Annotated in this window: 205 protein-coding genes, 1 tRNA gene and 1 riboswitch; of the genes, 99 read left to right on the top strand and 107 right to left on the bottom strand. The window is 60.5% G+C overall.

Features of this window, described 5'->3' with window-relative positions; genetic code table 11:
- Positions 1-351: 351 nt before the first annotated feature.
- Complete coding sequence (locus V5E99_RS01290) at positions 352-1,548, bottom strand: class I SAM-dependent rRNA methyltransferase (RefSeq protein WP_499800320.1); 1,197 nt, start codon at positions 1,546-1,548, stop codon at positions 352-354.
- A 187-nt stretch (positions 1,549-1,735) separates the two neighbouring features.
- Between V5E99_RS01290 and V5E99_RS01285 the strand changes: the two genes are divergently transcribed.
- From V5E99_RS01285 to V5E99_RS01275, 3 genes are read left to right on the top strand one after another with little or no spacing between them, the layout of a single operon-like run.
- Positions 1,736-2,605, top strand: coding sequence for an HDOD domain-containing protein (locus V5E99_RS01285; RefSeq protein ID WP_499800318.1), 870 nt, complete (start codon positions 1,736-1,738; stop codon positions 2,603-2,605).
- Between the two features lie 42 nt (positions 2,606-2,647).
- On the top strand, positions 2,648-3,460 hold the full coding sequence (gene mutM / locus V5E99_RS01280) for a bifunctional DNA-formamidopyrimidine glycosylase/DNA-(apurinic or apyrimidinic site) lyase (RefSeq protein ID WP_499800316.1): 813 nt from the start codon (positions 2,648-2,650) through the stop codon (positions 3,458-3,460).
- 54 nt (positions 3,461-3,514) lie between these two features.
- Positions 3,515-3,841 carry a hypothetical protein gene (locus V5E99_RS01275; RefSeq protein WP_499800314.1) on the top strand — a complete coding sequence of 109 codons (327 nt, stop codon included), beginning with the start codon at positions 3,515-3,517 and terminating at the stop codon, positions 3,839-3,841.
- 97 nt (positions 3,842-3,938) lie between these two features.
- Here the strand turns inward: V5E99_RS01275 and V5E99_RS01270 are convergent, their stop codons facing one another.
- The 5 genes from V5E99_RS01270 to V5E99_RS01250 form a co-directional block, all read right to left on the bottom strand.
- The gene (locus V5E99_RS01270) at positions 3,939-4,190 is read right to left on the bottom strand and encodes a YfhL family 4Fe-4S dicluster ferredoxin (protein ID WP_048722619.1); all 252 of its coding nucleotides are present in this window, start codon (positions 4,188-4,190) and stop codon (positions 3,939-3,941) included.
- Between the two features lie 169 nt (positions 4,191-4,359).
- Entirely contained in the window at positions 4,360-4,839 is a 480-nt protein-coding gene (coaD, locus tag V5E99_RS01265; protein ID WP_427632849.1) for a pantetheine-phosphate adenylyltransferase, read from the bottom strand.
- Positions 4,840-4,954: 115 nt separating this feature from the next.
- Positions 4,955-6,550: a GMC family oxidoreductase gene (locus V5E99_RS01260; RefSeq protein ID WP_499800313.1), complete on the bottom strand. Its 1,596-nt coding sequence runs from the start codon at positions 6,548-6,550 to the stop codon at positions 4,955-4,957.
- A 133-nt stretch (positions 6,551-6,683) separates the two neighbouring features.
- Positions 6,684-7,229 (bottom strand): hypothetical protein, encoded by a 546-nt coding sequence (locus V5E99_RS01255; protein WP_499800311.1) that lies wholly within the window; start codon positions 7,227-7,229, stop codon positions 6,684-6,686.
- Between the two features lie 28 nt (positions 7,230-7,257).
- The gene (locus V5E99_RS01250) at positions 7,258-8,688 is read right to left on the bottom strand and encodes a coniferyl aldehyde dehydrogenase (protein ID WP_499800310.1); all 1,431 of its coding nucleotides are present in this window, start codon (positions 8,686-8,688) and stop codon (positions 7,258-7,260) included.
- A 147-nt stretch (positions 8,689-8,835) separates the two neighbouring features.
- On the opposite strand from V5E99_RS01250, the gene V5E99_RS01245 reads away from it, so the two are divergent.
- Positions 8,836-9,507 carry a TetR/AcrR family transcriptional regulator gene (locus V5E99_RS01245; protein ID WP_499800309.1) on the top strand — a complete coding sequence of 224 codons (672 nt, stop codon included), beginning with the start codon at positions 8,836-8,838 and terminating at the stop codon, positions 9,505-9,507.
- A 35-nt stretch (positions 9,508-9,542) separates the two neighbouring features.
- Positions 9,543-10,397, top strand: coding sequence for a sulfurtransferase (locus V5E99_RS01240; protein WP_499800308.1), 855 nt, complete (start codon positions 9,543-9,545; stop codon positions 10,395-10,397).
- 118 nt (positions 10,398-10,515) lie between these two features.
- Here V5E99_RS01240 and V5E99_RS01235 read toward each other — a convergent pair whose 3' ends face one another.
- Genes V5E99_RS01235 through V5E99_RS01215 form a run of 5 tightly spaced genes read right to left on the bottom strand, consistent with a single transcriptional unit; the run spans position 10,516 to position 15,870 of the window.
- Complete coding sequence (locus V5E99_RS01235) at positions 10,516-11,355, bottom strand: AraC family transcriptional regulator (RefSeq protein ID WP_499800306.1); 840 nt, start codon at positions 11,353-11,355, stop codon at positions 10,516-10,518.
- Between the two features lie 4 nt (positions 11,356-11,359).
- Positions 11,360-12,358, bottom strand: coding sequence for a hydrolase (locus V5E99_RS01230; protein WP_499800304.1), 999 nt, complete (start codon positions 12,356-12,358; stop codon positions 11,360-11,362).
- Positions 12,359-12,414: 56 nt separating this feature from the next.
- A complete protein-coding gene (rsmD, locus tag V5E99_RS01225; RefSeq protein WP_499800302.1) occupies positions 12,415-13,032 on the bottom strand; it encodes a 16S rRNA (guanine(966)-N(2))-methyltransferase RsmD in 618 nt (205 codons plus the stop codon).
- The gene (locus V5E99_RS01220; protein ID WP_499800299.1) at positions 13,032-14,522 is read right to left on the bottom strand and encodes a M16 family metallopeptidase; all 1,491 of its coding nucleotides are present in this window, start codon (positions 14,520-14,522) and stop codon (positions 13,032-13,034) included. The genes rsmD and V5E99_RS01220 overlap by 1 nt, the downstream gene beginning before the upstream one ends.
- Positions 14,515-15,870 carry a M16 family metallopeptidase gene (locus V5E99_RS01215; protein ID WP_499800297.1) on the bottom strand — a complete coding sequence of 452 codons (1,356 nt, stop codon included), beginning with the start codon at positions 15,868-15,870 and terminating at the stop codon, positions 14,515-14,517. Before V5E99_RS01215 ends, V5E99_RS01220 begins: the two co-directional genes overlap by 8 nt.
- Positions 15,871-16,213: 343 nt before the next feature.
- Here V5E99_RS01215 and ftsY point away from each other — a divergent pair, with 343 nt between their 5' ends.
- The 4 genes from ftsY (at position 16,214) to rpoH (ending at position 20,368) form a co-directional block, all read left to right on the top strand.
- Positions 16,214-17,713, top strand: a complete 1,500-nt coding sequence (gene ftsY, locus V5E99_RS01210; protein ID WP_499800295.1) for a signal recognition particle-docking protein FtsY — start codon at positions 16,214-16,216, stop codon at positions 17,711-17,713.
- Positions 17,710-18,381, top strand: a complete 672-nt coding sequence (gene ftsE, locus V5E99_RS01205) for a cell division ATP-binding protein FtsE (protein ID WP_054044439.1) — start codon at positions 17,710-17,712, stop codon at positions 18,379-18,381. Before ftsY ends, ftsE begins: the two co-directional genes overlap by 4 nt.
- Positions 18,378-19,400 carry a permease-like cell division protein FtsX gene (gene ftsX / locus V5E99_RS01200; protein ID WP_499800292.1) on the top strand — a complete coding sequence of 341 codons (1,023 nt, stop codon included), beginning with the start codon at positions 18,378-18,380 and terminating at the stop codon, positions 19,398-19,400. Before ftsE ends, ftsX begins: the two co-directional genes overlap by 4 nt.
- A gap of 113 nt (positions 19,401-19,513) precedes the next feature.
- Positions 19,514-20,368, top strand: a complete 855-nt coding sequence (gene rpoH, locus V5E99_RS01195) for an RNA polymerase sigma factor RpoH (RefSeq protein WP_003176698.1) — start codon at positions 19,514-19,516, stop codon at positions 20,366-20,368.
- A gap of 182 nt (positions 20,369-20,550) precedes the next feature.
- Here the strand turns inward: rpoH and mtgA are convergent, their stop codons facing one another.
- Positions 20,551-21,273 (bottom strand): monofunctional biosynthetic peptidoglycan transglycosylase, encoded by a 723-nt coding sequence (gene mtgA / locus V5E99_RS01190; protein ID WP_499800289.1) that lies wholly within the window; start codon positions 21,271-21,273, stop codon positions 20,551-20,553.
- Between the two features lie 74 nt (positions 21,274-21,347).
- Between mtgA and V5E99_RS01185 the strand changes: the two genes are divergently transcribed.
- The 4 genes from V5E99_RS01185 (at position 21,348) to trmB (ending at position 23,679) form a co-directional block, all read left to right on the top strand.
- Positions 21,348-21,719, top strand: coding sequence for a DUF423 domain-containing protein (locus V5E99_RS01185; RefSeq protein ID WP_201198306.1), 372 nt, complete (start codon positions 21,348-21,350; stop codon positions 21,717-21,719).
- A 169-nt stretch (positions 21,720-21,888) separates the two neighbouring features.
- Entirely contained in the window at positions 21,889-22,089 is a 201-nt protein-coding gene (gene thiS / locus V5E99_RS01180) for a sulfur carrier protein ThiS (RefSeq protein WP_499800286.1), read from the top strand.
- Between the two features lie 60 nt (positions 22,090-22,149).
- Positions 22,150-22,944, top strand: coding sequence for a thiazole synthase (locus V5E99_RS01175; RefSeq protein ID WP_008068101.1), 795 nt, complete (start codon positions 22,150-22,152; stop codon positions 22,942-22,944).
- Positions 22,945-22,953: 9 nt separating this feature from the next.
- Entirely contained in the window at positions 22,954-23,679 is a 726-nt protein-coding gene (trmB, locus tag V5E99_RS01170) for a tRNA (guanosine(46)-N7)-methyltransferase TrmB (protein ID WP_499800284.1), read from the top strand.
- 123 nt (positions 23,680-23,802) lie between these two features.
- Here trmB and V5E99_RS01165 read toward each other — a convergent pair whose 3' ends face one another.
- The 10 genes from V5E99_RS01165 to V5E99_RS01120 all read right to left on the bottom strand — a co-directional run bounded on the left by V5E99_RS01165 (position 23,803) and on the right by V5E99_RS01120 (position 30,794).
- Complete coding sequence (locus V5E99_RS01165; RefSeq protein ID WP_499800282.1) at positions 23,803-24,126, bottom strand: DUF3392 domain-containing protein; 324 nt, start codon at positions 24,124-24,126, stop codon at positions 23,803-23,805.
- 22 nt (positions 24,127-24,148) lie between these two features.
- Positions 24,149-25,354 carry a radical SAM family heme chaperone HemW gene (gene hemW, locus V5E99_RS01160; protein WP_499800281.1) on the bottom strand — a complete coding sequence of 402 codons (1,206 nt, stop codon included), beginning with the start codon at positions 25,352-25,354 and terminating at the stop codon, positions 24,149-24,151.
- On the bottom strand, positions 25,351-25,947 hold the full coding sequence (gene rdgB, locus V5E99_RS01155) for an RdgB/HAM1 family non-canonical purine NTP pyrophosphatase (RefSeq protein ID WP_499800280.1): 597 nt from the start codon (positions 25,945-25,947) through the stop codon (positions 25,351-25,353). Before rdgB ends, hemW begins: the two co-directional genes overlap by 4 nt.
- Positions 25,944-26,378: a DUF4426 domain-containing protein gene (locus V5E99_RS01150; RefSeq protein WP_499800279.1), complete on the bottom strand. Its 435-nt coding sequence runs from the start codon at positions 26,376-26,378 to the stop codon at positions 25,944-25,946. Before V5E99_RS01150 ends, rdgB begins: the two co-directional genes overlap by 4 nt.
- A gap of 26 nt (positions 26,379-26,404) precedes the next feature.
- Positions 26,405-27,025: a methionine biosynthesis protein MetW gene (metW, locus tag V5E99_RS01145; RefSeq protein WP_499800277.1), complete on the bottom strand. Its 621-nt coding sequence runs from the start codon at positions 27,023-27,025 to the stop codon at positions 26,405-26,407.
- Between the two features lie 7 nt (positions 27,026-27,032).
- Positions 27,033-28,172, bottom strand: a complete 1,140-nt coding sequence (gene metX / locus V5E99_RS01140; protein WP_499800276.1) for a homoserine O-succinyltransferase MetX — start codon at positions 28,170-28,172, stop codon at positions 27,033-27,035.
- A 183-nt stretch (positions 28,173-28,355) separates the two neighbouring features.
- Positions 28,356-28,652 (bottom strand): DUF167 domain-containing protein, encoded by a 297-nt coding sequence (locus tag V5E99_RS01135; RefSeq protein WP_499800275.1) that lies wholly within the window; start codon positions 28,650-28,652, stop codon positions 28,356-28,358.
- Entirely contained in the window at positions 28,652-29,239 is a 588-nt protein-coding gene (locus tag V5E99_RS01130) for a YggT family protein (protein ID WP_499800274.1), read from the bottom strand. Before V5E99_RS01130 ends, V5E99_RS01135 begins: the two co-directional genes overlap by 1 nt.
- 24 nt (positions 29,240-29,263) lie before the next feature.
- Complete coding sequence (gene proC / locus V5E99_RS01125) at positions 29,264-30,082, bottom strand: pyrroline-5-carboxylate reductase (protein WP_499800273.1); 819 nt, start codon at positions 30,080-30,082, stop codon at positions 29,264-29,266.
- 25 nt (positions 30,083-30,107) lie between these two features.
- Positions 30,108-30,794, bottom strand: coding sequence for a YggS family pyridoxal phosphate-dependent enzyme (locus V5E99_RS01120; protein ID WP_499800271.1), 687 nt, complete (start codon positions 30,792-30,794; stop codon positions 30,108-30,110).
- 56 nt (positions 30,795-30,850) lie between these two features.
- Between V5E99_RS01120 and V5E99_RS01115 the strand changes: the two genes are divergently transcribed.
- The gene (locus tag V5E99_RS01115) at positions 30,851-31,885 is read left to right on the top strand and encodes a type IV pilus twitching motility protein PilT (RefSeq protein WP_499800269.1); all 1,035 of its coding nucleotides are present in this window, start codon (positions 30,851-30,853) and stop codon (positions 31,883-31,885) included.
- A gap of 107 nt (positions 31,886-31,992) precedes the next feature.
- On the opposite strand, the gene V5E99_RS01110 is transcribed toward V5E99_RS01115, so the two are convergent.
- Complete coding sequence (locus V5E99_RS01110; RefSeq protein ID WP_499800267.1) at positions 31,993-32,412, bottom strand: C40 family peptidase; 420 nt, start codon at positions 32,410-32,412, stop codon at positions 31,993-31,995.
- 451 nt (positions 32,413-32,863) lie between these two features.
- On the opposite strand from V5E99_RS01110, the gene V5E99_RS01105 reads away from it, so the two are divergent.
- A complete protein-coding gene (locus V5E99_RS01105) occupies positions 32,864-33,286 on the top strand; it encodes an NINE protein (protein WP_499800265.1) in 423 nt (140 codons plus the stop codon).
- 92 nt (positions 33,287-33,378) lie between these two features.
- Here the strand turns inward: V5E99_RS01105 and V5E99_RS01100 are convergent, their stop codons facing one another.
- The 7 genes from V5E99_RS01100 to gshB form a co-directional block, all read right to left on the bottom strand.
- A complete protein-coding gene (locus tag V5E99_RS01100) occupies positions 33,379-34,650 on the bottom strand; it encodes a dihydroorotase (RefSeq protein WP_499800263.1) in 1,272 nt (423 codons plus the stop codon).
- Positions 34,647-35,651, bottom strand: a complete 1,005-nt coding sequence (locus tag V5E99_RS01095; protein WP_007897943.1) for an aspartate carbamoyltransferase catalytic subunit — start codon at positions 35,649-35,651, stop codon at positions 34,647-34,649. The genes V5E99_RS01100 and V5E99_RS01095 overlap by 4 nt, the downstream gene beginning before the upstream one ends.
- A 27-nt stretch (positions 35,652-35,678) precedes the next feature.
- A complete protein-coding gene (pyrR, locus tag V5E99_RS01090) occupies positions 35,679-36,185 on the bottom strand; it encodes a bifunctional pyr operon transcriptional regulator/uracil phosphoribosyltransferase PyrR (protein ID WP_499800260.1) in 507 nt (168 codons plus the stop codon).
- Positions 36,186-36,281: 96 nt separating this feature from the next.
- Positions 36,282-36,719, bottom strand: a complete 438-nt coding sequence (gene ruvX / locus V5E99_RS01085; protein ID WP_005792259.1) for a Holliday junction resolvase RuvX — start codon at positions 36,717-36,719, stop codon at positions 36,282-36,284.
- Positions 36,719-37,327, bottom strand: a complete 609-nt coding sequence (locus tag V5E99_RS01080; protein WP_499800258.1) for a YqgE/AlgH family protein — start codon at positions 37,325-37,327, stop codon at positions 36,719-36,721. The genes ruvX and V5E99_RS01080 overlap by 1 nt, the downstream gene beginning before the upstream one ends.
- A gap of 145 nt (positions 37,328-37,472) precedes the next feature.
- Positions 37,473-38,372 (bottom strand): TonB family protein, encoded by a 900-nt coding sequence (locus V5E99_RS01075; RefSeq protein WP_499800254.1) that lies wholly within the window; start codon positions 38,370-38,372, stop codon positions 37,473-37,475.
- Positions 38,373-38,449: 77 nt separating this feature from the next.
- Positions 38,450-39,403, bottom strand: a complete 954-nt coding sequence (gshB, locus tag V5E99_RS01070; RefSeq protein ID WP_499800252.1) for a glutathione synthase — start codon at positions 39,401-39,403, stop codon at positions 38,450-38,452.
- A 224-nt stretch (positions 39,404-39,627) separates the two neighbouring features.
- Here gshB and pilG point away from each other — a divergent pair, with 224 nt between their 5' ends.
- From pilG to V5E99_RS01040, 6 genes are all read left to right on the top strand, one after another.
- Entirely contained in the window at positions 39,628-40,032 is a 405-nt protein-coding gene (pilG, locus tag V5E99_RS01065; RefSeq protein ID WP_008152601.1) for a twitching motility response regulator PilG, read from the top strand.
- 60 nt (positions 40,033-40,092) lie between these two features.
- The gene (gene pilH, locus V5E99_RS01060; RefSeq protein ID WP_007897961.1) at positions 40,093-40,458 is read left to right on the top strand and encodes a twitching motility response regulator PilH; all 366 of its coding nucleotides are present in this window, start codon (positions 40,093-40,095) and stop codon (positions 40,456-40,458) included.
- Positions 40,459-40,468: 10 nt separating this feature from the next.
- On the top strand, positions 40,469-41,008 hold the full coding sequence (locus V5E99_RS01055) for a chemotaxis protein CheW (RefSeq protein WP_499800250.1): 540 nt from the start codon (positions 40,469-40,471) through the stop codon (positions 41,006-41,008).
- A gap of 141 nt (positions 41,009-41,149) precedes the next feature.
- A complete protein-coding gene (locus V5E99_RS01050) occupies positions 41,150-43,207 on the top strand; it encodes a methyl-accepting chemotaxis protein (RefSeq protein ID WP_499800248.1) in 2,058 nt (685 codons plus the stop codon).
- 40 nt (positions 43,208-43,247) lie between these two features.
- Positions 43,248-49,142, top strand: coding sequence for an Hpt domain-containing protein (locus tag V5E99_RS01045; RefSeq protein WP_499800246.1), 5,895 nt, complete (start codon positions 43,248-43,250; stop codon positions 49,140-49,142).
- Positions 49,135-49,590, top strand: a complete 456-nt coding sequence (locus V5E99_RS01040; protein WP_499800245.1) for a chemotaxis protein CheW — start codon at positions 49,135-49,137, stop codon at positions 49,588-49,590. The genes V5E99_RS01045 and V5E99_RS01040 overlap by 8 nt, the downstream gene beginning before the upstream one ends.
- Positions 49,591-49,721: 131 nt before the next feature.
- On the opposite strand, the gene V5E99_RS01035 is transcribed toward V5E99_RS01040, so the two are convergent.
- Positions 49,722-50,093 (bottom strand): DUF6124 family protein, encoded by a 372-nt coding sequence (locus tag V5E99_RS01035; protein WP_499800244.1) that lies wholly within the window; start codon positions 50,091-50,093, stop codon positions 49,722-49,724.
- 706 nt (positions 50,094-50,799) lie between these two features.
- On the opposite strand from V5E99_RS01035, the gene V5E99_RS01030 reads away from it, so the two are divergent.
- The 11 genes from V5E99_RS01030 (at position 50,800) to madM (ending at position 59,275) form a co-directional block, all read left to right on the top strand.
- Positions 50,800-51,429 carry a nucleotidyltransferase domain-containing protein gene (locus V5E99_RS01030; protein ID WP_499800242.1) on the top strand — a complete coding sequence of 210 codons (630 nt, stop codon included), beginning with the start codon at positions 50,800-50,802 and terminating at the stop codon, positions 51,427-51,429.
- Positions 51,392-51,817 (top strand): hypothetical protein, encoded by a 426-nt coding sequence (locus tag V5E99_RS01025; RefSeq protein WP_499800240.1) that lies wholly within the window; start codon positions 51,392-51,394, stop codon positions 51,815-51,817. Before V5E99_RS01030 ends, V5E99_RS01025 begins: the two co-directional genes overlap by 38 nt.
- A gap of 244 nt (positions 51,818-52,061) precedes the next feature.
- Positions 52,062-53,732, top strand: a complete 1,671-nt coding sequence (gene mdcA, locus V5E99_RS01020; RefSeq protein ID WP_499800238.1) for a malonate decarboxylase subunit alpha — start codon at positions 52,062-52,064, stop codon at positions 53,730-53,732.
- Positions 53,733-54,584 (top strand): triphosphoribosyl-dephospho-CoA synthase, encoded by an 852-nt coding sequence (locus V5E99_RS01015; RefSeq protein WP_499800236.1) that lies wholly within the window; start codon positions 53,733-53,735, stop codon positions 54,582-54,584. It begins immediately after the preceding gene.
- Positions 54,584-54,883: a malonate decarboxylase subunit delta gene (locus V5E99_RS01010; RefSeq protein ID WP_201190022.1), complete on the top strand. Its 300-nt coding sequence runs from the start codon at positions 54,584-54,586 to the stop codon at positions 54,881-54,883. The genes V5E99_RS01015 and V5E99_RS01010 overlap by 1 nt, the downstream gene beginning before the upstream one ends.
- Entirely contained in the window at positions 54,876-55,718 is an 843-nt protein-coding gene (locus V5E99_RS01005) for a biotin-independent malonate decarboxylase subunit beta (protein WP_499800233.1), read from the top strand. Before V5E99_RS01010 ends, V5E99_RS01005 begins: the two co-directional genes overlap by 8 nt.
- On the top strand, positions 55,715-56,503 hold the full coding sequence (gene mdcE / locus V5E99_RS01000; protein ID WP_499800231.1) for a biotin-independent malonate decarboxylase subunit gamma: 789 nt from the start codon (positions 55,715-55,717) through the stop codon (positions 56,501-56,503). Before V5E99_RS01005 ends, mdcE begins: the two co-directional genes overlap by 4 nt.
- A complete protein-coding gene (locus V5E99_RS00995) occupies positions 56,500-57,117 on the top strand; it encodes a malonate decarboxylase holo-ACP synthase (RefSeq protein WP_499800230.1) in 618 nt (205 codons plus the stop codon). Before mdcE ends, V5E99_RS00995 begins: the two co-directional genes overlap by 4 nt.
- Positions 57,114-58,025 carry a malonate decarboxylase subunit epsilon gene (mdcH, locus tag V5E99_RS00990; protein ID WP_499800226.1) on the top strand — a complete coding sequence of 304 codons (912 nt, stop codon included), beginning with the start codon at positions 57,114-57,116 and terminating at the stop codon, positions 58,023-58,025. Before V5E99_RS00995 ends, mdcH begins: the two co-directional genes overlap by 4 nt.
- A 67-nt stretch (positions 58,026-58,092) precedes the next feature.
- Positions 58,093-58,509 carry a malonate transporter subunit MadL gene (gene madL / locus V5E99_RS00985; RefSeq protein ID WP_499800224.1) on the top strand — a complete coding sequence of 139 codons (417 nt, stop codon included), beginning with the start codon at positions 58,093-58,095 and terminating at the stop codon, positions 58,507-58,509.
- 1 nt (position 58,510) lies between these two features.
- Positions 58,511-59,275 carry a malonate transporter subunit MadM gene (gene madM, locus V5E99_RS00980; protein ID WP_054616914.1) on the top strand — a complete coding sequence of 255 codons (765 nt, stop codon included), beginning with the start codon at positions 58,511-58,513 and terminating at the stop codon, positions 59,273-59,275.
- Positions 59,276-59,412: 137 nt separating this feature from the next.
- Here madM and V5E99_RS00975 read toward each other — a convergent pair whose 3' ends face one another.
- Positions 59,413-60,327 carry a LysR family transcriptional regulator gene (locus tag V5E99_RS00975; protein ID WP_054616913.1) on the bottom strand — a complete coding sequence of 305 codons (915 nt, stop codon included), beginning with the start codon at positions 60,325-60,327 and terminating at the stop codon, positions 59,413-59,415.
- A gap of 203 nt (positions 60,328-60,530) precedes the next feature.
- Between V5E99_RS00975 and trhA the strand changes: the two genes are divergently transcribed.
- Positions 60,531-61,148 (top strand): PAQR family membrane homeostasis protein TrhA, encoded by a 618-nt coding sequence (gene trhA, locus V5E99_RS00970; protein WP_499800221.1) that lies wholly within the window; start codon positions 60,531-60,533, stop codon positions 61,146-61,148.
- A 91-nt stretch (positions 61,149-61,239) separates the two neighbouring features.
- On the opposite strand, the gene V5E99_RS00965 is transcribed toward trhA, so the two are convergent.
- Both V5E99_RS00965 and V5E99_RS00960 read right to left on the bottom strand, forming a co-directional pair.
- Positions 61,240-61,959, bottom strand: coding sequence for a 16S rRNA (uracil(1498)-N(3))-methyltransferase (locus V5E99_RS00965; protein WP_499800218.1), 720 nt, complete (start codon positions 61,957-61,959; stop codon positions 61,240-61,242).
- Positions 61,960-62,113: 154 nt separating this feature from the next.
- Positions 62,114-63,520, bottom strand: coding sequence for an adenosylmethionine--8-amino-7-oxononanoate transaminase (locus V5E99_RS00960; protein WP_499800217.1), 1,407 nt, complete (start codon positions 63,518-63,520; stop codon positions 62,114-62,116).
- A 222-nt stretch (positions 63,521-63,742) separates the two neighbouring features.
- On the opposite strand from V5E99_RS00960, the gene V5E99_RS00955 reads away from it, so the two are divergent.
- The 3 genes from V5E99_RS00955 (at position 63,743) to V5E99_RS00945 (ending at position 66,950) form a co-directional block, all read left to right on the top strand.
- Complete coding sequence (locus tag V5E99_RS00955) at positions 63,743-65,518, top strand: flavin monoamine oxidase family protein (RefSeq protein WP_499800216.1); 1,776 nt, start codon at positions 63,743-63,745, stop codon at positions 65,516-65,518.
- A 255-nt stretch (positions 65,519-65,773) separates the two neighbouring features.
- Positions 65,774-66,325 carry a cytochrome b gene (locus V5E99_RS00950; RefSeq protein ID WP_499800213.1) on the top strand — a complete coding sequence of 184 codons (552 nt, stop codon included), beginning with the start codon at positions 65,774-65,776 and terminating at the stop codon, positions 66,323-66,325.
- 31 nt (positions 66,326-66,356) lie between these two features.
- Entirely contained in the window at positions 66,357-66,950 is a 594-nt protein-coding gene (locus tag V5E99_RS00945) for a YceI family protein (RefSeq protein WP_201189992.1), read from the top strand.
- 172 nt (positions 66,951-67,122) lie between these two features.
- Here V5E99_RS00945 and rhlE2 read toward each other — a convergent pair whose 3' ends face one another.
- From rhlE2 to ahcY, 4 genes are all read right to left on the bottom strand, one after another.
- On the bottom strand, positions 67,123-69,006 hold the full coding sequence (gene rhlE2 / locus V5E99_RS00940; RefSeq protein WP_499800210.1) for an RNA helicase RhlE2: 1,884 nt from the start codon (positions 69,004-69,006) through the stop codon (positions 67,123-67,125).
- Between the two features lie 222 nt (positions 69,007-69,228).
- Positions 69,229-70,017, bottom strand: a complete 789-nt coding sequence (locus V5E99_RS00935) for a substrate-binding periplasmic protein (RefSeq protein ID WP_499800209.1) — start codon at positions 70,015-70,017, stop codon at positions 69,229-69,231.
- A 219-nt stretch (positions 70,018-70,236) separates the two neighbouring features.
- Entirely contained in the window at positions 70,237-71,082 is an 846-nt protein-coding gene (gene metF / locus V5E99_RS00930; RefSeq protein WP_499800207.1) for a methylenetetrahydrofolate reductase [NAD(P)H], read from the bottom strand.
- A 175-nt stretch (positions 71,083-71,257) separates the two neighbouring features.
- On the bottom strand, positions 71,258-72,667 hold the full coding sequence (gene ahcY / locus V5E99_RS00925) for an adenosylhomocysteinase (protein ID WP_133835625.1): 1,410 nt from the start codon (positions 72,665-72,667) through the stop codon (positions 71,258-71,260).
- A gap of 23 nt (positions 72,668-72,690) precedes the next feature.
- Positions 72,691-72,793: riboswitch (S-adenosyl-L-homocysteine riboswitch) on the bottom strand.
- Positions 72,794-72,991: 198 nt separating this feature from the next.
- On the opposite strand from ahcY, the gene V5E99_RS00920 reads away from it, so the two are divergent.
- Together V5E99_RS00920 and V5E99_RS00915 are read left to right on the top strand one after the other, a co-directional pair.
- Positions 72,992-73,396 (top strand): acyl-CoA thioesterase, encoded by a 405-nt coding sequence (locus tag V5E99_RS00920; RefSeq protein ID WP_499800205.1) that lies wholly within the window; start codon positions 72,992-72,994, stop codon positions 73,394-73,396.
- A 153-nt stretch (positions 73,397-73,549) separates the two neighbouring features.
- On the top strand, positions 73,550-74,437 hold the full coding sequence (locus V5E99_RS00915) for a formate/nitrite transporter family protein (protein WP_499800203.1): 888 nt from the start codon (positions 73,550-73,552) through the stop codon (positions 74,435-74,437).
- Positions 74,438-74,594: 157 nt separating this feature from the next.
- On the opposite strand, the gene V5E99_RS00910 is transcribed toward V5E99_RS00915, so the two are convergent.
- The gene (locus V5E99_RS00910; RefSeq protein ID WP_499800202.1) at positions 74,595-75,764 is read right to left on the bottom strand and encodes an MFS transporter; all 1,170 of its coding nucleotides are present in this window, start codon (positions 75,762-75,764) and stop codon (positions 74,595-74,597) included.
- A gap of 294 nt (positions 75,765-76,058) precedes the next feature.
- Here V5E99_RS00910 and V5E99_RS00905 point away from each other — a divergent pair, with 294 nt between their 5' ends.
- Positions 76,059-76,892 (top strand): EamA family transporter, encoded by an 834-nt coding sequence (locus tag V5E99_RS00905; protein ID WP_499800200.1) that lies wholly within the window; start codon positions 76,059-76,061, stop codon positions 76,890-76,892.
- Positions 76,893-76,932: 40 nt separating this feature from the next.
- Positions 76,933-77,316, top strand: coding sequence for an MAPEG family protein (locus V5E99_RS00900; RefSeq protein ID WP_499800198.1), 384 nt, complete (start codon positions 76,933-76,935; stop codon positions 77,314-77,316).
- Between the two features lie 102 nt (positions 77,317-77,418).
- Here V5E99_RS00900 and mltA read toward each other — a convergent pair whose 3' ends face one another.
- Complete coding sequence (gene mltA / locus V5E99_RS00895) at positions 77,419-78,591, bottom strand: murein transglycosylase A (RefSeq protein ID WP_499800196.1); 1,173 nt, start codon at positions 78,589-78,591, stop codon at positions 77,419-77,421.
- Between the two features lie 128 nt (positions 78,592-78,719).
- On the opposite strand from mltA, the gene V5E99_RS00890 reads away from it, so the two are divergent.
- Positions 78,720-79,169: a c-type cytochrome gene (locus V5E99_RS00890; protein WP_499800194.1), complete on the top strand. Its 450-nt coding sequence runs from the start codon at positions 78,720-78,722 to the stop codon at positions 79,167-79,169.
- Between the two features lie 98 nt (positions 79,170-79,267).
- Here the strand turns inward: V5E99_RS00890 and V5E99_RS00885 are convergent, their stop codons facing one another.
- From V5E99_RS00885 to V5E99_RS00870, 4 genes are all read right to left on the bottom strand, one after another.
- Complete coding sequence (locus tag V5E99_RS00885; RefSeq protein WP_499800192.1) at positions 79,268-79,663, bottom strand: DUF1090 domain-containing protein; 396 nt, start codon at positions 79,661-79,663, stop codon at positions 79,268-79,270.
- A 99-nt stretch (positions 79,664-79,762) separates the two neighbouring features.
- The gene (ligB, locus tag V5E99_RS00880; protein ID WP_499800190.1) at positions 79,763-81,436 is read right to left on the bottom strand and encodes an NAD-dependent DNA ligase LigB; all 1,674 of its coding nucleotides are present in this window, start codon (positions 81,434-81,436) and stop codon (positions 79,763-79,765) included.
- A gap of 250 nt (positions 81,437-81,686) precedes the next feature.
- Entirely contained in the window at positions 81,687-82,877 is a 1,191-nt protein-coding gene (metK, locus tag V5E99_RS00875) for a methionine adenosyltransferase (protein ID WP_123404278.1), read from the bottom strand.
- Positions 82,878-82,895: 18 nt separating this feature from the next.
- Positions 82,896-83,879, bottom strand: a complete 984-nt coding sequence (locus V5E99_RS00870) for an ArsR/SmtB family transcription factor (protein WP_499800187.1) — start codon at positions 83,877-83,879, stop codon at positions 82,896-82,898.
- 273 nt (positions 83,880-84,152) lie between these two features.
- Between V5E99_RS00870 and tkt the strand changes: the two genes are divergently transcribed.
- The 7 genes from tkt (at position 84,153) to V5E99_RS00835 (ending at position 91,246) form a co-directional block, all read left to right on the top strand.
- Positions 84,153-86,150 carry a transketolase gene (gene tkt / locus V5E99_RS00865; protein WP_499800186.1) on the top strand — a complete coding sequence of 666 codons (1,998 nt, stop codon included), beginning with the start codon at positions 84,153-84,155 and terminating at the stop codon, positions 86,148-86,150.
- Between the two features lie 192 nt (positions 86,151-86,342).
- Complete coding sequence (gene epd / locus V5E99_RS00860; RefSeq protein ID WP_499800185.1) at positions 86,343-87,407, top strand: erythrose-4-phosphate dehydrogenase; 1,065 nt, start codon at positions 86,343-86,345, stop codon at positions 87,405-87,407.
- Between the two features lie 17 nt (positions 87,408-87,424).
- A complete protein-coding gene (locus V5E99_RS00855) occupies positions 87,425-88,588 on the top strand; it encodes a phosphoglycerate kinase (RefSeq protein ID WP_499800183.1) in 1,164 nt (387 codons plus the stop codon).
- 34 nt (positions 88,589-88,622) lie between these two features.
- The gene (locus V5E99_RS00850; protein WP_499800181.1) at positions 88,623-88,844 is read left to right on the top strand and encodes a hypothetical protein; all 222 of its coding nucleotides are present in this window, start codon (positions 88,623-88,625) and stop codon (positions 88,842-88,844) included.
- A 56-nt stretch (positions 88,845-88,900) separates the two neighbouring features.
- Positions 88,901-89,239: an MliC family protein gene (locus tag V5E99_RS00845; protein WP_499800180.1), complete on the top strand. Its 339-nt coding sequence runs from the start codon at positions 88,901-88,903 to the stop codon at positions 89,237-89,239.
- 251 nt (positions 89,240-89,490) lie between these two features.
- Complete coding sequence (fba, locus tag V5E99_RS00840; RefSeq protein ID WP_008151974.1) at positions 89,491-90,555, top strand: class II fructose-bisphosphate aldolase; 1,065 nt, start codon at positions 89,491-89,493, stop codon at positions 90,553-90,555.
- A 268-nt stretch (positions 90,556-90,823) separates the two neighbouring features.
- Positions 90,824-91,246 (top strand): hypothetical protein, encoded by a 423-nt coding sequence (locus V5E99_RS00835; protein ID WP_499800179.1) that lies wholly within the window; start codon positions 90,824-90,826, stop codon positions 91,244-91,246.
- A 123-nt stretch (positions 91,247-91,369) separates the two neighbouring features.
- On the opposite strand, the gene V5E99_RS00830 is transcribed toward V5E99_RS00835, so the two are convergent.
- Entirely contained in the window at positions 91,370-91,654 is a 285-nt protein-coding gene (locus V5E99_RS00830; RefSeq protein ID WP_499800177.1) for a hypothetical protein, read from the bottom strand.
- A 564-nt stretch (positions 91,655-92,218) separates the two neighbouring features.
- Positions 92,219-92,887 carry a polysaccharide lyase family 7 protein gene (locus V5E99_RS00825; protein ID WP_499800175.1) on the bottom strand — a complete coding sequence of 223 codons (669 nt, stop codon included), beginning with the start codon at positions 92,885-92,887 and terminating at the stop codon, positions 92,219-92,221.
- Between the two features lie 319 nt (positions 92,888-93,206).
- Between V5E99_RS00825 and V5E99_RS00820 the strand changes: the two genes are divergently transcribed.
- The 3 genes from V5E99_RS00820 to V5E99_RS00810 all read left to right on the top strand — a co-directional run bounded on the left by V5E99_RS00820 (position 93,207) and on the right by V5E99_RS00810 (position 96,254).
- Entirely contained in the window at positions 93,207-95,330 is a 2,124-nt protein-coding gene (locus V5E99_RS00820; RefSeq protein WP_499800173.1) for a putative bifunctional diguanylate cyclase/phosphodiesterase, read from the top strand.
- 45 nt (positions 95,331-95,375) lie between these two features.
- Positions 95,376-95,867, top strand: coding sequence for a M48 metallopeptidase family protein (locus V5E99_RS00815; RefSeq protein WP_499800534.1), 492 nt, complete (start codon positions 95,376-95,378; stop codon positions 95,865-95,867).
- Between the two features lie 90 nt (positions 95,868-95,957).
- Positions 95,958-96,254, top strand: a complete 297-nt coding sequence (locus V5E99_RS00810) for a winged helix-turn-helix domain-containing protein (RefSeq protein WP_499800172.1) — start codon at positions 95,958-95,960, stop codon at positions 96,252-96,254.
- A 123-nt stretch (positions 96,255-96,377) separates the two neighbouring features.
- Here the strand turns inward: V5E99_RS00810 and V5E99_RS00805 are convergent, their stop codons facing one another.
- Entirely contained in the window at positions 96,378-96,830 is a 453-nt protein-coding gene (locus tag V5E99_RS00805) for a GNAT family N-acetyltransferase (protein WP_499800171.1), read from the bottom strand.
- Positions 96,831-97,087: 257 nt separating this feature from the next.
- Here V5E99_RS00805 and V5E99_RS00800 point away from each other — a divergent pair, with 257 nt between their 5' ends.
- A complete protein-coding gene (locus V5E99_RS00800) occupies positions 97,088-97,825 on the top strand; it encodes a substrate-binding periplasmic protein (protein WP_499800169.1) in 738 nt (245 codons plus the stop codon).
- Positions 97,826-98,004: 179 nt separating this feature from the next.
- Here the strand turns inward: V5E99_RS00800 and yccS are convergent, their stop codons facing one another.
- The 9 genes from yccS to betI all read right to left on the bottom strand — a co-directional run bounded on the left by yccS (position 98,005) and on the right by betI (position 111,866).
- Positions 98,005-100,188, bottom strand: a complete 2,184-nt coding sequence (gene yccS / locus V5E99_RS00795; RefSeq protein ID WP_499800167.1) for a YccS family putative transporter — start codon at positions 100,186-100,188, stop codon at positions 98,005-98,007.
- Positions 100,189-100,438: 250 nt separating this feature from the next.
- Entirely contained in the window at positions 100,439-101,617 is a 1,179-nt protein-coding gene (locus tag V5E99_RS00790; RefSeq protein ID WP_499800165.1) for a BaiN/RdsA family NAD(P)/FAD-dependent oxidoreductase, read from the bottom strand.
- 129 nt (positions 101,618-101,746) lie between these two features.
- The gene (dbpA, locus tag V5E99_RS00785) at positions 101,747-103,132 is read right to left on the bottom strand and encodes an ATP-dependent RNA helicase DbpA (RefSeq protein WP_499800163.1); all 1,386 of its coding nucleotides are present in this window, start codon (positions 103,130-103,132) and stop codon (positions 101,747-101,749) included.
- A gap of 57 nt (positions 103,133-103,189) precedes the next feature.
- Positions 103,190-104,617 (bottom strand): multidrug transporter subunit MdtD, encoded by a 1,428-nt coding sequence (gene mdtD / locus V5E99_RS00780; protein WP_499800162.1) that lies wholly within the window; start codon positions 104,615-104,617, stop codon positions 103,190-103,192.
- Between the two features lie 137 nt (positions 104,618-104,754).
- Positions 104,755-106,092, bottom strand: coding sequence for a TldD/PmbA family protein (locus V5E99_RS00775; protein ID WP_499800160.1), 1,338 nt, complete (start codon positions 106,090-106,092; stop codon positions 104,755-104,757).
- A complete protein-coding gene (locus tag V5E99_RS00770) occupies positions 106,092-107,534 on the bottom strand; it encodes a TldD/PmbA family protein (RefSeq protein WP_499800159.1) in 1,443 nt (480 codons plus the stop codon). The genes V5E99_RS00775 and V5E99_RS00770 overlap by 1 nt, the downstream gene beginning before the upstream one ends.
- Before the next feature lie 281 nt (positions 107,535-107,815).
- The gene (betA, locus tag V5E99_RS00765; protein WP_499800158.1) at positions 107,816-109,519 is read right to left on the bottom strand and encodes a choline dehydrogenase; all 1,704 of its coding nucleotides are present in this window, start codon (positions 109,517-109,519) and stop codon (positions 107,816-107,818) included.
- A 180-nt stretch (positions 109,520-109,699) separates the two neighbouring features.
- On the bottom strand, positions 109,700-111,172 hold the full coding sequence (gene betB / locus V5E99_RS00760; RefSeq protein WP_499800157.1) for a betaine-aldehyde dehydrogenase: 1,473 nt from the start codon (positions 111,170-111,172) through the stop codon (positions 109,700-109,702).
- 100 nt (positions 111,173-111,272) lie between these two features.
- Positions 111,273-111,866: a transcriptional regulator BetI gene (gene betI / locus V5E99_RS00755; protein ID WP_499800156.1), complete on the bottom strand. Its 594-nt coding sequence runs from the start codon at positions 111,864-111,866 to the stop codon at positions 111,273-111,275.
- A gap of 322 nt (positions 111,867-112,188) precedes the next feature.
- Here betI and V5E99_RS00750 point away from each other — a divergent pair, with 322 nt between their 5' ends.
- The gene (locus V5E99_RS00750) at positions 112,189-114,195 is read left to right on the top strand and encodes a BCCT family transporter (RefSeq protein ID WP_499800155.1); all 2,007 of its coding nucleotides are present in this window, start codon (positions 112,189-112,191) and stop codon (positions 114,193-114,195) included.
- A 177-nt stretch (positions 114,196-114,372) separates the two neighbouring features.
- On the opposite strand, the gene choV is transcribed toward V5E99_RS00750, so the two are convergent.
- The 3 genes from choV to V5E99_RS00735 all read right to left on the bottom strand — a co-directional run bounded on the left by choV (position 114,373) and on the right by V5E99_RS00735 (position 117,407).
- Complete coding sequence (gene choV, locus V5E99_RS00745) at positions 114,373-115,551, bottom strand: choline ABC transporter ATP-binding protein (protein ID WP_499800154.1); 1,179 nt, start codon at positions 115,549-115,551, stop codon at positions 114,373-114,375.
- Complete coding sequence (choW, locus tag V5E99_RS00740) at positions 115,548-116,393, bottom strand: choline ABC transporter permease subunit (RefSeq protein WP_499800153.1); 846 nt, start codon at positions 116,391-116,393, stop codon at positions 115,548-115,550. The genes choV and choW overlap by 4 nt, the downstream gene beginning before the upstream one ends.
- Before the next feature lie 66 nt (positions 116,394-116,459).
- Positions 116,460-117,407 (bottom strand): choline ABC transporter substrate-binding protein, encoded by a 948-nt coding sequence (locus V5E99_RS00735; protein WP_499800152.1) that lies wholly within the window; start codon positions 117,405-117,407, stop codon positions 116,460-116,462.
- 435 nt (positions 117,408-117,842) lie between these two features.
- On the opposite strand from V5E99_RS00735, the gene V5E99_RS00730 reads away from it, so the two are divergent.
- Positions 117,843-119,219 (top strand): L-serine ammonia-lyase, encoded by a 1,377-nt coding sequence (locus tag V5E99_RS00730; RefSeq protein WP_499800151.1) that lies wholly within the window; start codon positions 117,843-117,845, stop codon positions 119,217-119,219.
- 548 nt (positions 119,220-119,767) lie between these two features.
- Positions 119,768-120,871, top strand: a complete 1,104-nt coding sequence (gbdR, locus tag V5E99_RS00725) for a choline metabolism transcriptional regulator GbdR (RefSeq protein ID WP_499800150.1) — start codon at positions 119,768-119,770, stop codon at positions 120,869-120,871.
- 101 nt (positions 120,872-120,972) lie between these two features.
- Here the strand turns inward: gbdR and V5E99_RS00720 are convergent, their stop codons facing one another.
- The 6 genes from V5E99_RS00720 to choX form a co-directional block, all read right to left on the bottom strand.
- On the bottom strand, positions 120,973-121,236 hold the full coding sequence (locus V5E99_RS00720; protein ID WP_499800149.1) for a hypothetical protein: 264 nt from the start codon (positions 121,234-121,236) through the stop codon (positions 120,973-120,975).
- A gap of 367 nt (positions 121,237-121,603) precedes the next feature.
- On the bottom strand, positions 121,604-122,767 hold the full coding sequence (locus V5E99_RS00715) for a gamma-butyrobetaine dioxygenase (protein ID WP_499800147.1): 1,164 nt from the start codon (positions 122,765-122,767) through the stop codon (positions 121,604-121,606).
- Positions 122,768-122,780: 13 nt separating this feature from the next.
- Positions 122,781-123,257: a thioesterase family protein gene (locus V5E99_RS00710; RefSeq protein WP_499800146.1), complete on the bottom strand. Its 477-nt coding sequence runs from the start codon at positions 123,255-123,257 to the stop codon at positions 122,781-122,783.
- Between the two features lie 136 nt (positions 123,258-123,393).
- Positions 123,394-124,359 carry an L-carnitine dehydrogenase gene (locus V5E99_RS00705; protein WP_213940288.1) on the bottom strand — a complete coding sequence of 322 codons (966 nt, stop codon included), beginning with the start codon at positions 124,357-124,359 and terminating at the stop codon, positions 123,394-123,396.
- 129 nt (positions 124,360-124,488) lie between these two features.
- A complete protein-coding gene (cdhC, locus tag V5E99_RS00700; RefSeq protein ID WP_499800145.1) occupies positions 124,489-125,376 on the bottom strand; it encodes a 3-dehydrocarnitine:acetyl-CoA trimethylamine transferase CdhC in 888 nt (295 codons plus the stop codon).
- 90 nt (positions 125,377-125,466) lie between these two features.
- Positions 125,467-126,411 (bottom strand): choline ABC transporter substrate-binding protein, encoded by a 945-nt coding sequence (gene choX / locus V5E99_RS00695; RefSeq protein WP_499800144.1) that lies wholly within the window; start codon positions 126,409-126,411, stop codon positions 125,467-125,469.
- 208 nt (positions 126,412-126,619) lie between these two features.
- Here choX and V5E99_RS00690 point away from each other — a divergent pair, with 208 nt between their 5' ends.
- The gene (locus V5E99_RS00690) at positions 126,620-127,567 is read left to right on the top strand and encodes a GlxA family transcriptional regulator (RefSeq protein ID WP_497655640.1); all 948 of its coding nucleotides are present in this window, start codon (positions 126,620-126,622) and stop codon (positions 127,565-127,567) included.
- Between the two features lie 114 nt (positions 127,568-127,681).
- Here the strand turns inward: V5E99_RS00690 and V5E99_RS00685 are convergent, their stop codons facing one another.
- Positions 127,682-128,098, bottom strand: a complete 417-nt coding sequence (locus tag V5E99_RS00685; protein WP_499800143.1) for a DUF3010 family protein — start codon at positions 128,096-128,098, stop codon at positions 127,682-127,684.
- A 206-nt stretch (positions 128,099-128,304) separates the two neighbouring features.
- Here V5E99_RS00685 and V5E99_RS00680 point away from each other — a divergent pair, with 206 nt between their 5' ends.
- Together V5E99_RS00680 and V5E99_RS00675 are read left to right on the top strand one after the other, a co-directional pair.
- The gene (locus V5E99_RS00680) at positions 128,305-128,601 is read left to right on the top strand and encodes a helix-turn-helix domain-containing protein (RefSeq protein ID WP_499800142.1); all 297 of its coding nucleotides are present in this window, start codon (positions 128,305-128,307) and stop codon (positions 128,599-128,601) included.
- On the top strand, positions 128,598-129,836 hold the full coding sequence (locus V5E99_RS00675; protein ID WP_499800140.1) for a type II toxin-antitoxin system HipA family toxin: 1,239 nt from the start codon (positions 128,598-128,600) through the stop codon (positions 129,834-129,836). The genes V5E99_RS00680 and V5E99_RS00675 overlap by 4 nt, the downstream gene beginning before the upstream one ends.
- Positions 129,837-129,840: 4 nt before the next feature.
- On the opposite strand, the gene V5E99_RS00670 is transcribed toward V5E99_RS00675, so the two are convergent.
- Positions 129,841-130,242 carry a lysozyme inhibitor LprI family protein gene (locus tag V5E99_RS00670; protein ID WP_499800138.1) on the bottom strand — a complete coding sequence of 134 codons (402 nt, stop codon included), beginning with the start codon at positions 130,240-130,242 and terminating at the stop codon, positions 129,841-129,843.
- 231 nt (positions 130,243-130,473) lie between these two features.
- Here V5E99_RS00670 and V5E99_RS00665 point away from each other — a divergent pair, with 231 nt between their 5' ends.
- From V5E99_RS00665 to V5E99_RS00620, 10 genes are all read left to right on the top strand, one after another.
- Complete coding sequence (locus V5E99_RS00665) at positions 130,474-131,451, top strand: dipeptidase (RefSeq protein WP_499800137.1); 978 nt, start codon at positions 130,474-130,476, stop codon at positions 131,449-131,451.
- 86 nt (positions 131,452-131,537) lie between these two features.
- The gene (locus V5E99_RS00660) at positions 131,538-132,059 is read left to right on the top strand and encodes a DUF5943 domain-containing protein (protein WP_499800533.1); all 522 of its coding nucleotides are present in this window, start codon (positions 131,538-131,540) and stop codon (positions 132,057-132,059) included.
- A gap of 15 nt (positions 132,060-132,074) precedes the next feature.
- Positions 132,075-134,135, top strand: a complete 2,061-nt coding sequence (dgcA, locus tag V5E99_RS00655; RefSeq protein WP_499800135.1) for a dimethylglycine demethylation protein DgcA — start codon at positions 132,075-132,077, stop codon at positions 134,133-134,135.
- Positions 134,136-134,279: 144 nt separating this feature from the next.
- A complete protein-coding gene (dgcB, locus tag V5E99_RS00650; RefSeq protein WP_499800134.1) occupies positions 134,280-136,229 on the top strand; it encodes a dimethylglycine demethylation protein DgcB in 1,950 nt (649 codons plus the stop codon).
- On the top strand, positions 136,229-137,449 hold the full coding sequence (gene etfA, locus V5E99_RS00645; protein WP_499800133.1) for an electron transfer flavoprotein subunit alpha: 1,221 nt from the start codon (positions 136,229-136,231) through the stop codon (positions 137,447-137,449). The genes dgcB and etfA overlap by 1 nt, the downstream gene beginning before the upstream one ends.
- Before the next feature lie 15 nt (positions 137,450-137,464).
- Entirely contained in the window at positions 137,465-138,235 is a 771-nt protein-coding gene (etfB, locus tag V5E99_RS00640) for an electron transfer flavoprotein subunit beta (protein WP_054044216.1), read from the top strand.
- Positions 138,236-138,383: 148 nt separating this feature from the next.
- Complete coding sequence (locus tag V5E99_RS00635; protein ID WP_499800132.1) at positions 138,384-138,950, top strand: GNAT family N-acetyltransferase; 567 nt, start codon at positions 138,384-138,386, stop codon at positions 138,948-138,950.
- A gap of 1,140 nt (positions 138,951-140,090) precedes the next feature.
- Positions 140,091-143,543 carry a GMC oxidoreductase gene (locus V5E99_RS00630; protein WP_499800131.1) on the top strand — a complete coding sequence of 1,151 codons (3,453 nt, stop codon included), beginning with the start codon at positions 140,091-140,093 and terminating at the stop codon, positions 143,541-143,543.
- Positions 143,544-143,685: 142 nt separating this feature from the next.
- Complete coding sequence (locus tag V5E99_RS00625) at positions 143,686-145,545, top strand: c-type cytochrome (RefSeq protein WP_499800130.1); 1,860 nt, start codon at positions 143,686-143,688, stop codon at positions 145,543-145,545.
- 27 nt (positions 145,546-145,572) lie between these two features.
- Entirely contained in the window at positions 145,573-146,826 is a 1,254-nt protein-coding gene (locus V5E99_RS00620; RefSeq protein ID WP_499800129.1) for a metallophosphoesterase family protein, read from the top strand.
- A 106-nt stretch (positions 146,827-146,932) separates the two neighbouring features.
- On the opposite strand, the gene gbca is transcribed toward V5E99_RS00620, so the two are convergent.
- Positions 146,933-148,228: a glycine betaine monooxygenase oxygenase subunit gene (gbca, locus tag V5E99_RS00615; RefSeq protein WP_499800128.1), complete on the bottom strand. Its 1,296-nt coding sequence runs from the start codon at positions 148,226-148,228 to the stop codon at positions 146,933-146,935.
- A 284-nt stretch (positions 148,229-148,512) separates the two neighbouring features.
- Here gbca and gbcB point away from each other — a divergent pair, with 284 nt between their 5' ends.
- Entirely contained in the window at positions 148,513-149,613 is a 1,101-nt protein-coding gene (gene gbcB, locus V5E99_RS00610; protein WP_499800127.1) for a glycine betaine monooxygenase reductase subunit, read from the top strand.
- A 111-nt stretch (positions 149,614-149,724) separates the two neighbouring features.
- Here the strand turns inward: gbcB and V5E99_RS00605 are convergent, their stop codons facing one another.
- Entirely contained in the window at positions 149,725-150,564 is an 840-nt protein-coding gene (locus V5E99_RS00605) for an SDR family oxidoreductase (RefSeq protein WP_499800125.1), read from the bottom strand.
- 182 nt (positions 150,565-150,746) lie between these two features.
- The gene (locus tag V5E99_RS00600; protein ID WP_499800123.1) at positions 150,747-151,787 is read right to left on the bottom strand and encodes a threonine aldolase family protein; all 1,041 of its coding nucleotides are present in this window, start codon (positions 151,785-151,787) and stop codon (positions 150,747-150,749) included.
- Positions 151,788-151,924: 137 nt separating this feature from the next.
- Between V5E99_RS00600 and V5E99_RS00595 the strand changes: the two genes are divergently transcribed.
- The 8 genes from V5E99_RS00595 (at position 151,925) to fdhA (ending at position 162,069) form a co-directional block, all read left to right on the top strand.
- Positions 151,925-152,635, top strand: coding sequence for a TraX family protein (locus V5E99_RS00595; RefSeq protein ID WP_499800121.1), 711 nt, complete (start codon positions 151,925-151,927; stop codon positions 152,633-152,635).
- A 384-nt stretch (positions 152,636-153,019) separates the two neighbouring features.
- Positions 153,020-154,273, top strand: a complete 1,254-nt coding sequence (gene glyA / locus V5E99_RS00590; protein WP_499800118.1) for a serine hydroxymethyltransferase — start codon at positions 153,020-153,022, stop codon at positions 154,271-154,273.
- A 23-nt stretch (positions 154,274-154,296) separates the two neighbouring features.
- A complete protein-coding gene (locus V5E99_RS00585; protein ID WP_007947735.1) occupies positions 154,297-155,547 on the top strand; it encodes a sarcosine oxidase subunit beta in 1,251 nt (416 codons plus the stop codon).
- 14 nt (positions 155,548-155,561) lie between these two features.
- Positions 155,562-155,891 (top strand): sarcosine oxidase subunit delta, encoded by a 330-nt coding sequence (locus V5E99_RS00580; protein WP_054044205.1) that lies wholly within the window; start codon positions 155,562-155,564, stop codon positions 155,889-155,891.
- Positions 155,888-158,905, top strand: coding sequence for a sarcosine oxidase subunit alpha (locus tag V5E99_RS00575; RefSeq protein WP_499800115.1), 3,018 nt, complete (start codon positions 155,888-155,890; stop codon positions 158,903-158,905). The genes V5E99_RS00580 and V5E99_RS00575 overlap by 4 nt, the downstream gene beginning before the upstream one ends.
- 167 nt (positions 158,906-159,072) lie before the next feature.
- Positions 159,073-159,705: a sarcosine oxidase subunit gamma gene (locus V5E99_RS00570; RefSeq protein WP_499800114.1), complete on the top strand. Its 633-nt coding sequence runs from the start codon at positions 159,073-159,075 to the stop codon at positions 159,703-159,705.
- Between the two features lie 139 nt (positions 159,706-159,844).
- Positions 159,845-160,702, top strand: coding sequence for a formyltetrahydrofolate deformylase (purU, locus tag V5E99_RS00565; RefSeq protein WP_499800113.1), 858 nt, complete (start codon positions 159,845-159,847; stop codon positions 160,700-160,702).
- A gap of 167 nt (positions 160,703-160,869) precedes the next feature.
- Positions 160,870-162,069 carry a formaldehyde dehydrogenase, glutathione-independent gene (gene fdhA, locus V5E99_RS00560; protein WP_007947729.1) on the top strand — a complete coding sequence of 400 codons (1,200 nt, stop codon included), beginning with the start codon at positions 160,870-160,872 and terminating at the stop codon, positions 162,067-162,069.
- Positions 162,070-162,209: 140 nt separating this feature from the next.
- Here fdhA and V5E99_RS00555 read toward each other — a convergent pair whose 3' ends face one another.
- Genes V5E99_RS00555 through V5E99_RS00545 form a run of 3 tightly spaced genes read right to left on the bottom strand, consistent with a single transcriptional unit; the run spans position 162,210 to position 164,176 of the window.
- Complete coding sequence (locus V5E99_RS00555; protein ID WP_499800112.1) at positions 162,210-162,884, bottom strand: anti-sigma factor; 675 nt, start codon at positions 162,882-162,884, stop codon at positions 162,210-162,212.
- Positions 162,881-163,525 (bottom strand): sigma-70 family RNA polymerase sigma factor, encoded by a 645-nt coding sequence (locus V5E99_RS00550; RefSeq protein ID WP_499800109.1) that lies wholly within the window; start codon positions 163,523-163,525, stop codon positions 162,881-162,883. Before V5E99_RS00550 ends, V5E99_RS00555 begins: the two co-directional genes overlap by 4 nt.
- 57 nt (positions 163,526-163,582) lie before the next feature.
- Positions 163,583-164,176 (bottom strand): fasciclin domain-containing protein, encoded by a 594-nt coding sequence (locus tag V5E99_RS00545; protein ID WP_499800107.1) that lies wholly within the window; start codon positions 164,174-164,176, stop codon positions 163,583-163,585.
- A 297-nt stretch (positions 164,177-164,473) separates the two neighbouring features.
- On the opposite strand from V5E99_RS00545, the gene V5E99_RS00540 reads away from it, so the two are divergent.
- Positions 164,474-165,031 (top strand): DUF2780 domain-containing protein, encoded by a 558-nt coding sequence (locus tag V5E99_RS00540; RefSeq protein WP_499800106.1) that lies wholly within the window; start codon positions 164,474-164,476, stop codon positions 165,029-165,031.
- 1 nt (position 165,032) lies between these two features.
- Here V5E99_RS00540 and yihG read toward each other — a convergent pair whose 3' ends face one another.
- Complete coding sequence (yihG, locus tag V5E99_RS00535) at positions 165,033-165,920, bottom strand: 1-acylglycerol-3-phosphate O-acyltransferase, YihG family (protein WP_499800104.1); 888 nt, start codon at positions 165,918-165,920, stop codon at positions 165,033-165,035.
- Between the two features lie 234 nt (positions 165,921-166,154).
- Here yihG and rloA2 point away from each other — a divergent pair, with 234 nt between their 5' ends.
- The 4 genes from rloA2 to creD all read left to right on the top strand — a co-directional run bounded on the left by rloA2 (position 166,155) and on the right by creD (position 170,374).
- Positions 166,155-166,661, top strand: coding sequence for a retropepsin-like aspartic peptidase RloA2 (gene rloA2, locus V5E99_RS00530; RefSeq protein ID WP_499800103.1), 507 nt, complete (start codon positions 166,155-166,157; stop codon positions 166,659-166,661).
- Between the two features lie 74 nt (positions 166,662-166,735).
- On the top strand, positions 166,736-167,416 hold the full coding sequence (gene creB / locus V5E99_RS00525; RefSeq protein WP_499800101.1) for a two-component system response regulator CreB: 681 nt from the start codon (positions 166,736-166,738) through the stop codon (positions 167,414-167,416).
- The gene (gene creC, locus V5E99_RS00520; protein WP_499800100.1) at positions 167,416-168,843 is read left to right on the top strand and encodes a two-component system sensor histidine kinase CreC; all 1,428 of its coding nucleotides are present in this window, start codon (positions 167,416-167,418) and stop codon (positions 168,841-168,843) included. Before creB ends, creC begins: the two co-directional genes overlap by 1 nt.
- 160 nt (positions 168,844-169,003) lie before the next feature.
- On the top strand, positions 169,004-170,374 hold the full coding sequence (creD, locus tag V5E99_RS00515; protein WP_499800099.1) for a cell envelope integrity protein CreD: 1,371 nt from the start codon (positions 169,004-169,006) through the stop codon (positions 170,372-170,374).
- 169 nt (positions 170,375-170,543) lie between these two features.
- Here the strand turns inward: creD and V5E99_RS00510 are convergent, their stop codons facing one another.
- From V5E99_RS00510 to V5E99_RS00470, 9 genes are all read right to left on the bottom strand, one after another.
- Positions 170,544-171,173: a glutathione S-transferase gene (locus V5E99_RS00510; protein WP_499800097.1), complete on the bottom strand. Its 630-nt coding sequence runs from the start codon at positions 171,171-171,173 to the stop codon at positions 170,544-170,546.
- Between the two features lie 205 nt (positions 171,174-171,378).
- Complete coding sequence (locus V5E99_RS00505) at positions 171,379-172,674, bottom strand: MFS transporter (RefSeq protein WP_499800532.1); 1,296 nt, start codon at positions 172,672-172,674, stop codon at positions 171,379-171,381.
- A gap of 278 nt (positions 172,675-172,952) precedes the next feature.
- Complete coding sequence (locus tag V5E99_RS00500; RefSeq protein WP_499800095.1) at positions 172,953-173,132, bottom strand: hypothetical protein; 180 nt, start codon at positions 173,130-173,132, stop codon at positions 172,953-172,955.
- A complete protein-coding gene (locus V5E99_RS00495; protein ID WP_499800093.1) occupies positions 173,129-174,259 on the bottom strand; it encodes a PepSY-associated TM helix domain-containing protein in 1,131 nt (376 codons plus the stop codon). Before V5E99_RS00495 ends, V5E99_RS00500 begins: the two co-directional genes overlap by 4 nt.
- A gap of 72 nt (positions 174,260-174,331) precedes the next feature.
- Positions 174,332-176,758 carry a TonB-dependent siderophore receptor gene (locus tag V5E99_RS00490; protein ID WP_499800091.1) on the bottom strand — a complete coding sequence of 809 codons (2,427 nt, stop codon included), beginning with the start codon at positions 176,756-176,758 and terminating at the stop codon, positions 174,332-174,334.
- Between the two features lie 235 nt (positions 176,759-176,993).
- Entirely contained in the window at positions 176,994-177,965 is a 972-nt protein-coding gene (locus V5E99_RS00485) for a FecR domain-containing protein (protein ID WP_499800089.1), read from the bottom strand.
- On the bottom strand, positions 177,962-178,480 hold the full coding sequence (locus V5E99_RS00480) for an RNA polymerase sigma factor (RefSeq protein ID WP_499800086.1): 519 nt from the start codon (positions 178,478-178,480) through the stop codon (positions 177,962-177,964). Before V5E99_RS00480 ends, V5E99_RS00485 begins: the two co-directional genes overlap by 4 nt.
- 197 nt (positions 178,481-178,677) lie before the next feature.
- Positions 178,678-179,385, bottom strand: coding sequence for a 3'-5' exonuclease (locus V5E99_RS00475; RefSeq protein ID WP_499800084.1), 708 nt, complete (start codon positions 179,383-179,385; stop codon positions 178,678-178,680).
- On the bottom strand, positions 179,382-181,316 hold the full coding sequence (locus tag V5E99_RS00470) for a putative nucleotidyltransferase substrate binding domain-containing protein (protein WP_499800082.1): 1,935 nt from the start codon (positions 181,314-181,316) through the stop codon (positions 179,382-179,384). Before V5E99_RS00470 ends, V5E99_RS00475 begins: the two co-directional genes overlap by 4 nt.
- A gap of 259 nt (positions 181,317-181,575) precedes the next feature.
- On the opposite strand from V5E99_RS00470, the gene V5E99_RS00465 reads away from it, so the two are divergent.
- Entirely contained in the window at positions 181,576-182,022 is a 447-nt protein-coding gene (locus V5E99_RS00465; RefSeq protein ID WP_499800081.1) for a response regulator, read from the top strand.
- A 151-nt stretch (positions 182,023-182,173) separates the two neighbouring features.
- Here the strand turns inward: V5E99_RS00465 and V5E99_RS00460 are convergent, their stop codons facing one another.
- The gene (locus tag V5E99_RS00460) at positions 182,174-184,351 is read right to left on the bottom strand and encodes a malate synthase G (protein ID WP_499800079.1); all 2,178 of its coding nucleotides are present in this window, start codon (positions 184,349-184,351) and stop codon (positions 182,174-182,176) included.
- Positions 184,352-184,909: 558 nt separating this feature from the next.
- Between V5E99_RS00460 and V5E99_RS00455 the strand changes: the two genes are divergently transcribed.
- Positions 184,910-185,428: a glycine cleavage system transcriptional repressor gene (locus V5E99_RS00455; RefSeq protein ID WP_499800078.1), complete on the top strand. Its 519-nt coding sequence runs from the start codon at positions 184,910-184,912 to the stop codon at positions 185,426-185,428.
- A 215-nt stretch (positions 185,429-185,643) separates the two neighbouring features.
- Here the strand turns inward: V5E99_RS00455 and rarD are convergent, their stop codons facing one another.
- From rarD to V5E99_RS00430, 5 genes are all read right to left on the bottom strand, one after another.
- A complete protein-coding gene (gene rarD / locus V5E99_RS00450) occupies positions 185,644-186,531 on the bottom strand; it encodes an EamA family transporter RarD (RefSeq protein WP_499800077.1) in 888 nt (295 codons plus the stop codon).
- Between the two features lie 175 nt (positions 186,532-186,706).
- A complete protein-coding gene (locus tag V5E99_RS00445) occupies positions 186,707-187,681 on the bottom strand; it encodes a serine/threonine protein kinase (RefSeq protein ID WP_054616850.1) in 975 nt (324 codons plus the stop codon).
- A 182-nt stretch (positions 187,682-187,863) separates the two neighbouring features.
- On the bottom strand, positions 187,864-189,765 hold the full coding sequence (locus V5E99_RS00440) for a PhoX family protein (RefSeq protein ID WP_499800076.1): 1,902 nt from the start codon (positions 189,763-189,765) through the stop codon (positions 187,864-187,866).
- A gap of 58 nt (positions 189,766-189,823) precedes the next feature.
- Positions 189,824-190,588, bottom strand: coding sequence for a TOBE domain-containing protein (locus V5E99_RS00435; RefSeq protein ID WP_499800074.1), 765 nt, complete (start codon positions 190,586-190,588; stop codon positions 189,824-189,826).
- 170 nt (positions 190,589-190,758) lie between these two features.
- A complete protein-coding gene (locus tag V5E99_RS00430; protein ID WP_499800072.1) occupies positions 190,759-191,436 on the bottom strand; it encodes a ComF family protein in 678 nt (225 codons plus the stop codon).
- A gap of 154 nt (positions 191,437-191,590) precedes the next feature.
- Between V5E99_RS00430 and bioB the strand changes: the two genes are divergently transcribed.
- The 6 genes from bioB to V5E99_RS00400 all read left to right on the top strand — a co-directional run bounded on the left by bioB (position 191,591) and on the right by V5E99_RS00400 (position 196,569).
- On the top strand, positions 191,591-192,646 hold the full coding sequence (gene bioB / locus V5E99_RS00425) for a biotin synthase BioB (protein WP_499800070.1): 1,056 nt from the start codon (positions 191,591-191,593) through the stop codon (positions 192,644-192,646).
- A 132-nt stretch (positions 192,647-192,778) separates the two neighbouring features.
- Positions 192,779-193,957: an 8-amino-7-oxononanoate synthase gene (gene bioF, locus V5E99_RS00420; protein WP_499800067.1), complete on the top strand. Its 1,179-nt coding sequence runs from the start codon at positions 192,779-192,781 to the stop codon at positions 193,955-193,957.
- Positions 193,950-194,681 (top strand): alpha/beta fold hydrolase, encoded by a 732-nt coding sequence (locus V5E99_RS00415; RefSeq protein WP_499800065.1) that lies wholly within the window; start codon positions 193,950-193,952, stop codon positions 194,679-194,681. Before bioF ends, V5E99_RS00415 begins: the two co-directional genes overlap by 8 nt.
- A complete protein-coding gene (bioC, locus tag V5E99_RS00410) occupies positions 194,674-195,486 on the top strand; it encodes a malonyl-ACP O-methyltransferase BioC (RefSeq protein WP_499800063.1) in 813 nt (270 codons plus the stop codon). The genes V5E99_RS00415 and bioC overlap by 8 nt, the downstream gene beginning before the upstream one ends.
- The gene (gene bioD, locus V5E99_RS00405) at positions 195,483-196,163 is read left to right on the top strand and encodes a dethiobiotin synthase (protein WP_499800062.1); all 681 of its coding nucleotides are present in this window, start codon (positions 195,483-195,485) and stop codon (positions 196,161-196,163) included. Before bioC ends, bioD begins: the two co-directional genes overlap by 4 nt.
- Before the next feature lie 109 nt (positions 196,164-196,272).
- Positions 196,273-196,569, top strand: coding sequence for a pyrroloquinoline quinone biosynthesis protein PqqE (locus V5E99_RS00400; RefSeq protein WP_201198285.1), 297 nt, complete (start codon positions 196,273-196,275; stop codon positions 196,567-196,569).
- An 89-nt stretch (positions 196,570-196,658) separates the two neighbouring features.
- Here V5E99_RS00400 and V5E99_RS00395 read toward each other — a convergent pair whose 3' ends face one another.
- Positions 196,659-197,912: a hypothetical protein gene (locus V5E99_RS00395; protein WP_499800060.1), complete on the bottom strand. Its 1,254-nt coding sequence runs from the start codon at positions 197,910-197,912 to the stop codon at positions 196,659-196,661.
- Positions 197,913-198,229: 317 nt separating this feature from the next.
- Between V5E99_RS00395 and V5E99_RS00390 the strand changes: the two genes are divergently transcribed.
- Entirely contained in the window at positions 198,230-200,035 is a 1,806-nt protein-coding gene (locus V5E99_RS00390) for a phenylacyl-CoA dehydrogenase (RefSeq protein ID WP_499800058.1), read from the top strand.
- An 84-nt stretch (positions 200,036-200,119) separates the two neighbouring features.
- Here V5E99_RS00390 and V5E99_RS00385 read toward each other — a convergent pair whose 3' ends face one another.
- Complete coding sequence (locus tag V5E99_RS00385; RefSeq protein ID WP_499800056.1) at positions 200,120-201,874, bottom strand: hypothetical protein; 1,755 nt, start codon at positions 201,872-201,874, stop codon at positions 200,120-200,122.
- Positions 201,875-203,205: 1,331 nt separating this feature from the next.
- Here V5E99_RS00385 and V5E99_RS00380 point away from each other — a divergent pair.
- The 4 genes from V5E99_RS00380 to V5E99_RS00365 all read left to right on the top strand — a co-directional run bounded on the left by V5E99_RS00380 (position 203,206) and on the right by V5E99_RS00365 (position 210,542).
- Complete coding sequence (locus V5E99_RS00380) at positions 203,206-205,134, top strand: cytochrome-c peroxidase (protein WP_499800054.1); 1,929 nt, start codon at positions 203,206-203,208, stop codon at positions 205,132-205,134.
- Positions 205,135-205,337: 203 nt separating this feature from the next.
- Positions 205,338-206,624 (top strand): GGDEF domain-containing protein, encoded by a 1,287-nt coding sequence (locus V5E99_RS00375; protein WP_499800052.1) that lies wholly within the window; start codon positions 205,338-205,340, stop codon positions 206,622-206,624.
- Positions 206,625-206,714: 90 nt separating this feature from the next.
- Positions 206,715-208,511, top strand: coding sequence for an acyl-CoA dehydrogenase C-terminal domain-containing protein (locus V5E99_RS00370; RefSeq protein WP_499800050.1), 1,797 nt, complete (start codon positions 206,715-206,717; stop codon positions 208,509-208,511).
- 252 nt (positions 208,512-208,763) lie between these two features.
- A complete protein-coding gene (locus V5E99_RS00365) occupies positions 208,764-210,542 on the top strand; it encodes an acyl-CoA dehydrogenase C-terminal domain-containing protein (RefSeq protein ID WP_499800048.1) in 1,779 nt (592 codons plus the stop codon).
- A 227-nt stretch (positions 210,543-210,769) separates the two neighbouring features.
- On the opposite strand, the gene V5E99_RS00360 is transcribed toward V5E99_RS00365, so the two are convergent.
- On the bottom strand, positions 210,770-211,699 hold the full coding sequence (locus V5E99_RS00360) for a LysR family transcriptional regulator (RefSeq protein ID WP_499800047.1): 930 nt from the start codon (positions 211,697-211,699) through the stop codon (positions 210,770-210,772).
- A gap of 169 nt (positions 211,700-211,868) precedes the next feature.
- Between V5E99_RS00360 and V5E99_RS00355 the strand changes: the two genes are divergently transcribed.
- A complete protein-coding gene (locus V5E99_RS00355) occupies positions 211,869-213,152 on the top strand; it encodes an aspartate aminotransferase family protein (RefSeq protein WP_499800046.1) in 1,284 nt (427 codons plus the stop codon).
- Between the two features lie 11 nt (positions 213,153-213,163).
- On the opposite strand, the gene V5E99_RS00350 is transcribed toward V5E99_RS00355, so the two are convergent.
- Positions 213,164-213,448: a hypothetical protein gene (locus V5E99_RS00350; RefSeq protein WP_499800044.1), complete on the bottom strand. Its 285-nt coding sequence runs from the start codon at positions 213,446-213,448 to the stop codon at positions 213,164-213,166.
- On the opposite strand from V5E99_RS00350, the gene V5E99_RS00345 reads away from it, so the two are divergent.
- From V5E99_RS00345 to V5E99_RS00335, 3 genes are all read left to right on the top strand, one after another.
- Positions 213,431-213,643, top strand: coding sequence for a type II toxin-antitoxin system RelE/ParE family toxin (locus V5E99_RS00345; RefSeq protein ID WP_499800043.1), 213 nt, complete (start codon positions 213,431-213,433; stop codon positions 213,641-213,643). The two genes, V5E99_RS00350 and V5E99_RS00345, sit on opposite strands and share 18 nt — an antisense overlap.
- Before the next feature lie 28 nt (positions 213,644-213,671).
- The gene (locus V5E99_RS00340; RefSeq protein ID WP_499800041.1) at positions 213,672-213,956 is read left to right on the top strand and encodes a helix-turn-helix domain-containing protein; all 285 of its coding nucleotides are present in this window, start codon (positions 213,672-213,674) and stop codon (positions 213,954-213,956) included.
- A gap of 84 nt (positions 213,957-214,040) precedes the next feature.
- Positions 214,041-214,199 (top strand): YqaE/Pmp3 family membrane protein, encoded by a 159-nt coding sequence (locus V5E99_RS00335; RefSeq protein ID WP_007904205.1) that lies wholly within the window; start codon positions 214,041-214,043, stop codon positions 214,197-214,199.
- A gap of 139 nt (positions 214,200-214,338) precedes the next feature.
- Here V5E99_RS00335 and V5E99_RS00330 read toward each other — a convergent pair whose 3' ends face one another.
- The 14 genes from V5E99_RS00330 to V5E99_RS00265 form a co-directional block, all read right to left on the bottom strand.
- On the bottom strand, positions 214,339-216,126 hold the full coding sequence (locus tag V5E99_RS00330; protein WP_499800038.1) for a S9 family peptidase: 1,788 nt from the start codon (positions 216,124-216,126) through the stop codon (positions 214,339-214,341).
- Between the two features lie 4 nt (positions 216,127-216,130).
- Positions 216,131-217,306 (bottom strand): pyrroloquinoline quinone biosynthesis protein PqqE, encoded by a 1,176-nt coding sequence (pqqE, locus tag V5E99_RS00325; RefSeq protein ID WP_499800037.1) that lies wholly within the window; start codon positions 217,304-217,306, stop codon positions 216,131-216,133.
- Complete coding sequence (pqqD, locus tag V5E99_RS00320; protein WP_499800036.1) at positions 217,278-217,553, bottom strand: pyrroloquinoline quinone biosynthesis peptide chaperone PqqD; 276 nt, start codon at positions 217,551-217,553, stop codon at positions 217,278-217,280. Before pqqD ends, pqqE begins: the two co-directional genes overlap by 29 nt.
- Complete coding sequence (gene pqqC, locus V5E99_RS00315; RefSeq protein ID WP_499800035.1) at positions 217,550-218,302, bottom strand: pyrroloquinoline-quinone synthase PqqC; 753 nt, start codon at positions 218,300-218,302, stop codon at positions 217,550-217,552. Before pqqC ends, pqqD begins: the two co-directional genes overlap by 4 nt.
- A gap of 129 nt (positions 218,303-218,431) precedes the next feature.
- The gene (pqqB, locus tag V5E99_RS00310; RefSeq protein ID WP_499800033.1) at positions 218,432-219,343 is read right to left on the bottom strand and encodes a pyrroloquinoline quinone biosynthesis protein PqqB; all 912 of its coding nucleotides are present in this window, start codon (positions 219,341-219,343) and stop codon (positions 218,432-218,434) included.
- A gap of 73 nt (positions 219,344-219,416) precedes the next feature.
- A complete protein-coding gene (gene pqqA, locus V5E99_RS00305; RefSeq protein ID WP_009045898.1) occupies positions 219,417-219,491 on the bottom strand; it encodes a pyrroloquinoline quinone precursor peptide PqqA in 75 nt (24 codons plus the stop codon).
- 157 nt (positions 219,492-219,648) lie between these two features.
- Complete coding sequence (gene pqqF, locus V5E99_RS00300; RefSeq protein ID WP_499800031.1) at positions 219,649-222,081, bottom strand: pyrroloquinoline quinone biosynthesis protein PqqF; 2,433 nt, start codon at positions 222,079-222,081, stop codon at positions 219,649-219,651.
- 48 nt (positions 222,082-222,129) lie between these two features.
- Complete coding sequence (locus V5E99_RS00295; protein ID WP_499800030.1) at positions 222,130-222,924, bottom strand: carbon-nitrogen hydrolase family protein; 795 nt, start codon at positions 222,922-222,924, stop codon at positions 222,130-222,132.
- A 12-nt stretch (positions 222,925-222,936) separates the two neighbouring features.
- Positions 222,937-224,619, bottom strand: a complete 1,683-nt coding sequence (locus V5E99_RS00290; protein ID WP_499800029.1) for a flavin monoamine oxidase family protein — start codon at positions 224,617-224,619, stop codon at positions 222,937-222,939.
- A 260-nt stretch (positions 224,620-224,879) separates the two neighbouring features.
- On the bottom strand, positions 224,880-225,341 hold the full coding sequence (locus V5E99_RS00285) for an Lrp/AsnC family transcriptional regulator (protein ID WP_007904219.1): 462 nt from the start codon (positions 225,339-225,341) through the stop codon (positions 224,880-224,882).
- Positions 225,342-225,765: 424 nt separating this feature from the next.
- Positions 225,766-226,206: a helix-turn-helix domain-containing protein gene (locus V5E99_RS00280; RefSeq protein ID WP_499800027.1), complete on the bottom strand. Its 441-nt coding sequence runs from the start codon at positions 226,204-226,206 to the stop codon at positions 225,766-225,768.
- A gap of 5 nt (positions 226,207-226,211) precedes the next feature.
- Positions 226,212-226,535: a DUF4258 domain-containing protein gene (locus tag V5E99_RS00275; protein WP_499800025.1), complete on the bottom strand. Its 324-nt coding sequence runs from the start codon at positions 226,533-226,535 to the stop codon at positions 226,212-226,214.
- Between the two features lie 195 nt (positions 226,536-226,730).
- Positions 226,731-226,807, bottom strand: a tRNA-Ile gene (locus tag V5E99_RS00270).
- A 15-nt stretch (positions 226,808-226,822) separates the two neighbouring features.
- Entirely contained in the window at positions 226,823-230,569 is a 3,747-nt protein-coding gene (locus tag V5E99_RS00265) for a bifunctional diguanylate cyclase/phosphodiesterase (RefSeq protein ID WP_499800023.1), read from the bottom strand.
- Positions 230,570-230,686: the final 117 nt, after the last annotated feature.

Raw genomic sequence — 230,686 nt, 5'->3', positions numbered from 1 at the left:
GCGGGCTTTTGGCGCGACCAGAAAAGCCAGGTTAGCGATTTTGTTGGTTTCCAGAGTAACTGCTTTCATGTTGTGAACTCCTTGTAAGTGATAGTGAATGCCACTCCTTGGTGACAACTCAATCATAGTTTGTAATGAGTTCTTATCAAGTGGAATGTTAGTAGGAAACTTCCAGTAATTTTGTGGGAGTGATCTTTAGACTTGCAATGGTGTGTAAGTCTTATTCTTTAGAATAGAAGATGCAGGGAAACTTCCTGCACGTCCGTAGGACGACAAGTGTAAGAAATAGAGAAGTTCAGGAGAGGAGAAAGCAAACGGGGAGCCTGTTGGCTCCCCGTCAAACCCGCGTAATCAGCTGTTTGGCAGCAGGCGGCAGGTGATGCTCTTGATGTAGCGGGTTTCGGCGATGGCCGGGTGCACCGGATGATCCGGGCCTTGGCCGCCACGTTCCAGCATCTGGATGTTGCGATCCAGGTGACGGGCGCTGGTCAGCAGGATGTTCTGCAGGTCATCTTCCGGCAGGTGCATCGAGCACGAAGCGCTGATCAGGATGCCGTCCTTGCTTAGCAGGCGCATGGCTTGCTCGTTCAGACGACGGTAGGCGCCTTCGCCGTTCTTCATGTCTTTCTTGCGTTTGATGAACGCCGGCGGGTCGGCCACGATCACGTCGAAACGTTCTTCGCTGGCTTTCAGCTCTTTCAGGGCTTCGAACACGTCGCCTTCAATGCAGGTCATTTTCTCGGCGACACCGTTCAACGCGGCGTTACGCTCGACACCGTCGAGGGCGAAGGCCGATGCGTCGACGCAGAACACTTCACTGGCGCCGAACGCGGCCGCTTGCACGCCCCAGCCGCCGATGTAGCTGTAGAGGTCGAGTACGCGTTTGCCTTTGGCGTAAGGGGCCAGGCGCGCGCGGTTCATGCGGTGGTCGTAGAACCAGCCGGTTTTCTGGCCCTGGATGACCGGCGCTTCGAATTTCACACCGTTCTCTTCCAGCGCGACCCACTCCGGCACCAGGCCGAACACGGTTTCGACGTAGCGGTTGAGGCCTTCGGCGTCGCGCGCGGCGGAGTCGTTCTTGAACAGAATCCCGCTAGGCTTGAGCACTTGGGTCAGTGCCGCGATGACGTCTTCTTTATGGGCTTCCATGGTCGCCGAAGCGATCTGCACCACCAGGATGTCGCCGAAACGGTCGACCACCAAGCCTGGCAACAGATCGGAATCACCGTAGACCAGGCGATAGAACGGCTTGTCGAACAGGCGATCACGCAGGGACAGGGCGACGTTCAGGCGATGCACCAGCAGCGACTTGTCCAGCGGCAACTTGACGTCGCGCGACAGCAAACGGGCGCAGATCAGGTTGTTTGGGCTCATGGCAACGATGCCCAGCGGCTTGCCGCTGGCGGCCTCGAGGATCGCCTGGTCGCCGGGCTTAAAGCCGTGCAAAGGGGTCGCCGCTACATCGATTTCGTTGCTATAGACCCACAAGTGGCCGTTTCGCAGGCGTCGGTCGGCGTTGGCTTTAAGGCGCAGGCTAGGCAGGGACATGACGTCGCTCCGGAAAAAAGAGCGGGAGTATAGCGTGTTGCGACTGTTGATAGGCTGGTGAGTGACATGTGGCGAGGGGGCCGCCTGATCCAGGGTAACAAATGAAATTTTCGGCGATCTGCCGGGCAATGTGTCGGATCCAAGTTTTTAAAGGTTAGAATCCCCGCCTGTCCCAGAGTGTGTACTTATGTCCCAAGAGCTGAGTTCCGAACAGATTCAACAGTCCCTGCAAGGCATCAGCGTGCCGCCCCAGCCGCAGATCATGGTGGATCTGCAGATGGAGCAGTACATGCCCGATCCGGACCTGGAAGTGATCGCGAAACTGATTGCCCAGGACCCGGGCCTCTCCGGGGCACTGCTGAAAATCGTCAACTCGCCTTATTACGGCTTGAGCAACAAGATCGCCTCGATCCAGCGGGCGGTGAATCTGTTGGGCAGCCGCTCGATCATCAACCTGATCAACGCGCAGTCGATCAAGGGTGAGATGAACGACGACACCATCGTCACGCTGAACCGGTTCTGGGACACCGCTCAGGATGTGGCGATGACCTGCCTGACCCTGGCCAAGCGCATCGGCTCCCAGGCCGGCGACGAGGCGTATGCCTTGGGTCTGTTCCACGACTGCGGCGTGCCGCTGATGCTCAAGCGATTCCCCGATTACATGAAAACCCTGGAAGAGGCTTATGCCAGCGCCAGCCCTGAATGCCGGGTCGTGGACACCGAAAACCGTGTGTTCAACACCAACCACGCGGTGGTCGGTTACTACACCGCCAAGTCCTGGCGCCTGCCGGAACACATCACCGCTGCCATCGCCAATCACCACAATGCCCTGGCGATCTTCACCGATGAGTCTTCGCGCAATACTCAGCTGAAAAACCTGCTGTCGATCCTGAAAATGGCCGAACACATTTGCGCGTCTTACCGAGTGCTGGGCAACCAGAACGAAGACCATGAGTGGAACAGCGTCGGGCCGTTGGTGCTCGATTACGTCGGCCTCTCGGACTACGATTTCGAAACCCTTAAACAAACGATTCGTGACCTCGGCGCTCATCACTGAGGGCCGGGTATTTGCTGATTGAGCGTCTGATTCGAGAGCCTCATGCCTGAACTGCCAGAAGTCGAAACCACCCGTCGCGGCATCGCGCCGCATCTGGAAGGCCAACGGGTCAGCCGGGTTATCGTGCGCGACCGGCGCCTGCGCTGGCCGATTCCCGAAGACCTGGATGTGCGCCTGTCCGGCCAGCGCATCGTGCTGGTGGAGCGGCGCGCCAAGTACCTGTTGATCAATGCCGAGGTCGGTACGTTGATCAGCCATTTGGGCATGTCGGGCAATTTGCGGCTGGTGGAAGTCGGCACGCCGGCGGCCAAGCATGAGCATGTGGACATCGAGCTGGAATCGGGCCTGGCCCTGCGTTACACCGACCCGCGCCGGTTTGGCGCGATGCTCTGGAGCCTTGATCCGCTCAATCACGAATTGCTGATTCGCCTGGGGCCGGAACCGTTGACCGACCTGTTCGACGGCGAGCGTCTGTTCCAGCAATCTCGCGGGCGTTCGATGGCGGTCAAGCCGTTCATCATGGACAACGCGGTGGTGGTGGGCGTCGGCAATATTTATGCGACGGAAGCGCTGTTTGCCGCCGGCATCGACCCGCGCCGCGAAGCCAAGAGCATTTCCCGGGCGCGCTACCTGAAACTGGCGATCGAGATCAAACGCATCCTCGCCCATGCGATTGAGCGAGGCGGCACGACGTTGCGCGACTTTATCGGCGGCGACGGCCAGCCGGGCTACTTCCAGCAGGAACTGTTCGTCTATGGCCGTGGCAGCGAGCCGTGCAAAGTCTGCGGCACGGAGTTGCGCAGTGTGAGCCTGGGCCAGCGCGCCAGCGTCTTTTGCCCACGCTGTCAGAGCTGATCCGCCCGACGGTCTATAGTCAGTGTTCTCACTGCCTAGCCGAAGGACCGTGCCATGAATTCGTTTCGAACCCTTGTCGTCGTTTTGCTGCTGAGCGCCGGGCTGCCGGCGTTGGCGGCTGAAAGCAGTGGCAGTGGCGACCCGCGTTACACCATCCAGAACCCACCGGCCTACGCCATGATCGGCGACTTGCTGATTGCCCGACCTTTGTTGGTTGTGGCGACGGTGATTGGCGCGGGGGTGTTTGTGGTGTCGTTGCCGTTTACCGCGCTCGGTGGCGGGGTTGGCGATGCGGGGCAGGCGTTGGTGGTTGACCCGGCGAAAGCGGCGTTCGTTCGATGCCTGGGGTGTACCGGGGAAGGGTTTGAGCAGCGGGAGTGAAGAGGCAAGAGCAAAAGATCGCAGCCTCCGGCAGCTCCTACAGGATTAATGCGATCCCCTGTAGGAGCTGCCGAAGGCTGCGATCTTTTAAGGCCTATCAAGCCTTCCCGGTAATGACCCGATACTTGGCCATCAACTGCTCTTCCGTCTCCGGATGGGCTTCATCCAGCGGAATGCAATCCACCGGGCAGACCTGTTGGCACTGAGGCTCGTCATAGTGACCGACACACTGCGTGCACAGGTTCGGGTCGATCACGTAGATCTCTTCGCCTTGGGAAATGGCAGCGTTCGGGCACTCGGGTTCGCAGACGTCGCAGTTAATGCAATCGTCGGTGATGATCAGGGACATGCTAACTCCAGCCAGGGCGGCAGGCCCGGGCGCAATAAACCAATGCGCGCAATTGTGCCGCATTGGCGCCCGCAGTGCACGCGGGCGCGATCAAGGGCAGGGGATCGTGGTCTGCGGTGGCTGCAAAAATTGTGGCGTTAGCCCAAAAGATCGCAGCCTTCGGCAGCGCCTACTTCTTGAAGCGTTCGGTGAGGGCGTCCGCCACGGCGGGGTGGACGAACTTGGTGATATCGCCGCCCAGGGCTGCGATTTCACGCACCAGCGTCGAGGAAATAAACGAATAACGTTCGGAAGGGGTCAGAAACAGGCTTTCCACGTCCGGCGCCAGTTGGCGGTTCATGTTGGCCAGCTGGAATTCGTACTCGAAGTCCGACACCGCACGCAAACCACGCAGGAACACGTTGGCATTCTGCTCTTTGGCAAAGTGCGCCAAAAGCGTCGAGAAGCCGACGACTTCAACGTTGGGCAGATGTTTAGTGACCTCGCGGGCCAGCTCCACGCGTTGTTCCAGAGGAAACAACGGGTTTTTCTTCGGGCTGGCGGCGACGGCGATGATCACGTGATCGAACAGGCGCGCGGCGCGTTCGACCAGATCGCCATGGCCCTTGGTAATAGGGTCGAAGGTACCTGGGTACAACACTCGGTTCATCGCGTCGTCCTGGCGGGAGTCCGTTGGGGAGTCGGATGGTATCGCAGCCTTCCCGGTCGGGAAAGTCGCCTGTTGGGTAAGAAAGCACTATAGACGATGGGAATAATCCGGTTTTTCATGGGTTTTTCAGACGATCCGCCAGGGAAGTCGCCAATTGCGCGGTCAGCCCGTACACCGACAATTGCGGGTTTGCGCCAATGCTGGTGGGGAACAGCGAGCCGTCGTGGATCGACAGATTGCTGATCTGATGATGTCGGCCAAGGCTGTCGGTCACGGCGTTTTTCGGGTCTTCACCCATCGCACAACCGCCCATCACATGGGCACTGCCCAGCCGGGTGCGATACAGCTCAAGACTCAGACCATCGATCAGGGTCCGGGCTTCGGCGAGGGTTTTCACGTAGCGCGCATCAGCGTGCATTGGCATGACGGCTTTGGCGCCACCGGCGAACTGGATCTCGGCCATGCTGTGAAACGCCCGGCGCAAGCCGTCCCAGGCGTAGGCTGAAACCTGATAGTCGAGCACCGGTGTGCCGTCGCCGCGCAACTCGACACTGCCGCCGGGGCTGTCCGGGTGAAAACCGTCGCGCAGCAATGCCAGCATGGCGTGGGTGTGGGGCAGGTTTTCCATGTGCTGGGAATTTTCCTTCCCGAAGCCGCCAAGCAATGTCGCGGCCAAGGCCGGTTGCAGCGGCGGAACTTCGAGCTTGTAGGACATTTTTCCGGTGGTGCCGTCCTGCCATTGGAAATGGTCGGAATAAATCGACTGCGGCGCCCCGTAGAACGGATTGATCACCTCGTCGAACAGCCCGGCGGACATGTTGACCAAATGCAGGAACGTCCTCGTACCCAGTCGTTTGTGCGGGTCAGGCGCATCGGAACGCAACAGCAGCGCCGGGCTGTTGATCCCGCCGCCGGCCAGCACGTAATGCCGCGCCTTGACCGTGATCGTGCGCCCCGTCGGCGCGACGCAACGCTCGTCCATCGCCACGCAATTGAGGCCTGTGACTTTGCCATCCTTGATCGAGAGTTTTTCGGCGCGAGCGAGGTAAAGCAGCTCGCCGCCCTTTTCCAGGGTCGCCGGAATGGTCGTGACCATCATCGATTGCTTGGCGTTGGTCGGGCAGCCCATGCCGCAATAGCCGAGGTTCCAGCAGCCGCGCACGTTGCGCGGGATCACATGCCAGCTATAGCCGAGTTGCTCGCAGCCTTTACGGATCACGTCGTTGTTGGCGTTGGGCGGAACCATCCACGGCGCGACGCCCAGGCGTTGTTCCATTTTTTCGAACCACGGCGCCATCTCGGCCGGGCTGTGGCCTTTGACGTTGTGTTCCCTGGCCCAGTGTTCGAGGGTCGGGTCCGGGGTGCGGAAGCTCGAGGTCCAGTTGATCAGCGTGGTGCCGCCCACCGCCCGTCCTTGCAAAATGGTGATCGCGCCGTCCTTGCTCATGCGGCCGATGCCTTCCTGGTAGAGGCTGGCGTAGGCCTGGTCTTCGAGCATCTTGAAGTCGCTGCTGGTCTTGAGCGGGCCCTCTTCGATCAGCAACACTTTGTAGCCGGCGGCGCTGAGGATTTCCGCGGTGGTGCCGCCGCCGGCACCGCTGCCGATGATCGCCACGTCCGCTTCCAGGGTCAGGTCCTGGGTCAATTGCGCGCCGTTGTAGGTTTTCCAGCCACGGGCCAGGCCTTCGCGAAACGGATCAGGTACGGGCATGTTCAGGCTCTCTTCTTATTTTAGGTTCAGTGGTGAGGCGGCTGGCGCCATCGCGGGCAAGCCTTGCTCCTACACAGGTTTACGCGAGCCCTTGTAGGAGCAAGGCTTGCCCGCGATGGCGTCGCCGCAAGTCTCAAACCGTAGGCGGCCCGGGATACCCGCAATGCGCCCACGACTCCTTGCGGCTGTACCACGCCATCATCACCAGTTGCAGCAACGAACTGTGGCCCATGCGCAGCAGGCTCAACGAACTGTTTTCCCAGCGCTCCAGAAAATGCCGGATCTCATCGCCACTGGCGTTTTCCCAACTGCCCCAGATCCCGGTCAGCGGCCCGCGCGTCACCGCCATCCCCAGCACATCGAACAATTGCCGGGTCAGCTTGAGCATTTCCGGCGACAGGTGATTGAGGCCGCTGTCGAGGTTTTTCAGCGTGCCATCCACCGCTGCCAACATGTGTTCGCTGACCACGGCGCCATCGAGCATCACCGGGATCAGCGCCCGTAAAAACAGCAGATCGCCGCTGCGCAGGATCGCAAACCCGTTGGCCGGGAGGCTGGAAGAACAGCCGCTGAGGCTCGCCCCCAACCCGGCCGTGGCCAGAAACGCCGTGGCGCCGAGGCTGAATTTGAGCAGGCCGCGCCGTGACAGCGCGGGTGTATCGGACAGGCTTGGGCTCATTATTGTTATTACCCGGCGGTGAGGATCGTTAGCGGATAAACAGCTTCTTAATCAGTTTCTGGATCGCTTTGCCGTAGGGCGGATAAATCAACTTCGCCGCGTTGAAGCGCTGTTTGATCAGCACACCTTTGGCTTTGCTGAAGGTCAGGAAACCTTCGTGGCCGTGGTAATGACCCATGCCCGACGCACCGATGCCGCCGAACGGCATGTCGTCCTGGGCGACGTGCAACAGCGTGTCGTTCAGGCACACGCCGCCGGAATGGGTTTCATGGAGCACGCGGTTTTGCTCGCGCTTGTCGTAGCCAAAGTAGTAAAGCGCCAGAGGACGAGGCCGATCGTTGATGTAGGCAAATGCCTGGTCCAGATCGGTGTACGGCACGATCGGCAGCACCGGGCCGAAGATTTCGTCCTGCATCACCGTCATGTCGTCGCTGACATTCAGCAACAGGCTATGGCCCATGCGCCGGCCCTGGCCCTGGTCGAACAACGGAATCAGCAGCGCACCCTTGCTGGTGGCATCGCTGAGGTAGCCGTTGAGCCGCGCCAGTTGTCGGTCATTGATGATGGCGGTGTAGTCCGGGTTGTCGGCCAGTGTCGGATAAAACCCGCGAACCGCTTGGCGATAGGCTTCGACGAACGAACCGACACGCTCCTCCGGCACCAGCACGTAGTCCGGGGCCACGCAGGTTTGCCCGGCGTTGAGGGTCTTGCCGAAAGCGATGCGTTCGGCGGCGTCCTTGAGCGGCACGTCGCGGGAGACGATGGCTGGGGACTTTCCGCCCAGCTCCAGGGTCACCGGTGTCAGGTTCTCGGCCGCTGCGCGCATCACGTGTTTGCCGATGCTGGTGGCGCCGGTGAACAGCAAATGGTCGAAGCGCAGCCGGGAGAACGCCACGCCGACATCGGCCTCGCCGAGCACCACGCAAACCAGGTCTTGCGGGAAGATTCGGCCGAGCAGTTCCTTGAGCAGCAAACCGGTGGCGGGGGTGGATTCGCTGAGTTTGAGCATCACCCGGTTACCCGCCGACAACGCCCCCACCAACGGGCCGATGGCCAGGTACAACGGATAGTTCCAGGGCACGATCACGCCGACCACGCCCAGCGGTTGATAAACGACTTTGGCTGAGGCCGGTTGAAAGGCAATGCCGACTTTGCGCCGCGACGGTTTCATCCAGCCTTTGAGGTGTTGGCTGGCGTAATGAATGCCGTGCAGGCTCGGCATCAGCTCGGCGAGCAGGGTTTCATCGGCACTGCGGTGGCTGAAATCCTGGCTGATGGCGTCGATCAAGGCCTGGCGTTCAGCGCTCAACAGATCGCGCAATGCCTTGAGCCATTGCTGGCGCTGACCGGCGGTTGGCATGGGGTTGGCGGCATACGCGGCGCGTTGCCCGTCGAACAAGGTCTGGAGCTCGTCCAAAGGCTGCTGTAGGTTCTGCAGGTAGGCGATGTCGGCACTCATTGGTCGGCTCCGGAATTATTGTAATGAGGGACTTTTTAGAGTCTATGCTCTAGAAAGTCAAATGACATCCTGACGCAGCTTTGTTTTATCCCTTCGCGGATAGGTCGTAAGATGCCCGTCACCGCACTCTGAATTAAAGCTCAAGCCATGGCCCCCAGGATCAAAACCAGCGAGCGCATCGTGCAGAACAGCCTCGAGCTGTTCAATCAGCAGGGCGAGCGCAGCATCAGCACCAACCATATCGCTGCCCACATGGAAATTTCCCCGGGCAACCTGTACTACCACTTCCCCAACAAGCAGGCGATCATCGCCGTGTTGTTCAGTGAGTACGAAGCCCTGGTGGACAGCTTCCTGCGCCCGCCGCAGGGCCGCGCGGCCACGGTCGAGGACAAGCGCTACTACCTCAAGGAGCTGCTGGCGGCGATGTGGCGCTACCGGTTTCTGCACCGCGACCTCGAACACTTGCTGGAGAGCGATCCCGATCTGGCCGCCCGTTACCGGCGCTTTTCCCAGCGCTGCGTGATTCAGGGCTCGGCGATCTACGTCGGGTTTGTCGAGGCCGGCATCCTGAGCATGGACCACGTGCAGATCGAATCCCTGACCATCAATGCCTGGATCATCCTCACGTCCTGGGTGCGTTTTCTGTGCACCACCCGGGAAAATTCCAATCACCTGAGCGAACAGGCGATCAAGCGCGGCGTGTATCAGGTGTTGGTGCTGGAGGCCGGTTTCGTCACCGATCAGGCACGGGATGAGGTCAATGCGCTGTTCGAAGAGTTTTACGTGCCACTGGCCCAAGCCCTGGAAGAAGTGCAGTAGGATCAACCCCCCCGACTTAAACACAGGAGCCCGTTATGCCCATTGCGCAACTGATCAGCCCGCAAGCACTGGACCTGAAAAAGGAGCAGCCGGGGCTGGTGATTCTGGATTGTCGTTTTGCCCTCGAAGACCTGGATTACGGCCAGCGCAGTTATGCCGAAGGGCATATCGCCGGCTCGAGCTTTGCCGATCTGGAGCGTGATTTAAGCGGGACGATCATCAAGGGTGTGACCGGGCGCCATCCGTTGCCTGAACCCGAAGCCTTGATCGAACGCCTGCAAGCCTGGGGCATCAGTGCCGAGAGCGAAGTCGTTTTGTACGACGACGGTCCCGGTGCCTTTGCGGCGCGGGCCTGGTGGTTGCTGGCCTGGCTGGGCAAGCGCGATGGTGTGTTTATCCTCGATGGCGGGCTCAAGGCCTGGCACGCGGCCGGGCTGCCGTTGAGCCTGGATGCGCCGTCCGTGTTGCGTGGCACCTTCAGCGGCACGCCGGATGCTTCGTTGTTGCTCAGCGCCGAGCAACTTCAGCAACGCCTCGGCCAACCGGCGCTGACCTTGCTCGACGCCCGCGCCTTGCCGCGCTTCAAGGGTGAGGTGGAACCGATCGATCCGATTGCCGGGCACATCCCCGGCGCGCAATGCGCGGCGTTCACCGACAACCTGGGCAGCGACGGGCGTTTCCTGCCGGCGGATCAGCTCAAACAGCGCTTTGCGGCGAAACTCGGCGAGCGTTCGCCGACGGAGTTGGTGGCGTATTGCGGCTCCGGCGTGACCGCGTGCCACAACCTGTTTGCGTTGTGCCTGGCGGGTTATCCGTTGGGATCGTTGTATGCCGGGTCGTGGAGCGAGTGGATCAATGAGCCGGGGCGGGGGATTGCGACCGGCGAATAACCCATATCCCTGTAGGAGCGAGGCTTGCCCGCGAAGGCGGCGGATCAGTCGATATTAATGTTGGCTGACCCACCGCCTTCGCGGGCAAGCCTCGCTCCTACATTGGCCTGCGCCAGCCTTAATTCCTGAAAGATGTTCGGGCGCTGCGATACGCCCCCGGCCCAACCCCGTAAACCTGCTTGAACTGCCGGCTCAGATGACTCTGATCGGCAAACCCCAACTGCGTCGCGACTTCCAGCGGCAGGCAACCGCCCTGTAACAAGGCCCGCGCCCGGGCGATGCGTTGTTGCATCAGCCAGGTATGCGGCGGCATGCCGGTGGCGCGGCGGAATACTCGGGCGAAGTGGAAGGGCGACAGGTTCACCGCCGCCGCCAGTTCTTCCAGCGAGGGCGGCGCCGCCAGTTGCGAGTGCAGCAAATCCTTGGCCTGCGCCACCGCCCGATGCTCCTTGCCGGGTTGGCCGGCAATCGGCACGGCGGCGTGACGTTGCAACAGCAACAGCATCATTTCTCGCCAGACCGTCTGCTGTTGCAGCGCCGTGGCCGGGCTCTCCAGCAACCGATGCAACTGGCAGAAACCGTTCACCAGATCCGGATCGCGATACAACGTGGCGCCGAACGCCGGCAATGCGTTGACCGGCAATTCCAGTTCGGCCAGCAGCGAAACAATCTGTTCGCTATCAGGGTAAAACGCCCGGTACAACCAGCCGTCCTCCGTGCCTTTATGGCCGGTGTGCAATTCATCGGGGTTGATCAACACCAGCGTGCCGCTGCCCGCCAGGTGTTCGGCGCCGCGATAGCGATAGCGTTGGGCACCGGCCATGATCATGCCGATCACGTAACCATCGTGCACATGGGGGGCGAAACGATGTTCGATGTAGCGCGCCGACAGCAACTCGACCCCGGCCAGCGGCGCCGTTTGCCAGAACCGGATCGACTCGCCTTGATCGGCGTCCATGGCCTTACCCGCGACCTGCGGCAGCGAGCCATTGGGGGATGCGCCGTTCCAGGTAATAACCCGGTTGCCGGAACGAGCCGTCGACGAAGCCGACATGCCCGCCCTTGGCCTGCAATTCGAATTCGGTGGACGCCGACAATTCATCGGCCAGCGGCAGGCTGTGAGGGAACACGAACGGATCGTCCGCCGCCTGAATGATCAGGGTCGGCGTGCGAATTTCACCGAGGAAGTAACGGCTGGAGGCGCGGCGATAGTAATCCTCGGCGTCGGCGAAACCATGCAGCGGCGCGGTGACCCGGCCGTCGAAATCCCAGAAGGTGCGCATGTTTTCCAGTGAGCCCAACGCCGCCAACTCAGCCAGGCCTTCCTCCCGTCCGTCATGCTGGAACTGGCGTTGCTTGTTCTTGATATAGGCCACCATCTCGCGCATGAAGTGCGCCTGATAGACCTTGGAAAACCCTTTGCCGATGCGGTCGGCGCATTGATCGAGCCGAAACGGTACCGAAACCGCCACCGCACCGAGCACGCCGCTGTCACTGCCGGTTTCGCCCAAGTGTTTGAGCAACACGTTGCCGCCCAGGGAGTAGCCGACCGCGTACAACGGCGCGAGCGGTCGCTTGGCTTTCAGATGCTGGATGGCTTCGGCCAGGTCTTCGCTGGCGCCGGAATGGTAGCTGCGCGGCAACAGGTTCGGTTCGCCCGAACAGCCGCGCCAGTTCAGCGCGACGCTGGCCCAACCGTTGTCACCGAGGACTTTTTGCAGGCCGGCCACGTAAGGCGAGTTCGACGAACCGGTCAGCCCGTGCAGCACCAGCACCAACGGCGCACTGGCACTGTGCGGGCCGTGCCAGTCGAGGTCGAGAAAGTCGCCGTCATCGAGCCACAAGCGTTCACGTTCACGTTCGATATGCGTGGTTTTGCGCCATAACGGCCCCCACAAGGTTTGCAAGTGCGGGTTACTGAGGCCGAAGGCCGGGGTGAAGCGTTCTGGCGGATGGGGCACGATGGTTCTCGATGCAACGGTGCGCAACCGGTGCGCACCTTTATCAGGCTAGTCGATTATTCAGCGATCTTTGCCGTACGTTGCCACAACGCGTAGTAAACCCGTCCGGATTTCTGCTCCCGGTGCAGGCGCCAGTTGCCAGGCAAACCCAGCACCGACGGGGCGTTTTCGCTTTCGGTGTAGATCCAGGCGTCGTCGGCCAGCCACTGACGCTCTTCCAGCAATGCACAGACGCCCGGCAACAGGTTCTGGTTGAACGGAGGGTCGAGGAACACCACGTCGTAAGCGGTCGCCGCCTGGGTTTCCAGATAGCGCAACGCGTCGGCGGTCTGAACCTGGCCGGTGGTGCAGCGCAGGGTGCCCAAGTGCTCCTTGATGCTGGAAACGGCGATGTTGCTCGCATCCAGCGCCTGACCCATAGCCGCGCCACGGGACAGGGCTTCGAGGAACAGCGCGCCGCTGCCGGCGAACGGATCGAACACCTTGGCCCCGGCGACGTACGGGGCGAGCCAGTTGAACAGGGTTTCACGCACCCGGTCCGGCGTCGGGCGCAGGCCCGGTGCGTCAGGGAAACTCAGCTTTCGGCTGCCCCATTCACCGCCGATGATGCGCAGTTGGTTCACACCGTTATGGACGTTGTGAACAGGCTTTTTAGGACGCGATGGACTGGCCATTAATGCTCCGGAACCCCGAGCGGCTGCTCGGTGGGTTTATCAGATGGGGCCGGTAACGGCTTTTGCGGCACGGTCGGGCCAGCGGTGACGATGACCATTTTGTCCGCGCTCAAGTGTTTGTTCAGTGCAGTTTTGACCTGCTCGACCGTCAGGCTCTGGGACTGTTGCATGAAGTCCTCCAGATAACTCAGCGGCAGGTTGTAGAAACCCATGGCGCCAAGTTGGCTGACGATATCGGCGTTGCTGGCGGTGGACAGCGGGAAGCTGCCGGCCAGTTCACGCTTGGCGTCGTCGAGTTCTTTCTGGGTCGGGCCGGTTTTGAGGTAGTCGGCGAGCACGTCCTGCACCAGTTTCAGGGTGCCTTCGCTCATCTCGGCGCGGGTTTGCAGGTTGATCATGAACGGCCCGCGCGCCTGCATCGGGGTGAAGCCCGAATACACGCCGTACGCCAGGCCACGCTTCTCGCGCACTTCGCTCATCAGACGCGTGCCGAAACCACCGCCGCCGAGGATCTGGTTGCCCATGGACAGTGCCGCGTAGTCCGGGTCATCGCGGTCGATGCCCAGTTGCGCGAGCATCAGGTTGGTCTGCTTGGACGGGAACTCGATGTGGCCGATGCTGGCTTTCGGTTCGGTCGGCTGCGGAATCTTCGCCAGGGCAGGGCCTTTTGGCAGGGCGCTGGAGACTTGCGCGGCAATCGCCTCGGCCTCGGCGCGGGACAAATCCCCCACCAGTGCAATCACCACGTTGCCGGCGGCGTAGGCTTTCTCGTGGAAGGCCTTCAATTGCGCCAGGGTGATCGCCGGAACGGTTTTCGCCGTGCCGTCGCTGGAGTTGGCGTAAGGATGATCGCCGTACAGACGCTTCATCAGTTCCAGGCCCGCGAGTTTGCCGGGGTTCTGCTTCTGGTATTCGAAACCGGCGAGCATCTGGTTTTTGATCCGTGCGAACGAATCGGCGGGGAAGGTCGGTTTGCCGATGACGTCGCAGAACAGCTTCAAGGCAGGCTCGCGTTTGTCCGCAGCGCTCAAGCTGCGCAACGACGCAATCGCCATGTCTTTGTAGGCACCGTTGCCAAAGTCTGCGCCCAGGCCTTCGAAGCCCTGGGCGATGGCGCCGACATCTTTACCGGCCACGCCTTCGTTGAGCATCGCGTTGGTCAGCAACGCGAGGCCCGGTGCATCGCCGTCCTGGCTGCTGCCGGCGGCGAAGATCAGGCGCATGTCGAACATCGGCAGCTCCCGGGCTTCGACGAACAACACCTTGGCGCCTTCGGCGGTGGTCCAGTTCTGCACGTTCATGTTGCGATGGCTCGGGGCCTTGCCGTCGAGTTCGGCCAAAGATTGCAGCTTCTGGCTGGTCTTGGCCTTGTCGAGGGCTTCGCTGGCCTTGGACTCATCGGTCCTGGAAAAATAGAACGCGGCCGAGCCGATCAGGGCGACGGCGATCAGGCCGATCAGCGGTAGACGAGATTTTTTACGCTCACTCATGAGTCGTCTCCAGTGGCAGTACATGGGCGACGCTGAGACGTTCGCGGGTGAAATACAGCTTGGCGGCTTTCTGGATGTCTTCCGGGGTCACGCTTTCGAGGTCGGCGAGTTCGGTATCCATCAGTTTCCAGGACAGGCCCACGGTTTCCAGTTGACCGATCGAGGTGGCTTGGCTGGTGATCGAATCACGCTCGTAGACCAGGCCGGCAATCACCTGCGCTCGCACGCGCTCAAGCTCTTCAGCCGATGGCGCCGTGGTTTTCAGTTGTTCGAGCAGTTTCCACAGACCGGCCTCGGCCTGGGCGATGGTTTTCTTTTTCTGGGTGTTCGGGCTGGCCGACAGGGTGAACAGGCTGTCGCCACGGGTGTAGGCGTCGTAGCTCGACGAACCGCCGGACACCAGCTCTTCGCCGCGCTCCAGTTGTGTCGGGATGCGACCGCTGTAGCCGCCGTCGAGCAGGGCTGAAATCAGGCGCAAGGCGTTCACCGAGCGTTTGTCTTCGGCGGTGGCGATGCTTGGCACGTTGAAGGCCAGCATCAGGCTCGGCAGTTGGGTCTGCACATGCAGGGTGATCTGCCGCTCGCCAGGCTCGGCCAGTTCCAGCGGGATTTTCGCCGGTGGCACGTCGCGCTTGGCGATCGGGCCGAAGTAACGCTGGGCCAGGGTTTTGACTTCGTCCGGGGTCACGTCGCCGACGACGACCAATGTCGCGTTGTTCGGCACGTACCAGGATTGGTACCAGTGGCGCAGCTCTTCGACCTTCATGCGGTCCAGGTCCGCCATCCAGCCGATGGTCGGCGTGTGATAGCCGCTGGCCGGGTAGGCCATGGCCTTGAAGCGTTCGTAAGCCTTGGACATCGGCTTGTCGTCGGTGCGCAGGCGACGTTCTTCCTTAATAACCTCGATCTCGCGGCTGAACTCGTCGGCCGGCAATTTCAGGTTGGCCATGCGGTCGGCTTCCAGTTCGAAAGCCACGCCCAAGCGATCCCGGGCCAACACTTGGTAATACGCGGTGAAGTCGTCGCTGGTGAAGGCATTCTCTTCAGCGCCGAGGTCGCGCAGGATCAGCGAGGCTTCGCCGGGGCCGACTTTCTCGCTGCCCTTGAACATCATGTGTTCCAGGGCGTGGGACAAACCGGTCTGGCCTGGGGTCTCGTAGCTGGAGCCGACCTTGTACCAGACCTGAGAAACCACCACCGGCGCACGATGGTCTTCGCGCACGACGACCTTCAAGCCGTTGTCGAGGGTGAATTCGTGGGTGGGCTGTGGATCGGCAGCCAGGGCCGAGAGGGGCAGACAAACTGTGCTGAACAGCAGGCCTGCAGCGCGGCGGGCTAGAGCATTCATTCGTTTTTTAAACCTGTTGGGCTGCCCGCTTGTTCTTAGCGTCAGCGGGCGAGAGGGTGCTAGGATAACGGTCCGTTTTACTGGCGGCCACGCCTGTGAGCCTTTTATCGGTCCGCAGGTTGTATGGGTTCTCGGCAGAAGCTTTGAGTTTGTCAGCTAGACTCTGCGTTTTCGCCGACGATGCCGGTCCAGTCCTTCGTATTAGTCGACCTTTGAGGTGCCGTTGGCCCTCGACAAAATGTTGCGCGTGAACAAGCTGGGTCAATCGCAGTCTGTTCTGCATCGAATATTTATTTGCCGGGGCGCCCTTTGGCGCGTCGCTACCGTGAGATAGCCGTCCTCCATGTTTGGTTCCAACGACGACAAGAAGACCCCAGCTGCGGCTGGCGAGAAGAAAAGCCTGTTCGGATGGCTGCGCAAAAAGCCGCAGGAAACCGTCGTCGAACAGCCACAGCCACTGCCTGAGCCAATTCCTGAGCCGGTAATAGTAGAGGAGCCGGCACCGGTTGTTCTGTCGATTGCCGAGCCGGTGCTGCAACCGGTCACCGAGCCTGAGCCTGAGCCTGAGCCGCAAGTCGAAGTCGTGGCCGAGTCGCCTGTGACGCCAGCCGCTACGCCTTGGCTGACATTGCCAGTGGCGGAAGAGCCGGTGGCGTTGGTCGAAGACGAGCAGGCGCCGCATGTGACACCGCCGATTCCGGCGCCGATTGCGCCGGTTCATGTGCCGGTTGTCGAGCCAGTTGTCGTGGCCGAGCCTGCACCGGTTGTTCCTGAGCCTGTGGTGCCCGCGTTCGTTGCCCCGGTGGCGCCGATTGTTCAAGCGCCGGCACCCGCACCCGTCATCGCGCCGGTTGTTGCTGCTCCGGTCGTCGTCGAAACCCCGGCCGAGCCGCCGCGCACCGAGGAAACCAAAGCCGGTTTCTTCGCCCGCCTCAAGCAAGGCCTGTCCAAGACCAGCGCCAGCATCGGCGAAGGCATGACCAGCCTGTTCCTGGGCAAGAAGATCATTGATGACGAACTGCTCGAAGACATCGAAACCCGTCTGCTGACCGCCGACGTTGGTGTCGAAGCGACATCTGTGATCATTCAGCGCCTGACCCAGAAAGTCGCCCGCAAAGAATTGGCCGATGCCGACGCGCTGTACAAATCCCTGCAAGCGGAACTGGCGGCGATGCTCAAGCCCGTCGAGCAACCGCTGAAAATCACCTCGCAGAACAAGCCGTTCGTGATTCTGGTGGTCGGCGTCAACGGCGCCGGCAAAACCACCACCATCGGCAAACTGGCGAAGAAGCTGCAACTGGAAGGCAAGAAAGTCATGCTCGCCGCCGGTGACACTTTCCGCGCCGCTGCCGTGGAGCAATTGCAGGTCTGGGGTGAGCGCAACAAGATCCCGGTGATCGCCCAGCACACGGGCGCCGATTCGGCTTCGGTAATCTTCGATGCCGTGCAGGCCGCCAAGGCCCGTGGTATTGACGTGCTGATCGCCGACACCGCCGGTCGTCTGCACACCAAAGACAACCTGATGGAAGAATTGAAGAAGGTTCGTCGAGTCATCAGCAAACTTGACGTCGACGCGCCGCACGAAGTGCTTTTGGTGCTTGACGCCGGTACTGGCCAGAACGCCATCAACCAGGCCAAGCAGTTCAACCAGACCGTGCAGTTGACGGGGCTGGCGCTGACCAAGCTCGACGGCACCGCCAAGGGCGGGGTGATCTTCGCCCTGGCCAAGCAGTTTGGCCTGCCGATCCGCTACATTGGCGTCGGTGAAGGCATCGATGACTTGCGTACCTTTGAAGCAGAACCCTTTGTCCAGGCATTGTTCGCCGAGCGGGAGCGTTCATGATTCGTTTCGAACAGGTCGGTAAACGCTACCCGAACGGTCACGTCGGCTTGCATGAGCTGAGCTTTCGAGTCCGTCGGGGCGAGTTCTTGTTTGTCACCGGCCATTCCGGCGCCGGTAAAAGCACGTTGTTGCGGCTGTTGCTGGCCATGGAGCGTCCGACCACCGGCAAGTTGCTGCTGGCCGGGCAAGACCTGGGCACTATCAGCAACGCACAGATTCCTTACCTGCGTCGGCAGATCGGCGTGGTGTTCCAGAACCACCAGTTGCTGTTTGATCGCACGGTGTTCAACAACGTCGCGCTGCCCTTGCAGATCCTCGGCCTGTCCAAGCCCGAGATCGCCAAGCGGGTGGATTCGGCCCTGGAGCGCGTGGCGCTCTCGGACAAGACCGATCTGTACCCTGGCGACCTGTCCACCGGCCAGCAACAGCGCGTCGGCATTGCCCGCGCCATCGTTCACCGCCCGGCCTTGCTGCTGGCGGACGAACCGACCGGTAACCTCGATCCGCGTCTGGCGGCCGAGATCATGGGCGTGTTCGAAGACATCAACCGTCTGGGCACCAGCGTACTTATCGCCAGTCACGACCTGGCACTGATCGCCCGCATGCGTCACCGCATGCTGACCTTGCAGCGCGGCCGATTGATCGGCGACGGGGAGGCGGGCGTATGAGTGCGACACGCAGTCCCAAGGTTTCCGAGCGCGTAGCCCCGAAGGCTGCCGATCCGCAACCGCAGAAGAAAAAACGTGACGATGACGACGGCCCGGACTTTTCCACGCTGCTGCGCGCCTGGATTGAAAGCCATCGCGCCAGTCTGGTGGATAGCCTGCGCCGGTTGGGCAAACAGCCGATCGGCAGTTTTTTCACCTGCATGGTGATGGCGGTGGCCCTGAGTTTGCCCATGGGGCTGTCACTTTTGCTAAATAACGTCGAGCGGCTGGGCGGGTCTTGGCAGCGTGCGGCGCAGATTTCCTTGTATCTGGACCTCAATGCCAGCCCGGAGCAGGGTGAGTCGTTGCGCGAGCAGATCAAAGGCATGCCCGGCGTCGCGGACGCTGAATATGTTGGCCGCGATCAGGCGCTGGAAGAGTTTCAGCAGCAGTCAGGCCTGGGTGAGGCGCTCAAGGAGCTGCCGGAAAACCCGCTGCCGGGCGTGGTGCTGGTAACGCCGAACGAGGTCGATAAGCCGACGCTGGAAGCATTAAGACAAAAACTTTCCGAGTTGCCGAAGGTACAACAGGCGCAACTTGATCTAGTCTGGGTCGAGCGTCTGGCGGCCATCCTCAAGCTGGGCGACCGGTTTGTCTTCGGTCTGACTGTGCTTTTGGTGTCTGCATTACTTTTGGTGATAGGCAATACCATTCGTCTTCATATTGAAAACCGTCGCACAGAGATAGAAGTGATTAAACTCGTCGGCGGCACGGACAGCTATGTGCGCAGGCCCTTTCTGTACATGGGCGCGTTATATGGCTTCGGTGCGGGGATTCTTTCCTGGGGCGTATTGGCGTTCGGCCTTAACTGGTTGAACGACGCAGTGGTTGGTTTGGCCGGCTTGTACGGCAGTAATTTTGCGCTGGCCGGAGTGCCAGTTGCCGATGGTCTGTCGCTCTTGCTTGGCGCGGTGCTGTTGGGTTATATCGGTGCATGGATTGCAGTCGCACGCCATCTCAGGGAGCTGGCGCCGAAGTAGTATCTTTTTGCGCGTATTGACCTTTCGGTTTCTAAGGGAACTTGTTCAACGGTTTCCGGTCAATTTTCGCAGTGCTGAACTGCACGAGTTATGTAAGTCGGAGGTTTTTTCGTATGACCACTTCTTTGCAACCTGCTTATGCTCTGGTCCCAGGCGCAAACCTGGAAGCCTATGTGCACACGGTGAACAGCATTCCATTGCTGACACCGGAGCAGGAGCGTGAACTGGCCGAGAGTCTCTATTATGAGCAGGATTTGGGGGCGGCTCGGCAGATGGTGCTCGCCCACCTGCGTTTTGTTGTACACATTGCCCGTAGCTATTCCGGCTACGGCCTGGCCCAGGCTGACCTGATCCAGGAAGGCAACGTTGGCCTGATGAAGGCTGTAAAGCGCTTCAACCCGGAAATGGGTGTGCGTCTGGTTTCGTTCGCTGTGCACTGGATCAAGGCGGAAATTCACGAGTTCATCCTGCGCAACTGGCGCATCGTGAAAGTCGCGACCACCAAGGCCCAGCGCAAGCTGTTCTTCAACCTGCGCAGCCAGAAGAAACGTCTGGCGTGGCTGAACAACGAGGAAGTCCACCGCGTGGCGGAAAGCCTCGGTGTAGAGCCGCGGGAAGTGCGCGAGATGGAAAGTCGCCTGACCGGCCATGACATGGCCTTCGACCCGGCCGCAGAAGCGGACGACGACAGCGCTTTCCAATCGCCGGCCAACTATCTGGAAGACCACCGGTACGACCCGGCTCGTCAACTGGAAGATGCCGACTGGAGCGACAACTCCAACCACAACCTGCACGAAGCGCTGGAAGTGCTGGACGACCGCAGCCGTGACATCCTCTACCAGCGCTGGTTGGCTGAAGAGAAAGCCACGCTGCACGACCTGGCGCAGAAGTACAACGTGTCGGCCGAGCGTATTCGTCAGCTTGAGAAAAGCGCGATGAACAAGCTCAAGTTGTCGATCGCCGCCTAACCGGCGAACCGGCAATAAAAAACGCCCCGATCAGAGATGATTGGGGCGTTTTTGTTTGTGCCATCTACACAAACCCCTGTAGGAGCGAGGCTTGCCCGCGATGGCGTCGTGTCAGTCGATGATGATGGTGCCTGACACGACGCCTTCGCGGGCAAGCCTCGCTCTACAGGGGGCGCGTCAAATTACTGAGCCCACGGCGCCCGCCGCGAATCGTTGAGGCCCAGCAAATAGCTGTCGCCCCCCAACTGACTCATCTGTTGCCGAATCCACCCGGCCCGGCGTGCGACGTAGTTGGTCGGATGGCTAGCGCTCCACACCCGTGGATTGGGCAGTACCGCAGCCAGCAAGCTCGATTGCTGGCGACTCAGGCCTTTAGCGCTGACACCAAAGTGATGCCGGGCCGCCGCCTCAGCGCCAAACACCCCGTCATCCCACTCAACACTGTTCAGATAGACCTCAAGAATCCGCTGCTTGGGCCAGAACACTTCGATCAACCCGGTAAACCACGCTTCCAGACCTTTGCGCAGCCAGCTGCGGCCGGACCATAGAAAGAGGTTTTTCGAGACTTGCTGGCTGAGCGTACTGGCGCCGCGAATCGAGCCGCCGAGTTCGTTGTGGGCCAAGGCTGCCTGGATCGCCCCGAAGTCAAAACCCCAGTGCTCCGGGAATTTCTGGTCCTCGCCGGCAATCACCGCGACTTTCAGGTCATCGGAGATTTCATCCCAGGGTTTCCAGGTGCGTTGCAGGTCGATGGGCTCGCCGTCGAACCAGGATTCGACTTTACGCTCAACCATCAGCGCCGTGCCCGGTGGTGGCACCACGCGAAAAATCAGCACGAGCACGATGCTGCCGCCCGCGAACCAGAGCAGGGCCTTCGTGAAACGACGGAAAATTAAACGCAGCATAGAGATGGCTTGGCCGAACCCGTTGAGCGGGCCATTATACAGACCCTGTTGATCGAGTCTGACTGGAGTTCTTCATGCTGCGTGGCTTTCTGATGCTGGCCGCTTTCTTCGGCTTCACCGGCGTGGCCCTTGGTGCGTTCGCCGCCCATGGCTTGAAAAACCGCCTGACCCCCGAATACCTTGCGATTTTCCACACCGGCGTCACCTATCAACTGGTGCACACCCTGGCGCTGTTGGGTGTGGCGCTGCTGGCCACGCAGATTCCAGGTCGCCTGATCACCTGGGCCGGCGCCTCCTTTGCCATCGGCATCTTGCTGTTTTCCGGCAGTCTGTACCTGCTGACCATCACTGGCGTGAGCAAGCTTGGCATCATCACGCCGTTTGGTGGCCTGGCATTCCTGGTCGGCTGGTTCTGCCTGGGTCTCGCAGCTTGGCGGTTGACCTGACCCTGTAGGAGCTGCCGCAGGCTGCGATCTTTTTATCTTCAAAACCCAAGATCAAAAGATCGCAGCCTGCGGCAGCTCCTACGGGATTGTGTTTCAAGACGAATGGCTTGGGTCAATCTGACCGATCGGGCTAGAATGCCAGCCCCTAAAAATGATGGCGGCTTCTTGCATGCGCATTCAGTTGAACGGCGAATCCCTTGAACTGCCCGACGGTGAAACCGTTGCGGCCCTGCTGACCCGTCTGGAACTGACCGGACGCCGGGTGGCGGTCGAACTCAATCTGGATATCGTCCCGCGCAGCCTGCATGCCGACACTACCCTGAACGACGGCGACAATGTCGAAGTGGTGCACGCCATCGGCGGCGGCTAGTCGCCCGGCCCGCAAGGGCACAGAATTCTGCAAGAACCTCACCCCTACAGAGGATTTCCCATGAGCATCGTTCGTAGCGACAAGCCCTTCGTCCTGGCCGGTCGTACTTACCAGTCGCGTTTGCTGGTAGGCACCGGCAAGTACCGCGACATGGAAGAAACCCGCCTGGCCATCGAAGCCTCGGGTGCCGAGATCGTCACCTTCGCCGTGCGCCGCACCAACCTGGGCCAGAACCCGGGCGAGCCGAACCTGCTCGAAGTCCTGTCGCCGGATCGCTACACCTTCCTGCCGAACACCGCCGGTTGCTTCGACGCCACCGAGGCCGTGCGCACCTGTCGCCTGGCCCGTGAACTGCTCGGCGGCCACAACCTGGTGAAGCTGGAAGTGCTGGCCGACCAGAAAACCCTGTTCCCTAACGTGATCGAAACCCTCAAGGCCGCCGAAGTGCTGGTCAAGGAAGGTTTCGACGTGATGGTCTACACCAGCGATGACCCGATCATCGCCCGTCAACTGGCGGAAATCGGTGTTATCGCGGTCATGCCGCTGGCCGGCCTGATCGGCACGGGCCTGGGGATCTGCAACCCGTACAACCTGCAGATCATCCTCGAAGAAGCCAAGATCCCGGTGTTGGTGGATGCCGGTGTCGGCACTGCATCCGACGCCACCATCGCCATGGAGCTGGGTTGCGAGGCGGTGCTGATGAACTCGGCCATCGCCCACGCCCAGCAGCCGATCATGATGGCTGAAGCCATGAAACACGCCATCGTGGCAGGTCGCCTGGCCTACCTCGCCGGCCGCATGCCGAAAAAACTCTATGCCAGCGCCTCCTCGCCGCTGGATGGTCTGATCAAGTAAGAGCCATTGATGACTGAATCAAACGAAACGCCTGTCCAGCCGGAAGAAGGCGAAGAGCGCCAACACCGCCGCATCAAGAGTTTTGTGATGCGCGCCGGGCGCATGACTGAAGGCCAGCAAAAAGGCCTGGAGCAGGGCACGCCGCTGTTCGTCCTGCCACTGGCCGATGCGCCGGTGGACTTCGATCAGGTGTTCGGCCGCTCGGCGCCGCGCTCGCTGGAAATCGGTTTCGGCATGGGGCATTCGCTGCTGGAAATGGCTGCGGCTTCGCCGGAACAGGATTTCATCGGTGTGGAAGTTCACCGTCCGGGTGTGGGCGCGCTGCTCAATGGCGTGCTGACCCAGGGCCTGACCAACCTGCGGGTCTACGATTGCGATGCGATCGAAGTGCTCAACAATTGCGTGGCCGACAACAGCCTCGATCGCCTGATGCTGTTTTTCCCGGACCCATGGCACAAGAGCCGTCACCACAAGCGCCGTATCGTTCAAGCGTCGTTCGCTGAACTGGTGCGCAGCAAGTTGAAGGTTGGCGGCATTCTGCACATGGCCACCGACTGGGAACCGTACGCCGAGTACATGCTGGAAGTGATGAACGTCGCGCCGGGTTATCGCAACCTGGCCGAAGACGGCAAATGCGTGCCGCGCCCGACCGAGCGCCCGATCACCAAGTTTGAACGCCGTGGCGAACGTCTTGGGCATGGCGTGTGGGACCTGAAGTTCGAAAAGCAGTCCTGAGCGACCTGAAACCCGTAGGAGCGAGGCTTGCCCGCGAAGAACGATGACGCGGTGTGTCTGTCACACCGCAGCGTCTTCTTCGCGGGCAAGCCTTGCTCCTACGGGTTTTTTTGTGCCTGGGGTTCAGCGGCGGTCAGCCACTACGCCGATCAACACCAGCACCACCAACAACACCGGCGCCAGGCTGTAGTTGTTGAACTGGCTCAAGCCGCGAACGATCCACGGCGTGGCGTAGATCAGGGCGAGGCCGCTGCCGATCATGCACAACAGCGCCATCAGCGGGACGCGCAAGGCGCCGGCGATGCTGCCCAGGCGTTGTTCGACCCAGCCTTTGATGTCCGCGCCGAACAGCACCAGCAGGCAACCCACCAGCGCCAGAGAGATTTCCGACAGGTTGCTACGGCTCCAGCGGGACACGGTGGCGAGCAGGTCGAGGATCAAATCCATTGGTTTTCCCTTAGGGCTGAAATCAGCTCAGAAATGTCTGCAGCAAGTCATTGAGAAACAGTTGTCCGCGCTCGGTGGCCGCCAGACGTGACGGTTCGACCTGCAACAAGCCGCTTTGTTCGGCTTCCCGGCGACCTTCGGCGAGGCTTTCCAGGGGCAGCCCGGTGCGCTCCGGATACACGCGCGATTCCACGCCTTCCGTCAGGCGCAAAGCGTTCATCAGGAACTCGAACGGCAGTTCGTCATTGGTCAGGGCTTTCTCGCCGGCCTTGAAGCTTTTGGCCGGGTTCAGATAGTCCTTCGGCAAACGGGTTTTCCAGGTGCGGACGATACGCCCGTCCGGGTGACTGAGCTTGCCGTGGGCGCCGGCGCCGATGCCGATGAAGTCGCCGAAACTCCAATAGTTGAGGTTATGCCGCGCCGGACGACCGGGCTGGGCATAGGCCGAGACTTCGTATTGCGCGTAACCGTGTTCGGCCAGCAGCGCCTGCCCAGCTTCCTGAATGTCCCACAGCGTGTCGTCTTCCGGCAGCGTCGGCGGCTGGTTCCAGAACACCGTGTTCGGCTCCAGGGTCAGTTGATACCAGGACAAGTGGGTCGGCTTCAGGGCGATGGCCTGGCGCAGGTCGCTCAGGGCGTCGTCCAGGGACTGATCCGGCAAGCCGTGCATCAAGTCCAGGTTGAAGTTGTCGAACCCGGCCTGACGGGCCATGCCGGCGGCACGCACCGCCTCGTCACCGTTGTGAATCCGCCCCAAGGCCTTGAGTTTCTCTTCCTGAAAGCTCTGGATGCCGATCGACAAGCGATTGATGCCCAGCGCCCGGTAAGCGACGAACTTCTCTTGCTCGAACGTCCCCGGATTGGCTTCCAGGGTGATTTCGATGTCGCTGGCAAACGTAATCCGTTGTTCCACACCTTTGAGCAACCGGCCCAACGCCTCGGCGCTGAAAAGGCTCGGCGTGCCGCCGCCGAAGAAAATCGAGCTCAGCTCACGGCCGTAGACCGCGTGCAGATCCTGATCAAGGTCGGCCAGCAACGCGTCGACATACTCTTCTTCCGGCAGCACAGGGCTGGCGGTGTGGGAGTTGAAGTCGCAATAAGGGCATTTGCGCACACACCACGGGATGTGGATGTACAGCGCCAGGGGCGGCAGCACCGGCAGCGCGGCCCGTGGCGCTTGTGCGCCGCCGCCGAAAATCAGCGGTGACGCGGATGATTCATGGGTCATATCAAGCCTAGACGCTGGCGCAGCAGATCCATTGCACGGGCGCGGTGGCTGATGAGGTTCTTTCCGCTAGGGCTCAACTCGGCGCTGGAGCAGTCGCGTGACGGCACCCAGAACAGCGGGTCATAACCAAAGCCGTGCTCACCGCTGGCGGCGTGCAGGATGCGCCCGTGCCACAGGCCTTCGCAGAGAATCGGCAACGGATCATCGGCGTGGCGCACCAGCGCCAGGACGCAGACAAACTGCGCGCCGCGCTCGGCTTCCGGTACGTCTTTCATGGCGTCGAGCAGCTTGGCGTTGTTCGCCGCATCACCCTGGCCGTCGGCGTAACGGGCCGAGTAGATCCCCGGCGCGCCACCGAGGAAATCCACCGCCAGCCCTGAATCATCGGCCAGCGACGGCAAGCCGGAGATGCGCGCCGCGTTGCGGGCCTTGAGGATGGCGTTCTCGACGAACGACAGGCCGGTTTCTTCCGGCTCGACGTTGCTGAACTCGCCGATCGAGCGCAGTTGCACCGATGTGCCGAGCATGGCCTGGAGTTCCTTGAGTTTGCCGGCGTTATGGCTGGCCAGTACGAGTTGCGTGAAGTTCATCATTCGCCGGGGAAAAGCTCTTGGTTGAAATTGATGGTGTTGATCTTGTCGCCGTTCTGCACCTTGATCTCAAAGGTGCGGACTTCCTGCTGATCGACCGGGTATTGCGCGATGTAGTAGACCGCGCCTTGTTCGGTGATCTGGCGGAAGCTCAGGGGCACGGTTTTGCTGGTCAGGTCTTTGACCGTACCGCTGACTTGAGCGATCAGCGGTTTGCCGTCCTTGATGACCGACACGTTGATCACGCCCTGGTTTTTGCTGCGGATCAGTTCGGCTGCTTTGGCGATGTCCGGTTGCAGGAACGTCGAGTTGAAGGTGTTGTAGTGCACCGTCACGTCACCAAAGGTTTCCTGGCGCTCGCTCTTGATGATTTCGGCAGCCATGGCGGTGACGCTCAGGCAGGCAGTAAGTAGAAACAGTGCTAGACGACCCATGATCGTTCTCCTTGAAATGGCGTGGTTCAGACCGCGACCTTGTGGTCTTGCAGCCCGGGGCTGCTGACGCGGTAGATACCGATCTCACCTAATAGATTAGGCCATAGCTTACTGGCCCACCCGTGGCGGTGCTGTTGATCCACGGCAAGCCGATCAATGACCTTCGCTTCACGTTCGCGGCACAGCTCTTCAAAGTCGCCGAAAGTACAGAAGTGGATGTTCGGCGTGTTGTACCAGGTGTACGGCAGGAAGTCGGACACCGGCATCCGGCCCTTGCTCGCCAGGTACCAGCGGCAGCGCCAGTGACCGAAATTGGGGAAGGTGATGATGCACTGGCGCCCGACCCGCAGCATTTCGTCGAGGATCTTGTCCGGGTAGTGCACGGCTTGCAGCGCCTGGGTCATGACCACGACGTCGAAGCTGTTGCTGGCAAAGTTGCCCAGGCCCTTGTCCAGGTCCTGTTCGATCACGTTGATGCCCTTGGCCACGCACTCGGCGATGTTGTCCGGGTCGTTTTCCAGGCCATAGCCGGTGACTTGTTTGTTGTCCCGCAGCCAGGTCAGCAGTTCGCCGTCGCCGCAACCGAGGTCGAGCACGCGGCTACCGGCGGGAATCCATTCCTGGATGATTTCCAGATCAGCTCTCATGGCTTACTCACAAACTAATACGGTTCATGTAATTGCTGAACGCCTGCAAATAACGCGGGATCGGAATCAGGAAGGCATCGTGGCCTTGCGGAGCGTCGATCTCGAGGTAGCACACGTCTTTCTTGGCCGCCATCAGTGCGTCCACCAGTTCCCGGGAGCGGGCAGGGGAGAAGCGCCAGTCGGTGGTGAAGGACATCACGCAGAACTTGGACGTGGCGCCGGCGAAGGTTTTCGCCAGGTCGTCGTTGAAATTGGCCGCCGGGTCGAAGTAGTCCAGGGCCTTGGTCATCAGCAGGTAAGTGTTGGCGTCGAAACGCCCGGAAAACTCCTCGCCCTGATAACGCAGGTAGCTTTCGACCTGGAATTCGACGCTGTGGAAGTCGTAGTTGAGCTTTTCGCTCTTGAGGCCACGGCCGAATTTCTCGCCCATGGAATCGTCGGACAGGTAGGTGATGTGCCCGACCATCCGCGCCAGCATCAAGCCGCGCTTGGGGATCACCCCGGCTTCCTGGAACGAGCCGCCGTGGAACTCGGGGTCGGTGAGGATCGCCTGGCGCGCCACTTCGTTGAACGCAATGTTCTGCGCCGACAGCTTGGGTGCCGAGGCGATGGCCAGGCAATGCCGCACGCGGTCGGGGTAGGTGATGGTCCACTGCAAGGCCTGCATGCCGCCCAGGCTGCCGCCGATCACCGCCGCCCATTGGCTGATGCCGAGCAGGTCGGACAGGCGCGCCTGACTGTGCACCCAGTCTTCCACGGTCAGCACCGGGAAGTCGGCGCCGAAGGGCTTGCCGGTTTCCGGGTTGATACTGCTCGGGCCGGTGGAGCCGTTGCAGCCGCCGAGGTTGTTCAGGCTGACCACGAAGAACTTGCTGGTGTCGATCGGCTTGCCGGGGCCGATGCAGCTGTCCCACCAACCGGGTTTGCGGTCGTCGGGGCTGTGGAAACCGGCAGCGTGATGGTGACCAGACAAGGCGTGACAGATCAGCACGGCGTTGCTCGCCGTGGCGTTCAGCGTGCCGTAGGTTTCGTAGATCAGGTCATAAGCTGGAAGCGAACGGCCGCAGGCCAGGGCCAGGGCTTCGCTGAAGTGCGCCATTTGCGGCGTCACCAGACCAACAGAATCGGCGGGAAAGGCAGTTGGCATCGACCCTGCTCTCGTTGAAATGAGGCGTAAGTCTAAAGACCGGTGGGGTTAGCGGCAAGCAATGGCCGGGGCTGATTTTCCCGGTTAGACCGAGGTGCGGCATTCGCGGGCAAGCCTCGCTCCTACAGGGGATCGCGTAAGTCCTGTGGGCGCGAGGCTTGCCCGCGAAGAACGATAACGCGGTCAACCTGGCGGACGCACCAGTTCAGGCAACTCCGGCAACTTCTTCGGCGAACAAATCCGCACCCGTTTCTGCCGGTTCAACTCGCCGCTGATCAAACTGACCTGGCTTTTGGACACCCCAAACGCCTTGGCCAGAAACGCTATCAGGTAAGCATTGGCCTTGCCCTCGACCGGCGGCGCCGTCAGGCGGATTTTCAGTCGATCGCCATGCAGCCCGCAGAAATCATCGCTGCGGGCCGCCGGTTGCAGGTGACACTCCAGAATCAGGTCGTCACCGTCCCAGCGAAAGTAGCTCATCAGATCAGGCCGAGCAGCCCTTGTGGCATCAGCGCGTAGTACGCCAGGCGCGGGATCAGCCAGCTCTGCAGCAACTGGATCGCGATAAAGGCAAAGATCGGCGAGATGTCGAGGCCGCCCAGGTTCGGGATGAGCCGGCGGAACGGCGCGAGGACCGGTTCAGTAATCTGCGCAACCAGTTCGGCGCCCGGATTGTGGCTGCCCGGTGCGACCCAGGACAGGATCACGCTGATGATCATCGCGTAGAAAATGATGTTCAAAAACAGCGAGAAGATCGCGATCAGCGCCCAAGGGACCAACAGCACCCATTCGACCATGAAGCCTTTGAGCGTCAGGATCACCGCAATCAGCACCATCTGAATGATCAGTGCCAGCACCAGTGACGACATGTCCAGGCCGAACATGCTCGGGATGACCCGGCGCAGCGGCTTGAGCAGCGGTTGGGTGGCTTTGACGATGAACTGGCAGAGCGGGTTATAGAAGTTCGCCCGGACCAGTTGCAGGATGAAGCGCATCAGCACGATCAGCAGGTACAGGCTGCCCAGGGTTTTAATGATGAAAATGACAGCGTCGTTGAGTCCGAGCATCGTTGATTCCTTTGTAAGAGCTGATTAGCGACCGAGTTGCTCAGCCATCTCAGCCGAGCGGTGCGCGGCGGCGCCGAGTGCTGTTTCTACCAGGGCTTCGAAGCCCCCGGCCTGGAATGACTTGATGGCTGCTTCCGTGGTGCCCGCAGGCGACGTCACACGGCGACGCAATTCCGCCGCGTCGACGTCACTGGCAACGGCCATGTGCGCGGCGCCGAGTGCGGTTTGCAGGGTCAGTTGCGCGGCGATGTCCGCCGGCAGGCCGAGTTTCACGCCCGCAGCGGTCATGGCCTCAATCAACAGGAAGAAATACGCCGGGCCCGAGCCGGAAACGGCGGTGACCGCGTCCAGTTGCTGCTCTTGCTCCAGCCACAGCGCGATGCCGACGGCGGACAGCAGCTCTTGGGCCTGTTGCCGTTGTTCGGCGTTCACTTGCGCGGTGGCGAACAAACCGCTCACGCCCTGACGCAGCAGCGCCGGGGTGTTGGGCATGCAACGCACGATCGGTTGGGCGCCGAGCCAGTTGTTCATGCTGGCGCAGGTGATGCCGGCGGCGATGGACACCACCAGTTGATTGGGTTTCAGGCTTGGGCGAATCGCTTCGCACACGGCTTTCATCGCCTGGGGTTTGACCGCCAGCACGACCACGTCGGCGTCTTGAATCGCCTCGGCGTTGTCAGCGAATACTTCGATGCCGTGTTCGGCGCTCACGTGAGCGCGGGTTTCAGCGCCGGGATCGCTGGCGCGGATGTGGGCCGCGTCCAGACCCTTGGCGCGCAGGCCGCCGATCAGGCTGGCGGCCATGTTGCCGGCACCGATAAAGGCAATACGAGTCTTGCTCATGTCAGGTCCTTGTAGAAGAAAGTGGTCATGGTTGACCGTAGTCGCGGGCGCCAAACAGGGCCGTACCGATACGGACCCACGTGGCGCCTTGGGCGATAGCCGACTCAAGGTCATGGCTCATGCCCATGGAAAGTGTGTCGAGCGGCAGGTTCAGGCTGGCTTGCAGGCTTTGCACGGCAGCAAACGCGGCATCCTGGGCGGCGCGGTCGTCCGTTGGCTCGGGGATCGCCATCAACCCGCGTAACTTCAGGCGCGGCAACTCGCTGATGGCTTGAGCCAGGGCCGGCAGGTCGGCCGGGGTGCAACCGGATTTGCTGTCTTCACCGCTGACGTTGACCTGGATGCAGATGTTCAGCGGCGGCAGCTCGGCGGGACGTTGTTCGGACAGGCGTTGTGCGATTTTCAAACGATCCACGGAATGCACCCAAGCGAAGTGCTCGGCGATAGCGCGAGTCTTGTTCGACTGAATGGGGCCGATGAAGTGCCAGATCAAGGGCAGGTCGGCCAATTCGAGCTGTTTGCCCAGGGCTTCCTGCAAGTAGTTCTCGCCAAAGTCCCGCAGGCCGGCGGCATAAGCTTCACGCAAGGCCTCGGCGGGCTTGGTCTTGCTCACGGCCAGCAACTGAACGCTGTGCTCTTCGCGGTGCGCAGCTTGGGTCGCTGCCTGGATACGCGAACTAACCTGAAGAATGTTGTCTGCTATCGTGGACATCAAGAGGCGCCGCCGGTCTGAAGGTTCGCGGCATTCTACTGGAATTGAGGAGTGCTATGGATATCACTGAGCTGCTGGCATTCAGCGCCAAACAGGGCGCGTCCGACTTGCACCTGTCTGCCGGCCTGCCACCGATGATTCGCGTCGATGGCGATGTGCGGCGCATCAACCTGCCGGCCCTGGACCACAAACAGGTGCACGAGCTGATCTACGACATCATGAACGACACCCAGCGGGTGGACTTCGAGAAACACCTTGAAACCGACTTCTCGTTCGAAGTGCCGGGCGTGGCGCGCTTCCGGGTCAACGCGTTTAACCAGAATCGTGGCGCCGGCGCGGTGTTCCGCACCATCCCGTCGAAAGTCCTGAGCATGGACGACCTCGGCATGGGCGATGTGTTTCGCAAGATTACCGAAGCGCCCCGTGGCCTGGTGCTGGTCACCGGCCCGACCGGTTCCGGCAAGTCCACCACCCTGGCGGCGATGATCGATTACCTGAACAACCATCGCCATCACCACATCCTCACCATCGAAGACCCGATCGAGTTCGTCCACGAATCGCGTAAATGCCTGATCAATCAGCGCGAAGTCCACCGCGATACCCGCAGCTTCGCCACCGCCCTGCGCTCGGCACTGCGGGAAGACCCGGATGTCATTCTGGTGGGGGAGATGCGTGATCTGGAGACCATTCGCCTGGCGTTGACCGCCGCCGAGACTGGTCACCTGGTGTTTGGCACGCTGCACACGACGTCGGCGGCGAAGACCATCGACCGGGTGGTGGATGTATTCCCGGGCGACGAGAAGTCGATGGTGCGCTCGATGCTGTCCGAATCCCTGCTGGCGGTGGTATCGCAGACACTGGTCAAGAAGATCGGCGGCGGACGGATCGCGGCGCACGAGATCATGCTCGGCACGTCGGCGATCCGTAACCTGATCCGCGAAGACAAGGTGGCACAGATGTACTCGTCGATTCAGACCGGGGGCAACCTGGGGATGCAGACGCTGGACATGTGCTTGAAGGACTTGGTGACCAAGGGTTTGATCAGCCGCGAACATGCGCGGGAGAAGGCGCGGTCGCCGGATAACTTCTAAACCGCTAAAAGCAAAAGATCGCAGCCTTCGGCAGCTCCTACGGGGAAACGCGAATCCCTGTGTAGAAGCTGCCGAAGGCTGCGATCTTTTGATCTTGCTTTAAACAATCAGCGCTGAACGACACGCATCTGGTGCGGTTCTTTTGGCAAAACCCGCTTGGCAACCACGTAGTGGCTTTCCCAGTACGGCTTCTTCAGCGTATCGATGGTCACCGACTTGCCACGGCGCGGTGCGTGGATAAAGCGGTCGTTGCCCAGGTAGATGGCAACGTGATTGACCTTACGGCTCTTGATATTGAAGAAAATCAGATCGCCCGGTTTCAGATCCGCGCGTTCGACTTTCTGCCCGTGACCGCTGGCCATGGCGTTGGAGGTGCGCGGCAGGTCGAACGTGGCGTCGTTAAACGCGTATTTCACCAAACCACTGCAGTCGAACCCTTTACTTGGGCTGCTGCCGCCCCAACGGTAAGGCGTACCGAGTACATTCACCGCACGGCTCAACACGTTGCTGCTTTGCTTGTTCGCCATCGGCGGAACCAGCTTGCTGTTGGCAGTGGCCAGATGGGTCGAATGTTTTGCAGTTTGCTTGTTTTTGCTCGAAGGAGCAGAAACATGGGATTTAGGGGTGTAACCATTAACGTTAGGAAGACGTTGCTCACGATTGGTGGCGTGGGCGGCCAGTGGCATTAATAGGCAAATGGTTAGCCATGTCTTGAAAAATGGACGCATTAGGCAAGGCTCATATGGGTTAGCGCGCAACTTTATAACAGCTTTTTTGTCCCTTTCGGGGCCGTTGGTCGATTCAACCTGGCGGTCAACGGAACCAAATAAGCGGCAAATTGACGCGATTGTCTGACAGGAGTCAGGTGGTACAAGGCTTTGACGGGAGTGAAGGTAGCATTTGCCATACGTCGGACGCCTGTAAAAAAGTCACAAAGAATTCAACAATATTTATCTATCGTGTGAATCGAGGTCCTGCATGAACACCTATCAACACTCTGTGGCGCATCAAGACACCCACAGCAAAATCATTGGTTACCTGCTGTGGATTTTTGGTTTTACCGGCGCTCACCGCTTCTATTACGGCAAGCCGGTGACCGGGACGATCTGGTTTTTCACCTTCGGTTTGCTGGGGATTGGCTGGTTGATCGACCTGTTCCTGATTCCGGCCATGGACCGTGAGGCGGACCTGCGTTTTACCGCTGGCCCCATCGAATACAACGTCGCCTGGATTCTGCTGGCGTTTCTCGGGGTATTCGGTGTGCACCGGATGTATCAGGGGAAGTGGATCAGCGGGTTGCTGTACCTGGTGACGGGCGGGTTTTTCTTTCTGGGGGTGTTGTATGACTTCTGGACGCTGAATGACCAGGTTTCGGTGCGTAACGCGCAGAGCCAAAGATAAGAGCGGAGATCAAAAGATCGCAGCCTGCGGCAGCTCCTACATGGGATATGGGTTCCCGGTAGGCGTTGGCGAAGGCTGCGATCTTTTTGTTTTTACGCCTGGTGGCTAATCCGTCCATCCACCAGGGTGTAACGCACCACGCTCGGCAGGCTGTGGCCGATAAACGGGCAGTTCTCGCCTTTGGAAAGCCAGGTTTCACCCGCAACGGTGGAGGCTGTCGGGTCGAACAGCACGATGTCCGCAGCACTACCCACCGCCAATTTGCCTGCCGGCAGGCGCAAGGCTTCGGCAGGGCCGGCGCTCAAGCGTGCGAGCAGGGTCGGCAGGTCGAGCAAACCATCTTCAACCAACGTCATCGCCAGCGGCAGCAACAGTTCAACACTGCTGATGCCCGGCTCGGTCGCGCCGAACGGTGCCAGTTTGGCATCGCGCTCGTGAGGTTGGTGATGGCTGGAGATGGCCGAGACTACCCCCGATTTCACCGCTGCCCGCAAGCCGTCGCGGTCGGCGCGGGTGCGCAGCGGCGGCTGGACGTGGTAGAGGCTGCTGAAGTCGATCAGCGCTTCGTCGGTCAGGATCAGTTGGTACAACGCCACATCGGCGGTCACCGGCAGCCCACGGGCCTGGGCCTGGGCGATCAGGGCCACGCCGCGCGCGCTGGTGAGTTGGCTGAAGTGCGCGCGCACGCCGCTTTGCTCGACCAGCAGCAGATCCCGGGCCAGGGCCACGGTTTCGGCGGTTTCGGGAATGCCCGGCAAACCGAGGAAGCTCGCGGTCGGGCCTTCGTGGGCCAGGCCACCTTCGGCCAGGTCGTGATCCTGCGAGTTGAAAATCACCGTCAGGTCGAAGGTCGCCGCGTATTCCAGCGCCCGGCACAGGGTACGGGTGTTGCGGAAGCTCTCCAGACCGTTGCCGAAGGCCACGCAGCCGGCATCGCGCAATGCGACCAGCTCTGCAAGCTGCTCGCCGTCCAGGCCTTTGCTCAGGGCGCCAATCGGGAAGACTTTGGTGTTGCCGGCCTCGCGGGCACGGTCGAGGATCAATTCGGTCACGGCCGAGGTGTCCAGCACCGGTTTGGTTTTCGGCGGGCAGCACAGGCTGGTGACGCCACCGGCCGCTGCGGCGCGGGTTTCGCTGGCAATCGAACCTTTGCGGCTGTAACCCGGCTCGCGCAGGGCGACGTTCAGGTCAACCAGGCCGGGCGCGGCCACCAGGCCTTGGGCGTCGATGGTTTCTAAAGCAGTGAAACCGGCCGGTGCCGCGCCAAGCGCGACGATCTTGCAGGCTTCGATATGAATGTCGGTGACTTGATCCAGACCCGAGGTCGGATCGATGACGCGGGCGCCGAGAATGCTGAGCTTCACTGGGCGTTCTCCTGCTCGAATTGGCGCTGGGCTGTTTGCCCGCTCATGGCCATGGACAGCACGGCCATACGAATCGCAATACCGTAGGTGACCTGGTTGAGGATCACCGAATGCGGGCCGTCGGCCACTGCCGACTCAATCTCCACCCCACGGTTGATCGGCCCCGGGTGCATGACGATGCAATCCGGTTTGGCCCCGGCCAGGCGCGCGGTGGTCAAGCCGAACAGGCGATAGAACTCGCCTTCGCTCGGCAGCAGGCCGCCGGTCATGCGTTCCCGTTGCAGGCGCAGCATGATCACCACGTCGACGTCTTTCAGGCCTTCGGTCATGTCGGTGTAGACCTTCACGCCGTATTGCTCGATGCCGATCGGCAGCAGGGTCTTCGGCGCGATCACGCGGATGTCCGGGCAACCGAGGGTTTTCAGCGCGAGCATGTTCGAGCGCGCGACCCGCGAGTGCAGGATGTCGCCGACGATGGCCACCGAGAGGTTTTCAAAGCCGCCCTTGTGCCGACGGATGGTCAGCATGTCGAGCATGCCCTGGGTCGGGTGGGCGTGACGGCCGTCGCCGCCGTTGATGATCGCCACTTGCGGGCACACGTGTTCGGCGATGAAGTGCGCCGCGCCGGAATCACCGTGGCGCACGACGAACATGTCGGCAGCCATGGCTTCCAGGTTGCGCAGGGTGTCGAGCAGGGTTTCGCCCTTGCTTGCCGAGGACGTGGACACGTTCAAGGTGATCACGTCCGCCGACAGCCGTTGGGCCGCCAGTTCAAACGTGGTGCGGGTGCGGGTGGAGTTCTCGAAGAACACGTTGCACACGGTTTTGCCGCGCAGCAACGGGACTTTCTTCACCGCCCGGGCGCCGACTTCGAGGAACGAGTCGGCGGTGTCGAGGATTTCCGTCAGCAACTCGCGGCGCAAACCGTCGAGCGAGAGGAAGTGGCGCAGCTGGCCCTGATCATTGAGCTGCAGCGGGCGCTTGGTTTCTAGAGGCGTCATCGCGAGGGGGACTCTCAATAGGGCGAATTAAAGGGCGAGGTCTTGCAGTTCAAGCACCAGCGGCGACGGACCGGACAGCTTCACCCGTTCGTGGGCGGCCAGCGACAGCGTCGCGCCCACCACGTTCGGGCGGATCGGCAGCTCGCCGGCGTCCAGGTCCAGCAGGCATACCAGCGTCACGCTGGCCGGGCGGCCGTAGTCGAACAGTTCGTTCATGGCGGCGCGGATGGTGCGGCCGCTCATCAGCACGTCGTCGATCAGCACCAGGTGCTGGCCTTCGATCTCGAACGGCAGGGCCGACGGGCGCACTTGCGGGTGCAGGCCGTTCTGGCTGAAGTCGTCGCGGTAGAAGGAGACATCGAGGGTGCCGAGGGGCGAGTCGCTGCCCAGTTCATCGAGCAACGCCTGGGCGACCCAGACGCCGCCGGTACGGATACCGATGTAACGCGGTTCGCTGATGCCACGGTGTTCCAGGTGTGCCGTGAGACGGATCGCCATCTGGCTGATCAGTTCGGCGGGATTGGGCAGGCTCATGGTTGCTCCTTCTTGGGCCCGAGCCGGTGCGTGCGGGGTTTGGCTCGGGTTGTCGCTAAGTAGAGTCGCGTGTTGCGGCTCTTCAGGATTCGATGCTCAGGATTCAAAAAGCGCGGTGTTTTCGTCGAGCCAGCCTTGCAGCAGCAGGGCGGCGGCGATGGCGTCGACCGGGTTGTCGCGGTAACTGCCTTTCTGGCCGCCACGATCACGTCGCTCGCCCTTGGCTTCAAACGTGGTCAGGCGTTCGTCGTGGGTATAGAAGGGCAGGTTGTAGCGGCCGTTGAGGCGACGGGCGAATTTTTCGGCCCGCAGGCACATGTCGCTCGGCGTACCGTCCATGTTCAGCGGCAGGCCGACCACCACGGCGTCCGGCTTCCATTCCTTGATCAGGGCTTCGACCTGATTCCAGTCGGGGATACCGTTTTGTGCCTTCAAGGTGCACAGCTCGCGGGCCTGGCCGGTAATCACCTGGCCGACCGCGACGCCGATCTGTTTGGTGCCGTAGTCGAAACCCAGAATCAGTCGCAGGGCCATCAGGCGTGGCCCGCCTGACTGGTCAGCAGGCTGAGGTTGATGCCCAGGTGCTTGGCCGCCGCGTCGAGGCGCAATTCGCTGCTGGTGTTGAACAGGATGTCAGCGTCATACGGGCAGGTCAGCCAGGCGTTGTCGGCCAGTTCGGCTTCCAGTTGCCCGGCTTCCCAACCGGCGTAGCCGAGGGTGATCACGCTTTTCGCCGGGCCGACGCCGTCAGCGATGGCGAAGAGCACGTCCTGGGAGGTCGACAGGGCCAATTGGCCATCGAGCTCGACCGTCGCCTGGAAGCTTTTGCCGGACGGGTGCAGGACAAACCCGCGATCGGTCTGCACCGGGCCGCCGATAAAGATCGGTACATGCTGGCACAACACTGGTGGCTCGATGTCCGGGCGCAGTTGCTCGAGGATATCGGCCAGATTCAGGTCTTGCGGGCGGTTGACCACCAGCCCCATGGCACCATTGGCCGTGTGCTCGACGATGTAGGTCAAGGTGTGCGCAAAGTTCGGGTCGGCCATGTGGGGCATGGCGATCAGGAAGTGATGCTTGAGGTAGCTGGGGCTGACGTTCTTCATGTGCGCTAGTGTGGCGTTGGAGGGGCGAACTGACAAGCTGGGGATGCCGCAATTTGGCAGTCGACGCCGATCAAATGTGGGAGCGGGCTTGCTCGCGAATGCGGTGTGTCAGTCGATATGAATGTTGAATGACACACCGTATTCGCGAGCAAGCCCGCTCCCACAGGGGATTTGCGGAGTGTCAGTTACTGAAGAGCTTGTCGCCGCGGGCGAATTTCCAGGTGCGGATGATTTCCAGCCGATCGACATCCGACAAATCCCCGGTAAACGGGGCAAACGGCGCCGCCAGCCGCACAATCCGCTGGGCCGCCTGATCCAGCAGCGGTTGCCCGGACGACTCCAGCACCAGCACCTCAAACAGCGAGCCGTCGCTATTGATCGAGACCATCAGGCGCAAGTTGCCGTAGATCTGCTTGCGACGCGCTTCGTCGGGGTAATTGAGGTTGCCGATGCGCTCGACCTTCTTGCGCCACTCGTCCTTATACCAGGCACCTTTGTCGCGCATGGTCGAGGCCGCGCTCAAACGGTGGATACGCGGGCGTTTGGCGTACAACTGCTGTTCGTTGGCCAGCTCCGCTTCCAGGCTGGCGATGTCGCTGGACAGCTGCGAGCTATCAAACGTCGGCGCGGCCACGGCGGGTTTGGGTTCGCTTTTAGGTTCTTCGTTCTTGGCGACGGCTTTTTTCGGCTTCGGCGCGACGGTCGTCACGGCAGCCTTGGGCGCGGCTTCCTGCACTTCAGGCTTGGCGGCCGGCGGCGGGGTGACTTTCTGCACCTTGGTGTCCTGGAACGGCGCGACCTCGGTGGTCTTGGGGATTGCCTTTTTATCCAGGGTGCCGCTGCCTTGCTGATTTTCCTGAGCGAGGAAATCAGCTTTTTTAGGCTTGGTTTCGCTTTTGAAGGTGGCGAGGGTGATTTCCAGGGTTTTGCTGATCTGTTTGGGCTCGACCATCGTAAAACCGACGCCCAACAGCAAGGCCAGGTGAATCAACGCCGCGAGAAACAGGGTAAAACCGAGGCGATCGGCCGGGCGCACGCCACGATGGGCGAGTTCAACGGGCAGATCGGACGGGAGCGTCATGACAAGAAAACCAACATCGCGTTTTTTACAGGCCGGGGATGATAACGCAATGTTGGTCGTTTCCTGGCTGTTCTATATCAACGGGCCTTGAGCTTCTGATCGATGGCATCCATCAGCAGGCCACCGATGTCGGTGCCAAACGCGTTATCAATCTCGCGAATGCAGGTCGGGCTGGTGACGTTGATTTCGGTCAGGCTCTCGCCGATCACGTCCAGGCCCACGAAGAGCAGGCCTTTTTCACGCAGGGTCGGGCCGACCTGGGCGGCGATCCAGCGATCCTTGTCGCTCAGCGGGCGCGCTTCGCCACGACCACCGGCCGCGAGGTTGCCACGGGTTTCGCCCGCCGCCGGAATCCGCGCCAGGCAGTAATCCACCGGCTCGCCGTCGATCATCAGGATGCGCTTGTCGCCATCCTTGATGGCCGGCAGGTAAGCCTGGCCCATGATCTGCTGGGTGCCCAGCGCGGTCAGGGTTTCGAGAATCACCGACAGGTTCGGGTCACCGGCGCGGTGACGGAAAATCGAGGTGCCGCCCATACCGTCCAGGGGCTTGAGGATCACATCGCCGTGTTTGGCGGCGAATTCACGCAGCACGTCGGCGCGGCGGCTGACCACGGTTGGCGGCGTGCACTGCGGGAACAGCGTGGCAAACAGCTTTTCGTTGCAGTCGCGCAGGCTCTGGGGCTTGTTGACCACCAGCACGCCCGCGCGCTCGGCTTGCTCCAACAGGTAGGTGGAGTAGACGAATTCCATGTCGAACGGCGGGTCCTTGCGCATCAGGATCACATCCAGATCGCTCAGCAGCGCGTCGGTCTCGGCTTCCAGCTCAAACCATTTTTCCGGGTTGGCGAACACTTTCAGCGGCCGCATCCGCGCCCGGGCTTCACCTTCGCCCTGGTACAAGTCCTGCTGTTCCATATAGAACAGTTCCCAACCGCGCTTCTGCGCGGCCAGCAGCATGGCCAGCGAGCTGTCCTTTTTATAGGAGATGTTGGCAATAGGGTCCATGACAATCCCGACGCGAACGCTCATGGGTATTTCCTCGAAATTGGGGTGGGCACAAGGCCGGAAAAAGTGGCGTCAGAGTGGCGCTGAGTGTGTTCCCGGTCAAGGAAAAACCACTGCGCGGGTCGGCCGATAGATTGGTTATTGAGACTGTGCTAAAAAGGTCGCCATGTCGTGCTGGCCCTTGAGCATCAAGGGTTTGGAGCCGTCAAACGGACAAATTGATTCGCAAAGGCGACGGTAGAGCATTTATGGAACAGCATTCCAGCGCCTTGAAGGTCATGGTGATCGACGATTCGAAGACGATTCGTCGCACCGCCGAAACGCTATTGAAGAATGTGGGTTGCGAAGTCATTACCGCCATCGATGGTTTCGATGCGCTGGCCAAGATCGCCGACAATCACCCCGGCATCATCTTTGTCGACATCATGATGCCGCGCCTGGATGGTTATCAGACCTGCGCTTTAATCAAGAACAACAGTGCGTTCAAGTCCACGCCAGTGATTATGCTGTCGTCCAAGGACGGGCTGTTTGACAAGGCCAAGGGGCGCATCGTCGGCTCCGACCAGTTTTTGACCAAGCCTTTCAGCAAGGAAGAACTGCTGAACGCGATCCAGGCCCATGTTCCGGGCTTTGCCGCCGTTTTGCCGCAGTAGGACACGCACAGTGACGCTCGGCCAACGGGCCCGGCGTCGACAAGAAGAATGGGGAAGACCATGGCACGTATTCTGATCGTCGATGATTCGCCGACTGAAATGTACAAACTGACCGGCATGCTGGAAAAGCACGGGCATGAAGTGTTGAAAGCCGAGAACGGCGCCGACGGCGTGGCCCTGGCCCGTCAGGAAAAACCGGATGCGGTATTGATGGACATCGTCATGCCCGGCCTCAACGGTTTCCAGGCGACCCGCCAGTTGACCAAAGACCCGGAAACCGGGCACATCCCGGTGATCATCATCACCACCAAGGATCAGGAAACCGACAAGGTCTGGGGCACCCGCCAGGGCGCCAAGGATTACCTGACCAAACCGGTCGATGAAGACACCCTGATCAAAACCCTGAACAACGTGCTGGCCGGTTGATCGTACGGCCATGACCGAGTCGCTCACGGCTTTCGAACTGCTGCTGCAGATCGACCAGCGTTGTCGCGTGCTGGCGGCGGACTTGCCGTCCCAGCCGACCCGCCAGGACAGCTGGAGCGGCATCGGCTTTCGCCTGGGCGAGCACTGGTACGTCGCGCCTATGGGCGAAGTCAGCGAAGTCCTGCATGAACCGCGATTCACTCAACTGCCCGGCGTCAAACCCTGGGTCAAGGGTGTGGCCAACCTGCGCGGGCGGCTGCTGCCGATCATGGATGTGTGTGGCTTTTTCGGTTATGAGCTGTCGGCGGTGCGCAAGCAGCGGCGGGTGCTGGTGGTGGAATACAAAGACGTGTTTGCCGGGTTGATGGTCGATGAAGTCTACGGTTTGCAGCACTTTGCCCAGGACAGCCTGGAGCCGGTGCCGCCGAACGAGCTGAACGGCCCGATCAGCGCGTTCGTCAAAGGCCGGTTCCAGCGCGAACAGAGCTGGCAAGTGTTCAGCCCGTTTGCGTTGGCGCGGTCCCAGGACTTCATGCATGTCGCGGTGTAGGCACCGCAATCCCGTAGGAGCGAGGCTTGCCCGCGAAGGCGCCGTGTCAGTCGACATTAATGTTGAATGAATAACCGCTTTCGCGGGCAAGCCTCGCTCCTGCAGGGGGTGGGTTGAATTGGGCAGTACAGGCGAGGACCGATGACAAAAGCAAAAACAGGCAAGCCAGAAGGATCGCGCAGCCGCTCGCAGATCATCGTGCTGTTTATCGCGCTGATCATCTTCATCATGCTGCTGTTCGCCAACTTCGCTTACCTCAATACCCAGGCGACCTACGACAAACAGTACATCGGCCACGCCGGTGAGCTGCGCGTGCTGTCCCAGCGCATCGCCAAGAACGCCACCGAAGCCGCCGCCGGCAAGGCGGCCGCGTTCAAATTGCTCAGCGATGCGCGCAACGACTTCGCCCAGCGCTGGGGTTACCTGAAAAAGGGCGACCCGAGCACCGGCCTGCCGCCCGCCCCGGCCATCGTGCGCCCGGAAATGCGCGCCGTGCAGCTGGATTGGGAACGCCTGCTGAAAAACACCGACGCCATTCTCTCCAGCGAACAGACTGTGCTGTCCCTGCATCAAGTCGCCGCGACCCTGGCCGAAACCGTGCCGCAGTTGCAGGTCGAGTACGAAAAAGTCGTGGAAATCCTGCTCCAGCGTGGCGCCCCGGCGGCTCAAGTGGCGATGGCCCAGCGTCAGTCATTGCTGGCGGAACGGATTCTCGGCGCGGTGAACACCGTGCTGTCGGGCGACGAAAACTCCCAGCAAGCCGCCGACGCGTTTGGCCGTGATGCCGCGCGTTTCGGCCAGGTACTCACGGGCATGCTCCAGGGCAACCCGACGCTGAAAGTCAGTCAGGTTGAAGACAAGGATGCCCGCGCACGCCTGACGGAAATCTCCGAACTGTTTGAATTCGTCTCCGGCTCGGTGGATGAAATCCTCGAAACCTCGCCGGAGCTGTTCAAGGTCCGGGAATCGGCCACCAGCATTTTCACCCTGTCGCAGACCCTGCTCGATGAAGCCTCGCACCTGGCCACCGGTTTTGAAAACCTCGCCGGTGGGCGCAACACCGACACCATCGGCGGCTACGTGCTGGGCTTGCTGGCGCTGATGTCGATCATCCTGATCGGCCTGGTGATGGTGCGCGAAACCAACCGGCAGCTTCAGGAGACCGCCGAGAAGAACGAGCGCAACCAGAACGCGATCATGCGTCTGCTCGACGAAATCGAAGACCTCGCCGACGGCGACCTGACCGTGACCGCTTCGGTAACCGAAGACTTCACCGGGACCATCGCTGACTCGATCAACTATTCCGTGGACCAATTGCGCGACCTGGTGGCGACCATCAACCTCACCGCCGGCCAAGTTGCCGCCGCTGTGCAGGAAACCCAGGCCACCGCCATGCACCTGGCCCAGGCCTCGGAGCATCAGGCCCAGCAGATCAGCGAAGCCTCCACCGCGATCAACGACATGGCCCAGTCTATCGATCAGGTCTCGGCCAACGCCGCCGAATCCTCAGCGGTGGCCGAGCGCTCGGTGGAAATCGCCAACAAGGGCAACGAGGTGGTGCACAACACCATCCACGGCATGGACAACATCCGCGAACAGATCCAGGACACCGCCAAACGCATCAAGCGTCTGGGCGAGTCGTCCCAGGAAATCGGCGACATCGTCAGCCTGATCGACGACATTGCCGACCAGACCAACATCCTCGCGCTCAACGCGGCGATCCAGGCCTCGATGGCCGGTGACGCCGGGCGCGGGTTTGCCGTGGTCGCCGACGAAGTGCAGCGCTTGGCCGAGCGCTCGTCCGCCGCGACCCGACAAATTGAAACCCTCGTCCGGGCGATCCAGACTGATACCAATGAAGCCGTGATCTCGATGGAGCAGACCACCACCGAAGTGGTGCGCGGTGCGCGGCTGGCGCAGGATGCCGGGGTGGCCCTGGAAGAAATCGAAGGTGTGTCGAAGACTCTGGCGGCGCTGATCCAGAGTATTTCCAACGCCGCGCAGCAACAGACGTCGTCGGCCGGGCAGATTTCCCTGACCATGAACGTGATCCAGCAGATCACCACGCAGACCTCGTCCGGCTCCACGGCGACGGCCGAAAGCATCGGCAACCTGGCGAAAATGGCCAGCCAGTTGCGGCGCTCGGTCTCGGGTTTCACTTTGCCGACCGAGCCCAAGCAGGCCACGGACAACGCTTGAACCGCCCTTGGGCGTCTGAATTGAAAGTAGCGGAGTGGTTATGGGTGATCGGCACGACTATGTGGCCCTCGAGTGGGTCAAAGGCGAGATTGCCGAAACGCTGAAGCAGGCTCATCAAGCGCTGGAAACATTGCTTGATGACCCGCAGGCGACGCATGCGCTGAGCGAATGCCTGGCGTGCATCCATCAGGTCCATGGCAGTTTGCAGATGGTCGAGTTCTACGGCGCGGCCCTGCTCGCCGAAGAAATGGAACACCTGACTGTCGCCCTGCAACAAAACCGCGTCAGTCATCGTGATGAAGCCATTCATCTGTTAAGACAGGCCCTGGGGCAACTGCCGATCTACCTCGACCGGGTGCAAGGCGCACGCCGGGACTTGCCGCTGGTGGTGTTGCCGCTGATCAACGATCTGCGCAGTGCCCGGGGCGAAAGCCTGTTGTCGGAAACCAGCCTGTTCAGCCCGCAACTGCCGGACTTGTCGCCGCTGGACGAAGAAGCCCTGGCGTTGCTGGAACCGGCGGAATTACCCAATGTGCTGCGCAAATTGCGGCAGATGTTGCAAATGGCGCTGGTCGGTTTGCTTCGCGAGCAGGACGGCGAGACGAACCTGGACTACCTGGCCAAAGTCTTCGCCCGGCTCGAAGCGTTGTGCGGCAATGCGCCGCTGAGCCCGTTGTGGCAGGTGGCTTCGGCGTTGGTCGAAGGCTTGCGCAAAGGCGCGATTGCCAACAGCCCGGCCCTGCGCAGCCTGTTCAAGGACGCTGACAAAGAGCTCAAACGTTTGCTGGAACAAGGCATGGTCGGCGTCAATCAGGCGCCGCCGCCCGAGCTGTTCAAAAGCTTGTTGTTCTACATTGCCAAAGCCGAACACCCCACCGGGCAGATGCTGACCATGAAAGATCGCTACGGATTGGACGAAGCGCTGCCCGACAGCGCGATGGTCGATGAAGAACGCGCACGCCTCGCCGGTCCCGACCGCGACGCCATGCGCTCGGTGCTCGCCGCGTTGTGCGAAGAACTGGTGCGGGTCAAGGAACGCCTCGACCTGTTCGTGCGCAGCGACCGCCAGCACACCTCCGACCTCGAAAGCCTGCTGGCGCCGCTGCGGCAAATCGCCGACACGTTGGCGGTGCTTGGTTTCGGCCAGCCGCGCAAAGTCATCATTGATCAACTCGCCGTGGTACTCAGCCTCGCCCAAGGCCAGCGTGAACCCAACGACGCGATCCTGATGGACGTGGCCGGGGCCTTGCTCTACGTCGAAGCGACCCTGGCCGGGATGGTCGGCACCGTCGAACCTGAGAGCCAGGAAGAAAGTCGCCTGCCGACCACCGACCTGACCCAGATCCACCAGATCGTCATTCGCGAAGCGCGGATCTGCCTGCAACAAGCTAAGGACATGATCGTCGACTACATCGACGCCGATTGGGATCGCCAGCAACTCCAGCCCTTGCCGGCGTTGCTGACCCAGGTGCGCGGTGCACTGGCGATGATTCCCCTGAGCCGTGCCGCCAGCCTGATCGAAGCGTGCAACGGCTTTATCCGCGAACACTTGCTGGTGGACACCGATCATCCCGGTTGGCAGCAACTCGACAGCCTGGCCGACGTCATCACCAGCATCGAGTACTACCTGGAACGGCTGAACGACGACCCGCAAGAGACCGGTGAACACCTGCTCGACGTGGCGGAAAACAGCCTCGCGGCGCTCGGTTTTTTCCCCAGCGAAAAAGGCGTGCCGGTGCTCGACGATGTGCTGAGCCCCAACGAAGCCCAGGTCATGCATGACCTCCAGGAACTGGACGACCCCGACACCGTGCAATCCTTGGCCGCTGTGTTGGCCAGCCCGGTGTCCGCCGTCAACCCGCCGGCCCTGCACACCCCGGGCAGCCTGCTGCCGCCACCACCGGGCGAAGAGCCGGTGGACGATGAGCTGCGGGAAGTCTTCCTCGAAGAAACCGACGAAGTCCTGGACGTGTTGCGCGAACATCTGCCGCGCTGGTCGGCGAATCCCGGCGACGCCTCGGCCCTGAGCGAATTGCGCCGGGCCTTCCACACCTTCAAAGGCAGCGGCCGGATGGTCCGCGCACTGGTGCTCGGCGAGTTGGCCTGGACCCTGGAAAACCTGCTTAACCGCGTGCTGGAACACAGCGTCGAGCCAGGGCCAGCGGTGCAACAGTTGCTGAGCGAAGTACTGAACCTGCTGCCGGAACTCATCAGCGAATTTGCCGCCAATGCCCAGCGCCAGCGCGACGACGTGGACCGCTTGGCCGCCCGCGCCCATGCCTTGGCCAAGGGCGAGGCGCCGCTGTCCGACGAGGACACCCAGGACGTCGCCGCCCTCGATCCGCTGTTGCTGGAGATCTTCCGCAAGGAAGCCGAAACCCACCTCGCCAGCCTCAATCGCTACCTCGATCAAGCCGCCGAGCATATGCCGTTGCAAGCCAGCGACGAGTTGCAGCGGGCCTTGCATACCCTCAAGGGCAGCGCCTACATGGCTGGCGTGTTGCCGATTGCCGAACTCGCGGCGCCGCTGGATCAACTGGCCCGCGAGTACAAGGCGCACCTGATTGCCCTGGACCTGGATGAAGTCGAGTTGCTGCTGGAAGCCGAAGGCTTGTTCCGTCTCGGCTTGCGCCAGCTCAAGACCGATCCGCTGGCCGAGATTCCTGGCGCCCGTTCGCTGATCGAACGCACGCATGCGGTCGTGGAAGATCACCTGCAAGCCATCCTCAGCGCGCCAAACCGTGGCCTACGGATCAAGCGCGATCCGCAACTGATCAACAACTTTCTGGCCCAGGGCATGGACATCCTGCTGGACGCCGAAAGCTTGTTGCAGCGCTGGCAGCAGCACCCCGGCGAGCGCCAAGAACTCAGCGCGTTGCTGGATGAACTGACCACCCTCGGCGAAGGCGCGCACCTGGCCGATCTGCATCCGGTGGATGAACTCTGTGAAGCCTTGCTCGACCTGTATGGCGCGGTGGAAGAAAGCAGCCTGGCGGTCAGCGACGGGTTTTTCCATGAGGCTCAAAGCGCTCACGAAGCGCTGATCAATATGCTCGACGAACTGGCTGCGGGCCAGGAAGTCAGCCCGCAACCGGAACGCGTCCGGGCCTTGCGCGAGTTGCTCGATACCAGTCTCGATCCGTCGGCCACGGGCCTGATCCGCAGCGACGGCAGCCGGGCGTTGAGCATTCGCGAACTGGGCAGCGCCACCGCTGAGCTTTCGCAAACGGCGACGCAGGTTGAGCACGACGATGAGATCGTTGCGATCTTCCTTGAAGAAGCGGTGGATATCCTCGAAAGCGCCGGCCAGGCCTTGCAGCGCTGGCTGAACGACCCGGACAACGCCGCGCCGCTGTCGTCCTTGCAGCGGGATTTGCACACCCTCAAGGGCGGCGCGCGGATGGCCGAGGTCGAGGCGGTCGGCGACCTGGCCCATGAACTGGAAAACCTCTACGAAGGCCTGGTGGACCGCCGCTACAGCCACAGCGAAACCCTGGCGACGTTGTTGCAAACCAGCCATGACCGCTTGGCGTTGCTGCTTGAGCAGTTACAAAACCACAAGCCATTGGGTGATCCGCAGGACGTGATCGAGGCGATTCGCGAGTTTCGTCAGGGCAACCCGAGCGCGCCTGAAGTGGTCGAGTCGGTGCACGAACATGACTCGCCGGGCCACGACCCGGAGTTGCTTGAGATCTTCCTCGAAGAAGGTTTCGACATCATCGAAAACTCCGGCGCGGCGCTGGTGCGCTGGCAGGCCGAGCCGTCGAACCGCCAGGAAGTCGAAACCCTATTGCGGGATTTGCACACGCTCAAGGGCGGCGCGCGGATGGTGGAAATCGCCCCGATTGGCGATCTGGCCCATGAACTGGAGTTTCTTTACGAAGGCCTGTCGGCAGGCGTGCTGCAACCGACGGCGGCGTTGTTCTCGCTGTTGCAAAGCAGCCACGACCGACTGGCGCAAATGCTCGACGCCACCCGTGCCGGGCAACCGTGCCCGCCGGCGGATCGGTTGATCGATGCGATCAAAAACTTCAGCCATCCGGTGGAGCCCGAAGCGCCGGTCGTGGCGCCGGCTGCCGTTAAGGTTGAAACACCGGCGCCAGAGGCCGGCGCCGATATGGTCAAGGTCTCGGCCGAGTTGCTCGACGACTTGGTCAACCTCGCCGGGGAAACCTCGATTTTCCGTGGCCGTATCGAGCAGCAGGTCAACGATGCCCGCGTGGCCCTGAGCGAAATGGAAACCACCATTGAGCGGATGCGCGACCAGTTGCGCCGTCTCGACACCGAAACCCAGGGCCGGATTCTCAGCCGCCAGCAAGTCGAAGCCGAACGCCTGGGCTACGAAGAATTCGATCCGCTGGAAATGGACCGTCATTCGCAATTGCAGCAACTGTCCCGGGCGCTGTTCGAATCCGCCTCCGACTTGCTCGACCTCAAGGAAACCCTCGACCGAACCAATCAGGACGCGGAAAACCTGCTGCAACAGCAGGGCCGCATCAACACCGAATTGCAGGAAGGCCTGATGCGCACGCGCATGGTGCCGTTCGACCGGATGCTGCCGCGCCTGAAACGCATCGTGCGCCAGGTGTCCAGCGAGTTGGGCAAGGACGTGGACTTCGTGGTCGGCAACGCCGAAGGCGAGATGGATCGCAACGTGCTGGAACGCATGGCCGCGCCCCTGGAACACATGCTGCGCAATGCGGTGGATCACGGCTTGGAGTCCGCCGAGGTGCGGGTCGCGGCGGGGAAACCGGCCCAGGGGCGTATCACGCTGGACCTGTCGCGAGAGGGCGGCGACATCATTTTCGACATCCGCGACGACGGTGCCGGCGTGCCGCTGGACGCGGTGCGGCGCAAGGCGATCAAGCGCGGCATGCTCGCGCCGGACAGCGACATCAGCGACCGCGACGTGCTGCAATTCATCCTGCAACCGGGGTTCTCCACCGCCGAGAAAATCACCCAGATTTCCGGGCGCGGCGTGGGTATGGACGTGGTGCATGAAGAGGTGCGGCAACTCGGCGGCAGCATGAGCATCGACTCGACGGCGGGGCAGGGCGTGCATTTCCGTATTCGTTTGCCGTTTACCGTGTCGGTCAACCGGGCGCTGATGGTGCAGTGCTTTGATGATCAATACGCGATCCCGCTGAACACCATCGACGGCATCGTCCGCGTGCTGCCCAACGAACTCGAAGGCCATTACCGGCTCGATCCACCGACCTACAAATACGCCGGGCAGCACTATGAACTGTGCTACCTCGGCGAACTGCTGAAAACCAGCACCCGCCCGAAACTGCTGGGCCAGAGCCTGCCGTTGCCGGTGTTGCTGGTGCAATGCAACGAACGGCACATCGCGGTGCAAGTGGACTCCATGGCCGGCACCCGGGAGATCGTGGTCAAAAGCCTCGGCCCGCAATTTGCGGCGGTGCAAGGCTTGTCCGGGGCGACGATTCTGGGGGATGGCCGGGTGGTGCTGATTCTGGATTTGCTGGCGCCGATCCGTGCCATGCAAACCCGCGTGCCGCAACGGCCGGTGACCCAGGAAGTCGAGGCCGAGCCGCACAAGCCGTTGCTGGTGTTGGTGGTGGACGACTCGGTGACGGTGCGCAAGGTCACCAGCCGCTTGCTCGAACGCCACGGCATGAACGTACTGACCGCCAAGGACGGGGTCGACGCCATGCTGCTGCTCGAAGACCACCTGCCCGACGTGATGCTGCTGGACATCGAAATGCCGCGCATGGACGGCTTCGAAGTCGCCACTCAGGTGCGCGCCGATGAGCGTTTGCAGCACCTGCCGATCATCATGATCACCTCCCGCACCGGCCAGAAACACCGCGACCGCGCCATGGCCATTGGCGTCAACGACTACCTCGGCAAGCCGTATCAGGAATCGGTGCTGCTCGAAAGCATCGCGTTGTGGAGCAAAACCCATGCTTGAGCATCGCACCAGCAACCTCACCGGGCTGTTGCTGCCCCTGGCGGACCGCAATTTGATCCTGCCCAACGTCGCCGTCGCCGAGTTGATCGACTATCAACCGGGGACGTTCGATCTTGATACACCGCCGTGGTACCTGGGGCTGGTGACGTGGCGGGATCGGCAGATTCCGCTGCTCAGTTTCGAGTCGGCGTGTGGAAATAAAGTGGTGATTGGCGAGCGAGCGCGGATCGTCATCCTCAATGCGCTTGGCGGGCGACCGGAGTTGAAGTTCATTGCGCTGTTGGTGCAGGGGATTCCTCGCTCTTACAAGCTGGATAGCCAGTTGAGCTATGTGGATGTGCCGTTGTGTCCGCTGGAGCAAGCGGCGGTGCAGGTCGGGGAGCAAGTGGCCAAAGTGCCTGATTTGCTGGCGCTGGAAGAGTTGTTGGTGAGTGCGGGGTTGGTCTGACGGGCCTCTTCGCGGGCAAGCCTCGCTCCTACAGGTTTGGGGGATACGCGATTGCTGCGAACGACATAATTCCCCTGTAGGAGCGAGGCTTGCCCGCGAAGGCGGCCCTCAATTCACCAAAAAATCAACGGCTAAACTTTGGCCTCAGCCATTGCCTCATGGTGATCCAGCACCCGCTCGACCAACAACTGCACACCGTCTGTCAAACGGCTGATCGCCAGGGCTACCGAACGGCGCGAGCCTTCCACATCGTCCGCCAGATCGGCCGCAATCGCGCTGATGGACAGCAAATCTTCTGAAGCATTGGCCAGCAGCGCTTCGGGGTCGTTGATGCCCTCGGCGACGGCGAAGAGGTGGTATTTACGGCGCTTGGATCGTTTTTCTTCAGTAGGGGGGAAGTAGTGGGCGAAGGCGCGGTCGGCGGCTTCTTTCATTTTTTCTGTGTCGAGGGATGGTTGGGAATCGGTGCCGGATTCCGGGGGGTTGGGAGTGGCTTTGAACATAGTGAAGCTCCATTTAATGAGTTTCAGCTGCTCCTTCGGGTTCCAATCGAAGGGGTGGCAGCCGTACGCGGGTTGGAACCCGGGCAAACGGACAAAACCCGACAGACACTAAGGTCTCCCGCGCACAGCCGCCATAACGGAGTGCACCCATTAAAGGTGCGCAAGCATACGTTATGAAAGGCGTTTTTGCCTCGTTAACACCCGGGGGTTCCAATCCCGGTCGCTGAGTTCACAGCGACCCCCAAACGATAAAGATCAACGCAAAACCCCACCAGTCAGGGGCTTCCTGCATCGCTGTAGTCCGCAACGTCAGATTGCGTAGCCGCTAACCCTTTATGTTGTGCAACTTTTAAACACAAATCCCCACTCGGCTGCCAAAAGTTGAAGATTCCTAAAAAGGGACTGATCGGTCCTTTTTTGGGACTTTTCGATCATTGGGCATTGCGGTGATGGTGCTGGCCTCTTCGCGGGCAAGCCTCGCTCCTACGGGGTTTATGGTGTTCGCGGAATTTGTGTACGACACGACCCGTAGGAGCGAGGCTTGCCCGCGAAGGCGTCAGCCCGGCCAACCCTTCCCCTGAGCGCCTGATCATTCCCGCGCAGAGCTTGGGAATGGTCAAACACCAACCCTCAATCAGCGAGCCGCAGTTGAAGATTCCCAAAAAGGGACCTATCGTTCCCTTTTTGGGACTCTTTGGCAGCCACTGTGAAAAACCTCTCCCTCAGCGAAGCCCTGTTCACCACCACCCAGCAAAAAGTGCTGGGCTTGTTGTTCGGCAAGCCCGACCAGAGTTTTTACGCCAACGAAATCGCCCGCTGGGCTCAAGTCGGTAAAGGCAGCCTCATGCGCGAACTGGAGCGGTTGCAGCAGGCCGGCGTGCTGACCCTGACCCGCCAGGGCAACCAGACCCATTACCAAGCCAATCCCGACTGCCCGATCTATGCCGAACTGCTGGGCATCGCCCGCAAAACCTTTGGCATCGCCGAGCCCCTGCGTGAAGCGCTGCAACCCTTTGCCGAGCAGATCACCTGGGCCTTTGTATACGGCTCCATCGCCAAGGGTTCGGCAAACGCATCCAGTGACATTGATCTCATGCTGATCGGCGAAGGCCTGTACTACGGTGAAGTGATGGAGCGGCTCATGCCCCTGGAGGAGCAACTGGGCCGCGTCCTCAACCCGACGCTCTACACCCCCGGCGACTGGGCTGCGAAACGGGCGGCTGAAAACAGTTTTGTCGTGCGTGTGGCGCAGCAGGACAAGATCAATCTGATGGGGCAAAACCCTTTGGAGTCCAAGGATGGGCAGCAACGAGAATCTGGAAAACCTGTTACGTAGCGGTGGACTGAAAGCCGAACCGCCAGATCGCAAGGAATGCGAAGGGCTGATGCGTTCGGCGGTGGATCGATTGAAAGATGCGCAAACACCTTCGCTGTCCTTCGCGAGCCGATTCGACCTGGCTTACAACGCTGCGCATGCGTTGGCTCTGACGGCGCTTCGCTTGTGTAGTTACCAGTCGGATAAGCGATATCTGGTGTTTCAGTGCCTGATTCATACGGCGGATATCGGGAAGGTGCAGGTTCGGTTGTTTGCCTTGTGTCATGAGCGACGAAACCTGGCGGAGTACGAAGGTTATATGGATGAAGATCCGGCGTTGTTGGCGCAGTTGTTGGAAAGTGCTGGGCAGCTTTTGATTCGGGTGCAGGAGCAGATGGCCGATTTGTGATGTTCTGTCATTGGAAGTTGTGGTGATGGTGCTGGCCTCTTCGCGGGCAAGCCTTGCTCCTACAGGTTTGTGTCGTTCATAGAAGTTGTGTGCGGCATAAACCTGTAGGAGCAAGGCTTGCCCGCGAAGGCGTCAGCCCGGCCAACCATTACCCTAACCGTAACAATCCAACACTCTGCTTGATTGATGCCCACTCCCCAACCCCCCTAAGGTGACCCCACGACAGCGAACCCGTGGAGTGGTCATGACAACAACAATATCCCCCGACTCGCGATGGACGCGGCGGCGCAGCGAAAAGCAGCGGCGTCTGGCGTTGGTCAAAAGTTTTGCCGACGGCGTGGTGCTGCCCACCGACAAAATCGTCGCGGCGCTGGAGGCGTTGATTCTGCCCGGCGATCGTGTGGTGCTGGAGGGCAATAACCAGAAGCAGGCGGATTTCCTGTCGCGCTCCCTGGCCAAGGCCGATCCGGCCAAGTTGCATGACTTGCACATGATCATGCCCAGCGTCGGCCGTTCCGAGCACCTGGACCTGTTCGAACGCGGCATCGCCCGCAAGCTCGATTTCTCCTTCGCCGGCACCCAGAGCCTGCGCATCAGCCAGTTGCTGGAAGACGGCCTGCTGGAAATCGGCGCGATCCACACTTACATCGAACTCTATGCACGGCTGGTGGTGGACCTGATCCCCAACGTCGTGCTCTCGGCCGGGTTCATGGCCGACCGCGCCGGCAATATCTACACCGGCCCCAGCACTGAAGACACCCCCGCATTGATCGAACCGGCCGCGTTCAGCGACGGCATTGTCATTGTCCAGGTTAACCAACTGGTGGACGACGTCACTGACCTGCCCCGCGTCGATATCCCCGCGTCCTGGGTCGATTTCGTCGTGGTGGCGGACAAGCCGTTCTACATCGAACCGCTGTTCACCCGCGACCCACGGCACATCAAGCCTGTGCACGTGTTGATGGCGATGATGGCGATTCGCGGGATCTACGAAAAACACAACGTGCAGTCCCTGAACCACGGCATCGGTTTCAACACCGCCGCCATCGAATTGATCCTGCCGACCTACGGCGAATCCCTCGGCCTCAAAGGCAAGATCTGCCGTAACTGGACGCTCAACCCGCACCCGACCCTGATCCCGGCGATTGAAAGCGGCTGGGTCGAGAGCGTGCATTGCTTCGGCACCGAACTGGGGATGGAAAACTACATCGCCGCCCGGCCGGATGTCTTCTTCACCGGGCGCGACGGCTCGCTGCGTTCCAACCGGATGTTCTGCCAATTGGCCGGGCAGTACGCGGTGGACCTGTTTATCGGCGCGACCCTGCAAGTCGATGGCGACGGTCATTCCTCCACCGTCACCCGCGGACGCCTAGCCGGTTTCGGCGGTGCGCCGAACATGGGCCACGACCCCCGCGGTCGCCGTCACGGCACCCCGGCCTGGCTCGACATGCGCCACGACGATGCGCCAGAAGCCCTGCTCGAACGCGGCAAAAAACTCGTGGTGCAAATGGTCGAGACGTTCCAGGAGGGCGGCAAACCGACCTTCGTCGAAACCCTCGACGCGGTGGAAGTGGCGCGCAAAAGCGGCATGCCGTTGGCGCCGATCATGATCTACGGCGACGACGTCACCCACCTGCTGACCGAAGAAGGCATCGCTTACCTGTACAAGGCGCGCTCGCTGGAAGAACGCCAAGCGATGATCGCGGCGGTCGCGGGCGTCACCGTGATCGGCATGCGCCACAACCCGAAAGACACCGCGCGCATGCGCCGCGAAGGCTTGATCGCCTTGCCCGAAGACCTCGGCATCCGCCGCACCGACGCCACCCGCGAATTGCTCGCGGCGAAAAGCGTGGCCGATCTGGTGGAGTGGTCCGGTGGCCTCTACAACCCGCCCGCCAAGTTCAGGAGCTGGTAAATGCACGCACTTAACCTGCAACCCAAAACACTGACCCTGGCCGAGCGGCTGGCGGATCTGGCGGTGGACGCGCTGATCGATGAAGCGGACCTGTCGCCGAAACCGGCGCTGGTGGACCGTCGCGGCAATGGCGCCCACACCGATTTGCACCTCGGGCTCATGCACGCTTCGGCGTTGTCGTTGTGGCCGGCGTTCAAGGAAATGGCGGATGCGGCCATCGAGTTTGGCGACGTCGGTTTGCCGTTGCGCGAAGCCCTCGGCCGGATTGGCCGGGAAGGCGAGCAAGCGATGCTCGCCACCACCAACGGTGTGAATACCCATCGCGGGGCGATCTGGGCCTTGGGACTGTTGGTCGCAGCGGCAGCACTTGAAAACACAAACCCCAGCGCCGTCACGCTGTGCGCCGCACGTTTGGCTTTGCTCGACGACCGTTTCGCCCCACGCCCGCTGAGCCACGGCGCGCAAGTCGCCCAACGCTACGGTGCGCGCGGTGCCCGTGAAGAAGCGCAACTGGGCTTCCCTTCAGTCCTGCAACGCGGCTTACCCCAGCTCAAACGCAGCCGCGCCTTGGGCCACGGCGAACAAAACGCACGTCTGGACGCCTTGCTGGCGATCATGACCCGACTGGCCGACACCTGCGTGCTCTACCGTGCCGGCGAAACCGGTCTGCAAACCATGCAACTCGGCGCTCAAGCCGTGCTCGACGCGGGCGGCAGCGCCAGCCTCGGCGGTCGCCGCCGCTTGCATGAACTGGATGAACAATTAATCGCGTTGAACGCCTCGCCCGGCGGCGCTGCTGATTTGCTCGCCGCTTGCCTGTTCATCGACCGCCTCGAATCCGGAGCTTGCTGATGGAAACCTTATCCTTTGAATTCCCCGCCGGGCAGCCGCCCAAGGGCCGGACGCTGGTGGGCTGTGTCGGCTCGGGCGATCTGGAGGTGCTGATCGAACCGGGTCAGGCCGGCAAGCTGACCATCCAGGTGCAAACCTCGGTCAATGGCGCCGAACAACGCTGGCAGCATCTGTTTGCGCGGATGTTCGATGGGCAGACGCCGCCAGCGATGGCGATTGATATTCACGACTTCGGCGCGACCCCGGGCGTGGTGCGGCTGCGTCTGGAACAGGGCTTTGAGGAGATCGGCCATGACTGATCTTCTTAACAAGACCAGCTTCGTCGAACTCGGCGCCCGGCAGCGGGCGAAAGCCTTGCTCGACGCTGGCACCTTCCGCGAATTGCTCGACCCGTTTCAACGCATCATGTCGCCGTGGCTGTCACGCCAAGGCGTGGTGCCGCAAGCCGATGACGGTGTGGTGATCGCCAAGGGCAGCATCGGTGGATTGCCGGTGGTGATCGCCGCGATTGAAGGCTCGTTCCAGGGCGGCAGCCTCGGTGAAGTCGGCGGGGCAAAAATGGCCGGGGCGCTGGAATTGGCGGCGCAAGACAACCGCAACGGCATTCCGACCCGCGCGGTGCTGCTGCTGGAAACCGGAGGCGTGCGCTTGCAGGAAGCCAATCTTGGGCTGGCGGCGATTGCGGATATTCACGCGGCGATTGTCGATCTGCGTCAGTACCAACCGGTGGTGGGCGTGGTGGCGGGCAGCGTCGGATGCTTCGGCGGGATGTCGATTGCCGCCGGGTTGTGCAGTTATTTGCTGGTGACCCAGGAAGCGCGGCTTGGCTTGAACGGTCCGCAAGTGATCGAACAGGAAGCCGGGATTGAGGAATACGACTCCCGCGACCGTCCTTTCATCTGGAGCCTGACTGGCGGCGAGCAACGGTTCGCCAGTGGTTTGGTGGATCGGTATGCCGCCGATGATGTGGCGCAGATTCAGCAGCAGGTCAGCGAGTTGCTGAAGCAAGGTTTGCCGGCGCAACACCGCAGCCAACAATCCGAGCTGTTTCTGCAACGGTTGGCGCGTCTGGATGCCGAGCCGCAAATCGAGGCGTCGGTGGTTCGCGATCTGTATCAAGGAGAGGGCGCATGAGAGGGTTGAACTGGTTCAAGGCTTTGAGTGCCGGCGCTAAACCGGTCGAAGGTTTACCCGCTTCTTTGAAGGTTGCCGACGGCGTGTTGGGCGATCAATCCGTGCGGTTTATTGCGGTGGTGACTGACCCCGACAACCGCTTCCCCCGCGCCCGCAATGGCGAAGTGGGTCTGCTGGAAGGCTGGGGGTTGGCCAAAGCCGTGGATGAAGTCATTGCGGCGGATGCCGACAACGCGCAGAAGCGAGCCTTGATCGCCATCGTCGATGTGCCGAGCCAAGCCTACGGTCGCCGTGAAGAAGCCCTCGGTATTCACCAGGCATTGGCGGGTGCGGCGGACAGTTATGCTCGCGCACGTCTGGCCGGCCACGCGGTGATTGGTTTGCTGGTGGGCAAGGCGATGTCCGGGGCGTTTCTCGCTCACGGGTATCAAGCCAACCGGCTGATCGCCCTGCGCGATCCGGGCGTGATGGTGCATGCGATGGGCAAGGCCTCGGCGGCGCGGGTGACGTTGCGCAGTGTCGAGGAACTTGAAGCCCTGGCCGCCAGCGTGCCGCCGATGGCGTATGACATCGACAGTTACGCGAGCCTCGGTTTGCTTTGGGAAACCTTGTCGGTGGAACAGATTGAGCAGCCGACGGCGCAGGATCTGGCTCGCGTGACGGAATGCCTGAGCCTGGCGATTGGCGATGTCGCCGAAAAGGGCCGCGATCTAAGCAGCCGTTTGGGTGCGAGTAACCGCGCCGCGTCGAGCAAGGTTCGCGAACTGCTGAGCGCGCAGTGGTGAATACGTTTCTGGCCCACGACTTGCTCTGGGGCATGACCCCGGAGCAGTTGCCTGCGGACGCGCCAATTTGGGCGGTTGAGGCGTTGCGCCAGGGCCAACCGGTGGTAGTGCGGCGTGCCGCCAGTGGATTGGGGCAAGTGGCCGTCGGCGTGCGCGGGCCGTTGCGCGAGCAGCGGTTGGCGACGGCGATGACGGTGGCGACGGTTGAGCGTCGGGTGCGTCCGGAAGATCTTTGCGCCGTGTCGATTGATCGGGATTTACCGGCATTGCGTGCGTTGGCACAACTAAGGTCACTGCTGGATGCCAGCGATTGGATTTGGGGAGTGAGCGGCAGTGCCGGTTTTGAATTGGCCAGTGGCTTTACGGCGTTGCATGAGCGTAGCGATCTCGACTTGATCCTGCGCACACCGCAACCGCTGAGCCGTGAACAGGCTCGGGAGCTGGTGAAGATTTTCGATACCGCCGCCTGCCAGGTGGACATGCAATTGCAGACACCACACGGCGCCATCGCCCTGCGCGAATGGGCCGGCGCCTCGCGACAAGTCCTGCTGAAAAACGCCCGTGAAGCCTGTCTGGTCATCAATCCGTGGAACCCTCAGGAGCAATCCGCATGAGCAGCCTGCTGGTGTTCCCCGGTCAGGGCGCGCAGCAGCCGGGCATGCTCCATGGTTTGCCTCGGGAAACGGTGAATGAGGCGAGTGAAGTTTTGGGCGAAGACGTGTTGCGGCTGGATTTCGCCGAGGCGTTGAACTCGACGAGGGCGGTTCAACTTTGTCTGCTGATCGCTGGCGTCGCAGCTTCGCGGCAACTGTTGGAGCCAGCGGATTACGTCGCGGGATTGTCCATCGGCGCGTATCCGGCGGCGGTGGTTGCTGGCGCGTTGAGTTTCAGCGATGCCCTGCATCTGGTCAGCCTGCGCGGTGAGCTGATGCAGCAGGCTTATCCACAGGGCTACGGCATGACCGCGATCATCGGCCTCGATTTATCCACAGTGGAACGTTTGCTGGCGCAGGTTCACAGCGTCGAAACACCGGTGTACCTGGCCAATATCAACGCCGATAACCAGGTGGTGATTGCCGGCAGTGATGGAGCGATGAAAGCGGTGGCGCAGTTGGCGAAAGCTCAGGGTGCAGGTCTGGCCAAGCGTTTGGCGGTTAGCGTTCCGTCGCACTGTCCGTTACTGGACGCTCCAGCGAAAAACCTGGCAGAAGCCTTCGCCAAGGTGTCACTGAAAACGCCAACCATGGGCTACATGAGCGGCAGCCGCGCCCGGCCCATCGTCAACATTGAGGCTCTACGCGATGACCTCGCGTTCAACATGTGCCGCGTCGTCGATTGGCGCGGCACCGTGCAAAGCGCCTACGAGCGTGGCGTGCGTCTACACATCGAACTGCCGCCCGGTGCGGTGTTGACCGGGCTGGCGCGCCGGGTGTTCGAGCAGGGCACCGTGATTGCCTTCGACGGTGCCCGGCTCGATACCCTGCAAGCGCTGTTGCGTGAGGAGGGAAGCCGCCAACTCTAGAACACCGACTCAGGCTTGCGAAGCACAAAAACAACAACTTCGACGATGCACTTTGAGGACTACAACAATGATTATTTACGGTGTGGCGCTGTTGGCGATCTGTACGCTGGCAGGGGTGATCATGGGCGATGCCCTGGGCATGTTGCTGGGCGTGAAGTCCAACGTCGGCGGGGTCGGGATCGCGATGATCCTGTTGATCTGTGCGCGGTTGTACATGCAAAAACGCGGCGGCATGACCAAGGATTGCGAGATGGGCGTCGGCTTCTGGGGCGCGATGTACATTCCGGTGGTGGTGGCGATGGCGGCGCAACAAAACGTCGTGACCGCGTTGCACGGCGGCCCGGTCGCGGTGTTGGCGGCCATCGGTTCGGTGGTGATCTGCGGCTGCACCATTGCCCTGATCAGCCGGACTCACAAAGGCGAACCCTTGCCCGATGAACCGGCGCAAGTGACCCCGCTAGGCACCCCAGTAGGAGGCCGCTGATATGTGGGAACTCATTGATAAAGGCCTGACCGCCAATGGTCTGGTCACCGCGTTCGCGTTCGTCGGCATCATCATGTGGGTGTCGGTGGTGTTGTCCAAACGCCTGACCTACGGGCGGATTCACGGCTCGGCGATTGCCATCGTCATCGGGCTGGTGCTGGCATGGGTCGGCGGGACCATGACCGGCGGGCAAAAAGGTTTGGCGGACCTGTCGTTGTTCTCCGGCATCGGTTTGATGGGCGGCGCCATGCTGCGGGACTTCGCCATCGTCGCCACGGCGTTTGAAGTGCAAGCCACCGAAGCGAAAAAGGCCGGGTTGGTCGGCGCGATTGCGCTGCTGCTGGGTACGGTGTTGCCATTCATTGTCGGCGCGAGCATTGCCTGGGCGTTCGGTTATCGCGATGCGATCAGCATGACCACCATCGGTGCGGGCGCGGTGACGTACATCGTCGGGCCGGTGACCGGGGCGGCGATTGGTGCCAGTTCGGATGTGGTGGCGTTGTCGATTGCCACCGGGTTGATCAAGGCGATTCTGGTGATGGTCGGCACGCCGATGGCGGCGAAATGGATGGGCCTGGATAACCCGCGTTCGGCGATGGTGTTTGGTGGGTTGGCTGGCACCGTCAGTGGCGTGACGGCGGGGCTGGCGGCGACGGATCGGCGGTTGGTGCCTTATGGGGCGTTGACGGCAACGTTCCATACCGGGCTTGGGTGCTTGCTTGGGCCTTCGTTGTTGTACTTCATTGTTCGCGGGATTGTTGGTTAAACCGCTGGATCTTTGTTCACTGTACTGGCGCCTTCGCGGGCAAGCCTCGCTCCTACAGGTTGTGTGTTGTGGCCCAATCCATGGCACTCCCCAATCCCGTAGGAGCGAGGCTCGCCCGCGAATGCCGCGACGCGGTTTCAAGCCTGGCGATTGGCATACATCCGACACTCCGCCAACAACGCCAGCAAGTTCGGATCGCGCTCCTTGGCCTTCAGGAACACCACGCCAATGTGCTGCTGCAACCGGTACTTTTCCTGCAACGGAATCAGCTTCACCCGGTTCTCATACACCGCCGCAATCCTCCCTGGCAGCAACGCATAACCGACCCCTGAGCTGACCATGCTCAGCAGGGTGAAGATGTCGTTGACCTGCATCGCCACCTTCGGCTCGAACCCCGCCTGCTTGAACACCCGAATCCCGTCCTGGTGCGTGGCGAAGCCTTGGGTCAGGGTGATGAAGGTTTCGTCGCGTACTTCTGCCAGGTCAACTTCGGCCCGTTGGGCAAACTTCGAATCCGCCGGGGTGGCGAGGAAGATGTCGTCGGAGAACAACTGGATGTGCTCGCAGTCCGGGTCGTTGATGCTGTCGTCCAGGGACACCAGGATCGCGTCGACTTCCATGTTTTTCAGCTTGTAGAGCAGGTCAATGTTGGAGCCGAGGATCAGGTCGATGTTGAGTTCGCTGCGGCGGATCTTCAGGCCCATGATCAACTGCGGCACGGTTTTCACCGTCAGTGAATACAGCGAGCCGAGCTTGAAGCGCTCCGCCGAGAATCCGGCGGCTTCGCGGGTCAGGCGCACGCTTTCGACCACGTCCTGGATCAGCTTCTGTGCCCGTTCTTCCAGTACGTAGGCGCTTTCCAATGGCGTCAGGTTGCGACCTTCGTGTTTGAACAACGGGCAACGCAGGGCGCTTTCCAGAGAATGGATGGCGCGGTGCACGCTGACGTTGCTGGTCTGCAATTCGGCGGCGGCCCGGGCCAGATTGCCGGTGCGCATGAAGGCGAGGAACACCTCGAGTTTTTTCAGGGTCAATTCTTCGTCGATCAGCATCGTGCGGACTCTTTTTGGAATGACCTGATTGTGCACGCATGTGAGCTCTCGTAGGAGCTGTCGAGAGAAACGAGGCTGCGATCTTTTGATCTTCGGCGTGTTCAAGGGCGCCGTAGATCAAGGTCAAAAGATCGCAGCCTCGTTTCTCTCGACAGCTCCTACGCCTTGCGCCATGTTGTAACGAATTTTGAGGTGAGCGATTCATGTATCACGGGGAAAGATTGAACGCCTGGACGCATCTGGTCGGGGCGGTGGCGGCGTTTGTCGGGGTGGTGTGGATGCTGGTGATTGCCAGCATGGATGGCAGCCCGTGGAAGATTGTCAGCGTGGCGATTTACGGGTTCACCTTGCTGGTGCTCTACAGCGCCTCGACCGTTTACCACAGCGTGCGCGGGCGCAAGAAAGCGATCATGCAAAAGGTTGATCACTTTTCGATCTATCTGCTGATCGCCGGCAGCTACACGCCATTCTGTCTGGTGACGCTACGCGGGCCGTGGGGCTGGACGTTGTTCGGGATTGTCTGGGGGCTGGCGCTGATCGGCATCCTGCAAGAGATCAAGCCGCGTTCGGAAGCGCGGATTCTGTCGATCGTGATTTACGCGGTGATGGGCTGGATCGTGCTGGTGGCGGTCAAACCGTTGCTTGCGGCGTTGGGCACGGCGGGGTTTGCCTGGTTGGCGTCGGGGGGGATTTTGTACACCGTGGGGATTATCTTTTTTGCCCTGGATCATCGCCTGCGGCATTCCCATGGGATTTGGCATCTGTTCGTGATTGCCGGGAGTTTGCTGCACTTTGTGGCGATATTGTTTTACGTTTTGTGAGCTTAAGATCAAAAGATCGCAGCCTTCGGCAGCTCCTACAGGGGAATGCGATCTCCTGTAGGAGCTGCCGAAGGCTGCGATCTTTTATGTTTTAGAAATCGCCCCAAAGCTGTTGGGCCACCGCAAGCGCTACAACCGGCGCAGTCTCGGTGCGCAAAACGCGCGGCCCGAGGCGGGCGGCGTGGAAGCCGCTAGCCTTGGCCTGATCCACTTCCCCATCCGACAACCCACCCTCCGGCCCGATCAGAAACGCCAGCGTCCCAGGCTTGGCATGACTCACCAACGGCTCCGCCACCGGATGCAGCACCAACTTCAATTCGGCTTCAGTCTGCTTCAACCAATCCGCCAACATCAGCGGTGGATGAATCACCGGCACTCGCGAACGCCCGCATTGCTCGCAGGCACTGATTGCCACCTGGCGCCAGTGCAGCAGGCGTTTGTCGGCGCGTTCGTCCTTGAGGCGGACTTCGCAGCGGTCAGTGAAGATCGGGGTGATTTCGCTGACGCCCAGTTCGGTGGCTTTCTGAATCGCCCAGTCCATCCGCTCGCCCCGGGACAAGCCCTGGCCGAGGTGAATTTGCAACGGCGACTCGACTTGCCCGGCGAAGCGCTCATCGATCTGCACGGTGACGCGTTTCTTGCCGACTTCCGCCAGCGTGCCGCGAAACTCAAAGCCCGAGCCGTCGAACAGTTGCACCGCATCACCCTCGGCCATGCGCAGCACGCGGCTGATGTAATGGGCCTGGGCCTCGGGCAGTTCGTGCTCGCCGGTGCTCAGGGGGGCGTCGATAAAGAAGCGGGACAGTCTCATCTTGGGTCTCTGGAAAGGGTGTGAATCATCTGGATTTGTGTCGACTTCATTCGCGAGCAAGCCCGCTCCCACAGGGGAATGCATTCCAAATGTGGGAACGGGCTTGCTCGCGAAGGCGGCGGCCCAGTCACCACAGCAGTTCAAGCAGGTTCAATCAGCCCGGATCACGGAAACCGGGGTGAAACGCTTCCGGCACCGAAACGCTGACGCTGTCCCGGGTCGCAATATCGATCCCTTCGCTGGCCACTTCCGCCAAAAAGTCGATCTGCTCCGGTGTAATTACGTACGGCGGCAGGAAGTACACCACGCTGCCCAACGGACGAAGTAAAGCACCACGCTCCAGTGCATGCTTGAACACTTTCAAGCCACGGCGCTCCTGCCACGGGTAGGCTTCCTTGGTCGCCTTGTCCTTGACCATCTCGATGGCCAGGACCATGCCGGTCTGGCGCACTTCGGCAACGTTCGGGTGATCCACCAGGTGTGCGGTGGCGGTGGCCATGCGTTGGGCCAGGGCTTTGTTGTTCTCGATGACGTTGTCTTCTTCGAAGATATCCAAAGTCGCCAACGCCGCCGCGCACGCCAGCGGGTTGCCGGTGTAGCTGTGGGAGTGCAGGAAGGCGCGCAGGGTCGGGTAGTCGTCGTAGAACGCGTCGTAGACGTCGTCGGTGGTCAGCACCGCCGCCAGTGGCAGGTAGCCGCCGGTCAGGGCCTTGGACAGGCACAGGAAGTCCGGGCGGATGCCGGCCTGTTCACAGGCGAACATGGTGCCGGTGCGGCCGAAGCCGACGGCGATTTCGTCGTGGATCAGGTGCACGCCATAACGGTCGCAGGCGTCGCGCAGCAGCTTAAGGTAAACCGGGTGGTACATGCGCATGCCACCCGCGCCCTGAATCAACGGTTCCAGAATCACGGCGGCCACGGTGTCGTGGTGCTCGGCCAGGGTCTGTTCCATGGCGGCAAACATGTTGCGCGAATGTTCTTCCCAGCTCATGCCTTCCGGGCGCAGGTAACAATCCGGGCTCGGCACCTTGATGGTGTCCATCAGCAGGGCTTTGTAGGTTTCGGTGAACAGCGGCACGTCGCCCACCGCCATCGCGGCCATGGTTTCGCCGTGGTAACCGTTGGTCAGGGTGACGAAGCGTTTCTTGTTCGGCTGGCCACGGTTGAGCCAGTAGTGAAAGCTCATTTTCAGCGCGACTTCGATGCAGGATGAGCCGTTATCGGCGTAGAAGCACCGGGTCAGGCCTTCCGGGGTCATCCTCACCAGGCGTTCGGACAGTTCGATCACCGGCTGATGGCTGAAGCCGGCGAGGATCACGTGTTCCAGTTGATCGACCTGGTCCTTGATGCGCTGGTTGATCCGCGGGTTGGCGTGGCCGAACACGTTGACCCACCAGGAACTGACGGCGTCGAGGTAGCGCTTGCCTTCGAAGTCTTCCAGCCAGATGCCTTCACCGCGCTTGATCGGGATCAGCGGTAGCTGCTCGTGGTCTTTCATCTGGGTGCAGGGGTGCCACAACACGGCCAGGTCCCGTTGCATCCACTGATTATTCAGGCCCATTTACAGTCTCCTCGAGGCGGTCCGCGGCGGGCGCGGGCAAACAATCGCGCAAGCCTATGCAATGCGTCGCGTCGGGACAACCCATTGTGTCGATTGAGCTACTTTGTAGGGGGCGGTAGACGTCGCTGGCGGCGTTTTGATGGCTAACGTATTCTTCGCGGTTCTTTGAGCTGTCTGGCTCGTAAAACTGCTTTTTTCTCGTGTATTTCCGGAGTTCGCTGAATGTCTGCTGGTTGGCTGCGCGCCTGTGCGCTGGTGATGTTGGGGCTGTTCAGCGTTTCGGCGCTGGCCAAGGATAAAACCGCGATCGTGATCGGCGGCGGGCTCTCGGGCCTGACCGCGGCCTACGAGCTGCAAAACAAGGGCTGGCAGGTCACTCTGCTGGAAGCCAAGCCCAGCCTGGGCGGTCGCTCGGGCATGGCCACCAGTGAGTGGATCGGCAACGACAAGACCCAACCGGTGCTGAACAAGTTCGTCTCGACCTTCAAGCTCGGCACGACGCCGGCCCCTGAATTCGTGCGTACGCCGGGTTACCTGATCGACGGCGAATACTTCACCGCCGCCGACCTGGCCAGCAAGCAGCCGGCTACCGCCGAAGCGCTCAAACGCTACGAAAAGACCCTGGATGACCTGGCAAGCTCGATCACCGACCCGCTGAACCCGGCTGCCAACAGCACGCTGTTCGCCCTGGACCAGATCAACGTGTCCAACTGGCTCGATCGCCTGAACCTGCCGCTCACGGCTCGTCAGTTGGTCAATCAGCAGATTCGTAGCCGTTATGACGAACCTTCGCGCCTGTCGCTGCTGTATTTCGCACAACAGAGCCGTGTGTACCGTGGCGTTTCTGACCGTGACCTGCGCGCTTCGCGCTTGATCGGTGGCAGTGCGGTGTTGGCCCAGGCCTTCGTCAAGCAACTGAAAACCATCAAGACCAGCTCCCCGGTGTCGTCGATCATCCAGGACAAGGACGGCGTGACCGTCAAGGTTGGCAGCGTCGGCTATCAAGCGGATTACGTTGTGCTGGCGGTGCCACTGCGCGCCCTGAGCAAGATCGACATGATCCCGGCGCTGGACGCCCAGCACATGGGCGCGATCAAGGGCACCAACTACGGTTGGCGCGACCAGATCATGCTGAAGTTCAAAACCCCGGTGTGGGAAAGCAAGGCGCGGATGTCCGGCGAGATCTACAGCAACGCCGGTCTGGGCATGTTGTGGATTGAACCCGCCCTCAAGGGTGGCGCTAACGTGGTGATCAACATTTCCGGCGACAACGCCCGGGTGATGCAGGCTTTCGGCGACAAGCAGATGGCCGATCAGGTGCTGATTCGCCTGCACGCTTTTTATCCACAGGCGCGCGGTTCGTTCACTGGTTATGAAATCCGTCGTTACAGCACCGACCCTTCGACGGGTGGCGCTTACCTGGCCTTCGGTCCGGGCCAGATCAGCAAATACTGGCGCCTGTGGGAGCGTCCGCTGCAACGTGTAGCGTTTGCTGGCGAGCACACTGACACCTTGTACCCGGGCACTCTGGAAGGCGCGTTGCGTACCGGCGAACGTGCGGCCAGTCAGGTTGAAGACCTGGCGGCAGGCAAGTCGTTTGAACCGGTGAAGGTTGTGCCGGCAGCGGCAGCGACCGCAGCGGCAGGCGCGGTAGCGGCGAAGAAAGGTAACTTCTTCAGCAACCTGTTCGGCGGTTCTGACGACAAACCTGCCCCGGCCAAGGCCCCTGAACCCGTTGCCCCAGCACCGGCTCCAGTCCCTGCGCCAGCTCCGGCCCCGGTTCCAGCTCCGGTTGAAGCGCCGAAGCCTGCGACCCCGGTCAAAGCCGAGCCCGCCAAAAAAGCAACGGCCAAACCGGCGGCGAAGAAGCCTGCGGCTAAAACCGAGGCCAAAAAGGCACCGGCCAAACCGGCCGCGAAGAAAGCCGAACCGGCGAAGAAACCCGCCGCCAAGCCTGCGGCGACGACTCCGGCAGCCACTGATGCCAAAGCGCAGTAAGGGTTGGAATTAAAGAAACGCGGCGTAAATGCCGCGTTTTTTTATGCCTGGAAAAAGCGCAATCGAATAAACCTGATGGCGCAGGTGTTCTTGGAGTGGACTTCATCTTTTTTCACACTTTGGGTCTTTAATCTTTCCTTAACGCATCACTTACAGACTCTTGATCGTATTTCTCGATATTTCAAAGCGAAATTTTCCGCTTTAATTCGATAGATAACTCGATAGTCTTGGGCCAGCACTTACAGGGACTTGGCAATGCAACTACGAAACTCTACTTCTCGCTACGGCTGGGTCAGCATCTTCATGCACTGGGGCGTAGCGCTGGCAGTGTTCGGTATGTTCGCCCTGGGTCTGTGGATGGTCGATCTCGGCTATTACGATCCTTGGCGCAAGGCAGGGCCGGATATTCACAAGAGTATCGGTCTGATCCTGTTGGCGGTGATGGTGTTGCGCGTGGTGTGGCGTTTCATCAGCCCGCCGCCGCCAACCCTGAGCAGCTACAGCCGCATGACGCGCCTCGGCGCCAAGTTCGGCCATGGTTTTCTGTATCTTTGTTTGTTCGCTGTGATGATTGCCGGTTACCTGATTTCCACCGCTGAAGGCGTCGGGATTCCGGTGTTTGACTGGTTTGAAGTGCCTGCGCTGGTTTCCGGACTACCGGACCAGGCAGATACCGCCGGTGCGATTCACCTCTACCTGGCGTGGGCGCTGGTAATTTTTTCCGGCCTCCATGCGTTGGCAGCATTGAAGCACCACTTTATCGACCGTGATGTGACTCTGAAACGAATGCTCGGTCGCAAGGCCTGACATTCCACTTAGCCCCCAAGGAATACAAAACATGTTGAAGAAGACTCTCGCCGCTCTGGCAATCGGTTCTGCTCTGTTGTCCGCTAACGTAATGGCCGCTGATTACACCGTCGACAAACAAGGTCAACACGCCTTTGTCGATTTCAAGATCAGCCACTTGGGTTACAGCTACATCACCGGTACTTTCAAGGACATCGACGGCAAGTTCAGCTTTGATGCTGCCAAGCCTGAAGACAGCAAGATCGAGTTCAACGTAAACACCGCCAGTGTTTTCACCAATAACGCCGAACGCGACAAGCACATCTCCAGCAAAGACTTCCTGGAAGTGGACAAATTCGCCAAGGCCACGTTTGTCTCCACCAGCGTTAAAACCACCGGCAAAAACGCTGATGGCAAAGTCACTGCTGACGTAGCCGGTGACCTGACTATCCACGGCGTAACCAAGCCAATCGTGGTTAAAGCCACCTTCCTGGGTGAAGGCAAAGACCCATGGGGCGGCTACCGTGCCGGCTTCGAAGGCACCACCAGCATCAAGCGTTCTGATTTCGGCAAGATGATGGACCTGGGTCCACAGTCCGACGCTGTTGATCTGTACATCACGTTTGAAGGTGTTAAAGCGAAGTAATGCTGAGACCGTAGGAGCTGCCGAAGGCTGCGATCTTTTAAGATCAAAAGATCAAAAGATCAAAAGATCAAAAGATCGCAGGCTTCGCCAGCTCCTACAAAAGCAGTTCGCCGCGCACACAAAAATGCCCCGGATCTCGCGATCCGGGGCATTTTTTGTCTACTTCAAAAACTCAGCGATTGCGGGTCAGCAACGCTGGTTTCTCGCCGCGCGGACGACCTGGCAGTTGATCCAGTTGCTCAGGAGTCGGGAACCGATCGGTCTTCGACTCTTTATGGATGATCTTCGGTGCCGGGCCACGCGGGTTCTGCACGGCCGGTTCCGAACGAGGCTGGTCGTCACGGGCCGGGCGGCGGTTGCGGGACTCTTCGCGACGGGCCTGACCGTCACGTGGAGCACCGTTGCGTGGGCCGCTGCGCTTGGCGGGCGGGGTGCCGGTGGTGGCGCCGTCGCTGCTGCGCGGGCCGCTTTGGCGACCCTGAGGCTTGCCGCCGCCGCCAGTGCGCGGAGCACCTGCGCCCGCTGCCGCGCCTTGTGCCGGAGCACCCGGACGACGACCACGGCCCTGGGCCGGTTTGGCCTGAGGTACGTAATCAACGCGGTTACCGAAGTTATCCACGTCGTCGTCCAGGAACTCGTCCGGGGCACGATCAGCAGCGGCAGTGCGTGGAGCCGGACGCTGTTGCTCGCGAGCCGGAGTGCCTTCACGTGGCTTGTGTTCACGGGCCGGGCGATCGCCACGAGCCGTAGCAGCAGGTTTTTCCTTGCCGCCCTTGTCCTTGCCTTTGTCTTTACGACCGCCGCCACCGCCAGTGCCGTTCGGGCCGTCGCCGCGCGGGCCACGTGGGTTGCGCGGGTTACGCACATCCGGACGCTCGCGAACTTCAGGCTTTTCAGCTTCTACAGCGCTGGAGTCGAAGCCCATCAGGTTGCCGTCGGCAATCTTCTGCTTGGTCATGCGCTCGATGCTTTTCAGCAGTTTTTCTTCGTCCGGAGCGACCAGCGAAATCGCCTCGCCCGAACGACCCGCACGGCCGGTACGGCCGATACGGTGCACGTAGTCTTCATCGACGTTCGGCAGTTCGAAGTTGACCACGTGGGGCAACTGGTCGATGTCGAGGCCGCGCGCGGCGATGTCGGTCGCGACCAGGATACGCACTTCACCGGCCTTGAAGTCGGCCAGGGCTTTGGTGCGGGCGTTCTGGCTCTTGTTACCGTGGATCGCCACAGCGCTGAGGCCATGTTTATCCAGGTACTCGGCCAAACGGTTGGCGCCGTGCTTGGTGCGGGTGAACACCAGCACCTGTTCCCAGGCGCCAGCGGTAATCAAATGCGCCAGCAGCGAACGCTTGTGGTTGGCAGGCAGGCGGAATACGCGCTGTTCGATACGCTCGACCGTGGTGTTCGGCGGCGTGACTTCGATGCGCTCCGGGTTGTGCAGCAGCTTGCCGGCGAGGTCGGTGATGTCTTTGGAGAACGTCGCCGAGAACAGCAGGTTCTGACGTTTGCTCGGCAGGCGGGCGAGGACCTTTTTCACGTCATGGACAAAGCCCATGTCGAGCATGCGGTCGGCTTCGTCCAGCACGAGGATTTCCACGTGGGACAAATCGACGCTGCCTTGGCCGGCGAGGTCGAGCAGGCGGCCAGGGCAGGCCACCAGCACGTCAACACCACGGGACATGGCCTGAACCTGCGGGTTCATGCCGACGCCGCCGAAGATGCAGGCGCTGACGAACTTCAGGTCACGGGCATAGACCTTGAAGCTCTCGTGTACTTGAGCCGCGAGTTCGCGGGTAGGGGTCAGGACCAGCACGCGTGGTTGGCGCGGGCCGTGACGCTGGGATTTGTCCGGGTGACCGTTGGGGAACAACCGCTCCAGAATCGGAAGGGCGAAGCCGCCGGTTTTACCAGTACCTGTCTGTGCCGCAACCATCAGGTCGCGACCTTGCAACACGGCGGGAATGGCCCGCTGTTGCACCGGAGTAGGCTCGGTATAGCCCGCTGCCTCGATGGCGCGGACTAAAGCCTCGGAGAGACCGAGGGAAGCAAAGGACATGAGTAATCCTGTTTTAGTTAGGGCTTGGCCCAATGGGAGTCTTGCCTGGCGCGAATGGCGTTTAAGAGGACGCAATCCCGTCCGGTCCTGCTGGGGCTTGAAAGCTCGTCTGGAGCGCTCGCGCGGGCTGAAGAGCTGCGCTGTAGCGGGGTCGAGATGCCTTGAACAAGTCCGAGCGTCCGGGCGTGAGCCTGGCGGGAAGGCCGGAGTATAACAGAGCAATCACTGCGCGCCGCTTTCCTGCTGCTCAACGGTTTTTACACCGCTGACGGTGGCGGTTGTCGCTTGTGTCATCGGGCCTGGGTCGGCGCCGTAACGGGCGCTCAGTTCAGCATAGGCGGGCTCGCGCTTGAAACGCTTGAGTTCGGCGCCGAAGCGCTGCACCAGCAAATCCATGCCGGCATTGCGCCGAACCGCCAGGAACTGGCTCTGATGGCTGATGACTGTGGGGTTTTCGGTGATTTGATTGCGGATGTCCAGTTCATCCAGCAAATGCTGGCCGACCCGGCGATCAGTGATCAGCAGGTCGATGCGCCCGCGTACCAGTTTGCCGAAGTTGGCTTCGTGGGTCGGTGCGGGCTCGCGGGTGAACAGCGTCGAGCCGCTGAAGTCTTCGCTGTAGAGATAGCCCGGCGAGGTGCCGATGGTCAGGCCTTTCAGATCGTCGAGGGTGCGGAACGGGTGTGGTCGGTCGTTGGCGTAGAACATCACGAACTCGACTTCCGAGAGTGGTTCGCTGGGGTAGAGCAGGGTGGCGTCGCGTTCAGCACTGTGAAATATATCCAGCGCGCCGTCGGCCTGGCCGGTTTCGAGCATCGACAGGCAGCGCTTCCACGGCAGGAACTGCCATTCCACCTCGATCCCCAGGCGTTTGAACACGATAGCGGTGGTTTCGTAGTCCAGCCCCAGGGATTTACCGTTTTCCTCGTACACGTACGGCGCCCACGGTTCCGTGACAATGCGCAATTTCTCGCCCCGAGCGGCGAAGCTCAGGCAAGTGAAAAGAAGCACGGTAAGGAGCTGCGTGATCAAAGGCATGGCTTGAGATTACGACGAGAAACCGTAAAGAGCCAGAAACTGGCGGCAGAAGCTCTAACTCAGTAGGTTGCTGCGCAATAAAAGAGCGTTAAAAGCAAAAGATCGCAGCCTTCGGCAGCTCCTACGTTGGTTTGTGTACACCCTGTAGGAGCTGCCGGAGGCTGCGATCTTTTGATCTTGCTTTAACGCTTTTTAACGCGGCAACTTCAGGTTATTCCACACCGCCAGACTCGGCTCAGCCTGGTTCAACGTATAGAAGTGCAACCCTGGCGCGCCACCTTGCAGCAGGCGTTCGCACATCTCGGTGATGACTTGCTCACCAAAGCCTTGAATGCTCTGGGTGTCGTCGCCGTAGGCTTCCAGTTGCTTGCGAATCCAGCGCGGGATTTCCGCACCGCAGGCATCGGAGAAGCGCGCGAGTTTGCTGTAGTTGGTGATCGGCATGATCCCCGGCACGATCGGGATGTTCACACCCGCCGCCCGTACACGCTCGACGAAGTAGAAATAGCTGTCGGCGTTGAAGAAGTACTGGGTGATCGCACTGTCGGCGCCAGCATTGGCCTTGCGCACGAAGTTGGCGATATCGTCTTCGAAATTGCGCGCTTGCGGATGCATTTCCGGGTAAGCGGCGACTTCGATGTGGAAATGATCGCCAGTCTCTTCACGAATGAATTCAACCAGGTCGTTGGCGTGGCGTAGTTCACCGCTGGCCATGCCCATGCCCGAAGGCAGGTCGCCGCGCAGGGCAACGATACGGGTGATGCCGGCGGCCTTGTATTGCGTCAGCAGGCCGCGCAGGTCGTCCTTGCTGTCGCCCACGCAAGACAGATGCGGTGCGGCCGGGACTTTGACTTCGCTTTCGAGCTGCAACACGGTGTTGATGGTGCGATCACGGGTCGAACCGCCAGCGCCATAGGTGCAGGAAAAGAAATCGGGGTTGTAAGTCGCCAGTTGACGGGCAGTGGCGAGCAGTTTTTCATGCCCAGCATCGGTCTTCGTAGGGAAGAACTCGAAGCTGTAGCGACGGTCTTGGGACATGGTCATATCCTTGGAAACTCGTAAGCCGGACGCTGTACCCCTGTAGGAGCTGCCGCAGGCTGCGATCTTTTAAGATCAAAAGATCGCAGCCTGCGGCAGCTCCTACAAAAAGCGGTCAAGCAGCGCCAGTCAGGCAGCGCGGTGCGCCAGGCACACCGCGTCGACGCTCAGCCAATCAGTAGCGGTAAGCGTGTGGCTTGAACGGGCCTTCGACGGTCACGCCGATGTAGTCGGCCTGGGTCTTGGTCAGTTGAGTCACAACGCCGCCGAAACCGCGGACCATTTCCAGGGCCACTTCTTCGTCGAGTTTCTTCGGCAGTACTTCAACGGTCAGGCGCTCGGCTTTCTGGGCTGGCGACAGGTCGGCGTACTTTTGGCCGAACAGGAAGATCTGCGCCAGTACCTGGTTGGCGAACGAACCGTCCATGATGCGGCTTGGGTGACCGGTGGCGTTACCCAGGTTAACCAGACGACCTTCGGCCAGCAGGATCAGGTAGTCGTCGTTCTGGGCATCGAATGCGCCAGGACCGGTACGGTGGATCTTGTGAACCTGTGGCTTCACTTCTTCCCATGCCCAGTTCTTGCGCATGAAAGCGGTGTCGATTTCGTTGTCGAAGTGGCCGATGTTGCAGACAACAGCGCGCTTCTTCAGGGCTTTGAGCATGTTCGAGTCGCAAACATTGACGTTGCCGGTGGTGGTCACGATCAGGTCGATCTTGCCCAGCAATGCTTTGTCGATGCTCGCTTCGGTGCCGTTGTTGATGCCGTCGATGAACGGCGAAACCAGCTCGTAGCCGTCCATGCAGGCTTGCATGGCGCAGATCGGGTCGACTTCGGAAACTTTAACGATCATGCCTTCCTGACGCAGGGACTGAGCGGAGCCCTTGCCCACGTCACCGTAACCGATGACCAGCGCTTGCTTGCCGGACAGCAGGTGGTCGGTACCGCGCTTGATCGCATCGTTCAGGCTGTGACGGCAGCCGTACTTGTTGTCGTTCTTGCTCTTGGTCACCGAGTCGTTGACGTTGATGGCCGGGATTTTCAGCTCGCCCTTGGCCAGCATGTCCAGCAGGCGGTGAACGCCAGTGGTGGTTTCTTCGGTGACGCCGTGGACGCGGTCCAGGATCGCCGGGTATTTCTTGTGCAGCAGCTCGGTCAGGTCGCCGCCGTCGTCGAGGATCATGTTGGCATCCCAAGGCGCGCCATCTTTCAGGATGGTTTGCTCAAGGCACCATTCGTACTCTTCTTCGGTTTCGCCTTTCCAGGCATAAACCGCGATGCCGGCAGCAGCGATAGCCGCAGCGGCCTGGTCTTGAGTCGAGAAAATGTTGCAGGACGACCAGCGCACTTCGGCGCCCAGGGCAACCAGGGTTTCGATCAGCACGGCAGTCTGGATGGTCATGTGGATGCAGCCGAGAATCTTCGCGCCTTTGAGCGGCTGCTCACCGGCGTACTTGCGGCGCAGACCCATCAGGGCTGGCATTTCGGATTCGGCGATGATGGTTTCGCGACGACCCCAGGCAGCCAGGGACATGTCGGCGACTTTGTAATCGGTAAAATCTGCAGGCGTGATAACAGCGCTCATGAAGAGCCTCCATTCGTAATGTATGCGAATGGGCGCCGTTGTGCGTTTAGTGTCTGGTCGATGACGACCGGGCAACGCCCCATCCGAGCCTGACAGGTCGAACCTGCTGCAGCGCCCCTCGGACAGGTGGCGGGAAAACGGTATCAGTGCAAAGTTACCGTTTTGAAACGGTGGCGATTATAGCCGTGTAAGCGATACTTCCAAAGCGTTTCTATCGGTCAATGTCTGAACGGTAATCGAGTCCATAGTCGATGCCTGATAGAGCTCCAGGTCGGGCTCTGCCATGATGGCGCCCATCATTCGGCCAGACGCTCAGGAGTGAACATGAATTTCCACACCCGCAAATGGGTAAAACCCGAAGACCTCAACCCCAACGGCACGCTGTTCGGCGGTAGCCTGTTGCGCTGGATCGACGAAGAAGCGGCGATCTACGCCATCGTCCAGTTGGGCAACCAGCGCGTGGTCACCAAGTACATTTCCGAAATCAACTTCGTCAGCGCCTCGCGCCAGGGCGACATCATCGAACTGGGCATTACCGCCACCGAGTTCGGCCGCACCTCGATCACCCTGACCTGCGAAGTGCGCAACAAGATCACCCGCAAAAGCATCCTCACCGTAGAGAAGATGGTCTTCGTGAACCTGGGTGAAGACGGCTTGCCCGCACCCCACGGCCGCACCGAAATCCTCTACGTCAAAGACCAGTTCAAGGACGACGCCGCCAGCGAGTAATGCGAGCCCCGTAGGAGCTGCCGCAGGCTGCGATCTTTTGATCTTGTTTTCAGAAGCAAAATCAAAAGATCGCAGCCTTCGGCAGCTCCTACAGAACGGAATCCGAACCCCGCGTGTCGTACCTACATGACACGCCACCGGTTGCGGAGCTCCATGGACACTCAAAAAGACGGCAAGACCCCGAACCTCTCGGCTGAAGAACAGCACGAAGCCGACCGCAACCAGCCACCCCGTGCGGCGGTGTTGCACGAAATCATTCGCACCCAGGGCGATCAAGAGTTGGAGCGCAGCGTCGCCGCGCTCTGGTGGTCAGCCCTTGCGGCCGGCCTGACCATGGGTCTGTCACTGATGGCGATGGGGCTGCTCAACTCCCGACTGCCCGACGGCGAGGGCTTCAAGGTCATCGCCAGCTTCGGCTATTGCGCCGGTTTCCTCGCGGTGATTCTGGCGCGCCAGCAACTGTTCACCGAAAACACCCTGACGGCCGTGCTGCCGATCATGACCAAACCCACACTGAGCAATTTCGGCCGGCTGATCCGGCTGTGGGGCGTGGTGCTGTTCGGCAATCTGTGCGGCACCTTGCTGGTGGCCTACGTGATGTTGCACCTGCCGATTTTCGACACCAAGACCGACATGGCCTTCCTCGATATCGGGCGTAAGATCATGGAGAACGACGCCGGCCAGATGTTCGCCAAAGGCATCATCTCCGGCTGGATGATTGCCACCATGGTCTGGATGATCCCGTCCATGGAAAGCGCCAAGATGTGGATCATCATCCTCATCACCTACCTGATGGCGCTGGGGGATTTCACCCACATCGTCGTCGGTTCGGCCGAGGTGTCGTACCTGGTGTTTGCCGGCGAGTTGCCGTGGAAGGATTTCTGGCTGGTGTTCGCCGGGCCGACGCTGGCGGGCAACATCATTGGCGGCAGCTTTATCTTCGCGTTGATCAGCCATGCGCAAGTGCGCAGTGAAAGCAGCACGCCGAATAAGGCCAAGGATCAGACCGAGGCGCCTGGCCGGCAGAAGATCGACAAGTGATCAGTGATGCTCAGCGTCGAGGCCGTTGAACCGTGTGTACTTCTTCGCGGGCAAGCCTCGCTCCTACAGGTTATGTGTGTCGCCAATGCGCGGCACACCCCGATCCCGCAGGAGCAAGGCTTGCCCGCGAAAGCAATGTCATGGCCGAAGCAGTTGTTCATCCAGAAACGTTGACCGCCGCCGCACCGCGACGCTGCAGGTAGATGTAGAACAGCGCCGTCAGCACCGTCAAGCCACTGACCAGCGCCCCGGTCCATGGCAAGTCCGCGAGGTCCGCGCCACTGGCCACCACCAGCCCGCCAATCCACGCCCCGGCGGCGTTGCCGAGATTGAACGCGCTCTGGTTCAACGTCGAACCGAGGTTCGGCGCTTCGTGCGCCTGATCAATGATCAACAGTTGCAGAATCGGGCACAGGGCAAACGCAAAAATCCCCCACAACACCAACGTAATCGCCGCCGGAATCGCCGAGTGGCTGGTCTGGCTGAACGCCGCCAACACCACTGCAACAGCCAGTGCCATGCCCACCAGCGAAGGCAGCAAGCGACTGTCCGCCAATCGACCACCGAGCATGCTCCCCGCCGTCAAACCGACGCCGAACAACAGCAACATAATGGTCACGCCGTGGGGGCTGACGCCGGTGATGTCTTGCAGGATCGGTGCAATGTACGTGAACACGCTGAACAAACTGGTGGACGCCAGCACGCTCATGCCCAGGGCCAGCAGCACATTGATCTTGCCCAACACTTTGAACTCGCTGGCCAGGTTGGCCTTGTCCATGGCGATCTCTTTCGGCAGCCACAGCCATTGAGCGATGGCCGCGATCACGCCGATCACCGACACCGCCCAGAACGTCGAACGCCATCCGGCGTATTGCCCCAGCGCCGTGCCCAATGGCACGCCGAGCACATTGGCCAGGGTCAGGCCGGTGAACATCATGGCAATCGCCTGGGCCCGTTTGTTCGGTGCCACCAGGCCGGCCGCCACCACCGAACCGATGCCGAAGAACGCGCCGTGGCACAACGCGGTGACCACGCGCGCGGCCATCAGCGTCGCGTAGTTCGGCGCCAGCGCGCAGAGGATGTTGCCGAGGATGAACATCAGCGTCATGCCCAGCAGCGTGGCTTTGCGCGGCATGTTGGCGGTGGCGATCGCCAGGATCGGCGCGCCGAACACCACGCCCAGGGCGTAGCCGGTAATCAGCAGACCGGCGTGGGGAATGCTCACCGCGAGGTCGCGGGCGACATCGGGCAGCAAGCCCATGATGACGAATTCAGTGGTGCCGATGCCGAACGCGGCAACAGCGAGGGCAAGCAAGGCGAGTGGCATGCGCAAGGTCTCTGTCGGTAGTCTTGACGCTGTGATCAGGCATACGCAGGCCATCGGCCATTCTCAGAGAGAGCGGGCGGGGGCGGAAATTATTGGAATTAGTCTGTGCGCAACTGAGTGCGGCGTGGTCGCTTGCAGTATAAACAGCTGCGGAAATATGGCGAATCAATTCTCCCCACGTTCCCCGTAGGAGCTGCCGAAGGCTGCGATCTTCTGACCTTGAAAATCAACATCAAAAGATCGCAGCCTTCGGCAGCTCCTACGGGGGGCGTGGGGACAAAAAAGGAGTGGACGGTGCTGGCGACGGCGTTGGTATTGGTGGCGGCGCTGTTGCACGCGGCGTGGAACACCCTGATCAAATTCAGCGCCGAGCGGCTGCTGGTGGTGGCGTGCATGGACAGCGTGGCGATGCTGTTTGTCGCGGTGATGCTGGCGTTCGTGAACCTGCCGCCGATGGAGATCTGGCCGTGGATTCTGGCTTCGGCGGCGTTTGAATTGCTCTATCGCTATCTGTTGATTCAGGCCTATCGGGTCGGCGACCTGGGGCTGGTCTATCCGCTGATGCGCGGGTTGTCGCCGTTGGTGGTGCTGGCGCTGACGTTGCTCTTTGCCGGGGAAGTGCTGACGAATCAGCAGATCTTCGGCATTTTGCTGATCCCGTTCGGCATGCTGTGCCTGCTCTGGCAGGGCGGTGGCGGGGCGCGACTGCCGTGGTCGATGCTGCCGGTGGTAGCGCTGATCGGCCTGTGCATCGGCTGCTACACCTTCATCGATGGCCAGGCGTTGCGGCGCTGGTCCCATCCGCTGGACTACCTCGTCTGGGTCACGCTACTCAGCGCCTGGCCATTCCCGTTGCTGGCGCTGGTGCGCAAGCGGCCGGCGTTCATGCTGTTCTGGCGTGAGCAGTGGCGACTGGGGCTGGCGGTCGGGTTCTGCGTGTTGTTCAGCTACGCTTTGGTGCTATGGGCGATGCAACTGGGCTCGATTGCCGAAGCGGCGGCGCTGCGTGAGATCAGTGTGATTCTGGTGGTGCTGTTCGGCATGCGCTACTTGAAAGAACCTTTCGGCCGGCCACGGCTCTTAGCCTGTGGGCTGGTGCTAATTGGCATACTGGTGATGAAGTTTTGACTGGCCGCCGAATTTCTAAAACTGAAGAAGGGATTGTTTTATGACGGTTGCTCTGTGGTGCGTATTGATCGCGATTTTCCTGCCTTATGTCTGCACGGCCGTCGCAAAGGCCAGTGGCGGGTTCCGACTGAGTGACAACCATGATCCTCGGGACTTTCTTGAGTCGCTGAATGGTGTGGCCAGGCGTGCGCATGCGGCGCAGTTGAACAGTTTTGAAGTGATGCCGGCGTTTGCGATTGCGGTGATCGTGGCGCATCTGGTGGGGACGGCGCAGTTGGTGACGGTCAACGTGCTGGCGGTGCTGTTTATCACCAGTCGGTTGCTCTACATCATTTGCTACCTGGCGGACTGGGCGATCTTGCGGTCGCTGGTGTGGTTTGTGGGGATGGGGTTGATTGCCAGTTTCTTTTTTGTGTCGGTTTGATTGGAGTGAGATCAAAAGATCGCAGCCTTCGGCAGCTCCTACAGGGGGATCGTTGTGAACACGGTCCATGTAGGAGCTGGCGAAGCCTGCGATCTTTTGACTTTAAGGTTTGTCAGCCACCTGCGGCACTGTCGGCAACGCCGCGCCTTTAGGCCACAACATCCAGATTTGCCCCTGCTGTTTCATGTCCCCGGCCAGTTGCCCGGCCGCCTCGCCAGTGCCCCAGAACAGATCCGCGCGAACCTCGCCGGCAATCGCGCCGCCGGTATCTTGTGCGGCCACCGGGCGAACCAATGTGCTGCCATCGGGTTTAGTGGTCGATAACCACAACAGGCTGCCCAGCGGAATCACTTTGCGATCCACCGCCGCGCTATAACCGGCGGTCAGCGGCACGTTCAGCGAACCACGGGGCCCTTCGTTGCTGTCCGGGTTGCGGGTGAAGAACACGTAGCTCGGGTTGCTGCCCAGCAGTTCCGGGATGCGCGTCGGGTTCGCTTTTGCCCAGGTGCTGATGGCACCCATGGTCACGTCTTCTTTCTTCAGCTCACCTTGATCCACCAGCCAGCGGCCGATCGGTCGATACGGGTGGCCGTTCTGGTCGGCATAGGCGATGCGCAGTTGACGACCGTCGTCGAGCTGGATGCGGCCCGAACCCTGGATTTGCAGGAACTGCAGGTTCATCGGATCGGTCAGCCAGGCAACGACCGGTGCCTTGACCCCTTTGGTCTCGATGGTGGCGGCGTCGTCATAGGGCTTGAGCACACGACCTTCGAGGCGACCGCGCAGGCGTTTGCCCTTGAGCTCCGGGTAGATGCTGTCCAGGGACACAATGATCATGTCGTCCGGCACGCCGTACACCGGGATGTTCGCCACGGTGGTCTGGGTCAGGCTGCCGGGGTACACCGGTTCGTAATAGCCGGTGATCAAGCCGTTGGGATTGTTATTGGCGGCGCGCAGGCCGTAGACATCGAGGTTCTGCTTGAGGAAGCCGCGAATGTCGCTGGCGGTTTGCGGCACCGTGGCGGATGCCGCGCAGGTCGAGCCCCAGACCGGGTCAGCCTTGAGTCGGGTGCAGGCGCTGCGCCAGGAACCGAAACCGGCCACCAGGTCAGTGTCGGACACGCTCGGCAATGCTTCCCAAGTGGCGCTGGTGTACGTGGCCAGGGCATGGGTTTTCGGTGTTTTGTTTTCGCCGCCGGTGCAGCCTGCGAGCACGGCCACCATCGGAAGGGTCCAGGCCAGGCGCGGGCGCCAAGCCTTGAAACGGCTGTTCATGGAGTAATTCCTTGGACGGTTGCCGGAGTGCTCCATGCGCTCAAACAACCCTTATTGATAATAGGGCTATTGGTCTTTAACGATGACGCGAGGATACTGGCCGCCGTTCCCCGTGACCTGAAGCCACCATGACTCTTAAAAGACTTTCTGTTGTATTGCTGGCCTGCCTGACGTTGTCCGCCTGCGGCGGTGTTGACCCGAACTCGCCACTGGGTCAGCGCAAGGCGATCTTCAAGCAAATGCTCAAGACCGGCGAAGACCTGGGCGGCATGTTGCGCGGACGCATTCCGTTCGACGGCCCGAAATTCGTCGAGGGCGCGGTGAAACTCGATTCGCTGTCCCATGAGCCGTGGAAACATTTCCCGCAGGTGCGCGAAGAAGATCACACCAGCGCCAAGGACGATGTGTGGAAGCAGCAGGCACGCTTCCAGGAAATGGCCCGCAACCTTGAAGCCGCCACCGGTGAATTGGTGACCGCCAGCCAGGTTCAGCCGTACAAGGCCAGCAACCTCGGGCCGGCGGTGCAGAAAGTCGAAGATGCGTGCAGTGCGTGCCATAAACAGTTTCGGGATCATTGATTTCTAAAAGATCGCAGCCTTCGGCAGCTCCTACCGAGTGATGTGTACACCTGTAGGCGCTACCGAAGGCTGCGATCTTTGGATCTTCAAAACAATTTTTACTTATCCAGCTCGTCGAGCGCTTCCTGCAATTGCTTGCGGGACTCGGCGAGTTTGTCTTTGCGTTTGTTGATCTTCTCGGCATCGCCTTTGCTCATGGCCTTGTCGAGGTCGGCCTGGCGTTTGCTGACTTCATGCTTGGCGTCGAGCACCTTGTTTTCCCGTTCCTTCTTTAAGGAAGCGTCGGTGCAGTGAGCGGTGACCTCGCTCAGTGCGGTCTCAAGACCTGCCTGCTGATCGGCGTTGCCGTGGGATTTGGCCAGTTCGATCTGGTTGATGATGCCCTGCTTCTTGGCCGCGCAACCGGTCAGTTCCGGAGTGTCCTCGGCAGCCATCAGTGGGGCAGCCAGCACGCTGCAAAGGGTCAACAGGGCGAGCGGTGCAAGAAATTTCATAAAAGCTCCGTGCGAAAAGGCAATCGGGTCGATGTGGCAATGGGCTGTTTGAGCGCCACGCCACCGTTGGGTTCCCGGGCTGACAGGCATTATCGGCCACTAAAAGCCCTCAATCCCGGCAGCACGTAATGTTTCACTCAAGGCCAGGGCCTGCGGGTCGCGGAAAAACGCGCTCAATTGCGCTGCGCGTCCCGGGCCGATGCCGGCTTCGGCCTGCCATTGTTCGTGTGTGCGTTGTGCCAGTGCCTGCCATGAGTCGGCGAGGCTTGCCTGGCCCGTCGGCGGCAAGCCCAGGGCTTTGAGCCAGCGCGCAAACGGACGTTGCCGGGCGATTTCAAAACTGTTTAAAAGACGAGCGCTGCTGCGCTCGCCGAAGCCGGCAATGTTAGCAAGCTCTTGGGCATCAAGGGTCAACCAATCCAGCAGGCTGTTGAGACGGCCTGTTTCGAGAAGTTTCTCCCAAGTGCCTGGACCGACATTAGGCAGGGCCAGTCCTTGCTTGCCACTGAGCCAAGTCAGGCGGGCAAGGAATTGCCCCTCGCAGCCTGGGATTGGCTGCCAGCAACTCAAGTGATGAAAGTCTGCGGCCAAAGGCGCGTTCACTTCCGGGCGCTCAGTGCTGCGCAGCACTACGCTATCGAGCCTGGGAATGGTCAGGCCCGCGAGGCTGATGGCGACCTGATCACCGGGTCGAATGTCCATCTGCTCCCAGCGTCGCAGGGAACTGACACTGACACGTTTGATTTGCCGATCATCGAGCTGCACCGGCGAGAGCTCCAGCACCGGCGTGATTCGACCGGTTCGACCGATCTTGAAATTGACCTTGCGCACTTCGGCCAGCGCCTGGGCAAAGGGGTATTTCCAGGCGACGCTCCAGTAAGGCGGCCGGGCCTGCCAGCGCTCGGCGGGCGGGCGCTGATTCTGGCGCAGGACAACCCCGTCGCTGGCGAAGGGCAGGGGCGAGCGATACCAGTGATCGCGCCAGTGCTGGGCCTCGGCGAATGAGTTGACCGGGTGACTGTAAGCCTGAGTGATCGCAACCCCCAGCTTATCCAGGGCCGCCGTCCGCTCCGGCAGGCTTGCCGGACCTTGAGGCCAGTCCCAGACAAACAAACCGATCCCGGCCGCTTGCTCGGCCGTCAGCGACTTGCGCCCCATCAACCCGGCCACGGTCGCGCGAGCATTAAGGCTGCCGGCCTGGGCTTGAACGTGATCGGGCAGGCGCCAATAGAGTTCGCCTTGCAGCAGCATGTCCAGGGGTTGCTTCAGTTGTCGGGGGATGGCCGCGATCTGACGTGCCGAGGCGGTCCAGTCCTGGCCACTTATTCCGTCGCCGCGACTGATCGCTTGATGTAACTGGCCGTTGCGGTAAATCAGTGACACGGCCACGCCATCGACCTTGGGTTGAATCCAGATGTCCTGGCGCTCGCGCAACCAGTTTTCGACGGCGCGCTCGTTGTGGAGTTTTTCCAGGCCGGTGTGGACGATCGGGTGGGGGATTTTGCCGCTCGCCGTTCGCAAGGGTTCGGCGGAGGGGCCGAGGTTGAAGCAACGGCGCCATTGCGTCAGTCGGGCGCGGGACTGGTCATAGAGTTCGTCCGCGATCAGTGAGCGGCCATCGCGATGGTAGCTGTTGTCCCAAAGGTCGATTTGTTGTTGCAGGGTGGTGATTTCGGTCTGCGCGCGAGTGGGGGGCCAGTCGGGGCAGTCGCTGGCACTGGCGGTCAGGGATGTCAGGAGAAGGGCGAAAAACAGGCGCAGGTTGGCGGGCATCGAGAGCGTCCTTGCTCAATGGAATGCTTGAAGGCTAGTTCGGATTCTGGCGGTAGGGCGGGTGGCTATTTTTCAATGTGTGTCGACGAGCCCTGTAGGAGCAAGGCTTGCCCGCGATAAAGGCGCCGCGGTATGTCTGGTGCCGCGCGTGAAGGCCATCGCGGGCAAGCCTTGCTCCTACAGGGGGGATTGCAATAAAAAAGCCCCGCACGGAGAACCGTGCAGGGCTTTGAGTACCGCCATGGAAGTCTTACAGGCCGGCAGCCAGACGCAGGTCGTCGGCGCGGTCGGTTTTTTCCCAGGTGAATGTGGTGAAGGTGTCTTCGCCCACAGTCTTGGTCTGCGGGGTGCGACCGAAGTGGCCGTACGCAGCGGTTTCCTGGTACATCGGGTGCAGCAGGTCGAGCATGGTGGTGATGGCGTATGGACGCAGGTCGAACACTTCGCGAACCAGTTTGACGATTTTGTCGTCGCTGATTTTGCCGGTGCCGAAGGTGTTCAACGAGATCGAAGTCGGTTGAGCCACACCGATCGCGTAGGAAACCTGGATCTCGCAACGCTCGGCCAGGCCGGCTGCGACGATGTTCTTGGCCACGTAACGACCAGCGTAGGCGGCCGAACGGTCAACCTTCGATGGATCTTTACCGGAGAACGCGCCGCCGCCGTGGCGAGCCATGCCGCCGTAGCTGTCGACGATGATCTTGCGACCGGTCAGGCCGCAGTCACCCACCGGGCCACCGATGATGAACTGGCCAGTCGGGTTGATGTGGAACTGGGTGTCCTTGGACAGCAATTCGGCAGGCAGTACGTGCTTGACGATCAGCTCCATCACGCCTTCGCGCAGGTCTTTGTACGACACTTCCGGGTTGTGCTGGGTCGACAGCACAACGGCGTCGATACCGACAACCTTGCCGCCTTCGTAACGGCAAGTCACTTGCGACTTGGCGTCCGGGCGCAGCCAAGGCAGCAGGCCGGATTTACGGGCCTCGGCTTGCCTTTGCACAAGTTGGTGCGAGAACGTGATCGGTGCTGGCATCAGCACGTCGGTTTCGTTGCTGGCGTAGCCGAACATCAGGCCCTGGTCGCCGGCGCCCTGATCTTCAGGCTTGGCACGGTCAACACCCTGGTTGATGTCTGGGGATTGCTTGCCGATGATGTTCATCACGCCGCAGGTCGCGCCGTCGAAGCCGACGTCGGAGCTGTTGTAGCCGATATCGAGAATCACGTTACGGACGATGTCTTCCAGGTCGACCCAGGCCGACGTGGTGACTTCACCTGCGATGATGGCTACGCCGGTTTTGACCATGGTTTCGCACGCAACGCGGGCGAACTTGTCTTCAGCAATGATGGCGTCCAGCACCGCATCGGAAATCTGGTCGGCGATTTTGTCCGGATGCCCTTCAGACACGGACTCGGAGGTGAAGAGGGAGTATTCGCTCATCTCGATGTTTTCCTGAATTTACCGATGGTGAGTGTCGCCAGCCGGTCGCTGAAAATGGCGGACCTGGATCTGGAAACCATTGCGTAAGCCTACATAGAGGCTTTCCCCGGGAACGAGTCCCGCAGCGGTGGCCCAACGGGCCAAATCGTCCTGTTCAAACCCCAACCACAGATCACCGCAGGCCTCCCTGGCCCAACTCTGGTTGTGGCTACATAACTCTGTCACTAACAGGCTACCGCCTGGTTGCAGCAAACCGGCCATGTGCTTGAGCGCATCGGCCGGTGCGGCGAAATGGTGCAGCACCATGTTCAATACAACGCAATCGGCGGTAAGGCTCACACCGTTCAGTGCATCGGCCAATTGCAGGCTGACATTAGTCAGCGCGTCACGAACGCAAACCTGGCGCGCCAGTTCGAGCATCGCCGCGCTGTTGTCCAGCGCCGTCACCTGAGTGAAGCGGCGTGCCAGTTCCGGCAGAAAACCGCCGTCGCCGGGGCCGACTTCAATCGCCGTGGCGCCTTCACTGAAGCTCAGCTTGTCGAGCAGTGCCACCACGCTTTCGCGGTACTGCGGCAGGCCGGCGATCAAGTCTTGCTGGGCGCGAAATTTCTCCGCGACCCGTGAGAAAAAGTCCTGGCTGGCCGCCGCCCGTTGCCCGTGAACCTGGGCGATCCGCGACTGCACATCGGCCGGCAGGGTCAGGTTGTCCACTTCTTCGAGCAAGGCAGCGTGGAGCTTGCCGCCCAGTAATTCGGTGTGGGGCAGGGCGCGACGGTAAAAAATCGCATTGCCTTCGCGGCGCGTCGCCACCAGGTCGGCCTGGGCCAGGACCTTGAGGTGGTGACTCATGCCCGACTGACCCATGCCAAAAATCTGCGCCAGTTCCAGCACGCCGAACGAGTCGTTGGCCAGCGCGCGCAATACATTCAAGCGCAGAGGATCGCCGCCGGCCTTGCACAGGGCCGCCAGCTCATCGCAATCGTCATGTTGAATGGAAGGCACGCGTAGATTCATAGGGCCAGCAGTCTAGTGACGGTCAGAAAACCCCGCAAGGGCAATATCAAAAAGTTTTGATATTGCTCGATAGATGGCACTTCTCGACGTTAGGTTTAGTCAACAAACCAACTGCGGAAAGGTTTCACCCGTCGATTACGCTGTTATGCATGGGAAAAACGCCTCCAGATGACTATCTGTCATTGCCCCGGGGCGGGTGGGTGAGGGAAAATGCTCGCCTTTTTTCCGATTCGTTTTATTCAATCCCCCAGGAGATCAGCGATGCCAAGCCGTCGTGAGCGTGCCAACGCCATTCGTGCCCTCAGCATGGATGCCGTGCAAAAAGCCAACAGCGGCCATCCCGGTGCCCCTATGGGTATGGCGGATATCGCCGAAGTACTTTGGCGTGACTACCTCAAGCACAACCCGAGCAATCCATCGTTCGCTGACCGTGACCGCTTCGTGCTGTCCAACGGCCACGGCTCGATGTTGATCTACTCGCTGCTGCACCTGACCGGCTACGACCTGTCGATCGATGACCTGAAAAACTTCCGCCAACTGCACAGCCGCACCCCGGGCCACCCGGAATTCGGCTACACCCCGGGCGTGGAAACCACCACCGGTCCACTGGGCCAAGGCCTGGCCAACGCCGTGGGTTTCGCCCTGGCGGAAAAAGTCCTGGCGGCGCAGTTCAACCGTCCCGGGCACAACATCGTTGACCACCACACCTACGTGTTCCTGGGTGATGGCTGCATGATGGAAGGCATTTCCCACGAAGTCGGCTCCCTGGCCGGCACCCTGGGCCTGGGCAAACTGATCGCGTTCTACGACGACAACGGCATCTCCATCGACGGCGAAGTCGAAGGCTGGTTCACCGATGACACGCCGAAGCGTTTCGAAGCCTACAACTGGCAGGTGATCCGCAACGTTGACGGTCACGACCCGGAAGAAATCAAAACGGCGATCGAAACCGCGCGCAAAAGCGAGCTGCCGACCCTGATCTGCTGCAAGACCACCATCGGTTTCGGTTCGCCGAACAAGCAAGGTAAAGAAGACTGCCACGGCGCCCCACTGGGTGACGCGGAAATCGCCCTGACCCGCAAGGCGCTGAACTGGAATTACGGCCCGTTCGAAATCCCGGCCGACATCTATGCCGAGTGGGATGCCAAGGAAAAAGGTCGCGCTGCCGAAGCCGAGTGGGATCAGCGTTTCGCTGCTTACTCCGCTGCGTTCCCGACCGAAGCCAACGAGCTGATCCGTCGTCTGAGCGGCGAGCTGCCAGCCGACTTCGCTGAACAAGCCTCGGCTTACATCGCTGAAGTCGCGGCCAAAGGCGAAACCATCGCCAGCCGTAAAGCCAGCCAGAACGCCTTGAATGCCTACGGCCCGCTGTTGCCGGAACTGCTGGGCGGCTCGGCTGACCTGGCCGGTTCCAACCTGACCCTGTGGAAAGGTTGCAAAGGTGTGTCGGCGGAAGACGCCAGCGGCAACTACATGTACTACGGCGTTCGCGAATTCGGCATGAGCGCGATCATGAACGGCGTGTCCCTGCACGGCGGCCTGGTGCCTTACGGCGCGACGTTCCTGATGTTCATGGAATATGCGCGCAACGCGGTACGCATGGCGTCGCTGATGAAGAAGCGTGTGGTGTTCGTCTACACCCACGACTCCATCGGCCTGGGCGAAGACGGCCCGACGCACCAGCCAATCGAGCAACTGACCAGCCTGCGCAGCACGCCAAATCTCGACACCTGGCGTCCAGCCGATGCCGTTGAGTCGGCGGTTTGCTGGAAACTGGCCATCGAGCGCAAGGACGGCCCTTCGGCGCTGATCTTCTCGCGTCAGAACCTGCAGCACCAAACCCGTGATGCCGGCCAGATCGCCGACATCGCCCGTGGCGGTTACGTGTTGAAGGACTGCGAAGGCGAGCCTGAGCTGATCCTGATCTCCACCGGTTCGGAAGTGGGCCTGACTGTTCAGGCGTACGACAAGCTGACCGAGCAAGGTCGCAAGGTTCGCGTCGTTTCGATGCCGTGCACCAGCGTGTTCGATGCCCAGGACGCCGGTTACAAGCAAGCCGTCCTGCCGTTGCAAGTCAGCGCCCGAATCGCCATCGAAGCCGCGCACGCGGACTACTGGTACAAATACGTGGGCCTGGAAGGCCGCGTGATCGGCATGACCACTTACGGCGAGTCGGCGCCTGCGCCAGCCTTGTTCGAAGAGTTCGGCTTCACCCTGGAAAACATCCTGGGCCAGGCTGAAGAGCTGCTGGAAGACTAAAAGTGCGAATGCGGTGGCCGAGTGTCACCGCAATCCCCCTGTAGGAGCTGCCGAGAGAAACGAGGCTGCGATCTTTTGATCTTGTTTTTTTAGATCAGGATCAAAAGATCGCAGCCTCGTTTCACTCGGCAGCTCCTACAACGGGGTGTTGTACGTAAGAAATTCGTCTGGCTGCGCATTATCGAGAACCCCATGCCTCAACCGCGTCCTTACAAAGTTGCACTCAACGGCTACGGCCGGATTGGTCGTTGCGTCTTGCGTGCGTTGTTTGAGCGAGGCGAGAAGGCCGGGTTTGAAATTGTCGCGATCAACGATCTGGCGGACATGGCCAGCATCGAATACCTGACACGCTTCGACTCCACTCACGGGCGTTTCCCCGGCGAAGTGCGGGTTGAGGGCGATTGTCTGCATATTAATGGCGACTGCGTGAAGGTCCTGCGCAGTGCCACCCCCGAAGGCATCGATTGGGCGTCGCTTGGCGTCGATCTGGTGCTGGAGTGCTCCGGCGCTTACCACACCCGCGCCGATGGCCAGCGGTTTCTCGACGCCGGCGCCCCGCGTGTGCTGTTTTCCCAGCCGATGGCCAGCGAGGCGGATGTCGACGCCACCATCGTCTACGGCGTGAACCAGGATTGCCTGACCGGCGACGAACTGCTGGTGTCCAACGCGTCCTGCACCACCAACTGCGGCGTGCCGCTGTTGCGTCTGCTGGACCAGGCCATTGGTCTGGAATACGTGTCGATCACCACCATTCACTCGGCGATGAACGACCAGCCCGTGATCGACGCCTATCATCACGAAGACCTGCGCCGCACCCGTTCGGCGTTCCAGTCGGTGATCCCGGTGTCCACTGGTCTGGCGCGGGGCATCGAACGCCTGCTGCCGGAACTTGCCGGGCGAATTCAGGCCAAAGCCGTACGGGTGCCGACGGTGAACGTCTCGTGCCTCGATATCACGATGCAAACCGTGAGCGACACCGACGCCACCGAGGTCAACCGGATTTTGCGCGAGGCCGCCAGCAGCGGCCCGCTCAAAGGCCTCCTGGCCTACACCGAGCTTCCCCACGCAAGCTGTGATTTTAATCACGATCCCCATTCGGCCATCGTCGATGCCAGTCAGACCCGCGTTTCCGGCCCACGGCTGGTGAACATCCTGGCCTGGTTCGACAACGAATGGGGGTTTGCCAACCGAATGCTGGACGTTGCAGAACACTATCTGCAAATAGCTGCTCCACTTTCTGTCACTAAAAAACAGTAACTCAGGAATTGCGACCCATGACCGTGTTGAAGATGACCGACCTCGATCTGCAAGGTAAGCGCGTACTGATCCGCGAAGACCTCAACGTCCCAGTCAAGGACGGTGTTGTCACCAGCGATGCGCGAATCCTGGCTTCGCTGCCGACCATCAAGCTGGCCCTGGAAAAAGGCGCGGCCGTGATGGTCTGCTCGCACCTTGGCCGTCCGACCGAAGGCGAATTCTCGGCCGAGAACAGCCTCAAGCCTGTGGCTGACTACCTGAGCAAGGCCCTGGGCCGCGAAGTGCCGCTGGTCTCCGATTACCTGGGCGGCGTTGACGTGAAGGCCGGCGACATCGTGCTGTTCGAAAACGTGCGCTTCAACAAAGGCGAGAAAAAGAACGCTGACGAACTGGCCCAGCAATACGCCGCCCTGTGCGATGTGTTCGTGATGGACGCCTTCGGCACCGCTCACCGTGCCGAGGGTTCGACCCACGGCGTGGCCAAGTTCGCCAAAGTCGCCGCTGCTGGCCCGTTGCTGGCCGCTGAACTGGATGCACTGGGCAAAGCCCTCGGCGCCCCGGCCCAGCCAATGGCCGCCATCGTGGCCGGCTCCAAGGTCTCGACCAAACTCGACGTGCTCAACAGCCTGAGCCAGATCTGCAACCAGTTGATCGTCGGCGGCGGCATTGCCAACACCTTCCTGGCCGCTGCCGGTCACCCGGTGGGCAAGTCGCTGTACGAACCTGATTTGCTGGACACCGCCCGCGCTATCGCCGCCAAAGTTAGCGTGCCGCTGCCAGTAGACGTGGTGGTTGCCAAGGAATTCGCTGAAAGCGCCACCGCGACCGTCAAGCTGATCGCTGACGTGGCGGCCGACGACATGATCCTGGACATCGGCCCGCAGACCGCCGCGAATTTCGCCGAGCTGCTGAAGTCGTCCAAGACCATCCTGTGGAACGGCCCGGTGGGCGTGTTCGAATTCGACCAGTTCGGCAACGGCACCAAAGTCCTGGCCCAGGCCATCGCCGAAAGCTCGGCGTTCTCGATTGCTGGCGGTGGCGACACCCTGGCGGCCATCGATAAATATGGCGTAGCGGATCAGATCTCCTACATTTCTACCGGCGGTGGCGCGTTCCTGGAATTCGTCGAAGGCAAAGTGTTGCCAGCCGTTGAAGTCCTGGAAAGCCGGGCCAAGGCCTGAGGCCATCCCAATGACCAGGCAAAGGAGTGTTTACATGGTCAGGACGCTAGCGCTGTTGATGGTCGCCGGTTCACTGGTGGCGTGCGGGAGTAACCCGAAAGCCGCGCCGGAACCGGCGCCCTCGGCCACGGAAAAAGGCTGCTACCAGGCCGATTGGCAGGCCGAAACCAACCCGGTGCTCAACAAGCGTTCCGGGCCGGACGGCCTGGACAAATACGAGACACAGACCCCCGCCAAGGAACGTGGTTGCCCTTGACGGGTCTGACTCATTACTCAAGTCCGGCGGCGTGCGCCGTCGGTCGAGGAACACGGATGAAAGGTTTTATCGCCATCATGGCGTTGGCGCTGCTGGCAGGTTGCTCGAGTTTGAACATGAACCTGTTCAACGCGTCGGCCCCTGGGGACAACTGGACCACCTGGACCTGCGACAGTCAGGCCAAAGTGCTCTGGCGCTACACCGACGACAGCCGCAAGGAAGTCGACGTGCGCCTCGGCGGGGCCGATCAGGTCTTCCGCTTGAAGCTTGAACCGGGCGCCGAAGGTTCGCTGTACAGCAATGACATGCTGGCGTTTCACGTAAAAGGTGAGGAAGGCCTGGTGTACTGGGTCGCCACCAATGATTTGATCGGCCGCGGTTGTAAAGCGCAGTAATTGATGGACCGCGCCAAACCCGTAGGAGCGAAGCTTGCTCGCGAAGAGGCCAGCACATTCAACACATGTGTTGGCGGTTAAACCGCTTTCGCGAGCAAGCTTCGCTCCTACAGGGAATCGATGGCTCGTAGAGATTTTGCAACACCGAATGAGCGGACCGGACCGACCCCCGATCTGCAATAACTTGAATAGCCGCCGCCGCTACGGCAGGCTGGCACGATTAACGACCCAAACCGGGAGAGACACACACAATGGCACTTATCAGCATGCGCCAGATGTTGGACCACGCAGCCGAGTTCGGCTATGGCGTTCCAGCCTTCAACGTCAACAACCTTGAGCAGATGCGCGCCATCATGGAAGCCGCTGACAAGACTGACTCCCCGGTGATCGTCCAGGCTTCGGCCGGTGCCCGCAAATACGCCGGCGCCCCGTTCCTGCGTCACCTGATCCTGGCGGCCATCGAAGAATTCCCGCACATCCCGGTGTGCATGCACCAGGACCACGGCACCAGCCCTGACGTCTGCCAGCGTTCCATCCAACTGGGCTTCAGCTCGGTGATGATGGACGGTTCCCTGGGCGAAGACGGCAAGACCCCGACCGACTACGACTACAACATCCGCGTGACCCAACAAACCGTGGCCATGGCTCACGCCTGCGGCGTTTCGGTAGAAGGCGAGCTGGGTTGCCTGGGTTCGCTGGAAACCGGCATGGCCGGTGAAGAAGACGGCATCGGCGCCGAAGGCGTTCTGGATCACAGCCAAATGCTGACCGACCCGGAAGAAGCCGCTGACTTCGTCAAACGCACCCAGGTCGATGCCCTGGCCATCGCCATCGGCACCAGCCACGGCGCCTACAAGTTCACCAAGCCACCCACCGGCGACGTGCTGGCGATCGACCGCATCAAAGAAATCCACAAACGCATCCCGAACACCCACCTGGTGATGCACGGTTCGTCTTCCGTGCCACAAGACTGGCTGGCGATCATCAACCAGTACGGCGGCGACATCAAAGAAACCTATGGCGTGCCGGTTGAAGAAATCGTCGAAGGCATCAAGCACGGCGTGCGCAAGGTCAACATCGACACCGACCTGCGCCTGGCGTCCACCGGCGCAATGCGTCGCCTGATGGCCACCAACCCGAGCGAATTCGACCCGCGTAAATTCTTCGGCGCGACCGTGACTGCGATGCGTGACGTGTGTATCGCTCGTTACGAAGCGTTCGGCACTGCCGGCAATGCTTCGAAGATCAAGCCGATCTCGCTGGAAGGGATGTATCAGCGTTATTTGAAAGGTGAGTTGAACGCTAAGGTTAACTAAGCCTCGCGTTAAACAGTGTTGATAAAAGACCCGCCGAGAGGCGGGTTTTTTGTGGGTGGGGTTTTTTGCGCCGTTCAGTTAATTCTCTGCGGATCAACCGGTATATGACGGATTTTTTAAGGATTGGTTATCGCGAAAAAGTATTAAGCCCTGTTATTTCTTACAGGTGTGCTGCCGCTCCTTGGTACTTATGATTTGGTTTGTAGAGGGGCGGTAATTAAAGTCGCGCCATGAAATCCAACGATTAACTATGAACCGAGAGGTGGCTATGAAAACCATCAAGGCAGCGAAGTTTCCAGATCGTCCTTTGCTGGAGGGGGCTGTAACAGCGACGGTGCACGGCACGCAGGGTCAAAGCTTTCAGTTTGAAACGGAATTCATCCATGGTAATTACGGGCACTATAACGATCTTATTTATGTGAATACGTATGGCAAAAATAATGCAGGGCATCTTTTGTTTTTTATTCCGGTGAGCTTCACCATTGGCGATAAAGAGCTGGGAGGTACTGACATTGTTGTGGCTGATACGCGCCTGGGACGTTGGTTTCCACAGAGAGGCAAACTATTTCTGGAAAGTGTCGTGCATAGCGACTATCGCGGAAGATTCGAGATGTACAGAGATGCGACTGATGAAGAGGATGTCGATTATATAAAAGAGGGGCGGTTTTTATTTAAGTTTGCGTCTGCTTAGTGGCAAGTATCCAGCGGTCTGGGTGGTTGTAAAGTCGCAGGTTAGTGCGCGTTTATTTATTAAAACGCGAAAAGAAACCCGTCGAGAGACGGGTTTTTTTACGACTAAATCGGGTCGCTGATTTTACGGTGCGTCAAACCCACGTTGTTCAATCACTCGAAAGACATCGCTCACATCCTGGAGCAGGACCCGGGCGATGTTGGTGACGGTGTTGATGTCGTTCTCGGCGTAGTCCGGCAGGCTGGTGCAGGCCATGAGGTTGAGGTATTTGAGGACGGCGTTGAGGCGTTCGCTGACGCAGTTGTGCAATTCACGGATTGGCGCGTCGCTGTCGATGAGCAGGACGGGGTAGTCGGTGGCGAATTGGGACATGGGGGTGAAGCGGCGTGGCGGATGCTGTTCTGTCATGGGAAATCCTTAACTCAAGAAAGAATTCACCACCGTTTGCTGCGAAACAAATTGGGTGGCAACTGTGCGCGGGTTCGCAGACCGAGGAGTTAAGACCCGGCAGACCCGAAGGTCTCCCACGCACAGCCGCCATATAAAAGCCGAACATAGGCAGACGTCGCCTATGTCGGATTCTGACGGTTGTGGTTTTAACTCGGTAGGGCTGCGAAACCCTATCGCCGACTGCTGTCAGCGACGGGGCGAACTATAAGCGGCGACTTTGCTGGCTGCAACCGCACTGTAGGACGGCGCACAACCCCGGTGGCGAGGGCGCTTGCTCCCGTTCGGTGGCGTAGCCGCCGCAAACCGGGCGGCGCGATGGTGTTGTAGGAATGCGCTGGCCGGTGGATGGGGTTGCTTCGCGGCCCCGCGGGAGCAAGGTCCCTTGCCACAGAGGGTGAATTCCTACGAGGATTTCGGATTTTAAGATCAAAAGATCGCAGCCTTCGGCAGCTCCTACGGGCTTGCGCGATCCCTGTAGGAGCTGCCGAAGGCTGCGATCTTTTAGCGGTGAATGCGGTTTCGTTACTTGTCGTGATCAATATCCAGTTTGCTGAACGTCACTTTCCCGCCCTCGCTGGTGTACCCGGTGTTGTCCTGCACATAAACGCCAGCCTTGAAGTACAGCGGTTTGTCACGCCATGTGGCGCTGATATCGGTGTCCCACTGGTAGCCGGCGGCGCTGACGCCCAATGCACCGCCAGGGCTCAGGTGAATCAGGTAGGAAAACTCCTGATCCAGTTTCACGCCGCTGGCGATGGTGATCACCCGGCCTTCGCCGTCATCGGGGTGCATGCGCACTTTGGCGACGATGTTGCCGGTCTGCGTGCCCGTTTTGTATTGGTACTCAAGCTTGATCAGGGGTTTCTGGCTTTCATAGGCGTGGATCTGGCCGATGACAATCTTGCCCGAGCTCGGCACCTGGTTCACCGCCAGGGTCGCGCGCAGGGAATTGTCGGCCTCGGGGTAGAGCCAGTTGCGCAGGGTGCCGTTGCTGTAGGTTTCGCGAAGCTCGGTGCGGGGGTATTTGGCGTTTTCGGTTTTGGAGCCGGTGACCGGGGACCAGAAAAACAGGGTGCCGGTGTCGGAGTGGAAGTATTGGTCCTTGAAGCCGTTCACCAGTTTGGACGTGACAACGGTGTACGGCGGATTGCCGACGGGAACACTGAGGTTCCAGGTTGCGAGATCGATCATAGACAAAGCTTCCACGAATTCATGCTGCGCCCGTACCAATAGCTCTAGCGCGGGCCTTGGAGGGCAGTCTTTATAAGCGTAGTCAGCGGCTTTGTTAATGCCCGTCCGGCAGATGATTGGCGTCAAGTTCCTGTCAAAAGGCCATCTTTGCCGGTTTCCGGGGGCTGTAGAGCCGACCGTTAGTCGGCTTATGGACGCTTTGGTTACATGATGGCGCGATGACAGCTACTGCTTTTGCAGATCCGGGTCTAGAGTGAAGGCTTAGTATTTGTCCGGTTTTCACGAGAAACCGGCCTGTCGCCCCAACAAGAGAAGCAGCATGGAATGCGCGCAACCCACGCCAGGTGAAGGCAACTCTGTCCTTTTAATCGTCGATGACTACCCTGAAAACCTGATCAGCATGCGCGCGTTGTTGCAGCGCCAGGACTGGCAGGTGATGACCGCCGCCTCGGGCTTCGAGGCCCTCAGTTTGCTGCTTGAACATGAAGTCGACCTGGTGCTGCTGGATGTGCAGATGCCGGGCATGGACGGCTTCGAAGTCGCGCGGTTGATGCGCGGCAGCCAACGTACCCGCCTGACCCCGATCATTTTCCTCACCGCCAACGAACAATCCCAGGACGCTGTGATCAAGGGCTACGCCAGCGGCGCCGTGGATTACCTGTTCAAACCCTTCGACCCGCAGATTCTCAAACCCAAGGTCCAGGCGTTGCTGGAGCACCAGCGCAATCGCCGGGCATTGCAGCGCTTGAGTCATGACCTGGAGGTCGCCCGGGCCTTTAATGCCTCGGTGCTGGATAACGCCGCCGAGGGCATTCTGGTGGTGGGCGAGGATGGCTTGATTCGGTTTGCCAACCCGGCGATGTCGCGGTTGCTCAATGCCACGGTCAAGGATTTGCAGGGCCGCGAGTTTCTCGATTTCCTGCAAAAACCGCACATCCCGATCTGGGCCGATTCCGAGCTTTATACCGGCTACAAGCGCGGCGAAACCCTGCGCTTGCACGATGCGCTGTTGCGCACGGCGCCGGGCCAGCAGGTGCCGGTGGCGTTGTCCTGCGCGCCGTTGCCCAGCGAACAGCACGCGATGGTGGTGACGGTGCTGGACATGTCGGTGGTGCGCCATCTGCATCAGCAACTGGAATTCCAGGCTGTGACCGATCCGCTGACCGGGTTGCTCAATCGGCGTGGTTTCTACCAGACCGTGGAAAACCTGCTGCTGCGCGGCGAACGTTCCGACAGCGCGTGGGTGCTGCTGTACCTCGACCTGGACGGCTTCAAACGGGTCAATGATTCCCTCGGCCATGACGCCGGTGACCGGGTGTTGCGCTGGGTTTCCGAACAATTGAAGGCGTGCCTGCGCCCATTCGACATTCTGGCGCGCATGGGCGGCGATGAGTTCACAGCGCTGCTGGACCTGGAATTCCCCGAGCAAGCGGCGAAGATTGCCGAGAAACTGATTGAACGGGTGTCGATCTGTCAGCAGATCGAGGGCCTGGACATTGCCCTCGGCGCCAGCATCGGCATCGCCACCTACCCGGACTGCGGCTCCAACCTCGACGGCTTGCTGCGCGCGTCCGACATTGCGATGTACGAGGCCAAGCGCGCCGGGCGTCAGCAATACCGCTTTTACGATCACGAAATGAACGGTCGGGCCCGCTCGCGGCTGATGCTGGAAGAAAGCGTGCGCACGGCCATCGAGAACCGCGATTTCAACCTGGTCTATCAGCCGCAAGTGGCGATCAATGGCGGGCAGATTCGCGGGTTCGAAGCGCTGTTGCGCTGGCAGCACCCGAGTGTCGGCGACGTCCCGCCGGGGCTGTTTCTGCCGTTGCTGGAAGAAGCGCGGCTGATCAGCCGCTTGGGCAGCTGGATTTACCATCGCAGCGCCAAACAGCGCAAAGCCTGGGAAACCTTGTTCGCTGAGGACTTGGTGTTGGGCGTGAGTTTGAGCAGCACGCAGTTCGGCATGCCGAATCTGGTCACCGAGTTGCGCCAGGTGCTGGAGCGCCACGGCTTGCGCCCGCATCACATTGAAGTCGAAGTGACCGAAGAGGCCTTGCTGCAAAACCCTGATGAAACCCGCAAGCAGTTGCGTTTGCTGCGCAATCTGGGGGTGCGGGTGGCGCTGGACGACTTCGGCTCGGGGCCGTGCTCACTCTCGCACTTGCGGGATCTGGAGCTGGACACGCTCAAGCTCGACCGGCATCTGATCGCCCGGCTGCCAGACTCGACCCGCGACGCGGCGTTGGTGTGCAGCGTGATCGAGCTGTGCAAGCGCTACGACATGCTGGTGATCGCCGAGGGCGTGGAAACCGTCGCGCAATATGAGTGGCTGCAGGCCAACGGCTGTGAGTATGTGCAGGGTTTTCTGGTGGCGCGGCCGATGATGGCCGAGGACGCCGGCGAGTTTGTGCAGCCCTTTGACTGGAGCGCGCTGACCCGCTGAATTCGCTACACTGGCGACCTTTTCGTGATTCGTGTTGCCTGCCCAATGACCGCGTTGAAATACCTCCAGGCCTATCCCGCCGCGTTGCAGGACCAGGTGCGCCAGCTGATCGCCGAGGGTCGGCTGGGCGACTACCTGAGCCAGCGTTACCCGCAACAGCATGCCGTGCAGAGCGACAAGGCGTTGTACACCTACGCTCTGGACCTGAAACAGGAATACCTGCGTAACGCCCCGGCCATCGACAAAGTGTTGTTCGATAATCGCCTGGACCTGACTCACCGCGCCCTTGGCCTGCACACTACTATTTCCCGGGTGCAGGGCGGCAAGCTCAAGGCCAAGAAAGAAATCCGCGTCGCTTCGCTGTTCAAGGAAGCGCCGTCGGCGTTTCTGAAAATGATCGTGGTGCATGAACTGGCGCATTTCAAAGAGTCGGATCACAACAAGGCGTTCTACAAGTTGTGCGAGCACATGTTGCCGGGGTATCACCAGGTGGAATTTGATTTGCGGGTTTATCTGACTTGGCGGGATATGCAGTAGAAGATCAAGATCAAAAGATCGCAGCCTTCGGCAGCTCCTACGCGCCTTTGGGCGCTGCCGAAGGCTGCGATCTTTCAAAGGAGCAAACGGATGGACGTCAGCAAGACCAAAAGCAGCTTCTACCGCCGGCTATACGTGGCGTACCTGATCGACAGCGGGCTGGCCAGCAGCGTTCCGGCGCTGACCGACGTCACCGGCATGCCCCGGCGCACGGCCCAGGACACCATTGCGGCGTTGGCCGATCTGGACATCGTGTGTGAGTTCGAGCAGGAGGACGGCGCGCGGAATCATGCCGGGCGTTATCGGATTCGCGACTGGGGCGCGATTGATCGCGGCTGGATCGAGCGCAATTTGCGGCAGATCAAAGCGGTGCTCGAGTATCCCTGAGATTTTCCGGCGCCTGGGCTGACGCCATCGCGGGCAAGCCTTGCTCCTACAATGCCCGCGTCGTACACAAATGATGCGAACAACCAAAACCTGTAGGAGCAAGGCTTGCCCGCGATAGGGCCTTCAGGAGCGACGCATCCCTATATGGGGAATGCCGTCCTCGACATACTCCTCGCCTGCCACCCCAAACCCGTACCGCCCGTAATACCCCTGCAAATGCGCCTGGGCCGAGAGATAGATCGGCACGTCCGGCCAGCGCTTCCCAGCCTGCTTCAAGGCCTGTTCCATCATTTCATGGCCCAACCCCTGGCCACGACCTTCAGGCGCCGTCACCACCCGGCCAATCACTACGTCACCGCCCTGTAGTTCCGGGTCGAGCAAGCGCAGATACGCCACCAGTCGCTCCCCATCCCAAGCCATCAAATGGCAGGTGTCGCCTTCCAGATCCTGGCCATCGACATCCTGGTAAACACACTGCTGCTCGACGACAAACACCTCGGCGCGCAGTTTCAAAATGGCATACAGCTGCTCTTTACCCAGATCGCTGTGATGTTTGCAGACCCACTCGATTGTCATCTTCTGATTCCTTGAACAACGTGCTCCCGATACTAAGCGTCCTGAAGAAAGATGTCTCGATGGCAGAGAAATCTGTGACAAAGGCCAAAATGCCATCATTCATTTCGCGCGGCGTTGTCTTCTTTGTGTAATCTGCAAGTCAGCGCTGTGCAGTGGCTTCAATGAGCTAAGGTTTAGTACCGGCAGGCCGGTATCGGAGTCTTGGAGTTTTGGCTGAAAAACACGTCGGGCAGCCCGCCCGCTAAGGATTTTCTAGCATGCCGCGATTGCATCGAGCCTTTGCTTTGATTGGATTGCTGTTGCTGACTCAGAACGCGGCGGCGGACAAGCTGCGTCTGGTGGCCGATGCCTGGCCACCGTTTACCGATGCCACGCTGGTGAACGGTGGGTTGGCCACAGATATCGTCAGCACGGCGCTGGCCCGGGCCGGTTATGCCAGCGATTTCGAGCAGGTGCCTTGGGCGCGTGCCTTGCTGGGCGTGGGCGAGGGCCGCTACGACGTGCTGGTCAACGCCTGGTACAACGACGAGCGCACCAAGCTCGGGCAGTTTTCCAGCGAGTACTTGCTCAACCGCGTGCGCTTCATCAAGCGCAAAGACGCGCCGATCGAATACAACAACCTGCAGCAACTGCACACCTACCCGATCGCGGTGGTGCGCGGTTACGCCTATTCGCCGGAGTTCGATGACGACGCGGCGCTGCAAAAAATCCCTGTGCATAACTTCGCCATGGCCGTGCGCATGCTCGCGGCGGATCGGGTCAAGCTGACCCTGGAAGACGAGTTTGTCGCCCGCTACTACCTGGCCCGGGAATCGGCCAAGGTGCGCAATTCGGTGGAGTTTTTACCCAAGCCGTTGAGTGAAAACAGCCTGCATATCCTGGTCAGCCTGAAGAACCCGGCGCATGAACAGATCGTGGCCGGGTTTGATCGGGAGATTGCGGCGATGAAGGCGGATGGGAGTTATGAGCGGTTGATGAAGCAGCATGGGATGTAGAGGGGCAGCGGTTAGTTTCAAGCTTCAAGCGGCAAGTTAATGTGTGGCGTGGCTGCTGGCGCCTTCGCGGGCAAGCCTCGCTCCTACAGGTTTGTGTCGTGGTGAAAATCGCGGGAACGCACCCAGTCCCGTAGGAGCGAGGCTTGCCCGCGAAGGCGTCAGCCCGGCCACCACAAGGCTCAATCCTCGCTGGTCTCCTTGATCAAATGCGCCGCCAAGGTCCGCAACGGCCCCAACTGCCGGCAGATCAACGCCAGTTGTGTCTGCACCAGCCGCTGCCCCTCATCAATCTCGTCCGGCATCTGTTCCAGTTCATTGGCCAGGGCTTCTTCCGTATCGCTTTGAATCGCAATCGGCAGTTTGCTCGCCAGCCCCTGGGCGATTTCGTCGAGGCTGGCGGCCAGGCTCACGCCGGCGCCATCGATAAGGTGTTCGCGCACATCCGCCGGCAATTGGGTTTCGCGGTGTGCGCCCAGCCCTGACAAGTAGCTCAGCAACGTGTGGGACAGCACCAGAAAACGGAAGCCGACGTCCGCTTCTTTCCGGAAATGCCCCGGCTCCATCAGCATGTTCGCCAGGGTGGTCGACAGCGCCGCGTCGGCGTTGTGCGCGTTGCGTCGGGCCAGGCGATAGGCCAGGTCGTCGTTTTTGCCGGCGGCGTATTGCTGCATGATCTGGCGCAGGTAAATGCTGTTGCAGGTCAGGGTGTTGGCCAGCACTTTGTTCAGGCGTCGGCCCTGCCAGTCCGGCAGGAAGAGCAGTACCGCAAGCCCGGCGATCAGGCTGCCGACCAAGGTATCGAACAGGCGCGGCAGGAACAGCCCATAACCGTCCCCAACCTGGTTGAAACAGAACAGCACCATCAAGGTAATCGCGGCGGTGGCCAGGGTGTAGCGGGTGGTGCGGTTGATAAAGAACACCACCCCGGCAGCGATGGCGAAGCACGACTGGATCAGCGGGCTCGGGAACAGGTCGAACAGCGCCCAGGCCAGGGTCAGGCCGATCGCTGTGCCGATGATCCGCTGACCGAGTTTGCGTCGGGTTGCGCCGTAGTTCGGCTGACAGACAAACAGCGTGGTGAGGATGATCCAGTAACCCTGGGACGGGTGGATCAAATGCACCATGCCGTAGCCGATGCTCAACGCTAGGGGCAAACGCAGGGCGTGGCGGAACAGCAGCGAGGTCGGCGTCAGTTGCGTGCGCAAACGCAGCCACACATCCTTGAGGTTGCGCGGCGAACGGTCGAGCAGGCTGCTGTCGGTGGCGTCGGCGAGGGCATCGGGGTTGCTGGCGTCGCTGAGCAAACGGTCGAGGGTGCCGAGGTTGGCCGCCAGTGCGCGCAAGGAACGCAGCAGCCCGCGCCAGGCCGGGTTGCTCTGGATGCGCAGGTGTTCGAGGGAGGCGTGCAGGTCGCCCAGGGCTTCGGCGAAACTGGCGTCATAGACGAAGGGTTGGCGCATCTGGATCGATTCGGCCAGGGCCCGACAGGCTTTGCCTTGTTGGCGCAGCAGGCGCTGGCAGCGGAACATCACGTCGCTGTGAAAGAACGCCTCGGCCAGGGCGTTGTAAGGGTAGTGCGAGGAACTGGCGCGTTCGTGGATATCCTGGGCCAGGAAGTAGAGCTTGAGGTAACGGCTGACTTTCGAACCCGGCCGACCGTTGCCGACCCGGTGCAGGATGATTTCCTTGGCCACGTTCAGCGCGGCGACTACCCGACCGTTTTGCTGGGCCAGTTCCAGGCGTCGCGCTTCCACGTCCATCTGGCGGATCGGTTCGAACAGCGAGGATTTGAGCTTCAGGTACAGGCCTAGTTCACGGAACAACCGCGCCAGACTTTGCTGCACGGGCTGATTGGAAAACATCGCCTGCCACAGCACCGAGAGCAACCCGTACCAGGCCGCGCCGGCCACCAGCAGCACGGGCTCGTGCCAGAAATCGGTCACCGCGCCGCCGCGCTGGTCCACGCCGATCATGGTGTACACCGACAGAATCAGCGTCGCCGAAGCAATTGCGCCATAACGCTCGCCCAGTGCCCCTAGCATGGTCAGGCCGAACGCGGCCAGCGCCAGGGCGATGATAAAGACGATGGGGTAGGGGAACAGCAATTCGACCGAGAACGCGGCGATGCTGAAACACACCAGCGTGACGGCCAGTGCGTTGAGCCGGCCTTGCCAACTGTCGTCGGTCTCGGCCAGGGCGCTGGCGATGATGCCCAGGAACAACGGGATCAACAGCCCCATTTCATCCTGATACCAACACACGGCCATGCTGCCGGTCAGGGCGATGAACACCCTTACGCTGTAACTGAATTTATCCAGCGCCCAGAGGCGGCGCAAAGACTGACTGAATGGGGTCGAGGACATGAAGTGCGAGGGCCTTCCGAGGCGATGACGCTAAATTGAGCCAGTAATGACGCCGACGCAATGGCGCCGATCACATCTGACAGCAAAATCTGTTCCTTCCCTGGCGAATCACGAACCCCGTAGGGCTGTGTAGGAGCTGTGTAGGAGCTGTCGAGTGAAACGAGGCTGCGATCTTTTGATCTTAAAAAAAATCAAAGTCAAAAGATCGCAGCCTCGTTTCTCTCGGCAGCTCCTACAGGGGGCGGTGTGGTCAGGCGTACTGCGCAGCGGCGTAGCCCGAGGCCCAGGCCCACTGGAAGTTGAAACCGCCCAAATGCCCGGTGACATCCAGCACTTCACCAATGAAATACAACCCGGGGCTTTTCAGCGATTCCATGGTTTTGGACGAGACTTCGTGGGTATCGACGCCGCCCAAGGTCACTTCGGCCGTGCGATAGCCTTCGGTGCCGGCGGGCACGACTGTCCAGCTCGCCAGTTTTTCGGCGATGTCGGCGATTTCCGCGTGGGTGTACTGCTTCATCGGTTTGGAAACGAACCAGTTGTCCGCCAGCAGGTTGGCCATCTTCTTGGTGAAGATTTCCCCCAGCAGGGTTTTCAATTCGCTGTTCGGGCGTTCGGCTTGCTGCTGAACCAGCCAGCTAGGCACGTCGTGATCCGGCATCAGGTTGATCTCAACCGTGTCGCCGGATTCCCAAAACGACGAAATCTGCAAAATCGCCGGGCCGCTGAGGCCGCGATGGGTGAACAGGATGTTCTCGCGGAAACTCTGCTCGTTGCAGCTCACCAGGCAATCCACCGACGTCCCGGAGAGCTCGGTGCACAATTCTTTGAGCTGATCGGTGATGGTGAACGGCACCAGGCCGGCGCGGGTTGGCAGCAGTTCGTGGCCGAATTGCTTGGCCACTTGGTAGCCGAAACCGGTGGCGCCCAGGGTCGGGATCGACAGGCCGCCGGTGGCGATCACCAGGGATTCGCAGGTCAGTTGACCGAGGGTGGTGTCCAGCAGGTAACCGTTTTCGAGTTTCTCGATGGTCTGGATCGAGGTGTCCAGGTGCAGGCTGACGCCGACCTGATCGCACTCGTTGAGGAGCATCTCGAGGATGTCGCTGGATTTGTTATCGCAGAACAGTTGGCCGAGTTTTTTCTCGTGGTACGGCACGCCGTGTTTGGCGACCATGCCGATGAAATCCCACTGGGTGTAACGCGCCAGTGCGGATTTGCAGAAGTGTTCGTTCTGCGAGAGAAAATTGCCCGGTTCGGTGTACATGTTGGTGAAATTGCAGCGGCCACCGCCCGACATCAGGATTTTCTTGCCGGCCTTGTTGGCGTGGTCGAGCAACATCACCTTGCGCCCGCGCCCGGCGGCGGTCAGTGCACACATCAACCCAGCGGCGCCAGCGCCAATGATCACGACTTCGGTAGAGCGCAAAACGGTGTCCTCGGTATAAAAAACTGTAGGAGCTGCCGAGTGAAACGAGGCTGCGATCTTTTGATCTTGAAAAAGCAAAGTCAAAAGATCGCAGCCTGCGGCAGCTCCTACAGGGGATGTGTGGCGGTATTACAAGATACGAACGCGCAGCGAACGGCCCTTGATCTTGCCGTCGTTCAAGCGCTGCAAGGCTTGCTTGGCAATCCCGCGTTCCACGGCCACATACGCCTGGAAGTCAAAAATCGCGATTTTGCCGACCTGGGCACCCGGAATGCCGGCATCGCCGGTCAGTGCGCCAAGAATGTCGCCCGGGCGCACCTTGTCTTTACGGCCAGCGCCGATGCACAGCGTGCTCATCACTGGCAGCAACGGACCGCCACCCTGGGAGGTGAGGTTGTCGATCTGATCCCAGTTCAACGGCGACTGTTGCAGTTTCTCGATGGCTTGGGCGCGGAGGGCTTCGGATGGCGCCACCAGGCTGATCGCAATGCCTTTCTCACCGGCGCGGCCAGTACGGCCGACACGGTGGATGTGGATTTCCGAGTCGCGGGCCAGTTCGACGTTGATCACCATGTCCAGCGCATCGATATCCAGGCCACGGGCGGCAACGTCAGTGGCCACCAGTACCGAGGTGCTGCGGTTGGAGAACATCGCCAACACCTGATCGCGGTCACGCTGTTCCAGATCGCCGTGCAGGCCGACGGCGGAAATGCCTTTGGAGGTCAGGTGATCAACGGTTTCCTGGACTTGCTGCTTGGTGTAGCAGAACGCCACGCAAGACGCCGGGCGGAAGTGGCCGAGCACTTTGGTCACGGCGCTCATGCGCTCGTCCGGGGAGATTTCGTAGAAGCGCTGCTCGATCTGCGTGTCGTCGTGGAACGCTTCGGCTTTGACGATCTGCGGGTTGCGCATGAACTTCGCGGCCAATTGCTTGATGCCCGACGGGTACGTGGCGGAGAACAGCAGGGTCTGGCGACGCTCCGGGGTCTGGGCAATGATTTCTTCGATGGAATCGTAGAAACCCATGTCGAGCATGCGGTCGGCTTCGTCGAGGATCAGGGTGTTCAGGCCATGCAGGATCAGCGAACCCTTGCGCAGGTGCTGCTGAATCCGGCCCGGGGTGCCGACGATGATGTGCGCGCCGTGCTCCAGGGAACCGATCTGCGGGCCGAAGGACACGCCGCCGCACAGGGTCAGGATCTTGATGTTGTCTTCGGCGCGGGCCAGACGACGGAGTTCCTTGGCAACCTGGTCCGCCAACTCGCGCGTCGGGCAGATGACCAGCGCCTGGCAACCGAAGAAGCGCGGATTGATCGGGTTCAGCAGGCCGATACCGAAGGCGGCGGTCTTGCCGCTGCCGGTCTTGGCTTGCGCGATCAGGTCCATCCCCTTGAGGATCACCGGCAAGCTTTGCGCCTGGATCGGCGTCATCTGGGCATAACCGAGGGAGTCGAGGTTAGCCAGCATGGCGGCGGACAGCGGCAAAGTATTAAAAGCGGTGGCGATGGTGGTCACGGGACTGGCCTGCAAAACAAAATGTCGCGCAGTGTATCAGTCCCGCGGCCATTCGCCCTAAGGCTCTATGTGTTCTTCCGGACGCTTGACGCGCCGTCCGTCTTCCTTGGAGAGCTGCGAGAAGATCGTCGCGGCCAGCATCGCCATGATGCCGACGGTCACAAACGTCAGTTGGAACGCGCCCAGCACCGTCTCCACGCCGTCATTTCCGACCTCTGCGGTAAAGCCGCCGAGCAGCGCACCGGCGCAAGCCACGCCAAGGCCCAGGGACAATTGCGCCACCACCGACAGCAAACTGTTACCGCTGCTGGCGCTCGCATCATCGAGGTCGATCAGGGTGACCGTGTTCATCGCAGTGAATTGCAGGGAGTTGATGGCCCCGAGAATGGACAGCATCGCCAGCAGCAACCAGTACGGCGTCTGCTCGCTCACCAGGCCCATGCTCGCCAGCATGATCCCCAGAAACAGGGTGTTGCCGGTGAGCACGATGCGGTAACCCAAGCGTTCGATGATGGGCCGCGCCACCGACTTGGCCAGCATCGCCGCCGCCGACAGCGGCAGCATGCTCATCCCGGCCTGTGACGGCGAATACCCCAGTGCTACTTGCAGCAGCAACGGCACCAGAAACGGCAACGCCCCCCCGCCGAGGCGGGCGAACAGGTTGCCGAGGATGCCGACAGCGAACGTCCGGGTCTTGAACAGTGACGGCGAGAACAACGGGTTATCGATGCGCCCGGCGCGCAGCCAGTACGCCGCCAGGCACGCCATGCCGGCCACCAGCAACAACATCACCCGCAAATGCGGCAGGTGCAGTTCGCCGAGGCCTTCCATGGCGATGGTGATCAGCACCATCGAGGCACCAAACAGCAGGAAACCGACGCCGTCGAAGCGGGTACGCTCGGTGCCGCGCAGGTCCGGGATGAATTTCCACACGGCGTAGCAACCGATCAGGCCCACCGGCAGGTTGACCAGAAAGATCCAGTGCCACGACAGGTATTGAACCATCCAGCCGCCGGTGGTTGGCCCCAACAAGGGGCCGAGCAGTCCGGGAATGGTGATGAACCCCATGATCCGCACCAGCTCCGAGCGCGGATAGGCTCGCAGCACCACCAGCCTGCCCACCGGCAACATCAAGGCACCGCCCAGGCCTTGAATGACCCTCGAGCCGATCAGCATCGTCAGGTTGGGCGACAGTGCGCAGAGTAGCGATCCGATGCTGAACAGCAGGATCGCGCCGAAGAAGATCTTCTTGGTGCCGAAGCGGTCAGCAATCCAGCCCGAGGCGGGGATCAGCAGGGCGACGGTGAGCATGTAGGCGATGATCACGCCTTGCATGCGCAACGGGTTTTCCGCCAGGTCCAGGGCCATGGCCGGCAGGGCGGTGTTGAGGATCGTCCCGTCGAGGGACTGCATGAAAAAGGCAATAGCGACGACCCATGGCAGCCAACGGGCGGTGACAGGGTCGAGAGGCGGGCGGTTGGGCATGGGACCTCTAGTGAGTGTGAGTCAGTTAGTCCGTGGTGGATTCTTCGCGGGCAAGCCTTGCTCCTACAGTCCGGCATCGTCCACAAGAACTGCGGTAAACCCCGATCCTGTAGGAGCGAGGCTTGCCCGCGAAGCTTTTAGAGGGTCAAGGTCAATCGGCTGACGAGCGCCCCCGGCAAAACCGCCGAGGCCGTGGCTCGCTGACTGTAAGTACTCGCCGACAGCAGCAACTCGCGCTCCTGGGTCAATGCTTCCAGCTGCGAACCGAGCAGGCTGTAGGCGCTGTCATCAAAACGCATGGTGCTCACCGGGGCCTGGATCTCGCCGTTCTCGACCCAGAACGTCGCAAACCGGGTCATGCCGGTCAGCCGGGCGGCGGGTTGGTCCGAGTAGTTCAGGTACCAGAGGTTGCTGATGTACAGCCCCGTGCCCAGTTGCTTGAGGATCTCGGCTTGCGGCAACGCACCAGCGGCCATATTCAACGCGCTGGGCATTTCACCGCCGCCAGCGCCGTTGGCCGTCAGGCCATATTCCGCCGCACTGCGCGAGCTGACCATTTGCGCGCCAGCCTTGCCGTCGACGATCAACCCCAAGTCGCTGCGCGGATAGCCTTCGCCGGAGAACGCCGGGCTCAGGGAACCGCTGACCTTTTCATCCAGCGAAACCAACGGGCTGAATGAATGGGCGCCCGCATAGAGCTTCTGCAACGGGCTGTTCTTGCTGGCAATCGACTGCGCGGAGAAACCACCCCAGCCGAGCATGCCCATGATTTCTTCCATGGCCGCCGGCGCCAGATAAGCCCGGTAGTTGCCCGGTGGCAACGTGCGCAACGGCCGTCCGAGAAACGCCAGTTGCTCGCGGGCCTGGGCAAAGCGCTTGGCAAAGCCTTCGCTGCTCCAGTCATGCCCGGCGTAACTGGCTTTCACCGCTTGGCCGTTGTCGTGGAACAGGCTGAAATCGAAGTTGAAGCTGTTGGCCTGATGCCAGCCGAACGCGCCCGAGGAACTGGCGAAACCACGGCTTATAGGCCCGGCGGCGTAGAAACCCACCAAGTCCAGACCTTCGGCAGCCTGGGCGATTTCAGCCACGACTTGCTCAGTGTCCGGCAGCGGGTGGTCCTGTACGTTTTTGCTCTGCCAGCCGTTGTGATTGAGCAGCAGGTACGGGTCCGGCGGCAGCAACGGCAGGGTTTCGCGCAACTGTTGCAGGCCTTCGGCCAGGCGCTGGATGTCGGTTTGGGCGTCACCGGAGAGGGTGATGCTCAGGTCGGCGTGGCGACCCTCATTGATCAGCTTGAAGCCAACGCTGGCCTGCTGCACCTGCCCGGCCTGACGGACCTTGGCGTGGTTGAAACGCACGAAGGCCGAGGATTCGGCGGCGTAGCTGAGGGTGAATTGTTCCGGCTCGCGAATCGCCTCGCGCAGCCACTGGACCAAGGCTTTGAACGCATCGGCCTGATTTTTAGACGTACTCATCAGGCATCTCCCCCAAACACATCAACGTTGCTGAACACACAGGCCGGCGAGGCATGGCCGACGCGGATCACCTGGTTCGGCTCGCCCTTGCCGCAGTTCGGCGTGCCCAGGACCTTGACCGTATCGGCGTTGCCGACGGCGCTGAGGCTTTTCCAGAAGTGTGCGGAAATCGCCCGGTAGTTCGGGTTCTTGACCACGCCTTTGAGTTCGCCGTTTTCGATCAACTGGCCCCATTCGCAACCGAACTGGAACTTGTTGCGCGCATCGTCGATGGACCAGGAACGGTTGGTGCGCATCAAGATGCCGTTTTCGATGTTGCCGATCATCTGCTCCAGCGGTTGATCGCCGGCCTCGATATTGAGGTTGGCCATGCGATCGATCGGTGCACGATTCCAGCCGCAGGCGCGACTGTTGGCGACACCGTCCATGCCCGCGCGAAATTGCGAGAGTGCGCCGCCCAATGGACGCAGCAGCAGACCTTCCTTGATCAGGAACTGTTTGCTCGCGGCCGTGCCGTCGTCGTCATGGCCGTAACTGGCGAGCTGTTCGGGAATGTCCGGGTCGAAGGTCACGTTCAGCAGTTTGGAGCCGTATTGCAGGCTGCCGAAGTCTTCGGCCTTGACGAAACTGGTGCCGGCGTAATTGCGTTCATCGCCAAGGATGCGGTCCAGTTCCAGCGGGTGACCGATGGATTCGTGGATCTGCAGCATCATCTGGTCCGGCATCAACAGCAGGTCGCGCGGGCCTTGCGGGGTGTTCGGCGCCAGCAGTAATTGCAGCGCTTGATCGGCGATTGTCGGCGCGGCGCCGACCAGGCCGCAGCGGCTGATCACGTCAAAACCGCCCTGTTGGCCGAAGTTCTCCCGGCCGAGGGTGCGGGTCTGGCTGTCGTTGCCGTCGTAGGCGGTGACTTCCAGGCTCGGGTAGACAAAACGCTGGGCCTGGCGCAGTTCGGCGCCGGCGCTGCTGAGGTAAATCTGCTCGACGTTGGTGATGCCGATGCTCACTTCCCAGTTCACCAGTCGCTCGTCCTTGGGCACGGCGGCGGACTCGGCGCCGAGCAGTTGGTAGCAGTCGCTTAAGGACGGGAAAGGCTGGTCGAAGTTCGGCGAAAAGTAGTCGGCGCGGTCGCTGGAGGCAACTTGCGTGCTCAGGTCGAGCAAGGCATGGGGCTTGAGGCGGCGGGCTTGCTGTTCGGCTTTCTCGAGTGCGGCTTGCAGGCCTTGTTGCGACAGGTCGTTGGTCGCCGCGTAGGCTTCGACGCCGTTGACCCGAACGGTCAGCATCGCGCCTTCGTCACGGCTCAGGCTCGGTGGTTCAGCGACGTTCTTGCGTACCGAGAGGTATTGGCCGGACTCGCGTACATAACGAAGCGAAAAGAATTCAGCGCCCGTGCGCAACGCAGCAAAGCGCTGCTTGAGCTGGGGGTGGAAATCGAACATTCGAGAACCTCCTTGGAATGGAGAAGCGGCGTATCGGTGCGGCGAGGGGGTGAAACGTTTGCGTGGCGCTAGATTAGGCCTGCGCGGGGGGTAGGATCAAGCTTGAAGCGGTGTAGGAGGGATTACCAGCGTGTGTCGGGTAGAGAGTGTGTTGTTTGGTAGGGCGCCTTCGCGGGCAAGCCTCGCTCCTACGGGAATGGCGCCATGCCGAAAATCGGTGATCGCCATCAAACCTGTAGGAGCGGGCTTGCCCGCGAAGGCCGCGCCGCGGTGTAACGGCGTTACTGAGCGGTAGGGCTCACATCCCGCATCGGCTTGCCACGCACCGGTGCATCACCGGCCACGAAGTAAGCAGCCTTGCTGCGCGGCAATGGCTGGCGACCACGAATCTTGTCGGCGATTTTCTCGGCGATCATGATCGTCGGCGCGTTCAGGTTACCGGTGGTGATGATCGGCATGATCGAGGCATCAACCACCCGCAGGCTCTGCATGCCGTGCACACGACCTTCAGCGTCAACCACAGCCATCTCGTCGGTGCCCATTTTGCAGGAGCAGGACGGGTGGAACGCGGTTTCGGCGTGTTCGCGGATGAACTGGTCGAGCTGCTCATCGGTTTGCACGTCGATGCCCGGGCTGATTTCGCGGCCACGGAAGGCGTCGAGCGCAGGCTGTTGCATGATTTCACGGGTCAGGCGGATGCCGTCGCGGAATTCCTGCCAGTCTTGCTCGGTGGCCATGTAGTTGAACAGGATGCTCGGGTACTCGCGCGGGTCCTTGGACTTGGCCTGGATGCGACCACGGCTCGGCGAACGCATGGAACCCATGTGCGCCTGGAAACCGTGCTCTTTCACGCCGTTGCTGCCGTTGTAGTTAATCGCCACCGGCAGGAAGTGGTACTGGATGTTCGGCCAATCGAATTCTTCGCGGGTGCGGATGAAGCCACCGGCTTCGAACTGGTTGCTGGCGCCGATGCCGGTGCCGTTGAACAGCCACTCGGCGCCGATGGCCGGTTGGTTGTACCAAAGCAGCGACGGGTACAGCGAAACCGGTTGGGTGCAGGCGTATTGCAGGTACAACTCAAGGTGATCCTGCAGGTTTTCGCCGACGCCTGGCAGGTCGTGGACCACCGGGATGTCGAGTTTCTTCAGCAGTTCCGCCGGGCCGACGCCGGAGCGTTGCAGAATCTGCGGCGAAGCGATGGCGCCGGAGCACAGCAGCACTTCTTTGCGGGCGCGGGCTTCAACGCGCTCTTCAGCGGCGCCGATCAGGTAACGCACGCCGACTGCACGCTTGCCTTCGAACAGGATCTTGTCGGTCAGGGCGTGGGTGACGATGGTCAGGGTCGAACGCTTTTTGGCGACGTCCAGGTAACCGCGCGCGGTACTGGCGCGACGGCCGTTCGGCGTCACGGTGCGGTCCATCGGGCCGAAGCCTTCCTGCTGATAACCGTTCAAGTCTTCGGTGCGCGGGTAACCGGCCTGCACGCCGGCTTCAACCATGGCGTGGAACAGCGGGTTGTTGCCGGCTTTCGGCGTGGTCACGCTGACCGGACCGTCGCCACCGTGGTAGTCGTTCGGGCCGATGTCGCGGGTTTCGGCCTTGCGGAAATACGGTAGGCAATCGAGGTAGGTCCAGTTTTCCAGACCTGGCAGTTTCGACCAGTTGTCGTAGTCCATCGCGTTGCCACGGATGTAGCACATGCCGTTGATCAGCGAGGAACCGCCGAGGCCTTTGCCACGACCGCATTCCATCCGGCGACCGTCCATGTGTGGCTCTGGATCGGTTTCGTAGGCCCAGTTGTAGCGGCGGCCTTGCAGCGGGAACGCCAAAGCGGCCGGCATTTGCGTGCGGAAGTCGAAACGGTAATCCGGGCCGCCCGCTTCGAGCAGCAGGACGGTGACGCCTTCGTCTTCAGTCAGACGGGTCGCCAGGGTGTTACCGGCCGAGCCGGCACCGATGATGATGTAATCGTATTCTTGGGACATTAAATGCACCCTCTTTGAAGTTGGTCAGGTCGCGGCCATGGCGAGTGCTGCGCACTCGATTCGCGGGCAAGCCTCGCTCCTACAGGGCTGGGGTTTGCCGCAGGTTTTGTGCACGACACAAAACCTGTAGGAGCGAGGCTTGCCCGCGAAGGCGTCCTCGCAGGCGAAGCAGATGCCGTTTTAGAAAACCGAGGCGTAATCGCCCAGTTCGACCTGTACCGATTTGATGCGCGTGAAGTTGTTCAGCGAGCTGATGCCGTTCTCACGGCCCACGCCCGACTGCTTGTAGCCACCGACCGGCATTTTTGCGTCGGACTCGCCCCAGGCGTTGATCCAGCAGATACCGGCTTCCAGTTGATGAATCACGCGGTGGGCGCGGTTCAGGTCTTTGGTGACGATACCCGCGGCCAGGCCGAAGTCGGTGTCGTTGGCACGACGGATCACTTCTTCTTCGGTGTCGTAGGTCAGGATCGCCATGACCGGGCCGAAGATTTCTTCGCGAACGATGGTCATCTCGTCGGTGCAGTCGGTGAACACGGTCGGGGCCACGAAGGCGCCTTTGGCGAATTCGCCGTCGGTCAGACGACCGCCGCCGCACAGGACGCGAGCGCCTTCTTCCTTACCTTTGGCGATGTAACCCAACACGCTTTCCATGTGGGCGAAGCTGACCAGCGGGCCGAAGTTGGTGTTCTCGTCTTCCGGGTTACCGATGCGGATGCGCGCAACGCGCTCGGCAATCTTGGCTTCGAAAGCGGCTTTGAGATGCGTCGGGATGAACACGCGAGTGCCGTTGGTGCAGACCTGACCCGAGCTGTAGAAGTTGGCCATCATCGCGGTGTCGGCGGCGCGATCAAGGTCGGCGTCGTCGAAAATGATCAGCGGGGATTTGCCGCCCAGTTCCATGGTCACGTCTTTGAGCGACGAAGCCGAAGCGCTGGCCATGACCTTCTTGCCGGTGTCGGTGCCGCCGGTGAAGGAGATTTTTTCGATGCGTGGGTGCTCGGTCAACCAGGTGCCGACTTCTCGACCGCTGCCGGTCAGGACGTTGAACACGCCAGCCGGCAGGCCTGCTTCGGTGTAGATTTCGGCCAGTTTCAGCGTGGTCAGCGAGGTGACTTCGCTTGGCTTGAAGATCATCGCGTTACCGGCGGCCAGGGCCGGTGCGGATTTCCACAGGGCGATCTGGATCGGGTAGTTCCACGCGCCGATACCGGCCACGACGCCCAGCGGCTCGCGACGGGTGTAGACGAACGACGTGGTGCGCAGCGGGATTTGCTCGCCTTCGATGGCCGGGACCAGGCCTGCGTAGTACTCCAGCACGTCAGCGCCGGTGACAATGTCGACGTATTTGGTTTCGGAGAACGATTTGCCGGTGTCCAGGGTTTCCAGGGCGGCCAGTTCATCGTTGCGCTCGCGCAGGATGTCCACGGCACGACGCAGGATGCGCGAACGCTCCATGGCGGTCATGGCAGCCCAGATTTTCTGGCCCTTTTCAGCGCTGACCACCGCACGCTCGACGTCGTCGAAGGTCGCGCGCTGTACTTTTGCGAGGACTTCACCGTTAGCCGGGTTGATGGCTTCGAAAGTGGCGTCGCTGCTGGCGTCGGAGTAACCGCCATCGATGTAGAGTTTTTGCAGTTCGAAACGGGCCATAGTGTCCTCGCAAGTGCATAAGTGGTTGGCGTTAGCCACCGGGTGCCATGGAGCGTTGGCGGTCGGTGACGGTTCAGGGGCTGAGCGTTTTATGTGTGCTCTAGCTCACCTGCTTGGCCAATTGGAAATCCATGTATTCGAAAGCGATCTGTTGCGCCTGCGCCGTGTCGAAAGCGTCTCCCGACAGCGCGCCGCGCAACCACAAGCCGTCAATCAACGCTGCCAGGCCTCGGGCGGCGTTGCGCGCATCATCGAGCGGCAACACACGGCGGAACTGGCAGCACAGGTTGGAATACAGACGGTGATCGTTGATCCGCTGCAACCTGTGCAATGACGGGTGGTGCATGCTGGTGGCCCAGAAGGCCAGCCAGGTTTTCATTGCCGGGCCATTGACTTGGCTGGCGTCGAAGTTGCCTTCGATAATCACCTGCAAATGAGCCCGTGGGCTGTCATCTGCCAGCGCCTGGCGGCGCGCGGTGACGTTCTCGCTGAGGACGCTCATCAGATACCGCATCGTGGCGGCGATCAGGCCATTCTTGTCCTGAAAATAGTGACTGATGATGCCATTCGAGACACCGGCCAAACGGGCGATCAGCGCAATGCTGGCGTCCCCCATTCCGACCTGATCGACAGCCTGCAATGTGGCTTCGATCAATTGCTGGCGGCGGATGGGTTGCATACCGACCTTGGGCATCTTGCACATCTCCTTAGGCCTTCCGACGGACGAAAAACGCCTATCGGATTGACGGCCAGTCTATTTTGTTTTGATTGAACGTTCAATCAACAAAGAATAAGATCTGCGACAATTCGTCGCTGCCTACAGGTTTTTCCTACGTGTAGTGGGCGGAAAAACGACATCTGAAAACGCTCGAAACCCCCGCGCACCGGCGCTATTGGGCTTCGGGCTTTTTTCGGGCTGTCTTTATATCACCCGCCGGTCGGCTGCCAACTAACCGATTGGTCGGGTAACGCGTTGCCTTGTGTTCTTCTCCCGCACTGCCCGGAGCCTCTGTGCCATGAGTTCTGCCTCTCTAATAAAGACCCCACCCGAGAAGGTGACGGTCAACGGTTGGGTGTTCTACACCTCTACCGCGTTGATTCTGTTGTTGACCGCCATTCTGATCATCGCCCCGCAAGAGGCCGGCAGATTGCTCGGTATCGCCCAGGCCTGGCTGTCCCGCAGCTTCGGCTGGTACTACATGGTGGTGATCGCCGCCTACCTGGTATTCGTCGTTGGCCTGGCGTTCTCGTCATACGGCAAGCTCAAACTGGGCAGCAAGGACGACACCCCGGACTTCAGTTACGGCGCCTGGGCGGGGATGCTGTTCTCGTCGGGTATCGGCATCTCGCTGCTGTACTTCGGTGCGTCGGAGCCGCTGGACCATTACTTCAACCCGCCGGAAGGCGTAGCCGCCAGCAATATGGCTGCGCGTCAGGCTGTGCAACTTACGTTCCTGCATTGGGGCCTGCACGGCTGGGCGATCTACGCATTGGTCGGTTTGGCCGTGGCCTACTTTGCTTACCGTCACAACCAGCCGCTGGCGTTGCGTTCGGCGTTGTATCCGCTGGTGGGCGAGCGTTGGGTCAAAGGCGCGGCCGGCCATGCGGTGGACGGCTTCGGCATGTTCGTGACCCTGCTGGGGCTGGTGACGAACCTGGGGATTGGTTCGCTGCAAGTGTCGTCGGGGCTGGAAAACCTGTTCGGCATGGAACACAGCAACACCAACCTGCTGATCGTGATCATCGTGATGAGCACCGTGGCGACCATTGCCGCCGTGTCCGGCGTGGAAAACGGCATTCGTCGTCTGTCCAACCTGAACATCGTGCTGTTCAGCGGTTTGCTGATTTTCGTGCTGCTGTTCGGCCCGACGCTGCACCTGCTCAACGGCTTTGTGCAGAACATCGGCGACTACCTGAACGGCGTGGTGCTGAAGACCTTCGACCTGTATGTGTACGAAGGCGACAGTGAGAAGTCCGACCGCTGGTTGGGTCTGTGGACCTTGTTCTACTGGGCGTGGTGGATTTCCTGGGCCCCATTCGTGGGCATGTTTATCGCGCGGATTTCCCGTGGTCGTACGGTGCGTGAGCTGGTGGCGGGCGTGTTGTTGATTCCGCTGGGTTTCACCCTGGCGTGGCTGTCGATCTTCGGTAACTCGGCCCTCGACCTGGTGATGAACCATGGGGCGGTGGAGCTCGGGAAGACGGCGCTCGAACAGCCGTCCATGGCGATCTACCAATTGCTGGAGCACTACCCGGCGTCGAAGATTGTGATCGGTGTGTCGATCTTTGTCGGCTTCGTGCTGTTCCTGACCCCGGCGGATTCCGGCGCGGTGATGATGGCCAACCTGTCCTGCAAGGGCGGCAACGTTGATGAAGATGCGCCGCACTGGCTGCGGATCTTCTGGTCGGCAGTGATCACCCTGGTGACCATCGGCTTGTTGTTCGCCGGTAACTTCGAAGCCATGCAAACCATGGTGGTACTGGCCGGTCTGCCGTTCTCGGTGGTGCTGGTGTTCTTCATGTTCGGTTTGCACAAGCAGATGCGCCAGGACGTGCAGGTCGAACAGGAGCAAGCGGAGCTGGCAGCGCGTGGTCGTCGTGGTTTCAGCGAGCGTTTGACTCAACTGGACCTGCAACCGAACCAGTCGATCGTGCAGCGCTTCATGGATAAACAAGTCAGCCCGGCACTGGAAGATGCCGCTGTGCAATTGCGCGCGCAGGGCCTGGACGTGCAAACGTTGCTGGGTAAATCCAAGCGTTGCATGGGCCTGCGGATCGAGATGGAAGAGGGCAACCCTTTTGTCTACGAAGTGAGCCTGGACGGCTATCTGGCGGCGGCGAGTGATACGGTGCCGGCGCAAAGTGCTGATGAACCCCGTGCACGCTACTACCGCGCCGAGGTTTACCTGCACAACGGCAGCCAGGACTACGACTTGATGGGCTTCACTCAGGATCAGATCACCCGTGACGTGCTCGATCAGTTTGAAAGCCATCGGCAGCTCCTTGGCCGTGTCTATAGCTAAACGTTGAGGGCGCGGTGCAGAGATGCACCGCGTTGCCTTTTTAAAGATCGCAGCCTTCGGCAGCTCCTACGCCGAGCGCATTCCTGTGTAGGAGCTGCCGAAGGCTGCGATCTTTTGATCTTTGCTCCTCAAACAAAAACGCCGCGATTCTCTCGCGGCGTTTTTGTGTCGGTTGCCTTAGCCCAGGTTCTTGCCGAGCAGCGCGTGGTACAGCTCGCTGTCGCCCAGAATCCCGACCACTTTGTTGTTGTCGTGCAGCACCAGTTTGTTGCCGGTCTGGTAACGAATCTGCAGCGCGTCGCGCATGCCGATGTTGGAGTCCACCAGCGTTGGCCGACGGCCCAAACCTTCAACCGCTTGCCCCGGTGCCCAGTTCTGCAGGTCCAGGCTGGCGCCGTTCTGGCGTGCGCCCTTGATGGTGTTGCCTTCGGCCAGGTCCAGCCACGAATCGCCGCCCGGATCGAGGCACACCGAGCCGTTGATGCGTTTGCAGTTGTCGAGGGTGCGCATCAGGCTGCGACCGCACAACACGTTCAGCGGATTGGTGTGGGCCACGAAGGTCCGCACGTAATCGTCCGCCGGGTTCAGCACGATCTCTTCCGGCACGCTGTACTGGATGATCCGGCCGTCTTTCATGATCGCGATACGGCTGCCCAGCTTCAGGGCTTCATCGAGGTCGTGACTCACGAACACGATGGTTTTGCTCAGCTTGCTTTGCAGTTCCAGCAGTTCGTCTTGCAGGCCTTGGCGGATCAGCGGGTCGAGGGCCGAGAACGGTTCGTCCATCAGCAGAATGTCCGCATCCATCGCCAACGCACGGGCCAGGCCCACGCGTTGCTGCATACCGCCGGAGAGTTCGTCAGGCTTCTTGTTGCGCCACTGGGTCAGGCCCACCAGCTCAAGCTTGTCGTCCACCAGTTTGCGGCGTTCTTTCTCGGGGCGACCCTGCATTTCCAGGCCGAAACTGATGTTCTCGCGCACCGTCAGCCACGGCATCAGGGCGAACTTCTGGAACACCATCGCGATGCGCTTGGTGCGCATCATTTTCAGCTCTGCCGGGGTACAGGAAGCGATGTCGATCTGCTTGCCTTCGTGCTCGACGAACAACTTGCCACGGCTCACGGTGTTGAGGCCGTTGATGCAGCGCAGCAGACTGGATTTGCCGGAGCCGGACAGGCCCATCAGCACGCAAATTTCGCCTTTTTCGACGTCCAGGCTGGCTTTTTCAACGCCGACGATCTGCCCGGTTTTTTTCAGGATCTGGTCGCGGGTCATGCCTTGGTCGAGGAGTTTGAGCGCCTCACGTGGGTCTTTGGAGAAGATCACGTCGACGTCTTCGAAGCGAATAATGCTCATGCGTCACCCCCTACTTTAGCGTCGGGTTGTTTGCAGATACGGTCGAGCATGATCGCCAGCAGTACGATTGCCAACCCGGCTTCGAAGCCCAGGGCGATATCGGCGGTGTTCAGTGCGTTGACCACAGGTTTGCCCAAGCCGTCGGCGCCCACCAGTGCCGCAATCACCACCATCGACAACGACAGCATGATGCACTGGGTGATACCGGCCGCGATGCTGGGCATGGCGTAAGGCAGTTCGATACGTGCGAGTAACTGGCGGCGCGAGCAGCCGAAGGCTTTGCCGGCGTCCATCAGTTCTGCGGGAACATCACGGATACCCAGGTAGGTCAGGCGGATCGGCGCGGCAATCGCGAACACCACCGTCGAGATCAGACCCGGGACCACGCCCAGCCCGAAGAGGGTCAGGGTCGGAATGAGGTACACGAACGTCGGCACGGTCTGCATCAGATCGAGCACCGGACGCATCAGTGTGTAGAACATCGGTTTGTGCGCGGCGACGATGCCCAACGGCACGCCGATGATCACGCAGACGAAGGTGGCAAACAGCACCTGGGCCAGGGTTTCCATGGTTTCCTGCCAGTACCCCAGATTGAGGATCAGCAGAAAGGAGGCGATGACGAAAACAGTCAGGCCCCATTTGCGTTGGATGAAGTGTGCCAGTAGCGCGATGAGGCCGATCAATGCAAACGGGTTGAACCAGGTCAACGCGAACGTCACGCCGTGGATCATCGTTTCCAGTGTCACGGCGATTGCGTCGAACGTGCTGGCGCCGTGTTGCGTCAACCATTCAACGAAGCCCGCGATGTACTGGCCTAAGGGGATTTTCTGATCAATCAGCATGGTAGTGAACGTCCGCATGCAAGGAAATAAACAGCCCGGACGGCCGAAGCCGTCCGGCGTAAGCGATTACTGTGCGAGCTTGGCTTTCACGGCCTCCAGGCCTGGTTTACCGTCAATGGTGGTCACGCCAGCGAGCCAGGTATCGAGCACCTGTGGGTTCTTTTTCAGCCAGGCCTTGGCCGCTGCGTCAGGCTTCATCTTGTCGTCCAGGATGTTGCCCATCAGCGAGCTTTCCATGTCCACGGTGAATTCCAGGTTTTTCAGCAGAGTGCCGACGTTGCTGCATTCCTGGACATAGCCCTTGCGGGTGTTGGTGGCCACGGTAGCCGCACCGAAGTCCGGGCCGAAGAAATCATCGCCACCGGTCAGGTATTGAATCTTGAAGCGCTTGTTCATCGGGTGCGGTGCCCAGCCGAGGAAGACCACGGCGGTATCGCGTTTCTGGGCGCGGTCAACCTGGGACAGCATCCCGGCTTCGCTGGACTCGACGACTTTGAAACCGGCGTCTTTGAGACCGAAGGCGTTCTTGTCGATCATGGTCTGGATCAGGCGGTTGCCGTCGTTGCCTGGCTCGATGCCGTAGATCTTGCCGTCGAGTTCTTTCTTGAATTTGGCGATGTCGGCGAAGTCATGCAGCCCTTTGTCGTACAGCGCTTGCGGTACGGCGAGGGTGTACTTGGCGCCGGTGAGGTTGGTGCGCACGACGTCAACGCTACCGGCATCGCGGTAGGCCTTGATGTCGTTTTCCATGGTCGGCATCCAGTTACCGAGGAACACGTCCATGTTCTTGCCGTCGGCCAGGGACTTGTAGGTCACGGGTACGGAAATCATGGTGGTCTTGGTTTTGTAGCCGAGGGCGTCGAGGACGACGCTGGTGGTCGCGGTCGTCGCGGTGATGTCGGTCCAGCCGACATCAGAGAAGTTTACGGTGCTGCACTGAGCGGGTTCTGCGGCTTGAGCCAGTAACGGCAGACTCAGCATGGCGGCCAACAACAACGACGGGGAACCTTTCATGGGTGGACTCCTTTGTGTTTTTTTTGGCAGTGTTCCGACTGGACCACCGCACTTATAGGTTGCGGTTGGATGGCGTTTTGGAGACAGCTCTACCACGGCGCCTTGCAATCGAGTCGATACGATCATGTACCAGTGAAAATCTGACGCCTACAGGGTGCGTCGTAACCAGTACAGGGATGGTCGCATCCAGTGTCGGTGACGTCGTTTACAGATTTTTTCAGCCCCTTTTACCCCTCTGATCCGCTAAAAAACGGCGAAAACGCAGCGTAAAAGACACGCGGCGTTGGTGGGCATGAGTGCGTCGGTGTGAGACGTCGAACAACACGACAAAAGCCTGATGATGCGGCCATCTCGACGGATTGCAGCTTGAGCGTAGCAGCTCCGTCACTGGGCGTTTTTGCGCCCGGAGTTGGCACATCCAGGAGTTCGGCAGTAATGGCTATCAGCGTTTTCGACCTGTTCAAAATCGGTATTGGCCCTTCCAGTTCGCACACCGTCGGCCCGATGCGGGCGGCGGCGCTGTTCGTGCAGGGTTTGCGTGAGCAGGGTCTTTTGGAACAAGTAAGACGCGTCGAAGTTCAGCTCTACGGTTCGTTGTCGGCCACCGGCATCGGTCACGGCAGCGACAACGCCGTGATCATGGGCCTGATGGGCGAGTGGCCGGATGCGATTGATCCGTCGCAAATCGGCATCCGTATCGAAAGCCTGCGTGAAACCCATATGTTGTTGCTCGACGGTCGCCTGTCGGTGCCGTTCATCTGGGCTCGGGACATGCGCCTGATCGACGAGAACCTGCCATTCCATCCGAATGCCATGACCTTGATCGTAGAAGGCGATCACGGCGAGCTGCACCGCGACACCTACTATTCGATTGGTGGCGGCTTTGTCGTCGATGAGGCTCAGGCCTCAAGCGGCGTGGTGGATCTGGACCGCACCGTGTTGCCCTATGACTTTTCCAGTGCGGTAGAACTGTTGGAGCTGTGCCAGAAGCACAACCTGCGCGTGGCCGAATTGATGATGGCCAACGAGAAGGTCTGGCGCAGCGAAGAAGAAATCCGCAGCGGTCTGATGAAACTCTGGCGCGCCATGCAGGATTGCGTCGAGCAAGGCCTCAAGCACGAAGGCATCCTGCCCGGCGGATTGAATGTGCGTCGGCGTGCGGCCAAGTTGCACCGCAGCCTGCAAGAACTCGGCAAGCCCAACGTGATCGGCTCGACCTTGAGCGCCATGGAATGGGTCAACCTGTTCGCCCTGGCGGTCAACGAAGAAAACGCGGCGGGCGGGCGTATGGTCACGGCGCCGACCAATGGCGCGGCGGGAATCATTCCGGCGGTGTTGCACTACTTTATGAAGTTCAGCGAGGCGGTGACTGACGCCAACGTGGTCGATTATTTCCTCAGCGCTGCGGCGGTGGGAATCCTGTGCAAAAAGAACGCCTCGATCTCCGGTGCCGAAGTCGGGTGCCAGGGCGAAGTCGGTTCGGCTTGCGCCATGGCGGCAGCGGGGCTGGCGGAGATTCTCGGCGCCACGCCGGAGCAATTGTGCAACGCGGCGGAAATCGGCCTGGAACATAACCTCGGGCTGACCTGCGACCCGGTGGGCGGGCTGGTGCAAGTGCCGTGCATCGAGCGCAATGCGATTGCGGCGGTGAAGGCGATCAATGCGGCGCAAATGGCCTTGCGGGGTGATGGGCAGCACTTTATTTCGCTGGACCGGGTGATCCGCACCATGCGCGATACCGGCGCGGACATGCACGACAAATATAAAGAGACATCGCGTGGCGGGTTGGCGGTTAGCGCGGTGGAGTGTTGATTCAGTAGGACCGAGTCGCCCTCATTCGCGGGCAAGCCTCGCTCCTACAGGTTTTGTGTCGAACACATGATCGCGACAAACCTCAATCCTGTAGGAGCGAGGCTTGCCCGCGAAGGCGCCAGACCAATCAAAACTGCGCGCTAAGTGAACACCCGCTGCAAAACACGCCACCTTTTAGCGCGTCGCAATCAGACAAGCGCCTTTCCCGCGAATCGGGATCCAGGTTGGCCATTACCGCCCGTCACCTGTGCTTGCGGTGACACTCTTCTCCAGCACGTCGAAGCCCTGTTCCCACAAGTGCTACCGATTTGCTCACACCCTGCCGGGCCGTGCGTTTGCCCGGTTTGATGGCACTTATAACCCCCACTCTGCGCACGGCTTATATAGACACGCCGCGACGTCGTTTTCAGGAGTTATTGAACGCTCATTCAATTTTAGGCATGGCATTTGCTCTGTCATTACAAAGCCCGTCTCCCACGCGAGAACGATGGCAATAACAAGAGCCTCCGCCTGAGGCCATCACCCGCTTTGTGTGAGGAGATACCGCGATGACGACGTTCAACTCCGGGGCTCAACCCCAGAACCGTGCGCCTCAATCCATCGGCTTTCTGCTGCTGGACAATTTCACGCTGATTTCTCTGGCCTCCGCCGTAGAACCCCTGCGCATGGCCAACCAATTGTCCGGTCGCGAGCTGTATCGCTGGACCACACTCACCGTCGACGGCGGCCAGGTCTGGGCCAGCGACGGTCTGCAAATCACCCCCGATTGCTCCATGCACAAAGCGCCGGCCATGGACACCATCATTGTCTGTGGCGGTATCGGCATCCAGCGCACGGTGACCCGTGAACACGTGTCATGGCTGCAAAGTCAGGCACGCCAGTCCAAGCGCCTGGGCGCGGTCTGCACCGGCAGTTGGGCCCTGGCCTGCGCCGGTCTGCTGGACGGTTTCGATTGCAGCGTGCACTGGGAATGCCTGGCGGCCATGCAGGAAGCGTTTCCCCGCGTGGCCATGAGCACTCGTTTGTTCACCCTCGACCGTAACCGTTTCACCAGTTCCGGCGGCACCGCGCCGCTGGACATGATGCTGCACCTGATCAGCCGCGATCACGGCCGTGAACTGTCGGCGGCGATTTCGGAGATGTTCGTCTACGAGCGTATCCGCAACGAACAGGATCACCAGCGCGTGCCGCTCAAGCACATGCTCGGCACCAACCAGCCGAAGTTGCAGGAAATCGTCGCGCTGATGGAAGCCAACCTGGAAGAGCCGATCGACCTCGACGAACTGGCGGTGTACGTCGCTGTTTCCCGTCGTCAGTTGGAGCGGCTGTTCCAGAAATACCTGCACTGCTCGCCGTCGCGTTACTACCTGAAACTGCGTTTGATTCGTGCGCGGCAATTGCTCAAGCAAACGCCCATGTCGATCATCGAAGTGGCGTCGGTCTGCGGGTTTGTCTCCACGCCGCACTTCTCCAAGTGCTACCGCGAATACTTCGGCATTCCACCGCGTGACGAACGCGTAGGTTCCAACACCACGCAACAGGTGGCGATGATGCCGCTGCCGCAAGCGCTGGTGCTGTCGCCGTTGTCCGGGCCGTTGTCGGCGTTGAGCCAGGCGCGTAATGAGTCGACGTTTGCCAGCGTAAGGCTGTAAACCGAGGGGCTTTTAGAAAAGATCGCAGCCTTCGGCAGCTCCTACAGGGATTGATGGACATCTGTAGGAGCTGCCGAAGGCTGCGATCTTTTGATCTTCTATCAGGCGCTACGGCTTTGCTGATACGCCGCCAATGCCGGTAACAACTGCTTGTCGATCGCTTGGCGCACGGCCGGCAGGATGGTCGCGCTGCTGGTGTACATCTGCTTGACCATCGTGCGCAGCACTATCGCCCGCTCATCGTTCAAACCCCGCACCGCACACTCGCAAGCCTGCTCGGCCGTAGCGCCGCTCGGTACTTGAAAGCCCAATGATTTCAGCTGGCCCAACAGATCTTCCTGGTCAATCAAATCGGCGTACATCATGACGCAATCCTTCTTCAGGGAACGGTGTCGTGGCTCGATTCTGGTAGGGGCAGGGGGTGGCGGCAAGGGCGATTTGTCGCAATGGCCGCAATACCTATGAACAGGTCGTTTTCGACTAACTTGCTTCGGATGGGAGTGGGCACACTGGATTCAGCTGGCTACACGATGGTTTGGTCACCCTCGCGCAACAGCTCCTCAACAGTACTTGTGCCCCGATCCTGTCACGGCTTGATCGGGGCTTTTTTTGCCTGTTGAAACGCAAAAGATCGCAGCCTTCGGCAGCTCCTACAGGGGTTACGTGCACCTGCGACATCATGGATGCAGGCGCTTCCTGTAGGCGCTGCCGACGGCTGCGATCTTTATCGGTCTAACGCTGCAACACCAAAATCCGCGACAACAACTCATCCCGATCCACATAACAGCCCTGGAAATGCCGGGCACCGGTGGCGGGGTCGAAGGCGTTGCGGGCGTGGAGGGTGCGGCGGTTGTCGAAACACCACAACTCGCCGGGATTGAGCCGCGTCATCACCCGGAATCGCGCCTCGCGGGTCATCGCAATAAAGCGGCGGTAGGCGCGGTACAGCGTGGGCATGTTTTCCACCGAGGCATCGAACGGCCCGCGCAGAAAGTTCGCCATGCGGATTTCCGACACCTGCCCCAACGCATCCAATGCAATGATCGGCGCCAGGCAGCGGTAGTCGCTGTGGCGGTCCTTGTTGCGGAACTCCACGGGGAGTTCACACAGGGCCTTGAACGACTCCGGGCTCTCCACCCGCAGCGCCTCGGCAATGGCAAAACCGTCGACGAAAATACTCTCGCCACCCTCGGCGTCATTGACCAGGCAATGCAGGAATTGCAGCCCCGGTTGCAACTCCCGGGTCGGCAGGTCGCTGTGCAGCGGCAGGTTGAAAGCGGTGTAGGCATTGCTGTCGGCATCGGCCTTGGATTGCACGTTGAACAGCACGCCGAAATTGCTCTCGCGGATGAAGGAAATCCGCTGGGCGATCAGCTTCAACGAGCCGGTTTCGGTGGGCACGCCCCGTACCTGCGTCAGGCCGATATCCCGCACCGCCAGCAGCCATTGCAGCAAGGCATGGTTGTCGTCCATCAGCGCTTGATACTCGAACACCGGCAGCTTCAGTTCACTGTTCCACAGCCTGGATTTTGGCTTGGCGGCCTGACGCTCGGCGCGGGACTCGTCGTCATAGGCATGGGCCCGCAACCAGCCCGGATCGAAGCGGCTGAGGTGGCCGTCCTGCCATTCGATACACAGACTGCCGTCGGCATCGATACGGGCCTGAAGTGCTGTCAGGTCGTCAGCGACATCGACGATTTCCAGCACTTGCTCGCGGGTTACGGTGTAGACGCACAGCGGGCACGGGCAGTTGTCCCGCAGCCATTGGTGATGAAAGGGGCTGACGCGACCGTCAGCCCATTTCACCAGGACGCGATCCGCCAGCGGCTGCACGCCGGTCAACGCGCTGATCAACGGATAAGTACGGAAGTCGGCAACAGCGGCGGCGGTGTTCATGGCGATCTCCTAGTTATTTTTTTGGGGGTAATGCGATCACTCGGCCAATGTATTCAGGGGTTGGCAGGTCCGTTTGCTCGGCGACGATGGCGTGCAGCTTGCTCAGGGTTTCTTCGCTGAACGGTGCCGAACGCGGCCCGGCGAGATCGACGTGCAGCAGCATTTGCTCGTTGCCGGCCAGTTCCTTGTCACCGCCCACCAGGTGCAGGCTGTGGTAGAGGTGCAGGCGTTTGCTGTCGTGGGCGATGATTTGCGTGTGCACTTCGACGTCGGCGTCGAGCTTCACTTCGTGCAGGTAGTTGAGGTGCAGTTCGAGGGTGAACAACGAGTTGCCGCTGGCTTCGCGGTTGTTGCTGTCCATGCCGAGCCGATCCATCAGCGCGTCGGTGGCGTAGCTGAAAATCAGCAGGTAGAAGGCATCGCGCAAGTGGCCGTTGTAGTCGACCCAGTCGGGGATGATTCTGGTTTGGTAGGTGGTGAGGGTGGGCATGTCGTCACATCCGAAAATGGTTGAAACCTGTAGGAGCGAGGCTTGCCCGCGAAGACGGTATTCCTGCCGCAAGAGATCCGTCGGATGTACCGGCCTCTTCGCGGGCAAGCCTCGCTCCTACAGGGGCTAGCGGCGCTTAGTCGGCAAACGCCATCCCGTGCTTCTCTTTGGTGGTTTTCACCGCTTCCAGCACCGCGAGCAGGCAATCATCACGATAGCGTTCCAGCGCCGAAATACTGTGGGTGCCCAACTGATCGCTGGTGCCATCGACCACATCGTCAATCAGCTTGTCGGTCAGCTCCGGCGCCGGCAGGTACGTCCACGGCAACTGCAACGCCGGGCCGAACTGCGCCATGAAGTGCCGCATCCCGGCATCACCGCCCGCCAGGGTGTAGGTCAAAAACGTGCCCATGAACGACCAGCGCAGACCGGCGCCAAAGCGAATTGCATCATCGATTTCACCGGTGGTCGCCACGCCATCGTTGACCAGGTGCAGCGCCTCGCGCCACAGCGCTTCGAGCAAACGGTCGGCGATAAACCCCGGCACTTCTTTGCGCACATGCAGCGGACGCATCCCTAAGGATTCGTAGACTTTGATTGCCGCTTGGATGGCTTCAGGCGCGGTGTTCTTGCCGCCGACCACTTCCACCAATGGCAACAGGTAAACCGGGTTGAACGGATGCCCGACCACGCAACGTTCCGGGTGGGTCGAACCTTCGTAGAACTCGCTCGGCAACAGCCCCGAGGTGCTGGAGCCGATCAGTGCGTTGGGCTTGGCCGCCGCGCTGATTTTTGCGTGCAGTTCCAGTTTCAGCTCCAGGCGTTCCGGGGCGCTTTCCTGGATGAAATCGGCGTCGCGCACACATTCTTCAATGGTTGCGACAAAGCGCAGGCGATCTTGCGAAGCGCCGGGCGCCAGGCCTTGTTTTTCCAGCGCGCCCCAGGCATTGGCGACCCGCTTGCGCAGGGCGGCTTCGGCACCGGGCGCCGGGTCCCAGGCCACCACGTCGAGGCCATGGGCGAGGGCGCGGGAGACCCAGCCGCTGCCGATGACACCGCTGCCCAGCGCGGCGAAGGTTTTGATTTCGGTGATAAAGCTCATGGCGTCTTCCTAAAGAATTTCGATGACCTGTAGGAGCTGCCGCAGGCTGCGATCTTTTGATCTTGTTTTTAAAAATCAAAGTCAAAAGATCGCAGCCTGCGGCAGCTCCTACGGGGGGTATGAGTGAGGTCAGCCGCGCTTGGTCAGGCCCATTTTTGCCCGGCCTTCCGCTGGCGTCATGACGCGAGCGCCGAGGCAGCTGAGGATTTCGCTGGCGCGTTCGACCAGTTGACCGTTGGTCGCCAGTACGCCTTTGTCCAGCCACAGGTTGTCTTCCAGCCCGACCCGCACGTTGCCGCCGAGCAGCACCGCTTGGGCGGCCATCGGCATTTGCATGCGACCGATGCCGAACCCGGCCCAGACCGCGTCGGCCGGCAGGTTGTCGACCATGGCTTTCATGGTGGTGGTGTCGGCCGGCGCGCCCCACGGGATGCCTAGGCACAGCTGGAACAGCGGGTTGTCGAGCAGGCCTTCCTTGATCATCTGCTTGGCGAACCACAGGTGACCGGTGTCGAAGATTTCCAGCTCGGCCTTCACGCCCAGCTCTTGAATGCGTTTGGCGCCAGCGCGCAACTGCGCCGGGGTGGACACGTAAATCGTGTCGCCATCGCCGAAGTTCAGGGTGCCGCAATCGAGGGTGCAGATTTCCGGCAGCAGTTCTTCAACGTGGGCCAGGCGGGTCAACGGGCCGACCAGGTCAGTGTTCGGGCCGAACTCCATCGGGTTCTCGCCTGCGCCGATTTCCAGGTCGCCGCCCATGCCGGCGGTGAGGTTGACGATGATGTCCACGTCCGCCTCGCGGATGCGCTCCATCACTTCGCGGTACAGCGCCACGTCACGGCTGAATTTGCCGGTTTCGGGGTCGCGAACGTGGCAGTGGACCACGGTGGCGCCAGCCTTGGCGGCTTCCACGGCGGCCGCAGCGATTTGTTTCGGGGTGACCGGCACGTGTGGGCTTCTGGCGGTCGTGTCGCCAGCACCGGTGAGTGCGCAGGTGATGATGACGTCGTGGTTCATGAGGCGATTCCTGTTCTTTATGGGTGTGGCAGGCGTGATTTAGCCGTCCGCAGCCCATGCAGGGCTGCGATTCGGTGGTTTATGTCGGGTTTATTTACTGGTCAGTTGCAGGTTTTCAGCGGCCGGTTTGCCATCGAACGTGGTCACACCTTCGAGCCAGCGCTGCTTGTCTTGCGGGTGATCCTTGAGCCATTGCTTGGCCGATTCGAAGGCGTCCTTGTGATCCAGCAGCGGCTGCATCATCCGGCTCTCGTCTTCGGCGCTGTAGGTCAGGTTGCTCAGCAGGCGACCGATGTTCGGGCATTGCTGCGCGTAGTTCGGCGAGGTGACGGTCCAGACCGTGGCCATGCCTTCGTTCGGGCCCAGGGCGTCGTCGCTACCGGTGAGGTAGGTCATTTTCACGTTGACGTTCATCGGGTGCGGCGCCCAGCCGAAGAACACCACGGCTTCGTTGCGGCGCACGGCGCGATCCACCGCCGCGAGCATCCCGGCCTCACTGGACTCGACCAGTTGGAATTTGCCGAGGCCAAACTGATTCTTGGCGATCATTGCCTTGATCTGGGTATTGGCGCCCGAGCCTGGCTCGATGCCGTAGATCTTGCCGCCCAGTTCTTTTTCGAACTTGGCGATGTCGGCGAAGGTTTTCAGGCCTTTGTCGGCCAGGTAAGTCGGTACGGCGAGGGTCGCGCGGGCGTCTTTGAGGCTCGGCGCTTCGAGGACTTTGACCTGCTTGCCATCGACGAACGGGGTGATGGTCTGGGTCATCAGCGGGTTCCAGTAGCCGAGGAACAGGTCCAGGCGCTGGTCGCGAATCCCGGCGAAGATGATTTGCTGGGAGGCGCTGGTTTGTTTGGTGTTGTAGCCGAGGCCATCGAGCAAGACCTGGGTCATGGCGCTGGTGGCGATCACGTCGGTCCAGTTCACTACGCCCATGCGCACGTTCTGGCACGCGGCAGGTTCGGCGGCCATGACACTGGCGCTCAATAAAGCGGTACCGCTGAGTGCAAGAACACAGCTGCTGATCAGTCGTTTCATGGTGGGTTCCTCGGCAGGTCGTTATTGTGGGTCCCGGTGTCTTCGTGCGCCGGTGATGCCAAGTTACGCAGCTAAGCCCCCGGCAAAGCGCACTGCGGCGACCAGCTCTTGCACTGCAGCGACCTGAGCTCTTGAATGCCGTCGACAACTGGCGTATCAACGTCCACACGCTTCCCGCCTCTCGTTACCAGCCAGTCGAGTGCGCTCCATGTCCCAGGATTTCTACTTCATGTTGATGCCGGGTTTCTCGGCCATCGGTTTTATCTCGGCCATCGAGCCGCTGCGGGTCGCCAATCGCTTTCGCGGCGAGCTCTATCGCTGGCATGTGCTGAGCGCTGATGGCGGGGCGGTGTTGGCCAGTAACGGCATGTCGGTCAACGCCGACGCGGCGCTGGAACCGCTGAAAAAAGGCGCGACGCTATTGGTCGTGGCTGGTTTCGAACCCTTGAAATTCGCCACGCCCGCGCTGGAACACTGGCTGCGCCGACTGGACAACGAAGGCGTGACCCTCGGCGCCATCGACACCGGCAGCTTCGTCCTCGCCGAAGCCGGCCTGCTCGACGGCCATCGCCTGACCCTGCACTGGGAAGCCATCGACGCGTTCAAGGAGTCTTATCCACAGCTCAGCGTCACCCAGGAGCTGTTCGAGATCGACCGCCGGCGCATCACCTCGGCGGGCGGCACCGCGTCCATCGACCTGATGCTCGACCTGATCGGCCAGGCCCACGGTCCGGAACTGGCAATCCAGGTCAGCGAACAATTCGTGCTCGGGCGCATCCGCCCGCGCAAAGACCACCAGCGCATGGAAGTCGCCACGCGTTATGGCATCAGCAACAAGAAGCTTGTTCACGTGATCGGCGAGATGGAACAACACAGCGAACCGCCGCTGAGTACGCTGGAATTGGCAGAGTCGATCAAAGTGACGCGGCGACAGTTGGAGCGGCTGTTTCGCCTGCATTTGAACGACACCCCGAGCAATTTCTACCTGCGATTACGCCTGGAAAAGGCGCGGCAGTTGTTGCGTCAGACCGATATGAGCGTGCTGGAAGTGAGCATTGCGTGCGGGTTTGAATCGCCGTCGTATTTCACCCGCAGTTATCGGGCACGGTTTGAGCGGTGTCCGCGTGAGGATCGCCGGCAAAGCCAAAAGGCCTGAGCACGGCCCTTGTAGGAGCAAGGCTTGCCCGCGAAGGCGGTGTGTCTGGCAACATTGATGTTGAATGTGCCGGCCTCTTCGCGGGCAAGCCTCGCTCCTACAGGTTATATGACGTTACTTCTTCATCAGCCCGGAACACGCCGCTTTATAAGCCTCATGCTGATACTTGTTCAACGTCCCCGGCAGTTCGAAATTGTGCTTCTTGGCCTGGGCATTGATGGTCTGCGGCGACAGCAGCGTCACCTCGCAATTCTCCAGCAACTGAAAAACGCCCTCGATCTTGAACGTGGTCGGCCCACCGGCAAACTCGCCTTTCTTGCTGCGCTTCTTGATCGCAATCCGGTCAATGGCGTTCTCGCGCACAAACGATGCGACCTGGGCGGCGAAGACTTTGACGTTAGCCGCTTCGTCGTCATCGCCCAGGGCGATTTTCTTGGTGGCCAGGGCGACGTGGCTCAGGGCCTGACCGTCGAGGGAGGCCACGGCGATGATCGCTTCGCTGCCTTTGATTTCGATGCCGCAGATTTTCATTGGAGATTCCTTAACGAGCTGATGGCCGACAGCTTACAGCTCAAGGTGGGGTATGCAGGAAACGGTAGTTGATGTGGTGTGTATTAAAGGTATATATATTGTCTTTTATATGAATTTATCTGCATTAATAGGCTAAATATTGGCTCATAAAAATGAGATATACATAGTGCTGCTACACTTGCTCACACTCCTACTGAGGTAGAAACGTGGCCCTTACCCATATTCTCTACTCCCCCGAAGAAATCGCCTCTCAGATCGCCGGGAATGCCAAACGTTTGAGACTCAGCAAAAACCTCTCGCGCAGGACTCTCGCGCAAAAGTCCGGTGTGCCGGAGTCGAACATCAAGCGTTTTGAAACCACAGGCAAGATTTCGCTCGATGGGTTGTTGCTTATCGCGATTTGCCTGGGCGCTGAGGAGCCGCTGACAAATTTGTTTGCCTCAACCCCGTCACTAACGCTCCAGGAACTGAAAAACTACGAAAGGGCTCGTGGCCGACAATGAAATCCGTCAAAGCGCTCAGCGTCATGCTTCAGGAGTCGAGAGTCGGCGAGTTGGTCGCGATTCCTCGCCAAGGCCTTTTTTTCTCCTACGACCCGGGTTGGTTGGCGAAAGGCTTCAACCTGGCCCCGTTTCATATGGATTTTTCGATCAGCCCGCAGAAAGCCGCTGATGTCGCGTTGTTTGACGGCTTGCACGGTGCTTTCAGCGACTCTTTGCCGGATGGCTGGGGCTTGCTGTTGATGGATCGGTTCTTTCGCAGTCAGTTGGGCGTTGAGCGCCACGCAATTGGCCCGCTGGATCGTCTTGCGTATATGGGCAATCGAAGTATGGGAGCGCTTGAGTATGTTCCGATGTTCGAAACCGTTGACGCAGATGACGAGCTTGATCTGGCGGCGCTCTATGAAGCCTCACAAATCATTCTTTCCGGCAGCCCCGACGAAGTCATCACGTCGTTGCGACTCGCAGGTGGCTCCCCCGGTGGTGCCCGCCCCAAGGCGGTTATTGGTCTTTCGCCAGACCTGCGCCGCGCCGTTTCGTCATTCGGTCAGATGCCTAAGGGTTATGAGCATTGGCTGATCAAATTTCGCAGCGAAGAAGAACATCGCGATAGTGGTGCGATCGAGCAGGCGTACGCGTTGATGGCGCGTAGGGCCGGGGTTGAGATGTCCGAGTCGCAACTGTTTCAGGTGGAAACCGCCAAGGGCACAGAGCAATTCTTCGCCACGAAGCGCTTTGATCGAGAGCCCGGTTTCAAACGCCATATGCTCACCGCTGCGGCCATTTTGTACGCCGACTTCCGTGCGCCAAGCCTTGATTACAGTGATTTGCTAAGAGCGACGTGGGCAATGGCCCGGGATGCGACCGAGGTCGAGAAAATGGCTCGGCTGATGGTCTTCAATGCCTTTGCTCACAATCGTGACGACCACGCGAAAAACTTCTCTTTTTTCGGCGGTCCGCAGGGCTGGAAAATGGCCCCCGCTTACGACCTGACGTTTTCCAGCACCGGCGGACGCGGTAACGAGCACACCACGGCATTCGCCGGCAGAGGCAAGCCCTCACGCAAGGCCCTCATTGAGGTGTGCAGACCTTTCAGCTTTCTAGAGCCCGAAAGCTACATTGAGCAGACGCTGGATGCCTTTTCAGAATGGGGCAGCTGTTGCGCTGATCTGGGGGTCGATAAAACGCAGAGCCAGAAGCTGCTGACGGTTCTTGAGTCAGTGTGGCAATCGCTCTAGCACCTCACTCCTGCGAAATCGACTCCAAAAACTCCGACCTTTCATCACTCATCCGCGCCACACAATCATTCTGCGCAATGGTGAACGCCTTGCTACCGCTCGTCGCCGGGAAGGCTTCCACCGCGCAATCCGCATCCCGAGTCTTCAGCCATTGCTGCTGAGCGACCTTGAGCTTTTCGGTGATGTCGCTCAATTGCGCCTTGTTTTTGCCGTAAACCGACTGCAGGCGCTCGTTCAGGCCTTGAAAGTTGTCTTTGAGCAATTGTTCAGCAGTGGTTCTGCTGTAGGCCGAGCATTCCAGGGTCTGGACGTCGTTTTCGACCGCATCGCAGGGGTTGTTGTCGGACTCTTCAGCCGCCTGTACGCCGGTCGCTATCAGTGCCAAAGCCAGGAAGATCGATTTCATTGCGCCGCCCTAAATCCAGTAAGCATCCAGTAATGCGCCGAATTCTGGCCCAAGCGGGCGACGTTGAACAGCTAGCAGAAGAGGCACGGCGACGACCCTTTGTCGCAGATTGACGCTTTCGGCAAACCCCCTGTCGTTTTTGCACCCGGCTGCCCCGGTGCTCAGGCATATGCTGGCCCCAAAGCGCCGGCACACGATTCGGCGCATGAATCGCTAATAGGGGACTGCCTGATGAGCCCAGCCGAATTGCACGCCGACAGCATCGTTATCGACGGGCTGATTATCGCCAAGTGGAACCGCGACCTGTTCGAAGACATGCGCAAGGGCGGTCTGACCGCAGCCAACTGCACAGTGTCGGTGTGGGAAGGCTTCCAGGCCACGATCAACAACATCGCCGCGAGCCAGAAGCTGATCCGCGAGAACAGCGACCTGGTGATCCCGGTGAAAACCACCGCTGACATCCGCAAAGCCAAAGAGCAGGGCAAGACCGGGATCATCTTCGGTTTCCAGAACGCCCATGCCTTTGAAGATCAGCTCGGCTATGTCGAGATCTTCAAGCAGCTCGGCGTTGGCGTGGTGCAGATGTGCTACAACACCCAGAACCTCGTCGGCACCGGTTGCTACGAGCGTGATGGCGGCCTGTCGGGTTTCGGTCGCGAAATCGTTGCCGAGATGAACCGCGTCGGCATCATGTGCGACCTGTCCCACGTGGGTTCCAAGACGTCCGAAGAAGTCATCCTCGAATCCAAGAAGCCCGTCTGCTACTCCCACTGTCTGCCGTCGGGTCTCAAAGAACACCCGCGCAACAAGTCCGATGAAGAACTGAAGTTCATTGCCGACCACGGCGGTTTCGTCGGCGTGACCATGTTCGCGCCGTTCCTGGCCAAGGGCATCGATTCGACCATCGACGATTACGCCGAAGCCATCGAATACACCATGAACATCGTCGGCGAAGACGCCATCGGCATCGGCACCGATTTCACCCAGGGTCACGGTCAGGATTTCTTTGAAATGCTGACCCACGACAAGGGCTACGCCCGCCGTCTGACCAGCTTCGGCAAGATCATCAACCCGCTGGGCATCCGCACCGTTGGCGAGTTCCCGAACCTGACCGAAACCCTGCTCAAGCGCGGTCACTCCGAGCGAGTCGTGCGCAAGATCATGGGCGAGAACTGGGTCAACGTCCTCAAGGACGTCTGGGGCGAGTAAGCCACCGCATTCCGAATCCTTTCCCCCGGCCGTCCGCGCCGGGGGCAACACCCCAATTTTTCTGGAGTTAAGTTTCCATGGCCAAAATCGCCCCGCAATTGCCAATCGAAGTCGACAGCGAAACCGGTGTCTGGACCTCCGACGCCCTGCCAATGCTGTACGTGCCACGTCACTTCTTCGTGAATAACCACATGGGCATCGAGGAAGTACTGGGCGCCGACGCCTACGCCGAAATCCTCTACAAGGCCGGCTACAAATCCGCCTGGCACTGGTGTGAAAAAGAAGCCGAATGCCACGGCCTGGAAGGCGTCGCGGTGTTCGAGCACTACATGAAGCGCCTGTCGCAGCGCGGCTGGGGCCTGTTCAAGATCCAGGACATCGACCTCGACAAAGGCACCGCCAGCGTCAAGCTCGAACACTCGGCGTTCGTCTACGTGTACGGCAAGGTCGGGCGCAAGGTCGACTACATGTTCACCGGTTGGTTTGCCGGTGCCATGGACCAGATTCTTGAGGCTCGCGGCAGCAAGATCCGCACCGTTGCCGAGCAAGTCTACGGTGGCTCCGAAGAAGGCCACGACGACGGTTTGTTCACCGTCAAGCCGTTGTAAGTCGAGGACCCCGCCATGGCTTTCGAAGCAATGTTCCAGCCGATCCAGATCGGCAAACTGACCATCCGTAACCGCGTGCTCAGCACCGCGCACGCCGAGGTTTATGCCACCGACGGCGGCATGACCACCGACCGGTACGTCAAGTATTACGAAGAGAAAGCCAAGGGCGGGATCGGCCTGGCGATTTGCGGTGGTTCCTCCAGCGTGGCCATCGACAGCCCGCAAGGCTGGTGGAAATCGGTCAACCTGGCCGACGACCGGATCATTCCGCACTTCCAGAACCTGGCCGATGCCATGCACAAGCATGGCGCCAAGATCATGATCCAGATTACCCACATGGGCCGTCGCTCCCGTTGGGACGGCGAGCACTGGCCAACCCTGCTGTCGCCGTCGGGCATCCGTGAACCGGTGCACCGTGCGACCTGCAAAACCATCGAGCCGGAAGAAATCTGGCGGGTGATCGGCAACTACGCCAGCGCTGCGGCGCGGGCCAAGGCCGGTGGCCTCGATGGCGTCGAACTGTCGGCGGTGCACCAGCACATGATCGACCAGTTCTGGAGCCCTCGGGTCAACAAACGCACCGACGAATGGGGCGGCAGTTTCGAGAACCGCATGCGTTTCGGCCTGGAAGTGTTGAAGGCTGTGCGCAAGGAAGTCGGCGACGATTTCTGCGTCGGCATCCGTCTGTGCGGTGACGAGTTCCACCCGGACGGCTTGTCCCACGAAGACATGAAGCAGATCGCCAAGTACTACGACGACACCGGCATGATCGACTTTATCGGCGTGGTCGGCTCGGGTTGCGACACCCACAACACCCTGGCCAACGTTATTCCGAACATGAGTTATCCACCGGAGCCATTCCTGCATTTGGCTGCCGGTATCAAGGAAGTGGTGAAGGCTCCGGTGCTGCACGCGCAGAACATCAAGGACCCGAACCAGGCCACACGGATTCTGGAAGGTGGCTACGTGGACATGGTCGGCATGACCCGCGCCCACATCGCCGACCCGCACCTGATCGCCAAGATCAAAATGGGCCAGGTGGACCAGATCAAACAATGCGTCGGCGCCAACTACTGCATCGACCGTCAATACCAGGGCCTGGACGTGCTGTGCATCCAGAACGCCGCGACCTCCCGTGAATACATGGGCGTGCCGCACATCATCGAGAAATCGACCGGTGTGAAACGCAAAGTCGTGGTGGTGGGGGCCGGTCCTGCCGGGATGGAAGCGGCTCGCGTCTCCGCCGAACGTGGCCACGACGTGACCCTGTTCGAGAAAAAAGAATTTATCGGCGGGCAGATCACCACCGCCTCGAAAGCCCCGCAACGGGACCAGATCGCCGGGATCACTCGCTGGTTCCAACTGGAGTTGGCCCGTCTGAAAGTCGATCTGCGCCTGGGCGTGGCGGCTGATGCAGCGACCATTCTCGACCTGCGTCCGGATGTCGTGGTGCTCGCCGTTGGCGGTCATCCGTTCCTGGAGCAGAACGAACACTGGGGCGCGGCGGAAGGCCTGGTGGTCAGCAGCTGGGACATCCTTGACGGCAAGGTTGCGCCGGGCAAGAACGTGTTGGTCTACGACACCATTTGCGAGTTCACCGGGATGTCCACCGCGGACTTTCTCGCCGACAAGGGCAGCCAGGTCGAGATCGTCACCGACGACATCAAGCCGGGCGTGGCGATTGGCGGTACGTCGTTCCCGACCTACTACCGCAGCATGTACCCGAAAGAAGTGATCATGACCGGCGACATGATGCTGGAGAAGGTCTACCGCGAAGGCGACAAGTTGGTGGCGGTGCTGGAAAACGAATACACCGGCGCCAAAGAGGAGCGGGTGGTGGACCAGGTCGTCGTCGAAAACGGCGTGCGTCCGGACGAAGAAATCTATTACGCGCTGAAGGAAGCGTCGCGCAACAAAGGCCAGATGGACATCGAAGCCCTGTTCGCGATCAAGCCGCAGCCATCGTTGAGCCAAACCGGTGACGGCTACTTGCTGTTCCGCATCGGCGACTGCGTGGCCCAGCGCAATACCCACGCGGCGATCTACGACGCCCTGCGGTTGTGCAAGGATTTCTAAGCCAGGCTAAACCCCCTGTGTAGGAGCTGCCGCAGGCTGCGATCTTTTGACTTTGTTTTTTAAGGTCCAGATCAAAAGATCGCAGCCTGCGGCAGCTCCTACATCGACCGCGTTTCTCCAAGATGTACTGGTGGGAGCTTCACCATGTTGAACACCCTTCTTCCAATCCTGCTGTTCGCTGCCCTGGGCCTGGGTGTCCTGGGCGCGTTGCGGCGGGTGGCTATGTGGCGCCGGGGCCGGGCTTCGAAAGTCGACCTGATCGGTGGCCTGCTGGCCATGCCCAAGCGCTACATGGTCGACTTGCACCACGTCGTCGCGCGGGACAAATACATCGCCAACACCCACGTGGCCACGGCCGGTGGTGCGGTTGCGTCCATCGTGCTGGCGATTCTGGTCCACGGTTTCGGCCTGCATAACCGCTTCCTCGGCTACGCACTGTTGCTGATGACCGCCGTGATGTTTGTCGGCGCGATCTTCGTCTATCTGCGTCGGCGCAACCCGCCAGCGCGGTTGTCCAAAGGCCCTTGGATGCGCCTGCCGAAGAGCTTGCTGGCATTTTCCGCGTCGTTCTTCCTCGTGACTCTGCCGGTCGCCGGCATCCTCCCGGAAAACTTCGGCGGTTGGCTGCTGGCGGCGATTCTTGGCGTTGGTGTGTTGTGGGGCGTCAGCGAATTATTCTTCGGCATGACCTGGGGCGGGCCGATGAAGCACGCCTTTGCCGGTGCGCTACACCTGGCGTGGCACCGTCGCGCCGAACGTTTTAACGGCGGCCGTTCCACCGGTTTGAAACCGCTGGATCTCAACGACCCGACCGCGCCGCTGGGGGTGGAAAAACCCAAGGATTTCACCTGGAACCAATTGCTCGGCTTCGACGCCTGCGTGCAGTGCGGTAAATGCGAAGCGGCGTGCCCGGCGTTCGCCGCCGGCCAACCGCTGAACCCGAAAAAACTGATTCAGGACATGGTGGTCGGCCTGGCTGGCGGCACCGACGCCAAGTTCGCCGGCAGTCCGTATCCCGGCAAGGCCATCGGTGAACACGCCGGTAATCCGCATCAACCGATCGTCAACGGTCTGGTCGACGCCGAAACCCTCTGGTCCTGCACCACCTGCCGCGCCTGCGTCGAGGAATGCCCGATGATGATCGAGCACGTCGATGCCATCGTCGACATGCGCCGCCATCTGACCCTGGAAAAAGGCGCGACCCCGAACAAAGGCGCCGAAGTCCTGGAAAACCTGATCGCCACCGACAACCCGGGCGGTTTTGCGCCGGGTGGGCGGATGAACTGGGCGGCGGATTTGAACCTGAATCTGATGAGCGAGAAGAAGTCGGTCGACGTGCTGTTCTGGGTTGGCGACGGTGCCTTCGATATGCGCAACCAGCGCACCTTGCGCGCCTTCGTCAAAGTGCTGAAAGCGGCCAAGGTCGACTTCGCGGTGCTCGGTCTCGAAGAGCGCGACAGTGGTGACGTGGCCCGACGCCTGGGCGATGAAGCGACGTTCCAGTTGTTGGCCAAGCGCAACATCCAGACCCTGGCCAAATACAGCTTCAACCGCATCGTCACCTGCGACCCACACAGTTTCCACGTGCTGAAAAACGAGTACGGCGCTTTTGACGGCAACTACCTCGTGCAGCACCACAGCACCTACATGGCGGAAATCATTGGCGCGGGCGCGCTCAATCTCGGCCAGCACAAAGGCAGCAGCGTGACCTATCACGACCCGTGCTACCTCGGCCGCTACAACGGCGAATACGAAGCACCCCGTGAAGTGCTGCGCGCCCTCGGGATCGAAGTGAAGGAAATGCAACGTTCCGGTTTCCGTTCGCGCTGCTGCGGCGGCGGTGGCGGTGCGCCGATCACTGACATTCCGGGCAAGCAACGTATCCCCGACATGCGCATGGACGACATCCGCGAAACCGGCGCCGAACTGGTGGCCGTGGGCTGCCCGCAATGCACCGCGATGCTCGAAGGCGTGGTCGAACCCCGTCCGCTGATCAAGGACATCGCCGAACTGGTGGCCGACGCATTGCTCGAAGACGCTGCACCGAGCAAGCCGACCACCCCGGCCAAACGTGAACCTGCGGAGGCCCACTGATGAGCGACATTATCCGCCGCGACCCCCGCGCCGAATGGATTGCGCGTAACCGGCTGCACCCGCTACACGCGGCGATGCAACCGGCGCAACACAGCTGGATGGGGCCGAACGGCGTCATCCGCAAAAACTTGCATGGCATCGGTTTTATCGGCCCCAACGGCATCAAACGCATCGACCGCAGTGGCGCCCAGCAGGGCGGGGCGACCAAACGCTCGGCCGCCGTTGAGGTGCAATTGCCGCTGCATCAAGTGCCGGCACCGGCGTTTTACATCAGCGTGGTGCCGGACATGGTCGGTGGCCGCTTGAGCAGCCACGACCGCGACTTGCTCGGTCTCGCTCATCAACTGGCCGGCAAGGACGGTGCGGTATTGGCCGTGGTCTTTGGCGAACACAAGGAAAGCGCTTTCGCCACCGCCGGCGTCGATCGCCTGCTGGTGCTCGATGGCGATCAATTCAGCGGTTATGCACCGGAACAACGGGTCCAGGGCCTGCGGGCTGTGGATAACCAGTTCAACCCGCGTCACTGGTTGCTGCCGGACAGCCGCAGCGGCGGTGGCGAACTGGGTCGGCGCTTTGCCGCCGCCCTGGGCGAACGCCCGGCCACGCGGGTCTGGCAGGTCAAGGATCAGGAGTGCATCGGCCGCGCCGGTGCTGGCCTGCAGGACCTGGCGCGCCCGGTTGCACGTTTGATTCTGGCGGCTGTCGAGTGCGCCGAACCGGTCAGCGAAACCCGTCACGAGGCCTTGCCCGTGGAGTTATCCACAGCCGTGGTGCGCAGCTTGTCGCGTATCGAGGATTTGGGCGCGGTGGCGGTGGACCCGGCGGCGATTCCAATGGCCGAAGCCGAGTTCATTTTCTCCGGCGGCAACGGGGTCAAGGACTGGGGACTTTTCCACAGGACCGCCGAAGTGCTGGGCGCGACCGAAGGTGCGTCCCGGGTGGCGGTGGACGATGGGTTCATGGCCCGCGACCGTCAGGTCGGCGCGTCCGGCACCTGGGTCACCGCACGGGTCTACGTGGCCGTGGGGATTTCCGGGGCGATCCAGCACCTGCAAGGCATCGGTGCCTGCGACAAGGTGGTGGCGATCAACCTCGACCCTGGCTGCGACATGATCAAACGGGCCGACCTGTCGGTGATCGGCGAGAGTGCCGAGATTCTTCAAGCCTTGATCGATGCGATGGCGGCTTATCGCAACGACGCCAAGCGCGATGCGGCTTAAGGGAAGGAAAAGGTCATGAGTACGAACGTCATCAGCCTGGTGTCCATCGGCGCCCACCCGACCTCCGGCCGGCCACGCCGCGCCGAACAGGACGCGCGCGCCGTGGAACTGGGTCTGCAACTGGCTGGGGATAACCTGCAAGTGCTGCATGCCGGCGACGTCGCGGAACCGGCGTTGCGTGCCTACCTGGGCATGGGCCTGGAACAACTGCATGTGCTGGAACAACCGGAAGGCGCCGATGCACTGCCGGCGTTGACCGCTTACTTGCGTGATGCCGGCGCCCAAGTCGTGCTGACCGGCAGTCAGGCGGAAACCGGTGAAGGCTCGGGCATGTTGCCGTTCCTGTTGGCGGAAAGCCTCGGCTGGCCGCTGGTGGTGGGGCTGGCGCAGGTCGAATCCATCGACGGCAACTCGGCCCTGGTGCTGCAAGCCTTGCCGCGTGGCCAGCGTCGTCGCTTGAAAGTGCGGTTGCCGTTTCTGGCGACTGTGGATAACGCCGCGCCGAAGCCTCGGCAAAGCGCCTACGGTCCGGCCCGACGCGGGGTGTTGCAGGCGGATGAAGTCGAAGTGATCGACGATGAACTGCTGGCGGTCGCCACCCTGCAACCAGCCAAGCCCCGACCAAAACGCCTGAAAGTGATCAAAGCCAAAAGCGGTGCCGACCGCATGAAAGCCGCGACGGCCAAGGCCAGCGGTGGCGGTGGGCAGGTGCTCAAAGGTGTGACGGCACAAGCCGGGGCGGAAGCCATCCTCAAGTTGTTGATCGAAGAAGGCGTCGTCCGCTAACGCTTTTTGTAGGAGCTGCCGAAGGCTGCGATCTTTGATTTTTAAGGTCCAGATCAAAAGATCGCAGCCTTCGGCAGCTCCTACATTTGGGCCGGATCGTCTGGCAGGCTGTCTTCGCGCACAGGCTCGCTCTCACAAGGGAATACCAATGTCTGTTGAATTTCGTTCGGCCCAGCGCTCGGATGCGCGGGAGATTGCTCGCTTGTTTCAGATTTCATCGGAAGGCGCTTCGGATTACATCTGGAGCCAACTGGCGCAACCCGGCCAGGACCTGCTGGACGTCGGCGCCAGTCGCTACGCGCGGGATGACGTCGATTTCTCCTGGCAGAACTGCCTGATCGCCGAGGCAGAAGGGCAGGTCATTGGCATGCTGCACAGCTACGTCATGCGCCACGATCCTGAAGCCGCACCGGTCACCGATCCGGTTCTGGCGCCGTATGCCACGATGGAAATCCCTGACACGCTCTACATTTCCAGCCTGGCGCTGCACGAAGGCTGGCGCAATCAGGGCCTGGGCCAGCAATTCCTCGCCTACGCCTATGATCGCGCCAATCAGTTGGGGCTCAACGGCTTGAGCCTGATCGACTACGCGGCGAATACCGGTGCCTGTCGGTTTTATCAACGGCATGGCTTTCGTATCGTCGACACCTGCCAGATCACACCGCATCCGATGATTCGGGTCACCGGCGAGGCCTATTTGATGTACCGCCCTTAAAGAATTAGCCCAATCCCCCTGTGGGAGCGGGCTTGCTCGCGAAGAGGCCATTACATCCACCATCAATGTCGTCTGACACACCGCTTTCGCGAGCAAGCCCGCTCCCACATTGTTCCGATGTAGATCACAGATTGGGTAGCCACCAACAATCTCCAAGGATTTGTGTATTTACCCACAATCCCTGTTAGCGCTTCTGTGGATAACATGTTCGCCCCTTGCTACACCCCACGCCAATCAAGCCCTGCAACCCGTCGTACAAAAAACAACCAGCCTAACTCACGGTTTTTTCGAGCTTTTTCCCCGGGATAACTTTGCTCGACAGCCAATACTTGCCCCCAATCTCTGTTGGCGCTTCTGTGGATAAGATGTTCGCTGTCCGCTACAGCCCATACAAACCGGGCTTATCAGGCTGCTGATCAAAAAACAATCAAATCACCGTTTTAAGCCGACAATCTTCCCTGAAACCCCGATTTATCAAGCGTTGCGCAGGTTTTCCACAGATTGGCCAAAGTTGTACCCAAAGTCTGTTGGCGCTTCTGTGGATAAGGTGTTCGCCATCCTCTACAGGCCATACAAACCGTGCCCTGCAAGCTTTAGATCAAAAAACAACCAATCACCTCCCAGAACCCTGCTTCTGGATAAGTCACGGTTTTTCTTCACTATTTATCGAGAGTTTTCCTGGCAATCCCCGACTTGTCCCCATTTGCTGTGGGTGGAGGTGTGGATAACTTGTTTGCTAAACCCTGCAAGCCACGCCGGACATAGTCCCGAATGCGATAGATCAGATTTCGTACAGTTCTAAGGCACTTCCTTGACTTCAATCTGTCGCCTGTCTTCACTAAGCAGTTAACAAGGACAACGTCACTTATCCACATCTGGTTCAGGGAGAACGCGTGATGGATAGCCAGCCACATCGCTCGCACTCCATTCCCTGCACGACCTGTATCCCGGCCCCGGCGACTTCGTTGCGCAAACGCATTCATCGTCGCGCCGCCAATCAGCGCGCTCGTCTATAGCGCCTGACCCTTTCCAAAGCACCGCTGTGCTGTCACCGGGTTTGCCGGAGGCCAGGTGTCCGTTCGCCCATTGATTGCAGGCAACCGCAGAGTTGCCCCATCAGCCTGAGAGAGGAAAAGACCCATGACACGGATCGCAACGCCCATCAGCGACATCCAGGAACACTACGACGTGATCGTCATCGGCTCCGGCTATGGCGGCGGGATTGCGGCCTCGCGCCTGTCCCGGGCCGGCAAGCGGGTGTGCCTGCTGGAGCGTGGCCGGGAGATGCAGCCCGGTGAGTACCCCAACACCATGATCGCGGCCACCGAGGAATTGCAGGTGCATGACCCGGACGGCCACATCGGCTCGCGCACCGGGTTGTTCGACCTGCACGTCAACGCCCAGCAGAACGTGGTGGTCGGGTGCGGCTTGGGCGGCACGTCGTTGATCAACGCCAACGTCGCCCTGGAACCGGAACCCGGCGTGTTCGACGATCCGCGCTGGCCACTGGCGGTGCGGGAACACCGCGACACCTTGCTCAAGGACGGTTACGCCCGGGCCCGGGAAATGCTCAAGCCCAATCCGTACCCGAGCACCTCGCCGGTATTGCCCAAACTCGAAGCCAACAAGAAGTCGGCGGAGTACCTCAAGCAAGACGCGCACTTCTACCGCCCGCCAATCAACGTGACCTTCGACAAACTGCCGAACAACCTCAACCACGTCGGCGTCGAGCAACTGCCGTGCAACAACTGCGGCGACTGCGTATCGGGCTGTAACAACAAGGCCAAGAACACCACGCTGATGAACTACCTGCCGGACGCCTGGAACCACGGCGCGGAGATTTTCTGCCAGGCCGAAGTGCGATACCTGGAGCGCGACGGCGATGGCTGGATCGTGCACTTCCAGTACCTGGACAGCGGCCGCGAGAAGTTCTCGGCGCCGACGCTGTTCGTTAAGGCCGACATCGTGGTGGTGTCCGCCGGCACCCTGGGCTCCACCGAAATCCTTCTGCGCTCCCGGGACAAAGGCCTGTCGACCTCCAACCAGCTCGGCGAACACATGAGCGGCAACGGCGACATCCTTGGTTTTGGCCACAACTGCGAGCAACCGATCAACGGCATCGGTTTCGGCGCGCACCCGGCCAAGGAGCTGCACCCGGTGGGCCCGTGCATCACCTCGATCATCGACATGCGCACCGAAGGCGACTGGCGCAGCCGCATGGTCATCGAAGAAGGTTCGATCCCCGGCGCCCTCGGCCGGCCGATGGTGCCGAGCATGGCCGGGTTCGCCGAACTGATCGGCAAACCGACTGATGAGAGTTTTACCGGCAAGCTGAAGTACAAGGAGCGCGAAGCCGAAAGCTTCCTGCGCGGCCCGTATTACGGCGCGCTGCACAACATGCAAACGTACCTGATCATGAGCCACGATGACGGCAAGGGCCGGATGCTGCTCGACAGCAAGGATCAGTTGCGCATCGATTGGCCAGGCGTCGGCGAGCAGGAAAACGTCAAACTCGGCAATGAGCGCCTGCACCTGAGCACCAAGGCGCTGGGCGGGATCTGGGTCGAGAATCCGATCTGGACCGAATTGCTCAAGCACAGCATCGTTTCGGTCCACCCGTTGGGCGGTTGCGTGATGGGCGAGGACGCGGGGCAGGGCGTGGTCAACCACAAGGGCCAGGTGTTCAGCGGCGCCACAGGCACTGACGTGTATGCCGGTTTGTACGTGACCGACGGCGCGGTGATCCCGACGTCCCTGGCGGTCAATCCGCTGCTGACCATCTCGGCGGTGAGCGAGCGCAACATGGGGTTGTTGGCGGCGGATCGCGGTTGGAAGATCGATTACACGTTGCCTTCCGCGCCGCGCAAACAGGTGGCGCCGCCGACCCTCGGCGTGCAGTTCACCGAAACCATGAAGGGCTATTTCTCCAAGGATTTCACCCAGCCTCAAGGCACCGACCTCACGTTATATGAAACGGCGGCCACACGCGGCGAAGCGGAAAACTCGCCCATCGAGTTCACGCTGACCATCACCGCCAACGACCTCAACCGCATGATCAAGGAGCCGGAACACGCCGCCACGTTGGTCGGCACCTTGAATGCGCCGGGCCTGTCGCCGCAACCGCTGACCGCCAGCAACGGCGTGTTCAATCTGTTCGAGCAGTACGAGCAACAGGTCGGCGTGCGCCACATGAAGTACGACATGAAACTCACCGCCGAGGACGGTCAGGACTATTTCTTCAGCGCCTTCAAAACCGTGCCCGAGGACAACGGCGTGCTGAACATCTGGCACGACACCAGCACCTTGTACGTCACGCTGTATCATGGGCCGGACAAGACCGGCGCGGTGCTGGGCTGCGGGGTGATGCACATTCACCCGACCGATTTCGCCAAGCAAATGACCACCATGAAAGTGCTCAACGCCCGCAACGAGCGCGAACGCATCGAAGGGCTGGCGCGGTTCGGCAAGTTCTTCGCCGGGATTCTCTGGGAGAGCTACGGCGGCGTGTTTGCCGGTGACATCTACTTCAACCCCGACGCGCCGCCACGGCTGAAACGGCCGCTGGACGCGCCACCGCCGAGCGTGCATTTCTTCCAGACCGAGGACGCAGTCGAACTGCGCCTGACCCGCTATCAGGGCGGCAACAAAGGCCCGGTGATGCTGGTGCATGGGTTGGGCGTGGGCTCGAATATTTTTTCCACCGACACCATCCAGACCAACCTGCTGGAATTTCTGTGCAAGCACGAATACGACGTGTGGCTCCTGGATTTGCGGGTGAGCATTCTGCTGCCGGCGAGCAAGCAGGAATGGAATGGTGACCAGATTGCTCAGTACGACTTCAAGGCTGCGATTGCGCAGATTCAGCAAGCGACCCAGGCGAAAGACGTGCAGTGCGTGGTGCATTGCTACGGCGCGACCACGTTCTTCATGTCGCTGCTGGCGGGGTTGCAAGGGGTGCGCTCGGTGGTCTGTTCGCAGATTGCGGCGGATACCGTGGTGGCCACGGCCACCGGGCTCAAGGCCGGTTTGCACTTGCCGGGCATGCTCGATGCCCTCGGCGTGAAATCCCTCACGGCCTACGCCGACAACAAGGAAAACTGGTTCAACAAACTCTACGACAAAGCCCTCAACGGCTACGCCCGGATCGAGGCCCAGGGCTACTGCACCAATCCGGTGTGCCACCGCATCACCTTCATGTACGCGTCGCTGTACCGCCACGACACCCTCAACGAAACCCTGCACGACAACCTGCACGAACTGTTCGGCGAGTCGAACATGCAGACCTTCGAACACCTGGCGCTGATCGTGCGCAAAGGGCATTTGGTCAACTTCAAGGGTGAGGACGTCTACATGCCGCACTTTGATCGGTTGAGCATGCCGATCTGCTTTATCAGCGGCGCGGACAACCAGTGCTACCTGCCGGAAAGCACGCTCAAGACCTATGAGCGGGTGTGCAAGGTCCACGGGCCGGAACGCTACAGCCGGCAAGTGGTGCCGGGCTACGGCCATATCGACTGCATGTTCGGCAAGGATGCGGTGATCGATGTGTACCCGATCATCCTGCAACACCTGGAGAAAACCGCCCGGAGTTGAAGCAACTTCCCCCCGTAGGAGCTGCCGCAGGCTGCGATCTTTTGACTTTGATTTTTAAAAACAAGATCAAAAGATCGCAGCCTGCGGCAGCTCCTACGGGGGCGGTGTCGCGTTCGAAATGAACAACAAGGAAATGGATGATATGGACAGTTACATCCGCTGGTTTCAACGCTTCATCTGGCTCGGCATCGTGATGAACATGTTCTTCGCGCTGCCCGCCCTGTTCGCCCCGGCGCTGCTGACCTCAATGCTCGGCCTGCCGCCGCAACTCTCCGACCCGTGGCTGGAAAACGCCGGCATGTTGCTGGTGGGCATCAGCGTGTTCTACATGCCGTCGGGCTTCAACGCGCCGCGCTTCGTGGTGCATTCCTGGTTGTGTGTGCTGACGCGGCTGATCGCCGTGGCGTTCTGGATCTACCTGATCAACACCAGCAACCAGGCCACGGTGTTCGTGCCCATGCTACTGGGCGATCTGAGTTTCTTTCTGATCCTCGGGAGTCTGCTGTACCTCGGCACATCGCCGGCCAATCGGCCGCTGGCGTTGCTGTGCGATGGCTGGCGGGAATGGCGCGCGGGTTGGGCGCTGCGTTGGCAACGGCACAGCTTCAAGGTTGGCACGTTGATCGTGGTGGCGCTGCTCGGATTCTTCGGTTACGAAACCTGGTACCAGATGCTGCGCGTTGTGCCAGCGGAGAAATACGCCTCCGACGAAGACCACTACAAATACGCCGCCATTGGCCTGGGCATCGAAGCGCGGATTCCGTATTACCTGTTCGCCGTGCTGCCGCAGATGTGCCCGGAGAAACTGCCAAAACCCGGCGGCTACGAAGTCTTCGGTTTCCTCTACGAAAACGGCAAGGACCTGCCCATCGGCATGGCCAAGCGGCAGATCGGCTACCCCACCGTGGAGCCGAACTGCGCCCTGTGCCACACCGGTTCCTACCGGGCGAATGCCAGCGAAGTCGCGAAAACCGTGGCCACCGCGCCGGCCAATACCTTGCAACTCCAGGCCTTCCAGTGGTTCGCCTACGATTGCGCCAGCGACCCGAAATTCACCACCGACGCGGTGATGACGGCGATCAACGGCAAATTCCAGCTCGGCTTTTTCGAGCGCTTGTACAACCGCTACCTGATCATCCCGATGGCCAAGAGCGCGTTGCTCAAACAGAAACAGGCCTACGCCTGGCAGAAGCTGCGCCCACCCCAAGGACCGGGGCGCACCGACACCTTCAACCCGACCAAAATGGTGGTGTTTGGCTTCCCGGATGACTCGACCATCGGCACCGTCGACCTGCCGCAAGTCTGGAACCAGAAACCCCGGGAGTCGCTGTACCTGCACTGGGACGGCAATAACAACGACATCCACGAACGTAACTACGCGGCGGCCATGGCGGTGGGCGCGACGCCGGAGTCGGTGCTGCCGGAAAGCTTCAACCGCGTGACCAATTGGCTGCTCGGCACCAAACCGCCCGCGTGGCCATGGGCGCTGGATCAGGCCAGGATCGCCCAGGGCAAACCGGTCTGGGACAAGAACTGCGCCGGTTGCCATGAGTTCGGCCGCACCGACACCGGGCAAGTCACCACCAACATCGACGAACTGGGCACCGATCCCCATCGCCTCGACTCGTTCACCACCGGTCTGGTGACGGCCTTCCACGGTTTCAAGAAACCGCCGTTCGACTTCAACGCCTACCGCAAGACCCAGAGCTACAGCAACACCCCCACCGACGGCATCTGGATGCGCGCGCCGTACCTGCACAACGGCTCGGTGCCGACCCTGTGGGACTTGCTGCAACCACCGGACCAGCGACCACAGGTGTTCTTCACCGGTTCCGACGTCTACGACCAGCAGAAGGTCGGCTTCGTCACCACGAGCCAAATCCCCGGCGGTTTCAAATACGACACGCGCCTGGAAGGCAATCACAACAGCGGCCACCTGTATGGCACGCAACTGTCGGACGTTGATAAACGGGCGCTCATCGAGTTCATGAAAACCCTGTGATCCCACTACGGATGGAGGAACACCTACATGTCATTAGTCAGTCATTGGGAACATGAGTACGACAAGGTCAAACTGCGCCTGCATGGCTTGTACACGCGGCTGGACATGGCCTGGAAAAAACTTGTCAGCGACATCGAGCCCGAGGAGTTCGAGGCCATCGTCACCCTGCTGCAACGCGGTCACGACCAGGCGCAATACGTGCTCAAGCACGGCGAGCTGCCGGACGACGAGCCGGGCGTGCCGTGGGAGTTGTCCCACGGCTTGTCGATCCTGCACATCGGCAATGCCACGCCGTTGCCGCAATCCACCGACGAATTGCAAACCCGGGTGCTCAAGGACGGCAGTTTGCTCGGTTGCCGCAAATGGGAACTGCTGGATCTGCTGTGGAGCGAGGCGCTGCTCAAGTGGATCGAAAACCTGCGTCATCACGCGCCGTTCGCCACCACCCCGGCCCTGATGAAAATGGACAGCGACGTGACCCTGGCGATTGCCGGCGACTGGGGCACCGGCCCCTTCGACAGCCACGCCCCGGCCGTGGCGGTGGCCAACCAGATGCAACTGGCCCAGGCGGATTTCACCATTCACCTGGGGGACGTGTATTACGCCGGCACCCACTCCCAGGAAGACGTCGACATGGTCGGCTGGCCGATGGGCAAGCACGGCTCGTTCACCCTCAATTCCAATCACGAGATGTACAGCGGCGCCCATGGATATTTCAAGGAACTGGCCAAGCGTTTCCCGACGCAGCAGGGCACCAGTTATTTCGCGTTGTACAACGATGACTGGCTGGTGGTCGGGCTCGACAGCGCTTATGCCTCGGATGCGATGAACCTGTACATGGACGGCACGCTGAACAAGGAACAGATCGCCTGGATGAAAGCGCTGCCCCAGCGCAAAAAGATCATGGTGCTCAGCCACCATCAGGGCTTCGATATTTCGGGGCACAACAAAACCGCGCTGTATCAACCGGTGTGTGATGCCTTGGGGCGGGAACCCGATTACTGGTATTGGGGGCATTTGCACAATGGCATTTGCTACGCCACCCAAGGCGGGTTGCATGCAAGATGCGCCGGGCACGGGGCGATTCCGTATGGCAATGCCAGTGAGCTGGACGGGCATTCGCGGGTGTTGTGGTCGGAAACGCAGAATGCGGGGGATGAGGCGTATCCGCTGCGGGTGTTGAACGGTTACGTGAAAGTGCGGTTGGTGGGGGAGCACATCGAAGAGACGTTTATTGGCGAGGATGGGTCGGTGCGCTGGTCTTCGGTGCTACAGCAATGATGGGGTGATGCTAAAAGATCGCAGCCTGCGGCAGCTCCTACAGGGATTACGTGTATCCGCGAAATCCCCGTAGGAGCTGCCGAAGGCTGCGATCTTTTGATCTTGCTTAACCTTGAACCGGCACCCCTTTGAGGTAAGGCGCAGGCTCGGCCCCCAGGTTGCTCAACAGCCGCTCGCTGTACCAGTCCACAAAGTTCACCACACCAAACTCATAGGTCTTGGAGTACGGCCCAGGCTGGTACGCGGTGGAGTTGATCCCGCGCTGGTTCTCTTCGGCCAGACGACGGTCCTGGTCGTTGGTGGCATCCCAGACCTGGCGCATGCGCTCCACGTCATAGTCCACGCCTTCAACCGCGTCCTTGTGCACGATCCACTTGGTGGTGACCATGGTTTCCTGGGCGCTGATCGGCCACACGGTGAACACGATGATGTGGTCGCCCATGCAGTGGTTCCACGAGTGCGGCAGGTGCAGGATGCGCATCGAACCGAGGTCCGGGTTTTTGATCCGGCCCATGAGTTTGGCGCAGCCCTGTTTGCCATCCAGGGTCATCGACACGGTGCCCTTGAGCAGCGGCATGCGAACGATACGGTTACGCAGGCCGAAACTGGCGTGGGCGTAAGGAATCTTCTCGGCTTCCCAGGCAGCGGCGGACGCGGCGACGTGGTCCTTGAATGCCTGGTCGGCGCGGGGGTCGGTGACGTCATCCCATTCCAGCAGGGTTTTCAGCAGTTCCGGGTGCGACGCGTTGCAGTGGTAGCACTCGCGGTTGTTTTCCAGCACCAGTTTCCAGTTGGCTTTTTCCATCAAGGTGGTGGTAATCGCCACCTTGGTGTTCTCCATGTCATACGGTTCCATGTAATGGTTCAGCGTCTGCAGGAAGTCATCAATGGCCGGCGGGTTCTCCGACAGGCTGATGAAGATGTAGCCGCCGGCAGTTTTCACGTTCACTGGCTTGAGGCCGTATTGCTTCATGTCGAAGTCGGCGCCCATTTCGGTGCCGGCGAACAGCAGGCGACCGTCCAGCTCATAGGTCCACTGGTGGTAATGGCAGACCAGTTTGGCGACTTTGCCTTTTTCACTGGTGCACAGACGCGAGCCACGGTGGCGGCAGACGTTGTGGAACGCATGAATCACGCCTTCGGCGCCGCGAATCACGATGATCGGGTTCTTGCCGACTTGCAGGGTCAGGTAGTTGCCCTTGGTCGGGATTTCGCAGGCCATGCCGGCGATCAACCACTCTTTCTGGAAGATCTCCTGCATATCGATATCAAACAGCCGCTCGTCAGAGTAAAACGGCTGCGGCAGCGAGAAAGTGCGCTCGCGCTCCTGCAGCATCTGCGCGGTGGCCTTGCGTGCGGGTTCCAGCGGATCGCCCAGGCTGATTTTTGCGGTGACGTCCATCGATTTGATCCTCATGGCCTTTCTGTGAGGCCGGCGAAATAGTGGCTGATACGGTTACATCGCAAGGCGTAAAGAAACTGTCTTTGTGTGGAGCGAGTGTGGGCCCGGCGCTGCCCAGAACCTTATCCATGGGCGACATGGCCCAATCTGTTCCCGACGCCCAACCCCCGGTAGTTGGGGGCTGGTCGCGATAAGTATGTGAATGTCGCAGATAGGTAAATGGGTGACTCGCGCTATACGCAGAATCGCCAACATAAGGCCGACCATCGGCGGTGGAGAACAGCATGTCCAACAGCTTCCTGAATCCGGTAACCACCCAGACCTGGGCCAATGGTCGACACATCGTCCGTTGCGTCAAAGTCATCCAGGAAACCTGGGACGTGCGCACCTTCTGTTTTATGGCCGACCAGCCGATCCTGTTCTTCTTCAAGCCCGGGCAGTTCGTCACCCTGGAGCTGGAAATCGAAGGCGTGCCGATCATGCGCTCCTACACCATTTCCAGCTCGCCGTCGGTGCCGTACAGCTTTTCGGTGACGATCAAGCGCGTGCCGGGTGGCAAGGTGTCCAACTGGCTGCACGACAACCTGCACGAAGGCCAGGAGCTGGCGGTGCACGGCCCGGTCGGGCTGTTCAACGCCATGGACTTCACCGCGCCGAAGGTCTTGTACCTGAGCGGCGGCGTCGGCATCACGCCGGTCATGTCGATGACACGCTGGTTTTACGACACCAACGGCAACGTCGACATGGTGTTTATCCACAGCGCCCGCTCGCCGAAAGACATCATTTACCACCGCGAGCTGGAACACATGGCCTCGCGGATCGACAACTTCAGCCTGCACCTGATTTGCGAGAAGCATGGCCTGGGCGAGCCGTGGGCCGGTTATCGCGGTTATCTGAACCACAAGATGCTGGAGCTGATGGCGCCGGACTTCCTGGAGCGCGAGGTGTTCTGCTGCGGCCCGACGCCGTACATGAACGCGGTCAAACGCATGCTCGAAGCGGCCGGTTTCGACATGAGCCGCTATCACGAGGAATCCTTCGGCGCCACACCGCCGGAAGCCCGCGCCGATGCGGTGGAACAAGCGGAAATCGCCGCCGACGCACCGGAAGTCGATGTCGCGGACCTGCACCAGGTTGAATTCACCGCGTCCGGCAAAAGCATTCGTGTGGCACCGGGTGAAACGGTCCACGCGGCGGCGGCCAAGCTTGGGCTGCTGATCCCGAAAGCCTGCGGGATGGGGATTTGCGGGACGTGCAAGGTGATGAAGCTGGGCGGTGAGGTCGAAATGGACCACAACGGCGGGATTACCGAAGAAGACGAAGCCGAGGGTTACATCCTGTCGTGCTGCAGCGTGCCGAAGGGTGACGTCCGTATCGAGTTCTAACCCACTCTAAACAACTCCCCCGTTCCCCTGTAGGAGCTGTCGAGTGAAACGAGGCTGCGATCTTTTGATTTTTTAAGATCAGGATCAAAAGATCGCAGCCTTCGGCAGCTCCTACAGGGTTTGTTTTTCGTCAATAAACAGGTCTGGCATCAGTTTGTCGGTGGCGTCCGGTTCAAACCGATACCCCTCAAAATCCGTCACGCCGTTTTCCCGCAGAATCTCCTCATCAATCAGCAGCCGCCCGGTCATGCTGCGCTCCGTGCTGTTCAGAATCACATACGCAGCATCCGCCATGATCGCCGGCGTTCGTGCGTGTTTGAAGGATTCCCGCGAGCCAAGCTGAAACTCGATGGCGGCGGTGGCGATCATCGTTTGCGGCCACAGCGAATTGACGCTGATGCCGTAATTGGCAAATTCCTCGCTCATGCCCAGGGTCAGCATGCTCATGCCGTACTTGGTCACGGTGTAGGGGCTGTATTGCGCGAACCATTTCGTCGCCAGGTTCAACGGCGGCGACAGGTTGAGGATGTGGCCATGGGATTTTTTCAGATAGGGCAGGGCCGCCTGGCTGCACAGCAACACGGCACGGGTGTTGATCTGGTGCATCAGGTCGAAGCGTTTGAGTTCGATGTGCTGCACACCGGTCAACTTGATCGCCCCGGCGTTGTTGATCAGCGCGTCAATCCCGCCGAAATGTTCATTGGCCTGGGCCAGCGCTTCCCGCACAGCAACTTCATCGCGCACGTCCACTTGCAGGGCCAACGCTTTCCCGCCCGCCGCTTGAACTTCCTCAGCCACGCTGAAAATCGTCCCGGGCAGTTTGGCGTGAGGCTCGGCGCTCTTGGCCGCAATCACAATATTGGCCCCGTCCCGCGCGGCCCGCAGCGCGATTTCACGCCCAATGCCACGGCTGGCGCCGGTGATGAACAGGGTTTTGCCTTGTAGGGACATGCGTGCGCTCCTGATTATTGTTATGTGAGCGGGGGGCTCGACAAACAATGTAGACCCGTAGGAGCTGACGAGTGAAACGAGGCTGCGATCTTTTGATCTTGATCTTTTTAAAATCAAAAGATCGCAGCCTCGTTTCACTCGTCAGCTCCTACGGCTCCTACGGCTCTTACAGGAGGGAGAGTTTAGCGGGACATGACTTCGCGGATATCTGCCGCCAACTCGCGTACGCGTTCTTCTTCGGTGTCCCACGAGCACATGAAGCGTGCGCCGCCGTTGCCGATGAAGGTGTAGAAGCGCCAGCTCTTGGCGGTCAGGGCGGCGATGGCCGGTTCCGAGAGTTGCAGGAACACGCCGTTGGCCTGTACCGGGAACATCAGTTCCACGCCAGGGATGTCGCTGACCAGTTCCGCCAACAGTTGCGCGCAGCGGTTGGCGTGTTTGGCGTATTTGAGCCAGGCGTCGTTTTCCAGGATGCCGACCCACGGCGCCGACAGGAAGCGCATCTTCGAGGCCAGTTGCCCGGCCTGTTTGCAGCGGTAGTCGAAGTCTTCCGCCAGTTTGTGGTTGAAGAACAGAATCGCCTCACCCACCGCCATGCCGTTTTTCGTGCCGCCGAAGCACAACACGTCGACGCCGGCCTTCCAGGTCAGGTCGGCCGGGGTGCAGCCGAGGAACGCACAGGCGTTGGAGAACCGCGCGCCGTCCATGTGCAGGTTCAGGCCGAGCTCCTTGCAGGTGACGCTGATGGCGCGGATTTCTTCCGGGGTGTAGACGCTGCCGACTTCAGTGGCTTGGGTCAGGGTCACCACGCGGGGTTTCGGGTAGTGGATGTCCTGGCGCTTGAGCGCGACTTCGCGGATCGATTCCGGGGTCAGCTTGCCGTTTTCGGTGCGCGCGACCAGCAGTTTGGAGCCGTTGGAAAAGAATTCCGGGGCGCCGCATTCGTCGGTTTCGACGTGGGCGGTTTCCGAGCAGATCACGCTGTGGTAACTCTGGCACAGCGACGACAGGGCCAGGGAGTTGGCGGCGGTACCGTTGAAGGCGAAGAACACTTCGCAGTCGGTTTCAAACAGTTTGCGGAAATCGTCGGACGCGCGAGCGGTCCATTCATCGTCGCCGTAAGCGCGTTGGTGGCCGTGGTTGGCCTGTTCCATGGCGGCCCAGGCCTCAGGGCAGATACCGGAATAGTTGTCGCTGGCGAATTGTTGGCTCTTATCGGTCATGGCCGGATTCCGTGTTCAAAGCTCTTATGGTGAAGAGTTTTGTGGTCAATGATGGTGCGCACTGTACCGAAGATCGTCCGGGGAGCACACGCGGTGATGCTGTCAGAAAAATACACAGTTGACGGGCAATTATGCACATGACGCAAAGGGACGGCGCGCTGGATCTGCTCAAGTGGCTGGCGCTGCTGAGTATGGTGCTCGATCACCTGCGATATGTCGGTTACTCCCTCGATTTTCTGTATGTGCCGGGTCGTTTGGCGTTTCCGTGGTTTTGTCTGGCGATGGCGGCGAATCTGTCGCGGGCAGGGACCGCTGCGAAAAGCAGCCAGTGGCGCTACCTGGGCTTGTTGATGCTGTTCAGCGCCGTCAGCGAAATTCCCTACCGACTGTTCATTCCTGATCCCGACACGCTAAACGTGCTGCCGACCCTGGCGCTCGGCCTGCTGGTAGCGCGGGGCTGGCAACAGCCGACGCTGCAAGTGCGACTGCTGGCAGTTGCAGCGGTTTTGCTCGCGGTGTTGTTCCCGGAGCGACTGATGTTCGGTTGCTTCGGCGTGCTGTTGCCGCTGGCGATGTTGTTGGTGATCCGCCGGCCCTGGTATTTCAGTCTGCTGCCGGGGCTGGTGTGCCTGGCGGCCAATCAATGGCAGGTGTTGTATGACGCGGCGCGGCAGGGCAACGAAGCAGCGATCTTCGGGATGGTCGCTTGTCTGATCGCGCCACTGTTGGGGCTGTTGATATTGCGCCACGCCGGCCAGTTCAAACCACCGCCCATGCGCCGCTGGGCATACGCGCTCTATCCGCTGCATTTCCTTCTGCTGCTCGCCATACGCCAACTTCTCGCATAACCCCGTAGGAGCTGCCGAAGGCTGCGATCTTTTGATCTTCTGAAGAGCAAGATCAAAAGATCGCAGCCTTCGGCAGCTCCTACGCACAGGCGCGCCTGACCCTGTGGGAGCGGGCTTGCTCGCGAAGGCGCCGGGTCAGTCAATATTTGTGTTGGATGACACACCGTCTTCGCGAGCAAGCCCGCTCCCACAGGGGATCTCTGCCGGTTTGAGGCGTGTGTTCGCCCAGCCATTTCAGCCCATGTCGTAAACGCACCTTTGCGTGGCGTCCATAGGCATTTGACCTGTCTGCGCCGGTCATACCATCGCAATCAAAGGGCACTGCCGAAAGGTACGTGCCTCACCGAGACGAAAGGCGCACAAGCCGCCGCTGGGAGAGACGCGATGTTCAGCAAGCAAGACCAGATCAAGGGCTACGACGATGCACTGCTGGCGGCGATGAATGCCGAGGAGCAACGCCAGGAAGATCACATCGAGCTGATCGCGTCAGAGAACTACACCAGCAAACGCGTCATGGAAGCGCAAGGCAGTGGCCTGACCAACAAATACGCCGAGGGTTATCCGGGCAAGCGCTACTACGGTGGCTGCGAGCACGTGGACAAGGTTGAAGCCCTGGCCATCGAACGCGCCAAGCAACTGTTCGGCGCCGATTACGCCAACGTCCAGCCGCACTCCGGCTCTTCCGCCAACAGCGCCGTTTACCTGGCGCTGATCCAGGCCGGCGACACCATTCTGGGCATGAGCCTGGCCCACGGCGGTCACCTGACCCACGGCGCCAAAGTGTCGTCCTCGGGCAAGCTGTACAACGCCGTGCAGTACGGCATCGACACCAAAACCGGCTTGATCGACTACGACGAAGTCGAGCGTCTGGCCGTCGAGTGCCAGCCGAAGATGATCGTTGCCGGTTTCTCGGCCTACTCCAAGACCCTCGACTTCCCGCGTTTCCGCCAGATTGCTGACAAGGTCGGTGCGCTGCTGTTCGTTGACATGGCCCACGTGGCCGGTCTGGTCGCCGCTGGCCTGTACCCGAACCCGTTGCCGTATGCCGATGTGGTCACCACCACCACCCACAAGACTCTGCGCGGCCCACGTGGCGGCCTGATCCTGTGCAAGGCCAACGAAGAGATCGAGAAGAAGCTCAACGCGGCCGTGTTCCCGGGTGCCCAGGGCGGCCCGCTGATGCACGTGATCGCCGGTAAAGCAGTGTGCTTCAAGGAAGCGTTGGAGCCTGGTTTCAAGGTCTATCAACAACAAGTGATCGACAACGCCCAAGCCATGGCCGGCGTATTTATCAAACGCGGCTACGATGTAGTGTCCGGCGGGACTGACAACCACCTGTTCCTGGTCAGCCTGATCCGTCAGGGCCTCACCGGTAAAGAAGCGGACGCCGCCCTCGGTCGCGCCCACATCACCGTGAACAAGAACGCTGTGCCGAACGATCCACAGTCGCCGTTCGTGACCTCGGGCCTGCGCATTGGCACCCCGGCGGTGACCACGCGAGGCTTCAAGGTGACCCAGTGTGTGACGCTGGCCGGCTGGATCTGCGACATCCTCGACAACCTCGGCGATGCCGATGTCGAGGCGAATGTCGCGCAGCAAGTGGCAGCCCTGTGCGCGGACTTCCCGGTTTATCGCTGAGCGCGGTTTTGGAGTAAACGACTATGCAACGCTATTCAGGCTTCGGCCTCTTCAAACACTCCCTCAGCCATCACGAAAACTGGCAGAAAATGTGGCGCACGCCGACCCCTAAAAAGGTCTATGACGTGGTCATCGTCGGCGGTGGCGGGCATGGTCTCGCCACGGCTTACTACCTGGCCAAAGAACACGGCATCACCAACGTGGCCGTGGTCGAGAAAGGCTGGCTGGGCGGCGGTAACACCGCGCGCAACACCACCATCGTTCGCTCCAACTACCTGTGGGACGAGTCGGCGCACCTGTACGAACACGCGATGAAACTGTGGGAAGGCCTGTCCCAGGATCTGAACTACAACGTGATGTTCTCCCAGCGCGGCGTCTACAACCTGTGCCACACCCTGCAAGACATTCGTGATTCCGAGCGTCGGGTCAGCGCCAACCGCCTCAACGGCGTGGACGGCGAACTGCTCGATGCCAAGCAAGTGGCCGACGAGATTCCGTACCTCGACTGCTCGAAGAACACCCGCTACCCGGTGATGGGCGCCACCGTCCAGCGCCGTGGCGGCGTGGCCCGTCACGATGCCGTGGCGTGGGGCTTCGCCCGTGCCGCTGACGCACTGGGCGTGGACCTGATCCAGCAGACCGAAGTTATCGGTTTCCGCAAGGAAAACGGCGTGTGCATCGGCGTGGAAACCAACAAGGGTTTCATCGGCGCCAAACGCGTTGGTGTGGTGACCGCCGGTAACTCCGGGCACATGGCCAAACTCGCCGGTTTCCGCCTGCCGATCGAATCCCACCCGCTGCAAGCGCTGGTGTCCGAGCCGATCAAGCCGATTATCGACAGCGTGATCATGTCCAACGCCGTGCACGGTTACATCAGCCAGTCCGACAAGGGCGACCTGGTGATCGGCGCCGGTATCGACGGCTACAACGGCTACGGCCAGCGCGGTTCGTACCCGGTGATCGAGCACACCATCCAGGCCATCGTCGAGATGTTCCCGGTGCTGTCCCGCGTGCGCATGAACCGGCAGTGGGGCGGCATCGTCGACACCACGCCGGATGCCTGCCCGATCATCTCCAAAACGCCGGTCCCGAACATGTTCTTCAACTGCGGTTGGGGCACCGGCGGCTTCAAGGCTACACCGGGCTCGGGCAACGTCTTTGCCGCAAGCCTGGCCAAGGGTGAAATGCACCCATTGGCTGCACCTTTCTCCATCGACCGTTTCCACAACGGTGCGTTGATCGATGAACACGGCGCTGCTGCGGTTGCCCACTAACAGGAGAAATCCCCATGTTGCATATCTTCTGTCCTCACTGCGGCGAGCTGCGCTCTGAAGAAGAATTCCACGCATCCGGCCAGGCGCACATCCCGCGCCCACTGGACCCGACTTCCTGCACCGACGAGGAGTGGGGCGACTACATGTTCTTCCGCGATAACCCTCGCGGTCTGCACCACGAACTGTGGATTCACGCCGCCGGTTGCCGTCAGTACTTCAACGCCACCCGCGACACCGTGACCTACGAGATTCTCGAAACCTACAAGATCGGCACCAAGCCACAATTCACCGACAAGACCGATAGCTCGAAAGCGGCTACGACGGCTCTGGGAGAGAAGGTATGAGCCAGATCAATCGCCTGTCCAACGGCGGACGGATCGACCGCAACAAAGTGCTGAGCTTCACCTTCAACGGTCAGGTGTACAAAGGCTTTGAAGGCGACTCGCTGGCTGCTGCTCTGCTGGCCAACGGTGTCGACATTATCGGTCGCAGCTTCAAGTATTCCCGTCCGCGCGGCATCTTCGCCGCCGGTGCCGAAGAGCCGAACGCGGTGCTGCAGATCGGCGCCACCGAAGCCACGCAAATCCCGAACGTGCGCGCCACGCAACAAGCGCTGTACCAGGGTTTGGTCGCCACCAGCACCAACGGCTGGCCGAGCGTGAACAACGACATGATGGGGATTCTCGGCAAGGTCGGCGGCAAGCTGATGCCGCCGGGCTTCTACTACAAAACCTTCATGTACCCGCAATCGTTCTGGATGACGTACGAGAAGTACATTCGTAAGGCTGCCGGTCTTGGCCGTTCGCCGACCGAGAACGATCCGGACACCTACGACTACATGAACCAGCACTGCGACGTGCTGATCGTCGGCGCCGGCCCTGCTGGTCTGGCCGCTGCACTGGCCGCTGCGCGCAGCGGTGCCCGGGTGATCCTGGCCGATGAGCAGGAAGAGTTCGGCGGCAGCCTGCTCGATTCCCGGGAAAGCCTCGACGGTAAACCGGCGACCGAATGGGTTGCCAGCGTCATCGCCGAACTGAAAGACACCCCGGACGTGCTGCTGTTGCCCCGCGCCACGGTCAACGGCTACCACGACCATAACTTCCTGACCATTCACGAACGCCTGACCGATCACCTCGGCGACCGTGCGCCGATTGGCCAGGTGCGCCAGCGTATTCACCGGGTTCGCGCCAAACGTGTGGTCCTGGCGACCGGCGCTTGCGAGCGTCCGCTGGTCTATGGCAACAACGACGTGCCGGGCAACATGCTGGCCGGCGCTGTGTCGACTTACGTGCGCCGTTACGGCGTGGCGCCGGGCAAGAAACTGGTGCTGTCGACCAACAACGACCACGCTTACCGCGTGGCGCTGGATTGGCTCGATGCCAGCCTGCAAGTCGTGGCAATCGCCGACGCCCGCAGCAACCCGCGTGGTGCGTTGGTGGAAGAAGCCCGCGCCAAAGGCATTCGCATCCTCACCGGCAGCGCCGTGATCGAGGCTCGCGGCACCAAGCGTGTGACCGCTGCGCGCATCGCCGCGATTGACGTCAAGGCCCACGCCGTGACCAGTCCCGGCGAATGGCTCGACTGTGACCTGATCGCCAGTTCCGGCGGTTACAGCCCGGTGGTTCACTTGGCTTCGCACCTGGGCGGCAAGCCGACCTGGCGTGAAGACATCCTCGGTTTCGTACCGGGCGAAGCACCGCAAAAACGCGTGTGCGTCGGTGGCATCAACGGCGTCTACGGCCTCGGCGATTCGTTGGCCGATGGTTTTGAAGGTGGCGTGCGTGCTGCCAGCGAAGCCGGTTTCAGTGTGGTCGAAGGCACCTTGCCGAAAGCCCTGAGCCGTCTCGAAGAGCCGACTCTGGCGCTGTTCCAGGTGCCCCACGAAAAAGGCACTGCACGGGCGCCGAAGCAATTCGTTGACCTGCAGAACGACGTGACCGCTGCCGCCATCGAACTGGCGACCCGCGAAGGCTTCGAGTCGGTCGAACACGTCAAACGCTACACCGCGCTGGGCTTCGGCACCGATCAGGGCAAGCTCGGCAACGTCAACGGCCTGGCGATTGCCGCCCGTTCGCTGAACGTGACCATCCCGCAGATGGGCACCACCATGTTCCGTCCGAACTACACGCCGGTAACCTTCGGCGCCGTGGCCGGTCGTCACTGTGGGCACATCTTCGAACCGGTTCGCTTCACCGCGCTGCATCACTGGCACGTGAAAAACGGTGCGGAATTCGAAGACGTCGGTCAGTGGAAACGTCCGTGGTACTTCCCGAAAAACGGTGAAGACCTGCACACCGCCGTCAAACGCGAATGCAAAGCCGTGCGCGACAGCGTCGGCCTGCTGGACGCTTCGACCCTGGGCAAAATCGACATCCAGGGCCCGGATGCGCGGGAGTTCCTGAACCGCATCTACACCAACGCCTGGACCAAGCTTGATGTGGGCAAGGCGCGCTACGGCCTGATGTGCAAAGAAGACGGCATGGTCTTCGACGACGGCGTAACAGCCTGTCTCGCCGACAACCATTTCGTGATGACCACCACCACTGGCGGCGCGGCACGCGTGCTGCAATGGCTGGAAATCTACCAACAGACCGAATGGCCAGACCTGAAGGTGTACTTCACCTCCGTGACGGATCACTGGGCAACGATGACCCTGTCCGGGCCGAACAGCCGCAAGCTGCTCAGCGAAGTCACCGACATTGATCTGAGCAACGAAGCCTTCCCGTTCATGACCTGGAAAGAAGGCCTGGTCGGCGGTGTGCCGGCGCGGGTGTTCCGGATTTCGTTTACCGGTGAGCTGTCGTACGAAGTCAACGTGCAGGCTGACTACGCCATGGGCGTGCTGGAAAAAATCGTCGCGGCGGGCAAGCAGTACAACCTGACCCCGTACGGCACCGAAACCATGCACGTGCTGCGGGCCGAGAAGGGTTTCATCATCGTCGGCCAGGACACTGACGGCTCGATGACCCCGGACGACCTGAACATGGGCTGGTGTGTCGGTCGCACCAAACCGTTCTCGTGGATCGGTCAACGCGGGATGAATCGCGAAGACTGTGTGCGTGATCAGCGCAAGCAACTGGTGGGCCTGAAGCCGATCGATCCGACCAAATGGCTGCCGGAAGGGGCGCAACTGGTGTTCAACACCAAGCAAACCATCCCGATGACGATGGTTGGCCACGTGACGTCCAGCTACGCGCACAACTCCCTGGGCTATTCGTTTGCCATGGGCGTGGTCAAGGGCGGCTTGAAGCGCATGGGTGAGCGGGTGTTCGCACCGCTGGCCGACGGCAGCGTGATCGAGGCGGAGATTGTTTCTTCGGTGTTCTTCGATCCGAAGGGTGATCGCCAGAACATCTAGTGGCGCTAGATCTTGTGGATGGGCAATGACACCGCGTCGGCCCATTCGCGAGCAAGCCCGCTCCCACAGGGGAACGCGGTCTAAATGTGGGAGCGGGCTTGCTCGCGAAGGCGCCGGACCAGCCACCACAAAGGCCGGAACCAACAGAATTCAGGAACAGGTGCTTTATGACCGCAGCCAATGTGTACCAACAACGCCCAACCACCGGGGCCAAGGCCGAGTCGTCGCTGCATCATGCCGACCTCGCCAGCCTGGTGGGCAAGGGCCGTAAAAACGCCGGCGTGATCGTGCGTGAGAAAAAACTCCTCGGCCACCTGACCCTCCGTGGCGATGGCCACGATGCCGCGTTCAGCGCCGGCGTGCACAAGGCCCTGGGCATCGAACTGCCGGGCGCACTGACCGTGATCGTCAAAGGCGAAACCAGCCTGCAATGGATGGGGCCGGACGAATGGCTGCTGATCGTGCCGAGCGGTGAAGAATTCGCCGCCGAGCAAAAACTCCGTGAAGCGCTGGGCGAGCTGCACATCCAGATCGTCAACGTCAGCGGCGGCCAGCAGATCCTCGAACTGAGCGGCCCGAACGTGCGCCAGGTATTGATGAAATCCACCAGTTACGACGTGCATCCCAACAGCTTCCCGGTGGGCAAAGCTGTCGGCACCGTGTTCGCCAAGTCGCAACTGGTGATCCGTCACACCGCCGAAGACACTTGGGAACTGCTGATTCGTCGCAGCTTCTCGGATTACTGGTGGTTGTGGTTGCAGGATGCGGCGGCTGAGTACGGGCTAAGCGTTCAGGCTTGAGATTGCCTTCGCGGGCAAGCCTCGCTCCTACAGAACCGAGTCGTGTGAATTTCCCGCGAACGACACAAAACTGTAGGAGCGAGGCTTGCCCGCGAACAACCGCGAAGCGGTTGCCCATAACAACAGGAGTCACCGCACTATGAGCCGCGCCCCAGACACATGGATTCTGACCGCCGACTGCCCAAGCGTCCTCGGCACCGTGGATGCGGTGACCCGCTTTCTGTTCGAGCAGGGCTGCTACGTCACCGAGCACCACTCATTCGATGACCGGCTCTCGGGCCGTTTCTTCATTCGCGTGGAATTCCGCCAGCCTGACGGTTTCGACGAACAACTGTTCCGCGCCGGTCTTGAAGAACGCGGTGCCCATTTCGGCATGGTCTTCGAACTCACCGCGCCGAACTACCGGCCAAAAGTGGTGATCATGGTCTCCAAGGCCGATCACTGTCTTAACGATTTGCTCTACCGTCAGCGCATCGGCCAGTTGTCGATGGACGTCGCCGCCGTGGTCTCCAACCACCCGGACCTCAAACCGCTGGCCGACTGGCACCAGATTCCGTACTACCACTTCCCCCTCGACCCGAACGACAAGCCGTCGCAAGAGCGCCAGGTGTGGCAGGTGATCGAAGAGTCCGGCGCCGAACTGGTGATCCTTGCCCGTTACATGCAGGTGTTGTCGCCGGAGCTGTGCCGCAAACTCGACGGCAAGGCGATCAACATTCACCACTCCCTGCTGCCGGGTTTCAAGGGTGCCAAGCCGTATCACCAGGCCTACAACAAGGGTGTGAAACTGGTCGGCGCGACGGCGCATTACATCAACAACGATTTGGACGAAGGCCCGATCATCGCCCAGGGCGTGGAGGCGGTGGATCACAGTCACTACCCGGAAGATTTGATCGCCAAGGGCCGCGATATCGAAGGCCTGACCCTGGCCCGAGCGGTGGGTTATCACATTGAACGACGAGTGTTTTTGAACGCGAACAGAACGGTGGTTTTGTAGCGTATCGAGGACCACCAAAAGCTCGCAGCCTTCGGCAGCTCCTACGTCGATCGCATCTCCCTGTAGGAGCTGCCGAAGGCTGCGATCTTTTGATTTACCGAGCAATCAACGCGCCGCTGCTGCCTGGCGACGCGACCGCTACATAAAAACAACAGCGAGGTGAAAGCATGTCTGGTAATCGTGGTGTCGTGTATCTCGGCAACGGCAAGGTCGAAATACAGAAAATCGACTATCCAAAAATGCAGGACCCGCGCGGCAGGAAGATTAATCACGCTGTCATCCTGCGCGTCGTGTCCACCAACATCTGTGGTTCCGATCAGCACATGGTGCGCGGTCGTACCACCGCTCAAACCGGCCTGGTACTGGGCCACGAAATCACCGGTGAAGTGATCGAGAAGGGCAGTGACGTCGAGAACCTGCAAATCGGCGATCTGGTGTCTGTTCCGTTCAACGTCGCTTGCGGGCGCTGCCGTTCCTGCAAAGAGATGCACACCGGTGTTTGCCTGAGCGTCAACCCGGCCCGTCCTGGCGGCGCCTATGGTTACGTCGACATGGGCGACTGGACTGGCGGCCAGGCTGAATACGCGATGGTGCCGTACGCCGACTTCAACCTGCTGAAACTGCCGGACCGCGACCGCGCGATGGAAAAAATCCGCGACCTGACCTGCCTCTCCGACATCCTGCCGACCGGTTACCACGGCGCAGTGACGGCTGGCGTTGGCCCGGGCAGCACCGTGTACATCGCGGGTGCCGGTCCGGTCGGTCTGGCCGCTGCCGCTTCTGCTCGCCTGTTGGGCGCGGCGGTGGTGATCATCGGTGACGTCAACACCGTGCGCCTGGCCCACGCCAAGGCCCAGGGTTTTGAAATCGCCGACCTGTCCCTCGACACACCGCTGCACGAACAAATCGCTGCGCTGCTGGGCGAGCCGGAAGTGGATTGCGCCGTCGACGCCGTCGGCTTCGAAGCGCGCGGTCACGGCCATGACGGCGTGAAACACGAGGCGCCGGCCACTGTGCTCAACTCGCTGATGGGCGTGGTACGGGTTGCCGGCAAAATCGGTATTCCGGGCCTGTACGTGACCGAAGATCCGGGTGCTGTGGATGCCGCCGCGAAAATGGGCAGCCTGAGCATTCGCTTCGGTCTGGGCTGGGCCAAATCCCACAGCTTCCACACCGGCCAGACCCCGGTAATGAAGTACAACCGCCAACTGATGCAGGCGATCATGTGGGACCGCATCCACATTGCCGACATCGTCGGTGTGGAAGTCATCAGCCTCGATGACGCGCCGCGTGGCTACGGCGAGTTCGATGCCGGCGTACCGAAGAAATTCGTGATCGATCCGCACAAGCTGTTCAGCGCGGCGTAAGGCTTCACGCGACGCAAAACGGCGACCTTCGGGTCGCCGTTTTTGGTTGGAGCAAAAGATCGCAGCCTTCGGCAGCTCCTACGCCGAACGCGTACTCCTGTAGGAGCTGCCGAAGGCTGCGATCTTTTGATCTTATGCTTTCAAAGCGCCGCCAACGCCCCTTGATACAACACCGGCCCCGTCGGCTGCCCGGTCGGCGATCCACCCTTCGGTTCAAGACTCACCGCCAACGCAATCGGCTTGTCGATCAACGTTTTCTGCGCGTCGCTAAGCTCTACGCGACCCTTGCCACCCGCCGGAATCACCCCGAGGGAAATCGGCTTGCCATCCGCCGGTATCGCCCACAGCTCCAGGCTTTGCTCCGGTGTGACGGCTGCCAGCGTCAGCGGTTCGACTTGCAGGTAATTCTCGTGGGCCTGAACCTTGAGCGCCGGCTTCGCGTCGGCGGTCAGCAATGTCGCGCTATAGCGGGTTTCATCACGGTTGTAGAGCACGCTCAGGAACACCACCACTGCCAGCGAACACACCGCCGCCGTCACCCGCATCCAGTTCCAGAACGAACGTTTCTCTGGCACGTGCAGCACTTGCGGCTCGATGCGCGCGGTAATGGCCTGCCACACGCGATCCGGCACCGGTTGTTCAGGCAGGGCGTCGGTCAGGCTGGCGAGGCTGTGTTGCCAGTGCGCCAGTTCCGCCCGCAGCGCGGCGTCTTCTAGCAGCAATTGCTCAAAGCGCCGGCGAGCGGCTGCCGGCATCAAGCCAATGGCGTAGTCGGCGGCGAGGGCGCGGCGCAGGGTCGGGGTTTGATAGTTCATGATTCAAGGCACCTGCGCAGACGCTCCATACCACGGCGAATCCAGGATTTGACCGAGCCCAGGGGCGCGGCCAGATGCTCGGCCAGTTCAGAGCAGGACAACCCCTGAAAGTACGCGACGGTAATCGATTGGCGCTGCATGCCTTCGAGGCTTTCCAGGCACTGGTTCAGGGCCTTGGCTTCGCGGGCGTTGCTTAATAATTCGTGGGCCGAAGGGCTTTCGTCCTCCAATGCCTGTTCTTCCAGATCGGTCAGCGGCCGGTCGCGGTGTTTGCGCAACTGGTCGATGGCTTGATTGCGAGTGATGTTGATCATCCAGGTCAGCGGCGCCGACAGGTGCGATTCATAGCGCGAGGCGTTGTTCCAGATGCGCACGAAGCTCTCTTGCAGCACTTCCTCGGCCAGATCATGGCGCCCCATGAAACGCAGGGCGACACCATGCAAACGCGGGCCGACGCTGCGGTAAAGCGTCTCGAATGCGCGGCGGTCCCCCAGTGAACACTGGGCCAGAAGCTGTCTGAGCTGATCGGCGTCGGCGATGGAAATAACGGTTCTCCGGGCAATCGAGGTGGTGGTGACGGGCTGCGTGCGGTGCCGGTTGCAGGCAGAGGTTAGTTCACGGCGCGCCGTTGTTCCATTCACAGGTGTTCACCTCAGGAAAAAACACCGGCCCCGATGCGCAGGGCCGGCGAGTACGGCTCAACCTTTGGGCATCAGCACTTTGTCGATGACCTGAATCACGCCGTTGGACTGGTTCACGTCATAGGTGGTGATGTCGGCGACGTCACCTTTTTCATCCTTGATCACGATGTTGTGCGGGCCATTCATCATCGCCCACAGCTTGCCGCCGGCGACGGTGGTGAGTTCGGCGGTACCGCCACCGGCCTTGATCTTCTCGGCCAGGGTCATCATGTCGAGCTTACCGGCGACTACGTGATAGGTGAGGATGTGGGTCAGGGTCGCTTTGTTGGCCGGTTTGAGCAGGGTGTCGACGGTGCCGGCGGGCAGGGCGGTAAACGCCGAGTTGACCGGGGCGAACACGGTGAACGGGCCTTTGCCTTTGAGGGTGTCGACCAGGCCGGCGGCTTTCACGGCGGCCACCAGGGTGGTGTGGTCGGCGGAATTGACGGCGTTATCGATGATGTCTTTGCTCGGCATCATCGCTTGGCCACCGACCATCACGCTGTCGTGGCTCATGCTGGCGGCTTGTACGGTGTTCAGGGCAAATCCGCCGCCAAGGGCCAGGGTCAGCAGGCTGGCAATCAACGGGGTTTTGATCGAAGTGCGTTTCATGGTGGTGATCCTTGTGGGGAGAATCGGCCAGGAGTGTCTGTCCGTGCTTGATATACGCAGGCGGGTCTAGACTGGATGCAGCACAGAAGAATTCTTTTCCAGCTGCAACACTGGACCCCCGTAGGAGCTGCCGAAGGCTGCGATCTTTTGATCTTCAAGAGTCAAGATCAAAAGATCGCAGCCTTCGGCAGCTCCTACGGGCTTGCGGGGTTGGGAACAATCCTTCTGGATACCAGTCGAAAGCACAGTTTTTCGCCGTCCATGGGTGGGCGGTTTATGCCTATAGAGGTTGTCTCGATGAAGATTTCACGCGGTTTTGCACTGGCATCGCTCATGACCCTGGCCGCCAGCCCGGTCTTTGCCGGGTTCAGCCTGGACGATGTGACCAAAGCGGCTTCGAGCATGCAGGGCGGCAATGCGGCCACTGCCGCCGCGCCGACCAATGAAACCGCCGGTCTGTTGGGCGCGCTGACCTCGCAACTGAACGTCACCCCACAGCAAGCTGTCGGCGGCACCGGCGCCATGCTGGGGCTGGCGAAGAATCAGTTGAGCTCCACCGACTATTCGCAACTGGCCAAAAGCGTGCCGGGGCTGGACAAGCTGTCCGGTGGCGGTCAACTGGGTGCGTTGAGCGGGCTACTGGGTTCGTCCGGCAAGTCGGCCGGTCTGGAAAACGCCCTGGGCAATGTGAAAAACACCAACGACCTCAACAGCGCGTTCGGCGCCCTGGGCATGGACAGTGGGATGGTTGGCCAGTTTGCCCCCGTGATCCTTCAGTACCTGGGAGGCCAGGGTGTTGGCGGCCCACTGCTGGAAAGCCTGGGCGGAATCTGGGGCGCCGGTTCCGGTAGCTGATTCAGCGGCGCTCGGCGCGCAACGCGTCGATGCGTTGATCCTTCTCGATCCAGAGCTGGTTGACCCAGTTCTGGACCGTTTCGCGAAACACCGGATCGTTTTCGTAATCCCCCTGCCACAACGCCGGGTCCAGTTCGCGGGTCTGGATGTCGATGATGACCTTCGGCACGTTGCCGCTGATCAAATCCCAGAACCCCGGAATCGCCTGCTGCGGATACACCACCGTCACGTCCAGAATGGCGTCCAACTGTTCGCCCATCGCCGCCAGTACAAACGCCACGCCGCCCGCCTTCGGCTTGAGCAGGTGGGTGAACGGTGATTGCTGCTGGGCGCTTTTCGCCGCCGTGAACCGCGTGCCTTCCAGGTAATTCACCACCGTCACGGGCTGGCGTTTGTACAACTCGCACGCCGCTTTGGTGATCTCCAGGTCCTTGCCGGCCAACTCGGGGTGCTTCGCCAGGAATGCTTTGGTGTAGCGCTTCATGAACGGGTAATCCAGCGCCCACCACGCCAGGCCCAGAAACGGCACCCAGATCAGTTCTTTCTTGAGGAAGAATTTGAAGAACGGCGTGCGCCGGTTCAGCGTCTGGATCAGCGCCGGGATATCGACCCAGGATTGATGGTTGCTGATCACCAGGTACGAGGTATCAACCTGCAAGTCATTGCCGCCGCGAATGTCCCATTGGGTGGGAATGCACAGCCGGAAAATCAGCTTGTCGATTTCCGCCCAGGTTTCGGCAATCCACATCACCGCCCACGAAGCGTAATCACGATAGCGCCCGGGCAGGACCAGTTTGAGCAAGGCAAACACCATCAGTGGCCCGAACAGGACCAGGGTGTTGAGCAACAGCAGCAGGGTAACGAAACAGCCGGTGAGCAGGCGGCGCATAAGTAACTCTTGGAAGCATTTGGGCGCGCCATGATAAGCAGCTTCGGGCGACAGGCCAAATCGGGGGTGACGAATGTTTCACCTTTACGCCGTTATGCTTGAGCAAAATCAGGTTGTTGTGGTGATTGATCTGGCCTCTTCGCGGGCAAGGCTTGCCCGCGAAGCGATCTCATGAACGAATTACTTTCTGACGGTCTAAAATCCCGCTGTTCACTCCTTATGGAAGCCCATTACGTGAAATCCCTCCTTGCACTGCTGACCCTCGTGGCCCTGCCGGTCATGGCCGCCGAGCCAACCCTGTACGGGCGTTACGAATACATCGCGCTGCCGGAAATCGGCGGTGAAGTCCTCAAGGCCAAAATGGACACCGGCGCCCTGACCGCGTCGCTGTCGGCCAAGGACATCGAAACCTTCACCCGTGACGGCGAGGAATGGGTGCGCTTCCGCCTCGGCACCAAAGACGCGAGCAACAAGGTCTACGAACATAAGGTCTCGCGGATCAGCAAAATCAAGACCCGCTCCGAAGAAGACGAGGATGACAAAGACGTCGCAGCCCCCACCAAGCGCCCGGTGGTTGATCTAGAGTTGTGCCTGGGCAACGTCAAGCGCACGGTCGAGGTCAACCTCACCGACCGCAGCAGCTTCAACTACCCGCTGCTGATCGGCGCCAAGGCCTTGCGTGAATTCGGCGCGGCAGTGAACCCGGCGCGACGCTTCACCGCCGACAAACCCGACTGCTAACTTCAAGTGGTTTCATTGACGTGAGGTGAGGCTTGGGGCACCGTTCGGCAACTTAACTGCCGGGCTCGGACGCCATGCCTCATATCCTGATTGTCGAAGACGAAGCGGCCATTGCCGACACGTTGATTTTTGCGTTGCAAGGCGAAGGCTTCACCACGACCTGGGTGAGCCTCGGTGCCGCCGCGCTTGAACATCAGCGCCAGGCCCCGGCCGACCTGATCATTCTCGACATCGGCCTGCCGGACATCAGCGGCTTTGAAACCTGCAAGCAATTGCGCCGTTTCAGCGACGTGCCGGTGATCTTCCTCAGCGCCCGGGACGGCGAAATCGACCGGGTGGTGGGCCTGGAGATCGGCGCCGACGATTACGTGGTCAAGCCGTTCAGCCCACGGGAAGTGGCGGCGCGGGTGCGGGCGATTCTCAAGCGCATGGCGCCACGGGCGGTGGCTGACGTGGTCTCGACGCTGTTTCGCATCGACAGCGAGCGGGTGCAGATCGCCTATCGCGGCCAGCCCCTGAGCCTGACCCGCCACGAATTCCGTCTGCTGCAATGCCTGCTCGAACAACCCGAACGGGTGTTCAGCCGCGAACAACTGCTCGACGCCCTGGGCGTGTCCGCCGATGCCGGGTACGAGCGCAGCATCGACAGCCACATCAAAAGCGTGCGCGCCAAACTGCGGCTGGTGCGCGCCGACGCCGAGCCGATCCAGACCCACCGTGGCCTCGGCTATAGCTACAGCCCGGGGCATAGCTGATGGCGTTGGGTATCCGGATCTTTCTGGTCTACGTGCTGTTCATCGGCCTGACCGGTTACTTCGTGCTCAACACGGTGATGCAGGAAATCCGCCCTGGCATGCGCCAGTCCACCGAAGAAACCCTGGTGGACACGGCCAACCTGATGGCCGAGATCCTGCGCGACGACTTCAAGGCCGGCACCCTCAACCAGAATCACTGGCCGCAACTGCTCAAGGCTTACGGTGAGCGGCAACCGAACGCGAGCATCTGGGGCTTGCCGAAGAACCAGGTCAACCACCGCATCTACGTTACCGACGCCAAAGGCATCGTGGTGCTGGACTCCAGCGGCGCGGCGGTGGGCCAGGACTATTCGCGCTGGAACGACGTCTACCTGACCCTGCGCGGCGAATACGGCGCCCGCTCAACCCGCAGCGATCCGAACGATGCGACGTCCTCGGTAATGCACGTCGGCGCACCGATTCGCGACAACGGCCAGATCATCGGCGTGGTCACCGTGGCCAAGCCCAATAGTTCGCTGCAACCCTACGTCGATCGCACCGAACGGCGCTTGGTGTTTTATGGCGCGGGGTTGATTGGCCTGGGTCTGCTGTTGGGTGCGCTGTTGTCCTGGTGGCTGAGCGCGTCGTTGCGGCGCCTGACCGCTTATGCCCAAGCCGTCAGCGAGGGGCGTCGGGTCGAGGTGCCGCATTATCGCGGCGGCGAACTGGAGCAACTGGCGACCGCGCTGGAGCAGATGCGCACGCAACTGGAAGGCAAGGCCTATGTCGAGCGCTACGTGCACACACTGACCCACGAATTGAAAAGTCCATTGGCGGCGATTCGCGGCGCGGCGGAATTGCTGCAAGGCGAAATGCCGTTGGCCCAGCAACAGCGCTTTGTCAGCAACATCGACAGCGAAAGTGCGCGGATGCAGCAATTGATTGAGCGGTTGCTGGACCTGGCTCAGGTCGAACAGCGCCAAGGCCTGGAACAGCGCGTTGAAGTGCCGTTGGCAGCGTTAGTGGACCAATTGTTGGACGCTCAAGCGGCGAGGATCGAAGGTAAACAGTTGCGTGTTGAGCAGACGGTTGCCACGGATCTTGAGCTGATGGGCGAGCCGTTCCTGTTGCGTCAGGCGCTGGGCAACTTGTTGGAGAATGCCCTGGATTTCACCCCGGCTCAGGGTGTGTTGCGTTTCAGTGCCAAGCGAATCGGCGAGCAGGTTGAGTTCAGGTTGTTCAATCAGGCCCAGGCGATTCCCGATTACGCGTTGCCGCGATTGAGTGAGCGTTTCTACTCGCTGCCGAGGCCGGACAGCGGGCGTAAAAGTACCGGGCTGAGGCTTAACTTCGTTGAAGAGGTGGTTAAGTTGCATGGCGGCGAGATGAGCGTCGGCAACGTCGAGGGCGGTGTGCAGGTGAGCTTGCGGTTGCCTTCAGGCCGTTAAAGATCGCAGCCTTCGGCAGCTCCTACAGGGGACCGCACTCGGCGTAGGAGCTGCCGAAGGCTGCGATCTTTTTTCAACTCCACACACTCTCCACATTCCCCCCACAAAACCCCCACACACCCGCCCCAGACTTTCCCTCATTCGAACAGGGAGAGACCCCATGAACCGTAACCTGACCATAAAACTCGGGGCGATTGCCCTACTGATTCTGTTGTTGCTGATCCCGTTACTGATGATCAACGGCGTGATCCAGGACCGTCAGCAACTGCGCGACGGCGTGCTTGAGGACATCGCCCGCAGTTCCAGCTACAGCCAGCAATTGAGCGGGCCGCTGATGGTATTGCCGTATCGCAAAGTGGTGCGCAGCTGGAAGCTCAACGAAAAAACCAACGAGCGTTACCAGGACGTCGGCGAAGAGCGAGGCCGTTTGTACTTCCTGCCAGAGCGTTTTGAACTGGATGGCCAAGTCCAGACCGAGCTGCGTTCCCGGGGCATTTATGAAGCGCGGCTGTTCCACGCCGACAACCGCATCAGTGGCCACTTTTCGATCCCGCAACACCTCGGCATCCAGGAAGACTTCGCCGACTATCAATTCGACCAACCGTTTCTGGCCGTCGGCATCAGCGACATTCGCGGCATCGAAAACGCCCTGAAACTGGAACTGGACGGTCAGCGCCTCGACTTCGTGCCGGGCAGCCAAGTCGGTTGGTTGGGTGAGGGTGTACACGTGATGCTGCCAGCGCTGAATGCCACGCAAGCCACGGAATTGGCCTTCGGTTTCGACCTGCGCTTGCAGGGCACCGGTCAGATGCAGGTGCTGCCGGTGGGCAAGACCAGCAAAGTGTCGTTCGCTGCAAACTGGCCGCACCCGAGCTTTATCGGTAACTACCTGCCGACCCAGCGTGAAGTCACCGACCAGGGCTTCACTGCCAATTGGCAGACCACGTTTTTCTCCACCAACCTGCAAGAAGCCTTGAACAGCTGTGTGTCCGGCGGCAACTGTGAGGCCTTCAACAGCCGCAGCTTCGGCGTGAGCTTTATCGACCCGGTGGACCAGTACCTCAAAAGTGATCGGGCGATCAAATATGCGCTGCTGTTTATCGTCCTGACCTTCGCCGGGTTCTTCCTCTTCGAAGTGATGAAAAGCCTGGCGGTGCACCCGGTGCAATACGCGCTGGTCGGCGTGGCCCTGGCCTTCTTCTACCTGCTGTTGCTGTCGTTGTCCGAGCACATTGGTTTTGGCTTGGCGTATCTGCTGTCGGCGAGCGGCTGTGTGTTGCTGATCGGCTTCTATGTCTGCCACGTGCTGCGCAGTGTGCGCCATGGCCTGAGTTTTTCGGCGGGGTTGGCGGCGTTGTACGGTTTGCTTTATGGCTTGCTGGGCGCCGAGGATTACGCGTTGTTGATGGGCTCGCTGCTGCTGTTCGGGTTGCTGGGTGTGTTTATGGTGACGACCCGCAAACTGGACTGGTACGGGATTGGGCAGAAAACAGCCAAGCCGTTGGCGTTTGATATCGGGGCGGTGGAATGAGCCGGTCGTTGGGGTTGCGGGAGGATCAGCGGGAAGGGGAAGTGTTGGCGACGCTGATTTTCGGGTTGTTTCCTGAACGATCAAAAGATCGCAGCCTGCGGCAGCTTCTACGGGAGTGCGCACCCGGCGTAGGAGCTGCCGAAGGCTGCGATCTTCGGCCGGCCAAAGATCAAACCTTGGGCATTGTCGCCAACATCGACGGCCGCTGACTGACCTCGAAAAACCACTCGGCCAGCTTCGGATTCACCGCGCGCCATTCCAGGTCCGGATGGCGCAAATCCAGGTAACCCAAGGCACAGGCCACGCTGATCGCGGCCACATCGAAATGGCTGGTCAACTCGGCAATCGCGTCCGCTTCCAGCAACGCCAAGGCACGGCGAATTTTCTCCCGTTGACCGTCGAGCCATTGGTCCCAGTGTTTCTCCGGGGCGCGCAGGGCTTGTTCGTAACGGATCATCACTGCCGCGTCCATGATCCCGTCGGCCATGGAGGCCAGGGTCAGGCGGCGCCAGCGGGCCGAGCCCTCACGCGGAATCAGCGGATTGCCGACATGCTGATGGTCGAGGTAATCGAGGATCACCCGGCTGTCATGGATGACGTTGCCATCGGCCAGACGCAGGGCCGGAATCTTGCCCAGCGGGTTGTCTTCGCAGAGCGCCAGGTCAGGGCTGACGGGCGTGAGCTGGCTGAGTTGCAGGGCCACGCGGTCGGTCTGACCGGTCTCGTGCAACAGCACCATGACTTTGCGAACGAAGGGGGAAGCGGGGTTGTGATACAGGGTCATGCTCGGAGCGGACATGGCAGCGTCTCGATCGGTGGCGGTGCCGGGCAGCATAGCGCGTTGCCCGCATAGCTCAAACGCCGGACCCCAAACCCCGAAATCTGTAGGAGCGAAGCTTGCTCGCGAAGGCGTCGTGTCAGTCGACATCAATGTTGCCTGACACGACGCCTTCGCGAGCAAGCTTCGCTCCTACGGGGATTGCGGTTGGTCACGGGGCTCACGTTCAGGCAGTTGGTAGCAACTCGCCTTGTGCACCTGACGCGTTCTGCTGCGGCTTGATTTCACGCGCCACGGTCCAGACGATAAACGCCGCCACGATGTCGAAAATCGCCAGCACCACGAACAGCGGGCTGTAGCCGATTTTGGTCACCATCACGCCAAACACCAACGTGAACGCCGCCGCACCGAGATAACCGAACATCCCGCCCATGCCGGTGGCCGTGGCCACTTCGTTTTTGCCGAACGAGTCAGAGGTGATCGCGTACAGCGCCCCGGACAAGGTCTGGTGCGCAAAGCCACCGACGCACAGCAACGCAATCGCGGTGTACGGGCTGGCCACCAGGCCGATGCAGGCCGGGCCGATCATGCACGAGGCGCCGAACAGCAACACCAGTTTGCGCGAGGTGAACAACGACACGTTGCAATGCTTGTGGAAGAACGGGCTCAGGTAACCGCCCAGCACGCAGCCGAGGTCGGCAGCGAGGAACGGCAGCCAGGCGAACATCGCGATTTCCTTGATGTTCATGTGCCGTTCGGTCATCAGGTACAGCGGAATCCAGGCGTTGAAGGTCTGCCAGGCCGGCTCGGAAAGAATCCGTGCGCTGGCAATCGCATAGAAGTTGCGGCTGCCGATGATCTTTTTCCAGCTGCCCTTTTTCGGGGTCGGGTCTTTGAAATGTTCTTCCTGGCCGCTGAGGATGTAATCGCGCTCGGTGTCGCTCAGGCGTTTTTGATCCTTGGGGTGTTTGTAGAGGATCAGCCACAGGAAGCTCCAGACAATGCCCAGGCCACCGACGATCAGGAACGCCAGTTCCCAGCCACTGTGCAGGATCGCCCAGACCACCAATGGCGGTGCGAGCAATGCGCCAATCGACGAGCCGATGTTGAACCAGCCAATCGCCACCGAGCGTTCCTTGGCCGGAAACCATTCGGTGGAGGCCTTGACTGCTGCCGGCAAGCCCGCCGCTTCCGTCAACCCGAGCAAGCCCCGGACGAACGCCAGCCCCTGCCAGCCCGAGGCCATCGCTGCTGCGGCGCAGGCAATCGACCAGGCGAAGGCGAAAATCGCAAAGCCCATTTTGGTGCCGATGGCATCGATGATGTAACCGGCCACCGGTTGCATCAACGCGTAGCAAACCTGCCAGGCCACGACGATGTGCGAGTACTGCTCGGTGGAGATGTTCATTTCACTCATCAGGGTTGGCGCGGCCACTGACAAGGTATTGCGAGCGAGGTAGTTGACCATCAGGCCGGCCGTCACCAGGCCGACCATCCACCAGCGGATGCCTTTGACTTTCATCACTTCACCGTCTTTTTTTGGATTTATTTTGGGTGCTGCGGTTGTTGTAGGTTGTCGTACAACATGCGTCTTTATAGGAGGGCAGGGACCAAATTGTCAACAGATATGTCGGGAGATTCGGCGGCTGAGGCGACGGGCGAGGGAGGATGTCGTCGTATAACTGATCGCAAGATTTTTTGGGTCTCTGTAGGAGCTGCCGAAGGCTGCGATCTTTTGATCTTCAAGAATCAAGATCAAAAGATCGCAGCCTTCGGCAGCTCCTACAGGAAAATGTCGCGTTATCGGCGTTGCAGCAACCCGCGCAGGGCGAGGGCGGCGGGGATACCCAGGCCCAGCCAGCTCAGGGCATCCCACACGCCATCCCCCAGCAGTGCGGAGAACAATCCGGCGGCGCTGAGCAGCGCAATCACTGTCGGGGTGGCGAAGACTTTCCAGAAGTTCGACTGCCTGGGTCTCATGTCACGCGCTCCTCTTTAACGAGCACGGTTTTCGCCGCTTTGCGCCGCACCACCCACAGGTAAACGCCGCTGCCGAGCACGATGATGGTCAGCACATCGAGGGTCGCCCAGAGGATTTTCATCGGCATGCCGCCGTAATCGCCGAAGTGCAGCGGTTGCGACATGCCCATGGCGTCCATGTACCACGGCCGTTCGGCCACGGCGGTGACTTGCAGGGTGCTGGCGTCGATCAGCACCGGGGTCAGCAGGTGCGAGGTCAAGTGCGTGCTGCCTTTCATGAACACCGCGTAATGGTGTTCGCTGGAAAAGCGCGTACCGGGGAACGCGATGAAATCCGGTTTCATCCCCGGCGCGACGTCCTCGGCAATCTCGAGCAAACGCGTGGCCGGGGCCCGTTGTGTCAGCGGCGGCGCATCGCGGTAGGGCGCGACCATCGCGCTCAGGCTGTCGGTGCGCCACGCGGCGATCAACAGATCGGCGCAGGCGCTGATCACCCCGGTCACGCCCACCACCAGCGCCCAGGTCAGCGTCACCACGCCAATCAGGTTGTGCAGGTCGAGCCAGCGCAGGCGGGTGGATTTGTCCTGGCGCACGGTGGCGAATTTCAAGCGGCGCATAAACGGCAAGTACAACACCGTGCCGGAGACGATGGCCGCGATAAACATCAGTCCCATGAACGCCAGCAGCAACTTGCCCGGCAGCCCGGCGAACATGTCCACGTGCAGGCGCAGCATGACCATCATCAGCCCGCCATTGGCCGAGGGCATTTCCAGCGCCTCGCCGGTGCGGGCGTCGAGCATGAAGGTGTGGGACGAATTCGGCTCGGTGCCGGCGGTGGGCGCCATGATCGCGATCATGCCGTTGGGGTCTTCATCGTCGTAGCCGAAATACTGCATCACTTCGCCCGGACGATGTTTTTCTGCGGCCGCCACCAACTGCTGCAAATCCAGTTGTGGCGTATCGGCCGGCATGACCTTCAGCTCGGCGGCATCGCCCAGCAAATGGTCGATCTCGTGGTGGAAGATCAACGGCAGGCCGGTGAGGGCAAGCATCAGCAGGAAAACCGTGCAGATCAGGCTGCTCCAGGTGTGGACGCAGGACCAGCGGCGGATGGTTTTGCTTTTCATTTCTTGGCCTTCAGAAAGACCAAAGCCGTCCTCGAAGGACGGCCTGGTCGTGGCGCGTGTCAGGTCAGGCGTTTACCACTTGTAAGTGGCGCTGGCGACAACGCTGCGTTGGTCGCCGTAGTAGCAGTAAAAGCTGTCGCAGGTGGAGATGTAGTCCTTGTCCAGCAGGTTGGTGGCGTTGAGTGCCAGCGACGCGCCTTTGAGGCTGTTGTCCAGGCGGCCGAGGTCGTAATGGACGGCGGCGTCGAACACCGTGTAGGCATCAGCCTTGCCCAGCCAGGTGTTGCCCTGGTCGCCATAGGTGTTGCCGGTGTAGCGCGCGCCGGCACCGATGCCGAAGCCATCCAGCACGCCGTTGTGCCAGGTGTAATCGGCCCACAGCGACGCTTGCTGGTTAGGCATCAGTTGTAGGCGATTGCCCTTGAAGTCGCCTTTTTGCACTTCGGATTTGGCCAGGGTGTAAGCCGCGATGACTTTCAGGTTGTCGGTCACGTCGGAAACCGCTTCCAGCTCCAGGCCCTTGACCTTCACTTCGCCGGTCTGGTTGGTGATCGACACGGCGCCAACGGTCGTGGTGGCCGAGACGTTTTTCTGGGTCAGGTCATACACCGCCGCGCTGAGCAAGGTTTTGCTGCCCGGTGGCTGGTACTTGACGCCCAGTTCCCACTGTTTGCCTTCGGTAGGTTTGAAGGTTTCGGTGGAGGAGGCGGTTGCGCCAGTCGTGGGCTGGAAGGATTCGGCGTACGACAGGTACGGCACGAAACCCGAGTCGAACACATAGCTGAGCGCCGCGTTGCCGCTGAAATTCTTGTTGCGCTCGGTGTTGGTGGCGTCGCCCTTGTTGAAGAACTTGGTGCCGGTGTGAACCCAGTCTTCACGGCCGCCGAGGGTCAGGCGCCATTGGTCGAGGGCCATTTGGTCCTGCACGTACAGGCCGGTCTGGTAGGTCTTTTGATCGTAGTCGTAGAACGCGGTGGAGCGTGGCGGACGAACGATCGGCTGGCCGTAGATCGGGTTGTTGACGTTGGTGGTCAGCCCGTCGCCGAAGATCGAGGTGTAATTGGTGTTGCTGCGCTGGTGGTCGAGGCCCAGCAACAGGGTGTGGCGGACCTCGCCGGTGGCGAAATCGGCCTGGAAGTTGTTGTCCACGGCGAACTGGCTGATGTCTTCGTCGACGCTGGTACTGGAGCGGCCGACATTGCCCTGATCATCAACCTTGGTAAACGGGTAGGCACCGGGGGTCAACGCCTGGAAGGACAGGTCCGATTTGGTGTAGCGCAGGTTCTGCTTGAACTGCCAGACGTCGTTCAAGCGATGCTCGAACGCATAGCCCAACGCGTAGTAAGTGCGGTCGTAGTATTCCCAGTTCGGGTCGCCCAGGTTTTTGTGGTGCGACACCGTGCCGAACGGCATGTCGATCTTGGTGCCCTGCACCGGCAGGAACTGGCTGGTGATGCCGGTATCGTCTCGGGTGAATTGGGTGAGCAGGGTGAACTTGGTGTCTTCGTCGATGTTCCAGGTCAGGCTGGGGGCGATGTTGTAACGCTTGTTGTCGACGTGATCGATCTGCGTCCCGGCATCGCGCACGACACCGCTCAGGCCATAGAGAAACCGGCCTTCATCATCGATCTTGCCGGTGCTGGCGAAGTTGATCTGGCGGTAATTGTCGCTGCCGTATTGCAGCTGGATTTCACTGCTCGATTCAGCGCTGGGACGGCGGCTGACCATGTCCAGCAGGCCGCCCGGCGGGGTCTGGCCATACACCGACGAGGCCGGGCCGCGCAGCAGCGCGAGGCGATCGAGGTTCCAGGTTTCCTGTTTCGGGTTGGCGTAGGAGCCTTTGGGCAGCGGCAAGCCGTCGAGGAACTGGGTCGGTTCGAAACCGCGTACGCGCAGCCAGTCGGCGCGGGTGTCGCTGCCGTAGCTGCTGGCGACGATGCCGGGCATGTAGCGCACGGCGTCATCGAGGTTCTGTACGCCGCGATCTTCCATTTGCTGGCGGGTGGCCACGGAGATCGAACGCGGGGCTTCGACCAGCGCGGTGTCGGTCTTGGTGCCGGCGGCGGTGCGCGTGGCGACGTAACCTTCGACCGGGCTCCACGCCGTTTCAACGTTTTCTACGCCGATGACGGACGTTGTTGGCAGCGCCATCACGCCTTCCGGGACGGCCACCAGGCTGTAAGTGCCGGTGCTGCTCTGTTCCAGTTGCAAACCGGTGCCGCGCAACGCCTGGCGCAGGGCGCCGGTGGCGTCGAACTGGCCGTTGACTGGTGCCGAGGTCTTGCCCGCCGCCAGGGAAGGATTGAGCGACAGCGCGAGGCCGGCCTGGCTGGCGATCTGGTTCAGGGTGCTGGCCAATGGTGCGGCCGGCAGGTTGTAGGCGCGAACGCTGGACGCCTGTTCAGCGGCGATCAGTTGGCTGCTGGCCAGCGGGGTGCAAAGGGCAATGGCGACCGCCAGCAAACTGGGGCGCAACAAGGTGTCTAGCGAACGGGACATACAGCGGCTCCTGAAAGGGAATACTTCTCAATTGCCTAGGTGCCGAACGAGAATGCAAAAGTGATAGGGCTGGATGAAAATAATTTCGATTCAGTGTTTGTGGTGCCTGGACCGACGCCTTCGCGGGCAAGCCTTGCTCCTACGGGTTTTGTGTCGTTCGCGGAGTTCCCGGTCGACACAAACCCCGTAGGAGCAAGGCTTGCCCGCGAAGACGTCAGGTCAGTCACCGCAATTCTCAGGGCTTGGGATCAGCCTTCGCCACCGTCACCCACCACGGCGTGTGCTGCTCAATCTGCACCGGCAACGTCGGCAGCAGCGCGCTCAACGCCTTGTCCGTGTCATTCAGCGGGAAGCTGCCGGTGATCCGCAGGTCGGCAATCTCCGGCGCCACGCCCAAATATCCGCGCCGGTAGCGACCGAGTTCGTGCACCAGGTCTTCCAGCCGGGCGTTGTCCACCACCAGCATGCCGCGAGTCCAGGCGTCGGCACCGAGGTTGAGCGCGACGATTGGGCCCAGACCATTGCTGCGCATCAGCACTTGCTGGCCTTCGCGCAGGATCTGCTCTTCCGGGCTCGACTCGGGATGGGCCGCCACCGCTGACTTCAACACACTCAGGCGCGTGCCTTTGTCTTCACGCTTGACCAGGAACCGCGTGCCGAGTGCGCGCATGCTGCCTTCGCGGGTTTCGACGATAAACGGCCGGGCATCGCCATGACCGGTTTCAACGAGGATTTCCCCTTCCTGAAGAATGATCCGCCGCTGCTTCTCATCGAAACGCACGTCCACGGCGCTGTGGGTGTTGAGGTTGATCACGGTGCCGTCGGCCAGGCGCAGGGTGCGTTGCTCGCCGGTCGCGGTGCGCTGGTCGGCCAGCCAATAGTCGACGGGCAGGTAACGATCCCCGACAAACAGCGCCAACCCGATCACCGCAACAACGCTGGCCAGGCCGCTACCGAGTTTGCGCACCCGCCGCCGAATGCCCTCGCGCGATTGCAGCAACGCCGTGCGGGCCGGGCCGCTGGCGACGCTGAAACGTTGATCGAGCATCCCCAGTTGGCGCCAGGCGCGGGCATGTTCCTCGTGGGCGGCGTGCCATTTGGCGAACTCTTCGCGCTCGATCGGGTTGCCGGAGTCCAGGGACAATTGCCAGGCAATCGCCGCGTCCAGCACCTGCGCCGACACCGGTTTGGAGCTGACCGGGCTCATACCGGTTCACCGTACAGCGCGATGTAGCACTGGCGAATCCCTTGGGCCAGGTACTGACGCACGCGCGGCACCGAGACGCCGAGTTTCTCGGCGATTTGTGCATGGCTGAGGCCATCGAGGCGGTTGTAGAGGAATGCCGCCCGGGCCTTGCTCGAGAGTTTGCCCAGCAGACGGTCGATAGCCTTGAGGTCTTCGAGGATCATTTGCTGTTCTTCCACCGACGGTTGTTCGCCTTCGGGGATCAGCATCAGTTCGGTGAGGTAAGCCTGTTCCAGCGCGGCGCGGCGGAAATAATCGAACAGCAGGCCCTTGGCAATCGCCACCAGAAACGCCCGTGGCTCGCGCGGTTCGTTGAGTTCGTCACGCCCCAGCAGGCGCACGAAAGTGTCCTGGCTCAGGTCTTCCGCCCGCTGCGGACATGCCACGTTGCGTCGCAGCCACGCCAATAGATAGCCGCGATGGTCGCGATATAACGCACCAACGAGCTCGCTGTGGGGGCTTTGGGCTGACGACACGTAGCATCACCGATTGGGAAGTATTAACTAACGAGAATTGTTCGCGATTCTGGCAGAGGCGGGGGAGGTAAGCAATTGGCGCTGGTCGGGTGACGATACGGCCGGACCCCGTAGGAGCTGCCGAAGGCTGCGATCTTTTGACTTCGATTTTTCAAGATCAAAAGATCGCAGCCTTCGGCAGCTCCTACAGGGGGTATCTAAAAGGAGGGCGCGCGCTGTCGGCGCTTCCACTGGCTGATCCGCTGCTGCAAGTTCAACGGGCTATGAATCTGCTGCTGCCGCGCCCGGCTGAACAGGATCAGAGCCAATTCGGCGGTGGCCAACGCATCGGCGCTGGCGTTGTGCCGTTCGAACACTTCCAGTTTGAACCAGTCGATCCACTCATCCAGCCCGGCCTCGCGGATGTGCGCCTGGGGACAGAGCAGCGGCGCGATGTCGGCCACATCCAGAAACGGATGCTGCAACTTGTAGCCCAGATGATCCTTCAACGCGCGCCCGAGCATGTGTTGATCGAACGGCGCATGAAACGCCAGCACCGGGCTGTCGCCGACAAACTCCATGAACTCGATCAGCGCTTGAGCCGGGTCACTGCCGGCAGCAATCGCGCTGGGTCCCAAACCATGAATCAACACGCTCGGCGCCAGTTTCATGTCGGCGCATTGCAGTGTGCGTTCGAATTGCTGACTGAAATCGATCGCGCCGTCCTCGATCACCACCGCGCCGATGGACAGCACCCGATCCTTGTTCAGGTTCAGCCCGGTGGTTTCCAGGTCCAGCACCACCCAGCGCTGCTCGCGCAGGCTGCATTCACTCAACTCGGCAACCGTCGGCAAGCGCAGCAGGCGGTGTTGCAGGTCTTCGGGCAGTAACGGGCCCGCCGGGCGCAGCCAGGAAAACAGGCTCATAGCTGATACCGCAGGGTCAGGCTGCTTTGCAGGCGTTGGGCCTGACGCAGGGATTCGCGCAGGATGCGCCGGTCCAGATGATTGAGGCTGTCGGGATCGACGCGGTTGGAGTAGGGCAAGTTCTCCCGGGTCTGTAGCTGATGTTGCTGCATGCGGGTTTGCTGGATGAAGTGATACGCCTCTTCATACGCCGCGCCGTCGAGCCGCTCGATAACCTCTTTTTCCACCAGTTGGCGGAAGCGTTCCAGGGTGTTGTTGGCCTCGATGCCATTGGCCAGCGCAAGCAATCGGGCGCCGTCGACAAACGGCGTCAGCCCCTGGACTTTCAGGTCCAGCGTGGCTTTCTCGCCATTCTTGCGTGCCAGTACAAATTCACGGAAACGTCCTACGGGCGGGCGGTTGCGCAACGCATTCTCGGCCATCATCCGCTGGAACAAACGGTTGTCCGCTACCTGATCGAGAATCCCCCGACGCAGTTGCTCGCAGCTCTGCTCGTCGCCCCAGACCACCCGCAAGTCGAAATAGATGCTCGAACCCAACAGGTTCTCCGGTGTTGCTTCGCGAATAAATGCCGCGAAGCGCCGTGCCCATTCGGCCCGGGACAAACACAGCTCCGGGTTGCCGGCCATGATGTTGCCCTTGCACAGGGTGAAGCCGCAGAGCGCCAGGCTCTGGTTGATCTGCTGGGCGATGGGCAACAGCTTGCCGCGAATCTCCGCCGCGTGGGCCGCGTCCTTGGCTTCGAACAAAATGCCGTTGTCCTGATCGGTGTGCAGCGTCTGCTCGCGCCGGCCTTCGCTGCCGAAGCACAACCAACTGAACGGGATGCCCGGGTCGCCTTTCTCGGCCAGGGTCAGCTCGATCACCCGACACACGGTGTGGTCGTTGAGCAGGGTGATGATGTGGGTGATCTGGGTCGAAGACGCGCCGTGGGCCAGCATGCGCTCCACCAGTTGGCCGATCTCGCCGCGCATCGCCACCAGGTTTTCGACTTTCTGCGCGCTGCGAATGGTCCGCGCCAGGTGCACCAGATCGACCCGTTGCAGGGAAAACAGATCCCGCTCGGACACCACGCCGCACAGCCGCTGGTCCTTGACCAGGCAGACGTGGGCGATGTGCCGCTCGGTCATGGCAATCGCCGCGTCGAACGCGCTGTGATCCGGTGACAGGAAAAACGGCGCCTGGGTCATGTGCCGTTCAATGGCTTCGTTGAAGTCGTTGGTGCCCTGCGCCACTACATGGCGCAGATCGCGCAGGGTGAAAATCCCCAGCGGTGCTTTGTGTTCGTCGACGATCACGATGCTGCCGACCTGCTGCTCGTGCATCAGGGTCACGGCCTCGCGCAGCGGTGTGGCCGGGTTGCAGGTCACCGGGTGGCGCATGGCCAATTCGCCGAGCCGGGTGTTCAGCGAGTACTGAGTGCCGAGGGTTTCCACGGCTTTTTGCTGGACCTGCTGGTTGACCTGATCCAAGAGGCTGCTGACCCCGCGCAGGGCAAAATCACGAAACGTGCTGGAGAGCGCGAACAGCTTGATGAACGCCAGTTTGTTCAGTTGCAGGCAAAAGGTGTCTTCGGCGGCCAGGTGTTCGGTGCGGGTCGCCCGTTCGCCGAGCAACGCGGCGAGGGGGAAACACTCGCCGGTGGTGATTTCGAACGTGGTTTCGGTGCCGCCCTTGGCTGTGTGCGGGCGCTCGCCCACCACCCGGCCCTGTTTGACGATGTAGAAATGCTCGACCGGACCGTCGGCGGGTTTGATGATGCTCTCGCCGGGGCCGTAGAAACGCAGTTGGCATTGCTCCACCAGGTAGGCCAGGTGGGCATGTTCCATCTGATTGAAAGGCGGGAAACGCTGGAGGAATTGCAAAGTGCCCTGAATGTTCTGCAACACCGCGGTTTTCCCTGCCTGGGTGAAGGCGTCCGCTTTACTCATCACTATTACCGCAGTCTTTTTCGAATTGTTGTTGTCGGATCGTTCAGCCATGGTCGGCCCCTGCGGTCAGGGTGCCCATTGGACGTAAGTCTAGGTAGTCGGTGTGTATGTCTATATTTCAGAGATGACCTACACAGGCTGTTGGAAAACGTCTCAATTTGCCTCTAGGAAAAATATCCGACGAAGTGCACATTGAAGCTCTGCTTAGCGATGTCTGACCACTGTGCTAGGGGATTGAATTGAATACGTAGAGAAAGCCATGTCCGACCACGATATTTTGAGTGACGCCGAGCGCGAGGCGCTCAGTGCGATCATGCAGGAACCCGATCTTCCGCCACAGCGGGTCTTGATCGTTGACGACGACAAAGACGCTCGCGAACTGCTGTCGGAGATTCTTGCACTCGATGGCATTCGTTGCATGACGGCCGCCAGTGGCGAGACGGCACTCAAGATGCTGGACGAGAAGCCTGCGATAGGCCTGGTGATCACCGATCTGCGGATGGGTCATGTGGATGGTCTGGACCTGATCCGCCAGGTGCGTGAGTCGGTCCGCGCGGCGATGCCGATCATCATTGTGTCCGGCGATGCCGACGTGAAGGACGCGATTGCCGCCATGCATTTGAGCGTGGTGGATTTCCTGCTCAAGCCGATTGATACCGGCAAGTTGCTGGCGCTGGTCAAGCATGAGTTGGGGATGGATTTGTGAACGGCTAAAAGATCGCAGCCTTCGGCAGCTCCCACAGGTGTACACAATCCTGTGTAGGAGCTGCCGAAGGCTGCGATCTTTTGATTTTGCTTTCAAAAAAAAGCCCTGACCGAAAGATCAGGGCTTTTTCATGTCCGGCATCAGCGCTCAGTTACAGGCCATTGGCAGCCTTGAACTCGCGACGACGACGGTGCAGAACCGGCTCGGTGTAACCGTTCGGCTGCTGGGTGCCTTCGATCACCAACTCGACCGCCGCCTGGAAGGCGATGTTGCTGTCGAAGTTCGGTGCCAGCGGACGGTACAGCGCGTCGTTGGCGTTTTGACGGTCAACCACCGGCGCCATGCGCTTGAGGCTTTCCATCACTTGCGCTTCAGTGACGATGCCATGGCGCAACCAGTTGGCGATGTGCTGGCTGGAAATCCGCAGCGTTGCACGGTCTTCCATCAGGCCGACATCGTTGATGTCCGGCACTTTCGAGCAACCGACGCCTTGGTCGATCCAGCGCACCACGTAACCGAGAATGCCCTGGGCGTTGTTGTCCAGTTCGTTCTTGATCTGCTCGGGCGTCCAGTTCGGGTTGACGGCCAGCGGGATGGTCAGGATGTCGTCCACGGAAGCGCGGGCACGTTTAGCCAGTTCGGCCTGACGGGCGAACACGTCAACCTTGTGGTAGTGCAGCGCGTGCAGTGCAGCGGCGGTCGGCGAAGGCACCCAAGCGGTGTTGGCGCCGGCCAGTGGGTGAGCGATTTTCTGTTCAAGCATCGCCGCCATCAGGTCGGGCATGGCCCACATGCCTTTACCGATCTGGGCGCGACCTTGCAGGCCGGTGCTCAAACCGATATCGACGTTCCAGTTTTCGTAGGCGCCGATCCACTTCTCGGCCTTCATGTCGGCCTTGCGCACCATCGGGCCGGCTTCCATGGAGGTGTGGATTTCATCGCCCGTACGGTCGAGGAAACCGGTGTTGATGAACACCACGCGCTCGCTGGCAGCCTTGATGCAGGCCTTGAGGTTGACCGTAGTGCGGCGCTCCTCGTCCATGATCCCGACTTTCAGCGTATTGCGCGGCAGGTCGAGCACGTCTTCGATGCGCCCGAACAGCTCGTTGGTGAACGCGGCTTCTTCCGGGCCGTGCATCTTCGGCTTCACGATGTAGACCGAGCCGGTGCGGCTGTTCTTGCGCGAGTTGTGGCCGTTGAGGCTGTGGATCGCTGTCAGACTGGTGATCAGGCCATCTAGGATGCCTTCTGGCACTTCATTGCCATGGCTGTCGAGGATCGCGTCGATGGTCATCAAGTGGCCAACGTTGCGCACGAACAGCAGCGAACGACCGTGCAGGCTCAGTTCCTTGCCATCGACGCCGGTGTAAGTGCGGTCGGCGTTCATGGTGCGGGTAAAGGTCTTGCCGCCCTTGGCGACTTCTTCCGACAGGTCGCCCTTCATCAGGCCGAGCCAGTTGCGGTAGATCACCACTTTGTCATCGGCATCGACGGCGGCGACGGAGTCTTCGCAGTCCATGATGGTGGTCAGCGCGGCTTCCATCAGGATGTCTTTGATGCCGGCGGCGTCGGTCTGGCCGACCGGGGTGCTGGCATCGACCTGGATTTCGAAATGCAGGCCGTTGTTTTTCAGCAGGATCGCGGTCGGTGCCGAAGCGTCGCCGTGGAAACCGATCAGTTGCGCGTCGTTGCGCAGGCCGGTGTTGCTGCCACCTTTAAGGGCGACCACCAGTTTGCCGTCAACGATGGTGTAGCCGGTGGAATCGACGTGAGTGCCGGCGGCCAATGGCGCCGCTTCGTCGAGGAAGGCGCGGGCGAAGGCGATGACCTTGTCGCCGCGAACCTTGTTGTAGCCTTTGCCTTTTTCCGCGCCGTCAGCTTCGCTGATGGCGTCGGTGCCGTAGAGCGCGTCGTACAGCGAACCCCAGCGGGCGTTCGAGGCATTGAGCGCGAAACGCGCGTTCATCACCGGCACCACCAGTTGCGGGCCGGCCATTCGGGCGATTTCGTCATCGACGTTTTGCGTCGTGGCCTGGAAATCGGCCGCTTCTGGCAGCAGATAACCGATGTCTTGCAGGAAGGCTTTATAAGCCACGGCGTCGTGCGCCTGACCGGCACGGGACTGGTGCCAGCCGTCGATACGAGCCTGGAAATCATCGCGTTTGGCGAGTAGGGCTTTGTTCTTCGGCGCCAGGTCATGAATGACCTTGTCGGCACCGGCCCAGAACTTATCGGCGGTGAGGCCGGTACCGGGAATGGCTTCGTTGTTCACGAAGTCGAACAGGACTTTGGCGACCTGCAGGCCACCGACTTGAACGTGTTCAGTCATTGCTTGCCTCACTCTGCTCAGCTATTTCGCTTTTCAGCTCTTCAATTTTGACAATGAAGCCTCTGGCCATTTAAACCACAAACCCGTCCGCCAGTACATGCCCTCGCGGGCGGCTGGGTTCGGTCCAATCAACGGCTTGGAGGCCTTGCTGACGGGGCTTTCAGGGTTGCGAGTGTGCCGGTGGCAGACATCGATCCAACGTTATGTAGTGCGCGCTGCGGCATACTACATGATGAATTGCGGTTGTGAAAATTAGACTAATTACGTCGTTCTGCGACCCCGTGACGCATTGCAGTCACGCCGGGGAACAGGATGTTCTCAAAAAACTATTGGATTGTTCCAGCTAAATATAAAAACTTGTACACGATTTGTGTTTTGGCAGTGTGATTGGCGGTGTTGCGTTCGCGGGCAAGCCTCGCTCCTACAGGTCGGGAGCCGTTCCTGTGATTTGTCCACGGCCCTGTAGGAGCGAGGCTTGCCCGCGAAGGCGTCAGCCGATTCAACACCGAAACAACCCTTGCCTATACTTCTTTTTCAATAACAAAAGAGGGCTGCGCCATGGACCACCTCGTACTCACCGTTTTCGCGCCGGACAAGGCAGGGCAGGTCGAGCGCATTGCCCAGTGCATCGCCGAGCATGGCGGCAACTGGCTGGAAAGCCGCATGTCGCGCATGGCCGGGCAGTTCGCCGGGATTCTTCGGGTGGGCGTGCCGGCCGAGGCCTACGACGAATTGGTCGATGCCCTGCAAGCGTTGTCCGCCCAAGGCATTCGCGTATTGATCGCTGAAAGCGGTATCGAACAATCCTGCACCTGGAAACCGATCGCCATGGAACTGGTGGGCAATGACCGGCCGGGGATTGTGCGCGACATCACGCGTTTATTGAGCGAGCAGGGCGTGAACCTGGAGCGTCTGGTCACCGAAGTGCGCCCGGCACCGATGAGCAGCGAGCCGTTGTTCCACGCCGAAGCGATTCTGGCCGTGCCGCTGACCTTGTCCCTGGACGTGCTGCAATCGCGCCTGGAAACCCTGGCCGATGACCTGATGGTTGAATTGGTCCTGCGCAGCGATCCCTAGCCGTGTTATCCAAGTTATACGTGCACCCGCCTGTGGATAACCTGTAGAGACTCGCCCCCAGGCCACGCCGGCCGGGGCTCTTCAGGATCTGATCAAAAAACCAGCAGTTTCAACAAGTTGCGCACAAACGGCGGGGATCACGCTGTGGATAACCTTGGGAAGGATTGATGCAGGCCACGGAGAACGTGGCCTGTAGAGGTTTGTACGTTTTCTGATCAGCGGCGCCGACGCATGCTGATCACCGCATCGACGCTGTAAACCGCCAGGCCGGCCCAGATAAAGATGAACGCCGCCAGCGTGCTGGGCGCCATTTTTTCACCAAACAGCAGGACGGCTTGCAGCAGCACCAATGTCGGCGCCGTGTACTGGAGAAATCCCAGGGTGGTGTAGGGCAAATGCCGTGCAGCCGCGTTGAAACACACCAGCGGCACCAGCGTCACCGGACCGGCCGCCACCAGCCACCAGGCTTGGGAGGTGGTCCAGAACTCAGGCTGCGCGCTGGTAGCGGTCTGATTGAACAGCAACCAGGCGATGGCAATCGGCACCAGCATCCAGGTTTCCACCACCAGCCCCGGCAGCGCTTTGACCGGCGCTTGCTTGCGGATCAATCCGTAGAAACCAAAGGTCAGCGCCAGCACCAGCGACACCCACGGCAGACTGCCGACCTGCCACACCTGCTGCGCCACGCCAATGGCGGCGAGCGCTACCGCCAGCCACTGCATGCGCCGCAGCCGTTCGCCGAGAATCAACATCCCCAGCAACACGTTTACCAGCGGGTTGATGTAGTAACCGAGACTGGCTTCGAGCATCCGTCCGTTGTTCACCGACCAGACGTAGGTCAGCCAGTTGGCGGCGATCAGCGTGCCGCTCAGGGCCAGGATCGCCAGGCGTTTGGGGTTGTCACGCAGCTCGCGCCACCAGCCCGGGTGTTTCCAGACCATCAGCAACAAGGTGCCGAACAGCGCGGACCAGAGCACTCGGTGGATGATGATTTCTACGGCCGGTACCGAGGCGATGGCTTTGAAGTAGATGGGGAAAAGTCCCCAGATGATGTAGGCACTCAGACCCAGGATGTACCCGCGACGCGGGTTGGCGGCTTGCATGAAGAATCCTTGCTTAGGCAGCTAACAAAGAGCGGATTGTAAGGAGATTTGTCGCGATATGCTGATCCCTTGTAGGAGCGAGGCTTGCCCGCGAAGGCATCATCACAGTCGACATCATCGGTGAGTGTGAGTCCGTCTTCGCGGGCAAGCCTCGCTCCTACAGGGGATTGCGGGGTTAGAAGAGTTTCAGGGGTTCTTCGTTGAGCGCCGACAGTTGTTCACGTAACGCCAACACCTGATCGCCCCAATAGCGCTCACTGCCGAACCACGGAAAGCTATGCGGGAACGCCGGGTCGTCCCAGCGACGGGCGAGCCAGGCGCTGTAGTGCATCAGGCGCAACGCGCGCAACGGTTCGATCAGCGCCAGTTCCCGTGGATCGAAGTCGTGAAACTCGTTATAGCCGTCCATCAATTCCGACAACTGACCGAGACATTCCTGACGATCGCCGGCGAGCATCATCCAGATGTCCTGCACCGCCGGCCCCATGCGGCAGTCGTCGAGGTCGACGATGTGGAACATCTCGTCGCGGCACATCATGTTGCCGGGGTGGCAATCGCCGTGCATGCGGATGTTCTGGTGCGGCGTGGCTTTGTAAACCTCTTCCACTCGCTTGAGCAGGTCGCGGGCCACGGACTCGTAGGCCGGCAGCAAACTTTTCGGGACGAAATTGCCTTCGAGCAACGTGTTCAGCGAATCGTGCCCGAAGTTCTTCACGCCCAGTGCTTCACGGTGTTCGAACGGTTTGGTCGCGCCGACGGCGTGCAGGCGCCCGAGCAATTGGCCGAGGCGATACAACTGATCCAGATTGCCCGGCTCCGGCGCGCGGCCGCCACGGCGCGGGAACAGGGTGAAGCGGAACCCGGCGTGTTCATGCAGGCTGGCGCCGTTGTGAATCATCGGCGCGACCACCGGCACATCGCATTCGGCGAGTTCGAAGGTGAATTGGTGTTCTTCGAGAATCGCTTCGTTGGTCCAGCGCTGCGGGCGGTAGAACTTGGCGATCAGCGGTTCGGAGTCTTCGATGCCGACCTGGTAGACGCGGTTTTCGTAGCTGTTGAGCGCCAGAATGCGCGCGTCGCTGAGAAAGCCGATGCTTTCGACGGCATCGAGCACGAGGTCTGGGGTGAGGGTTGCAAACGGGTGGGCCATGCTGACTCCTGCGCGCAGCAGGCTGCCGCGTCCGGCCAAGCATGGTAGCGCAGACGGGGCTTCTATAGTGGTTGGGGTTGAGATGGGTGTTGACCGCGCGGGCGCCTTCGCGGGCAAGCCTCGCTCCTACAAGGAATCTGCGTAACCCTGTAGGAGCGAGGCTTGCCCGCGAAGAGGCCGGATCAGGCGCCGACGACCCCGCCGTCCTCACGGGTAATGGCCATCACCGACGACCGTGGCTTGCCATTCGGCAGGTGCTCGGGGAACGTCGAGCCACCGTTCTCCCCCGGATGCTGAATGCCGACAAACAGCGTCTTCTGATCCGGCGAGAAGCTGATCCCCGTCACCTCGCAGCCAACCGGCCCGACCATAAAGCGGCGGATTTCCCCGGTCACCGGATCGGCGCACAGCATCTGGTTGTTGCCCATGCCCGCGAAGTCGCCGGCATTGCTCGAGTCGCCATCGGTGAGAATCCACAAGCGCCCGGCCTTGTCGAAGCCCAAGCCGTCGGGGCTGTTGAACATGTTCTGCGGCGTGATGTTCGACGAACCACCCTTCGGCGTGCCGGCATGCACGCCAGGGTTGCCGGCGACCACAAACAGGTCCCAGGCGAAGCTGTTCGAACCGTGATCATCACGGTCGGTGCGCCAGCGCAGGATCTGCCCGTAAACGTTCTTCTCCCGAGGATTCGGCCCGCCCACCGGCTGGCCGTCTTCGCCGCGCTTGGCGTTGTTGGTCAGGGTGCAATAAACCTGGCCGTCCTTGGGGCTGACGACGATCCATTCCGGGCGGTCCATGCGCGTAGCTGTGACGACGCTGGCGGCCAGTCGCGCGTGAATCAGCACTTCGGCCTGATCGGCAAAACCGCTGCTGGCGTCGATGCCGTTTTTGCCGTGGGTCAGTTCGATCCACTGGCCCTGGCCTTTCGGGTGATCGGCGTTGCCGTCGCCGGCATCGAAACGCGCGACATATAAGGTGCCGTGGTCCAGCAGGTCACGGTTGGCCTTGGGATTGGGGGGGTTGATCTTGTCGCGGCTGACGAATTTATAGATGAACTCGCCGCGCTCATCGTCGCCCATGTAGACCACGGCGCGACCGTCATGGGTTTGCGCCAGGGCCGCATTTTCATGCTTGAAACGGCCCAAAGCGGTGCGTTTGACCGGGGTAGATTGCGGATCAAACGGATCGATTTCCACCACCCAGCCGTGACGGTTGAGTTCGTTGGGATTCTTCGCCAGGTCGAAGCGCGGGTCGTGTTGATGCCAGTTGATCTCTTTGCTCGCGGCGACGGCGCCGTAGCGTTTTTGCGCGGCATCAAATTTTTGCTCGGCGTTGCTGCTGCCGAAGCAATCGGTGAAGTTCTCTTCGCAGGTCAGGTAAGTGCCCCAGGGCGTCTTGCCGTTGGCGCAGTTCTGGAAGGTGCCGAGGACTTTCTTGCCGTGCTTGTCGGCGCTGGTCTTGAGCAAGTCGTGACCGGCGGCCGGGCCGCTGAGGCGCAGCGGCGAGTTGCCGTGGATGCGCCGGTTGTAACGCGAGCCCTGGACGAATTGCCATTGGCCGTTCTTGCGCTGCACTTCGATCACCGACACGCCTTCGCAGGCCAGGGCCTTGCGCACGTCGTCTGCCGATTGCGGCATGCCGCCGTGGGGGTAGAGGTAGCGGTAGTTGGTGTATTCGTTGTTGATCGCCATCAGCGCCCGGTCTTTTTCGCCGGGAAACTCAAACAGACTCATGCCGTCGTTGTTGTCGCCAAACTGGACTTCCTGGGCGGCGGCGGTGCCGTTGCCGCTCGGGTCGAAGGCCGGACCGTTTTTTTGCAACGGCTGGCCCCAACTGATCAACACCGAGGACTTGTAGCCCGGCGGCAGCGTGATGACGTCGGTCGTGGCAGCGGCGATGCTGTCGAAGCCCAATAGTTTGCTCGAACCGGCACTGACACTGGCGGCCAGCACGCTGCGACTCAGCAGGTTGCCACCGAGAAACATCGCCGCACCGCAGAGGGCGCCGGCGCTGATAAAACCACGACGGCTGAGGCCGACCATGTGTTCCAGGTCGGTGGGTTGGTTTTCTTCTAATAGGCTCACATCAGGCTCCCTGCTGGTTTTTGCAGTCACCTTAGTGAGCCTCAATGAAGGTTTTGTTTCAGAGCGGCGTCCCGAGCAGCACGTTGGACGGCGCGAACTGCACCCGCACCGGTTGGCCGACGCCAAGGTTGGAGGTTCTTAAATGCAGCGGCTCGGCCAGGGCGCAGAGTGTCTGGCCGTTGGGCAGGCCGATGCGCACTTCGCTGGGGCCGTCTTCGGCGTCGAGGATTTCCTCCAGCGTACCTTTCAGGCAATTGTTGCCAGGTGTTTCAGTCTGGTCGGCGGCCAGCAGTTCCAGCCAACCGGCCTTGATCAGGGCCACCACTTCAGTGCCGGTTTGCAGCTCCAGGCGCAGGGTGCTGTCGTGGGTGATTTGTGCGTCGATGCTCAGGCCTGCGGCCAGCTCAAGCCGGATCAGGTCGTTGCGCCCCTGGGATTCGATCGCCAGCACTTTGCCGTGCAATTGATTGCGCGCACTGGTGCGCAGCATCAGCCGGCCGAGCAGGTCCAGGTCGCTGGCGTCTTCGGCGGCTTCCAGCACCTGGGCCTGTAACGCTTGGAGCTTTTGATAAAGGCGCAGGACACGTTGACCCTCTTCGGACAACTTGGCGCCACCGCCGCCCTTGCCGCCGACGCTGCGTTCCACCAACGGTTTTTGCGCGAGGTTGTTCAGCTCATCGATGGCGTCCCATGCCGCTTTGTAGCTCAGGCCTGCGGCTTTTGCCGCGCGGGTGATCGAGCCTTGTTCGGCGATGTGTTGCAGCAGGGCAATGCGCTGCGGGCGGCGGACAATGTGCTGGGACAACAACGTGGGCAAGGACATGGTTTGGCGCTTTGGGTTGTGACAATGGGAGGACGTTGGCGGCTTGGGCGGCGGGAGTCAAGTCAGACGGTGATCCCTGTGGGAGCGGGCTTGCTCGCGAAAGCGTCCACTCGGTCGACATCAATGTTGAATGACCGTCCGTCTTCGCGAGCAAGCCCGCTCCCACAAGGTTATGCGGTGTCGCCGGGTTTGGGTGTGCGGGCCAGGCAATAGACATCAACACGGGCGGCGCCGGCGTCCATCAGTAAGCGGGCCAGGGTTTGCGCAGTGGCGCCGGTGGTCAGCACGTCATCGATCAACGCCAAGTGGCGGCCTGCAATGGTTGCGCCGGGTGACAGGGCGAAGGCGTTGCGCAGGTTGCGTTTGCGGGCCTGGGCCTTCAGTTCCTGTTGGGCGCTGGTGTCCTGGATTCGTCGCAGCAGCGTTCCATCGCAGGGAATATTCAGGCCTTCGCTAAGCCACCGGGCGAGCATCGCCGCCTGGTTGAAGCCGCGTTGGCGCAGACGTTTTGCGGCCAGCGGCACCGGGACCAGCGCATCGGGGCGCTCCAGGTCTTCTTCGAAGCGATGTTGCAGGAATTGCACAAGAAGTTCGCCGAGCAAGCGGCCAAACGGCCACTTCGCGTTGTGCTTGAAACGGGTGATCAATGTGTCCACCGGAAAGCTGTAACGCCACGGCGCCGCCACTCGCTCGAAGGCCGGCGGTTGTTGCAGGCATTGGCCGCACGTCAGGCCGGACGCGGGCAGCGGCAGGGCGCAGGTCTGGCACTGATCGCCGAGCCAGGGCAGCTCGGTTTCGCAGGCTGTGCAGATCGGTGTTGTGTCGTCGGCGGGCTCTGAGCATAACAAGCAGGATTGTTTGTTTTTTAACCAGATGTAAACCAGTCCTTCGTATCGTGGTTGACAGCGCATCGCTCTTCCTTAAATATGCCGAACATCCGTGTCGCGCCTGTGGGTATTCCATCCCCCAGTCGCTTGCCAAGCATAAATCAAGGAAACACCCATGAGCGCCAGCACCTCTGCAACCCTGCGTCATGACTGGTCTTTGGCCGAAGTCAAAGCACTCTTCGTTCAGCCATTCAACGACCTGTTGTTCCAGGCGCAAACGGTGCACCGCGCGCATTTCGACGCTAACCGCGTTCAGGTTTCCACCTTGCTTTCGATCAAAACCGGCGCCTGCCCGGAAGATTGCAAATATTGTCCGCAGTCCGGTCACTACAACACCGGCCTGGAAAAAGAAAAACTGATGGAAGTGCAGAAGGTCCTCGAAGAGGCTGCCCGCGCCAAGGCCATCGGTTCCACCCGTTTCTGCATGGGCGCGGCGTGGAAACACCCGTCGGCCAAAGACATGCCGTACGTGCTGCAAATGGTCCAGGGCGTGAAAGCCATGGGCCTGGAAACCTGCATGACCCTCGGTCGTCTCGATCAGGACCAGACCGAAGCGCTGGCCAAGGCCGGTCTCGATTACTACAACCACAACCTCGACACCTCGCCGGAGTTCTACGGCAGCATCATCACCACCCGCACCTATGGCGAGCGCCTGCAAACCCTGGCCTACGTGCGTGAATCGGGGATGAAGATCTGCTCCGGCGGCATCCTCGGCATGGGCGAGTCCCTCGACGACCGCGCCAACCTGCTGATCCAGTTGGCCAACCTGCCGGAGCATCCGGAATCGGTGCCGATCAACATGCTGGTGAAAGTCGCCGGTACGCCGCTGGAGAATGCCGAAGACATCGATCCGTTCGACTTTATCCGCATGCTCGCCGTCGCCCGTATCCTGATGCCGCAATCCCACGTGCGCCTGTCCGCCGGCCGCGAAGCGATGAACGAGCAGATGCAGGCCCTGGCGTTCTTCGCCGGTGCGAACTCGATTTTCTACGGCGACAAACTGCTGACCACCGCCAACCCGCAGGCCGACAAGGACATGCAACTGTTTGGGCGCCTGGGCATCCTGCCGGAAGCGCGCGAAGAGCATGCCGATGAAGTGCATCAAGCGGCTATCGAGCAGGCGCTGGTGGAGCAGAAGAGCAGCGAGCAGTTCTATAACGCTGCCGTCTGACTTCTCCCCGTCCTGTAGGAGCGAGGCTTGCCCGCGAATGAGACACCCTGGTCTGTCTGACCGCGGTGATGCCTTCGCGGGCAAGCCTCGCTCCTACAGGAGATGTGTCTTTTCCTGACCCGCGAGGTCTGCATGTCTTTCGATCTCAGCGCGCGCCTTGCTGCCCGTCGTGCCGAAAATCTCTATCGCCATCGCCCACTGCTCGACAGCCCTCAAGGCCCGGAAGTGGTGGTCGACGGCCAGCCGTTGCTGGCGTTCTGTAACAACGACTACCTGGGCCTGGCCAATCACCCGCAAGTGATCGAAGCCTGGCGTGCCGGTGCGGCGCGTTGGGGCGTCGGCGGCGGGGCATCGCATTTGGTCATTGGCCATAGCAGCCCGCATCACGCGCTGGAAGAAGCCTTGGCAGACCTCACCGGCCGGCCGCGTGCGCTGCTGTTCACCACCGGTTACATGGCCAACCTCGGCGCGGTCACGGCGTTGATCGGGCAGGGCGATACGGTGCTGGAAGACCGGCTCAATCACGCTTCGTTGCTGGATGCCGGTTTGTTGTCCGGTGCGCGGTTCAATCGTTATCTGCACAACGACGCCGAGAGCCTGGCCAAGCGTCTTGAGAAAGCCACGGGCAATACGCTGGTGGTCACCGACGGCGTGTTCAGCATGGATGGCGATATCGCCGACCTGCCGGCGCTGGCCCGGGAAGCCAAGGCCAAAGGCGCGTGGCTGATGGTGGATGACGCTCACGGCTTTGGTCCGCTGGGCGCGAATGGCGGCGGGATCGTCGAGCATTTCGGCTTGAGCCAGGAGGATGTGCCGGTGTTGGTCGGCACCCTCGGCAAGGCGTTCGGCACGGCCGGGGCGTTTGTGGCGGGCAGCGAGGAGTTGGTCGAAAGCCTGATCCAGTTCGCCCGCCCGTACATCTACACCACCAGCCAACCGCCAGCCCTGGCCTGCGCGACCCTGAAAAGTCTCGAATTACTGCGCAGCGAGCATTGGCGGCGCGAGCACCTTAATGTGCTGATCCGTCAATTTCGTCGAGGCGCCGAACAGATCGGTCTGGAACTCATGGACAGCTTCACCCCGATCCAGCCGATCATGATCGGCGATGCCGGCCGCGCCGTACGCCTGTCGCAAATGCTGCGCGAGCGCGGCCTGATGGTCACCGCGATCCGCCCGCCCACCGTGCCGGCCGGCAGCGCGCGCCTGCGGGTGACCCTGACCGCCGCCCACAGCGAGGCGCAGGTGCAGCTATTGTTAAATGGACTGGCCGACTGTTTTGCACAACTGGGACCGGAGCCAAGCCATGCGTGATCGTCTGATTCTGCTGCCCGGTTGGGGCCTGGGGATTTCGCCGCTGGAGCCGTTGGCGGCTGCTTTGCTAGGGCTGGATGAACACTTGCGGGTCGAGATCGAGCCGTTGCCGGAACTGGAATCGGGGGATCTGGAGGAGTGGCTCGACGAACTCGATTCGACCTTGCCCCAGGATGCCTGGCTCGGTGGTTGGTCGTTGGGCGGCATGCTCGCCTCCGAGTTGGCGGCGCGGCGCGGCGATCGCTGCTGCGGTTTGCTGACCCTGGCGAGTAATCCTTCGTTCGTGGCCCATGAGCAATGGCCGAGCGCGATGCCCGGCGAGACCTTCGATGCGTTCCTGTCGGGCTGCGCTGCCGATCCGCGCATGACCTTGAAACGTTTTTCGCTGCTCTGTGCCCAAGGTGCCGAGGACCCGCGCGGGTTATCGCGATTGCTGCTTGGTGGCGCGCCGAATACCTCGCCCCCGGTGTTGATGGCCGGTCTGGAAGTGCTCGCGCAACTGGATACTCGTCAGGCCTTGCAGGCGTTTCGTGGCCCGCAACTGCATCTGTTCGCCGGCCTCGACGGGTTGGTCCCGGCCGAAGCGGCGGGGGAGTTGCTGGCCTTGCTGCCGGATGTCGAAATCGGCCTGATCGAGCAGGCCAGCCACGCGTTTCTTCTGGAAGACCCCCACGGTGTGGCGGGGGCGATCCAGGCCTTTTTGCATGAGTCCGGTGATGACTGATTTATCCCTTCCCCCACTGCCCGGCGGTTTGCCCGACAAGCGTCAGGTGGCCGCTTCCTTTTCCCGTGCGGCGGCCAGCTACGACAGCGTGGCCGAGTTGCAACGGGATGTGGGCAATGAGCTGTTGAGTCGTTTGCCGCAGGTTTTTTCGCCTGAGCGTTGGCTGGACCTGGGCTGCGGCACCGGGTATTTCAGTCGCGCGTTGGCCGAGCGTTTCCCTGAGGGGCACGGCGTCGCGCTGGATATCGCCGAGGGCATGCTCAATCACGCCCGGCCGTTGGGCGGCGCTACGCATTTCATCGCCGGGGATGCCGAGCGCTTACCGCTGAAGGATTCGACCTGCGACCTGATCTTTTCCAGCCTCGCGGTGCAGTGGTGTTCGGACTTTGCCTCGGTGCTCAGTGAGGCCTCTCGTGCACTGAAACCGGGCGGTATTTTCGCGTTTGCTAGTCTGTGTGTCGGCACGCTGTACGAATTGCGCGACAGTTGGCGTCAGGTGGATGGCCTGGTGCACGTCAACCGTTTCCGCGAGTTCGGTACGTATCAACAGTTGAGCGCGGCCAGTGGCTTGAAGGTCGTCAGCCTGCAAACCCGTCCACAGGTGTTGCATTACCCGGATGTGCGCAGCCTGACCCATGAATTGAAGGCGTTGGGCGCGCATAACCTGAACCCGGGTCGGCCGGGCGGTTTGACCGGCCGGGCGCGAGTCCTCGGCTTGATCGAGGCGTATGAGCGGTATCGTCAGGCACAGGGACTGCCGGCGACTTATCAAGTGGTTTATGCCGTGTTGGAGAAACCCTTATGAGCGCAGCCTATTTCATTACCGGTACCGACACTGATGTCGGCAAGACCACCATCGCCGCCGGGTTGCTGCATGCGGCGCGGTTGGCAGGTTTAAGCACGGCGGCGGGTAAACCGGTAGCGTCCGGCTGCGAAGTGACGCCCAAAGGTCTGCGTAATGCCGACGCGCTGGCGTTGCTGGCCGAGTGCTCGGTGCCGCTGACGTATGCACAGGTCAACCCGGTGGCGTTCGAACCGGCGATTGCCCCGCATCTGGCGGCCCGGGAGGCGGGTGTTGCGTTGACGGTGCAGTCCTTGCTGACGCCAATGCGCGAGATTCTGGAGCTGAATGCAGACTTCACGCTGATCGAAGGCGCCGGTGGCTGGCGCGTGCCGCTGGCGGATCAGGATAATTTGTCAGACTTGGCGATGGCCCTGGATTTGCCGGTGATTCTGGTGGTCGGCGTGCGGTTGGGCTGTATCAATCATGCGTTGCTGACGGCTGAAGCAATTGCCAACGATGGGCTGCAATTGGCGGGATGGGTGGCCAATATCATCGAGCCCAAGACATCGCGGCTGGAGGAAAACCTCGCCACGCTGGCCGAGCGGATACCCGCGCCGTGCCTGGGGCGAGTGCCGAAACTCAAGTCGGTGACGGCGGAGGCGGTGGCTGAGCATCTGCAACTGGATCTGCTCGATTAATGTTTTTGGCTATGACAAGGCACTGTGCCATTAGTGTTTTTGTCGGGTGTTTTCACGGCGCGTCTGCTTCAATGGCCGCTGTTGATCCTTCATAAGGACGAGTTCTCCCATGGAAATCTCAGGTAGCACCGCTTTTTATGCCGGTCTGAGCACTATTCAGACCGGGCAGAACCGTGTCGATCAGGCCGCCGGCCAGATTGCCAACACCACCATCGATCGTTCGGAGAAGAGCCAATCCTCCGAAGCACAGGTTGATCGTCTGCGTTCGGTAGACCGCAGCCAGCAATCCGACCTGGCCAGCAACATGGTCGAGATGTCCCAGGGCAAGTTTCAGGTTGAGCTCGGCGCGAAAGTCGCCAAGGCATCCGATGAAATGCTGGGGACGTTGATTGATACCTACGCTTGATCATTGATCGAGCGACAAACAAAATCCTTTAAAACTTGCGATCACTGGCGCGTGACCATTGATCGCAATTTACGTGGCAAATAATTAAATCACCCCCCCTGACGCCCCCACACTCTTGGATAACGGGTGCCGACCATGGCCGCCCCGGAACTGCCCGAAATAACAACTCGCCCTTGTGGCTGTATCGTCACATCAGTGCAGTCACCGGCACTGTGGCCCGCCCAGAACTCCTCTCGTTCTCCGTTTTCGCTAACTCGCTCATATAGCTCCATGGTCGTGCCCGCCATGATGCCTCTGCCAACGGCCACAATTTTGCCGTCTGGTTGAATTGCCAGAGATTGGAAGGCCAGATCGTTTAATGAACGGGAGATGAGTAATGGTTTGCCTTGGTTGAAGGCTTTATCGATATCACCGTCGCGCTCCAGTCTGGCAAGTAGCCCTTTTCTAAGACCGTCAGAGCCTTTTGCATAGCCGGCGATAATGATTTTGTCGTCATCCTGGACGACTACCCGACTCACGATATCGTCCAGAAGCAGCTCCGCAATTTGCGATTTCTCTAATGGCTCATCGGGCACGACAATGTCGGCATAACCGGCCTGACCAAAGGTATTGTCCAGAACGCCTTCAACCGTGTAACGAGCCACGGTCCGTGTTTGTTGCTGTTCGCCGTCATATCTCCAACTGCCCGCGACGATAATGCGGCCATCGCTTTGGATCTGAACATCGTTGGCAAAGCTATTACGGTCGTGGAGCTTGATATCGATAAAGCCCTGGCCTTCACCAAAGTCATTATCGGGCTCTCCGGAGGCCAGCAGGCGGAACAGCCTGGACAACGGACCTCCGAATTGAAGTGTGTAGGTGGCTGATAGAAGTATCTTTTGGTCTTTTTGCAGGCAGCCATCTACGAACTTGTAGCTAAATGCGCTGGGTGTTGCATCTTCTGGCCCCGTCCTGATGACTCTTCGACCAAATACCAGGTCAGGACTGCCGCTGGCATTGAAGCGTGCGACGGCGGGTCTCAGTACTCCGGCTTTGAGTGATTCACCGATGACCAGGATTTTTCCATCTTGTAGCAATACGCGTATCGGCCTGGATTGGTCGTCATCTTCGAAGTTCCAGGTCGTTTCCACGAACAATTCATCTTTCGTCCCGTCGACAAAGTAACGGGACAAGCGGAAGTGGTCGCCAATCTGCGAGACAAGAAACAAATTGCCATCCTGGTCAGAGGTGATTGCGTTTGCGGTGCCTCTTTCGCTGATCTCGATGCGACCGCCGTTGGCAAAGGTACGGTCGAGATCACCCGGAATTCGAGGCTGACGGTTGTCACTGGATTTAACTTCCATATCGTTTCTCCTGCGATAGGCCTTTCTGCAGACCACCATGGCCTGTAGGCGCGGCAGCTATAGTCATTACATAGGTTGTGCAGAAAATCCGAACCTGTGAGAACTGACAGTTCAACATTCCTTGGAAGCCAAAAAACATGCTTAAAGAGCCAAAAGCGGGTCCTTTCCGTGAATCGAAAGCCTGTGCATGACGAACGGCAAAGGATGGATGCTTGACAAGATTTGGGCGTAAACGTATGTTTCAAACAACTGTTTGACCGTCACAACAAATCAACGCGGTCGTTCATTCCCGGTTACATCAGCAGAGGTTTATCGCTATGCCTGACTACAAGGCCCCCTTGCGTGATATTCGCTTCGTTCGTGACGAGCTGCTCGGCTACGAAGCGCACTATTCGAGCCTTCCGGCTTGCGCAGACGCAACTCCGGACATGGTTGATGCCATTCTCGAAGAAGGCGCCAAGTTTTGTGAGCAGGTGCTGGCTCCGCTGAACCGCGTGGGTGACACCGAGGGCTGCACCTGGAGCGAGTCCGGCGTTAAAACCCCGACGGGCTTTAAAGAAGCCTACAAGCAATTCGTTGAAGGCGGCTGGCCAAGCCTGGCTCACGACGTAGAGCACGGCGGCCAAGGCCTGCCGGAGTCTCTGGGTCTGGCCGTGAGCGAAATGGTTGGCGAAGCCAACTGGTCGTGGGGCATGTACCCAGGCCTGTCCCACGGCGCGATGAACACCATTTCCGAGCACGGCACGCCTGAGCAGCAAGAGGCTTACCTGACCAAACTGGTGTCCGGCGAATGGACCGGTACCATGTGCCTGACCGAACCGCACTGCGGCACCGACCTGGGCATGTTGCGCACCAAGGCTGAACCTCAGGCCGACGGTTCCTACAAAGTCTCCGGCACCAAGATCTTCATCTCGGCCGGTGAACACGACATGGCCGACAACATCGTCCACATCGTGCTGGCCCGCCTGCCGGACGCACCGGCTGGCACCAAAGGCATCTCGCTGTTCATCGTTCCAAAGTTCATGCCGAACGCGGACGGTTCGATCGGTGCTCGCAACGCTGTGACCTGCGGTTCCCTGGAACACAAAATGGGCATCCACGGTAACGCCACTTGCGTGATGAACTTCGACGGGGCCACCGGTTTCCTGATCGGCCCGGCGAACAAAGGCCTGAACTGCATGTTCACCTTTATGAACACCGCTCGCCTGGGTACCGCGCTGCAAGGCCTGGCCCACGCCGAAATCGGTTTCCAGGGCGGCCTGAAATACGCTCGCGATCGCCTGCAAATGCGCTCCCTGACTGGCCCGAAAGCGCCGGAAAAAGCCGCTGACCCGATCATCGTGCACCCTGACGTACGTCGCATGCTGTTGACCATGAAGGCATTCGCCGAAGGCAACCGTGCGATGGTGTACTTCACCGCCAAACTGGTCGACATCGTCAAGTACGGCGTGGACGAAGAAGAGAAGAAGAAAGCCGACGCACTGCTGGCCTTCATGACGCCGATCGCCAAAGCCTTCATGACCGAAGTCGGTTTTGAATCCGCTAACCACGGCGTGCAAATCTACGGCGGTCACGGTTTCATCGCCGAGTGGGGCATGGAGCAGAACGTTCGCGACAGCCGCATTTCGATGCTGTACGAAGGCACCACCGGTATCCAGGCACTCGACCTGCTGGGCCGTAAAGTGTTGATGACCCAAGGCGAGGCCCTGAAAGGCTTCACCAAGATCGTCCACAAGTTCTGCCAGACCAACGAAGGCAACGAAGCGGTCAAAGAGTTCGTCGAGCCTTTGGCTGCGCTGAACAAGGAATGGGGCGAGCTGACCATGAAGGTCGGTATGGCCGCCATGAAAGATCGCGAAGAAGTCGGCGCCGCGTCGGTGGATTACCTGATGTATTCCGGTTACGCCTGCCTCGCTTACTTCTGGGCTGACATGGCGCGTCTGGCTGCCGAGAAACTGGCTGCCGGCACCACCGAAACCGCGTTCTACACCGCCAAGCTGCAGACCGCGCGCTTCTACTTCCAGCGCATCCTGCCGCGTACCCGCACTCACGTTGTGACCATGCTGTCGGGCGCCAACAACCTGATGGACATGAAAGAAGAAGACTTCGCACTGGGCTACTAAGCCTTCGCGCAGTTCTAAAAAGAGCCGCCGCTCCTTCGGGAGCGGCGGCTTTTTTTTGCTTCTTGCCCAGGCTTCAGGCCTGGCCTACCAAGGCGTCGGGTCCAACGGGCCGACGCCGGTCGGGGTGCCCGCGCCTTCCCCGTTGCGCAGGAACGGCAGGTGCCAGAAGTCGTTCGGGACCACCGGGTCGCCAGGCTTTACGCCTTCCGGAAAGATGAACTCAAACACTGGCGCCACGTACTGCCCGGCGATCAGACCATTGGCCACCGTCAACCGACTGGCATTTTGAATGCAACTGTCCACGGCGGTCTGCGAGGCGCTCAACTGTGGAACGCAAAGTGAGCGCGCAACAACGCGCAAGGTGCGGGTCGGCTGGCTGAGAAGCCCGGTCGGCGCCTTGGTCGCGCGAATCCTGGCACGTTGTGGTTGAGGGCCGACGTTCTGGCTGGTGATGCCACCTGAGACACCAAAGCAACTGGCTGGAAGGGCCTGTGCAGGGTTGCATTCACCGGTCATCTCATAAGGTGCCACCCAGCGATTGGTCTGTACGCCCGTCGATGGATTGACATCGATCAGATAGATGTCGACCGGTGTTTTCACGTCGGTGGTCGATGCTTCCAGGAAAATCCGGTCCTGCGTCTCCTGCGCTACTCCGTTGATGGCCGTTGCCGCAGGGTCGGCGGTACCGATACCGAACTCCCCGATGGCCAGGTAGCTGGGTTGCGTTCCGGGCTGGGTGTAGATCCCGATGTTGGCCTCAATCGTGTGGGCAGAGATGAAGTCCGGGGTGCCCGCCGTGGCTGATTTGAACAGCGTGCCTGCGTAGCTGATGAAGTCGCCGACTTCGAACGGTGCCTGTTGCATCGGGTCGGGGTCGGTTGCTGTGCGCGACGCATCGCTGAATCGCTTCATGACGAACTGACTGCAATAAATCTGACCCAGAACCGGAGGGGAAAGCTCTCCGCTGGCCGGAGGGGTCACGCCGGCCTGGCTGAAGTTGCGGCAGTTGTTCGTGGTGGTCGGGGTTACGACCTTAGGCCGGTTTTTCTGAGGGCAGAGCGCATCGTCCCCGGAAATGGTACGCGGCACGCACATCGGGTAGCCGGTGGCGGCGTGGATCGTCGGGTTGGCGTCATCGACGGAAAAGCGAGGGTCGGGGCTTTGGGCGCGGCCAAAGCGTCCGCTTGGGTCGTTGATCTGGATGATCGTCGGTTGCAGAGGGTTACCGCTGTCAACTTCGAGGTTGCCGTTGGTGTAGTCGATCCGGGTGATGTAGCCGCTGCCGGCATTTGCCGCCTGCTGCGAGACATAGATCAGCCCGGCGATTTGCTTGTTAGAGACGGTATTGCCCACCACATGGATCTCGAACGAGGGGTATGAAGTCGGTCCTTTATTGAGCGCCAGCGACCCGCCCCTGACAAAATCCGCCCAGGTCAGGGTATTGGCCGGCATTTGCAAAACGGTATTGCAAGGGACGGTAATCGTGACGCCGTTCAGTTGGACGGTCCCCCCAAACCGGCCAGGATCGGTTGTGCCGGGGCAGTTCGCGTTGGTAGGGTCCAGGGTCATGCTCTGGATAAAACCCGTAACGGCAAAGCCATGGATCGCATCCGGATTGGTGAACACCGGATTCGGCAACGTGGGTGTCGAGAACGGCGCGGGTGCGCCTTTGACAGGCTTGGCCGTCCCGCCGCCCTGGGCAAGTGCATGACCTGCGCCGCCAATGGCGAGTGCGACGGCGACAGCGCCGGCCAGCAGTGCGTGGTGACCTGAGATGCCGTTGAGTCGCTTGTGGAACGGCGCTATTGCCAGCGCTTTTGCGTGTTTGGATAAGCTCATGGTTCTCTCCACAATCTTGCGGGACCTGTTGCCGGCCAATCGACCCGCCGACTTGCCAGTGCGCTGAATCCTGCGCAGTGAAGATGCAAGGCATAAGCGTCGAGTTGGGGCTCGATCCAGAGGGCAAGGGCCTGAGCACGATTGCGATGTGCCTGACACTCAGCCTTCAGATGCATTCAAGCGGTGTTGCGTTGGCCGGTTCCGGACACAATCGCGAGAGACATTTCCTTGAGCCTGAAATGTGCAAAGCAGTAGTCGTGCCTGATTGGCACAAGCGGTCGTTAGCCTGCAAGAAATGCGGGCTGCGCTGATGGTGTTGTTTTGCATAAAACGATATCTATAGGCTTGGCACCGAAGTAGGGGGGTATATATGCCCATGTTTGGGAGTGCTGAACTAAGTCCCCGTCGGGTAATTAATGGTTAAAATACATGAATGAGAAATGTTGTCTATAGATACTCTTAATAATGGGCGCATGGCAAGCAGAAAGTATCGTGGTGATAGAAATAAAATTGTTTTCGGACGGGTATTAAATAAAAACAATAGCTCGCGCAGTGCAACTGGCGCACGACCATTGTTTTAATGAAGGATGATTCTTGTCAGTCAGTTGTTTAGCGCCGCAAGCCGCGCTGATTGCATTACGCAGTATGAGGTAGCAATTACTTTGCCAAACTTTTTGGTTGTAATTTAAGATTTTAAAATCATGAAAAATAAGGATTTATTTAAATTCTATGATGGCGGGTGGGGAATGGCGCCCAAAAGTGGGGGGGAAGTTCACCACGATTGAGGGCTGCTTTTGTAGTTGTCGCCGAAGATTTTTCCGATCGATGGTTTTTGTCTGAAGCGCTAGTCGTTCGAGATAAAAAATATTGAATTTTTCCTGTTGAAATTATTTGTTACAGCTAGAGTTGAATTAAGCGCGCCTCGCGGTGCGACCAAACAACGTTTCAATTAAGCCTGAGCCAAGAGAGTACTTTGCCAGTTAGGCCTCGTTTCGCATCAGCCAACTTACAGTTGGTGTATTGAGTCGTGCGTGCGGCAAGAATCATGGTGATGAGTTCCTCTCGTAACAGGATAATCCCGGAGCCTGGCTACTCCGTACTGAATCGAGAATGTCATCATGGTGAAGTCCTTGAGCATCCTTCGTATTATCCGCTGGGCCTGCTCGATCGCGGGTGGTCTGATCGCTGTCAGTCTGGCTTGGGAGAGTGCTGTCGCGGCATCCGCGCCAGAGGTCGTCACACCCGTGCCGGATGTTCCCAGCTTGCAGTCGTTGCACGGCATGACACCTCCCGACCCCTCCGGAACGGAAGGCGGGCGCAAGGTTGATCTGATGACCGATTACGTCCTCAACCGTTCGGCGGCGATCCTGCTGGGCAAGGCGTTGTTCTGGGACATGGAGATCGGCAGCGACGGCTCCACGGCGTGCGCTTCCTGCCACTTCCACGCAGGGGTCGACCACCGGATCACCAACCAGATCAACCCCGGTCAGGCGAACACCAATGCCAACGTCTCGTCGATCTTCAACAAGCCGTTTGTCGCCTCTGACATCCCGGGGGATGTCGCTTCCTACCTGACCAAGTCCGGTGGCAAGGGTGGCCCGAACTACACGTTGAAGAAAGCCGACTTCCCGACCCATGTGCTGGCCGATCCGCTGGATCGCAATTCGCCGATTCTCTATTCCACCGACGACGTGATCGGCTCCCAAGGCGTGTTCGACGCCAACTTCGTCAAGCCGCATCAAGCGCGTTTCGACAAGTGCACGGCGCAGCCGGACGGGATTTTCCAGGTGGGCGGCATCAATGTCCGGCGCAGCACCGGGCGTAACGCGCCGACCGTGATTAACGCCGCGTTCAACGTGCGCAATTTCTGGGACGGCCGGGCGAACAACATTTTCAACGGCTTCTCGCCGTTCGGTAACCGCGATCCGGATGCCGGGATTTTCGTCACCAGCGATCGCAGCGGCGTAGCAACGAAAGTGCGCCTGGCCCTCAAGGATGCTTCCGCCGCCTCGCAAGCCGTGGGACCTCCCGGCAGCCCGGTGGAAATGTCCTGCGGCGGGCGCACCTTTGCCGATATCGGCCGACGCATGCTCGACACGCTGATGCTCAAGCAACAACGGATTTCCTCCACCGACTCGGTGCTGGCCTCGGTGTCTGGCGCACGCCGGCCGACTTACCGTGAACTGGTCAAGGCTGCGTTCCAGCCGCGGCTGTGGAATGCCACGCAACAGGTGTTGCTGGGCGATGCGCCGTATAGCCAGATCGAGGCGAATTTCCCCTTGTTCTTCGGGCTGGCGATCCAGATGTACGAATCGACTTTGATCTCCGACCAGGCCCCGCTGGATGCCTATTTGCAGGGTAATCATCAGGCCATGAATGCCCAGCAGGTCGAGGGCATGAACCTGTTCCTCGGCAAGGGCAAATGCGTCAGTTGCCATGGCGGGGCGGAGTTGACCAACGCCGGCAGCCGCTTGTTGTTCCAGCCCCGTGAGCGCATTGAACGCATGTTGATGGCGGACAACCTCACCACGCTCTATGACAACGGTTTCTACAACACCGGTGTGCGCCCGACGTCGGAAGACTTGGCGCTCGGTGGCTCGGACGCCTGGGGCAACCCGCTGTCCTTCACCCGTCAGTACAACACCGTGTTGCAGGGCGGGAAGGTGCCTGACCCGTTCGATGTCGATGTCTGCACGTTCGAAATGCCCTTGAGTGCGGCGCTGCCGTGTGATGCGACGCTCAAGCCCAATGTCGGTTTCCGCGACTCCGTCGATGGCGCCTTTAAGACGCCAACGCTGCGTAACATCGCGCTGACCGGGCCGTATTTCCACAACGGCAGCCGGGCGACGCTCAAGCAGGTCATGGAGTTCTACAACCGTGGCGGCGACCGGCGCGGTGAAGACGCGAGCAACACCAGTGGCTTCGAACATCCGTCGGCCAATCAACACAACGCCTCGAACCTCGATCCGGACATGACCGCGCTGAACCTGACCCCTGATGAAGTGGATGCGCTGGTCAAATTCATGGAAGTCGGGCTGACCGATCCGCGCGTTGCCTGGGAACAGGCGCCGTTCGATCATCCGTCGCTGGTCATTCCACAAGGTCACGTCGGTGATGAAAACGCCGTCACGGTGCGGCCGGCCAGTCCGAAGATCACGACTCGCCAGGCCCTCGATGCGCCGATTGCCCTCAAACCCGTCGGCGCCGAAGGACGCGCCGCCACCGAGGGGCCCTTGCAGCCGTTCTACAACGACCTTTGAAATGCTCAATAGCTGTGGCGCGGGAGCAAGCTCCCGCGCCACAGGTTTTGCTGTCATTAAAAAACCTCGCAAACGCCCTCAGAAAGTCAGCATTTCTGCCGTTAAAGAGACGTTCACGTGACCTGAATCACAATTCGTGTGCTTAATTGTGCGCATTGCAGGCACAATGCCATCAATTGTTTCGCCGGGTCGGAGCTTTACCCTTGCCGCGTTCTTCCGCTGTACGTTTCAGCCATTTTTTGCCCTCGCTGCTGTTGTTGCTTGCGGGGCTTTCGGCTGCGTACATCAAGGATCTCAACGTTTTCTTCACGTCGCTGTTCAACGTGTTGCCTACGTTGGTGCTGCTGCTCGGCGGTGCGTACTGCGCGGTTTACCGACGTCAGCGCGAACTGTTTCTGATGGTCACGGTGTACATCGCCTACTTCCTGCTCGACACCCAAACCGACTATTACCGCGACAACGGCAAGGTGCGCGAAGACGCGGCCGTGGTCTTTCACCTCTGTTGCCTGTTGCTGCCGCTGCTGTTCGGCCTGTTCGCCGCGTGGCAGGAGCGCACGCACCTGTTTCAGGACATGGTGGCGCGTTTCGCCGTGTTGCTGGCGTTCGGCAGTGTGGCGCTGGGCCTGGAGCAAAGTTACCCACAGGCGCTGCTGATGTGGCTGTCGGAGATCCGCTGGCCGGCGTTGCACGGTGCGTGGATGAGCCTGATTCAGTTGTCCTACCCGGTGTTCATCGCCTCGTTCGTGCTGCTGACCTGGCAATACTGGCGTAACCCACGACCCCTGCACGCCGCGCAATTGGTGGGCCTGTTGGGATTGTTCTGGATGTTGCCGAAAACCTTCATCCTGCCGTTCACCCTGAACATCATGTGCAGCCAGGTGATGTTGATGATTGCGGCGGCGGTGGCCCACGAAGCCTATCAAATGGCCTTCCGCGACGAACTCACCGGCCTGCCGGGTCGCCGTGCATTGAACGAACGCATGCAGCGGCTCGGGCGCAATTACGTGCTGGCCATGAGCGACGTCGATCACTTCAAGAAATTCAACGACACCCACGGCCACGATGTCGGCGATCAGGTGCTGCGACTGGTTGCCAGCAAACTGTCGAAAATCAGCGGTGGCGGTAGGGCGTATCGCTACGGCGGCGAGGAATTTGCCTTGGTGTTCGCGGGCAAGACGCTGGAAGAGTGCATGCCGCACCTGGAAGTCATCCGCGAGTCGATTGCGTCCTACAACATTCAACTGCGCAATCCGGACCGTCCCCAGGACGACCAGCAAGGTCGCCAGCGCCGAGCCGGTGCCGGTGCTTCGAGCGTATCGGTCACGGTCAGTATCGGCGTCGCCGAACGGCTGGAGCAGCGCACCCCTGAACAAGTGCTCAAGTCCGCCGACGAGGCGCTCTACAGTGCCAAGGGTGCCGGGCGCAACTGCGTGGTGGCGTTCGGCCAAAGTCGCCGTGGCGCGGTGCGCATGGACGGCGCTGCGGGTTGAGTGATGATGGCGCATTCAGCGTCTGGACTGTGATTGTGAGGCGTGGGACGCGGCAGTAGGTTTGAAGCATCTGCTGCCGGAGAAACGACCATGCCTGAGTACAAAGCTCCCCTGCGCGACATGCGCTTCCTGATCGACCACGTCTTCGATTTCCATAGCAACTACGCCGCGCTGGGCGCCACGGATGCCAGCCCGGACATGGTCAATGCGATCCTCGAGGAAGGTGCGAAATTCTGTGAAAACGTGCTCGCCCCGCTCAATCGCAGCGGCGACGAGGAAGGCTGCCATTTCGACAACGGCGTGGTGACAACGCCTACAGGCTTCAAGCAAGCCTTCGCACAGTATGTTGAGGGCGGCTGGCATGGACTGGCGGCCGATCCGGTTTACGGCGGCCAGGGGCTGCCGAGCTCACTGGGCCTGGTGATCAGCGAAATGGTCGGTTCCAGCAACACCTCCTGGGGCATGTACCCCGGCCTGACCCACGGCGCGATGTCGGCGATCCACGCCCATGGCACCGAAGAACAAAAGCAGACCTACCTGAGCAAACTCACTGCCGGCCAATGGACCGGCACCATGTGCCTGACCGAAGCCCATTGCGGCACCGACCTGGGCCTCATCAAAACCCGCGCGGTACCCCAGGCTGACGGCAGCTACGGGATCACCGGCAGCAAGATTTTCATCTCCGCCGGCGAGCACGACATGAGCGACAACATCATTCATCTGGTGTTGGCCAAACTGCCGGATGCGCCGGCCGGGACCAAGGGCATTTCGCTGTTCATCGTTCCCAAATTCCTACCCAACGACGCAGGTGACGCGGGCGAGCGCAATGGTGTTTCCTGTGGCTCCATCGAACACAAAATGGGCATCAAGGCCTCGGCCACCTGCGTGCTGAATTTTGATGACGCCAAGGGCTTCCTGATCGGCGAAGCCAACAAGGGCCTGAACTGCATGTTCACCATGATGAACCACGCACGGCTGGGCACCGGCATGCAGGGGTTGTGTCTGGGAGAGGCGAGTTTCCAGGGCGCAATCAAATACGCCAACGATCGCCTGCAAATGCGTTCGTTGACCGGGCCCAAAGCCCCGGAAAAAGCCGCCGACCCGATCATCGTCCACCCCGACGTACGACGGATGTTGCTGACCATGAAGGCCTTCAACGAAGGCAATCGCGCACTGACCTATTTCACCGCGCAATTGCTGGACGCCGCCCATCTGAGCCCGGATCAAGCCGCCCGGCAGGAGGCCGAGGACCTGTTGGCGTTCCTGACGCCGATCTGCAAAGCGTTCATGACCGATACCGGCCTGGAAGTGACCAACCACGGCATGCAGGTGTTTGGCGGCCACGGCTTTATCCGCGAGTGGGGCATGGAGCAGTTGGTACGCGATTGCCGGATTGCGCCGATCTACGAGGGCACCAACGGCATTCAGGCGCTGGACCTGCTGGGGCGAAAAGTCCTCGGCAGTCAGGGGAAATTGCTGCGAGGCTTTACCAAAATCGTTCATAAGTTCTGCGCGGCGAATACCGAGCATCCGCAACTCGGCCGCTTCGTCGCCCAGCTCAACGGCTTGAATCAGCAGTGGGGCGAAGTGACCACGCAGATCGGCATGGCGGCAATGAAGAACCCGGATGAAGTGGGCGCTGCGTCGGTGGATTACTTGATGTACAGCGGTTACATCATCCTTGGCTATCTGTGGCTGCGTATGGCGCTGGTGGCTCAAGCACAGTTGGACGCGGGCAGCGGCGATGGGGATTACTGCCAGGGCAAACTGGCGACGTGCGAGTTCTACTTCAAGCGTCTGCTGCCGCGCACCGCCGCTCATCGGGCGGCAATCGAGGCCGGGAGTGATTGCCTGATGAAGTTGCCGGCGGAGTTGTTTGCGCTTTAATTATATTTAAGAGCTTCGCGGGCAAGCCTCGCTCCTACAGGTCTGGTGTCGTTCGCGAAGTTTGCGTACGCCGAAGACCTGTAGGAGCGAGGCTTGCCCGCGATTGCGTTTTACCAGGCGCACATCAATGACTAAAAATTACAAATCGGTCATGAGCTGACCCTATGTGTCGTAAAAGTTGTTGGGTTACACTCGGGCCCAACGAAAGCACCACTCCTACGAATCACCTGTTTAGATCTTGCGAGGTTTGCCATGGCTGACTACAAAGCGCCCCTGCGCGATATGCGCTTCGTCCTCAATGAAGTTTTCGAGGTCGCCAAACTCTGGGCCGAGCTGCCGGCACTGGCCGATACCGTCGATGCCGAAACCGTCGAAGCCATTCTCGAAGAAGCCGGCAAGGTCACCAGTAAAAGCATCGCGCCCCTGAGCCGTGCGGCTGACGAAGAAGGTTGCCATTGGGCGGACGGTGCCGTCACCACGCCGGCAGGTTTCCCACAGGCTTATCAGACTTACGCCGAAGGTGGTTGGGTCGGCGTCGGTGGCGATCCGGCCTACGGCGGCATGGGCATGCCCAAGGCCGTTTCGGCCCAGGTCGAAGAAATGGTCAACTCCGCCAGCCTGTCGTTCGGTCTGTACCCGATGCTGACCGCCGGCGCCTGCCTGTCGATCAACGCCCACGCCAGCGATGAGCTGAAAGCTGCGTACCTGCCAAACATGTACGCCGGTGTCTGGGCCGGTTCCATGTGCCTGACCGAACCGCACGCCGGTACAGACCTGGGGATCATCCGCACCAAGGCTGAACCTCAGGCCGACGGTTCCTACAAAGTCAGCGGCACCAAGATCTTCATCACCGGTGGCGAACACGACCTGACCGAAAACATCATTCACCTGGTGCTGGCCAAACTGCCGGACGCGCCGGCGGGCCCGAAAGGCATTTCGCTGTTCCTGGTGCCGAAGTTCATGGTCAATGCCGATGGCAGCCTGGGCGCGCGCAACCCGGCGAACTGCGGTTCGATCGAACACAAGATGGGTATCCAGGCGTCCGCGACGTGTGTGATGAACTTCGACGAAGCCGTGGGTTACCTGGTCGGCGAGCCGAACAAAGGCCTGGCGGCGATGTTCACCATGATGAACTACGAGCGTCTGGGTGTGGGCATCCAGGGCCTGGCCACGGGCGAGCGCTCGTACCAGAACGCCGTCGAATACGCCCGCGATCGCCTGCAAAGCCGTTCGCCGACCGGCGCGCAGAACAAAGACAAAGTCGCAGACCCGATCATCGTCCACCCCGACGTGCGTCGCATGCTGCTGACCATGAAAGCCTCGAACGAAGGCGGCCGTGCGTTCTCCACTTACGTGGCGATGCAACTGGACACCGCCAAGTTCAGCGAAGACCCGACCACCCGCAAACGCGCGGAAGATCTGGTGGCGTTGTTGACCCCGGTGGCCAAGGCATTCCTGACCGATCTGGGCCTGGAAACCACCGTGCACGGCCAGCAAGTGTTCGGCGGCCACGGCTACATCCGTGAGTGGGGCCAGGAACAACTGGTTCGCGACGTGCGCATCACCCAGATCTACGAAGGCACCAACGGCATTCAGGCGCTGGATCTGGTCGGGCGCAAGATCGTGGGCAGCGGCGGTGCGTTCTACAACCTGTTCGCTGATGAGATCCGTCATTTCACCGCGACCGCCAGTGCTGACCTGGCGGAGTTCACCAAGCCGTTGAACGACGCGGTGACCACCCTCGATGAACTGACCGCATGGCTGCTGGACCGGGCGAAAAACAACCCGAATGAAATCGGCGCGGCGTCGGTCGAGTATCTGCAAGTATTTGGATACGTTTCCTACGCCTACATGTGGGCACTGATGGCCAAGGCTGCTTTCGGCAAAGAAGCGCAGGATGATTTCTACGCGAGCAAACTGGGTACGGCGCGGTTCTATTTCGCCCGTCTGCTGCCACGGATTCACTCGTTGAGCGCGTCGGTGAAGGCGGGTAGCGAGTCGCTGTTCCTGCTGGACGCATCGCAGTTCTGACCTTGTAACGTCATGTAAGCAATCTCTTACATAACGTGCTGCTGTTCTCCCATAGGCGCGGATTGGATCCAGAGCTAATCTACTTCACATGGACGTCGCGCAGGAAGCGCAAAGCAACAACACGGACACGTAGGATTCTGCCAGGACGGCGGAGTGAAATGGATGTCAGGGAAACAGTCTGCAAAGCCCCGCTTCGGCGGGGTTTTCTTTTGCCTGCAGAAAAGTGCTCAGGTCATGGAGTCCAGTGGCGCCGGGCCGTTCAAGCGGTCATCGGGACCATTGAACACTTCTTCCAGCAAGGTGCGCAGCAACGCCAGCGAGGCTTGTTGCCGTTGCACATCTCGACACACTAACCCGACTTTCAGCGGTACTCGCGGCTCGGTCAGTGGCTTCCACAGCAGTTCGTTATTGCCCAGGGCCTTTTGCGAGCGCCCGGGCAGCACCGTGGCCAGCCGCGTGTGGGGCAGGCTGTCGAGAATCCCCGCCATGTTGTTCAGTTCCGCCTGCACCTGCGGGCGCCGTCCCAGGCTGGCCAATTGCGCCTGCCAGATCTGCCGCAGTTGAAACTCTTCGCCCAACAGCAACATCGGCAATTCCGCGGCTTGACTCATGGAGACTTTCTTGAATTCGCGCAACGGATGGTCCGCCGGGATGACCAGCGTCAGTTCATCTTCGTACAGCATCACGCCATGCAACCCCGGCTGACGGGGCGGCAAGTAGCTGATGCCAATGTCCAGCGAGCCACTGAGCAACCGTCGCTCGATCTCCAGGCCGGTCAGCTCATAGATCTGCACCACCAGATGTGGCTGCGCCTTGCGCACCCGTTCGAGCATCTGCGGCACCAGGCTGGTGTGAACCGTCTGCAACACACCGATGGCCAAGGTGCGCAACGCCTGACCCTTGAAGTTGCCCAGCGCTTCCCGCGCCCGTTGCAGCCCATCCAGCAACGGCAGGGCGTGGTTGTACAACGTGTGAGCGGCGAGGGTCGGCAGCAAGCGTTTGCTGCTGCGTTCGAACAGGCTGACATCGAGGTTCTGTTCGAGGTGGCGAATTTGTTGTGACAGCGCCGGTTGGGAGATCGAAAGTCGCTCGGCAGCCCGGCCCACGTGGCCTTCTTCGTAGACCGCGACGAAATAACGCAGTTGCTTGAAATCCATAAGGTGTACTTATCGAAAATGCTGTGAAATCGAAATGGCTCAACGCCGTGCCTGAGCCTAGTCTAACCGCATTCACAAGGCTTACAGGGCCGGAAAGCACGATGAATACCGTTCGCGTAGAAGGTGTTTACATAGGAAAGACAAAAAACCTCAAACGAGGCTTTTTGAGATGAATCTGTTCAGTTTGCGCCGCACTCCACCGAGTCTCGATGACCTGGCCATGGACGCCTCGTTGCCATCCCGTAGCGACAACCTTTCCAGCGAGTGCCTGATGCCCAGTGTCGAGCGGCCGCAGCAGATTTTCCTGCGCGGGCAAGGCTCGTGGTTGTGGGACAGCGATGACCGCGCGTACCTGGATTTCACCCAGGGCGGCGGCGCCAACAGCCTGGGGCACAGCCCATCCGTGTTGGTTAACGCTATTTCCGATCAGGCTCGTTCGCTGATCAATCCCGGTTTCGGCCTGCATAACCGCGGCATGCTCAACCTCGCCGAACGCCTCTGCGCCAGTACCGGCAGCGATCAGGCCTACCTGCTCAACAGTGGCAGCGAGGCCTGTGATGCGGCGATCAAACTGGCGCGCAAGTGGGGTCAACTGCATCGCGGTGGTGCTTCGCGGATCATTGTGGCCAACAACGGCTGCCATGGCCGTAGTCTCGGGACGATATCTGCGTCAGACAGTTCGAACCTGACTAATCGATTCGAGCCGCAGTTGCCAGGCTTCAGCCACGTTCCGTTTAACGACCTGCCGGCGCTGCATGCGGCTGTGGACGCGCAAACCGTCGCCATCATGCTTGAGCCGATCCAGAGCGAAGCCGGGGTGATTGCGGCTGACGAGCATTACCTCAAAGGCGTCGAGCGCTTGTGCCGTGAGCTGGGCATCCTGCTGATCTTCGACGAAGTGCAAACCGGGATCGGCCGCTGCGGCACGCTGCTCGCGGAACAATCCTACGGCGTACGGGGCGATATCGTCGTGCTCGGCAAAGGCCTGGGTGGTGGCGTGCCGTTGGCGGCGCTGCTGGCCCGGGGCAAGGCGTGCTGTTTCGATCTCGGTGAAATGACCGGCACCCATCACGGCAACGCGCTGATGACTGCGGCCGGCCTGGCCGTGCTCGATAGCGTTCAAGACAAAGGTTTCCTCGAGCATGTGCAGAAAACCGGCCAATACCTGGGTGAAGGTCTGGGACGCCTGGCCCATCGTTACGGCCATGGCGAATTGCGCGGGCAAGGCCTGCTCTGGGGCTTGACGCTGTCAGACGATTCCGCAGACGCGGTGGTCAAAGCGGCGCTTCACGAAGGCTTGCTGCTCAACGCCCCACAACCCGATTGCCTGCGCTTCACCCCGTCCCTCACCGTCAGCAAGGCCAACATCGACGAAATGCTCCTGCGCCTGGCCCGAGCCTTCTCCCGGGTCCGCACCGCGCAACTGCAATGCCGCAAAGGGATTGCCGTCTGATCTGACCCGTCCTACACGAATTCAAGAACCGTCTCGCGGTAATAACGCACGCCCCACGCCTGATTCTTTTGGCGTGGGGCGTTTTTTTGTCTCTGCGTTTTGCCAAAGGCGATTGGGTGCTTGAGCGATGGCTGGATCGGTGGCTTTTTAGAGGGCATCGGCAGGGAGTGCCGGTGCCAGCGATACAACTTTGCTGAAGCGCTGGTTTTGAAATCTGTACCACTGAGATGCTCAATGGGCAGGCTGACAATCTCGGAGGTGGTGTCTGGAAGAAACGTTTGAATGCCAACCGTCATCGATCAATTGTTTTGGCCAAAGGTAATGGTTACTGGGTTTATCAGTTTCTATATGCCAAGAAAGATCAGAGCAATATCAGTCAGGCCGATCTGGCCGGTTTTCGGAAAATAGCGAAGACCTATGAGGCGCTGACAGAGATGCAAGTCCAGTACTTACTGGATACGAAGGAGTTCATGGAGGTTCTTTATGAGTAAGAAATGCAGAAGTGAGGCATTAGAGTCGATGCACGAATCAGCCCGTGCCCTATTCGCCATCGGTGCAATCAGCAAGGCCACAATGCGCGAATTCGACGAGTCCTGCCTGGCGAAAGTGCCGGACGCAATCCCGGCAGAACAGATCAAAGCGCTGCGTGAAAGTAACAATGTCAGCCAACCAGTATTCGCCCGTTATCTGAACACCAGCGCTTCGACGATCAAGCAATGGGAAGCGGGCGACAAGCACCCCAGCGGCATGGCGCTCAAGTTGCTGAGCATCGTTCAGAAATACGGTCTTGAGATACTGGCCTGAAGAACTGCACTGAACCCTGACGAACGGCGCAGGTCGATTGGTTGTGAGGCTCACACGAGCCCACTTCAAATCAGGAGCTGCCCCATGGATTTCATTCGCATCATCATCGCCATTCTGTTGCCGCCCCTGGGTGTGTTTCTGCAAGTCGGTTTCGCCGGCGCGTTCTGGCTGAACATTCTGCTGACGTTGTGCGGTTACATTCCGGGGATCGTGCATGCGGTGTACATCATCGCCAAGCGCTGAGATTAGCGGTGTCAGGTAGATCGCTTTCGCGAGCAGCCCGCTCCCACAGTGACCGAGTCCTTTCAACAGAATACGGTCGAGTGTGGGAGCGGGCTTGCTCGCGAATGAGGCACCGCGATTTTTGCTCTGGGCGCGCCCCTCAGTCCATCAACGCCATCACCCGCCGATAAAACAACCACTCCTGTTCCAGTGCATGGGCCTGGTTGCCTGCCTTGCGAAAGCCATGGCGCTCATCTGCGTAGTAATGCGCTTCAACCAGAATGTCGTTGGCTTGCAGTGCCGTGACCATGTCGCGGGTTTGCTGCGGTACCACCACGGCATCCAGTTCGCCCTGAAAGAAAATCACCGGCACCGCGATGCTGCTCGCGTGCAGCAACGGCGTTCGGGCGGCGTAACGTTCGGCGTCTTGAAGCGGATCGCCGATCAGCCAATCCAGATAATCGCCTTCAAATTTGTGGGTCGCCTTGCCCAGCGCCACGGGATCGCTGACGCCATACAGACTGGCGCCGGCGCGGAAGACGTTATGAAAGGCCAGTGCGCAAAGGGTGGTGTAACCGCCGGCACTGCCGCCGCGAATGAAGGCCTGGTCACCGTCGATCAGTCCGCGTTCGGCGAGATAAGCGACCACGGCGCAGGCATCCTCCACATCGACATCACCCCAACTCAAGTACAGCGCTTGGCGATAAGCCCGGCCATAACCGCTGCTGCCGCGATAGTTGAGGTCGGCCACGGCGAAGCCACGCTGCGCCCAGTACTGGATGCGCGGGTCGAGCATTGGATAACAGGCCGAGGTCGGGCCGCCATGGATAAAAACCACCAGCGGCGGTTTTGCAGCGCCGGTCATCGCCGGGTAGAAGAAACCATGGGCCTCACCCGAGCCGCTGGGGTAACGCAGGGTTTGCGGACGGCTGATCTTTTTGGCGGGGAGCGGTGCGATACCGCCGGCCAAGACCTTGGTCTGGCGGGTTGTGCGGTCGATTGAAATCACCGTCGAGGAACTGACCGGCGAGGCTGCGATGCAGTAAATGAACTGTTCATCGAGTGCGAGACTTCGGAAACGGCTGTAGTCCCCGGTGAAGTCTTCTGCGGTGTCGCCGCAAAGGCCCAAGCGGCCAAACCCGCCTTCGGTCCAACTGGCCAGATACGTGTCGTCGCTCACCGGTAACCAGGTGCAGCCACCCAATTGCCAAGGCGCGGGACCGTGATCGGCTGCGGTGCTCGGCAATGGCCTCAGGCCTTCGCCGGTTTCCACCCACGGTTGCCAAAACCCGTTGCGATCGGTCAGGCAATACAAACGACCCTTGGCGTCGAACCGAGGTTGCTGCACAGACTCCTGCACCCCATCGCCCGCCAAACAACGCGGCTGGCCAAAACCACCCTCATCCTGGCGTTCGGCAACCATCAAGCGAGTCGCGGTCCACGGCTGATCCGGTCGGCTCCATTCGATCCAGGCCAAACGCCTGGCATCCGGACTCAGCGTCGGCGCGGCGTAAAAATCCGCACCTTCGGCCAGCAGATGACGCGCACCGTCCGCCAGGTCGATGGCCACCAACCGATGCTGATGGCGATGCTCTTCAACCGCCAGCACCTGCCCGTTGGCAAATTGCACATCGCCATAACGGCACTCACCCGATGTCAGCCGCTCAGGCGTTTCGCCCTTCAGCGATTGCCGGTACAACTGCTGGTCGGCCTCATTGACGAAAACCACCCCGTCATCCGTCAGACAAAACGCCCCACCGCCATATTCGTACACCCGGCTGCGCACACTGAATCCTGGCGGCGTCAGGCATTGCGCCTGGCCGTCGCGCCAATGCCAGATCCGGCAGGCCGCATCCTCGGGACGGTACTCGTTCCAGAACAGACCCAGGGTGCCCAGTTGCAACTCGGCGAAGTCGATCCCGGCCGCAACGGCTTTGATGGCGCTCAAAGGCTCAGCCTTTGGCGATGAGGCGTGAGTTTCGTTCATTGCGAAAGGCCAGTTGTTCGATGGTTTGGGTCGCGTGCTCGGCTTCTTCGCGGGCCTTGAGAATCACGCCGTGATGTTCCGATTTGCTGCACACCGGGTCGGCATTGCTGGCATCGCCGGTGAGCATAAAGGCCTGGCAACGACAGCCGCCGAAGTCCTTTTCTTTCTCATCGCAGGAGCGGCACGGCTCGGGCATCCAGTCGTAACCGCGAAAGCGGTTGAAGCCGAACGAGTCGTACCAGATGTGCTGCATGCTGTGGTCGCGCACGTTGGGAAATTGCACCGGCATCTGTCGGGCGCCGTGACAGGGCAACGCAGTTCCGTCCGGCGTGACTGTCAGAAAAATACTGCCCCAGCCATTCATGCAGGCTTTCGGGCGTTCTTCGTAATAGTCCGGGGTGACGAAAATCAGCTTGCACGGATGCCCTTCGGCTTCCAGTTTGGCGCGGTATTCATTGGTGACACGCTCGGCGTTGACCAGTTGTTCCTTGGTCGGCAACAGACCGACACGATTGAGCTGCGCCCATCCGTAAAACTGGCACGTCGCGAGTTCAACGAAATCCGCCTCAAGGGCGATGCACAGCTCGATGATCCGGTCGATCTTGTCGATGTTGTGCCGATGGGTAACGAAGTTCAGCACCATCGGATAGCCGTGGGCTTTCACCGCGCGGGCCATTTCGAGTTTTTGCGCGAAGGCTTTTTTCGAGCCGGCCAACAGGTTGTTCACTTGCTCGTCACTGGCCTGGAAACTGATCTGGATATGGTCCAGGCCGGCCTTCTTGAAATCGCTGATTTTCTGCTCGGTGAGGCCAATGCCCGAGGTGATCAGGTTGGTGTAGAAACCCAACTTGCGCGCCTCGGCAATCAGCTCGGCGAGGTCCTGACGCACCAGCGGTTCGCCGCCGGAGAAACCCAACTGCGCCGCGCCCATCTCCCGCGCTTCGCGGAATACCTTGATCCACTGCTCGGTGCTGAGTTCTTTGCCCTGCTCGGCGAAGTCCAGCGGATTGGAGCAATACGGGCATTGCAGCGGACAGCGATAGGTCAGCTCGGCCAGCAACCATAGCGGCAGGCCGATTTCCGGTTTGGGCGGTAACTTGTCTGACACGGAATCAGGCAAGGTCGATCCAGTGCTGAGCACGGGCAACCTCCATGAATTGCTCGATGTCTTCAGCGAGCTCGGGCACGCCGGGGAACTGCGCATCAAGTGTGGCGATGATCGCCGCGACATCCCGCTCGCCGTCGATCAAGCCACCGATCAGCGCAGCGCTTTCATTGAGTTTGATCATGCCTTCGGGGTACAGCAGCACATGGCCTTTCTGCGCCGGTTCGTACTGGTAGCGGTAGCCGGTACGCCAGGTCGGGGTTTTGCTGCGATCGAAACTCATAAGGTGATTCCTTTATGCCAGGCCCGTTGCTCGGTCACGCTGTGATACGGCGGGCGATTCAACTCGTAGGCCATGGTCATGGCGTCGAGCATGCTCCAAAGAATGTCCAGTTTGAACTGGAGAATTTCCAGCATGCGCTCCTGGCCTTCCCGCGTCGTGTAGTGCTGCAACGTGATCGCCAGACCGTGCTCGACATCACGACGGGCCTGGCCCAGGCGTGTGCGGAAATACTCGTAACCGGCCGGGTCGATCCACGGGTAATGCTGCGGCCAACTGTCGAGGCGCGATTGGTGGATCTGCGGCGCGAACAGTTCGGTCAGTGAGCTGCTGGCGGCTTCCTGCCAACTGGCGCGGCGGGCGAAGTTGACGTAGGCGTCCACGGCGAAACGCACGCCGGGCAGCACCAGTTCCTGGGAGCGCAATTGATCCGGGTCGAGGCCGACGGCTTGGCCCAGACGCAACCAGGCTTCGATCCCGCCGTCTTCGCCGGGGGCGCCGTCGTGGTCGAGCAGGCGTTGAATCCACTCGCGACGGATCTCGCGGTCCGGGCAATTGGCGAGGATCGCGGCGTCCTTCAGGGGGATGTTCACCTGATAGTAGAAGCGGTTGGCGACCCAGCCCTGGATCTGCTCGCGGGTCGCCCGGCCTTCGTACATCGCCACGTGGTACGGGTGGTAGATGTGGTAATAGGCGCCCTTGGCGCGCAGGGCGGCTTCGAATTCGCTGGGAGACATTGGGGTGTCAGTCATTTCGGTTCTCCGGGTAGGACCGGTGGATTCTTTGGTGTCTGGTCTGACGTTTTCGCGGGCAAGCCTCGCTCCTACAAGGGAAAGCGACAAACCTGTAGGAGCGAGGCTTGCCCGCGAAGGGGCCGTCCGCTACAGCACAATACTCATACCGTCATACGCCACTTCAACCTCACGCCGCGCCAACTCCGCGCGCTGCGGCGAATCCTCATCGAGAATCGGGTTGGTGTTGTTGATGTGGATAAGCACTTTGCGCTGCTTGGGCAGTTGCTCCAGCACTTCCAGCATGCCGCCGGGGCCGTTCTGCGCCAGGTGGCCCATTTCCCGACCGGTGCGGGTGCCGACGCCACGGCGCTGCATTTCGTCGTCATCCCACAGCGTGCCGTCCACCAGCAGGCAATCGCTGCTGGCCATGATCTCCAGCAACGGTGCGTCCACCTTGCCCAGGCCGGGTGCGTAGAACAGTTTGCCGCCGGTGCTGAGGTCTTCGACGATCAGGCCAATGTTGTCGCCCGGGTGCGGGTCGAAGCGGTGTGGCGAGTAGGGCGGGGCAGCGCTGCGCAGTGGCAGCGGGGTGAAGCGCAGGTTCGGGCAGGCCGCGACGGTGAAACTCTGGTCGAGTTCGATACGGTTCCAGTCCAGCCCGCCATTCCAGTGGGTCAGCATGGTGAACAGTGGAAACCCGGTGCTGAGGTCTTCGTGGACCATGTCGGTGCACCAGACTTGATGCGGGCAACCTTCGCGCAGGCTGAGCAGGCCGGTGGTGTGGTCGATCTGGCTGTCCATCAGGATGATCGCGCTGATTCCGGTGTCGCGCAGCGCCCGGCCCGGTTGCATCGGGACGAAGCTCTGGAGCTGGGCACGGATGTCCGGCGAGGCGTTGCACAGCACCCAGTTCACGCCGTCATCGGAAATCGCGATGGACGACTGGGTACGAGCCTTGGCGTTCAGGCTGCCGTCGCGAAAACCGGCGCAGTTCACGCAGTTGCAATTCCACTGCGGGAAACCACCGCCGGCGGCGGAACCTAGAATCTGGACAAACATGGCCGCTCCATCATTTTGAACACTGAAAATAAAAACGCCTCGGCAGACCGAGGCGTTGCACAACGATACAAACTTAGCGGCTTGCGAAGTACATGGTGACTTCAAAGCCGATACGCAGGTCGGTGTAAGCAGGTTTGGACCAGGACATGGGAGTGCTCCTTTCAGGTGGATGGGACAACTGAGACCTATACATATAGTCCACCTCCAGTCGGAGATGTTCAGATAGTTAGGTGGCTATGTTACTCAAAATTACAGAACCGTTGCCCGTGAAACTTTGAGAAAGCTAATTGCAGCGTCGGTAATGATCATTTTGCCGCTTGCCAAGGCGCGCCCGGACACGCCTCGCTTGCCAGGCAAAGCCAACCACCGTCGGCGTTATTCAGGCGTTGGGCGGCGGCAAGCAGGGCGGGCCGGTCAGTGTTCAGGATTGCTTCTGACAGTTGTGTCAGGTAATCCGACGAGTGGCCCGCCAGTTTGCCTTGCCAGAGCAGTTCGGCAGCCTGGGCGCCGGGCAGGGAGGCGATGTCGAATTGATCGGCGAGGGCGTGACGCTGAGTCAGGTAAGTCGCTTCGGCGGTGCTGTGGATCAGTTCGGTCAGCCCGTTCAGGAAGTCTTTGATGTGTTCCAGTAAACCAGCCGCAGCGACATTCGGCGATTGCACGCCGAACAGCAAACCGGACCGGCCGTTTATCTGGCGTAGCCCGCTGAACACCGCATAACCCAGTTGAAGCTCGACCCGCAGGCGTTGGTAAAACGGCGTTTGACTCAGGTGAGCGAGCAGGCGCCAGGAGGCTTCGTCAGAAAGGTCCTGAGTGGCTGTAGGACAGAACAGCAGCAACGCGTGTTCGCTGGAACCGGTGTCGATGCGGTTCCACCGATGCCGGGCGTTGATCAGGGGTGGTGGCGTCAGCTGACTGTCCGCGTTGCCGGGGATGCGGCTCAAGGCAACGCCCATCGCGGCTTGTGTCTGGGCGGACAGACCGACTGCCAGTCCATCCCAGCGGGCGCCAGACCAGAGTTGTTGCAGGTCGGCGGAACTGGCGGTGTGTTGAACGCAATGTTCAGGCAGCGCTTTGAGTAGCTGTCGAATAGGTATCAGCGCAGGACTGGTCGCCTCTGTTTGTGGGAAACCGGCATCAGCATTTGTCAGAGCGCTCAGCGCATGTTCGAGGACTGTTGGCATCGGCTCCTGTAAACCGGTCATTTTCATCAACCATTCATTGCCCATTGCGCTGAAGGACAAATCAACACCGGCCTGGCGGGCGTCCTCCGACAACGGCTTAAGACGGGTTTCCAGGTGCGATTGAAGACGACTGTCCGGCGCCGAATCCAGACGCCAGCGCACATAGATCGCGCCTTCATCAGTATTCCCGGGCAACGCCTGACTGAACTGCATCGGCGAACGTTCGCGACGACCGCGTGAGCGATCCTGGGCAAATGTACGCAAACCACGGTGGGCACTGGTCTGGCCACGGATCAACCCGGCATTCGTGGCGGGTGCTTCGGCGCGCAAGAACGGGTTGGGCGCCGGCAATTGCCATTGGCCGCTGAAGTTATCCACAGCGCCGATTTGTTTCAGGATTTCCTTGAGGGCTGCGACACCTTGCTCGGATAAGCCGGTTTCGAGCTGTTCGGCGTCACGCTGGGCCAGTTGCAAGGCGCCGCTGATTTGCTGTTGGCGTTGTAGCAGGGTCGCGTATTCGTTGCGCAGTCCGCTCCAGTCTTGTTGAGCGGCAAAGAACCCCAGCCAATCCATCAGTTGTTCGCGGATCGCGGCCGACGGCGTGTTGGCTGGGTGTTTGAGTTCGATATGCAGCAAGGCTTGTCCGTCGTAGTGGTACAACGGCGCGGCTTTCAGGCTCTGCGCCAAATCGCTGTCTTGCAGTTTGGCCAGCAGACCACCGGGTTTCGCAGCGTTCAGCCAATGACACAGGAATGCCAAGGCTTCGGGTGAGGAGCCGGGTAGCGCTTCGAAGGTGAACAGCAGATCCACACGATGCTCGCCGACCTGTTGATAACTCTTGTCGGAAGAATCCATCAGAGGAGTTGGCGCGAGCTGTAGGGTTTTTCTACCTTGAGTAATGACGCCCCCGAACGCCTCGGCCAGCGCTCTCAATTCATCAAGACTTTGCGGCCCTGCCAAACTCAAAGTCATCTGCCCGGTTTGATAAAAACGCTGATAAAAGTCTTTCAACGCCTGCTGAAACTCAGGCTGCGATACCGGCAGGCTGTCGCGGTTGCCGGCATGAAATCCCCTTAGCGGGTGAGCTTCTGATAGCCCATCGAACAGTGCGAGTTGCTGCTGAGCCGCCGCATCCTGGGACCACGCCACAAACTCGGCCTGCAACACTTCCCGTTCCCGCAACTGATCGTCCTGATTCATACGCGGGTGAGCGAGCATGTCTGACAGACGCTCCAACCCACCGGGAAACGCTTGAGGCGCGAGTTCGAAAAAGAAGTCCGTAGTGCGCTCATTGGTGCGGGCATTCAACTGCCCGCCGTGACCCTGTACGTAGGCCATCAGCCCTTCGCCGGCAGGAAAGCGCTCAGTTCCCAGAAACAGCAGATGCTCAAGAAAGTGCGCCAGTCCGGGCCAGGCCAAAGGCACGTCATGACTGCCGGCCGCCACCCGCAGCGCCGCCGCACAGCGCTTCAAATTCGGGGCATGACGCAGCGTCACCCGCAGGCCGTTGGCCAGGGTTTCAGTGTGGGGGCGGGGGTGATTCAGCGCAGGCATGAGCACTTCCAGAACAGAGAAGCGCTAATGCTAGCGGATTACAGGGGTTCAGCGCTTGTTAAGGTCAGTGTAAAGCTCGGGACGGCGATCAAGCAGGTAACGGTTGGCCGCGCGGGAATCGACCATTAGCTGCCGATCCAACTCACCGACAATCAGCGCTTCATCCAAACCGGCCTGGGCAATACGGCTGCCATCCGGCGCGGCGATGCTGCTTTGGCCGCAATACTGGATCTCGCCTTCCTGGCCGCAGTAGTTGGTGTAAGCCACATAACACTGATTTTCAAAGGCTCGGGCGCGGACGGTGACATCGGCGACGAAGTCGAAGGGAATCATGTTGGCGGTCGGCACCAGGATCAGCTCGGCGCCGGCCAGGGCAAGGCGCCGGGCGTTTTCCGGGAATTCCATGTCGTAGCAAATCAGGAATCCAAGCTTCCAGCCATTGAGTTCAACCAGCGGGAAATCATTGCCGCCGGCGCTGAACATCGAATGATCAAGATCGCCGAACAGGTGCGTCTTGCGGTAGTTGCACAGGCGTTCCCCATTCGCGTCGATCAACTGCACCGAGTTGTAGATCTGGCCGTCTTCGCTGCGCTCGGGATAGCCATAAAGAATCGCAATCCCGGCAGTCTTCGCGATGCGCGCCACCTGCTGCGCCGATTCACCGTTGTGCACTTCGGCGAGGACACTGACCGCATCGACGCCGATGTTGTAGCCAGTCAAAAACATCTCCGGCACCACCAGCAAATCGGCGCCTTTGGCCTCCAGCGCCAGTTGATGCAGGCGTTGCAGATTTCCGGCGACATCCAGGGGCAGCGGTGGACATTGGTAAAGGGCTACACGCATTTCGGATTCCTCTTACTCGGGCAGGGCGATCGGACCGATCTCGTTGAACACATCTCCTGGACCCGGGTTCTCGGCGTGAGTTTCACCGCCGAAGTGTTTCATGATGCCCCACACCGCGTTGAGCGAAGTCTGCACCGCGCCTTCAACCCAGGCCGGCGTCCACGAAACGTCGTCGCCGGCGATGAAAATCCCGCGCTGTTCGGCCGGCATGTCGTCCTGCATAAAGTGCGCGTACATGCGCTGGTTGTAGCGATAGTGGCCGGGCAGGGCGCCTTTGAACGCGCCGAGGAAATGCGGGTCGGCTTCCCAGGACACGGTGATCGGGTCGCCAATGATTCGCGCGGCGATATCGACTTTCGGGTAGATCTTCTTCAACGCATCCAGCGCCAGCTTCACGCGTTTTTCCACTGGCTGCGGGAGCATTTTCAACGCGTCGCTCATCCACGAGTACGACAGGCAAATCACACCTGGCTTGTCGTCGCCGTTGTCGAACAGGTAAGTGCCACGGGTCAGGCGATCGGTGAGGGTCATGCTCATCAGGTCGCGACCGGTTTCCGGGTCTTTGTCCTTCCAGAACGGCCGGTCAACCATCACAAAGGTTTTCGACGATTGCATGTAGCGGGTGCGGTCGAGGGCCATCCACATCTTTTGCGAGAACAGGGTTTCGTCGCATTCGATCTGGGTGGTCAGCAGCCAGCTCTGGCAGGTGGTCAGTACGGCGGCGTATTCACGGGTATCGCCCCAGTTATCGGTGACGGCAAAACGACCGTCCGCCGCGTGGGCAATTTTCTTCACGCCCGTGCGCGGTGCGCCGCTGTGCAGGGAGCTGAGGCTGGTGCCCTCCGGCCAATGCACGCAACGTTCCGGCACATGGCGCCAGATGCCCAGGGGCACTTGTTCCACGCCGCCGACCACCAGGTGCTGGTGATCGTCGCAGTTGGTCATCACCACGCGGAAGATTTCCAGCATCGAGTTCGGGAAGTCCGAATCCCAGCCGCCGGTGCCGAAGCCTACCTGGCCGAACACTTCGCGGTGATGGAACGACAGCTTGGCGAAGGCTTTGGAGGTGGCGACGAAGTCGTAGAAGGTGCGGTCGTCCCACAAAGGAACCAAGGTGTTCCACAACGCTTTGAGGCGCGGCACGTCGCGGTCGCGGATGGCTTGCTGGATCTCTTTGAAGCGCGAACCGTCTTCCAGCGCATCCGCCCAGGCGTCAGCCACTTCCTGGAACAGTGCAGGAAGATCCGACAGTTTCTGTGCGTAATGGGTCTGGCCTTCCAGATCGATCACCGTACTGCCGGACGCGGGCGTCAGCGGGTTCGGGAACGGTTTGGTTTCCAGGCCGAGTTTGTCGACGTAGTGATAAAACGCGGTGGACGACACCGGGAAGCGCATGCCGCCCAGTTCGGCGATGATGCCTTCGGCGCCGTTGAACGCCTGGGAGCGCAGACGACCGCCCATCTTCGAGGCTTCATAGACGACGGGTTTGAGGCCCAGCTTCATCAGCTCATAAGCCGCCACCAAACCGGCGATCCCGCCACCGACGATCGCCACTTCGGCACCGTGGTTGTGCTCCGGAATGCTGCCGAGGCCGGCCGGGTGCTCGATCCAGTCGTCGAAGGCGAACGGGAAGTCCGGACCGAAAATGGTGACTGGTTTCTTACCGTCTGCAGGATGGCGATTGTTCTTGTTCATGGCTGACCTTGCTGGCGACCCGACGCGGAATGCGCGTCTGAGTATAGGAAAAGATGGCAGCCATTCTAGAGAGCATGGAACACGTTAATAAGGCGCAATGTGTCGTCGTTTTGCTAATTACATGATCAATATGACGATCAATAACTGCACACTGTCCAATGTAGGCGCGGGCTTGCTCGCGAGGAGGCCATGTCAGTCGCCATCAATGTTGCCTGACACCCCGCATTCGCGAGCAAGCCCGCTCCCACATTAAACAGCGTCTAAACCGGCTGCCCCCGATCAATCTTGCTGCTCAAGATGATCGAAGTGGTGGTCTTCTCCACCCCATCCACACTGCCAATCTGATCCAGCAACTGATCCAGCTGCTCCGGCGAATCGGTACGCAACCACGCCACATAATCAAATTCGCCACTCACCGCGCAGAGCTGCTGAACCTGAGCCATCGCACTCAACCGGCGCAACACTTCCTTGCCGGAACGCGGTTGTACGGTGATACCGACATACGCCTGCAAGCCGCCATCCACCACGCGCTGACCCAAACGCACGCCATAACCGGTAATCACCTTGGCCTTTTCCAGCCGCGCCAATCGCGAAGTGACGGTGGTTCGCGCGATGCCCAGTTGCCGTGCGAGCATGGCCACGCTTTCACGGGCGTTGATTTGCAGGGCTGCGATCAACTGGCGGTCGATTTCGTCGAGTGCAGGTGGGCGGGTGTCAGGCAAGGGGGGCTCTCCGGCGGAATACATCAATGGGGCAGCATGTTACAGACACATCCCACGCAGCGCTCGCAGCCGCCATAACATTGGGTTTGCAGTCGCAGGAGCGTCTTAAGTTATGACGGTGTCTTGTTGCGCTAAGGTCCGTCGGGTTTCCAAGCCCGATCACTGCATTGGTAATGATCCTCGGAGAGTATCCCGTCGAACAAAGTCCCAACCAGGGGACGAAGTGCCCAAATTTGGCAATGACAGGACCATAAAAAGTTGCCTACAGCCTCGGCGGGCGCCTTCCGATAAACCACTGTCGGCACGAAATATAGCCTATGTGCAGAAAGGAAAAATGACGCGTGAGCCAGCAGCCCAGAAGGTGGACATCGCATATAAAAAAGCCCGGAATTTTTTGCCGGACTTCAAATTAGAGCTAGCAAGATCAAGCGCATGCTTTGTCCTGATTGTGCCATCCACCTTCAAACTCAAGATTCAGTTTGTAGAGCTCGTGGTCCAGTTTGTTGATGGTGTTGATAGCCGCCATCAAATCTGCTTCGCCCGTTTTGGCTTCAAGATAAAGGCCCCGTAAGTACCGATCATTCACCATCGGGATTTTGTCGGTTTTTTCCCAGATCGCTACGGCCTGACTGGTCAAGCCGACAATCTCGGCGAGGCTTTCCTGGGACAGACCAAGCTCTTTTCTTAAAAATCTAAACTCAGCACCTGTCAGCACTGAAGGTTTAACAGCAATTGCCTTGCCGATTACATCATGCAGGCCTTTCACATCCGTGATGGCAACAGACTCGCCATAGGCGGTCACTTTCACCACGAAGCCGTTGCTAAGCCATACGTTTGGCAAGCCGCTTTCTACGTAGTGGTACATAAAATTCATCCCTTCTTTTGAATCGCGGTCACTATGACGAGAAATGTCCCGTCGTCATCGATGTCGATCGCGCCAACAATCTGGAGAGGCGACCCGGCCCTAAACCAGGAAATAGTGAACCTCCAGTCACCCCCAGGCTGCTGGAACGGCCCTTCGATAATCTCCCCTTTACCTAAACAGTCCATCACATCTGGCATGTTCACACCCCGTTCGATCATCCGTGCCTTTGCGTGCGGGGAGTAGAAAATGCGCTCTGAGATCTGCGAAAGCTCACGAATTATCTGAAGAGCTTTCTTTTTTGGCAGTGGAAAAGGAAGAAGAGGGCTCATTTTTTTCTATAGTATTTATAGGTTGAGCCATCCTAAAGTTCAAGGCTGGTTTGTCAATTTCAGGTGTGTTTCTGCGGATTACGTTGTTGCTCTGATGGATCGACGTGGACACTTCGGTTTTTTTGAGGAAAAAGTCGACATCAAAAATCTAACGTCCGGACACGAAAAAGCCGCGTAAATACGCGGCTTTTTGTTTGGTGGGCCCACACGGACTTGAACCGTGGACCAAAGGATTATGAGTCCTCTGCTCTAACCAACTGAGCTATAGGCCCTCAGTAGGTCGCGGATTATAGCGACGGTTTCTCGGCTGTGCTATCCGAAAAATCTGATACGGCTATACGAAGAAACGTTGCGGCGAATTCCTCTGGCGGTAATGGCAGGCTGACGATGTAGCCCTGGATCTGTTCGCAGCCTTCGAGGGCGAGGAATTCCTGCTGGGCCTGGGTTTCGACGCCCTCGGCGATGATGGTGAATTGCATGCTGCGACCCAGCGCGATGATGGCCCGCACAATGGCCGCGTCGTGGGGGTCATCCGGCAGCCCGCGGACAAAGGACTGGTCGATTTTGAGGATGTCCAGCGGCAGGCGTTTGAGGTAGCTCAGGGACGAATAGCCGGTGCCGAAGTCATCGATTGCCAGTTGCACACCCAAGCGTTTGAGTTGGTGCAGTACCGCCAACGCTTCTTCGGCCTGGCTCATGATGAAGTTTTCGGTAATTTCCAGTTGCAGAAAACCGGGCTTGAGACGGTTGTCCTTGAGCAGTTGTTCGATGCGCCCGAGCAGGTTCGGCTGGCGCAATTGTGCGCCGGCGAGGTTGACCGACAGCGGGCCGGGGCTTTCGTAGAGCTGATTCCACTCGAACATCTGTCGGCAGGCCGTTTCGAGCACCCAATCGCCGATTTGCAAGATCATGCCGTTTTCTTCGGCCAGGGGAATGAAGTGTTCCGGTGGTACGTCGCCAAAGGTTGGATGACGCCAGCGAATCAGCGCCTCGGCACCCACCAGGCGATGGTCGGCGAGGCTGATCTTCGGTTGGTAGTAGAGGTGCAATTCGTTGCGCTCGATGGCGCGCCGCAATTCGTGCTCCAGTGCCACGCGTTCGCTGGCCTGGGCGGTGAGGTCGCGGGTATAGCTTTCGACCCGGTTGCGGCCCTTGGCCTTGGAGCGGTACATCGCCGCGTCAGCGTTCTTGACCAGGGTGGCGACGTCGCAGCCATCCTTGGGATACAGGCTGGTGCCGATGCTCGCGCTGATGAAGAACTCGTGCTCGCCAGCCTGGAACGGTGCGCCGAAGCAATTGAGCAGTTTGGTGGCGATGTGGTCGGCATCGCTGGATTGCTGGAGGCCGGGCAGCAGGATGATGAACTCGTCGCCACCCAGGCGCGCCACGGTGTCGATGTCTCGCAGTTGCTCTTTGAGGCGCACGGCGATGCCTTTGAGCAGCAGGTCGCCGACCGGGTGACCGAGGCTGTCATTGATGTGTTTGAAGCGGTCCAGGTCGAGGAACAGCACCGCGCCCTGACCACCGTTTTCCTGCTGGTTATTGAGTGCGGTCAACAGTCGGCTTTCGAACAGCGTGCGGTTCGGCAGGCCGGTCAGCGGGTCGTGGTGGGCCTGGTAGTCAAGCTTGGCCTGGGCGTGTTTGAGGCTGGAAATGTCTGCGAACACCGCCACAAAGTGCGTGATGAACTTGTCGCGGTTGCGCACGGCGCTGATGGTCAGCCAGCTCGGGTACAGCTCGCCGTTTTTGCGCCGGTTGGAAATCTCGCCTTGCCAGTGTCCTTCATCGGTCAATTGATGCCACATGGCCGCATAGAACGCGCTGTCATGCAGGCCCGAAGCGAGCAGGCGAGGGGTGTGGCCCAATGCTTCGCTCTCGCTGTAACCGGTGATTTCGGTAAACGCCCGGTTGACCGCACTGATGTGCTGTTGGGTGTCAGTGATCAACACGCCTTCGGCAGTGCTCTCGAATACCGTCGCAGCCTGTTGCAGTTTTTCCTGCATCAAGTGCCGTTCGGTGATGTCCCGGGCGATGGTCAACATGCAGTCTTCGTCGCCGATCGGCAGCGGCCGGCTGGACACTTCGCAGAGACGGATCTGCCCGTCGCTGCGGCGGATGTGGCAACTGAAATCCCGGACGAAGCCGTCCCTGTGCAACAGATCGAGCATCTGTTTGCGCTCGTTCAGATTGACCCAGATGCCCAGGTCCAGCGCCGAGCGATCCACCGACATCGCGCTGTTGAACCCGGTAATTCGGCTGAAACCCTCGTTGACCTCCAGTAGCAAGCCATCGCTCTGCCGTGACAGCAGCAAGCCGTCAGGGGAGGCGTGGAAGGCCTTGGCGAACTTCTCCTCGGAGGTTTGCAGTTGTTGTTGGGTTTCCTTGAGCTGGCTGATGTCCCGGACCACCACCACCAGCGCCGGCGTTGTATCGAGATCAAACGGCTCGGCGGAAATCAGGCCGGTGAACACCTGGCCGTTGTTACGGCGAAAAGGCATCTCCAGATTGCGGATGCTGCCAGCCTGCAAGCGCTGCAACAAACCCGGCCCTACGCCCGGAATGCCCCAGATATTCAAATCGGTGGCGGTCTGACCGATGACTTCTATGGCTTTGAGGCCGATCTGTTCCTCAAACGCTTCGTTGACCTCCAGCAAGCAGCCGTCGGACAGTCGCGCAATCACCAGGATGTCCGGGCATTGCTGGAACACCGAAGCAAACTTCTGCTCCGACAGGCGCAGGGCCTCTTCCGTGCGCTTGGCTTCACTGATGTCGATCATCAGCCCGCGCAACACGGGCTCATGGCCGTGCTCGATCAGGCTGACGATGTCGCGCACCCAGAGGCAGCGGCCATCGGCCGTGATAACCCGGTAATCGACGCTGTGATCGCGTCCGGCCAGCACTTCGTGGTCGCAGAAGTTTTGCGCGCGCGTCAGGTCGGCGGGGTGAATGATGTTGCGCCAGAACCCCGGAATCAGCCAATGGGACAGGGGATAGCCAAGCAGGTCTTCGGCGTGGGGCGACACGTAGCTGTAGGTGAAATCGCTGATCCGCGCTTCCCAGGCAATGGCCGACAAACTCTCCACCAGCCCGCGATAGTGATACTCGCTGCTGCGCAGTTCCTGTTCCAGATCGATTCGCCGGGCAATTTCCGAGCTCAGTCGGCGATTGATCCGGATCACCACGGCCAGCACGATGACCAGCAACAGCAGGCCCGGCAGGCCATACACCAGCAGATCCGACCAGAAAGTCCGATGATCCAGCACGTTACCGACCCAATGCTCCTGAATCGCGTTGATTTCGCTTGGGCTCATGTCCGCCAGGACTTTGTCGATGATGCCGACGAGCATTTTGTTTTTTGGCGGCACCGCCATTGCCAATTGATAGCGATAGGGTGTCTCGCCGCTGACATAGAGCCCGTCGAGCTTGAGCTGGCGCAGGCTCCAGACGCTGGAGGCAAGGTCGCCCACCACGGCGTCCACTTCATCGGTGGCCAGCGCCTGCAACGCCGAGCTGACGTTGGGCATCGGCACCAGGTTCAGGTCCGGGTGGTGGGTGCGCAGTAGTTCATGAGGTGCGTAGTTTTCCACGACGGCGATTTTCAGGCCGTACAGGTCCTCGATCTTGCGCGGTTGGGCGCCGCCGACATGGGCAAGGATGACAATCGGAAAGTCCAGGTACGGACGGGTGAACGCCAGATAGGCCTGGCGTTCCGGGGTCGACATGATGCCCGGCAACAGGTCCAGTTTGCCCTGTTTGACCTGTTCCAGGACGACCGTCCAGCTCACCGGCTCGATGGGCGTCAGTTTGATGTCCAGGCGTTGGCGGATCACGTTGATGTAGTCGGCGGCCAGGCCCTGGTAACGGCCCTGCTCGTCGCGGAACTCAAACGGTGGCCAGGACGCATCGACGCCCAGACGCAGGTCCGGGTGGGCCGCCAGCCAGCTACGTTCGTCGTCGGTCAGAGTCAGCGCGCCAGCCGTTGCGGTCCAGGTCATCAGCGACAGCAAAAAAAGCACGGTCGGCAGTCTGGGCATAACGGTCTCGTTATGGCTCGGGGGGAATGTTTCGAGTGTAGACGGGCAATTCGGCGGGGGGGCGATGCGGGGGATTTAATCTGCAAAAAGCAAAACCCCCGGCCTGGGCCGGGGGTT

The organism is Janthinobacterium sp. LPB2021202312-11-4 (assembly GCF_037049705.1).
In the GTDB taxonomy this organism is placed as follows: Bacteria; Pseudomonadota; Gammaproteobacteria; order Pseudomonadales; family Pseudomonadaceae; genus Aquipseudomonas.
The sequence above is the reverse complement of the archived record's forward strand: the minus strand, read 5'-3'. Positions and strand labels throughout refer to the sequence as shown.

Coding starts and splice junctions, on each gene's coding strand:
- V5E99_RS00975 (WP_054616913.1), bottom strand. CDS start 60,327: ATGCTGATCGACGAAGAATTGACCCTGAAAAAACTCGAGGTGTTCCTC.
- V5E99_RS00910 (WP_499800202.1), bottom strand. CDS start 75,764: ATGCCACTCGCCTTGCTTGCCCTCGCTGTTGCCGCGTTCGGCATCGGC.
- V5E99_RS00555 (WP_499800112.1), bottom strand. CDS start 162,884: ATGAACTATCAAACCCCGACCCTGCGCCGCGCCCTCGCCGCCGACTAC.
- V5E99_RS00350 (WP_499800044.1), bottom strand. CDS start 213,448: ATGACGGTTGGCATTCAAACGTTTCTTCCAGACACCACCTCCGAGATT.
- trmB (WP_499800284.1), top strand. CDS start 22,954: ATGACTGAATCAAACGAAACGCCTGTCCAGCCGGAAGAAGGCGAAGAG.
- V5E99_RS00595 (WP_499800121.1), top strand. CDS start 151,925: ATGACGCAAAGGGACGGCGCGCTGGATCTGCTCAAGTGGCTGGCGCTG.
- mutM (WP_499800316.1), top strand. CDS start 2,648: ATGCCTGAACTGCCAGAAGTCGAAACCACCCGTCGCGGCATCGCGCCG.
- V5E99_RS00495 (WP_499800093.1), bottom strand. CDS start 174,259: ATGAAAAGCAAAACCATCCGCCGCTGGTCCTGCGTCCACACCTGGAGC.
- ftsY (WP_499800295.1), top strand. CDS start 16,214: ATGTTTGGTTCCAACGACGACAAGAAGACCCCAGCTGCGGCTGGCGAG.
- gbdR (WP_499800150.1), top strand. CDS start 119,768: ATGACGACGTTCAACTCCGGGGCTCAACCCCAGAACCGTGCGCCTCAA.
- V5E99_RS00890 (WP_499800194.1), top strand. CDS start 78,720: ATGACTCTTAAAAGACTTTCTGTTGTATTGCTGGCCTGCCTGACGTTG.
- gbcB (WP_499800127.1), top strand. CDS start 148,513: ATGTCCAACAGCTTCCTGAATCCGGTAACCACCCAGACCTGGGCCAAT.
- pqqC (WP_499800035.1), bottom strand. CDS start 218,302: ATGACTGACACCCCAATGTCTCCCAGCGAATTCGAAGCCGCCCTGCGC.
- V5E99_RS00630 (WP_499800131.1), top strand. CDS start 140,091: ATGACACGGATCGCAACGCCCATCAGCGACATCCAGGAACACTACGAC.
- V5E99_RS00445 (WP_054616850.1), bottom strand. CDS start 187,681: ATGGCCCACCCGTTTGCAACCCTCACCCCAGACCTCGTGCTCGATGCC.
- metX (WP_499800276.1), bottom strand. CDS start 28,172: ATGCCAACTGCCTTTCCCGCCGATTCTGTTGGTCTGGTGACGCCGCAA.
- V5E99_RS00915 (WP_499800203.1), top strand. CDS start 73,550: ATGGACACTCAAAAAGACGGCAAGACCCCGAACCTCTCGGCTGAAGAA.
- yihG (WP_499800104.1), bottom strand. CDS start 165,920: ATGCGCCGCCTGCTCACCGGCTGTTTCGTTACCCTGCTGCTGTTGCTC.
- V5E99_RS00620 (WP_499800129.1), top strand. CDS start 145,573: ATGTCATTAGTCAGTCATTGGGAACATGAGTACGACAAGGTCAAACTG.
- betI (WP_499800156.1), bottom strand. CDS start 111,866: ATGCCCAAGGTCGGTATGCAACCCATCCGCCGCCAGCAATTGATCGAA.
- V5E99_RS00900 (WP_499800198.1), top strand. CDS start 76,933: ATGACGGTTGCTCTGTGGTGCGTATTGATCGCGATTTTCCTGCCTTAT.
- V5E99_RS00415 (WP_499800065.1), top strand. CDS start 193,950: ATGCGTGATCGTCTGATTCTGCTGCCCGGTTGGGGCCTGGGGATTTCG.
- V5E99_RS00510 (WP_499800097.1), bottom strand. CDS start 171,173: ATGTCCGCTCCGAGCATGACCCTGTATCACAACCCCGCTTCCCCCTTC.
- pilH (WP_007897961.1), top strand. CDS start 40,093: ATGGCACGTATTCTGATCGTCGATGATTCGCCGACTGAAATGTACAAA.
- mdtD (WP_499800162.1), bottom strand. CDS start 104,617: ATGCCCAACCGCCCGCCTCTCGACCCTGTCACCGCCCGTTGGCTGCCA.
- ftsX (WP_499800292.1), top strand. CDS start 18,378: ATGAGTGCGACACGCAGTCCCAAGGTTTCCGAGCGCGTAGCCCCGAAG.
- V5E99_RS00710 (WP_499800146.1), bottom strand. CDS start 123,257: ATGCCCACCCTCACCACCTACCAAACCAGAATCATCCCCGACTGGGTC.
- V5E99_RS01245 (WP_499800309.1), top strand. CDS start 8,836: ATGGCCCCCAGGATCAAAACCAGCGAGCGCATCGTGCAGAACAGCCTC.
- V5E99_RS01025 (WP_499800240.1), top strand. CDS start 51,392: ATGGGCAGCAACGAGAATCTGGAAAACCTGTTACGTAGCGGTGGACTG.
- V5E99_RS00855 (WP_499800183.1), top strand. CDS start 87,425: ATGACCGTGTTGAAGATGACCGACCTCGATCTGCAAGGTAAGCGCGTA.
- V5E99_RS00385 (WP_499800056.1), bottom strand. CDS start 201,874: ATGAGCTTATCCAAACACGCAAAAGCGCTGGCAATAGCGCCGTTCCAC.
- pilG (WP_008152601.1), top strand. CDS start 39,628: ATGGAACAGCATTCCAGCGCCTTGAAGGTCATGGTGATCGACGATTCG.
- V5E99_RS01115 (WP_499800269.1), top strand. CDS start 30,851: ATGGATATCACTGAGCTGCTGGCATTCAGCGCCAAACAGGGCGCGTCC.
- V5E99_RS00355 (WP_499800046.1), top strand. CDS start 211,869: ATGAATCTGTTCAGTTTGCGCCGCACTCCACCGAGTCTCGATGACCTG.
- bioF (WP_499800067.1), top strand. CDS start 192,779: ATGTCTTTCGATCTCAGCGCGCGCCTTGCTGCCCGTCGTGCCGAAAAT.
- V5E99_RS01255 (WP_499800311.1), bottom strand. CDS start 7,229: ATGAGCCCAAGCCTGTCCGATACACCCGCGCTGTCACGGCGCGGCCTG.
- V5E99_RS00570 (WP_499800114.1), top strand. CDS start 159,073: ATGACCGCAGCCAATGTGTACCAACAACGCCCAACCACCGGGGCCAAG.
- V5E99_RS01235 (WP_499800306.1), bottom strand. CDS start 11,355: ATGGACGCCGATCAAGGCGAGTCGATCCGGTTCTGGCAAACGGCGCCG.
- etfA (WP_499800133.1), top strand. CDS start 136,229: ATGAGCGACATTATCCGCCGCGACCCCCGCGCCGAATGGATTGCGCGT.
- mdcE (WP_499800231.1), top strand. CDS start 55,715: ATGAGAGGGTTGAACTGGTTCAAGGCTTTGAGTGCCGGCGCTAAACCG.
- thiS (WP_499800286.1), top strand. CDS start 21,889: ATGCGCATTCAGTTGAACGGCGAATCCCTTGAACTGCCCGACGGTGAA.
- V5E99_RS00460 (WP_499800079.1), bottom strand. CDS start 184,351: ATGACTGAACACGTTCAAGTCGGTGGCCTGCAGGTCGCCAAAGTCCTG.
- V5E99_RS00290 (WP_499800029.1), bottom strand. CDS start 224,619: ATGAACAAGAACAATCGCCATCCTGCAGACGGTAAGAAACCAGTCACC.
- V5E99_RS00690 (WP_497655640.1), top strand. CDS start 126,620: ATGTCCCAGGATTTCTACTTCATGTTGATGCCGGGTTTCTCGGCCATC.
- V5E99_RS00455 (WP_499800078.1), top strand. CDS start 184,910: ATGGACCACCTCGTACTCACCGTTTTCGCGCCGGACAAGGCAGGGCAG.
- V5E99_RS00965 (WP_499800218.1), bottom strand. CDS start 61,959: ATGAGACTGTCCCGCTTCTTTATCGACGCCCCCCTGAGCACCGGCGAG.
- V5E99_RS00505 (WP_499800532.1), bottom strand. CDS start 172,674: ATGAAAGTCAAAGGCATCCGCTGGTGGATGGTCGGCCTGGTGACGGCC.
- gshB (WP_499800252.1), bottom strand. CDS start 39,403: ATGAGCGTTCGCGTCGGGATTGTCATGGACCCTATTGCCAACATCTCC.
- V5E99_RS00585 (WP_007947735.1), top strand. CDS start 154,297: ATGCAACGCTATTCAGGCTTCGGCCTCTTCAAACACTCCCTCAGCCAT.
- betA (WP_499800158.1), bottom strand. CDS start 109,519: ATGTCCCAAGAATACGATTACATCATCATCGGTGCCGGCTCGGCCGGT.
- V5E99_RS01135 (WP_499800275.1), bottom strand. CDS start 28,652: ATGAGCTACTTTCGCTGGGACGGTGACGACCTGATTCTGGAGTGTCAC.
- V5E99_RS01045 (WP_499800246.1), top strand. CDS start 43,248: ATGGGTGATCGGCACGACTATGTGGCCCTCGAGTGGGTCAAAGGCGAG.
- V5E99_RS00715 (WP_499800147.1), bottom strand. CDS start 122,767: ATGAACACCGCCGCCGCTGTTGCCGACTTCCGTACTTATCCGTTGATC.
- pqqD (WP_499800036.1), bottom strand. CDS start 217,553: ATGAGTTTCGATCGCAGCAAAACCCCGACCTGGCGTACCGGCTACCGC.
- V5E99_RS00835 (WP_499800179.1), top strand. CDS start 90,824: ATGAAAACCATCAAGGCAGCGAAGTTTCCAGATCGTCCTTTGCTGGAG.
- fba (WP_008151974.1), top strand. CDS start 89,491: ATGGCACTTATCAGCATGCGCCAGATGTTGGACCACGCAGCCGAGTTC.
- tkt (WP_499800186.1), top strand. CDS start 84,153: ATGCCAAGCCGTCGTGAGCGTGCCAACGCCATTCGTGCCCTCAGCATG.
- dgcB (WP_499800134.1), top strand. CDS start 134,280: ATGTTGAACACCCTTCTTCCAATCCTGCTGTTCGCTGCCCTGGGCCTG.
- V5E99_RS01075 (WP_499800254.1), bottom strand. CDS start 38,372: ATGACGCTCCCGTCCGATCTGCCCGTTGAACTCGCCCATCGTGGCGTG.
- V5E99_RS01015 (WP_499800236.1), top strand. CDS start 53,733: ATGCACGCACTTAACCTGCAACCCAAAACACTGACCCTGGCCGAGCGG.
- V5E99_RS00340 (WP_499800041.1), top strand. CDS start 213,672: ATGCACGAATCAGCCCGTGCCCTATTCGCCATCGGTGCAATCAGCAAG.
- V5E99_RS00830 (WP_499800177.1), bottom strand. CDS start 91,654: ATGACAGAACAGCATCCGCCACGCCGCTTCACCCCCATGTCCCAATTC.
- bioB (WP_499800070.1), top strand. CDS start 191,591: ATGAGCGCCAGCACCTCTGCAACCCTGCGTCATGACTGGTCTTTGGCC.
- metW (WP_499800277.1), bottom strand. CDS start 27,025: ATGAGAGCTGATCTGGAAATCATCCAGGAATGGATTCCCGCCGGTAGC.
- pyrR (WP_499800260.1), bottom strand. CDS start 36,185: ATGAGCCTGCCCAATCCCGCCGAACTGATCAGCCAGATGGCGATCCGT.
- V5E99_RS01240 (WP_499800308.1), top strand. CDS start 9,543: ATGCCCATTGCGCAACTGATCAGCCCGCAAGCACTGGACCTGAAAAAG.
- V5E99_RS01005 (WP_499800233.1), top strand. CDS start 54,876: ATGACTGATCTTCTTAACAAGACCAGCTTCGTCGAACTCGGCGCCCGG.
- V5E99_RS00950 (WP_499800213.1), top strand. CDS start 65,774: ATGCAACTACGAAACTCTACTTCTCGCTACGGCTGGGTCAGCATCTTC.
- V5E99_RS00730 (WP_499800151.1), top strand. CDS start 117,843: ATGGCTATCAGCGTTTTCGACCTGTTCAAAATCGGTATTGGCCCTTCC.
- V5E99_RS00395 (WP_499800060.1), bottom strand. CDS start 197,912: ATGGAAGTTAAATCCAGTGACAACCGTCAGCCTCGAATTCCGGGTGAT.
- V5E99_RS01175 (WP_008068101.1), top strand. CDS start 22,150: ATGAGCATCGTTCGTAGCGACAAGCCCTTCGTCCTGGCCGGTCGTACT.
- V5E99_RS00955 (WP_499800216.1), top strand. CDS start 63,743: ATGTCTGCTGGTTGGCTGCGCGCCTGTGCGCTGGTGATGTTGGGGCTG.
- V5E99_RS00490 (WP_499800091.1), bottom strand. CDS start 176,758: ATGTCCCGTTCGCTAGACACCTTGTTGCGCCCCAGTTTGCTGGCGGTC.
- V5E99_RS00605 (WP_499800125.1), bottom strand. CDS start 150,564: ATGTCCCTACAAGGCAAAACCCTGTTCATCACCGGCGCCAGCCGTGGC.
- V5E99_RS00805 (WP_499800171.1), bottom strand. CDS start 96,830: ATGACAATCGAGTGGGTCTGCAAACATCACAGCGATCTGGGTAAAGAG.
- V5E99_RS00390 (WP_499800058.1), top strand. CDS start 198,230: ATGCCTGACTACAAGGCCCCCTTGCGTGATATTCGCTTCGTTCGTGAC.
- V5E99_RS00670 (WP_499800138.1), bottom strand. CDS start 130,242: ATGAAATCGATCTTCCTGGCTTTGGCACTGATAGCGACCGGCGTACAG.
- V5E99_RS00485 (WP_499800089.1), bottom strand. CDS start 177,965: ATGAGCCCGGTCAGCTCCAAACCGGTGTCGGCGCAGGTGCTGGACGCG.
- rdgB (WP_499800280.1), bottom strand. CDS start 25,947: ATGATGAACTTCACGCAACTCGTACTGGCCAGCCATAACGCCGGCAAA.
- V5E99_RS01120 (WP_499800271.1), bottom strand. CDS start 30,794: ATGTCCACGATAGCAGACAACATTCTTCAGGTTAGTTCGCGTATCCAG.
- V5E99_RS01010 (WP_201190022.1), top strand. CDS start 54,584: ATGGAAACCTTATCCTTTGAATTCCCCGCCGGGCAGCCGCCCAAGGGC.
- V5E99_RS01220 (WP_499800299.1), bottom strand. CDS start 14,522: ATGAGTGAGCGTAAAAAATCTCGTCTACCGCTGATCGGCCTGATCGCC.
- V5E99_RS00465 (WP_499800081.1), top strand. CDS start 181,576: ATGTCCGACCACGATATTTTGAGTGACGCCGAGCGCGAGGCGCTCAGT.
- dgcA (WP_499800135.1), top strand. CDS start 132,075: ATGGCTTTCGAAGCAATGTTCCAGCCGATCCAGATCGGCAAACTGACC.
- V5E99_RS00735 (WP_499800152.1), bottom strand. CDS start 117,407: ATGAAAGGTTCCCCGTCGTTGTTGTTGGCCGCCATGCTGAGTCTGCCG.
- V5E99_RS01275 (WP_499800314.1), top strand. CDS start 3,515: ATGAATTCGTTTCGAACCCTTGTCGTCGTTTTGCTGCTGAGCGCCGGG.
- V5E99_RS00770 (WP_499800159.1), bottom strand. CDS start 107,534: ATGTTCGATTTCCACCCCCAGCTCAAGCAGCGCTTTGCTGCGTTGCGC.
- V5E99_RS00295 (WP_499800030.1), bottom strand. CDS start 222,924: ATGCGTGTAGCCCTTTACCAATGTCCACCGCTGCCCCTGGATGTCGCC.
- proC (WP_499800273.1), bottom strand. CDS start 30,082: ATGAGCAAGACTCGTATTGCCTTTATCGGTGCCGGCAACATGGCCGCC.
- V5E99_RS00665 (WP_499800137.1), top strand. CDS start 130,474: ATGAGCCCAGCCGAATTGCACGCCGACAGCATCGTTATCGACGGGCTG.
- V5E99_RS01055 (WP_499800250.1), top strand. CDS start 40,469: ATGACCGAGTCGCTCACGGCTTTCGAACTGCTGCTGCAGATCGACCAG.
- V5E99_RS00370 (WP_499800050.1), top strand. CDS start 206,715: ATGCCTGAGTACAAAGCTCCCCTGCGCGACATGCGCTTCCTGATCGAC.
- V5E99_RS00800 (WP_499800169.1), top strand. CDS start 97,088: ATGCCGCGATTGCATCGAGCCTTTGCTTTGATTGGATTGCTGTTGCTG.
- ligB (WP_499800190.1), bottom strand. CDS start 81,436: ATGCCCGCCAACCTGCGCCTGTTTTTCGCCCTTCTCCTGACATCCCTG.
- choX (WP_499800144.1), bottom strand. CDS start 126,411: ATGAAACGACTGATCAGCAGCTGTGTTCTTGCACTCAGCGGTACCGCT.
- V5E99_RS00475 (WP_499800084.1), bottom strand. CDS start 179,385: ATGAGCCTGTTTTCCTGGCTGCGCCCGGCGGGCCCGTTACTGCCCGAA.
- V5E99_RS00775 (WP_499800160.1), bottom strand. CDS start 106,092: ATGAGTACGTCTAAAAATCAGGCCGATGCGTTCAAAGCCTTGGTCCAG.
- V5E99_RS01270 (WP_048722619.1), bottom strand. CDS start 4,190: ATGTCCCTGATCATCACCGACGATTGCATTAACTGCGACGTCTGCGAA.
- hemW (WP_499800281.1), bottom strand. CDS start 25,354: ATGACCCATGAATCATCCGCGTCACCGCTGATTTTCGGCGGCGGCGCA.
- mtgA (WP_499800289.1), bottom strand. CDS start 21,273: ATGCTGCGTTTAATTTTCCGTCGTTTCACGAAGGCCCTGCTCTGGTTC.
- yccS (WP_499800167.1), bottom strand. CDS start 100,188: ATGTCCTCGACCCCATTCAGTCAGTCTTTGCGCCGCCTCTGGGCGCTG.
- V5E99_RS00810 (WP_499800172.1), top strand. CDS start 95,958: ATGGACGTCAGCAAGACCAAAAGCAGCTTCTACCGCCGGCTATACGTG.
- V5E99_RS00825 (WP_499800175.1), bottom strand. CDS start 92,887: ATGATCGATCTCGCAACCTGGAACCTCAGTGTTCCCGTCGGCAATCCG.
- pqqB (WP_499800033.1), bottom strand. CDS start 219,343: ATGTTTGTCCAGATTCTAGGTTCCGCCGCCGGCGGTGGTTTCCCGCAG.
- rsmD (WP_499800302.1), bottom strand. CDS start 13,032: ATGGCCAGTCCATCGCGTCCTAAAAAGCCTGTTCACAACGTCCATAAC.
- rhlE2 (WP_499800210.1), bottom strand. CDS start 69,006: ATGTCCTTTGCTTCCCTCGGTCTCTCCGAGGCTTTAGTCCGCGCCATC.
- V5E99_RS01035 (WP_499800244.1), bottom strand. CDS start 50,093: ATGTTCAAAGCCACTCCCAACCCCCCGGAATCCGGCACCGATTCCCAA.
- fdhA (WP_007947729.1), top strand. CDS start 160,870: ATGTCTGGTAATCGTGGTGTCGTGTATCTCGGCAACGGCAAGGTCGAA.
- V5E99_RS00850 (WP_499800181.1), top strand. CDS start 88,623: ATGGTCAGGACGCTAGCGCTGTTGATGGTCGCCGGTTCACTGGTGGCG.
- V5E99_RS01130 (WP_499800274.1), bottom strand. CDS start 29,239: ATGCTCGGACTCAACGACGCTGTCATTTTCATCATTAAAACCCTGGGC.
- metK (WP_123404278.1), bottom strand. CDS start 82,877: ATGAGCGAATACTCCCTCTTCACCTCCGAGTCCGTGTCTGAAGGGCAT.
- V5E99_RS00960 (WP_499800217.1), bottom strand. CDS start 63,520: ATGGGCCTGAATAATCAGTGGATGCAACGGGACCTGGCCGTGTTGTGG.
- V5E99_RS01250 (WP_499800310.1), bottom strand. CDS start 8,688: ATGAGTGCCGACATCGCCTACCTGCAGAACCTACAGCAGCCTTTGGAC.
- bioC (WP_499800063.1), top strand. CDS start 194,674: ATGACTGATTTATCCCTTCCCCCACTGCCCGGCGGTTTGCCCGACAAG.
- trhA (WP_499800221.1), top strand. CDS start 60,531: ATGTATCACGGGGAAAGATTGAACGCCTGGACGCATCTGGTCGGGGCG.
- creC (WP_499800100.1), top strand. CDS start 167,416: ATGGCGTTGGGTATCCGGATCTTTCTGGTCTACGTGCTGTTCATCGGC.
- coaD (WP_427632849.1), bottom strand. CDS start 4,839: ATGAACCGAGTGTTGTACCCAGGTACCTTCGACCCTATTACCAAGGGC.
- V5E99_RS00265 (WP_499800023.1), bottom strand. CDS start 230,569: ATGCCCAGACTGCCGACCGTGCTTTTTTTGCTGTCGCTGATGACCTGG.
- V5E99_RS00335 (WP_007904205.1), top strand. CDS start 214,041: ATGGATTTCATTCGCATCATCATCGCCATTCTGTTGCCGCCCCTGGGT.
- V5E99_RS00280 (WP_499800027.1), bottom strand. CDS start 226,206: ATGTACCACTACGTAGAAAGCGGCTTGCCAAACGTATGGCTTAGCAAC.
- V5E99_RS01110 (WP_499800267.1), bottom strand. CDS start 32,412: ATGGCGAACAAGCAAAGCAGCAACGTGTTGAGCCGTGCGGTGAATGTA.
- V5E99_RS00885 (WP_499800192.1), bottom strand. CDS start 79,663: ATGAAATTTCTTGCACCGCTCGCCCTGTTGACCCTTTGCAGCGTGCTG.
- ahcY (WP_133835625.1), bottom strand. CDS start 72,667: ATGAGCGCTGTTATCACGCCTGCAGATTTTACCGATTACAAAGTCGCC.
- V5E99_RS01290 (WP_499800320.1), bottom strand. CDS start 1,548: ATGTCCCTGCCTAGCCTGCGCCTTAAAGCCAACGCCGACCGACGCCTG.
- mdcA (WP_499800238.1), top strand. CDS start 52,062: ATGACAACAACAATATCCCCCGACTCGCGATGGACGCGGCGGCGCAGC.
- V5E99_RS01185 (WP_201198306.1), top strand. CDS start 21,348: ATGCTGCGTGGCTTTCTGATGCTGGCCGCTTTCTTCGGCTTCACCGGC.
- bioD (WP_499800062.1), top strand. CDS start 195,483: ATGAGCGCAGCCTATTTCATTACCGGTACCGACACTGATGTCGGCAAG.
- V5E99_RS00600 (WP_499800123.1), bottom strand. CDS start 151,787: ATGACCGATAAGAGCCAACAATTCGCCAGCGACAACTATTCCGGTATC.
- V5E99_RS01215 (WP_499800297.1), bottom strand. CDS start 15,870: ATGAATGCTCTAGCCCGCCGCGCTGCAGGCCTGCTGTTCAGCACAGTT.
- purU (WP_499800113.1), top strand. CDS start 159,845: ATGAGCCGCGCCCCAGACACATGGATTCTGACCGCCGACTGCCCAAGC.
- V5E99_RS00720 (WP_499800149.1), bottom strand. CDS start 121,236: ATGATGTACGCCGATTTGATTGACCAGGAAGATCTGTTGGGCCAGCTG.
- betB (WP_499800157.1), bottom strand. CDS start 111,172: ATGGCCCGTTTCGAACTGCAAAAACTCTACATCGATGGCGGTTACTCC.
- rpoH (WP_003176698.1), top strand. CDS start 19,514: ATGACCACTTCTTTGCAACCTGCTTATGCTCTGGTCCCAGGCGCAAAC.
- V5E99_RS00920 (WP_499800205.1), top strand. CDS start 72,992: ATGAATTTCCACACCCGCAAATGGGTAAAACCCGAAGACCTCAACCCC.
- V5E99_RS00435 (WP_499800074.1), bottom strand. CDS start 190,588: ATGTCCTTGCCCACGTTGTTGTCCCAGCACATTGTCCGCCGCCCGCAG.
- V5E99_RS01040 (WP_499800245.1), top strand. CDS start 49,135: ATGCTTGAGCATCGCACCAGCAACCTCACCGGGCTGTTGCTGCCCCTG.
- V5E99_RS00820 (WP_499800173.1), top strand. CDS start 93,207: ATGGAATGCGCGCAACCCACGCCAGGTGAAGGCAACTCTGTCCTTTTA.
- V5E99_RS00400 (WP_201198285.1), top strand. CDS start 196,273: ATGGAAATCTCAGGTAGCACCGCTTTTTATGCCGGTCTGAGCACTATT.
- V5E99_RS01050 (WP_499800248.1), top strand. CDS start 41,150: ATGACAAAAGCAAAAACAGGCAAGCCAGAAGGATCGCGCAGCCGCTCG.
- choV (WP_499800154.1), bottom strand. CDS start 115,551: ATGAGCATTATTCGCTTCGAAGACGTCGACGTGATCTTCTCCAAAGAC.
- V5E99_RS00575 (WP_499800115.1), top strand. CDS start 155,888: ATGAGCCAGATCAATCGCCTGTCCAACGGCGGACGGATCGACCGCAAC.
- V5E99_RS00705 (WP_213940288.1), bottom strand. CDS start 124,359: ATGAGCTTTATCACCGAAATCAAAACCTTCGCCGCGCTGGGCAGCGGT.
- V5E99_RS00365 (WP_499800048.1), top strand. CDS start 208,764: ATGGCTGACTACAAAGCGCCCCTGCGCGATATGCGCTTCGTCCTCAAT.
- V5E99_RS00625 (WP_499800130.1), top strand. CDS start 143,686: ATGGACAGTTACATCCGCTGGTTTCAACGCTTCATCTGGCTCGGCATC.
- epd (WP_499800185.1), top strand. CDS start 86,343: ATGCCTCAACCGCGTCCTTACAAAGTTGCACTCAACGGCTACGGCCGG.
- V5E99_RS00360 (WP_499800047.1), bottom strand. CDS start 211,699: ATGGATTTCAAGCAACTGCGTTATTTCGTCGCGGTCTACGAAGAAGGC.
- V5E99_RS00540 (WP_499800106.1), top strand. CDS start 164,474: ATGAAGATTTCACGCGGTTTTGCACTGGCATCGCTCATGACCCTGGCC.
- mltA (WP_499800196.1), bottom strand. CDS start 78,591: ATGAACAGCCGTTTCAAGGCTTGGCGCCCGCGCCTGGCCTGGACCCTT.
- cdhC (WP_499800145.1), bottom strand. CDS start 125,376: ATGAACCACGACGTCATCATCACCTGCGCACTCACCGGTGCTGGCGAC.
- V5E99_RS00580 (WP_054044205.1), top strand. CDS start 155,562: ATGTTGCATATCTTCTGTCCTCACTGCGGCGAGCTGCGCTCTGAAGAA.
- choW (WP_499800153.1), bottom strand. CDS start 116,393: ATGCTGATTGATCAGAAAATCCCCTTAGGCCAGTACATCGCGGGCTTC.
- V5E99_RS00675 (WP_499800140.1), top strand. CDS start 128,598: ATGAAATCCGTCAAAGCGCTCAGCGTCATGCTTCAGGAGTCGAGAGTC.
- madL (WP_499800224.1), top strand. CDS start 58,093: ATGATTATTTACGGTGTGGCGCTGTTGGCGATCTGTACGCTGGCAGGG.
- glyA (WP_499800118.1), top strand. CDS start 153,020: ATGTTCAGCAAGCAAGACCAGATCAAGGGCTACGACGATGCACTGCTG.
- V5E99_RS00545 (WP_499800107.1), bottom strand. CDS start 164,176: ATGAAACGCACTTCGATCAAAACCCCGTTGATTGCCAGCCTGCTGACC.
- V5E99_RS00470 (WP_499800082.1), bottom strand. CDS start 181,316: ATGAGTAAAGCGGACGCCTTCACCCAGGCAGGGAAAACCGCGGTGTTG.
- V5E99_RS00500 (WP_499800095.1), bottom strand. CDS start 173,132: ATGAGACCCAGGCAGTCGAACTTCTGGAAAGTCTTCGCCACCCCGACA.
- etfB (WP_054044216.1), top strand. CDS start 137,465: ATGAGTACGAACGTCATCAGCCTGGTGTCCATCGGCGCCCACCCGACC.
- V5E99_RS00815 (WP_499800534.1), top strand. CDS start 95,376: ATGACCGCGTTGAAATACCTCCAGGCCTATCCCGCCGCGTTGCAGGAC.
- gbca (WP_499800128.1), bottom strand. CDS start 148,228: ATGGACGTCACCGCAAAAATCAGCCTGGGCGATCCGCTGGAACCCGCA.
- ftsE (WP_054044439.1), top strand. CDS start 17,710: ATGATTCGTTTCGAACAGGTCGGTAAACGCTACCCGAACGGTCACGTC.
- madM (WP_054616914.1), top strand. CDS start 58,511: ATGTGGGAACTCATTGATAAAGGCCTGACCGCCAATGGTCTGGTCACC.
- ruvX (WP_005792259.1), bottom strand. CDS start 36,719: ATGGCCCTGCGACTGATTCTGGGTTTCGACTACGGCACCAAACAGATC.
- V5E99_RS00845 (WP_499800180.1), top strand. CDS start 88,901: ATGAAAGGTTTTATCGCCATCATGGCGTTGGCGCTGCTGGCAGGTTGC.
- V5E99_RS01165 (WP_499800282.1), bottom strand. CDS start 24,126: ATGGATTTGATCCTCGACCTGCTCGCCACCGTGTCCCGCTGGAGCCGT.
- V5E99_RS00635 (WP_499800132.1), top strand. CDS start 138,384: ATGTCTGTTGAATTTCGTTCGGCCCAGCGCTCGGATGCGCGGGAGATT.
- V5E99_RS01285 (WP_499800318.1), top strand. CDS start 1,736: ATGTCCCAAGAGCTGAGTTCCGAACAGATTCAACAGTCCCTGCAAGGC.
- V5E99_RS00275 (WP_499800025.1), bottom strand. CDS start 226,535: ATGAGCCCTCTTCTTCCTTTTCCACTGCCAAAAAAGAAAGCTCTTCAG.
- creD (WP_499800099.1), top strand. CDS start 169,004: ATGAACCGTAACCTGACCATAAAACTCGGGGCGATTGCCCTACTGATT.
- pqqF (WP_499800031.1), bottom strand. CDS start 222,081: ATGCCTGCGCTGAATCACCCCCGCCCCCACACTGAAACCCTGGCCAAC.
- V5E99_RS01260 (WP_499800313.1), bottom strand. CDS start 6,550: ATGCCCGTACCTGATCCGTTTCGCGAAGGCCTGGCCCGTGGCTGGAAA.
- V5E99_RS01150 (WP_499800279.1), bottom strand. CDS start 26,378: ATGGGTCGTCTAGCACTGTTTCTACTTACTGCCTGCCTGAGCGTCACC.
- mdcH (WP_499800226.1), top strand. CDS start 57,114: ATGAGCAGCCTGCTGGTGTTCCCCGGTCAGGGCGCGCAGCAGCCGGGC.
- metF (WP_499800207.1), bottom strand. CDS start 71,082: ATGTCCCAAGACCGTCGCTACAGCTTCGAGTTCTTCCCTACGAAGACC.
- creB (WP_499800101.1), top strand. CDS start 166,736: ATGCCTCATATCCTGATTGTCGAAGACGAAGCGGCCATTGCCGACACG.
- V5E99_RS01095 (WP_007897943.1), bottom strand. CDS start 35,651: ATGACGCCTCTAGAAACCAAGCGCCCGCTGCAGCTCAATGATCAGGGC.
- V5E99_RS00380 (WP_499800054.1), top strand. CDS start 203,206: ATGACCGATTACGTCCTCAACCGTTCGGCGGCGATCCTGCTGGGCAAG.
- V5E99_RS01105 (WP_499800265.1), top strand. CDS start 32,864: ATGAACACCTATCAACACTCTGTGGCGCATCAAGACACCCACAGCAAA.
- rarD (WP_499800077.1), bottom strand. CDS start 186,531: ATGCAAGCCGCCAACCCGCGTCGCGGGTACATCCTGGGTCTGAGTGCC.
- V5E99_RS00750 (WP_499800155.1), top strand. CDS start 112,189: ATGAGTTCTGCCTCTCTAATAAAGACCCCACCCGAGAAGGTGACGGTC.
- V5E99_RS00685 (WP_499800143.1), bottom strand. CDS start 128,098: ATGAAAATCTGCGGCATCGAAATCAAAGGCAGCGAAGCGATCATCGCC.
- V5E99_RS00945 (WP_201189992.1), top strand. CDS start 66,357: ATGTTGAAGAAGACTCTCGCCGCTCTGGCAATCGGTTCTGCTCTGTTG.